Raw genomic sequence first — 230686 nt, forward strand, 5'->3', positions numbered from 1 at the left:
TGTTGGTGGATCAAACTATCAGGTACCAATGGAGGTTCGCCCGGAAAGACGTCAAGCGCTAGGTTTACGCTATATTGTTAACTATTCACGCCTGCGCGGAGAAAAAACAATGGAAGAACGTCTTGCCAATGAAATCTTAGATGCTTCCAATAATACAGGTACTTCAGTGAAAAGACGCGAAGAAATGCATAAAATGGCTGAAGCTAACAAAGCATTCGCACACTATCGTTGGTAAGATATCCTAAAAAAAGCTTTTAAGAGGAAGGAGAAGAATACATGGCTAGAGAGTTCTCCTTGGAAAAGACGCGTAATATTGGAATTATGGCTCATATTGATGCAGGTAAAACCACTACTACAGAGCGTATTCTTTTCTATACAGGACGTATTCATAAAATTGGTGAAACACATGAAGGTGCATCACAGATGGACTGGATGAGTCAGGAGCAGGAGCGAGGAATTACCATAACTTCTGCAGCAACAACTGCTCAATGGGATGACCATCGTATAAACATTATCGACACACCAGGACACGTGGACTTCACAGTAGAAGTTGAGCGTTCCCTACGTGTACTCGACGGAGCAGTAACTGTTCTTGATGCACAATCAGGTGTTGAACCACAGACTGAAACCGTGTGGCGCCAAGCTACAACTTATGGTGTGCCACGTGCAGTCTTCATAAATAAGATGGATAAAGTAGGGGCAGATTTCCTTTACTCTACAAGCACACTTAAGGATCGTTTGGGGGCTAATGCCCATCCTGTTCAGTTGCCAATTGGTGCTGAAGATGAATTTGACGGGATTATTGACTTAATAAAAATGGAAGCACATTTTTATTTGGATGATCTAGGAACGAAGGCAGAGTCTCGTGAAATTCCAGCAGAATATAAGGATAAAGCGGATGAACTTCGTGCTAGTCTGGTTGAAGCAGTATCAGAGCTTGACGAAGATTTAATGATGAAATATCTAGAAGGCGAAGAAATTTCAAATGAAGAGCTAAAGAGTGCAATCCGTCAAGCAACGCTAGATGTTGAATTTTATCCCGTATTTTGTGGTTCAGCATTTAAAAACAAAGGTGTACAATTAGTTCTTGATGGTGTAATTGATTATCTTCCTGCACCAACAGACATACCTCCAATTGAGGGTATTATTCCAGGAACAGAAGAAGAAGTTACTCGTGCTGCAGATGATAATGCGCCATTTTCTGGTTTGGCGTTTAAAGTAATGTCAGACCCTTATGTCGGAAAACTAACATTCTTTCGTGCCTATTCAGGAACTGTAGATTCAGGTACTTATGTTAAAAACTCGGTAAAAGATAAGCGTGAACGTGTTGGACGTCTTCTACAAATGCACGCGAATTCCCGTCAAGAAGTAAAAACGGTTTACAGTGGTGAAATTGCTGCTGCAGTTGGGTTTAAAGATACATCAACTGGTGATACCATTTGTTCTGAAAAAGACCTTGTTATCCTTGAATCGATGGACTTCCCTGATCCTGTTATCTCTGTTGCTATCGAACCGAAAACAAAAGCAGATATGGATAAAATGGGTATCGCTTTAGGTAAGTTATCGGAAGAAGATCCTACTTTTAAAACGGAAACAGACAATGAAACAGGTCAAACGATTATCTCTGGTATGGGTGAACTTCACCTTGATATCATTGTTGACCGTCTGAAACGTGAATTTAAAGTTGATGCAAATGTTGGTACGCCACAAGTTGCGTATCGTGAAACGTTCCGTGGATCTGCTAAGGTTGAAGGTAAATATGTTCGTCAGTCTGGTGGTCGTGGACAATACGGTCATGTTTGGGTCGAATTTGAGCCGAACGAAGAAGGTGCCGGATTTGAATTTACCAACAAAATTGTCGGTGGAACAGTTCCACGTGAATACATCGGATCCGTTGAACAAGGTATTGAAGAAGCAACTGCAAGTGGTGTATTAGCAGGATATCCACTAATTGATTTGAAAGCTACATTGTATGACGGAAGTTATCATGATGTAGACTCAAACGAAATGGCATTTAAAATTGCAGGATCCATGGCTTTAAAAGCTGCTAAAAGTAAATGTAAACCAGTTCTGCTTGAACCGATGATGAAAGTCGAAATTGTAATACCTGAAGAATACATGGGTGACATTATGGGCGACGTAACAGCCCGTCGTGGTCGTGTAGAAGGTATGGAACCACGTGGACCAGCTCAACTTGTAAAAGGTTTTGTACCACTGTCTGAGATGTTTGGCTATTCAACTGCATTACGTTCAAATACACAAGGTCGCGGAACATACACCATGACATTTGATCACTACGAAGAAACGCCAAAAAGCATCACGGAAGAAATTATTAAGAAAAATACGGGCGAGTAATTGCTTTTTTCTTAAAACTAACGTATAACAATTTGTATAGACTGAGAAATTTTTTTAACGATTATTTCTCGGTTTAGCACAATAATAAAACTTTTATTTAATTGAAGGAGGAACTATAAATGGCTAAAGAAAAATTCGACAGATCCAAGAGTCACGTGAATATTGGAACAATTGGACACGTAGACCACGGGAAAACAACATTAACTGCTGCTATATCCAAAGTCATGCATAAGAAATCTGGTAAAGGATCCGCAATGGATTATAATGAGATTGACAGAGCACCAGAGGAAAAAGAACGTGGAATCACGATTAATACATCTCACGTAGAATATGAAACTGATTCACGTCACTATGCGCATATTGACGCTCCAGGCCACGCTGACTATGTTAAAAACATGATCACTGGTGCTGCACAAATGGACGGTGCTATCCTAGTAGTATCAGCTGCAGATGGTCCGATGCCGCAAACTCGTGAGCACATTCTACTTTCCCGTAACGTTGGCGTACCTAGCATCGTGGTATTCCTTAACAAAACGGATATGGTAGATGACGAAGAGCTACTAGAATTAGTTGAAATGGAAGTACGTGACCTGCTTACAGAGTATGATTTCCCAGGAGATGATACGCCAGTAGTAAAAGGTTCTGCACTTAAAGCGCTTGAAGATAACGCTGATTATGAAGAGAAAATTGTTGAGCTAATGAACGCTGTTGATGAGTATATTCCAACTCCAGAGCGTGACACGGACAAGCCATTCATGATGCCTATTGAAGATGTATTCTCAATCACTGGTCGTGGTACTGTTGCAACAGGCCGTGTTGAGCGTGGAGAAATCAAAGTAGGAACAGAAGTAGAACTTATTGGTCTTAACGAAGGGCCAAGAAAAACTACTGTAACTGGTGTTGAAATGTTCCGTAAGCTTCTTGATTATGCAGAGGCAGGAGACAACATTGGTGCATTGCTTCGTGGTGTATCTCGTGACGATATTGGCCGTGGTCAAGTATTGGCTAAGGCTGGTTCAATCACACCACATACGGACTTTAAAGCTGAAGTTTATGTTTTATCTAAAGAAGAAGGTGGACGTCATACGCCATTTTTCGCTAATTATCGTCCGCAGTTCTACTTCCGTACTACTGACGTAACTGGAGTTATCCAACTTCCAGAAGGAGTAGAGATGGTAATGCCTGGTGATAACATCGAAATGACAGTTGAATTGATTTCACCAATCGCAATTGAAGACGGAACTCGTTTCTCAATTCGTGAAGGTGGACGTACTGTTGGATCAGGTGTTGTAACTTCAATCCAGAAATAATAAATGCAAAACAGGTAGCGTGATCACGCTACCTGTTTTAACATTTTCATACTGTTTCCCCAGACTACCCAATTCATTGTGAATTTCTACAAATAATTATTAATTAACCCTTGCATTTACTAGATTAAGTAAGTATAATACATAGTTGTGCAATCACATAGTTGATTTTTAGTAAACGGGCATTCGCTAAGCATTTGATGGTGAGTACCTTAGTTGCAGAAAAAGGTTGCGTTGGCCGCAAATAATCATTATAATGGTAATGTTGGTCATTTAAGGCGATGAAGTGAAAGGTTGTTGGCACACCCGGCCCCTTTGCCATGGCGTTGTGTTGAGATATTTTCACGGAGAAAGTCTGTTATAAAATGGGCGCAAAGGAGGGAAAATGATGGCAAAAGAGAAGATTAGGATTCGTTTGAAGGCTTATGATCACCGTATTCTAGATCAGTCTGGTGAGAAAATAGTTGATACTGCGAAGCGTTCTGGAGCAAGTGTTTCTGGACCAATTCCATTACCGACAGAAAAATCTGTTTACACGGTATTACGAGCTGTGCACAAATACAAAGATGCACGTGAGCAATTCGAAATGCGTACACATAAACGCTTAATCGATATTGTTAATCCAACGCCACAGACGGTTGACTCGCTAATGCGTTTAGATCTACCATCTGGTGTGGATATTGAAATCAAATTATAAAATTATTGTAAAATATAGGAGGTGTAACGGATGACGAAAGGAATCTTAGGTCGTAAAATCGGCATGACTCAGCATTTTTCTGAGACAGGAGAGTTAGTTCCTGTTACCGTAATTCAAGCTGAGCCAAACGTAGTATTGCAAAAAAGAACCTTAGAAAATGATGGTTATGAAGCATTGCAACTTGGTTTTGCTGACGAAAAGGAATCACGTACAAATAAAGCGAAAAAAGGTCATGCTGAGAAAGCAAACACATCCCCTAAGCGCTACGTTCGTGAAATCCGTGACGCAGAACTTGATGAATATGAAGTTGGTCAGGAAATCAGCGTTGAAGTATTTCAGGCGGGAGACAGAATAGATGTAACAGGTACATCTAAGGGGAAAGGTTTCCAAGGTGTGATCAAGCGACACAATCAAAATACCGGTCCAACTACCCATGGTTCACATTTTCATCGAAGCACTGGTTCAGTGGGAATGGCTGCAGACCCGGCACGTGTCTTCAAAGGAACAAAATTACCAGGACAAATGGGTGGCGAACAAGTAACGATCCAAAACCTAGATGTCGTTAATATAGATGCAGAGCGCAATCTATTATTAGTTAGAGGGAATGTTCCTGGTGCGAATAAATCATTTGTGAAAATCACAAGTGCTACAAAGGCTAACTAATCATATATACGAAGGGAGGATATGTCATGACTAAAGTAGCATTATTAAAACAAGACGGTTCACAAGCAGGAGATGTAGAATTGAACGATTCCGTTTTTGGTATTGAACCAAACACGCATGTTTTACATGAAGCTGTAGTGATGCAACGTGCTTCACAACGCCAAGGTACACATGCTGTTAAAAATCGTTCCGCAGTTCGTGGCGGTGGTGCTAAACCGTGGCGTCAAAAAGGTACCGGTCGTGCTCGTCAAGGTTCTACCCGCTCTCCGCAATGGGTAGGTGGTGGAGTTGTCTTCGGACCAACACCGCGTAGTTATAGCTATAAACTACCTAAAAAAGTTCGACGTTTGGCTCTTAAATCTGCTCTTTCTTCTAAAGTAAAAGAAGAAAACTTAATTGTATTAGAAAGCATTTCATTTGATGCCCCTAAAACAAAAGAAGTAGTTAACATGCTTAGCGCACTTAATGTGAATGAAAAAGCATTACTTCTAACTGCTGATAAAGATGAAGCAGTAATTCGTTCAGCAAATAATTTACAGACAGTTAATGTATTAACTGTTGATGAAATAAATGTACTGGACTTACTTGCGCATGACAAGCTGATCGTAACAAAGGATGCAGCTGAAAAAGCAGGGGAGGTGCTTGCATAATGAAAGATTCACGTGAAATTCTAAAAAGCCCTGTCATCACAGAGAATACTGCTGAATTGATGGAACACAAAAAATATACGTTTGAAGTAGATCCAAAAGCGAATAAAACACAGATTAAAGATGCTGTTGAATTAATTTTTGGTGTTAACGTAGTAAAGGTAAACACAATGAACCTTAAAGGTAAATTCAAGCGATTTGGTATATACCCAGTTAAAAGAATGCCAAGTGACGGTGGTTACCGTCCAGATCGTAAAAAAGCTATTGTTCAGCTTTCAGAGGATAGTAAAGACTTAGATTTCTTTGAAGGCTAAGCAACAAGTAAGTGAAGGAGGGAAAACAAGATGGCTATAAAAAAATTCAAACCAACATCAGGTGGTAGACGTAACATGTCCGTATCTGATTTTGCTGAGATCACTACAGATTCTCCAGAAAAAACCTTACTAAGTCCCATTCACAAACGTGGCGGACGTAATAACCAAGGAAAATTAACAACGCGACATCATGGCGGCGGTCATAAGCGTCAATACCGCATTATTGATTTTAAACGCGATAAAGATGGTATACCAGGAAGCGTTGCTACCGTTGAATATGATCCTAATCGTTCAGCAAACATTGCTTTAATCCATTATGCTGATGGGGAAAAACGTTATATTCTAGCGCCAAAAGGACTTAAAGTAGGGCAAAAAATTGAATCTGGTGAAAATGCGGATATTAAACTAGGTAATGCACTTGCTCTAGGAGATATTCCAATAGGTACAATCATTCATAACATTGAAATGAAACCAGGACGCGGCGGGCAACTTGCACGTTCAGCTGGTGCAGAAGCACAAATTCTTGGTCGTGAAGGTAAGTACTCACTCGTTCGTTTAGCTTCTGGTGAAGTTCGCTTAGTGCTAACAACGTGTCGCGCAACAGTTGGTCAAGTAGGTAATGTTGAGCATGAATTGATTCGTGTAGGTAAAGCAGGTAAGTCTCGTTGGTTAGGCATGCGCCCTACTGTACGTGGTTCTGTAATGAACCCTAGCGATCACCCACACGGTGGTGGTGAAGGACGTGCTCCAATCGGACGCGAATCACCAATGTCTCCATGGGGTAAACCGACTCTTGGTAAAAAGACTCGTAAGCGTAATAAACCGACAGATAAATATATTGTTCGTAAGCGTAAGAAATAAACCAGAAAATGGACGGGCATAAAAACCTGTCTCTCAATTGCGAAAGGAGGTTTATCCATGGGTCGCAGTTTAAAAAAAGGACCTTTTGCAGATGACCATCTAATGACAAAGGTTGAGAAATTAAATGAAACGGACAAAAAACAAGTAATAAAAACTTGGTCACGCCGTTCAACAATTTTCCCTACGTTTATCGGTCATACATTTGCTGTATATGACGGTCGTAAACATGTGCCAGTTTATGTGACAGAAGATATGGTCGGACATAAATTAGGTGAATTTGCACCAAGCCGAACGTTCAAAGGACATTCCGGCGATGATAAGAAAACAAGACGATAAGAGAGGAGGCACTCAATATGCAAGCCAAAGCTATTGCGAAACAAGTTCGTATTGCTCCTCGTAAAGCACGTTTAGTCGTTGATCTAATTCGAGGAAAAAACGTAGGCGAAGCAGTTGCAATATTACGCCATACTCAACGTGGTGCTTCTCCAGTTGTAGAGAAAGTTTTGAAGTCTGCTATCGCAAACGCAGAACACAACTACGAAATGGAACCAGATGATTTAACGATCTCCGAAGCATTTGTAGATGAAGGTGTAACATTGAAACGTTTCCGCCCGCGTGCACAAGGACGTGCAAGCAAAATTAACAAACGCACAAGCCATATTACAGTGGTTGTATCAGAAAAGAAGGAGGGATAGTCAGTGGGTCAAAAGATAAATCCAACAGGTCTTCGCATGGGCGTAATTAAAGACTGGGAGTCAAAATGGTATGCCGGCAATGATTATGCAGACTTACTACATGAAGATATTAAAATCAGGGAATATCTTGAAAACCGTTTGAGCATTGCTTCTGTTTCTTCTATCGAAATTGAACGTGCTGCAAACCGTGTTAATATCACGATTCATACTGGGAAACCAGGTATGGTAATTGGTAAAGGCGGTTCGGAAGTAGAAGCACTACGTAAATCATTAAACAACTTGACTGGCAAACGTGTTCACATTAATATTGTTGAAATCAAGAAAGTTGATCTTGATGCAAAATTAGTTGCTGACAACATTGCTCGTCAATTAGAAAACCGAATCTCATTCCGCCGTGCACAAAAACAAGTAATTCAACGTGCTATGCGTGGTGGAGCAAAAGGGATTAGAACACAAGTATCTGGACGTCTAGGTGGAACAGATATTGCTCGTTCGGAAGATTATAGTGAAGGGACAGTACCACTACACACATTACGTGCAGACATTGACTTTGGTACAGCAGAAGCTGATACTACTTATGGTAAATTAGGCGTAAAAGTGTGGATCTATCGTGGGGAAATCCTTCCAACTAAAACAGACAAATAGGAAGGAGGCAGAAGCATTATGTTAATGCCTAAACGCGTTAAATATCGTAAACAACATCGAGGTAAAATGGGAGGCCGTGCAAAAGGCGGAACGTCCGTAGCTTTTGGTGAATATGGTCTACAAGCAACAGAGGCTACATGGATTACAAGCCGTCAAATTGAGGCTGCCCGTATTGCAATGACTCGTTACATGAAACGTAGCGGTAAAGTTTGGATTAAAATCTTTCCAGATAAACCATACACTTCAAAACCTCTTGAAGTTCGAATGGGTTCCGGTAAAGGTGCTCCTGAAGGATGGGTAGCTGTAGTGAAACCAGGTAAAATAATGTTTGAAATAGCAGGGGTGCCAGAAGATGTTGCGCGTGAAGCGTTACGACTTGCCGCACATAAACTGCCGATAAAATCAAAATTCGTGAGACGAGAAGAAATTGGTGGTGAAATCAATGAAGGCTAATGAAATCAGAGAACTAACCACTGCCGAAATTGAACAGAAGGTACAAACATTAAAAGAAGAGTTATTTAATCTACGCTTTCAACTTGCGACAGGTCAATTGGAAAATACCGCACGTCTTCGTGAAGTAAGAAAATCAATTGCTCGTATGAAAACTGTTGAACGTCAACGTGAATTAAGTGTAAATAACTCATAACACGAGAGGAGGCTAGCCTCAAAATGACTGAACGTAATAATCGTAAAGCATATACAGGCCGTGTTGTATCGGATAAAATGGATAAAACAATTACAGTAGTGGTTGAAACGTATAAGTTTCATCAGCTATACGGAAAACGTGTTAGATATTCTTCAAAATTCAAAACACATGATGAAAATAACCAAGCAAAAACCGGCGATATTGTCAGCATCATGGAAACTCGTCCGCTATCAGCTACGAAGCGCTTTCGTCTAGTTGAAGTTATTGAGGAAGCGGTAGTTCTATAATTAAAGTTCGCTCGGAAGGTATCCGAAGGGAGGTCAAGCGATATGATTCAACAGGAAACTCGTTTAAAAGTTGCAGATAACTCTGGTGCCCGTGAAGTATTAACCATTAAAGTATTAGGTGGTTCAGGGCGTAAAACAGCGAATATTGGTGATGTAATTGTTTGCACGGTAAAACAAGCAACACCAGGAGGCGTTGTCAAAAAAGGTGAAGTTGTTAGAGCAGTTATTGTACGTTCTAAATCTGGAGCACGTCGTAAAGATGGATCATATATCAGTTTTGATGAAAACGCAGCGGTAATTGTCCGTGATGATAAAAGTCCAAGAGGTACTCGTATCTTCGGCCCAGTCGCACGTGAATTACGTGATGCTAAATTCATGAAAATCGTATCTCTAGCTCCAGAAGTATTGTAAGTAGTTTATAGCCTTGTCAAGGAGGTGCGCTCAGGATGCATGTAAAAAAAGGTGATAAAGTAAAAGTAATTACCGGTAAAGACAGTGGTAAAGAAGGCACTATTTTAGAGGCATATCCGAAAAAGGATCGTGTACTTGTAGAAGGTGTCAATATGGTTAAAAAACACGCGAAACCCTCGCAAGATAACCCACAAGGTGGAATTCTTGATCTGGAAGCAGCGATTCATGTTTCAAATGTAATGCCAATTGACCCTAAATCCGGTGAACCAACTCGTGTTGGGTATGAAGAACGTGATGGAAAGAAAGTCCGCATCGCCAAAAAATCCGGTGAAGCAATCGATAAATAATTTTCAGGCGAAAGGAGGGCGACATGATGAATGGACTAAAACAACAATATAAAGATGAAGTAATTCCATCTTTGATGAATAAATTTAATTATGATTCTGTTATGGAAGTTCCTGCAGTTGAGAAAATAGTAATTAATATGGGTGTTGGAGATGCAGTTCAAAATACAAAAGCACTAGATAGTGTTGTAGAAGAACTTGCATTAATCACTGGTCAAAAACCTGTGATTACCAAGGCAAGGAAATCAATCGCTGGTTTTCGCCTTCGTGAAGGAATGCCTATCGGGGCAAAAGTAACCCTTCGCGGTGAGCGTATGAATGAATTTCTTCAAAAGCTTATAGGTGTATCACTTCCACGTGTACGTGATTTCCGTGGTATTTCCAATAAAGCTTTTGATGGCCGTGGTAACTATACATTAGGTGTTAAAGAACAACTAATTTTCCCAGAGATTAACTATGATAAAGTAAACAAAGTGCGTGGTATGGATATTGTTATCGTAACAAGTTCCAATACAGACGAAGAGGCTCGTGAACTTTTAGCTCAGCTAGGCATGCCTTTCCAAAAATAGACAAGAGCTAATAAAGGAGGGAAAATTGTGGCTAAAAAATCAATGATTGCGAAACAAAAACGCCCACAGAAATTCCAAGTACGTGAATATACACGTTGTGAACGTTGTGGAAGACCACATTCTGTAATTCGTAAATTTAAACTTTGCCGTATTTGTTTCCGTGAACTTGCCCATAAAGGTCAAATTCCTGGTGTTAAAAAAGCAAGCTGGTAAACCCCGATTCGGGAAGGAGGTAATTAGTAATGGTTATGACAGATCCAATCGCAGATATGCTAACTCGTATTCGTAATGCTAACATGGTGCGCCATGAAAAATTAGAGCTTCCGGCTTCATCTATGAAAAAAGAGATCGCTGATATTCTAAAACGTGAAGGTTTTGTTTCGGATTATGAATTTATCGAGGACAATAAACAAGGTGTTCTGCGTATTTTCCTTAAGTACGGTGCAAAAGAAGCACGAGTAATTACAGGTATCAAGCGCATTAGTAAGCCTGGACTACGTGTTTATGCAAAAGCAGCCGAAGTACCTCGCGTACTTAATGGTTTAGGTATAGCTATTGTTTCAACATCAGCTGGTGTGCTATCTGATAAAGAGGCACGTTCTCAAGCAGTTGGCGGCGAAGTACTAGCGTATGTTTGGTAATTAACAGTTTTTTAAGAGGAGGTGTACCCGAATGTCTCGTATAGGATTAAGACCAATTGAAATTCCTGAAGGTGTAGAGGTTACAGTTAATGACAATGTAGCTAACGTAAAAGGACCTAAAGGTGAATTAACTAGAAATTTAAGTCAAACAATGAAAATCAATATAGAAGACAACATTATTACGATTGAACGTCCAAGCGACCATAAAGATCATCGTGCATTGCACGGAACGACTCGTAGTCTGATCTATAATATGATTGAAGGTGTTCATAAAGGTTTCGAAAAATCCCTTGAGATTAATGGTGTTGGATATCGTGCACTTAAACAAGGTGATAAAGTTGTGATTAGCGCAGGTTATTCGCATCCAGTAGAAGTTGAACAACGAGATGGTATTGAAATCGATGTTCCTCAAAACTCACAAGTAATTGTTAAGGGTATTGATAAGGAATTAGTTGGTGCAGTTGCTGCAAACATCAGAGCAATCAGACCACCAGAGCCTTATAAAGGGAAAGGTATTCGTTATCAAGATGAATATATACTTCGTAAAGAAGGTAAGACTGCTAAATAAGATTAGTTAGGGAGCAGAAAGGAGTGACCTATATGATCACAAAACCTGACAAAAATGTTACACGAAAGCAAAGACATACACGAGTTCGCGGTAAAATTTCCGGCACTCAGGTCCGTCCTCGTTTAAACGTGTACCGTTCAAATAAACACATCTATGCACAATTAATTGATGATAATAGTGAAGTAACAGTAGCTAGCGCTTCTACAAAGGATAAAGAATTCAGTGCTGAAGGTACTGCTAATATAGAATCAGCTAAGAAAGTCGGAGAAATGATCGCTAAACGCGCCGAGGACAAAGGTTACAAATCAGTCGTATTCGATCGCGGAGGCTATCTTTATCATGGACGTGTAAAAGCATTGGCAGACGCTGCCCGCGAGGCAGGTCTTGAATTTTAATCGATAAAGGAGGGAACCCTTACATGAATGCAAACATTGATCCGAATAATTTGGACATTGAAGAACGTGTTGTTTCAGTTAACCGTGTTGCTAAAGTAGCTAAAGGTGGACGTACTTTTCGCTTTGCTGCCTTAGTAGTGGTCGGAGATAGAAATGGTCATGTAGGCTTTGGTACAGGTAAATCACAAGAAGTACCTGAAGCAATTAAAAAAGCAGTTGATGATGCAAAGAAAAACTTAATAGTAGTACCAATCGTTGGAACTACTATTCCACATGAGATTAATGGACGTTTTGGATCTGGTAACGTATTGATGAAACCAGCAACAGAAGGTACTGGAGTTATCTCTGGTGGACCAATTCGTGCCGTCCTGGAACTATCAGGTGTTGGTGATATTTTAACGAAATCACTCGGTTCAAACACACCAATTAATATGATTCGTGCAACATTAAACGGCTTAACAAACTTAAAAACAGCAGAAGACGTAGCAAAACTACGTGGAAAGTCTGTGGAAGAACTGTTAGGATAAGGAGGGAAACACTATGTCTAAAAAATTAGAAATCACCCTCACACGCAGTGTTATTGGTGGAAAAGAAGGGCAGAAAAAAACTGTTCAAGCATTAGGGCTAAATAAAATAAATCAATCCGTCGTTCATGATGATACAGCAGCCTTACGAGGTATGGTTGACAAGGTATCTCATCTTATAACGGTAAAAGAAGTTTAATCATATAAACAGTGTAAAAAGGAGGTGCTCGCATGAAACTTCATGAATTGAAGGCATCAGAAGGAACTCGCAAAGAACGTAATCGTGTTGGTCGTGGAATGTCATCTGGTAACGGAAAAACGTCAGGCAGAGGGCATAAAGGACAAAAAGCACGTTCTGGCGGCGGAACGCGTCCAGGATTTGAAGGTGGTCAATTACCACTATTCCAACGCGTACCTAAACGTGGATTCACCAACATTCACCGCACAGAATTTGCAATTGTAAACTTAGATGCGTTAAATCGTTTTGAAGAAGGCACAGAAATTACACCTGAGCTATTACTTGAAGAAGGTGTCGTAAGTAAACTTAAAACTGGTATTAAAGTGCTAGGCAAGGGTACTATCGAGAAAAAAGTAACTGTAAAAGCTCATAAGTTCTCTGCTTCAGCAAAAGAAGCTATAGAGGCAGCGGGCGGTCAAACAGAGGTGGTTTAATGTTTCGTACAATCTCCAACTTTATGCGCATCAAAGACATTAGACAGAAAATAATATTTACCTTATTGATGTTGATTGTCTTTCGTATTGGTACATTTATTCCTGTTCCATATACGGATAATGAAGCAATTGATTTTATGAATCAGCAAAATGCTTTTGGTTTTCTTGACACATTTGGTGGGGGAGCCTTACAAAACTTCTCCATTTTCGCTATGGGTATCATGCCATATATTACAGCATCGATTATCATGCAATTATTGCAAATGGATGTCGTTCCTAAATTTACCGAATGGAAAAAACAAGGTGAGATGGGTCGTAAGAAGTTAGCTCAAGTTACTCGTTATGGCACTATTGTTCTCGCATTTATCCAGGCTATTGCCATGTCGATAGGCTTTAACGCTATGGCAGGTGGAATGCTGGTTCAAGATCCAAGTATCTTAACGTTCTTACTCATTGCCATTGTTTTAACAAGCGGTACAGCATTTTTGATGTGGTTGGGTGAACAGATCACAGCAAATGGTGTTGGTAACGGAATTTCAATACTAATTTTTGCAGGTATCGTAGCTGCTGTTCCAAATGGTATTGGACAAATATATAGTCAGTATTTTGTTAATCCTGGTGATGAATTGTTTATTAATATTATTATTGTTTCTCTAATTGTCTTGGTTATCATTGCAGTAATTGTTGGAGTTATATTCATTCAACAGGCATTGCGTAAAATTCCAATTCAATATGCGAAAAAAATAGTTAATCGTTCACAGGCAGGCGGACAATCTACCCATTTACCACTTAAGGTTAATGCCGCAGGGGTTATCCCAGTCATTTTTGCAATTGCATTTATTATGGCGCCTACTACGATTGCTGGATTCTTTGAAGGCAATCAGTTCGCCTCAACAATTCAATCGCTATTTGACTATACACAGCCGGTAGGTATGGCTATATATGTTGTGCTAATTATCGCCTTCACGTATTTCTATACATTTGTTCAAGTTAACCCTGAACAAATGGCTGAAAACTTACAGAAACAAGGTGGGTATATTCCAGGTATTCGTCCTGGTAAAAATACAGAAACGTATCTTACGCGTGTTATGTACCGATTAACATTTGTAGGAGCACTCTTCTTAGCTGCAGTTGCTGTAATGCCTATGATACTAGGCGGGATTGCAAACCTACCTCAAGCAATACAAATCGGCGGCACAAGCTTACTAATCGTTGTAGGGGTGGCATTGCAGACCATGAAACAACTGGAAAGCCAACTAGTGAAGCGACACTACACAGGATTTATTAAGTAACATCCTGCTGCCAACGAGAGCGAGGGAAAGTCGTTGAATCTTATATTAATGGGGATGCCTGGTGCAGGAAAAGGTACGCAGGCAGAGCAAATAAATGAAGCATATAACATCCCTCATATCTCAACAGGAGATATGTTTCGATTAGCTATCAAAGAAGGTACAGACCTTGGCAAGCAAGCGAAAGACTTTATGGATCAGGGTGAACTTGTTCCTGATGAGGTAACGATTGGGATTGTTAAAGAACGTTTGAGTAAAGACGATTGTAAAAAAGGTTTTCTATTGGATGGATTTCCAAGAACCATTGCACAGGCTGAAGCCTTGCAAGAACTTCTGACAGATATAAATGAAACCATTGACTATGTCGTACATGTAGATGTACCAGAAGAAAAATTATTGGAGCGTCTAACTGGTCGTAGAATTTGTCCAACATGCGGAACTGCTTATCATGTCGCTTATCAGCCTCCTGAAGTTGAGGGTAAATGTGATAAAGATAGTGCTCAATTAATTCAACGTGATGACGATAAACCTGAAACGGTTAAAAATCGCTTAGCTGTTAATTTAAAACAAACAAAGCCGTTACTAGATTTTTATCAGGATAAAGGATATCTTGTAACTGTAGATGGAGATCAAGAAGTTGATCAAGTGTTTAAAGATATCCAAACTAAAATTGAAAAATAGACATTGAACTGTATGCAAACGCAGAATAGATGCAATTGTATCTATTAAAGGATATAATTATTATCAAAGTAATTTTGATAGTAGGATATCTTGTACGCTTACAGGATGAAAAGGATGTAAACTTTTTGATAAGGTTAGAAAATATACTATGCCTAAATGAAGGTGGTCGTTGTTGAACGAAGTTGATTCGATTCCGCTAATAGGTCAGGTTGTTCGTATTAAGCAGGGACGCGAGGCGGGACAATATGCGGTAGTCATTACTATCGTTGAAGGCCGATATGTCTTGCTGGCAGACGGGGAAAAACGAAAATATGATCGACCAAAAAAGAAGAATGTAAGTCATATTGAACTATTGGATTATATTTCCCCTGAAGTCCAAAACAGCCTTCTGGAAACTGGTCGTGTCACAAATGGTAAATTGCGATTTGCCATAGCTAAATTTGCAGGTAAGGTTGTGACTGATTTGAAGAAGGGAGATCAACACGATGGCGAAAGACGATGTAATTGAAGTGGAAGGTACCGTGACGGAAACATTGCCGAACGCACAGTTTAATGTAGAGCTTGAAAATGGCCATACGGTCTTAGCACACGTATCTGGAAAGATCCGTATGCATTTCATTCGCATTTTACCAGGTGATAAGGTAACGGTTGAACTTTCTCCGTATGATTTGACAAGAGGACGAATTACGTACCGTTATAAATAAGTGAGCTCCGATATAAAAGGAGGTAAAAACGATGAAAGTAAGAGCATCTGTAAAACCAATTTGTGAAAAATGTAAAATTATAAAGCGTAAGGGTAACGTAATGGTGATTTGCGATAACCCGAAACACAAACAAAAACAAGGCTAGAAAACAAGGAGGTGCTAATGATCTATGGCACGTATAGCAGGTATAGATATTCCGCGTGATAAGCGTGTAGTTATCTCATTAACATATGTTTATGGTATTGGAAAAACTACCGCACAAGCAGTCCTTAAACAAGCAGGCGTTGCAGAAGAAACACGAGTTCGTGATTTAACCGAAGACGAACTAGGCAAGATCCGTAAAACAGTTGAAGAATATACAATTGAAGGTGATCTTCGTCGTGAAACATCACTAAATATCAAACGATTGATTGAAATTGGCTCGTACAGAGGAGTTCGTCACCGTCGTGGATTACCATTACGTGGTCAAAAAACGAAAAACAATTCACGTACTCGTAAAGGACCACGCCGCACAATGGCAAATAAGAAAAAGTAACGTGAAGGAGGTAAGCTAATCAATGGCACGTAAAACGAATACACGTAAGCGTCGTGTGAAAAAGAATATTGATACAGGTGTAGCACATATCCGTTCAACGTTCAACAATACAATTGTGACAATAACGGACGTGCAGGGAAACTCAATTGGTTGGAGCTCATCAGGTGCTCTAGGCTTTAAAGGTTCTCGTAAATCTACACCATTCGCTGCACAAATGGCTGCTGAAACAGCTGCCAAAACAGCTGTTGAAAATGGCATGAAAACATTAGAAGTAACGGTTAAAGGGCCAGGTGCTGGCCGTGAAGCAGCAATTCGTTCCCTACAAGCAGCAGGCTTGGAAGTTACAGCGATTGTTGATGTAACACCAGTTCCTCACAATGGTTGCCGCCCACCAAAACGTCGTCGTGTATAATTAGACCGTATGAGAATTTGTCACTCTGTCTATAATGAGTTATGATAGCTAAACGTATGAGGTGAATACCTTATATTTACGCATCCGAGAGACAACAAGTACGAAAAAGCAAAGCTAATAGTGCAGAGACGCCAACTGCCTATCTGAGGAATTTCGGTTAGACAGGAGAGTCTAGCCGGGGTTTCGACGTTTTGAAGGAGGGTTTTATTGAATGATCGAAATTGAAAAGCCAAAAATTGAAACGGTAGAAGTCAGCGAAGATGCTACGTTTGGAAAATTTGTCGTCGAGCCGCTTGAACGTGGATATGGTGCCACACTTGGGAACTCCTTGCGTCGTATCCTACTATCCTCACTTCCAGGTGCTGCTGTGACATCTGTTCAAATTGACGGGGCACTTCATGAGTTTTCGACAATTGATGGTGTTGTTGAAGATGTAACAACAATAATTTTGAATCTAAAAAAACTAGCTCTAAAGATTTACTCTGATTCTGAGAAAACATTAGAGATTAATGTGCAGGGAGAAGGAATAGTTACGGCTGCAGACATTACGTATGATAGTGATGTAGAAGTATTGAATCCAGAACTGCCAATTGCTACGATTAATAGCAAAGGTAGCTTGCATATGAAAATAACGGCATCTACTGGACGCGGTTATCGTAATTCCGAACAAAATAAACATGATGAGCAGCCAATCGGTGTTGTTGCAGTTGATTCTATTTTTACACCTGTATCTCGTGTCACGTACACGGTAGAAGATACACGTATAGGTCAAGTTGCAAGCTACGATAAGTTAACGTTAGATGTAACGACTGATGGAAGCATTCGTCCGGAGGAAGCAGTCTCCTTAGCGGCAAAAGTCTTTACAGAGCATCTTAATATTTTCGTAGGATTAACAGATCAAGCACAAAAAGCTGAAATCATGATTGAAAAAGAAGAAGATCAAAAAGAAAAAGTTATGGAAATGACAATAGAAGAACTAGATCTTTCTGTCAGATCCTATAATTGTTTGAAACGTGCTGGCATTAATTCAGTTCAAGAGCTTGCAAATAAATCTGAAGAAGATATGATGAAAGTCCGTAATTTAGGCCGTAAATCACTAGAGGAAGTAAAAGTAAAACTAGATGATCTTGGCTTAGGCTTACGCGATGATGACTAATCAATATAACTCCTTTAGAGTCTGAATTAAAGGGCAAGCGCCCCGAAACAACAGGAAAGGGAGGGATAATTCATGGCTAGAAAATTTGGTCGTACAACAGATACTCGAATGGCACTACTTCGTAACCTTGCATCTGATCTTATTATTCATGAAAGACTTGAAGTGACAGAGGCAAAAGCGAAAGATCTTAAATCTGTAGCAGAAAAGATGATTACGCTAGGCAAACGTGGTGATCTTCACGCACGCCGTCAAGCTGCATCATTCCTATATAACCAAGAAGCAAATGAAAATGAAAATGTTATCCAAAAGCTTTTTGATGATGTTGCCTCGCGCTATGAAGACCGTCAAGGCGGATATACGCGTGTACTTAAGTTAGGCGCTCGTCAAGGTGATGGAGCAAAAATGGCAATCATTGAATTAGTTTAATACAATGATAACGTCAAGGGCAGGCTGAATCTCTTCTACGAGGTGAATCCAGGCCCTTTTTTTGTAGGCAGTGATCGAATTTTAGTTAACCTAGGGCAGGTGCAGAGGAGGTTGGGCAATGAGGGGGAAGTTAATCGAGTTTAGAAACGTCTCTTTTCGATATGGAGATGATTATCCGTGGGTATTGAAGAATTGTTCGTTTGATATATATGAGAGTGAATGGGTTGCCATTATCGGTCACAATGGTTCCGGGAAATCGACTATAGCTAAACTATTGAATGGGTTATTGTTTCCGCAAGAAGGGGAAATTATCATTAATGGTCAGGAAGTGAACCAAGAGACCATTTGGGATATTCGTAGAGAGGTAGGAATGGTTTTTCAGAATCCGGATAATCAATTTGTGGGAACAACGGTACAGGATGATGTAGCGTTTGGGATGGAAAACCGTGGTGTCCCCAGGGATGAAATGGTAAAGCGTATTGACCAAAACCTCACTGCTGTTGGAATGGCTGGCTATCTGTTGACGGAACCACATCGGTTGTCAGGTGGTCAAAAACAACGTGTGGCAATTGCCGGCGTATTAGCCGTTTCTCCTCAGGTGCTTATTTTAGATGAGGCGACAGCTATGCTTGACCCCAAAGGCCGTACCGAAATTATGGAGACTGTATCGAATGTCCAGGATAAGAATGACCTATCATTAATTACAATTACACATGATTTGCGTGAGGTTGTTCAGGCTGAACGCGTTATTGTCATGAATGAAGGACAAGTTTGGGAAGCGTCCACACCACGTGAAGTCTTTTCAAAAAAAGATGCGCTTCAAAAAATTGGACTGGATGTACCATTTATTGCTGTTTTAGCAGAAGAACTAAAAAAAGCAGGTGTTCCGGTAACAAAAGAACCTCTAAATCATGAGGAATTGGTGGAGGATTTATGGACATTACATTCAATAACGTAAGCTATATTTATCAACGTAATTCACCGTTTGCACATAAAGCAATTGACGATTTGTCATTTCATATTCCCTCCGGATCCTTTGTTGCGATAATCGGCCATACGGGTTCTGGTAAGTCAACGATTATTCAGCATTTAAATGGACTTGTTCGACCGAGTGAAGGAGAAGTTACCATTGGTGATTTCAAGCTAACGAAAGATGAGAAACCCACCAATATGAAAGAGTTACGCAGTCGTGTTGGTGTTGTATTTCAATATCCAGAACACCAATTATTTGAAGAAACGGTGGAAAAAGATATTGCATTTGGACCAGAAAATTTTGGTGTAAAAAGTACTGAGGTAAACCAGCGTATCAAGGAGATAACCCCAGCTGTCGGATTGACAGATGAATTACTTCAACGTTCCCCATTTGATTTAAGTGGCGGACAGATGCGCAGAGTTGCTATCGCAGGTGTACTCGCAATCAGGCCGGATGTCCTTGTTCTTGATGAACCATCTGCAGGACTAGATCCACGAGGGCAAAAGGAAATGATGGATATGTTCTACGATTTACACAATGAACAAGCGCTAACGACTGTTCTTGTGACACATAGCATGGAAGACGCTGTGAAATATGCTGATCATGTTATTCTATTAAATAATGGAACCAAGTACATGGAAGGGACGCCAGAAGAAGTCTTTACACAAAAAGAAGCCCTTCATAACGTTCAGCTTGATGTACCAGAGATGGTTCAATTTTTGAATCTATTTGAAAAGAAATTCGGGAAATCCATTCCATTCAAGCGGCAGTCGATAAATGAAATAGCAACGTCCATACGGCAGTTGATCGAGGAGGGCCACTCCTCATGAACAATGCAATAATAATTGGTCAGTATGTTCCGGGTGAATCTCTTATTCACCGGTTAGACCCCCGAACAAAGATCACCATTATTTTCTTTTTTGTACTCATTGTATTCTTTGCAAATACGGTCTTAAGTTACGGGGTATTAACTGCTTTTGCACTAGGGAGCATGCTTACATCGAGAGTCCCGATTCGGTTTATTATGAAAGGATTAACCCCTGTTTGGTTTTTAATTATATTTACGTTTATATTGCACTTATTTGTTACGAATGAAGGAACGCTTTTATTTGATTTTTTTATTTTTGAAGTGTATAGCGGTGGTGTCATCCAAGGTTTTGCTATTTCGATGCGATTTTTCTTGCTTATCCTTGTTACATCTCTGCTAACATTAACGACAACGCCAATTGAAATTACCGATGCGATAGAGGATATGCTTCATCCATTGAAGAAATTTAGATTCCCGGTTCATGAACTGGCTTTAATGATGTCCATCTCCCTTCGATTTATTCCAACCCTAATGCAGGAAACGGATAAAATATCCAAGGCACAAGCATCACGTGGTGTTGACTTTCGAACAGGGCCGGTGAAAGAACGGGCAAAGGCGGTTGTGCCATTATTGGTCCCGCTATTTGTAAGTGCCTTTAAACGTGCAGAAGAATTGGCTATGGCAATGGAAGCGCGTGGTTACCAGGGCGGGGAAGGCCGAACCAAACTCCGAGATTTAAAGGTTGAAAAACGAGATATTATGATCTATCTCCTATTTCTTGCTGTCATAGCGGTATTATTTATGACAAGAAGTTATTCTTAGAAAACTTGGTTGTCACCAAGCTTTTGGGTGACAACCTTAGTTGCACTTATGGAGTAAGAAAGTATTTTATACTTTCTTATCTGCCTAAGAAAGGCTGGGACAAATGGAAAAATTGAAATGTACAATTAATTATGATGGGTCCCAGTTTACCGGTTTCCAAATACAGCCTAAATCTCGCACCGTACAGGGCGAATTTGAAAAAGCTTTAACCAAGATGCATAAGGGCACCCATGTACGTATCCATCCATCTGGACGTACAGATACAGGTGTCCATGCGAAGGGGCAGACGATTCATTTTGAGTCACCGTATGACATTCCGCTCTATAATTGGAAGCAGGCGCTAAATACGCTGTTGCCTGGCGATTTATTTGTACAGGAGGTAGTAAAGGTACCTGATTCTTTTCATGCTCGCTATGATGTTGTAGAAAAAGAATACCGCTATTATGTATGGAATGAAAGAGAGTCCGATGTTTTTAAGCGAAATTACTTTTACCAGTTTCCTTATAGATTGAATGTGGAGGCCATTCAAGAGGCTTGTAGGCAGTTTGAGGGAACGCATGACTTTACCACGTTCTCCTCAGCTAAAGCCACCACAAAAGGAAGTAAGGAAAGAACGCTCTATCAGGTTTCTTGCGAGAAGCGAGGTAGTGAAATAGAATTTATTTTTCGCGGAAGTGGCTTTTTATATAATATGGTGCGGATTATTGTTGGCGTATTACTGGATATCGGGAAGGGGAGGCGCGAGCCGGCAGATATTGCTGGCTTACTGGCTAAAAAAGATCGCCAATTAGTTGGTGAAACGATACCACCACAAGGCTTGTATTTATGGAGTGTGAAGTATAAAGGGGAAAACTAGTTTTATTTAACTTCTGCTTGACAAATAGCTGTGGTTTGGTATATTATATACTATGGCATTTTTATTTCTAAACCATGATTAGCCCCGGAATCTAATTATGTTCAGATATAGGAATAACAACGAATTTAAATGAATGAAATGAACGAAAATGAATGATTGAAATATGGAGGGAAACTATCATGCGCACAACTTTCATGGCAAATGAAAATAATATCGAACGCAAATGGCTTGTTGTGGATGCTGAAGGCCAACGTCTTGGTCGTTTGGCAAGTGAGGTTGCTGCGATCCTTCGTGGAAAGCATAAACCAACTTACACACCACACGCTGATACTGGTGATAATATAATTATCATTAACGCTGCAAAAATAGAGTTAACTGGTAATAAAATGGATGACAAAATGTACTACCGTCACACAGGTTATTCTAGTGGTATAAAAGAACGGAATGCAAATGAAATGCGTACGAAATACCCTGAGCAAATGCTAGAGCTTGCTGTTAAAGGAATGCTTCCTAATGGTCCATTAGGTCGTAAAATGGCTAAAAAACTGCATGTATTCAGAGGTTCTGAACACAATCATCAAGCACAAAAACCGCAAACTTACGAGCTTCGCGGATAACTAAGGGAGGTAAACTAATTTGGCACAAGTACAATATTACGGCACAGGCCGTCGTAAAAGATCAACTGCTCGCGTACGTTTAGTACCAGGAACTGGTAACGTTAAGATTAATGACCGCGATGCAAAAGACTATTTTCCATATGAAACCCAATTACTAATTTTGAATCAGCCGCTTGTCGCTACTGAGACGCAAGGAACGTATGACGTTTTAGTTAACGTTCATGGTGGAGGATTTACTGGACAAGCTGGTGCTATTCGCCACGGCGTTTCTCGTGCATTACTAAAAGCAGACCCAGAATATCGTGCTGCGCTTAAAGCAGAAGGATATCTAACTCGTGATTCACGTATGACTGAACGTAAGAAATACGGACTTAGATCAGCTCGTCGTGCACCACAGTTCTCAAAACGTTAATATCGTTTCATCAAAAGCTCTTTTTCCTTTATTGGAAAGAGAGCTTTTTTAATGTGAAACATCATAATTTTCCTATAGTATAGGGACTAACATATTTCTAAATAGAGGAGGCTCACACCTTGAAAAATATTCAAACATTAACCGAAGCAAATTATGAAGAAATCTTCTCTTTATCTCAGTTCGCTTTCCAATATGAATTATCAGAAGAAGATTTAGAAAAAAAGAAAGTGGAAGCACATCGGCATACGATCTGGGGATGGATGGAAGAAGCGCAAATAGCGGCGAAGCTTCATCTTATACCACTGCCTTGTTACATTCACGGTAAGCCATTTGAAATGGGAGGTATTAGCGGGGTTGCAACATGGCCTGAATACCGCAGGCGGGGGATGGTCAAACATTTGCTTTACCATGCTTTAAAACAGATGAAACAAAATGGGCAGGCACTATCCTTCCTTCATCCGTTTTCCTTTGCCTTTTACCGGAAGTATGGTTGGGAGCACACCTTTACAAATCAGCAGTATTCGATCCCGGTGGAAAGGCTGAAAAATAAATGGGATGCAAAAGGTTATGTAAGGCGCATCCAACCAGATATCGAGTTACTGCATGGTGTTTATACGGAATATGCGAAATCGTTCAATGGGATGCTTGTACGTGATGAAAAGTGGTGGGAGCAACGTGTACTAAAGGACAAATCACTTCAAATTGCGGTAGCCTATGACACCGACGATCATCCAGAAGGTTACTTATTGTATAAGGTTAAAGAGAATGTGCTTACGGTGAAGGAAATGGTGTATCACAATTTGAATGCGCGAAAATTGTTATTGGACTTTATGGGGAACCATGATTCAATGGCTAATACTGTTAGTCTCACTGTTCCTGAAGGGGATAATCTTGCGCTCTTACTTGATGATCCAACGTTTGAGCAGAAACTGCAGCCTTATTTTATGGCGCGTATTGTTGACGTCCGGGCATTTTTGAAAGAATATCCTTTTCAAGGCGAGGCTAATCTCTCGATAACGGTAGAGGATAGCTTTTTTCCGGAAAATAGTGGAACCTATTCCTTGCAGCATTCCGGTGAAAGGCTAGATGATCATAAAGCATCTATATATTGCTCGATCCAAGTTCTTACAGGCATGCTGCTAGGCTATAAACGGCCCAAAGATTATGAACAGGCTGGTCTGCTGAACGGGGATGGACAAGCTATTGATCAACTTGAAGACCTCATTCCAAGACAGCATACGTTTTTTGCTGATTTCTTTTAAAAATTTCCAGTTAGTAGGGTACAAATTCCCAATTTGTTAAATTTATGCGAAAAGGATAGAATCTTAGCAAATTTTGGGTTAAAATTGAGTAACTATTTTAAATTATTAAAGTCCACAATAGAAAAGGAATGTCACTCATGTCTTATCCTATTAATGTATTCAAATTTCTCTTTTCTATGGATGATCATTTATTCCGGATCCGTAAAGCAGAGAAAGTGCAAAACCTATGGAAGGTAAGTGCATTACTTGTACTATGTAGTGTGTTTGTCTATGTTTGGATGGCTTATCTGGGAATTGGAACAGCTATTATTTCCCAAGATGCTACGGCATTAAGTTCGACCGAATACGAACTAAGTAAGCTCTGGTTTATCATCGGCCGTGTTTTGTTTGCTGTTTTATTTGCTGCGTTACTTTTATTTGTACCCACACTGTATTTTTATTTACTAACAGACATACCTTATCGTAAGTTGATTATCATGCAACAGGTTGTACTTTTGGTGCTTTTAGTTGAAAGAATTCTATGGGTACCATTGGTGCTGTTTAGTGGGCTGGATTGGTATGTATCGCCGTTATCATTTGGAGTCATTGCTTCTTATTTAACGGAAACACCTTGGATTATCTATTTTTTCGGAGCCATATCCCTTTTTCAGTTATGGGTTATTTGGTTTCAGGTGAAATACCTTAGCACGATGACTGCTATCAAGAAACATTGGCTGTGGGTAAATGTCATCTGTTTACATATTCTATACTGGTGTCTGGCGGCATTTTTGGCTTATGCTAATACGTATATCATAAGTGGGTGGTTTGGATGATACGAAGAAGACTTATTCAAGCATTAGCTGTTGTATTTATAGGCGTTAATTTTTTATTGGTGTATGTTGATGATGGGGAAAATGTGGAGCGAACATCGTATATTACGAACTGGTCGCACGTTTTTGAATCGGATATGCTTGAGCAGCTCCATAAGCCAGGGGTTCTCGCATATGCGGAAGAGGAACATATCTACTTTGATCAAAACGTTGGTAGTTTTCAAGAATTCTTGGTCGAGGAAGGGGCTCAAGTGAACGCGGGTGATGGGCTTTATGTCTATCAAGTTAACGATTATGTCGAGGTAGAAGCCAATCTAATGCGTGAGGTAGAAGCCCTCAATGGAGAAATTTCGGCGGTTGAAGAGGCTATAGCACAAATGGATAGCTATCAAATCCAAGATATATCTCCATCAACGCTTGACCCGTTTGGTTTTGATGAAGAGCTGCCACCGCTAGATGAGGGAGAAATGTTGGATCCAGCTGAAACAGCAGATGAACGAGATGAAAGAGATGAACCAGAAGAAGCGGTAGAAGCAGAATTGATGAAAGAACAATATATCATTGAGAAAGAAAAAGAGTTAGCCCAAAAGACGGCTCAATTAAATAGTGTAGAGGGCCAACTAACCGAGCTTCAGTCTGGTGGCGATACCGTAACGGTAGTAAGTCCTTTCCAGGGAACAATTAAAGCGGTAAAAGAAACGCTCGAGGATCCAGTTATTACGATTGAAGGTACAGCATTACATGCTGAAGGTGAGCTAACGGAACAGGAGCGAACTCAAGTTGAGCCTGGGCAGGAAGTAGAGGTACGTCTCACGGAGCAAGAAATGGTAATGGAAGGCGAAGTAAATGAGATAAGTGAGTCGCCAATAGAAGTCCAGATAGAAGGCGAAAGCATCTACCCATTTACTGTAGCGTTTAATGAAATGGATGAAGAAGTAGATCAGGAGGACCTGCTTCCAGGCTACCATGCTAACGTAAGCATTGTGATGGAAGAGTCCCTAGGTGCTACGGTTTTATTTGAAGACCATGTATTTACTGATTCTGTATGGAAAATGAATGCGGATGGAAAACTAGTGGAACAAAGGGTGGAAACAGGTATTTTGATGGACACGATGCTTGAAATAACCAATGGTGTAACGATGGGTGATACAGTGGCAGAAGAGCCGACTGCACAATTCCGTAATGGCGCATCATTCATCACGCCACTCAAACGAAGTGGGATTTCTTGGGATAATATCACGAGCTATGAGCATTGGAGTAAAGCCATGGTTTCAGGGTTCCTTTCCAGGTGATCAAGGGGTGTTCTGGAAAGGAGCCCTCCATTTCACATTTAAGAAACAGAGGTCTTATCATCATATTGGCGTTGTTCTTGCTTTCGGTGGTATAGCACATTTACAATCGCACCCACCATTAAGATTAGTCCGGTTAAAAAGAACCAAATCATTAATATGATAACACCACCTAGACTGCCGTAAGTGGCAGAATAGTTACCGAAATTACTAACATAAAACGAGAAACCTAAGGATATGATTTGCCATAGGAAACTGGCTGTGAGTGCACCAGGGATAATGTTCTTAAATGGTATTTGTTTATTTGGTGCAAATCGATATAATAGCATTAAGAGGCTCGTTAGGACGACAATACTAATGGTCCAACGTAATACTTGGAATAACAGAGCCATCGTGCCTGAGAGCCCTAGAAATGATTGTAGAAAGCTTACAATAATATTTCCAAACATCGGTAAGGTAAAAGCAATAATCAACGCCACAATCATGCCAAGTGTTAATCCTAGTGATAGAAGGCGAACCAGAATAAAAGGTCTGGTTTCCTCAACATCATAGGCTGTATTGGACGATTTAATAAATGCGTTAATCCCGTTGGACGCGGCCCATAAGGCACCGATTATACCAATAGTGAGCAATCCACCCTGAGGAGTTGCTATCATGCTTATTATATTTTCTTCAAAAATAGAGGCTATTTCGCCTGGAAGCATGTTACCTATGAAATTCACAGCATCATTTGGATTAATATTAAAATACGGTATAATGGTAAAGCCGACAATAATTAATGGGAAAATAGCTAGTAAATAATAGTATGCTTGTGCTGCTGCTAATAAAGGAACGTTATCAGCTTTAAATTTTGTCATAAAATCAGTTGCGAACTTTTTTAATTGAATCATGTAACTTCCCCCAGGTATTTGTTTACTTCCTTTCTATACCCTAGATCGCGTATAGTAAACCTGTTCAATAGAGAACATAAATAATGTTTTAATTCACTGCACAAGTGGTATAATTGCATGAAAGGAGGTCTGATCCATGGGAGTAATCTATTTAGGAATTCTACTATGTTCAATCGCATTTGCAGGTAGCGTTGCATACATATGTCTTGTATTAAAACGCATATCCACCACGATGCAAACCCTGGGGACAACCTTAGGTGAGGTGGAGAAAGAACTGGAATCCATTACCCCGGAGATAAAGGAGACGGTTCAGCATACAGGTAATCTTGTTGATGATGTGTCGGATAAAGTGAACGCAACCGACAGTGTATTCGATACGCTTGAGAATATCGGAAATTCAGCTAACGCTGTGAATGATGTCTATCACCATAATCGAGAAAAGCTTTCCGATGAACAATTTCAGCGAAAAGTTACCCCGTTTATTGAGGGAATAAGATGGACGGAAGCTGCTTTTCTATTATATTCGAAGTGGAAAAAACAACAATCAAATGAGGAACCAATCAATCAAACAGGGAGTAGGGATGAAATATGACGTTAACTGGAATAGGTGTACTTATTATCGGGGTTGCTTTTCTTGTCTTAACAATCTTCATAGCACATACATTACAAAACCTTGCAGGTATACTTAGTGGAATTGAAAAAACAGTTGAAAAATTGCCTGATCAACTGGATGATGTTTTTAAAGAAACAGGAACGCTAATTAATCAAAGTAATGACACCATCGCTGATGTAAATGACAAATTAGAGCAATTAAGTCCGCTGTTTTACATTGTTGGAGATGTCGGGAACGTGACGAGAAATGTTACCTCTTCATTCGTTGATGTGACCGAAACAATGAAACATAACACAGAAGACAGCAAGGAAGTTTCTGATAAAAATAGCCTTGGCGGTTTATATGGATCATTTGCATTAGGTTACTATTTACTTCAAAAACGCAGGCAAGCAAGAAGTGAAGGAGCTACCTCAAATGAGCAAAACGAATAATATGCTAGTGGCAAGTGCTGTGAGTGGTGTTTTTATAGGATGGGTTATGAAAAATTCTATTGCGAAGCGGCAACAAAGAGTAGAGTATAAACCGATCCTCGACATGTTAAAAAGAAAAGAAAGAAATATGTATGAAGAAGGTCGCAGGCGTGCGAATGAATTAAGCCAGATTAAGCAGGAAATAACAAACAAAGTCGTACAATAATAATGTGTAAATCTCTGCGTGTGAGCAGGGATTTATTTTTATACAAAAAAGAGCTGGAGGTGCAATTAGTAGTTCACTTAGGTTGGAGAAAATCGACAATTAAATGATAATTAGCATACCGAATCACATAAGATTTAGTATGCTAATTTTTATTGATATATCAGTTTTTTAAAGAACAATGGGCCAATTTTAACGTTTGAATTAACAGTGAAATTAGTATATCGACAATTATGTTAAAATAAATCTAAAGATTGTAATACAAGGGCCTTAAATTGAAGGTTTTGGGTTTCAAACTTTATAACTATCGGCTAGATTGTGGAAGATGGCTAATTGAACAAAAAGGAGGCGATAAAGTTGAGAGCGACAACATACTTATTATTTACAATTCTAATAATGCACTTAATCACGCTTACAAACATAGTTGTTTTTGACGGGAATTGGAATGGTATAGTAATGACTGTCAATACAGTTTTACTTATTCTAGCATTTGGCTTAGTCCAAAACGTAAAAAAGACAATAAATGATTAATTCCTAAGCATCGTTCAACCCTCAGTTATCGGGTGCTTTAGCCGAATAACACATTGTTGAAGGCTTAACAGGAAAAATGCTAGACAGAGGAGTGTTATAAATAGAAGTGTTTTTCCAAGACAAACAAGAACAAGAGATAAGTACAAAACCAATGAAAATAATCAGGCTATCAATTGCAATATTAATGGTGATATTATTTGTCTTTAGCATTATCGATGGTTTTGATCTTACCTTAATAAAGTGGGTTATCATATTAGCAGGAGTCATTTCCTTATTTGATGGTATCGAAAAATATTATCAAAAAAAATCGAGTAAAGTAATTCTTTTTGAGTTTGGATTTGCTCTTTTTTGGTTTACATTAGTATTTAGTGTGTAGAGAACGAAGCGGAAAAATCTTGAACATACGGTTCCACTATACCAGCTAATATTAGAAATTTGTTCAAAAATTGGGCACTTAACGAACAATCATATTCCGGAATATGGCTATTTGCGGAACAAACTATACTAAATAGAAGGCGTCTGCTTTTAGAAGGGGAAGGGAATATTTATGGAGAAAAATACACTATAGTTACATTAAAAGAACGTCCAGATTTAGAAGGTGACTTAAATAATTTGCATAGTATAGGGTGGACAAAATATATGAGAGAGGACCCTATAGCAGTAAAGTATTGGGATAAATTACTCTCTTGGTTTCCTGAATTTCAATATATTCTTTTGGATGAGAAATTAAATCCTGTGGCTTGTGGAAATTCAGTTCCTTTTGATTGGGATGGTAATGAAGGTAGCTTGCCAACAGGATGGGATGGGGTTTTTGAAAAAGGAATAGTAGATTATGAAAATAACATACAGCCAAATTCATTGTCAGCATTAGCTATTATCATTCATCCAGCATTCAGGGGTAAGGGTCTGAGTAAGAGAATGGTGAAGGAAATGAAAGGTTTAGCCATTAAAAGTAATTTTAATAATATGGTAGCCCCTGTTCGTCCTTCGTTAAAATCCAAATATCCTTTGATTCCAATGGAAGAATACATCGGTTGGATGAGAGATGACGGAACTCATTTTGATCCTTGGATTAGAACGCATTTTAAAATTGGTGCTTCCATTATAAAAGTGGCAGAAACATCTATGGTAATTCCAGCTACAGTTAAGGATTGGGAAAAGTGGATTAATATGAAATTACCTTCGTCGGGAAGCTATATAATAAATGAGGGTTTAGTACCTTTAGAATTAGATAAGGACGCCAACAAGGGTGTTTACATCGAACCTAATGTATGGATGAAGCATCCATTGGTCTAATTGAAAATGTTTCGCAATCGGGCCATATTGTAGAGTAATGTGTGTGAAGTTTTAGCTGTATATTGAATAGGGGAGTATGTAGTTGATGAGCAATATGACTAATGAAGAAATACCAAGGGAAGCATTTGACGCATTAAGAATTGCGAAGAATGTACTCGGGAGCAAGTTAGTTGGTATGTCTCTTTATGGTTCGGCAGTAAGTGGTGGGTTACGCATAAATAGTGATGTCGATGTCCTTGCTGTCGTAAATCAGCAATTATCTGAAGCTACTCGAAGAAAACTAACAGAACGCTTAATGCCGATATCAGGAAAAATAGGGGATGAAAAAGGAATGCGGTATCTTGAATTCATCGTTATTAATAAAGAAGATAGCGTACCTTGGCAATATCCACCGAGGAATGAATTGATATATGGGGAATGGCTTAGATCTGAGTTTGAGAATGGTCAAATTCCGAAACCAATATTTGATCCTGATTTAGCTATAGTTTTGGCACAAGCACGAGAACATAGCGTTTCACTATTTGGACCTGATTTGTCAACGATACTTGACCCCATTCCGGTAACAGATATTCAAAAAGCAATAAAGGAGTCTTTGCCAGAGTTAATTGATGATCTTAAGGGTGACGAACGTAATGTGCTATTAACTCTAGCTCGCATGTGGCAAACAATGGCTGAAAATGCAATTTCTCCAAAGGATGTGGCTGCACAATGGGCAATCCCTAAGTTACCGAAGCAGCAGGCGAAAGTGCTCGATATCGCTAAAAAAGCTTATCTTGGTGAGTATGATGATGATTGGGACGGAATGGAAGCCGAAGTGATGTCGCTGGTCAATCATATGAGGGGAAAAATAGAGGCTTATTTTGATATATGAGGTAGTTATTGGAGAACTATACTCTTCCTCAATCGGGCCGGATAACTGAATAAATAAGTGCCGCAATAGAGCCAGATTGTTGAGGAAAGGAGGGGTGTTTTATGCATTAGGTGCATTGGTAGTTGGGATTGCCATGTCACTATTGCGAACTAGGTATCGCAATTGGACAAGGAAAAAGGATTTTTCTTTATTCACCAAATGAAGAGGTGAATAATTTTGAAACAACAAGTACGTTTTATCATCTAGCAGAGGTTGAAAAATGCTTTGGAACGCTTGATGAGTTATTGGAACAAGTTACTATAGTAAAGAAATCTTAATTTCTTTTCTTTTGATCTCGTTACACTTGAAAAAGTGACAAAAAGTTGGTATTGGAGGAATTCAGATGTCTGGTACTATTATTTTAATCGGACCAATTTGTTCTGGTAAAAGTACAGTGGCTGAGGTCCTTTCAAGTAAAACTGGGATTCCTCAGCGACCAATGGATGATCGACGATTTGATTATTATAAAGAAATAGGTTTTAGTAAAGAAAGGCAAAATGAAATATGTGAAAATTATGGTTATATGTCTATGTATGAGTATTGGAAACCGTTCGAAGCACACGCAGTTAAAAGGGCGCTAGAGGATTATCCGAATTGTATTCACGACTTCGGTGCGGGACACTCTGTTTATGAAGATGAAGTCTTGTTGAAAGAAGTCAAAAGCATCCTCTATAACTACGAAAATGTATTTTTATTGCTGCCAAGTCAAAATGAAAAAGAATCCATTAATGTTTTAAATGAAAGATTAAAAGATGTGACCACTAACAACGATGTATATAAACTAAATGAACACTTTGTTAATCACAAGTCCAATAAGCTACTAGCTAAATACACTATTTATACTAATGGCTACTCTCCAGAAGAAATTGCTGATGAAATAACTGAAATAACTACTAACAATTCGTAGCATTGGATTCCTATGGCGCTTTTCCCTAATAATAAATAGCGCCAATACCGCATGTAAGTCCATTTAATGGAATAACTCCTTGTAAAAATAACAGATATTTGAAATAATTATTATTAAGCTAAAGAGACTGAATTATTGAATAAGTGTATTATGATTTTGGAGGGAAGAAATGTTGCTAACACTCGTATTATTGGGAATTGCAGTAGCCCTATTTATTATTGCATATAATATCAAGACGATTGGCGAAAGATTAATTAAAATTCTCGAAAAAAACTATTCAAACGAGAATGACGAAAACTAACTCGATAACGGTTAAAATCAAGACAGATAGTGTATTTAGGTACCCATTTCACCTGTTTTTGGTCTGTTCAGGAATTGGGGGCTTTAGCTGAATAACATATTCATTTATCGGGCCAGATAATGGAACAATTAACAGAATAAAATGGTTAAGTATTCTTGTGAAAATTGTATGGGAAGGAGGGGAAATTGTGAAAAGGTTAGTGATTATAACAGTTGGTAAGACCCATAGTGGAAAAAGTACTTTTGCAAAGGATTTAGAAAATGAGTTAGATAATTCTTTTGTTATGGACCAAGATAACAATGCTGAATTTATAAATACATATTACAAAAAGTTGCAACCCAAATCTGGACCTAATACACTTAAACATTCTATCTCAAAGTTAATTGTTGATTATGCTAAAGAACACACTGATTTGCATATTATTGCTAGTAGTGCAAATCGAACTAAAAAAGGGAGAAAGTATTTACTGGAAGAAATCTATCCTAAAGATGAGTTTGTCCGTATCATAGTTCATTTTGATATTCCAGATAAAGTTCTGCATTGGCGAGTTACTAATAGTAAACGTAGTACAGATATATTTAGAGGTGCTTATTCTAATTTTGAGGAAGTGTTATTAAGGCAACAAGCTGAATCTCAATTAGAAGATGTTGTGGATCCAGTGGAAGGGGAATCGGACAGTTTATTCGTAATTAAAGATAACTTGGAGGTTGATTCTGTAATAAAAGAAATTGTTCATATTTCCAAAGGCTATAATTGATTACTTCCTGTTTTACGTCTAGCTATACCAGTAATATTAGAAAGCATTCCATTAACGGGCGCAGTTGTTGAAGAAGCACTGTGCCATAATCAGGCCATTATCTGGAATAAGCGTTCATGAATTTTAAGAAAGATGCCAAAGACAAGTCAAAAAAGAAGGGAGTTTATATAATGAATCCTGGTATTGTGGCTGCATTACTTTTAATCTTTATAGGTGTTATGGGTATGAGTTCCAAAAAGGAAAAAGTAAAATAAACGGGCGCTATTCTCTAATAAATAATTTTGCCAGTATCGTATATAAGATGGAAGAAGAGAAAATCAAAAGTAACCATACCAAGGTAATTTATAGTTAAATTGAATTGTTACTGGTACTTAATATAATATGAATAGAAATCATTATAAAAGGAGAAATTTTATGGTTAATAACGAAAGAAAAGTTGGAGAGGTTGACAAGTTTATTTCGAATTTGCCGAAAGGTATTCAAGACATTACAGTTGCTTTAAGGGAAATTATTTTTGAATCTTCGCCTGAACTTACAGAAGAATTCAAATGGTCTATGCCCAATTATTCATATAATGGTTTAGTTTGTTATCTGCAAACTTCCAAAAAACACGTTAATCTTGGTTTTCATAAAGGAAATGAACTTCAAGAAAAAGATATAAATAAATTATTGCAGGGTACAGGAAAAACAATGAGACATATAAGAATAAAAAAGATGGACGAAATTCATCCGGAAGTCTTCACCTCGCTCATTAAAGAAGCAATGGCATTAAATGAGGGATAACGCAATAAGAATTAAATAATTCAAATGCTCTTTTATTTTGATGACTATGATTTCGATGGTTCCGAGGATATTATAAAGTGGGAGGATAATGGATTATCATGACTAAAATTAATACAGCATTAATAGATAATATTAAATTTCAATTTAGTATTTCTAGACAACTTCTCGAATACCATCTTTCATCATTAAGTCAGGATGAATATATGTGGCGTTCTCCTAATAGTGGACTATATATTCATGAAGTAGATGGAAATTGGTATGCTGACTTACCTGAATCCGAAGCATATGATATTGGTACACCAAGTATTGCTTGGACATTGTGGCATATAACATTCTGGTGGGAAACGGTATTTAATCACTCTTTTGGTGAAGGTACTCTAACCAAAGAGGATATAAATGTTAATAAAAATGTAGAATCAGTCAAGTCAACTATCAACTCTCTGATAGAAAGATGGGAAAAGACATATATAGCCCGATTATGGCACATATTTATTCGGTTATCGCGCTCGTTTGTTGTAGTTTAATAGCGTATTATTAATCGCACTTTTCTATCTAATAGATGATGCATACTCAAATCTAACATAACCAATTTCAGAAGCATTTTTCATTAATTCGAGATTTAACCAAGAGGCTAGTTTATGAAACTCCACCTCATACTGAATAATTTACTGATGGATTTCGAGGGGTGATAAAATGAATATATTTCGTATAGCTAATATAATTATAGCTATCGCAATGATTAGTTTTGTGTTCTTTCCTGAACTACCATCTGAAGTTATTATTACCTTTATTCCTATAATATTCTTGTTATTTGGGGTTGAAGGTGTAAAGAACGATGATAAGGTACTTGGCTATTTTTACATAATTGCTGGGCTAATTAGTTTTCCTGGACTGATAATCAAGTTATTTTAAAAATCATACTTAAACAAACGGGCGCAATAACCGAATAAATGTCTGCCGCAATAGGCCCAGTTAATAGAGTAAATTGTAAAAAGAGGTGATTGAATGAACACTCTTACTTTTTTGCTTATCATACATATTATTGCGGGTAGTTTTTGCCTATTGACAGGAGCAATCAACTTTTCTGTAAAGAAAGAAAAAGGCTATCATACAAGAATTGGAGAATTGTATCATATTGGCTATTTTGTGGTTTTCATAACCTCTGTTTGGATGGCGATAATTAACTGGTCAGAAAGTGCTTATCTTTTCTATATAGCTGTTTTTTCTTATGGTTTAGCCCTTTTTGGATACCTAGCAAGAAAGAGACGTTGGAGAGGTTGGTTGTCGATGCATATAGGTGGGATGGCGGGGTCTTATATTGGAATTATTACTGCTGTTTTGGTCGTTAATGGTGCAGACATTCCATTAATAAACCAAATTCCTTTTCTTTTATTATGGTTTATCCCTACCATCATTGGCACCCCCATTATTTTTATGGTAAGTAAACGTTATAGAACCTATACAAAATAAAAGAGATTGCATAAAAGTCTTCATAAAATCCTTCTTCCACACTATAGGGCGCGATTGCCGAACAAATTTTTCATAAAAGAGAGAGACAAGTTGGTCAAAAACAAAAGGTTTAAAGTGTTATCTTTAATTTGTTTAATTATTTGTGTTCTTGTTTGGGTTCCGAATATAGTTTTTCAGATCTCGAGTCCATTATGGATGATAACTTTTGTTATTGCTCCAATTGGGCTAGTGTTCGCTGCATTGATTAAAGAACATTGGTTAATAATTGCCAATACGATTATGTTTTTTAGCTTTTTTATATTTATGTTTGTGGGATACCTTGTAAATTATAGCTGATGGTAATTCTTAATTCTAAATTGTTCAATAACCAGGCGCGCTAATTGAATAAATAAGATGGATGTAAGGAGGGTTTGGTATGATACCTGTAAAAAAAGACAGTGAATATACTCCAATGGATCTACGTTTATATGCGGTTGTATTTGTAGTTGTGTATTTAGGAACGATGTTTCTCAAATATATAGCTGGTATTACGATGGATTGGCTAGTAACATTTTTATTATTTTTCGGTATTTCTGTTGTGTACCTTTTGTTGCGGTCAACAGGCGAGAAAAGAAATGAATGAATAGCGCATCTCTGTTTCAATTTACTAGCTGATTTTTAATAATCCTAGTGAAACAGGAGCACTCTATCGGCCATATGTTTATCAGTTTAAGCGGATCAATGCCAAAATGAATTTATCGAGAGTATAGCAAGAAAAATGGATGAACAGCAGGAAAAAGATAAAGGCTGAATAGATGATAGTAACCATTCCTACTTTTCCCACATTCGAGCGCAAGAATGTAATAATCGCCATTCTGCTATCGGATCTTTATGATAAAATGTGTTAGAGAGAACTGGTTTAAAGGGGGTAAAACGATATGATGATTTTACAGGAAGCGTGGAAGGCATTTCGATTTCCAGTATTTATAGGATTAATTTTCGGGATTGGCTGGTATTTTTTTCTAACTCACTATGATAAGGAACCAGTGCTTGCATCATCCATTCTTTTCGGTTTTTGGATGTTTTGTGTTCCCTTCGGTTTACGTACGATTTCTGGTTTTATGTCAAAAATGAAACAAGGTTGGTTTCGATCACTGCTTAATGGTTTTATTAAGTTTTTTACCACAGTATCCGTTTCTTTAGCTTTTGCTCCAGTCTTTTTTGTGATTCAATTCATTGCACTGTTGAGACGTATTTGGCAGGAGAATAAGGGAGCTACAATTCATTAAACGGGGGCTTAGTGTGCCCTTTTGAAACGGCATGTATCGTATGATGTAAGCGGTTTAAGGGAGTTTCCATTATGGCATTTTTTCTTTATGTTTTATGGGATTGGGCAAAAAAGCGCAATAACCGAATAGATGTCTACCGGAATAGGGGCAGATTGTTGAAGATCCGTTTCAAAGTCATCTGGATATTTATGTCAATAGGTGGTAATAAATAATGATTTGGAGGGAAGAAATGTTGCTAACACTCGTATTATTGGGAATTGCAGTAGCCCTATTTATTATTGCATATAATATCAAGATAATTGGCGAAAGATTAATTAAAACCCTTGAAAGAAACTATTCAAATGATAATGACGAAAACTAACTCGACAACGGTTAAAATCAGGGCAGATAGTGTATTTAGGTGTACCGATTTCACCTTTTTTGGCCTGTTCAGGAATTGGGCGCAGTAATGGAATATGTTGTTCTCATTTATGTGATTATCGGGCCATTTAACGGAATAAAGCAAGGGGGAGTTTTTATGTTTATGTGGGGCGATTTCATAGTCCAGTTAGTGTTTCTTATTATTTTAGTAGTTATCGTTGCATTAGTTGTGTTAGTTATCCGTAAATTTTCGAAACGGTCTAAACAACTAGATAGAATCGAAAAGAAGTTAGATGATATAGCAGCCAACAAGGATGGTTGATTGTTCCTCAATCGGGCGCGATAATGGAGCAAGGTTGTGCCTCAAACAGGCCATTTAACGGAAAGGGAGGACACCTTATGAGATTTATTATTATGTTTATCCTTATGATTGCGGGAGGGGTAGTCGGGGCATATGTAGATGATCAACTGTTGGGCCTCATTCTTATAGGGTTATGGTTATTTGCCGCCTTAGCTCTCTCTTATTTTTTTAAAAAAAGAAATGAAATATCTTCCCTCAATCGGGCACTTTAGTAAAGAAAGGAGGCGTTGATATGGAAATTATAAATGACCACAAAAACGATAAATACAGTGATATGTATACGTTATTTGTGATTCTTTCCTTAATTACTTTCAAAAAATTAAGAAAATAGAGCGAAAGAAAAGGTATTTATATAATAAGCTAAACTCTTTGGATTGACTGTCTCCTCAACAATAGGGCGCGATAACCGAATAAATATGTGCGCAATAGGGCCAGATTGTTGAGAAAAGGAGGGGGGGTTTGAATTGGGTGCTTCCCATCGGTTTAACTATTGGAACTTTTATAGGGGTGTACTTGCCAACTCAATCTCTTGCACAAGCCTTATCTGGGGCATTAGGTGCATTGGTAGTTGGGATTGCCATCTCACTATTAATACAAACTAAAAGAAATCAGCGTAATTAATCAATCGGACGCTTTCCTTGAATAAAATTAGTTTTCCCGAAAAGGAGTTGACTCTGTATGGATATTATAAATGACCACAAAAACGATAAATACAGTGAGATGTATACGTTATTAGTGATTCTTTCCTTAATTACTTTTAAAAAGGTTCAGAAAATAGAACGAAAGAAAAAGGTATTATATAATAGCTAGTTAACGGAATAACTTATTGCAAAAATGAAGCTGACTTGAAATAATTGGCGCAATATTTTGGACTTAATCACATAATTTTGAGGTGTTGTTTTATATGAGTGAAATCGTTTGGAGTGATGTTACATTCCAATTTATTACTATTGTAATTTTAATACTAATAATCGTATTAATTGTGTCAGCTTTTCGCTTAATGACTAAACGATCTAAACAAATTGATAAGAAGTCAATTATAAATATAATCATTGATATAGCACTTATATTGGTACTTTGGTTTGTTCTCGAACTTATAGGAGTACACACATCGTATGTAGTTCCTAAAATAATAGAATGGGCGACAAAATTTATTCTACCTTGGATAGTATTATATTGGCTGATAAGACTTATTAAAAGTCTTGAGAAAAAATGAATCATATTGCTTCAGGCACGATAACCGAATAAATATGTGTCGCAATAGGGCCATTTTGTCGAGTAACAGCTTTATATTTGCAATAATATTACGTAAAACAAAATTAGGGAGGAGGAGCAATGATGAATATAGGTGTCTGGGTTGCAATAGGTATTGCGATAGCTGCGGGTATAGGGTTGTTTGGGAAACCTAAAAAGAAGAAATAAATTATCTTTGAGGGAGTATCATTTCTAAATCTATCGGGCGCTTTTATCGAACAATCATATTCCGGAATGGGGCCAGATTGTTCAAAACGGATGGAGGAATAACGTGGGATGCAAAGAACCTTTAAAGCATTGACAATTATTGTTTTATTAATAATTTCCGGGTGTTCTAATTCAATAAACGAAAATGATGAAAAACCTGCTGAAACCGAAACAATCAATTCTCATTTCACAGGAACAATCAAAGAAATTAACGGAGATAGAGCAATTGTTTCTGCTAAAGTGGTTGAAGATAATTCAGAAGGTGACGTGTTTGTTGACCTTTCTGTAAACGAGAATGAAACATTTCAGGTGTATGACAAAGTAAAAGTAGGATTCGACGGCGTTGTTATGGAATCGACACCTGCACAAATAAATACACTTTCTGTTGAAATTGTTGATGATTAATATAAGTAATTGTTCAATTATCGGGCGCACTAATGGAATAAAAGTACGCTCTTTCTGAATCGGTCCATTTAACGGAATTTTACTTTCTAAAAGGGAGGAGGACTCGATTAATGCTTATTATTGGTGCATTGGTACTACCATTCTTTATATATGCTCTTGTAATGTATTTTAAATTTTCAAGAAGTGATAAATCTAAGGATGAAAAAGAACAAGTCTTAGCTTATTCATCTAAACATGCACTTGGTGTATTTCCAATCGGATGGCTTATTCTCCATTTATATCACAATTTCATAGCGAGCATACCGTATGATACATACAGGGATGCGATGTGGGTATTAGTATTACTGTTATTCACCGTTCAAGGATTTGCAATCAATTATTATAAAAAAAGAATGCAGCAATCGGATGCCAGTCAGGAATAAAGAAAAGTTGCTCATATTTCATTTAAAGAGCCAGATTGTTTAATAGAGAAGGAAGTGATTCAATGGTTTTTCCCTCAAAAAGCATTGGGAATATCCGTTACTTCCAATCGAAAATAGCATAACAGGAGACGAGGACAAAAATGGGAATTGAAACGGGAATCGGTATTATTATCGGTGTATTTTTAATTTGGGTTGGCTATATTGTTCGAAAAAAAGGGATATATTCCTTACTACCTGGCTTCTTCTGGATAACGTGGGAACCGGTTAATAGCGAAAAACTGGGCAACAGGATTGGTACTCTTTTAATCATTTTGGGTGTTCTTGCCATTTTAACAGCTATATTTACCATATGGTTTGGAGCTGTGGTTGGGAAAATCTCTGCAATCCTAGCCCTTATTGATGGGATTATGATTTTTATTGTAATCGCATTGGATCAAATGGGGCGTTGAAAGAAGTGTTTCTATTTTAAGAGTTTTAATTTCAATGAAAATGAGGAACTCCATCCTGAAGGAAGTGGAGATAGAACAAAGGAAATAGAAAAAATTTAAAAATCAAAACGAACGACTGTATTATAGAAGTTTTAGAAGGTATAAGAGATAAATAAAAACTATACTATAATCGGGCGCGATAACCGAATAAATATTTGACGCAATAGGGCCATATAGTTGAACAAATGGAAGTTTAATATTTTTAAATAATATAACAAAAAGGAGAATATTCAATGTCAGAGAACTACCCCTATTATTACAGGACTTGGTTTGTCGTATTTATGTTAATTTTATTTTTTCCAGCAGGGCTCATCCTTATGTGGAAAGGTAATAAGTTTGGAGAAACGAGTCGGATTATTATATCTGCCTTTGGACTATCACTGTTATATCCTTTTATACTAAGGATTAAGAAACAAATATCGTCTTAAACAATCGGGCGCGATAACTGAATAAATATGTGCAGCAATAGGACCACATTGTTTAATAAGAATATGTAAAGGGGGACAAAATGGATGCTTTAATGTTAGAAGGATGGACACCGATTTTGCTCATTGGAATTGTTGTTGCTTTTATCATCTTTTTTATATCTCGTAAGATTTCTAGAAAAGCTCTATTTTTAATTTCCATTGTATTGAGTTTAATTTGTGTCGGAATCGTAATTTACAGTAGAGAAGCTGTTGGCGGTTGGGAAGGTATTGGATTGGCATTTGTTACGTTCAGTGGTTTCCTTGGAATATGGGTAGGTACTATAAGTGGAATGATTATTAAAAAATAAATATGTAATGTAATTTGTTCAATTAACGGGCGCATTCGCGGAATACACTTTGTGCCTATTATTGCTTCATCGAGCCAGGTTGTAGGGAAGATTTTTTCGTATTAAGGAGGGGTAATTTGCGAAAATGTAACAACTGTAAATCACAATTTAGCTGGAGTGAAATCTTTAAATCGTTTTGGCCAGTATATGAACCAATTGAATGTGCCAACTGTGGTACGAAACATAAGATAACCACTTTTGGTAAAAGTACAGTTGGATCCATAAGTCTTTTGCCAATATTTATATTTGGGTATGCTCTTTATCCTTTAGGTAACATCTTTGTAATGGTTGGTATAGGAGCTCTTATAGGAATTATTGGTTTTTTACTCACACCATATATTGTTCAATACAAAGAAATATAGTGAGGAATTATGCTTAGACAAACGGGCGTCTATCTTGAATAAGGAAAGTGTCTTAATTTTTGCAATAATATTTGAGTTGGATTAGTTGTTTTGAAATAATTGGCACTAAGCTTTAGTAATAGGTTAGTTGAACAAGAAGTAAAACTTTTAAAGGGCGGACTATTTTTGAGACAATATTTGATTTTATTTATTTTATCTTTCATTTCTCAAATCATATACTTTACTTTCTTAATAGAAGACGAAAGTATGACGATTTTGAGTATGTTAGGTTTCTCAGTGGTTTTTACGTTTTTTTGGGCGCTATTTGACAAGGTATTCCCACCCAAGAATAAAAGAAAATAAGAAAGGTTAGATCAGATATACAAATTTATTGATTTAACGAGCAGGACTGTGCAACAAATTTTTACCTTTAGTTAAATACGTTACCCACAATGCCTATCTGGATTGGCGCGATAACCGAATAAATATGTGCCGTAATCGTGCCAAATTGTTGTAAAAGAGGTGCATAATGGGATTTAAAAAAAGAGTAATACTAGCAATTGTTTTCTTTGCAGTGGCATTAACTTTGATTTTTATGTTTTTTAACCCTGGTACAATGCAGTCATTGTTACTAGTAATTACTGCATTTTGCACAATTTTAATTATGCAATACAAAAGACCAGAAAAGTAGGTGCTGAACCTATATCATTAACGGGCACTTATGCGGAATAAGATGGAATTATTTTGTACTTATTCATTGTTGTGCTGCAATTCTCATTTATAATGGATATAAGGGAGGAATGCAAAATGAAATGGGAAGAAGCTCGGGAACTATTTCCTGATCAGTTCCTTTTGGTTTCCATTTTGGATTATCATTATGAAGGCGAGAAGAAGATTGTTGATGAGGTAGCTCCAATACGACGAATCAAAGATGAAGGTGCAAATACAGAGTTTTTCAAGGCAAAAGAGGGAACGATGGTTTATCATACAGGAAATAGTGATTTTGTAATCCATATACGTAGAGGTCCTCTAATGAAAGTGAGAAGGATCTAATGGATCTATTTATGTAACTCGACTTATGGTATACGCTGTTTGTAATCTTCAACGAACTGGTTTGTTAACAAAAGAAACAGTTGTCTTCTAGCAACTCGTATTACCTATTATGAGAGATCTTTCCAACAATATGTTAAAAACAAAGGAGCTACCCAAATATCGCCAATTGTGGATGTTTGAGTTAGCCTCTTTTTAATTTTAGTATAAAAATCAAATGCATCACTGGGGTGGAAAAGTGAAAGTAAATAAAAATATAATATTGGTTATTTGCATTGTAATTTTCTTTATTGTAGCTACATATTTTATAGAACCTACTGAAGGTAATGATTCACCAGGCGAATCAGATAATGTAACTAACATAGAAAATGAAAATGAAAAACTAAAGCAGGATATAGAACATTTAGAGGAATCTCTATTTGAAGCAGAAAAATATATATATGATTCCGAATTAGCAAGTGATTATCTACCATTTGCAGAAAAAGAAATCATTTATAAGGAAATTGAAGAGAGAAAGTACGTTATCCTTTACAAGAGTGAGGTAGGAGGTCAGATAGAAAATCACCTACTTGTAGTATCGGACAAACCCAATTTTAAAGCTTTCCTAACCGTTCCTTCATTAAACCCAACGAATGGAATTACGATGGATTATATTGGCGATGCTGAGTATAACTACTTTGGTGGAATTATTACGGATAAAGAGGTTAAAAAGGTACAAGTATTACAAAATGAAAAAGTGCATGAAGCTAACATTTTTAAAGTAGATGAAGATATCTATGGGTGGTACAGTATTTTTGAAAGAGACGATAAGGATAGACGTGATAAGTTGAGAATAGAAGCTCTTGATGAGAATGACGTAATATTATGGCAAGAATCCATTAGATAGAGATATAGAGAGATAATAATTTACTAACCCGCGCGCGCAATTACTTAGGAATCAAATGAAAATGATAAAACAGCTTAGTTCACATTGAACTGAGCTGTTTTATTTTAATTTCAAAAGTCACCATTCATATTATAAGTTTTCTCCACGGTAAGTGAACTACTTAGAGGTGAAATCCAAACTCTTTTTGATCGTATGTGAGAAGCTAGTTATCTTGTTCTGCTTTTCTGGAAGATATAATAACCTAAAGTCAGTACGCCATATAGTCCTTCTAAGTTTTGGCCTTTCGTTAGTGACCTTCCTTCTGCTGTGGTTGCTTTTATATCATCAGTTGCGCCAACGATGGAAGATGATAATTTCCTGGTCGCATTCCCTGCATCACCTATGATATGAAGAACTGGGCTTAACTGTCTAATTTGGTCATTTAGTTGATTCAATGTATCGTTTCCCGTTGTAAGCACCTCTTTTGTTTGTGTGCTCACATCCTCTACAGTTTGTGGTAACTTGTCGGTTGTTGTTTGCAAGCTGCTTAGTATGCCTGACAATTTAGTAAGTGGTTTTATAAGAAGAATAACGAGTGCAAAAAAGGCAACGCCTATAACGAGTACTCCAATTCCTAACCAATCCATTTTCCTGTCTCCTCTCGCTAGATATGTCGTTTATTTTATCATACCACTAGTTTGTTGAAATGAAACGTTATAAGTATTTCCTCAAAATTTAGTTATTATGTATAGACATAAACGGATAACCCGTCCCATAGAATAATGAAAGCATATTTATAAGGGGCGAGTATAATGAATCGTAGCATTAAATTTATCATATGGGCGGCAGGATTTCTTTTATTAATTTTTCTAATTCAGTTTCCAATTCAAGAAAGTGAAGAGGCCTCGGAGACTTCCACTCCATGGTCGTTACCGCTTTCTGGCAAAACGATCGTCATTGACCCAGGTCATGGAGGTGTTGATGGCGGTGCGGTTGGCAAAGATGAAACCTTAGAAAAGGATATTGCATTATCTATATCCAAAAAACTCCAGAGCTACTTACATCAGTCTGGTGCCCTTGTTTATTTGACAAGGGAAGAAGACGTGGATTTGGCCGCGGAGGATACAGAGGGGTACTCAAGAAGGAAAATGGAAGATATTCGTAACCGACTGCAGTTTATTCATGATCAAGAAGCGGATTTTTTCCTATCTTTACATTTAAATGCTCTCCCATCAGATAAATGGAGTGGTGCGCAAACTTTTTATTACCCTGAACAGGATGAAAGTAGACACTTAGCGCAAATGATTCAATCTGAAATTATTCGTAATCTGGAAAATACAGATCGTACTCCTTTAGCGAATAATGGGGTATACCTTTTAAAAAATGCTGAGATTCCAGGTGCTTTAGTTGAAGTTGGCTTTCTATCAAATGAGCAGGAACGTGAATTATTAAAACAGGATGAGTATCAGCAACGGATGTCTGCTAGTATTTATGAAGGTATTTTACGCTATGCTACCGAAGAAATGGAAGAATCGAATGAATGAAAACGTTCTAAATTCCTTGATTCAAATCACTTAGGTTCTATGTGATTTGTGTTATACTAGCAGTGGAAGAATAACTACAGCTAGAAAAGGGATGGTGAAATGAATGTTAACAAAAGAAGAAATCACACAACTCCTTAACACGGTTGAGGATCCGTTTTTACATACAACGTTTGAACAAACGGATGCTATCAAAAGCATCACCATTAAAGAAGAGAAAAAGCACGTTAGTTTAAAAATAGCAATTGGACAAACCAATACTGGTGAACAGATGCAACTGCAACAACAAATCGTAGGTATTTTAAAGAAAAATGGTGCGACAACGGTCGGATTACGCTTCGAACAATTACCAGATGACGTTATTCAAAAATACCAACCAGCTGTCGATGAGGAAAAAGAAAGCTCATTAATGGGTGGCGGATCATCACCACATTTTATTGCTATCGCAAGTGGCAAGGGAGGCGTTGGGAAATCAACGGTTACGGTTAACCTCGCGATGTCATTGATGCGCCTTGGTAAAAAAGTAGGCATTCTTGATGCGGATATATACGGATTTAGTATTCCGGATATGATGGGTGTCGAGGAACGCCCTCAGGTTCGCGGAAAAACGATCATTCCAGTTGAACGTTTTGGTGTAAAACTTATTTCCATGGGCTTCTTTGTTGAAGACAACTCACCAATCATCTGGCGAGGTCCTATGCTTGGTAAAATGCTGAACAATTTCTTCAAGGAAGTAGAGTGGGGGGATTTGGATTATCTCTTGCTTGATCTACCACCGGGTACAGGTGACATTGCAATGGACGTTCATGATTTATTACCATCGTGCAAAGAGTTACTTGTAACAACACCACATCCAACTGCAGCATTTGTAGCGGCGCGTGCCGGTCAAATGGCGTTGAAAACAGAGCATGAAATATTAGGTGTTGTTGAAAATATGGCCTATTACCAAAATAAAGCCGGAGAAAAAGAGTATGTATTTGGAAAAGGCGGCGGGCCGAAGCTAGCTGAAGCATTGAAAACAAAAGTGCTCGGCCACTTACCTTTGCAACAGCCATATGAAGAAGAGGACATTTTTGCCCCATCCATTTATCAGGAAGATCATCCAACGGGCCAAGAATATCATAAAATCGCATCAAAAGTTGTTGCAAAATTGGAAGCGTAGAATAGATTTAGAGGAGAGGGTGTCGCATGCGGCACCCTTTTATATTACTAACCCCCGTTTTCACCGCCACTTCCACCTCCATCTTCTCCGCCGTTTCCACTACTTTCGCCATTCCCTTCGCTTTCTTCTGAATCACCGCTACTACCACCTTGACCGCTTTCCTGCTCTTCAGCTGCTTTTAATAAGATTTCCTGTATTTTAGCTTGGAATGTCGGTGTTTCTAACGTTTGCTGGATTGTTTCTTCTAAATGAGAGCGAAATTCCTGACCTTTTAAAACACTTAGCATTTGTTCGTTTATCTCGGGATTTTGTAATAGTTCAAGCATTTGTTCCTGGTAATCAGAGTCATTCATTAATTTTTTCATTAGCTCCTGTTGTTCTTCTTCCATTGAGCTGGCGAAAGTTTCAACAAATGAGGGGTCCTCAAATAAGTTTTTCCACATCTCTGTTCCCTCTTCTGAAACGAGCTTCTCATTAATCGATTCCTTTACGACATCTGATTCAATAGCTAGTTCCTTCTTGATTTCATCATCAGAAATGATCTCTATAATCGCCTGCTTGCCATCATCTGTCTGTAATATGTCAACAACCATCTTCTTTGTTTCTTCATAATCTGCTTCATTTCCGGAGGAGTCTTCACCATTACAAGCACTTATGAACATGATGGAAATCCCTGCTATTATAAGTAAAATTATACGATTCACTAGGAAACCTCCTTCTTCGTTACCTTTAATATGAGTGACAAATTTATAAAATATTCACTTCGTTAAGGAAAAAAGTGCTCCTTCATGATAAAATACGTACGGAAGCACTTATGAAATTATAGCTTGATGTACATAGATGTAGATATACGTAGGGGGAAATAAGTCTTGAGTAGTCGTAAATTAGTGAATTTCTTTTTTAAAACATTATTTATTGGAGGATTAGCAGGGCTTCTTACAAGCTTTTTTGTAAAAGCTGAAGATTATAGCCAATTCTTAAATCCGTTTGATTTTATGGAATTAGTCGGTTTACTGATATTTTTCCTAGGGTTAGGGCTTGTTTTTGCAGTTGTCAGTCAAACTGGTTTTTTCGCACATTTATTCCTTAATCGATTAGGTTTGGGGCTGTTCCGTTCCTATTGGCCAACGATACAAATTTTATTGATAGCCTTTGTTGTTTTTGATTTAGTATACTTTCCTTACCGAGCGGCTGAAGGGGAAGTTTCTGTCCTGTGGTTTATGCTGATGTCTGCTGCGATTCTTGGTTATGGATTGCTCATTGCCTGGATTAAAGCAAAGGAAACAAAACGACGGGCGTTTATTCCTGCATTGTTTTTAATGGTTGTTATGACGACGATCGAATGGATCCCCGGAATGAGAACAGAAGGAACAGATTACGCATGGTTAATGATTATCCCGCTCCTGGCTTGTAATACCTATCAATTGCTTACACTGCACCGACTCCACAATAGTGATGCAAGTGAAGCAAACAAATCGAAAAAAGAAAAGCCTGCCAACGTATAATAAAAACCCCCTGATGCAGATGCATGAGGGGGTTTAACTTATTCGACTAGTTCAGGTTCAGCTTGCGTTTGATTGATTAGTTCTGATATGGATACAAACTGAAATTCTTTATTTTTCAATCCAGGCAAAATAGTGTTTAAAGCATTAGCGGTTTGCTTTGCGGAATCAGAAGCATGCATTAATAATATATCGCCATTTGTGGTTTCTTTCATAATATTATCGACAATTACGTCTGTTCCCGGGTTATTCCAATCATTAGAATTAACATTCCAATGGATGACCTCGAAATCCATCTCTTCCGCCAATTCAATGATTTCTGTATTGAAGTGACCATTAGGCGTTCGCAGTAAATTAACATCTTCGAAATTGAGCGTTTCAAACGCTTCTCTAGCCTGTATTAAATCTTGTCTTACTTCATCGATTTCCTGATCTAGATAACTCCTGTAACTATACCCTAGCATGCCAATCTCGTGTTCTCCTTCTGCTATACTTTCTACAATATCAGGATGCCGTTCCACCCATTCCCCACTTAAAAAAAAGGTAGCTTGTACTTGTTCTTCTTCCAATTGTTCTAGAATCTCAAATACTTTTTCCTCGCCCCAACTAATATTAAATGTTAAAGCGATGTTTGATTCATTGGCATTCCCTTTTGTTAAAGCAACAGGTTCATTCGTTGAAAAGACCGAAAGCCCACCGTCCCGTTCAAACCATACAAATGTAGCGGTAAACAAAGCAAATAATAGAACAACAAGCCATCGTTTCCACCTATCAAATTTCCAAACATAAAAATGATTCATAAGTTCGCCTCCTATAACAAGTTCTTTTATTTAGTCTATGAATATAAAGAATGAATAAGAACAAGCTAACGCTTAATTCGAAGGAAGCGACTGAGAGGAAGGTCTATCTGAAAAAAATAATAAATAGTTTGATGGGTTTGAAGGATTTTGATTAGGGGTAACCAAAAAATAATGGTACTACCGACAAAATTCGTCATTTTTTACGAATGAATGTATAAAGAGCTTTTGGGAAAAGACTAAACGGATTAGTTGAAGAAGGTTTGAGGTGAAAGTAAATGTTAGGCTTATTAGTTAATGATATGGAACAAAAAGAAATCGAGTATCTGTTGAAAAGAGAGTTAGAGGAACTACTTATGGATTTAGAAGATCATAGAATAGATCATTTGGTAAAGCGAGCAATGAGAGATAGGTATCAGGTTATATTTCAGTTGTTCCGCCGAGTAGCCAGTGAACAAGATTGCATTAAATACATGCCGAAAAGAAGCGAAAATCAACATTGAACTACGAGGGGGGGAAACCTATTGGAGATGATCTCTCTACATTGGTTTTCCCCATTTTCATGGATAAGTTCGGGTCCAGTTATAAAGAAGTTGTTCATTTTTTGCTATGCTATTTCTATATTAATTTTAAATTTCCTATTGATCTTGTTTTGTTATTATGCTATATTAATTTCTGTTGTCATTTACGAAACATAGAAACAAAACGGTTCGCCAAAGAAAAAATATTTTGTTCAATCTATTGACAATTAAACGTGAACATGATAAATTGAATTTCGTCGCAAAAAACGACAAACGAAAAATTGATCCTTGAAAACTGAACAAAACAACCAGTATGTCAAGAAGAACAGGTTACTGTTTTTCACATGTCAGAAGAGGTAAGTGAATGTCTGGATTATATGAATTCGACAAAAACAAATTTCTTTTGCACATGAAAGGAAGAAAGCTAAGACAATTGATGAGATTGACGGTGTCGATCTTATTCAAACTTTTTTGGAGAGTTTGATCTTGGCTCAGGACGAACGCTGGCGGCGTGCCTAATACATGCAAGTCGAGCGCGTGAAGCAGATGGAATCCTTCGGGAGGAAATCTGTGGATCGAGCGGCGGACGGGTGAGTAACACGTGGGCAACCTACCTGTAAGATTGGGATAACTCGCGGAAACGCGAGCTAATACCGAATGACACTTTTTATCTCCTGATGAGAAGTTAAAAGGCGGCTTTTAGCTGTCACTTACAGATGGGCCCGCGGCGCATTAGTTAGTTGGTGAGGTAAAGGCTCACCAAGGCGACGATGCGTAGCCGACCTGAGAGGGTGATCGGCCACACTGGGACTGAGACACGGCCCAGACTCCTACGGGAGGCAGCAGTAGGGAATCATCCGCAATGGACGAAAGTCTGACGGTGCAACGCCGCGTGAGTGATGAAGGTTCTCGGATCGTAAAACTCTGTTGTTAGGGAAGAACAAGTACCGTTTGAATAAGGCGGTACCTTGACGGTACCTAACCAGAAAGCCCCGGCTAACTACGTGCCAGCAGCCGCGGTAATACGTAGGGGGCAAGCGTTGTCCGGAATTATTGGGCGTAAAGCGCTCGCAGGCGGTCTTTTAAGTCTGATGTGAAATCTTGCGGCTTAACCGTGAGCGGTCATTGGAAACTGGAGGACTTGAGTACAGAAGAGGAGAGTGGAATTCCACGTGTAGCGGTGAAATGCGTAGAGATGTGGAGGAACACCAGTGGCGAAGGCGACTCTCTGGTCTGTAACTGACGCTGAGGAGCGAAAGCGTGGGGAGCGAACAGGATTAGATACCCTGGTAGTCCACGCCGTAAACGATGAGTGCTAGGTGTTAGGGGGTTTCCGCCCCTTAGTGCTGAAGTTAACGCATTAAGCACTCCGCCTGGGGAGTACGGCCGCAAGGCTGAAACTCAAAAGAATTGACGGGGGCCCGCACAAGCGGTGGAGCATGTGGTTTAATTCGAAGCAACGCGAAGAACCTTACCAGGTCTTGACATCCTCTGCAACCGGTAGAGATACCGGGTTCCCTTCGGGGACAGAGTGACAGGTGGTGCATGGTTGTCGTCAGCTCGTGTCGTGAGATGTTGGGTTAAGTCCCGTAACGAGCGCAACCCTTAATCTTAGTTGCCAGCATTAAGTTGGGCACTCTAAGGTGACTGCCGGTGACAAACCGGAGGAAGGTGGGGATGACGTCAAATCATCATGCCCCTTATGACCTGGGCTACACACGTGCTACAATGGATGGAACAAAGGGCAGCGAAGCCGCAAGGTGTAGCAAATCCCATAAAACCATTCTCAGTTCGGATTGCAGGCTGCAACTCGCCTGCATGAAGCCGGAATCGCTAGTAATCGCGGATCAGCATGCCGCGGTGAATACGTTCCCGGGCCTTGTACACACCGCCCGTCACACCACGAGAGTTAGCAACACCCGAAGTCGGTGAGGTAACACGTTTACGTGAGCCAGCCGCCGAAGGTGGGGCCAATGATTGGGGTGAAGTCGTAACAAGGTAGCCGTATCGGAAGGTGCGGCTGGATCACCTCCTTTCTAAGGATAAATAGAAGGAACGCTTCAGAGACACCCTAACGGGTTCTCTGAGGTCAGGGGCATACATGGTTGTTTGGTTCAGTTTTGAGGGATTAATTTCTCTTGCTATATTAAGATAGATGGGCCTGTAGCTCAGTTGGTTAGAGCGCACGCCTGATAAGCGTGAGGTCGGTGGTTCGAGTCCACCCAGGCCCACCATCTACATGAATGAATACGGGGCCTTAGCTCAGATGGGAGAGCGCCTGCCTTGCACGCAGGAGGTCAGCGGTTCGATCCCGCTAGGCTCCATTTGTACCTTGAAAACTAAATAAGAGTAATCAACGACATCAAATTAAATTGTACGTTCTTTTGAATGAAAACAAGTAACTTAGTTAAGTGAAGAAGAGCGCACGGTGGATGCCTTGGTACGAGGAGCCGAAGAAGGACGGGACTAACGCCGATATGTCTCGGGGAGTTGTAAGTAAACATTGATCCGAGAATTTCCGAATGGGGGAACCCACTGTTCGTAATGGAACAGGACATTTATCTGAATACATAGGATAAATGAGGCAGACCCGGGGAACTGAAACATCTCATTACCCGGAGGAAGAGAAAGCAAATGCGATTTCCCAAGTAGCGGCGAGCGAAACGGAAACAGCCCAAACCAAAGAGCTTGCTCTTTGGGGTTGTAGGACATTCCATTGGAGTTACAAAGAAATGCGTTAGACGAATCGATCTGGAACGATCAGCCATAGAAGGTAAGAGCCCTGTAGTCGAAAAGGCATTTCCTCCGGAGTGTATCCTGAGTACGGCGGAACACGAGAAATTCCGTCGGAATCTGGGAGGACCATCTCCTAAGGCTAAATACTTCCTCGTGACCGATAGTGAACCAGTACCGTGAGGGAAAGGTGAAAAGCACCCCGGAAGGGGAGTGAAATAGAACCTGAAACCGTGCGCTTACAAGTAGTCGAAGCCCGTTAATGGGTGACGGCGTACCTTTTGTAGAATGGACCGGCGAGTTACGATTACATGCAAGGTTAAGTGGAAGACACGGAGCCGCAGCGAAAGCGAGTCTGAACAGGGCGTCTCTAGTATGTGGTCGTAGACCCGAAACCGTGTGATCTACCCATGTCCAGGGTGAAAGTCAGGTAACACTGACCGGAGGCCCGAACCCACGTATGTTGAAAAATGCGGGGATGAGGTGTGGGTAGGGGTGAAATGCCAATCGAACACGGAGATAGCTGGTTCTCTCCGAAATAGCTTTAGGGCTAGCCTCAAGGTTGATTGTACTGGAGGTAGAGCACTGATTGGACGAGGGGCCCTCACCGGGTTACCGAATTCAGTCAAACTCCGAATGCCAGCTACTTTGCCTTGGGAGTCAGACTATGGGTGATAAGGTTCATAGTCGAGAGGGAAACAGCCCAGACCGCCAGCTAAGGTCCCAAAGTATACGTTAAGTGGAAAAGGATGTGGAGTTGCCCAGACAACCAGGATGTTGGCTTAGAAGCAGCCATCATTTAAAGAGTGCGTAATAGCTCACTGGTCGAGTGACTCTGCGCCGAAAATGTACCGGGGCTAAACGTATCACCGAAGCTGCGGATTGTTCTATCGAACAATGGTAGGAGAGCGTTCCAAGTGCTGTGAAGTCAGACCGTGAGGACTGGTGGAGCGCTTGGAAGTGAGAATGCCGGTATGAGTAGCGAAAAAAGAGTGAGAATCTCTTTCACCGAAAGCCTAAGGTTTCCTGAGGAAGGCTCGTCCTCTCAGGGTTAGTCGGGACCTAAGCCGAGGCCGAAAGGCGTAGGCGATGGACAACAGGTAGATATTCCTGTACCACCTCGTGACTGTTTGAGCGATGGGGGGACGCAGTAGGATAAGGAATGCGCACAGATGGAATAGTGCGCCCAAGCAGTGAGAAAGTCGAATAGGCAAATCCGTTCGGCAATTTCAAGCTGTGATGGGGAGGGAAATTGAGTACCGAAGTTCCCGATTTCACACTGCCAAGAAAATCCTCTAGTGAGGTCACAGGTGCCCGTACCGCAAACCGACACAGGTAGGCGAGGAGAGAATCCTAAGGTGAGCGGGAGAACTCTCGTTAAGGAACTCGGCAAAATGACCCCGTAACTTCGGGAGAAGGGGTGCTCACTCGTGAGTGAGCCGCAGTGAATAGGCCCAAGCGACTGTTTATCAAAAACACAGGTCTTTGCGAAGCCGAAAGGCGAAGTATAAGGGCTGACACCTGCCCGGTGCTGGAAGGTTAAGGGGAAGCGTTAGCTTTCGAGCGAAGCGCAGAACCGAAGCCCCAGTAAACGGCGGCCGTAACTATAACGGTCCTAAGGTAGCGAAATTCCTTGTCGGGTAAGTTCCGACCCGCACGAAAGGTGCAACGACTTGGGCACTGTCTCAACGAGAGACCCGGTGAAATTATACGATGTGTGAAGATGCACATTACCCGCGACAGGACGGAAAGACCCCGTGGAGCTTTACTGTAGCCTGATATTGAATGTTGGTATAGCTTGTACAGGATAGGTGGGAGCCTTGGAAACGTGAGCGCTAGCTTACGTGGAGGCATCCGTGGGATACCACCCTGGCTGTACGAACCTTCTAACCCAGGACCGTAATCCGGTTCGGAGACAGTTTCAGGCGGGCAGTTTGACTGGGGCGGTCGCCTCCTAAAAAGTAACGGAGGCGCCCAAAGGTTCCCTCAGAATGGTTGGAAATCATTCGTAGCGTGTAAAGGCACAAGGGAGCTTGACTGCGAGACCTACAAGTCGAGCAGGGACGAAAGTCGGGCTTAGTGATCCGGTGGTACCGCATGGAAGGGCCATCGCTCAACGGATAAAAGCTACCCCGGGGATAACAGGCTTATCTCCCCCAAGAGTTCACATCGACGGGGAGGTTTGGCACCTCGATGTCGGCTCATCGCATCCTGGGGCTGTAGTCGGTCCCAAGGGTTGGGCTGTTCGCCCATTAAAGCGGTACGCGAGCTGGGTTCAGAACGTCGTGAGACAGTTCGGTCCCTATCCGTCGTGGGCGTTGGAAGTTTGAGAGGAGCTGTCCTTAGTACGAGAGGACCGGGATGGACATACCGCTGGTGTACCAGTTGTTCCGCCAGGAGCATGGCTGGGTAGCTACGTATGGCAAGGATAAGTGCTGAAAGCATCTAAGCATGAAGCCCCCCTCAAGATGATACTTCCCATCACTTTAAGTGAGTAAGATCCCTCAGAGACGATGAGGTAGATAGGTTCGAGGTGGAAGCGTGGCGACACGTGCAGCTGACGAATACTAATCGATCGAGGACTTAACTAATTTCTTATTTGATCGGCGTTGATGATACTCTTATTTAGTTTTTAGGGTATAAATGGACAAAAACCCTTGCATTTTAGACAAAAAATGCATATAATAAAACTTGTCCTTATCATAAGGAAGTTCTGTTGATATGTTCACATCCAGTGAATAACACAGAATGACATCAGGTCTGGTGGTAATAGCGGAGAGGTCACACCTGTTCCCATGCCGAACACAGAAGTTAAGCTCTCCAGCGCTGATGGTAGTTGGGGCTTTGCCCCTGCAAGAGTAGGACGTCGCCAGGCTAATATTAACACACTATTTTATTGCATAAAATAGTGTGTTAATGTACATAATAATGCTATTGGGTTATTTTATAGTAGTTTGACTCAAGACGATAAGGTAGAGAAGCAAGTCCTATAATGAAATACGTATTGAATTATTCCACAGTAGCTCAGTGGTAGAGCTATCGGCTGTTAACCGATCGGTCGTAGGTTCGAATCCTACCTGTGGAGCCATTTTTGAAATTACAGCTAGCTTGCTCTTTATTGAGGAAGCATATTTTTATGGAAGAAACTTAAGTTACATACATAGAGTACTTCTTTGGATAAAAAATGTTAAGATTTTATGTGTTGACCGCTTGCAATTTGTTTCAGACCCCTTTATAATGATATCTGTTCGCTTCATAATAAAGCTTTTTTAAAATATGCTTCCATAGCTCAGCAGGTAGAGCACCACCATGGTAAGGTGGGGGTGAAACTTGTTCAGTAAAAGCTTGGAAGGTCAGTATTTAGGGAGCTACTTGGTAAAGGGGTCAGTAACACACCCAAAGCCATAAATTATAACAACTTTACATACAAGGCTGAACTAGCCACTTTCCTTTTGGAGTGAGAACTCTATGAGGAAGGTGGCTTTTTTTAATGTTATTAAGATTTGCTTACAAAGAATTTTACTCAGACAAAGAACTGGAAGGGCTCAGAAAGAGAACGCTGGAAGGTTATACAATGTTTTTTGATATGTTTCTGGATTGGTGCGACCAGAGAGAGCTAAAACATATTGAGGAGGTCACTCCAAGAGTGGTCAAAGGTTTTCTTTCTTATTGCAAGACCGAGAGAGGAAATAACCCCACGAGTTTAAACACAAAGCTAAAATATTTCAGGACCTTTTTCAGCTTCTTAGTTGCTGAGGGGTTGCTTGATAGTAACCCTACAAAGACAATAAAGACAGCAAAAGAGGATATTTCTATACAAAGCTTCTCAGATAGTGAAATAAACCAAATACTTTCCCACCTCAGGAGGAATAAGAGGAAGGAAAATGACTTTCACGCTGTAAGAAATTACTCTATTTTTGTCACTCTATTGGGGACTGGCGTGAGAATTGGTGAGCTGGTTAACCTTAAGTGGTCTGATATTCATTTTAAAGAGGGATATATAACGGTGTTTGGTAAGACCAGAAGGCAAGAAGCAATCCCAATGATCGAGAAGGTAGCCAATGAGCTGGGCTTTTGGAAAAGCTATTGTGAAAGCTCTTTTGATAATCTTAACCCTTATATATTTGTTAATCGACAAAATAAGACAATTACAGTAAACGCTATCAAGTGTTTTTTCAAGCGACTCTCAGCAATTATGGAGATGAAAGGTGTCAGAGTTTCAGCTCATACATTGCGCCATACGTTTGCTAGGAAGTTTATTGAGAATGGTGGAGACGTTTCTGTACTCTCAAGGATTCTCAGACACCAAAACTTACAAACAACTTCAAGGTATTTAAAATTCTTCTCTAACAAGCTGGCTGAGGATAATGACAAGTATAACGCTTTAAGGGATATCAGCTTATGAAGGAGTTATTAATAGGGAGGTTGTTTTATGAAGCATATTAGTGATGGCTGGATAAAATTAATAGTTGAAGCTAAACAGCTGGGACTTACACACTCAGAAGTTAGGGAGATACTTCAAAAGGGAGCTGGCTCAAATGCTAAAGATTAGTAATTCATATGAGTTGCACAAGCTCAGGGAGCAAAAGAAAGTTCTTAAATACTTAATAAAACAAGACACCAGCGAGAAAGATAAAAAGATACACCAAAGAACACTGAAAGAAGTAGAGGAAAAGCTTGAGCAAGTAACAAATAATATAAGGACATGCGAATAAGCAAAATAAAGGAGCTCCCCTTCACAGTTTGGCGACTGAGGGAAGCTCCAGAAACTAATACTAGAGGGGTTTACACGGAAACCCCTCCAAAGCTCATTATAAGGGCTATGGGGGTTTTTTTCAAGTGTACTCCCTCCAATCACTGGAGGAGAAACCAATGGAGGAGTTAAGAGGGCTAGAGACCTTTGAGACGGTTCAAGAAATGGATAACGCTACAAATGAAGCCTTGACATATTTTGACCTTAAGACAAGTGAGAGAGATATACTTTTGAAGCTATCTCAATACTCTTGTAAATTTGTAGGGGTCAGCTATATGAAAGTGAGGAAACTGGCTCAAGAGGTGAAGCTATCAGAGCGCACTGTTAAACGTGCTCTCAAGCGATTGAGTGAGCTTGGTATCATTACAAGGGTAAAGCAATTAAGACCTGTGAGAGGTGGCTGGGGTGCTTCCATAACTGTGATTAACCCCTCTCATTGTCATATCGAGCTGGCACCACGCCCAGAGGAGGAAACTCCAGAGGGGACAAGCTCTAAAGGTGCCAGCTCAAGAAATGAAACTATTTATTTTAAAGCTATCAAGATCATTAAAGAATTACGACAGCCAGAGGGTTTTACTCTTGATTACAGCTATTTAGAAGCTTATGGAGTGCCAGCTCATTTCATTGGTACAGTAAAGCCATTCATAAACCCAGAGGAAGCTTTTTCATTATGGGGAAAAGTACAAGCTTGCTGGAAGAGATATGCTCCAGATGTTACAGATATTCTTGAGCCAGCTATCCAAGCGTTTAAAGCTAGTGTTACAGCTTATAAGTTTAAGCGCATTAAGAGAAGCTTTGGAGCGTACTTCTGGGGGACGCTCAGAGGTGTCTTTACGGTGGAACAAAGAAAGCAATTATCTGCAAGTAACCTATTAGGTTGGAATTGGTTAACAGGGGACTGAGGTCTTGTGTATCTATTCTTTTGGCATATTTGCTATAATCATAGCAAAGGAAATTATAGGGGGGAATTACTTTTTGAACCTACCAATTAAACAGCATATTATACCTAAAACGTATTTAAAACAATTTACTTCAGATGATAAAAATATATGGCTGTTTCAGAAGGATACAAAGCACTTCAGAGAGCAAAGTATTAATAAAGTTCCGATAATAAAGGACTTCTATACTGTTACTGATGAAGAAAATGATGGCAAGAAACTTTATGATTTTGAATACTTTCTGGCAAACGATATAGAGCCACTTTATCAGCTTTATATCGAACAGTTACAACGAGGAAAACTGTTGAGCGAATTAGAGAAAAATCATTTTGCTTTTTTTGTGTCATCCCAAAAGTTAAGGTCAGTAAGCATGAAGGATAAAATAATAAAAGAAATTGAAAGAGCTTTTAAGTATGGTGAAGCTGGTGAGTGGTTTGATAAAACTTCAATTGAACAGTTTACCCAACATTTTTATGAGGATGGAAAGGAAATTACATACGAGGAGTTTCTCGAAAAGTCTGAGGGAAATTTGGATGAGATTCCATTGGATATTAGTAAAGATTGTTTTGTTCAATTCTTACCTGAGAAAATGAAGGATTTTGCTGAAACGCTAGCTTCTCAGAATTGGAGCTATCTCAGAGCACCTAAAGGTAGATGCTTTATTACTTCTGACAATCCAGTTATTTTAGATAATGAGATTGGTGATTCTACTTTTCCCTTTAAAGGTGGTATTTTCCCGTTAACTACACAGTTAGCACTCAATATTAATTCTTTAGAAGAAAAATTTAGGGTAGTAGGTGCTAAGGAGTTAAGAAAAATTAATCAGCAAATAATAAGAAATTTTGATAGATTTGTATTCTCCCATAATGAAGGTATTCTAAGAAGTAATATTAAGAAGAACTCACGTTTAATGGAGGTGACTAAATATGTCTGAAAAGGTTGTACTTACTTGCCCACACTGTGGAAATAAAACCCTTATGAAAACACTTAATAGTTATGTGAAAGGAACAGAAACCCCTATGGGTTATGATGAATTATTTCAAGCAACAGATACTTTTGAGGTATTTGAGTGCCCTGTCTGTGAGGGCTTCCACTTGTTTCATACTCACATGAACTCTGAAGATTATCACCATTACCCAGCAGATTATGACCCTTATGAAGATGGTGAGGTTTTATACCCTGCCTCTGAAAAGGTAAAATTAAATGGATTGCCTTCTAGTATTAAAAGTGCTTATGAGTCAGCTTTAAAGGTGCAAAACATTGATGATACTGTTTGTACAATTGCTTTAAGAAGAACGCTTGAAATGGTATGCAAGGATAAAGGGGCTGTTAGGGGTTCGCTTTATGACAAGCTTAATGAGTTGCAAGAACAGGGGATTTTGCCCCCATTGATGGGAGACATTTCAAAGGTAATAAAGGATTTTGGGAATATGGCTGCTCATGGTGACCCAGTTACATTCAATAAGTATATGGTAGAAAGTATGTTTAGGTTTACCAACAAAATACTCGAATATATATATATATTCTCCCCAAAGAAATGAAGAGTGCAAGGCAAGAAATAGAGTTGCTAACTGGTAAAGGTAGTCACACTCCACCTTCCAAAAAATAACTAAAAAGAGACCTTTGAACTGGGTCTCTCTAACTGTTTATCATTAAATTTGAGTGTATATTATTGAAATAGTTTTTCTATCCAAATAACAATATCTTTCCAAAATGAGAATAACATGATAAACCCTACAAGTAACCCAGTGATAATGGAGATAATTATAGGGTGTCTAGTTGCAAAGTTTCCCTTTGGAGGTTGACTATTATTGTTTCCAATTACTGAGTTTTTTATCTTATTTTTATCCCCGATTTTAATACTCATCATTACTCACCACGATTTCCAACCTCACTAGACTTTATGTTGTTATTGTCTCCAATTTCAATAGATTGGTCATAAATAATATTAATAATGTTTTGCTCAATATTTTCAGTGTTAGTTTCCTCAGAGAAAACATCAAGAGAATCTAAATTTCCATAGTCTTTTTCTATCGTTAAAATAATACTGGTTAGTTTACTTTTTATGTTTGCTAATATGCTATAAACTTGGTTTATGTTAACTTTATAACTCATTTTTAGAATCTCAATTTCTTGTGTGAGAATGCTTTTATAATACACAGTTGGTACGATATTTTCAATTGTACTCTTGGTTTCTAATAAATTTGTTATTCCCAACAAACTATCTGTTAGATATATTTTTCGGATATTTTCATTTACAGAAAACTCGACAGAGCTGACAGGAATCACACAATCTTTATATGTGTGTATTACATAATTACTTGAATAATTATAATCTCCATATGGTTGACCTGTAAGAATTCTATATCGTGGTACGTCTTCCTCTTTTTCATATCCCTCAATTTCACTATCAATCCATTTATTAATTTCAGTGTTATTTAAATCGAATAAAATAACCTTCATTCTCATAAGTACACTCTCAATGTTATTATCACTATTTACTAAGTCAATTAATATTTGACTCCTAGCCATACTTTTCCCCTCCATATTCTCTCTCTATTATAATTCAACAAATCTTATGTTATCCTCTTTATTATATATTAAAAGACCAAACGCCACACTCATTAGAATTACTGTAAGTAATTATCCCATCAATCAAGCACAATAAGAAATGAGGTGTAAGCCCTTGAGCTGGCTTAACCTGGCATATGCTTATAATGAGTGCTAGGGTGGTATTTAATCGAGCAGGCTAATGAGCACGCTATAAAGTACACTCTGAGGGCTTATGTGAGTCCAAGAATGTTAACCCAGTATGTAAGTAAAAAAAGAAGGTAAATAAAAAGGGTGTAATTTGTGAGCTGGTGCTTGTTTGATTGAGCTTGTAAGGGAACTCACTGGGAGAGTTATGAGCTGGAACGGATAAGGGACACTCACCAGAGAGCTCTCCAGCGTACTATTAGAGGGCTCTAATGGTTTAACTTGATGGGGTGGCTGTTGGTTTACTCCCTAGCATACTAACGGTAAAACCTCCACCCCGACAGACTCCCTTTTGAGTAATAAATACTTTGAACAATGTGTAAAGGTATATTACTTTACACTTATAACGCCATACACCCCAACAGTTTTACTCTGTAAAGTTAAATAGCTTGACACTTATAAGGGCACTCGCCAGACCCCTAAGAGGACACCAATAAGCCACCTCACCAGAAATTTATATAACTCTGATAAGCCACTCACTGAGTAAGCTCTTAAGAGACCACTTTTCTCATACTTTCCACCCTCTGGAGACCACTTCCCAGCACTCAATGGAGAGTAAGCCTTGATTTAGAGCCATTTAGTAAACCACTTTCTTCATAGGGAAGGGGTCTATTGATAAGCTAGCTCATAAGTGCGATTGATAAGACCGACTTACAACCACCTCATGGCATGAGTAACTCCTCGAAAGTGAAACTAATTAAGCATACCTCTAGGAGTACATATGAGCACGATCAAGAGCTTATACCTTACTGCTAATGTATTTGTGTGGTAAATCGTAAGTATCACTGTGAGAGCCCTCTATGGGCTTATTGTGGTATCCACCTCATTTCTTTATATGCTTGACTGAGGAGATACACCTCATAGAAAGCCATATAAAACACGCTGAGAGCTTTCCTTATCAGTCGAATATTAGAGGACTCACCAGAGAGTTCCCTCCTTTGGAGGTCTATGAGCCAACTCATAAGATACTAGAGAACTCATAACAGACAATAGCCATAGAAGTTCATATAAGCCACTCTTGATAGTTTACCTCTCCATCTTAATGTTATAAGCCCTTACTGATACAGCCAGCTCATAAGATACAAGAGGGAACAGCCAAGGAGTAAGCTGATAAGTCACCATGAGGAAACACCAGACAGCACACCACTAGAGCTCATAGAAGGGGGCTGGTGAGGTGCTGTCTGGTTGTTCTTTGTGGCTTGTATTGCATGATAAGGAAACGCTTGAGAGGGCTCTAAGGAACTGGCTCAAAGGCTGGAGAGAGTGGGAGCTAATGGGAACAACTCAAGAATTATAAGGGGTGGGGGGGGAGCTCACACACACACTTAGACATTTACAGAAAACATGAGGGGGAATAATTTTTTTATTAAATATTTTGGTTAAATTAATTACTCTCTGGAGAGTATTCTCTTGAGTACGCTGGAGAGCCCTATAATTAAGCCAACTCATAGCCACCCAGAGAACTCACTGGAGAGTTTAAACCGCATAACACCAGCGAATAGTTAACACCTCACAGCTCCCCTAGTGAGTGCACTCAAAAGCTCCACTTCATAGTGCACAAAAGAAACCAGCTCAAGGATAAAACTATATTTTATTTATTAAAAATAGAAGTTTACTATTGAGAGTGTAAAATATTTTTATTTGTTGTTATACCAGTAGTTTAACTGTATCATTAATGCTTTTTTATGCTATTTCACTACACACTTTCTTAGTATTGTTAAGTGATTAACGCTTTAACAGTACACTGATGAGTTAAACTAAAGAATTGAGCTACATAAAAGATATAAATAATAAAAAGAAAGTAACTAAAGAGAATAACCAAAGAGTTAAAAAATAGTAGTACCACCTCAATATAAAGATATATAAAACATAACTACCACTAAAGAAGTAACTAAAGAATTAAACTAATAGCGACATAAATAATTATTAATAGCATTATATGAGGTGGACAATAAGAGTTAAGCCAATAGCTCCCCCCTCAAGTGCTCCCACTAGCAACCCCTTGAGCCAGTTTTACAATAGTGTAATAAGACTCAAGTGAGACAGTAGGTGTCAAACCCTTGGGGCTCTAAGCGTTAACCCCCTTTTATTCAAGTGCATATTTGATACTGGGAAGGCTCATCAAGTGCATATTTGATACTGGGATAGCTCCCCCTCAAGTGCTTTCACTAATAACCCTATGAGCTTGGCGTTTTTGTCGTAGACAAGAACAAGATAATCATTTTACCTTAAAAGCAGGATAAAGCCAGTCATGACAAGGGTTTAACCTGCTTTTAATACCCTCGGTTTCAAAGTCAATATTTATAACTGGTGGGGGTACTATTCGATACATACCCAGCCATAATTATAAAAGTTGCACGCCATTAAAGTCCCCTATGAGCCAGCAACCCATTAGAAGCATTTAAAGAGTCCTCTCAGCGTTTTTAATCCTTCAAGGTAAAACTCCCTTGCTATAACCCAAAGACACTCATGATCCCCACTCTGAGCTTCATAATATAACTTTCCCCATGAAAAGGGTATGAATTTTTACATATAGCTGAAAGCCAAAAGAGCCAACCCACTAAACACTTGGCTGATAATGTTTAGTAGAGGGACAAAAAGTAAGACAACTAGAATAAAAGGGAGATAGAAAAATAAAATTAAAATTGTTAAATACTTAGAGCCCCAAGGGTTACAGCGTTTTAACTACCCCTGAAATAGCCAAAATGAGCGTTTTTAGTACACGCTTTCCTAATAATGTTTAGTAGAGGGACAAATAAAAGGAAAATAATCAGCACTTGTTTTATAGCAACTCCCTATTTCTCTAGGTTTTCTCTTATCCTGTTTATTACCTTTATAGCCCCAAGCCAGCTATCAAAATAATGGCTCTAATAAATCATGCTTCTCTCTCCTAAGTTTGAAGCTAAGTGATTGAGCTTGCCACGACCTCCAAGGGAGCGAGCGAGCCAACTAACTCACCTAATAATCATTTCTTCCGTTATATTTTATTTTGATGTAAGAATATCTCCCTTGAGCTAGCTTAACAGCTGGCTACTTTATTGGGGGTTAGATAACAAAATTAAACAACTAATAAGGAGGTTAAAACCCATGTATATGTTAAGAAACAACCTACACAGCTTGTTAGACTCCAAAGGGGTATCTCAGTACCAACTAGCTGATAAATTAAACGTAAGCCCCCCCGCGATAAGCAGACTAGTTAACGCTAGGGGAATGAGCCCCCAATGGATTGAGAGAATTTCTAATGAACTACAAGTGGAGGATATAAGCAAAATAGTAAGCATTGTAAAAGTAAAGTAATGAGAAGACAACTTGCAAAGCTCCTCTGAGGAGCAGGAGGAAGGGAAATGAATGAGGGGTTTTACGATTTAACAGTCAGAGAGATAACTGAGCAAGGTGGAACAGTAATAACACCAGTAGAAGTTGAAAGAAGGCAAGCTTACAAGAAAAGAAACAAGCTTATTGATTCAGATAAAAGGTATTTCACACAAATAAATGATAAGGGGTGCTCAATGGTGGTAAATACATTGACTTTAACTCAAGCTGGGACGCTTCTTAGTATGTTTGCTTATATGGAGGAGGGCTCAAGTGGCTATCTATATTTTAATAGCAAGCGATTGAGTTTAAAAGATTTCTCTAAGCTAATTAACAAGGGATACGATAGCACTAAAAGAAACGTTACTGAGTTGGTAAACCTTGGATATATTACAGCTCATAAGAGTGGAAAAACGACCCACTACTCAATTAATACACAACTGGCAACAAGAGGAAAAGCGACTGGAGAGGGCTTCTTTTCGAGGGTGTTTATTGTTCAACTAAGAGAGGTCATAAGAAAGGGCAAGCTTCAAGAGCTGGGATTATTCATGAATTTACTCCCACACTTTAACACTAGAGCTTATGTGGTATGTAACAACCCCCATGAGTTGGAGCTTAATGATATTGAGCTATTGAATAGAGAGCGAATAGCTGAAATTACTGGCTTAAGCTTACCAACTGTAAAAAGACTTATTCCAAGTATGATGAGAAATGGCTTATTGACTGGTGTAAAGACTTGGAGAACAGCTATTATTTTACACCCTAAGTTAGTGAGCAGACAACTGAAAAAGGTAACTCTTGAGGACGTAACTGACATTATAGAGAATGAGTTAAACAAAAAGCGTGACTGGTAACAAAAGAGCTTGAAATAAGTTACTGAAAAGGAAACACTGAGGGGAACAAAAGGCTCTCAGAAGGCAAAAGGGAGAGTGAAATAAATTATGAAATACGAAGTTAAAGAAACAAGAGTAAAGCAATTCGAGTTATTAAAAAATGGTGTGGTTATACAGAAAGAGTGTCGTACTTGCAGAGAGTTAAAACTAATTGAGGGCTTTCCAAAATATTCAGTTGGAACAACTAGACCAGATTGTAAAGAGTGCTGGAAGGAGAAACAAAAGCAATATATGGACTCAATTAAGGATAGAAGGAAGGTTTACAAAAATAGGGAAAGAGCAGTTAAACTCAACGCTCCAGATAACTATTCTCTTAAGGACTATGAGGAACTTAAAGAGGTCTCTGGTGGGTATTGCATGATAAGCAAAGAAAAGGTTGATAACCTACAAGTTGACCACTTCATTCCACTGTCAAATAAATTTGGATTAGGAAGCATTAAAGGAAACTTGATTTTAGTTTCTGAGGAGGTAAACCGATCAAAAGGGGATATGGGCTTATTAGAGTTTATGTATAGTGAACGCTCAAGGGGGCTTATTGATTTTGACCAGCTCAAAGATACACTTAATTATTTAGCTCAAGCCAATGGAATGGAGTTAAATGATTATATTCAATTAGTGCAAGGAATTGATGAAATGAACAAAGCTTCCAAGAAATAACTGGTGATAAAAACCAAAATGAAACACGCTTGCTCTTAACTGAGGAAGCTTATTTGAGTTACAAAAAAACTAATGGAGAGTGATTATAAAATGGGACTATTTACAAGAGAAAACGAACGCACAAAATTAATGCAAGAGAGAGACGCACTTCAAAAGGAAGACCAGAGCTTACAAACTAAAGCAACCAAAATTAATAACGCTATTCAAATGGCTGAGACAGAAGCCATGCTGGAAGGTACAAAGACAGCTGAAAGCAAAGTTAGTAAGTTTAAAAAGGGACTCCAGCAGACCCAAAAGGAACAACAAGAGCTTACAAAGAAAGCTGAAAAGATAGGGGAAAAGCTTGGAGCTCTTAACGCTGAAAAGAATAAGGAAGAACTTGAGGAGATTGCTAATAGTGATATAGACAGCTATAGGGAATTTAAGATAGCCAATGAGCTAGAAAAGAAGCTCGATTACTTTGTTAGATATGAGCTCCCAGAGATTGCTCCAGCAAGTAACTCGGCAGAAGGATATAAACCAAAAGGGTTACTTTACAAAGCAGGGGTTGAAGCTGGTTACTTTTCGCCCACAGACCCAGCAGAAAAGCCATTAAAAGAGCTATGGGAAACCAAAAAAGTGCAAGCTGACAAGGAAGCTCTTAAGAAGGTTGAGCAAGTAATGGAACAGCTAAGAAAAATTACAGAATAATAACAGCCGGGGGGGAGCTTGACTCCCCTTGAAATAAATTAAAACTTGGGAGGGAGGAGCATTGAAACTAGGGAGAGAGAAGCCACTTATAAGCATTGAGGAACAACGTGAATGGCTAGAGCATGAGAGCCAATTCAGAAGGAGCATGATGGAGCTCACGCTGAGACAAATAGAAATAGATTGCAAGCTCAATAGTTGCAGTAACAAGAAAGAAGCAAAGTAAGGGGGCTCTTGGAGCTGGCTGGATTCTTGCAAAAGACCAGAAAGCCAGCTCAGAGGTCTTTTTATTATGGAGGTGCTGAGGTGAGCAATATAAAAACTAATTATAAGGACTTATTAAGCACTTATGATACAGCTTCAAAGCATTATGAGGAGACTGGCTCAATGAGACTATTAAAGCACACTCTGGAGAACTTGGAGAGCTTTGAGAGGTCTTTTATAGAGTGTTATTCACTAGGGAAGCTCATGGAGTTACAAAGTGAGCTCAGTGCTCAAGAAATGGTAATAGTTTAATTAAAAATGGAGGTGGAGAGATTATGGCAATAACAAAAGCAGAAGGCAAGAGACTAGACCAATTAATAAGCAAGGCTCTGGATAGTATGGAGTCTTTGAGTGTCTCTGATGTGAACGAGCTTCAAGGTATTCTAAAGAAGCTGGAGAAGGCTAGGAAAGAAGCGAAAGAAAAAGAGTCACACTCAGAGCTAATTAATATAGCTGTTCAAATGCGAAATATTGAGCTGGCTCTTAGAAAGAATAAGGAAAAAGAAAAGGAATTTAATAAGCTGACTGGCTCAGAGAAACTTAAGGAGCTAAGCCCCAAGCTGGATAAGCTGGAAAGCTCTAAAGGATTAAAAGAGCTCAAGGAAAAACAAGACTTTGAGGAGTCTTACAATGAGCACGCTAAAAAGTTTGGAAACGACCCACTAACATGGGGGTAACAAAACAGCTTACTAATTGTAGGCTTTTTTTAATGAAAAAATAAGGGGGTGCTTATATTGGTAAAAGGAAACAAAGGAGGGCGACCCTTCAAAGAAACCCCAGGGTTAACAGAAGTGATTAAACAAGCTGAGAAGGCAAAGGGTGAGGGTAATGAGGAGGAGCTTAAAAAACTAAAAAAGCAACTCAAGAAACAGCATACTGTTTGTGGTGCTGTAATGGGTAATGACAAGGTTTGTATGAGAAAGCCAATAAGTGATAATGGACGTTGCCAGATTCATGGGGGCAACTCAAAAGGACAAACAACCGAGGAGGGGAGAAAAAAAGCTATGGCTAATTTAAGTAATAAAAACAGTTTGATTCATGGGGCATACTCAAAGAATTTCAAGGATAATTTAACCAAAGAAGAAGTAGGGTTTTATAATGCTACTATTGACTGGTTTTTCGAGAACTTTGAAACAGATACAGACCCTATTAATTTAACCTTACTGGATAGATTTATAATAAACTTTCTCAAGCAAGCACGTAAAGACTCAGTGGACTTCTTAAGTGAAACTCAGAGCTATAACGATTTTGAGGTAAAAATGATTCGATTCTCTGAGTCGCTAGGACTTAATAAAAAGTTTAAAGACAGCAAAGAAAACAAAGATAATACAAGCCAGTCTGATATTGCTTTATTACTTAGTAACATGAACAACAATCAATAGCTGGCTCACTAGGCTCCCTCTGGAGCTTATTTGAGGTGGTAACAATACAAGAAGGATAGAACTGGAATGGGGAGAGCGCAGAAAGCTAACAGCTGGAGCTTTCCCCTCTGATGCCTTCTTCATTAAATTTATGAGGTGGTTTTATTGTTTAAAAGCTATGAGTTTGACTCAAACTGATGATTGAGCTTAAGGACGGATACAAGCTAAGCTCTCCAGAGGTAAAACAAGCTATTGATGAGCTATTACAAGAGAAAAGTTGTGAGTTGGCTATTGTCTTAGAGCGTGGAGAAGCTAAAACACTAAGAAATGAAAAGACTGTCAATGTTGAGGACCTTATGAGGGGACCAATAAAGGGTGGATAATCCAAGAGAAGTAAAGCTATGGCTAATAAAGCTCTAAGAGGAGAGCAATAACAAAGGAACACTGAGAGAGATGGCTATTGAACTGGCTCTTTTTTTATAGTTAAATTAATGTATTGTAAAAATTAAACATGTTTTTATGTTATCTTTAGTATTAAGGTGAATGTTTTTTAAAGGAGAGTAGTTATGCAAAATCTATTGAATGACTTTATTCAAGTAATAAGAAATGATGAACGATTAGTAATTGATGGATATATAAATAAAGCAAAGATTGAGGATTTAGCATTAAACCTAGATTCAGCTTTCTTAAAATTGTTAATGGATCATGAGGGACTAAAAAAACACTTTTTCCAAGAAGTTGGTAATGTTCTTGTGTTTGATAAAGTGAAATTTCAACGCTTTATTACTAATAAGTCCTTCCTTCCAGATAGTTATACTTCCTACAAAAATAAAATAGGTTTAATTAACACAGAAAATCAATTTATTTCACAGTCTAAGAATGTTTCATTAGTATTTCCTCATAAAGATTGTGTACTTGAAGGTGGACAAGCGGAAGAGGAAGCAAAAAGAAATGAAATTTTTTGGAATGAGCTTCTTGCACCGGACCAAATTGATCAAATTTTAGCACCAAAAGTATTAACAAATTTTAAAAGATATGATGAAAATGGTATTCATAAGGTCGAAAACATTTCAATTAACGATAACTTATTTATAAAAGGAAATAATTTAATAGCTTTACATTCTTTAAAGGAAGTTTATGCGGGGAAAGTTAAAGTTATTTACATTGACCCACCATACAATACGGAGAATGATACTTTCATGTACAATGATACCTTTACTCATTCTACATGGCTGACATTCATGAAAAACAGACTTGAAATAGCAAAAAAACTATTAAGTCCAGATGGAGTCTTATTTATAAATACTGACGAAATAGAACATGCATATTTGAAAGTTCTATGTGATGAAATCTTTGATAGGGAAAATTTTGTTGGTGACCTTATTTGGAAAAAAAGAAAAGGTGGAGGTAATGATTCAACTTACCTTGCTTTAGACCATGATTATATTTTGGTTTATGCTAAAAACAAAAGTAAAGATGTTCACAAGAAAAAATGGAGGGTTCCATATACTCCAGAATACTTAGAAAGATATAAAGAAGTAGACAAAGATAATGGTCGAAGATATTACTGGGATACTCTTTCAAGAGGTGGTCTACAAAGTCCAATTGCTGTTGAGCTTGATTGTCCAGATGGTACTAAAATTACTATAAACTCGCAAAAATCAAAGAAAACTATTTTAGAGGAACTTGAGAAAGGTTTAGTTAGGATTACTAAGACTCGTAATGGTTGGACAGTTCACCATAGAGTCTACGAACCAGAAGAGGGAAAAGTTCTACGTTCAATATTAGACAATGTAGGAACAAATAAAACAGCAAAAGATGAAATAGAAGCATTATTTAATGACGATAAAGCTTTCAAACACCCTAAACCAGAGCAACTATTACAAACGCTTATAACTTTAGCTTCTGAAGAGGGAGACCTCGTTATGGACTTCTTTGTTGGTAGTGGAACCACAGCAGCTGTTGCTCACAAATTAAAACGACAATATATTGCGATAGAACAGTTAGATTATATAGAAGATATTACAATTAAAAGATTGCAAAAGGTTGTTGAAGGAGAACAAGGTGGTGTTTCAGAAGAGTTTAATTGGAACGGTGGAGCTTCTTTTATTTATTGTGAATTAAGCAAACTGAACCAGCTCTGGATAGATAAAGTTATGGAAACTAAACAAGAAAATGATTTAATAGATATATGGCACAAAATGCAAGATGAAGCTTTCTTAAGCTATAAAATTAACCTAAAAGATATTGACGAGAGTAAAAATGATTTTCAAGAACTTTCATTTGATGACAAAAAGAAATTTTTAATAGAAGTTCTTGATAAAAACCTTTTGAATTTAAGTTATTCAGAAATTGAAGATGAGGATTTTGAGGTTAGTGAGGAAGATAAGATACTAAATGAAAAATTCTATTCATTAAAGGACTGATAAATATAAGGTCAGTTAGGAGTTTAGAAATGAGTAATGAGCAATTTGAGTTATTAAATAATCTAAATTCATTAAAAAAGATGGACATGCTTCCTAAAGAAATACCAGACTCTATTCTTGAAAACATAAACCCTGATTTTGAGTTGAGAGAATATCAAAAAGAAGCTTTTTCGCGATTTATCTTTTATATGGAAAAATACAATGAAAGAGAAAAGCCTTCTCAATTGCTATTTCAAATGGCTACTGGAAGTGGAAAAACGCTTGTAATGGCTGGCTCTATTTTATATTTGTACGAGCTAGGTTATAGGAATTTCATTTTCTTTGTTAATAGTACAAATATTATAGAGAAGACAAGAACAAATTTCTTAAATGAGGAATCTAATAAATATCTCTTCAATAGTCGTATAAAAATCGGAAACAGATTTGTTACTGTTAACGAGGTGGACAATTTCCAAGGTGTTAATGAGAATGAAATAAATATTCATTTCACCACTACACAAGGATTACATCACAGAATGAATAACCCTAAAGAAAATTCTATAACTTATGAAGATTTTATTGACCAAAAAATAGTTATGCTATCAGATGAAGCTCACCATTTAAACGCTGAAACAAAAGCACTAAAGAAAAAGAAGCTTAATCAAAACGAATTTAGGGAGTTGTTAAGCTGGGAATCTACGGTAAACAGAATCTTTTCGTCAAATAAAGAAAATTTACTTTTAGAGTTCACAGCCACAGCTGAATTAACTGAGGAAGTTATTGCAAATAAATATAAAAATAAGCTGATTTATGATTACAACTTGAAAAAATTTTATGTACATAAATTCTCAAAAGAAGTTAAGGTTCTTCAAGCAAACTTGCCTACAATAGAAAGAGCTTTGCAAGCAATAGTTTTAAGTCAGTATAGATATAAGTTATTTGCTGACCATAACAAAATAATTAAACCAGTTGTTATGTTTAAAGCGAATTATATCAACCCACCTAAAAGACTAGACGAAAACACAGTTGTTTCTTCAGAGTTTAAAGAGGAGTTTATTAAAAAAATTGATAATCTAAACGCGGCTGATTTGCAGGGAATTAGAGAAAACTCTGAAGAAGATTCTATTATAAAGAAAGCATTTGATTATTTTGAACAAAGTGGAACAACTCTTGAAAATCTCGTTATGCAGCTGAAATTGGCTTTCTCTGAAGATAAATGTATTTCTGTTGATAGTTCTCAAGAAAACAAAAGAAATCAAATCATAATCAACTCATTAGAGGATAATAATAATCAAATTCGTGCTGTGTTTGCAGTAGACTCTTTAAATGAGGGTTGGGATGTCTTAAACCTCTTTGATATAGTAAGACTTTATGATACTCGTGACTCAAGAAATGGACAAGTTGGGAAAACAACAATGGCTGAAGCTCAGTTAATTGGTAGAGGAGCAAGATATTTTCCATTTCAATTAGATAGATCACAGCCTTTATATAATCGAAAATATGATGATGATTTAGAAAATCCACTTAGAGTATGTGAAGAGCTTTATTATCATAGCTCACATAACCCACGGTATATACAAGAATTGAATAAAGCACTTGATACGATTGGTATTAAGCCTTCAAATACTGTTCAAAGAAATCTTATACTAAAGGAAGATTTTAAGAAAAGCGACTTTTATAAATTGGGTGTTATATGGGTAAATGAACTTAAAACAATTAATAACTCGGAAATTGTTGGATTGGCAAATAAAATCAAAGAGAAGACTTTTAAGTTCTCTTTAAATACTGGTTTTACCTCAGAGCACAGTCTAATAAAGGAAAGACCAGAGGACCTAGACCAAGATTATGAGGTAGTTGAAAAAACTGAGAAAATACTAAGTTGGTTTGGAGGATCAATAATAAGGAAAGCATTACAACGAAATCCTTTTTATAATTTTACTAACTTAAAAACTCATTACTCTAACTTAAAATCCATTAGCGAATTTATAAGTTCAAAAGAATACCTTTCAAATTTAAGAGTTGAATTAACTGGAACGAAAAAGCAATTTACAAGTATAAATCCAGAACAGAAGCTAAACATTGTTTCTCATATTTTAAAAGATATTTCAAAAGATATTACTAAGGATTCAAATAAGAAATATGGTTCCAAAACATTTACCGCTCAAGGTATAAAACATGTTTTCAAAGATAAGGTTTTAAATTTCAACTTGTCAGATGGTGAAGATGGAGAAAAGGGTTTTCCTATGAAGGATCCAAAAGTTCCTTCAAATTATTTAGATTTGAACGCAGAAGAATGGTACGCATTTAAAGAGGATTTTGGCACTTCTGAGGAGAAAAAATTAGTCTTGTTTATGAAGTCTGCATATGAAGAACTAAAGAAAATATACTCTGAGATTTATCTATTACGAAATGAAAGACATTTTAAGTTATATAGATATTCTGATGGAAAAGTTGTTGAACCCGACTACGTATTATTTTTAGCTAAAAAAGGTGAAACAAAACAGTTAATATATCAAGTCTTTATAGAGCCAAAAGGTGGTCATCTTTTAGAAAAAGACGCTTGGAAAGAAGAGTTTATAAAAGAAATTAAAAATGATTACGAGGTAAAAACAATTTTCCAAAATAAAGATTATAACTTAATTGGCTTACCTTTTTATAACAATGAGGATGTTAATAAAAAAGAAGAGTTTAAAAATGAATTTTATAATCTTATGATTTAGCTCTATGCTACTTTTAATAGTGGCTATATGAGATGGCTCGCTCAAAGGGTTGCTCAGAATCTCTCTGTTGCAATTACCCTTTGTGAGCTGATTAATTAATCACTTAATTCAACTGAGTGGGCTGGTCGAGTTTCTTCCTATTATATAGTGGTCATATTTTACTCCAAAAGAATTACCCCACAGACCACCTTACACACTTCACTAGCCAACCCCTTGACTTTTATCTGTTACTACATTACAATAATTCTTGTCCGCTTCAAAAGAAAAGTGGTATGTAGAGTTGAAATGCTCTCAAATATGCTTCCATAGCTCAGCAGGTAGAGCACCACCATGGTAAGGTGGGGGTCAGCGGTTCGAATCCGCTTGGAAGCTCTAGTGAAAATAAGCATCTAATCCTCATATAATAGGATCAGATGCTTGTTTTTTTATGGATAGAGAAGTTCGTGCAGATAGTGAAACTGGCGGTCATACCGGTAACATGGTCCCTGTTTTTGCTGAAGGAGTAGGTTCTGAGAAGTTCAACGGAACATTAGACAATACGGATATTGTACAAATTATCGCAGAGATATCTGAAATGGACTTTGAGCCTGGAGAAATCATGCAGTAAACTGTTATATAATGAAAAACCAGTTGTGTGATAATCACATGGCTGGTTTTCTTTTGCTTGAAGAAAGGATGCTCCTTCAACAAAGCTGGATATAATATTCTAGCCTGTTTCCGCTGCCAAGCAAGTCAAGAATTTCCTGTGATAGGTTGCAGCTAAAGGAATTGAAAATTTATGTCGCCATCTTGGGGAATATGAATAAAAGAGTAATCAAATGCAAGGCGTCACGTTTTGATGCTGTAAAGGTGTTTTAGATTTTATTCATTCCTCACTGACATCCTAAACGCATAATAAGCTTGCCCTTGTATTTCCTCCTCCCATTTTGCATGAACATTAAAAAAATATGTGCCCTCTTCCTCAGGAGCAGTTTATTGGTAACATCAACCTTTGATTCATTGCCTTTATGAAATTGAGTTACTTCAATTATGTCGGGAGGAATTGGTGTACCTACATACGCGCCGGTTACATGTGTGGTAAAAGTTAGAACGTTTCCTGAATTCACTCTAAATGACCGATCGTATGTTATTTCTTCTTCTGGGTCTCTAGGATTTATAGAACAATTACTTTCATCCCAACAATATGAATACCTATTGGTAGGTATATTTATATTTCCTCCATCTAAAGAAATTTCAGGTGGTCTGGTGGATTTATTGTCTTCTTCAGTCTCGTCATTGTCGTCTGCCGCAACGAGTACGAATGATTCAGAATCAGTATCTTCATATAGCAAACAGATAACTAATTATCTCGTAGTTTATTCGGATCGTGATGTTCCGCCAAGTACGCATTACTATAATGTAGGTGGATGGACTGGAACACTTAGCTTAGACCGTTGGCAATCGACTGGAACGGAAATACTTGCTTACTATTCTGGTACTGTGAATTGCTCAGGTCCGTGTGTAATGACAAAAAGTCCAGACAATGAATGACATAAGTATAGAGGATTTTACTGAAATTGAAGAGAACCCTTGTCTAATGGGGTTCTCTTTTCATTAAACATGCATTTATAACGAAACAAAAATGAAGCATATGGAGGACTGTTATGATAAACATGTTTTTATTTGAACTGAAAAAAATAGTTAAGTCTACTTTCTTCTTTATCATGCTTTTATTATTTTGTTTGTTTATTGTGGGTTATTATGTATTTGTTTACATCAATACCGTTCGGGCTGATGAATTAATTACTGAAATTGAAAGCAGTGTACATATTCGAGAAGAAAATATCGAAGAACTTAAGGATTTGAATAGTGATGATGAAAACGGGGACAGTCAACTGGAACAGGAAATTCAATTTAGCGAAGAATATCTTGCGAGAGAAAAAACAACATTGGAGGCTTTTCAGAATAAAGATTGGTTCACGGTCTTGAACCAGGAAATTAAAATTGATGAGGAATCTGGAGTTCGATCTTCAAACATACAATATAATACGTCATCATTCCAACATCTTTTACATCAGAAACACGTCTGGAACATACCGAGTGGATGCGGGATAAAAATATTCAGCCTATTCTCCCACTTGGCATTAATTCATGGATTACGGTTTATGATATTGACTTTGGAGTTCATTCTTGGGTAGAGGAGTTTGTTAAAGACCGAAGTACAAAGTATTCCTCTTCAGCTCTTTATTTCCTGCATCATTTCTTCCAGATGCTATTTGGCCTCATTGGTCCAGTATTTTTCCTTTTACTATTAGGCGATACAGTTACGAAAGAAGGATTGGGGAGAAATGGCCCGATTCACCTATTAAGAACTCAGCCAATTCATCGATATAAAATTTTACTAAGCAAATTATTCGCAGGCTTGGCTGCTACTGTTTTGGTTCTCCTCGGCACAAGCTTATTCGCTATATTGATAGGTACGATATTTGACCGATTTGGAAGTTGGGATTATCCAGTGTTAATTTATGGGCATACAGCTTTATGGAAATGGGCGTATTTCTGATTCACTCCGCTGTACTCTCCTTTATGGTTCTATTATTCTGTTATTCTTTACTGTTCTTATTTTCTATTATAACAAAAATGGCGTTGCTGGCTGTTGGATTAACGATTGCTACTATTTTTATTGGAATCCAGTGGAGTGGACAATTTACATTATCTGCTTTTGCTCCTTATATTCCATTTCACTATTTCTCCGTATCGGAAATAATTACGAATGAATTAGCAGTGACATTAGATAACTATAACTTTTCTTATACAACAGGGTTAATCGTTTTATCCATGTATAGTATTATAATTTTTCTTTTGACCTATTTAGTATCTTTTTTTCAAAGAAAAATGACTCATTCTTCGAAAAATTAAAGCTAGTAAAATAGGGTAATTGTCAGGTATTTCGCTCGTGCAATGCGGAAAGAGGCAACGCTAACACTTTTACATCGTTTAAACATTTCTTGAATCGGCCGCGAATTACAGCTCCACAGAATTTAATTTATAGAAATACACCAATAGATTAACCCGGTGAATAAAGAAAAACCATCCGCGTAATTAGCACACGGGTGGTTTTTGGACTGGGATTGCGCGTAAATGCTCGTCCCACCGAAAACATTTGTACATCGTTAACCCCCTCACTAATGAGTTTTACTATATCCTCTTGTTGTCAGAATTCTTAAATACTGTTGTATCAGCCGTCTCCTTAATACAGAGTGAAAATACAATAACAAATAAGGAGGTGGTTGATATTGTCTTGGAAAAAAGTAAGTCCTGCTGATAAAGGTGGTAAAAGAAACAAAAGACAAGAGTCTCCTAGAAGCGTAAGAGGGAGAGAGTGGCCAGTTGTTCCGAAAAGTACAAGAGATAACGTTAAGAAGAAAGAAAAAGTAAGTCCTGTTAGAAGAAATAAATGTGGATGTGGACGAAGTAAAAGAGGCTATCTTTAATGTAATGTGATGAAAAGACACCTATATAGGTGTCTTTTCATTTAGCTAGCATTTTCTTATTTTACATATCAGTTTATACAGGCCAAAAAGAGCAATGAACATAGCTAAGGCTAATAAACAAAGATTGATGTAATACCATATCCCACTGCCTAGAAAATCAAGCGGGGTGCTAGCGGTAGGAGTATGGGAAAGAAATAGATAATTGGAATTCAATACGGGATTAATAATCAATCCGGTAATGGCAGCATATAGCAGTAAATAACCGTATGCTTCCATAGTAGATTTAAAAGTGATCGCGACCGAACGTGTTATAACAAGGAAGATACTCACCCATGATATAACCATATGCTGAATGAAAAACATCAAGAAACGAAAGTGTGGGAATTCATAATGTAGTTCAGGTGTTAGCAGTGCCATAACTGCAGGGATCAATCCGATAAAAAAGGTGAAAATAATTAATTTTTTGTTATGAGTAACAAGTGCAATAGTTGCTGTTATACCTGCCATGCTACAAAGATGCAGTGGAATGTAATATTCTGCCGTCCATATCCCATTAATAGACGCCCATATATGGTAGGATGCTTCTGATAAAACCAATAAACCAAAAAGGGTCCACCTCGTCGAATTGTATAAGGAGCGATTAGCCTTTATTTTTTTATAAGTGAGTAAAAGTATAATAAGACCAATGACGTATATAAACAGCATGGCGATATGACTTGTCCCAAACCAAGTAAAAGGTTCCCCCTCTAGGTTTAAGAACCATTCTCGCATATGAATCCCCCCTTCAAACAGAAAGAGACGCTCACTACTTTGATATGCAGGTAAACGTCTCTACTCTTATTCTATAATTAACCACCAATAATATGATAACCAGAATCTACATGTAGTATTTCGCCGGTTATACCTCTAGAAAGTTCACTTAGAAAGAATAATGTCGTATCACCAACTTGCTCCTGGTCGACATTTTGACGCAGTGGAGCTTTTTCCTCAATAATTTCAGCTTTTTCATTGAACCCAGATACACCTTTAGCTGATAGTGTGCGAATAGGGCCTGCGGAGACTGCATTGACACGGATTCCGTACTTACCTACATCTTCTGCTAAATACTTTACACTAGCCTCTAGAGATGCTTTTGCAACACCCATCACGTTGTAATTTTTAATAACGCGCTCAGCACCCAAGTATGTTTGCGTGACGACACTTCCGCCTTCTGTCATCAATTCCTTAGCAGCTCTTGTTACGGATACGAGTGAGTATGCACTAATCTCTTGCGCCAATAAGAAACCTTCACGAGAGGTGTCCGCATATTCTCCTTTTAACTCATCACGATTAGCAAAGGCAATAGCGTGCACAAGTCCATGAATAACGCCAACTTTTTCTTTAATTTCACCAAAAGCCTTATCAATGCTTTCATCACTTGCAACATCGCAGGAAACAATTAATGTTGCCTTGATATCATTTTTTTCAAGAAGTTTGGTCAGTTTTTGATAGGATCTTTCCTGTCTATTCGTGAAAATTAAATTAGCACCTGCGTTATGTAACGATTTCGTTATACCCCAGGCAATGCTTCGCTCGTTTGCAACACCCATGACTACTATATTTTTCCCTTGCAATAAATTTGACATATGTTAACCTCCAATGTATAGTTCTGTTATTCATTATAACCTACTTGTTTTCTTTAGAGAAACCAAATTGACAAGTATTTAATTATTTTCAGTGGTTACTTTGCTTAGGAGATATATCGATTCATACGTACGGATAAAAAAATATTTTAAAAAAAATCATTTACCCCTTTACAAAGGGAGAATATCTGGTTATAATAAGATTCGTCAGTTTGTGACAAAGCCATTTCAAAGTAGAGTACTTTTTTTAATGGCCCGTTGGTCAAGTGGTTAAGACACCGCCCTTTCACGGCGGTAACACGGGTTCGAATCCCGTACGGGTCACCAATTATTATTATAAGTGAAATGTAGAATGAGTAATTATTTTATTTGCCGGCCTAGCTCAACTGGTAGAGCAACTGACTTGTAATCAGTAGGTTGGGGGTTCAAGTCCTCTGGCCGGCACCATTTTTATTTTATATAAAATTTAATGTATAAAAAAATTATACTAGTCAACAATATCGGAGGGGTAGCGAAGTGGCTAAACGCGGCGGACTGTAAATCCGCTCCCTCAGGGTTCGGGAGTTCGAATCTCTCCCCCTCCACCATTACTTATATTTGTTGGGCTATAGCCAAGCGGTAAGGCATCGGGTTTTGATCCCGTGCATCCCAGGTTCGAATCCTGGTAGCCCAGCCATTTTTTTGTGTCTAAAATGTGGTTTAATAACGTAATCAGGCAAGCAAGCTACACTATCACGAGCCATTAGCTCAGTTGGCAGAGCATCTGACTTTTAATCAGAGGGTCGGAGGTTCGAATCCTCCATGGCTCATCATGCGTAAATAAAATCTAGCTATACATCGCAAAAAATAGGAGACGTAAAATGAACAAGGTCGTTTATGAAAGTAGATGGCCTTGTTTATTTGCATTTTTGGTTATTTTTTTACATAATAGATAGAGTGTTTTTTAGCAATAGAAACGTATAAACTCTCCTATTGCATAAGTGCGGGCTAGGCATTAATTGAAAGGCTTGGTAAATGCCAAGTTTTTAAGCTAGATGAGGTCGGCGTCCTTTTGGGGCACGTACTTAGGGAGAGTAACGTAATAGGATTATAAGAATCAACGGACAATACTATTAAAGCTTTGTTACAGAATGAATATTTTTAAATAAAATAGACATATACGTGTTATAATTTTGATGTAGAGAATTTTTATACTAAAATGTTAAAATAGAATGTACCTTTTTAAATAATTATGATAGACAAAAGGATGATAAGGTATGAAAACCTCCAGAATTCCTGGTTTTTATAATATGACTGTTGATGAGCGCAGAAATTTATTAAATGAAATGCATACATTTACAGAGGAAGAGGCAACTAATTTATTTTCAACTGTTCCATTATCAACAGACACTGCTGATAAAATGATTGAAAACGTGATTGGTACCTTTCCCTTACCATTAGGTTTAGGGTTGAATTTCTTAATAAATGGGAAAGAATATGTAGTACCAATGGCAGTAGAAGAGCCATCTGTAGTTGCCTCAGCAAGCTATATAGCTAAAATCGTTCGAAATGCTGGTGGTTTTACTACTGAAGCAACCGAAAGAATTATGATTGGTCAAATACAAGTAGTGGGTAGTCCTGATATTGATGCTGCAAAAGCAGCTCTTGAAAAAGAGAAAGAATCATTAATAGAAGATGCGAATGCAGCATATCCAAGCTTGGTAGCTAGAGGTGGCGGTGCAGAGGACCTGGAAGTAAGAGTATTGAACGGGGAATCAAATTCTAAATATGGTCAGATGCTAGTTGTACACCTATACGTAAATACATGTGATGCAATGGGCGCAAACATCATTAATACGATGGTGGAGTCGTTAGCCCCTACAGTAGAGGTTTTGACGAAAGGGAAAGTATATTTGCGAATTTTGTCTAATTATGCAGATAAGTGCCTGGCGCGTTCACGTTGTGTCATACCTCCTAGCTTATTGGAAACTGGGGAATATACAGGTGAAGAAGTCCGTGACGGTATTGTTCATGCTTTTGAATTTGCTGCTTCGGATCCGTATCGTGCCGTAACGCATAATAAAGGAATTATGAATGGGATTGATCCGGTTGTAATTGCTACAGGGAATGACTGGCGTGCAGTTGAAGCTGGAGCACATGCTTATGCAGCTCGTGATGGTCAGTACGGATCGATGACAACATGGTCAACAGACGTGTCGGGTAACCTCGTAGGAGAACTCGAATTGCCGATGTCAGTCGGATCTGTAGGTGGGTCTACACAGGTTCATTCCATGTCTAAGATTGCATACAGTATGTTAGATATTGAATCGGCCCAAGAATTAGCCCAGGTCATTGTAACAGTAGGGTTGGCACAAAATCTTGGAGCACTAAAAGCGCTAGTAACGGATGGTATTCAAAAAGGTCATATGGCCTTACATTCTCGCTCTGTTGCAATTGCGGCAGGGGCTTCTGGGGAGATGATTGATATTATTGCTGAACAATTAATTAAAGAAAAACAAATCCGTGTTGGAAAAGCTAAAGAATTGGTGGAACAAAATATAAAATGAGTATACAGAAAGCAACAACAACCGAACAAACAGCTATAGGAGTAGCTCATAGTAAACTAATTTTGATTGGGGAGCATGCAGTTGTACACGGACAACCTGCAATTGCTATTCCCTTTCCGTTAGTGGGCGTTGAGTCCGTCATCGAGTATGTACCAGGTTCAGTTAAACTGGATAGTTCTTTTTATCATGGTCCACTCGAGTCCGCACCTGAATCGTTAAGTGGCATCGCAACTTGTATCAAAGAAACATTGAAGCACCTCCAATTACCATGTAAGGATTTATTAATTACGATTAATTCATCTATTCCACATGGAAAAGGTCTGGGTTCAAGCGCATCGGTAGCTATATCTCTAACGAGGTCTCTATTTGCATATGCTAATGAGGAATATACGGAAGCTGAATTATTAAAACTTGCAAATATTGCCGAAACGTATGCTCATGGTGCTCCAAGTGGTATTGATACACTCACCATTACTTCTGAATCACCCGTTTGGTATGAAAAGGAGCATCCGATTGACTTAATTAATCTTAGTGATGACTTCCATTTTGTTGTAGCGGATTCTGGGAGAATTGGTGATACACGCTTGTCAGTAGAATCTGTAGCACATTTATTGATGTCTGCACCGAAAAGAATCCGTTCAAAGCTTGATCGCATAGGTGAATTAACCCATCATGCAAAATACGCTTTAGAAAAAGCTGGCAAAACCCTATTAGGGCAAATGCTTAATGAAGCACAGAAAGAACTGGAAACCCTTGGTGTAAGTGATGCGGGACTAAATCGGCTTATTTACTTTGCGCGTCAAGAAGGTGCTTTAGGAGCCAAGTTGACAGGCGGAGGTAATGGAGGCTGTATTATAGCACTGGCTCAAAATGAAGTACACTCCAGACAGCTCGCTGAGAAGTTGAGGAAAGTTGGCGCTCAGGCTGTTTGGCCATTTGTTTTAAAGAAACAAGAATAGAGATATAGCGGATATTCAAAAAGTCCGGTAAAAATGACACATCGGGATAGAGGATCTTCGACTAAGTACCGACACGTCCTGTGTCGAACGTCGAAGTCACCACATCCTGTGGAAGCTCGTTGGCTTGCTTTTCCGTTCCTTGGAAAAGAAATACACTTTTCCTGCGTGCTAGAACGTTTGCTCACGTATTAATTACATACGCTGTGTTACTCAAAGCTACGCCGCCTCGAACTTCTCGGTCCTTTTTATCCTCCTTTTTGAACACGCAGATATAGCTGAAAAAGGGGAAGAAACGATGAAGGCGACTGCTACAGCACATACAAATATTGCCTTAATTAAATATTGGGGAAAGCGTAACGAATCGTTGATATTACCGACAAATAGTAGCCTTTCCCTAACGTTAGATGGATTTCGCACAACGACAACAGTAGATTTTCGAGATGAATTATCTCAGGATACGTTTACGCTAAATGACGAAATCATTTCAGGTGAACAGTATAATCGTGTTACAGCATTTCTTGATCTTATCCGGCGGTCTGCTGGAAAAAATAATTTATATGCGGCTGTTCAATCCATTAATGAAGTTCCGACTGCAGCTGGGTTCGCATCATCGGCATCTGGTTTTGCTGCACTTGCTGCTGCAGGGTCGAAATCAATTGGGTTACAGGTAACGGATCAAGAACTGTCTCGCTTAACCCGTCAAGGCTCAGGCTCAGCTTGCCGATCGATCTATGGAGGTTTTGCCGAGTGGAAGATGGGTGAACAAGCCGATGGTTCCGATTCGTTCGCTGTTCCAGTAGCACCAACAGAACATTGGGATATTCGTGTTGCTGCCGTAATTTTATCGGATACGATGAAGAAAGTGTCGAGTCGTGAAGGTATGAAACGTACGGTCGAAACATCTCCTTTTTACTCTGGTTGGATCGACAGTATACCATCGGATATGGAACAAATGAAAAAGGGTATCGCAAATCGGGACTTTGAAAAAGTAGGAAAAATTGCCGAAGCGAATTGCTTGAAAATGCATGCAACTACTTTAGGAGCAAATCCGCCTTTTACATATTGGCTGGACACAACCTTAGCTGTTATGCAAACAGTGAGATCAATGAGAGATAAGGGAATTGCAGCATATTTTACAATTGATGCAGGGCCTAACGTGAAAGTTCTTTATTTACCCGAAGATGAAAAAAATGTCGAAAAGACACTCCGTGAAACACCTGGTGTAACAGATGTAATCTTAAGTAAATCCGGGCAGGGAGTAACCTACTATTAGGGGGTGATCGTTTGCCTAACACACCTATGACGATTAAAGTGCCCGGGAAATTGATGATAGCTGGAGAGTTTGCTGTACTTGAACCCCATCATCACTTGGTTGTCATGGCAGTTGATCGTTTTGTTTATGCGAGTATCCAAAAAAGTGATACCAACAGCCTGACACTGCAGGATTTTCAGCTAGAGGATCTTACTTGGGAATATAAGAATAGTGAGGTTAAGATTTCTTCCAATGATCGACGTACCCATTTTGTAGGGGATGCCATGACAACCGCTGTTACATATTTAAAGGAGAATTCGATAACGCCTGATCCATTTGCCCTGTCCATAAAGAGCGAATTGGATGATGCGTCAGGGGTGAAATATGGTTTAGGATCAAGTGCAGCTGTCGTAACTTCGGTTATCGCTGCGATCTTAAAAAAATATTTACCTGATTCTCCTGATCCAACGCTGGTTTTCAAACTTGCAGCTATTGCACATGTGAAGACACAGAGAAATGGGTCCGGTGCAGATGTAGCAGCATCCTCTTATGGTGGATTTATTAACTATTCTTCCTTTCAGGCGGAATGGCTGCTTAAAGAATATGAGAATACAACGAATCTGATTGAATTGGTTAGAAAAGAATGGTCTTATTTTTCAGCAGAAAAAGTAAAGCTACCGGAAAATATATATGTATGTATTGGCTGGACCGGTAAACCAGCTTCAACTAAAAAACTCGTCAATGAAATCCTGCAACTGAAAAAAGACAACCCCGCTCCATTTCGACAATTTCTTACTATTAGTGAGCAAGCTGTTCGAAATGTTTTGCAAGGTATGAAAGAAGCGAATACCTCCCTTATGATGGAAGGCATGAAGCAAAACAGAGCGGCATTAGCGCAAATAGGTGAAGCGGCTAATGTTGCCATTGAAACCCCTCTACTCACACAATTATGTGATTTGGCCGAGGAATATGGTGGCGCTGGCAAGCCTTCAGGAGCCGGTGGTGGTGATTGTGGAATTGCGTTTATGCCATCGAAGGAAAAGGCCTATGAATTAGAACGTGCATGGGAGAAAGTGGGAATTAAACCATTAATTCTTCAGCCGAATGAACAAGGTGCTTTAGAAGAAGCATAAAGTAAAACTTCATTCAGTAGAGGTTTCAACGCACAGGACGTGCTAATGCCGGCGTTGCGATAGGACGTCGCGACCTTAGCCGGTGGACGCACAAAATTTTTCGGTGGGACGAGCATTTACGCACAGTCCCAAGGGTTTTCGGTGGGACGAGCATTTACGCACAGTCCCAGGACGTGCCGTATTTAGTCAACCTGCCGTTAAACTGCGATAAATCTAGTCCAGACCCGAAGAATGTATATATATGCAAAAAAATGTCGAGTTGAGTCACTCGACTTTTTTTTACTACAATAATTAACAAGGAGGTAGAAACCATGCAAGATAATATGTCAATCATTGGAGTCCCTATGGATTTAGGCCAAAGTCGCCGTGGAGTAGATATGGGGCCAAGTGCGTTGCGTTACGCAGGTGCTATAGAAAAACTACAAGAATTAAAAAATGATATACATGACTTAGGTGATATAGCGATAGCACGTCCGGATACTGCAAATGCAGTTGAAGCGTCTAATTTAAAAAACTTGAAACAAGTCATGGAAGCAAGTGAGGAGTTGGCTTCCATTGTGGATCAGGAGATTAAAAAGAATCGATTCCCGGTCATATTTGGTGGAGATCATAGTATTTCAATCGGAAGTTTAGCAGGAATAGGCAGGCATTACGAAAATTTAGGAGTTATTTGGTACGATGCACACGGTGATTTGAATTCGAGTGAAACATCCCCTTCTGGTAATATTCACGGAATGCCATTAGCGGTTAGCTTAGGTATTGGCCATGAAAAACTAACCAATTTAGCAGGATATGCACCTAAAATAAAACCAGAGAATATTGTTATTATTGGTGCTCGTTCCCTTGATCCTGGTGAAAAGGAATTAATTCGTGAAAAGGGAATTAAAGTATACTCGATGCATGAAATTGATCGACTAGGTATGCCGAATGTAATGAAAGAATCGATTGACTATTTGAAGGGACGCACAGATGGTGTTCATTTAAGTCTAGATCTTGATGGTTTAGATCCTTCCGAAGCTCCTGGCGTGGGAACCCCCGTAATTGGTGGGGTTACATATCGCGAAAGTCACTTAGCAATGGAAATGCTTGCAGAAGCAGAAATTCTAACATCGGCTGAATTTGTTGAAGTTAATCCAATATTAGATGATAAAAACAAAACAGCGGCCGTCGCAGTTGGTTTGATGGGCTCGTTGTTTGGTGAAAAATTGAAATAATACATTCACACACAAAAAAGACATTAAACTTCTGTGGTTGGAGAAATTTGATGTCTTTTTTGTTTTACCCTATTTTTTTCTTTTTCTAACTTACTATATCTGTAGAATCTTCGGAGTTATTGGCGCACGATTATTGTGCGTAGTTTTGATATTCATTGATGAGGTTATCTAGCTTTATGCTGGAAGCTATCACAGCCTCAGAAGTTAATTCATGTGAATCACTTAATGCTATCATTTCATGTCGACATTCTTCGATTTTTTCTAATAATACAGCTTTACCCACAAAAATATCCTCCTATCCAGTATAATATACTATAAAAGTACCCGGAAAAAAGCAAGTATAAACAGCGATTTTATTTAATTATTTTTAGTAGCAGGAGAAAAATGTGAAATTTAATAAGTGCAACTAGGTCCCCTAAAGGCTTGTTTCTAATTTTGAAACCTTTCATAGATTCAATTCGTAGCATAAATACCGCACTTGCGGAGGTAAATATATGGATCAACTAATTAAAGATAAAATAAAACAGGTGAAAAAGGGTGATCAGTTGGCATTTGAATATGTGGTCGTCTTTTATCAGGATAAAATTTATCAGCACTGTTATCGAATGCTAGGTAATGCACATGAGGCGGAAGACGTAGCCCAAGAAGCATTTATAAGGGCCTATATAAACATCCATTCATTTGATGATCGTAGAAAGTTTTCGACATGGTTATATCGAATTACGACGAATTTAACGATTGACCGTATTCGAAAGCGAAAGCCGGATTACTATCTTGATGCTGAGATTAAGGGGACAGAAGGGTTGGATATGTACTCCCAGCTCACAAGTAACGACCGCTCACCTGGAGAGGAAGTGGAGAGTCGGGAGCTACAGCGCTATATTCATAATGAAATAGCAAAGCTTCCGCCGAAATATAGAAGTATCATTATTTTACGGTATTTGGAAGAATTTTCGCTTCAGGAAATTAGCGATACCTTGGACACCCCGTTAGGAACGGTTAAAACACGTATTCACCGAGGAAGGGAAGCGTTACGAAAAAGACTTCGCCATGTCTAAAGGAGTGTGATTAACTTGAATTATCATGATGAGGCTATAGGTTATATGCATCGATATTTAGATGGAGATCTAAAGCAAGTAGAAGAAAAATTCTTGCGTAGACATTTGGAACAATGCGAAACGTGTCAGAAGCACTTCCATGAATTGAATCGAACGATCACACTTCTTCAAGGAGCAGAGCATATCCAAGCACCAGTTAATTTTACAGGGCCAGTTATGCAAAAACTACCTGTCGAGAAGAAAAGCTTAAAATATTTGCGTTGGTATAAAGCACACCCGATAGCCACGTTGGTACTCGTATCATTAATTTTCTTAATGAGTGCTGTATTTTCAACATGGAATCAAGATGGCGATTTAGTTGTGTCGAAACAGGAAGGTCTAATTATTGAAGGTGATACAGTGATCGTTCCTTCCAATGTGACGGTTGCTTCCGATTTATTTGTTAAAAATGGTGATTTAATCATTGAAGGAACGGTGAATGGAGATATTACACTAATTAACGGGCAACTTGTCGATGATGCTCCAATGGAAAATGAATCATTAATGGCTTCAGCTGGCGAGGTTAACGGAGAGCTCCAGCAAGTGAATCAATTTTTTGGTTGGATATGGTATCAAATTAAGGATTTCTTTCAAGGTGTCTTTGCTTTATAAGCAGGTAGGAAACCACCATGGCGGTCAAGATCATACCACCACCATCTACAATGAAAACACTGATTTAATTATTTAATATGATTCTTCACCAAAATCTTTTGTTGACAAACTAGCTGTAATTATAAATTATAGTGCTGCTGCGGAAAAACACTACGCTTTCCGTGGGCTTGAGCTCAGCCAGTTCGCTTTTTTTCCTGCGGGGTCTTCCCACTGCGCTTTCCCACAGGACAAGGAAGGCTACGGAAGCATTTGCATCGCACGAAGAAAATTGGTCCTGAATTTTCGAGGAGTCTCCGTGTTTTTCCTCCGCTAGCTAGTCTTATTGCCATATTTATTAACTAATATCAACCATAGATTTTAGTGTTGACCCTTTAATATTAGTTGTTTTCATACAAAAGTATAGACTCCTGCAGTTGATATAAATATCGACGTAACTAGCTATTATGTGATTGAAGCAAATAAAGTTGCAATGCAGACACCCAGCGGCGGAAATACACGTAGACTCCAGCGGGAGGATAGGCATAGGTGAGACTCTGAAATGCTTTGGCATGAAGAGGCTCACCAGCCGCCCTAAGGTGCGCGAAGTGTATTTCCAGAGCGGGCGATAAATTATGTCGTACTTTATAAACCTTGGCATTTACGAAGCCTTTAATGCCGGGTGCCCTAATTGCAGTAGTAAAGTTCTATACATTGCCTATCTGCCAAAAACATAGGAAATCGCCCGACACAAACGCCAGTCGTATTTTGATGCATGTAAACTGTTAATTTATGTTATACTAACTAATGGTACTATTCGTTGATGTATGGATGTGACTTTTATGTATAAAGGGATGTGTAATCATGCTTGATGGGGGATTTAATCTTGTAAATGTGCTAAGAATAGGCGTAGATATAGCTCTCGTCTGGTATGTATTATATAAGGTAATCATGCTAATTAGAGGCACAAAGGCAATTCAGCTTTTAAAAGGAATTATTGTTGTTTTAGCTGTTCGAATGATAAGTATTTTATTTAGTCTACAAACGATAGAATGGATTACACAACAAGCCATTTTATGGGGCTTTCTTGTCATTATTATTTTATTCCAACCAGAGCTGAGAAGAGCATTGGAACAGCTAGGTAGAGGGAACATTTTCTCGAGAACCGCCAAATCAGAAGAAGAAATAATTGAACAAAATATTGAAGCGATTATACAATCATGTAAATATATGGCGAAAAGACGCATTGGTGCATTAATTTCACTTGAACGTGAAACAGGGATAGGCGATTATGCAGAAACAGGAATACCGATAAATGGACGATTAACCCATCAACTGCTTACGAATATTTTCACACCAAACACACCACTTCATGATGGTGCAGTCATTATTAAAAGAGAAAATATTGTGGCCGCGGCTTGTTACCTACCTTTATCCGAGAGCCCTTTTATATCAAAGGAGCTAGGGACAAGACACCGAGCAGCAATGGGAATTAGTGAGGTTACGGATGCAATCACAATTGTTGTGTCGGAGGAAACAGGCAATATTTCGTGTACGCGTAATGGAGAATTACATAGAGAATTGGATCTGGAAAGTTTACGTAAATTATTAAATGAAAGTTTATCTTTAACTCATAAAGCCCCTGAAAGAAAGTCTCGGAAATGGAGGGGAAAAAAGGATGGATAAGTGGTTCGAGAGTAAATGGTTTGTAAGGATTATCTCATTGGGATTTGCGATATTACTATATGTGATGGTCAGTATTGAAACAAACACGGCAGAAAATGATAGTTCGTTTTTCCCTGCAGCTTCTGAAGAGATACAGACGCTTGAAGAGGTGCCAGTAGAAATACGTATAGATCAAGAGTCCTATGTTGTAAGTGGTGTTCCAGAGTATGTTACGGTTTCTCTAGAAGGTGTAGCCAGTGTCCTAACTCCAATCGAAAGGCAACGAAATTTTGATGTGTTCGTCGATCTGGAAGGGTTAGGAGAAGGCGAACATGAAGTAGAAATTGAGCATGAGAATATACCAACTGATTTATCCGTATTAATTGAGCCGAAACAAGCAGTAGTGACGATTGAAGAGCGAGCTACACAAGAGTTTCCGGTGGATGTTGATTTCATTAACACGGAAATGCTGGCAGATGGATTTGAACTTGGTGATTATGAAGTAGATCCGGGTGAAGTAAGCATCACGAGTTCCAGAAGCGTGGTTGACCAAATCGCGGTAGTAAAGGTATTCGTTAATCTATCTGAAGTGGATCAATCCATTAACAACCGCGAAGTGCCTATTAATGTGTATGATGCACAAGGTAATGAGTTAAATGTGCGTGTGGAACCTGAAAATGCTGTTGTTTCTGCTGAAATAGACAACCCAAGCCGTACAGTTCCAGTGAATATTTTAACGACAGGTGAGTTGCCAAATGGATATTCGTTATCTTCAATTTCGCCTGAAATGGATGAGTTGGAAATTTTTGGGACAACCGATGTATTGGATGAAATAGAGGAAATTTCCTCAGAGGAGATCGATTTGTCGGAAATTACAGAGTCAGGGACAGTTGACGTGAGCCTATCTTTACCAGATGGCGTTGCATCGGAAACGGGAGAAATAAATGTTGAGCTAGAAGTTGAGGAGCTAGAAGCCGAGGAAACAGAAGCCGAGGAAGCAGAAATTGAGGGAACACGAACGATGGAAGACGTTCCAATTGAACCAGAAGGCCTGGAAGATGGACAAGAAATCACATTTATTGATCCCAGCAGCCCAGAAATGGATATAACGATTGAAGGTGGCGAAGACGTTCTAAGTGAATTAACAATAGAAAATTTTAGTATATCTATCGATGTTAATGATCTGGAAGAAGGTGAACATACCTTATCTGTAACAATTGAAGGGCCAGATAATGTTACAATCACGGAAGAAGAATTTGAAGAAGTGACAATTGAAATGACATAATGCTTTAACGAAGATTATAGAAAAGAATGTAAATAATCGCTCTCACTTGGTTAAAGGTTGAATTGGATATAAAGGAGAGGTATAGCAATGGGAAAATATTTCGGAACAGATGGTGTGAGAGGAATAGCAAATAAAGACCTCACACCAGAAATGGCTTTTAAATTAGGACGTTTTGGAGGCTATGCGTTAACAAAAGAAACGCAAAAAGCTAAAATTATAATTGGCCGAGATACACGAATTTCCGGATATATGCTTGAAGGTGCGCTTGTAGCAGGCTTGCTGTCTATTGGGGCAGAAGTTATGCGTGTCGGTGTTATTTCAACACCTGGCGTTGCCTACTTAACAAAAGCTACAAGTTCACAAGCTGGCATTATGATTTCAGCATCACATAACCCAGTAGAAGATAATGGTATAAAATTTTTTGGTTCAGATGGTTTTAAATTATCAGATGAACAGGAAAATGAAATTGAAACCCTAATGGATGGTGTTGACGATTTACCACGCCCTGTTGGTGCTGATATTGGTATTGTTAATGATTACTTTGAAGGTGGCCAAAAATACCTCTCCTACTTAAAGGATACAATTGATAACGATTTTGATGGAATGCAAATTGCATTAGATTGTGCACATGGCTCCACATCTACCTTGGCGACACATCTATTTGCAGATCTAGAAGCAGACATATTCTCTATTGGTTCATCACCGGATGGATTGAACATAAATGATCATGTAGGTTCTACAAATCCTGAAAGATTGCAGGCACTTGTTACGGAAAAAAGTGCTGACATTGGACTAGCATTTGATGGCGATGGAGATCGCTTAATTGCTGTTGATGAAAAAGGAAACATCGTTGACGGCGATCAAATCATGTTCATTTGTGCAAAATTCATCAATGAAAAAGGACTATTAAGGCATAATACGGTTGTATCAACGATTATGAGCAATATAGGCTTTTATAAAGAATTGGAAAAGAATGGGATGAGCAGTAATAAAACAGCTGTTGGCGACCGTTATGTCATGGAAGAAATGCGAAAAGGTGGCTATAACTTTGGTGGGGAACAATCAGGCCATCTTATTTTCTTGGATTATGTGACGACTGGTGATGGGATGTTGTCAGCGATTCAACTCGTTAATGTGATGAAGGAAACCGGCAAGCCATTATCAGAGTTAGCAGAAGAAATGAGCATCTACCCGCAGGTATTAAGAAATGTAAAAGTTAGTAGTAGAAATGAAGCACTGACAAACCCACGTATTAATAGTGAAATTGAAGCGGTTGAACAAGCACTAGGAGATGAGGGCCGCGTACTAGTACGACCATCCGGAACAGAACCCCTCGTTCGTGTAATGGTGGAAGCACCAACGAATGAAGCGTGTAATAAATATGTGGATCAAATTGTAACGGTTATTGATGATTTGTTAGGGCTGAAGGACTAACTACGTTTTGCAAATTGGAGCCGCTCTCTGTAAGGGGGAGCGGTTTTTTCTCGTTGCATAGGGGTACAAGGGAGGGGACAAGGGGACAGGCACCTCGTCCCGGGGACATCCTTCCCCGAGAGGCTATGGGGACAGGGAACCTGTCCCTCTGTCCCATCCCTCTGTCCCATGATAAGATCAAATTATAAATTTACTGCTGGAGGAACTTCATATGATTACCATTTTAACCGTTGATGACGACCCGCATATCCGTGAGCTTTTGCGTTTTTATTTACAGAAGGAAGGCTATCAAACGATTGAAGCTGTAGATGGAGAAGAGGCTTTGGGTCATTTAGAAGAGAGAAGGGTGCAGCTAGCTATTGTTGATATAATGATGCCAAATATAGACGGCTATGAGCTTTGTAGAGAAATACGAAGTTACTATGATATCCCCGTCCTGATGGTAACAGCTAAAGGTGAAATTTCAGATAAGGAAAAAGCCTATGCAGCGGGAACGGATGATTATATTGTAAAGCCTTTTGAGCCCAAGGAAATTCTATTTCGCATTAAAGCATTGCTTAGAAGGTTTCAACTGGTAAATGAAGAGGTTATTCATATTGGTAACACCATCATTAATCGAAAAAGTTATGAAGTAAAATCTAATGGAAAAAGTATGACGATTCCACTAAAAGAATTTGAACTTCTCACACAGCTCGCGAGCTATCCGAACAGAATATTTACCCGGGAGCAGTTAATTGTACTTGTTTGGGGGAATGATTTTGAGGGGAATGACCGTACGGTTGATGTACATATTAAGCGTCTTCGTGAACGATTTGCTGCCAATGAAGAAGATTTCAGCATAAAAACGATTAGAGGATTAGGGTATAAACTGGAGATAACCTAAGGATATAGAGTTAATCCTCTGTTCATACAATTTGACGACGATGACAGGTTATTATTAATTTGGAGGTACATCCTATGCGAACGCTCTATGTACGTATTATTGTCACTACAATGGGGATCATGATTGCGAGTGCGATCATTGCCTTTGCGGTGTCAAATATTCATTATCAGCATTATTTAAAGCCAGAAAATGATCAAAAAGTGACAGAAATTGCAGAAAATATTGTATCCATTTACGAGGGAAATGATCAGCACATAACAGCTTATTTAACAGCGATGGCTGAATTGGGCTACAAATTTTATTTAATGGAAGAAGGCGGGGAAGGGCAAACATTTGGAGAACCATTTGAATCAGAAGAATTAAACCAAACGCATATCGAATCCGTGTTAAATGGTAACGTTTATCATGGAATTGCAAACTATCCTTGGCGACCATTCGTCACTGGTTTTTTTGATAATGAATTAAAAAATACAATTGGAGTACCTATTCAATTAGACGGTGCAGCTCATGCATTATTTGTGCGCCCCGATTCCGCGCAACAATTTGGTGAAATGCGCATATTTTTAGCTGTAATGTTAGGCTTAACATTGCTTTTCAGCTTTATATTAGTAGTAACAAGTACCAGGTTCATCGTAAATCCAATTAAAAGGTTAACAGAAGCTACGAAAAAAATAGCAGCCGGAAACTACCATATAAAATTGGACGTAAAACGTCGAGATGAAATTGGCCGACTTGCAAATGATTTTACTAAAATGAGCGATAAACTCGAACAGACAGAGGAGAAGAGACAGGAGTTTGTTTCAAGTGTTTCCCATGAAATTCAATCCCCGCTAACATCGATCCAAGGATTTTCCCAAGCGTTACGTGAAGAAATACTATCTGAGGAAGAAAGCGTACGTTATTTAGATATTATTGAAAAGGAAAGTAAACGATTATCTGCTCTAAGTAAGCAATTACTCACGCTTTCTTTTTTAGATCGTGGCATAGAAAATAATGATATGCAACCTTTTGATGTAGCAGGGCAATTGAAGGAAGTAGTCCTCGCAACAGAGTGGCAATGGCTTGAAAAGGAAATTGAAATAGAAATGGACGTGTCTCCAGCAACTGTTATCGGAGATCACGAACTACTGCAACAGGTTTGGATGAATTTAGTAACAAATGCTATTCGCTACACGAATCAAGGTGGCAGGATTAGGATACGTACAGTAAATGAAAAGGCAACGACAACTATAGTTATTGAAGATACAGGAATTGGTATTGCAGAAGCAGAAATTCTACAAATTTTTGACCGGTTTTATAAAGTAGATAAAGCAAGAACGAGAACGGAAAATAGTACCGGATTGGGCCTAGCAATTGTGAAAAAAATAATTGAATTGCATGACGGTTCCATTATGGTCGAAAGTGAACTTGGTCAGGGTTCGACGTTTATTGTAAACCTTTCTAAAGCGTAATCTAGCGTTCATCTTCTATTCATATACACGATGTATGCTCGATGTATAGAAAGGAGTGAAGATGGATGTTTCTTGCTATACGAGAATTAATTCATGCAAAATTTCGGTATGTATTGATTGGTTTAATAATGGTGCTGATTGCATGTCTGATCTTCATCATTTCGGGGCTCGCACAGGGGCTGTCAGCAGATAACGCATCTGCCATTCAGAATCTCCAAGCAGATTACCTGCTCATTGAACCAGATGCAGAGCTGGAGATGACCAGTTCTTTTATCCCTCACGAAGAGCAAGAGGAAGTAGCTCAGGTGGATGGAGTGGAGGAAGTGAATTCCCTATCCATTCGAATGATGAATGCATCTGTTAACGATTCCGAACAAAATGAAGATCTTGCTTTATTCGTCACGGAATCAGATGGAATGCTAATGCCTTCTGTCAGTGAAGGAAGAGCGGTCAACAGTGACAACGAAGCAATTGTGGATGATTCGCTGAAACGGGAAGGCATCGAAATTGGCGATACACTAAAGTTTGGCGAAGATAGTGAATTGACGATTGTCGGATTTGCGGAGAATCAACGATATAGCCATGCGTCTGTCGTATTTACGGATGCTGGGCAGACAGAAAATATAAATGCTATTGCGATTCAAGCAGATGAGGCACATACAGACGCACTGCAAACCCATGTAGGAGGTTCCTTAGATATGGTCACGAAAGAAGAGGCACTCCAAGGAATCCCGAGTTATTCGCAGGAACAAGCCTCTCTTAACATGATGATTATATTCCTCTATGTCATAGCGGCATTTGTTTTGGCAGCATTTTTCTACGTCATCACCTTACAAAAGCGTGATCAATTCGGTGTGCTAAAAGCATTGGGTGCAAAAACCGCTTATCTTGTGAAAAATTTAGTCGGCCAGGTCGTACTTATTTCTATTATATGTATTGTCGTTTCGGTAGGATTGACGTTTGGTGTAGCAGCTCTTTTACCAGAAGATATGCCATTTCTGCTGACGGCAGACGGCATGATACAAACGTCCGTATTGGTTTTAATGGTATCTGTTTTAGGTGCGATCATTTCACTTATTCAAGTAGTTAAAATCGATCCAATCGAAGCAATTGAGGGGGCAGGAAAATGACACTTGTAATGGAAAACGTATCAAAAGTATATAAGGATGGGCCGAAAGAATTCAGAGCGCTGGACAATGTTTCTTTAAAAGTAAATCCAGGAGAATTCATTGCCATTATTGGGCCATCAGGATCTGGTAAAAGTACCATGCTATCGATTGCCGGAGCCCTTTTATCTCCAAGTAGCGGGGAGATTTTACTAGGTGGTGAAAACACAATAAATCTTTCATCAAAACAAATAACAAAACGAAGACTGGAGAAAATAGGCTTTGTTTTTCAGGCAGCAAATCTTATCCCTTATTTGAAGGTAAAAGATCAGTTAAACGTTATTAATGTCATTGCAAAAAATAAAGACAGGGAAAAAGGAAACGAATTATTAGAACACTTTGGTCTCATGCATCGGATAAATAATTACCCAAGTGATTTATCGGGAGGAGAGCGACAGCGTGTAGCCATAGCAAGAGCGCTGATCAATGATCCGAAAATTATTCTTGCTGATGAACCAACTGCAAGTTTAGATTCCAAACGTGGTCGACAAGTAGTTGAAATGCTCGCTGACGAAATCAAAACCCGCGATAAAGCCGGTATTATGGTGACACATGATGAGCGGGTGCTGGATTTATGTGATCGGGTTATCGAGATTCGGGATGGTAGATTGGAAGAATAGCTTTGGGGGACAAGGGGACAGGCACCTCGTCCCGGGCGCATCCTTCTCCGAGAGGCAAGGGGGGGGACAGGGAACCTGTCCCTCTGTCCCAGAAATAAGTGCATTGTATGACAAATTATCGGAGGAATAGTGATATGTTCGGTCTACTGGAACGGGATATACAAATGATTGTTCAGGCAATCAAAAACACTAAAGAAATAGACTGTGCTATGATCTATGGAAGCCGGGCTTTGGGCAATTATAAGAAAGGTTCGGATGTAGATATAGCCATCAAAGGTACAGAAGTTACGTATCATGCAGCCGCAAAATGAAGTGAATTATTAAATGAAGTTTATCCGCTCCCCTATTTTTTTGATGTTGTGCATTACGAAGGGATTAAGAACGAAGCGTTGATTCAACATATTAATCAATATGGTGTCAAAATTTATGAAAAAGAAACAATACTGCACGAGGATCCGCAAACGTATCATTCCTCAAATGATAAGATTTTGTAATTATCCAGTTTAGCTGATTAATGAAAAATCGTATTGTAAAGAAAAACCGTTCCTCACGGATATTTCGCTGCATGGAATGCTGCTTCAGGCACTGAGACCGTTTCTCACCAACTGCTCCCAGCTCATATTAGTGCTCATCTTCTAAATACCCCCTCAAAACTAAATCTATATTATGCATAAACTCTACCAGCTGAGGAGGAAATAGTTTATACTAGAATTATAAACAAATTTTTAAAACTATTCAAACACCTCAGTTCATACTAATGAATGAACAAAACTTTAGGGAGGCCAATAATGATACCATTTCCAAAACCGACCGTAGAACAATTTTTTTGCACAAATGTGATTACCGATTTTGCAGTGAGCAGTGATGAAGAACGTCTTATTTTCAGCTCCAATTTAGATGGGAAAGTGAATTTATGGGCAATGGATTTACCGGATACATTTCCATATCTGTTTGCTCATCATGATGAGTCCATTAGCTTTATTCAGATTGACCCGGAAAATCGTTATGTGCTGGCAGGATATGACAAAGACGGGGATGAGAACCATCAAATTTATGCTATTCCCCACGAGGGCGGGCTCCCGCATCCGCTTATTACCGGAGAACCGGAGGAAAAATATTATTTTACCCATCTGAGTGAAGATGGAAAACGAATTTATTATATGACATCCGAAGAGAATCCATCTTTCCTGAATGCGCGCATGCGTAATTTGGAAAATAATGCCGATACATTGCTGAACGAGGGAGAAGTATCACCAACGCACCTAGTGGCAGTATCTGATGATGAAAATGCATTTGTGTATTTACGTATGTTTGCAAATACCTATATAACAGGTTTTGTGAAAATTGGTGATGAATCCTATGATTTAACACCTGATCCTGACAAGGTTCATGTTGTTGGAGACGCTGTTTTCGTTGATGATAAAACGATCTATTTCGTAACAGATTACGAGAGCGAATATAGCTATGTGGCAACATTCGATCTGGATACAAAAGAATTCGCATCTGTACTAACGATCGAGGGTGAAAGTGTTGAATCTCTAAAGTGGGACAAAGAAAATAAAGCACTTTACCTAGTAACTGAAAAAGGTGTAGAAGATGTTTTATACCGTTACGAACTGGAATCACAAAATCTTGAAAAGCTAGCCACGCCGGTTGACGTGATTGAAAAGATTCATGTTGCCAAATCAGGAAACCTGTATATGCTAGGAAGAAGTAGTACCGTACCCTTTAATATTTTCCAAACAATGAATGGAAAGGAATGGAAGCAGCTGACGAACAATCGCGTGCTGGGTCTAAGCAATGCAGACATGGTCGAGCCTGATGTCGTTTCCTATAAATCTTTTGATGGCATGGAAATCGAATCCCTTTTATTCAAGGCAAAACCTGAAAATGATAATGGCTATACGATTCTTTGGCCACATGGGGGACCACAGGCATCCGAGCGAAAAATGTTCCGTTCAATGTTCCAGGCTTTCCTGAATCGTGGGTACACCATTTTCGCCCCAAACTTCCGTGGAAGCACAGGCTACGGATCGTCATTTGTAAAATTAGTGGAACAGGACTGGGGAGAAGGGCCGCGCTTGGATAATGTTGCCGGCATTCAGTGGCTGTTTGAAAATAAGGTCACTGATCCGGAAAAATTATTCCTCGTTGGTGGAAGTTATGGTGGCTATATGGCGCTACTACTACACGGCCGTCATCCAGAATATTTCAAAGCCGTCGTCGATATCTTCGGGCCGTCTGACTTATTCACATTCATAAATTCCGTCCCAGCCCACTGGAAACCAATCATGGAGCGCTGGCTAGGGGATCCGGAACGTGATAAAGAGCGTTTTATCAAGGATTCACCCGTAACGTATCTGGATGGCATGACAAAGCCAATGCTCGTTATCCAAGGGGCAAAAGATCCACGTGTCGTCAAAGCGGAATCCGACCAAATCGTCGCCAAGCTTGAAGAAAAAGGCCGCGACGTGGAATATCTTGTGCTGGAAGATGAAGGGCACGGGTTTTCAAAAAGAGAGAATGAAATTAAAGTGTACAGCTTGATGCTGGACTTTTTAGAGAAGCATCAGGGGTGAAAAGATTAGCAGAAGCGAGCGCATGGATATGTTCCTGCGCTTTTTTGCTTTTTAACGAAGACCGTTGATAAAAAACGTGTAATAAATGGCTACTTTAAACGTAAGTATAATAAGTAAGCAAGGCATCAAGTTGTTTGAAAGGAGGGGTTTTATGATGAAGAAGATCTTCAGGCCATTTTGGAGTTATGATCTAAAAAACACGGAAGATTGGCTTCATTCAATGGCATTACAGGGATATCACTTTAAAGAGCTAAATACGGTAACCCGTCGTTTTACCTTTGAAGGAGAAGGCCTCCCACAAGCTATGCACTATCACATCGAATATGATAAAACACAGACAGGTATATTACCTATCGCTCTAAAAAATGATGGATGGGCGCACGTATTCCACCATCATAAATGGTATGTTCTTAGCAATGAAAAACCAGTTGATGAACTAAATTGCTATCCTATTCGTAATGGGATAATCAAGCGCAACCGTTCCATGATGTACCTCTTTACTAGTATGTTTATCTATATATTGCTTACATCTTTACTGTTTATTTTTATGAGTGGTTTCATGCTGTATTTCGGATATTCTTTAACGATTGAAGCAAACGCGTTTTGGATTTCAGCACTTATTATTGGTTTATTCCTTTGGGCACTGGCCCCCTATTCAACCATTAAACTTTATAAAACGAATAGTAAATATTGGTGACGTATTTTGTTTTACAAATAGTAAAAGGAAGCGCAAGGATATGTTGATGTCCTTGTGCTTTTTTAAGAGTTCCTGCTATCTTATTATGGTTCTCTTTTGAGGTGCAAACAAGAAAGAGGTAATGCAAATCATATACAAATATGGTGTGCCTATTGACATTATAATTCATTCAATTATAATTTAAGTAATTAAGTAAATACTTAAATATAGGTAAATGGAGGAAAAAGGTTGTCTGTCAATGAATTATTTAAAGCTCTGTCTGATGAAAATAGAAGAAAAATATTAGACCTTTTACGGAAGGGGGATTTGACTGCTGGAGAAATTGCCGAGAATTTTGAAATGAGTAAGGCTGGAATATCTCAACACCTATCTGTTTTAAAGAATGCTGAATTAGTATATGCCATAAAAAAGGGACAGTATGTTTATTACTCTTTAAATTCAACCGTTTTTCAGGATGTTTTGAAGTGGATTGTTCAGTTTAATTCCAACAAAAAAGGGGACGAAAAATGATGAAAACAGTTTGCATTGGCTTCCTTGTTTTATTATCTTTTGCCGTTAGTGTTTTTTTGCTTTTCTCAAATATAGCAATAGAAACGTCATACGGGGCAACTGAAGTAATATTATTTAGTGTTCCATTCGCAATGTGTGTAGTGAACAGTAATTTAATTATTATTCCAAAACTCATATCGTTTCAAAGCTCTTATACTCGATATAAAAAAGGAATCGAGAGCATTTTCTTATCAGTTACTATAATTCTGTTTATACTTCATCTTGGTTTAATTCTATTGGTAACAGGTATAGAAGTTAACCTTTTATATTTAATACCTGTTAGCGTAGGTATCGTACTTATCACCACAGCTAATACGCTTCCAAGGTTTCAACTTGATCCAAATAAGACCAAGGAATATACAAAAAATTCTAATCAACTATGGAATATTGTAATACGTCCAATTTCTTTACCTTTGTTCATAGGTGGTCTCATAATGTTACTTTGTGTTTTTCTTCCAAGTAATCTGATGATGACTGGCTTCTTCCTTGTTCTTCTTTGTACATTAATTGTATCTTTTTATATGTCGTATAGAGCCAATCAATCATATTAAATCATTTGTAAATTGGAGGGGGTCCTTTGAACAGAGCTAAGATTTGCCCAGAATGCGGTTCAAAAGAGATGAAAATGGGGGAATTCAAAGGATATGGGTCATTGTTTAAGAGAAAGGCAATTATAAAGAGTTCTGAAGTTGATGCTTATTTTTGTGTGAATTGCGGTTATGTATTAACTCTAAAAGTAAGAAACCCAGAGAAATTTTTATGATTTCTTTCTGCTTGTGGGGATGTGAATTATTATGAAGGGGAGCCGCTGGTGGAGCATGATGAAGTCATTGAAATGATGCGGAGGAAAGTCAATGAGTCAAAATAGAAATATTACACTTGTGCTCCAAGAAGAGCAAACAAGTATTAGAAAGGAAGTAGAAATAAACCCCGAGCTTAAAAAGATGATACAGGAAAGTAGAGAGGAATATAGGCAAGGACTTGGCATGTCAACTTCAGAACTTCTTGAATCCCTGTCTTCTAAGGACTTTGAATTTTAACCAGTTTAAGTGATCACCAACAAATACAAAGCCTTAATTATTATTGTTTGAAATAGAGGAGTGCAGGAGTGTTCCGAGTCCTTGCGCTTTTTTTGTTAATGGAAAAATACCCATTTGACATCTATATCACGATGCGATATAGTCACACCACGATATATAAGGCAGGTGGGGAGAAAATGGAACTTGAAAAAGCATTCAAAACGTACATACCAATGACAGAGACCGCCTTCTATATCCTCCTGTCGCTGACAGAACCGAAACACGGCTACGGGATTATTAAACATGTCGAGGAGATCACAAACAAACGCATTCGCTTGGGATCTGGTACGGTTTACGGAACACTCACGAAAATGCAAAGAGACGGTATTATCACCGTCTACGCAGATGAAAAAAGGAAAAAAACCTATGAAATAACGAACGCCGGAAAGAAACTAATGTTAAAAGAAATAAAAAGGCTTAAAGAACTTCATGAAAATGCGCTGAGATACGAGGGGGAGTTTTTGTGATGGTAAAAATATTTCTGCCATTTTGGAGCTATGATGTGGAGAAAACGGAAGAATGGCTTTCTTCCGTGGCGAAACAAGGGTATCATTTGGTGAAAATCAATACATGGACACGACAATTTTATTTTGAAGAAGGAGCCCCCAAAACGATCACTTATAGGATTGGATTCGATGCTATCAAAGTGGTCGATATGGGCAGATGTTTACACAGAAGGAGAAGCGCGACCAGAGCTTTACAGTGATAGCACACATATATTGAAACATGCTAGACGTGTTGCAATCACCTATTCGGCTTTATATGGCTCTGTTATGTTCATGATGGTAGGAGTTATTGCACTGAATCTTAATTATGCAATAAGGTCAGGTGTGGATGGTTTAGAATTGATGCTTTTTATTTTACAGGGAGTCCTTCTTGCTCAATTTGGTATGTTTATGCTCAAATCACTGTTGTATTATAGACGGGTGAAGAGGAATGTAGAGTATAGTTAAGGGGTGAGTATGGTTGTTACAGAAAAGTAATTATCTCCATGAACTTGATGAACCATTTCTATTAACCCTTAATAAAGAGGCTCGTTGCAATACGTCGAAGTATTTCGACATAAGGAGGCTCACGTCAAACAACAATCTCAAAGCTAAAAAGAATGACAAATTTTGCAAAAATATGTATACTTATTTAAGTAATGAATAATTAAATATCAATGGTTCAGGTGATTTCAATTTCTGAAATCTAATAGGGAAGTTGGTTCGATTCCAACGCGGTCCCGCCACTGTATATGTGAGCTAGCTGTAATGACCACTGTGCATTTCTATGTATGGGAAGGGGCAGCAAGTGATGACCATAAGCCAGGAGACCTGCCTGTAACCAGACGCGCACCAAACCTACGAGGAATAGGGGGTGTAATCGGACAGGTTTATTTTCTTTGGGCTGCCCTTTTACATATCCATCTTCATTTCTCGTGAAGATGTTTTTTTATTTTCATACAAATACGACAGGGGGTACTAACGTGAAAAAGGTTTTATCATTTTTATTTGTATTACTACTTACATTAGCTCTGTTAATCGGTTGCAGCTCTGAAAACTCAGATACCGAAGATGACAGTATCGAACAAACAGAAGAAGCAGCATTTCCACTAACGGTCACAGATGCGCTTGATAATGAAATGACGATTGATGAGGAGCCAGAGCGTATCGTTTCGGTGATTCCAAGCAATACAGAAATCGCCTTTGCGCTTGGATTGGGGGATGAAATCGTTGGTGTCTCAGACCATGATAATTATCCCGAAGAAGTAGAGGAAAAAGAGGCAATTGGTGGTTTGGAAATGAATGTGGAAGTAATCCTTAGTCTGGATCCTGATCTCGTTCTTGCCCATGGATCCAGTTCCGAAGCCTCGCAGGAAGGGCTGCAACAGATTCGTGACTCCGATATTGATGTATTTGTTGTAAATGATGCACAGGATATCGAAGGAACTTATGAAGCCATTGAACAAATTGGCCAGGTAACCGGTACACCAGATGAGGCAGAAGAAATCGTCAGCGATATGGAAGACGGATTTGCTTCATTAAGTGAAACGGCAGAGGAAATTGATGAAACGGATCGTAAATCGGTCTTTTTTGAAGTATCACCTGAACCGGACCTTTTTACTGCAGGACAAAACACATTTTTCGATTCACTCTTACAAGTTATTGGTGCAGATAATGCAGCTGAAGAACTAGATGGTTGGGTGCCAATTGATCCAGAGTCGATTGTGGAACTGGACCCTGACGTTATTATAACGACATACGGGCATTATTCGGACGATCCAGTAGAGCAAGTAGTAAGTCGTGACGGCTGGGACTCCATGGACGCTGTTGAAAATGAAGACGTTTATGATATACATTCCGATATTGTAAGTCGTCCGGGTCCGCGTTTAGTTGAGGGTGCAAGGGAGATTGCTGAAGTTGTTTACCCGGAATATTTTGAAGAAGAGTAACTATGTATTTGCCTATATGCTTGCGCTCGCATTTTTAATTATTTCCATGCTTACCGCTATATCGGTTGGCAGTGTGTCCGTTCCTGTTTCAGATATCATAATGATTATTGGTGCACAGATTTTTCACTTACCGATAGCTGAACAGGTCGATGCGACATATAGGAATATTGTTTTTGAAATTCGCCTGCCCAGAGTACTTCTTGCCGGTTTAGTTGGAGCCTCTCTTGCGATTGCGGGAGCGGCCTTTCAAGGCTTGCTGCGAAATCCATTGGCCGACCCCTATATATTAGGGGTTTCTTCTGGTGCATCTGTTGGGGCTGTTGCAACATTGTTTTTTAATATTTCTATTCCGTTCCTTGGACTTTATACGTTGCCAGTTTTAAGCATTACGACAGCCTTATTGACTATTTTACTTGTGTTGTTTTTCGCACGTAAAGTGGACCGGACGATGCGGGTGGAGACGATTATTTTAACGGGAATTATTTTTAGCTCTTTTTTAGGTGCATTTATCTCCCTTATCATTGCTTTTACAGGTGATCAATTACAGCAAATTATGGGTTGGCTACTTGGTAGTGTATCGATGCGGGGATGGAGCTATATTGGTATTATTATTCCGTTCTTCATCCTTGGATCTCTTTTGCTGCTCATCAACACGAGAGAATTAAATGCGATGTCATTCGGCGAGGAACGGGCACAGCATTTAGGTGTCGATGTACAAAAACGAAAATTAATCATTTTGGTCGCTGGTTCAATATTGACTGGTGCGGCAGTGGCGGTTTCCGGGGCTATAGGATTTGTTGGTTTGGTGATTCCTCATTTAACCAGACGCTTATGGGGGCCGGATCATGTTCACCTTTTGCCGCTATCAATTTTAACTGGTGCAGGATTTTTAATGCTGACAGATCTTTTATCACGAACAATTATCTCTCCGACGATTTTACCGATTGGTGTGATCACAGCATTAATTGGGGCACCGGTATTCGCGATCATTTTGATTAATCAACGAAAAGGAAATCGAGGGGGGATGTAATGTTACATCTGGGTCATGTTTCCGGAGGCTATGATGGGATGCCAGTTATTGAAGATGTTTGCTTTTCTGTTTCGAAGGGTGAATTTTTTGGTATCTTAGGGCCTAATGGAAGTGGTAAGACAACCTTGTTAAAAATGATCAGCGGATTAATCGCCTGTACAGATGGTTCTATTCAACTAAATAACAAGGACATAACAGATTTTTCACGAAAAGAACTGGCGAGGAAAATGGCGGTTCTCCCCCAACTCTCTGCGCATGCATTTTCCTATACAGTGAGGGAGACGGTGGCACTTGGTAGGTACGCGCACAACCTAGGCCTGTTTCAAAGCTGGACGTCTAAAGATGAAAAAGTACTGCAAATGGTCATGGAGCAAACGAACATCACCCGTTTCCAGCATGATTCGGTGCAGCAGCTCTCAGGCGGGGAGCAACAGCGGGTGTTTCTCGCGCAAGCCTTAGCCCAGCAACCGGAAATTTTATTACTTGATGAACCGACCAACCACCTGGATTTAGCCTATCAAAAAGATTTACTTGATCTATTGAAAAAAGGAGCAAAACAGCAGGGGTTAACGGTCATTTCTATTTTTCATGATTTGAATCTTGCCAGTTTGTATTGTGATCGATTGTTACTAATAGATGAGGGGCGGACACGGGCCTTGCATACACCGGATGGCGTGCTGACAGAGGCACTGGTTAAAGAGGTTTATCAAACGGAGGTGAAAAAGCATCCTCATCCGGAGATCGCTAAACCGCAGATGCATTTGATCCCAGCAGACATGTTTTCGGCTGATGTGAAGATTGATGCTTCCATGTTAAACGTGAAACAGGAGCATATTACGCTCACTTCCCCCATTCCGCTGCGAACATTATCATCCGGTGTGTGTGGCGCTGGTATTGGTTGGAACAGTTATTTTGTTAATCGTCAGGTTTCGAAAGACTATGACTGTTCGGATCCTGAACATGAGATGCGGAATTACCTTGAAAAAAACGAATTCGACGCCTCCCGCACAGTGGGAATGATGACAGCCGTTCAGCTGGAAGATGTTGCTTATGGATTATGGGGAAAAGATCATGTCTCCCTCTTCACTGTAGTCACAGCAGGAGTTGGGAATGCGACAGATAGCACGCGAACAACAGGAACACATCGGCAAGGAGTTCCCGGAACGATTAATATATGGTTATTTGTAAATGGAAGACTGACGGAAGAAGCCTTTATTCAGGCGATCATGACTGCAACCGAGGCGAAAACAAAAACATTAATGGAACTGGGAATTACAGATAGCGAGACCAATACAATCGCAACGGGCACCTCAACAGATAGCATTCTGGTTGCTGCCACAGGGAAGGGTCCCCTCCTATCGTATGCAGGTTCTGCAACGAAGCTTGGTCAATTAATTGGAAAAAGCGTTTATAGAGAAACAAAAAGAGCGATCCAGCGTTCTCAAGGCTTGATGTAGCATATGGTTGTTTATCATTTACTTAGTATAACACTCGCTCTGGTCATAGACCGGTTGATTGGTGACCCGCCTTCCTGGCCGCATCCAGTTCGCTGGATCGGTTCTCTTATTTCATGGCTGGATCGTCGTTTAAATAAGGGGAACGGGCGTGTAACAAAAGGGATTCTTATGCTAGTTGTTATTGGTATCCTGACATTTTCTATTACACTATTAATTGTATACGGTGCCTATCAAATTCACGTTTTTGCAGGAATTGCTGCAGAATCACTCATCATTGCAACTGCGATTGCCGGGAACGATTTGAAAAAGGCTGCTCACCGTGTTTATCAACCTTTGAAAAAAGGGGACGTCAGGGAAGCCAGACAACAGGTTTCGATGATTGTTGGAAGAGATACGGACGGCTTAAATGAAGGGGAGATAACAAGGGCGACTGTCGAAACGGTTGCAGAAAATATTAGTGATGGTATTACGGCGCCGTTATTCTGGGCGTTGATTGGCGGTGCTCCTCTGGCGATGATGTATCGTGCTGTTAATACCTGTGATTCGATGGTTGGGTATAAAAATGAGAGATACGGCCAATTTGGTCGGGGATCGGCCCGGTTTGATGATCTGCTTAATTGGTTGCCAAGCCGCATTACTGGTTTTTGTATGATTGCCGCGAGCTCTTCGGCTTTGGTAACGAAGAAACAGGCAGCTCATGACTTGAAGCGGGAGGCCAGGAAGCATCCAAGCCCTAACAGCGGATGGGGGGAAGCGGCTGTTGCTCTCCTATTGAACATCCAGCTGGGAGGAACGAATTATTATCAAGGAATTAAATCAGAGCGTGCTGTGATGGGACGGGCTGATAAAAACCTGCAAAAGGAACATATTTTGGATGCAATCTCGATCATGAATCGTTCGGTCGCACTCTTTTTTATACTTTTATGGTTAGGGGGAGGAAGTTATGCAGTTGCCTTCACATGGTTCTAATCCACAGCATTTATACAAGGCGCTTGAAATAAATCCGCCAGAGGAGCTCGTGGACTTCAGTGTGAATATTAACCCGTTAGGCGCACCTGAGGCAGTCAAACACAACTGGGGCAAATGGCTTGAGGCTATTTATGATTACCCGGATCCAACCTTTGCTGAACTGAAACAAACAATTGCCGCAAAGGAAGGTATCGAGGAATCTTGTCTGCTGCCTGGAAATGGTGCGTCCGAACTCATTACGTTAATCGCCCGTTATCTCCAAGGAAAAAAGGTGCTGATCATCCATCCAGCTTTTTCCGAATATGAGGCCGCTTGCCGGAGTGAAAACTGTACAATTTTCCACCATGTTCTTTACCCGCCCGAATGGGAGCTGGATGAGACATCATTGGAGCGGAAGTTGGGTCTTGTGGATGCTGTGTTTTTTTGCCACCCGAATAATCCAACAGGTATTCAATATGATCGTCCAACTGTCGAATGGTTGATCGACACATGCCAAAAGAAAGAAGTCCTATTAATCTTGGACGAAGCATTTTATGATTTCGCTGATCGTCCTGTAACGTTTATTGATAAAGCCAGCCAATCGCCATTCCTACTGGTGCTGCGCTCACTGACAAAGATGTACAGTATTGCAGGCTTGCGGCTAGGCTATCTCGCAGGGACCCCGGAAGTCCTGTCGCAAATTCATAAAAGGCAGGCCCATTGGAGTATTAATGCAATTGCTTTAAAAGCTGGTAAGACATGCTTGGATGATCGGCAGCATGTCTTACTAACCCGTGACTATATCAAGAGAGAAAGGGATCGGCTGTTTGCATACTTCAGGGAAATAGGTTTTCAGCATAGTCCATCAGCGATCAATTTTTATTTAATTAGAGATCCCTCCTCCCGCAACCAGCAGGAACTTTTTTCATTTTTACTCAGGAAAGGACTTGTCTTACGTCACACGTATAATTTTCCAGGGATCGAAGGAGAATGGCTTCGCGTGGCGATTAAAAAGGAAGCGGAAAATAGTTTGTTGATGGAGGTGTTATCCGAATGGAAAAGGGAAAACTGATTTTCGTTACCGGCGGTGTTCGCAGCGGGAAGAGCTCTTTTGCTGAAGAATTGGCAACAAATTGGAGCAGGGACTTGGACGTGAATTTACATTATATTGCATGTGGCGTTCCTTCCGATAAGGAAATGCGCGAACGAATAGCGCGTCATCAGGAAAATCGCTCGGGAGCGTCTGGAAACTTTCAAACATGGGAATGTCCGTATAACCTGCAACGTATCTCCAGTCACTTTTCAAAACAGGATATTCTTGTACTTGATTGTGTAACTACATTATTAAACAACTATTTATTTCATCAAAACATCGATGATCCCAGTGGGCTGATGGACAGGATGTTAACAGATATTTTCAGTCTACAGAAGGCTTCTGGTGGGTTAGTTGTTGTTTCCAATGAGGTAATGCAAGATGTTCCGCATCAAGCATCGTTAACAAGAAAATACCAATACATAATCGGAATTGTTCATCAAAACATCGTAGACCAGGCGGATACTGCCTATTTGGTAGAGAGCGGTATACCGATTTGCAAGAAAGGGGTAGCGGTATGAAGGGGATGATGATCCAGGGTACAGCTTCCAGTGTGGGAAAAAGCATACTCACTACTGGTCTATGTCGGTTATTTGCAAATAAAGGATACGCGATTGCGCCGTTTAAAGCACAGAATATGTCCGGTCGTTCAATCGTAACAAGAGACGGGAAAGAAATGAGTATTTCGCAGGCCCAGCAGGCGGAAGCGGCCGGCCTCCCCCCTTCTGTTCTCATGAATCCTGTTCTATTAAAGCCTCGCGAAAATCTGCAGACAGAGGTGATGCTTCTCGGAGAAAAAAGGAGCATCATACCTGGACAGGATTATAAGCAATCTTATTATGATGTAGCGAAGCAAGCTATTCAGGGGGCATTAAATCAATTGGAACAAAGCTATGATTTCATGCTGATAGAGGGCGCAGGCAGCCCAGTAGAGATGAATTTAAAAGACCGAGACCTTGCCAATATGGCTGTAGCGGAAATGGCTGATGTTCCTGTTATTCTAGTGGCTGATATTGATAGAGGAGGCGCATTTGCCAGTATTGTCGGGACGCTGGAATTGCTGACAACGGATGAAAGGCAGCGGGTGAAGGGGCTGATTATAAATAAATTTCATGGGGTTGTTTCCTCTTTCGCTTCCGGCAGAGAGTGGCTGGAGGATCGTACCGGGATTTCCGTTCTGGGAGTTGTACCTCATACTGGCCATAACCTTGCTGAAGAGGATAGCGTCGAAGGGCGGGGCACCACCGAAGCCCGTTCCACAACAGATAAGCCGCCCGATTATGACAAACTAGCAGAACACCTGGAAGCCTATATCGACTGGAAAAAGCTCTTAAACATCATGACAGGTGAAAACGATGTTCGCTAGTTTACGGGGGTTTTTCATAGGAATCTGCATAAACCTGCAATTTTTCACAAGTATTCCAATAAAAAGGGAGCTCCCGATGAACCGTTTCTATATTTCTCATGCCTTGAAGACATTCCCGCTACTTGGTTTACTGCAGGGGGCGATCTATGCATCTATTTTGTTTGTCCTTCAGTCGTATACACCTTTATCGGATATTATGATTGCACTTTTTCTGTGGCTTGTATTGATATTTTTATCTGGCGGCATTCATCTGGATGGCCTGATTGACACAAGCGATGCCTATTTTTCATATAGGGATGTAGGGAAGCGGCTGGAAATTATGCAAGATCCCCGTGTTGGCGCATTTGGGGTCCTAACGATCGTCGTTTTTCTAAGCGTTCGCTTTGTTATTTTATATGAACTGGTGACAATGGCTGTTCTTTGGACTTATTTAATGGTGGTGTTGATTCCTTTTCTTGGTAAAATGCTGTTGGGTGCCTATTTGCAGCTTTTGCCAGCAGCAAGAAATAGTGGGATGGCTGTCTTTTTTCAACATGGGAAAAGCAGCACGTTCTGGGTTACTTATGGTATCTATTTAGGTATAATTGGTATAGTGATAGCGCTTCTAAACATGGAATTGCTTGGATTCTATTTTATTTTGATAAGTAGTATGATTGTTATAGGAACCTTTCTCGCCGGAAAAATAAAGAAGAACTTCGGTGGTATCACAGGGGACACGTTAGGTGCGAGTTCAGAAGGGATGGAATTAGTGTTATGGATAGCGGTGTGGCTGTTACACTCTTTCGCCATGGTGTAACAAAGGCGAATCTGGAAAAAAGGTACCTTGGTTGGAGCGATCCACCGATTACTGATGAAGCACGGCATAGGTTAACAGCACTGCCAAGTGAGGTGTACGATCTCTGCGTTTCCAGTGACTTAATTCGGTGCAGGCAAACGGCCACTATACGTTGTCCCGATGCTCCTTATGTTGAAAGTGCGGCATTCCGGGAGATGCATTTTGGCAACTGGGAATTAAAGACCTATGCAGAGCTTTGCCATGACCCTGAATATCGAAACTGGTTGAATGATTCGATTGGTAATCGCCCGCCTGATGGGGAAAGCTTTTCTGAAATGGAAAGCAGGGTGGATCGTGGTTGGAATGCGCTGAAAAAGCTAGTGAATGAAGAGGGCTATAGAAATAGTTTACTTGTTACGCATGGCGGGGTAATACGTTTGCTGTTAACCAAACTTGCCAAGGAGAGGAAAAACTTTTGGGAATGGGAAATCCCTCATGGTACTGGGATCAAGCTTTACTGGGTGACTCGCGACTGGAGGGAGAATAGCCGATGCACTTCATTACAGGTGGTGCCTATAACGGAAAGCGAAAATGGGTGAAAAAATATTATGAGCCGGATCAGTGTCGGTGGCTATCCGCATATGATACAGCGCTAATGAACCCCATGAGCACCGAGCTACCAGCTATTGTAATTTTAGAAGGTGTTGAAAAATGGATTCATGCCCAAATAGACCCTGAACTTTCATCAGACACATTGCGTAAAAATGTGATCCGTTTAATGAAGCCATGGCTGCAGTGGGAAGAAGCGGATAGTCAGCGAAAGCTCGTCATCATCGGCACTGATATTTCGAAAGGTATCGTACCAATTGATAAACGTGACCGACTATGGCGAGATATTACAGGATGGACATATCAGGATTTGGTTGAAAAGGCGGAACGGGTTGATGTCATATGGTACGGAATTGAAGATACAATTAAAAACAAAAGGGAGTTGTAATTATGAGACTATATACAAAATCTGGAGACAAAGGCCAAACAAGTGTCATAGGTGGAAGAGTTGATAAAGATGATATCCGTGTTGAAGCATATGGAACCATTGATGAGGTAAATTCATTTGTAGGAAAAGCTATCTCAGAATTAGATAAGGAATTGTTTAAAGATATTGTGGCAGACCTTGAGAAAATCCAACACGAATTATTTGATTGCGGCTCCGAATTATCTAATATCTCAAAGAAAAGGGAACATAAACTAACCGAAGAGCCGATCACGTATCTGGAAGAAAAAATGGATGAATTAATTGATGAGGCACCGGAATTGGAACGATTTATTTTACCAGGTGGTTCAGACGCTTCCGCTTCGATCCATATCGCCAGAACAGTTGCAAGAAGGGGAGAAAGAGCCATTGTATCGCTTATGAAGGCGGAAGAAGAGATTTCCCCGATCCCCTTAAAATATGTGAACCGCCTGTCAGATTACTTGTTTGCCGCAGCGCGCGTCATTAATGCTAGGTTGAATGTCCCAGATGTAGAATATGAACGAAGCGCTAAAGTTTTCCGCGGCAGCAATAAGAAGAAGGATTAAAAAGGCGATGAGCAATGCTGTCATCGTACCGTTAACGGCTGATCAGGAACTAGTCATTACTGCTGATAATAGTGGGGCCATCGGTGAAAAGTCACGGGATGAAGTTCATACATCGAATTCCGTTGTAGGCTACTCAGCTTTGCGTGTTGCCATGATGGAGTGCCTTGCTGTAGGAGCAGAGCCGCGGACGATTGTGATGCAAAATTTTACCGGTGACAATGCCTGGGAGGATTATAAAAATGGGGCGGAAGATGTTTTGAAAGCGTTGAAGCTGGATATGCTCCCAATTACCGGAAGTACGGAGAGCAATTTTGCCAGTTTGCAGTCAGGTCTTGGTGTAACGGTTATTGGGACTAGAATAGAGGGAAACCGGGACCCTGAATGGACTGGTGAAGAAGCGTTTGCCGTGATTGGAGCACCGTTAGTTGGAAATGAAGTACTCGAGAAGCAGGATGAAGTCATACCACTCGCTTTGTTTCAGCAACTTTGTCAAATGGAAGAGGTAAAAGATGTGCTGCCTGTCGGTTCCAAGGGTGTTGCCGTTGCTTGGAGAAAATGGACAAAAAGAGAGAATAAACTATCTTGTGATGTGGATCTGGAAAAATCAGCAGGTCCATCCACTTGTGTTCTAATTGCCTTTGGCAACAGTAATATAGAAATAATCCGTGAAGTAACGGGAGTGTATTTTCATATGCTGGTTCCTGATGATAATTCTTGCTAGATTTTTCTTCCTCTAAAATGATAAATTAAAAGCTTGCAAAGGATTAAACCCCCTGCAAGCTCAAGCTTTTGCTGTGTTTAAGGTCTACTCATAAATCCCTACTTGATCAAATCCATCAGCAGTTGCTCTAGCTTCCTCACTTCCTTCACCATAAATATCCTCTGCTGATTGTATAATATACAGTCTTGCATCACTAAAATCAGAAGTTGGTGTCAGGTAAGTGACGAGCGCACGATAATATATCTGACCGAGCTTCTCTTTTCCAATTTGCTCTCCGGTAATATATGCAGCGTGGTTAATAATGGAAGAATTAATATGAACGCCACCGTTGTCCAAGTGCATCGGTAGGTCATAGAATTCATCCATGTGCGAAGGATACATTCCTTCACCATCACCATATGGAATATATTCTTCGTTAACTGGGTATTTACTAGGATCGCTCAGGCTGCGCAGGGAAGTCCTTCCATCCGCTATTGCCCCAGGGCCCATGATATCCTCTCCGATCTCCCAATTATCCTCATCAACCAATGCACCAAAAATATCGGCGAATGCTTCATTTAGTGCTCCAGATTCGAAGCGGTATTCCAGGTTAGCTGTATTTGTAATTACACCATGCGCCATTTCATGGGCAGCTACATCCAGACCTGCGGATAGTGGAACCATATAATCGCCATCTCCATTTCCATACGTCATATGGCGACCATTCCAGAACGCGTTGTTAAAGTCCGTACCATAGTTAACATAGGAAATGATGGCCATACCCTCATCATCTAGCGAGTTACGATCATGTTCATTCAGGAAATAATCATAAACTTTTTCTGAGTTATAGTGCGCATCGACAGCTGGGTGATGGTATTCCTTCTTCCAGGATGCGCTGTTATTCACAGCAATTTCATCGGTATTGGAATCAAAGGTGTAAATTCCTTCCAATCCTTCATGAGAGCTATCAGCCAGAATGAAATTGGTACCCTGTTGAGGCGGCTTTACTCTGGTTGTATGCAGTTCCCTATGATCTCCATGGACACCTGTCCCTACACTCTTATGAAATTCTCCCTCTTCAATATGTGCGATTGTATTATATCGATCGATCACGTTTCCATTTTTCGCATCTACATAAACAAACCAGTTACCAGGGGTTTCACCCATGAATGTAACATTAACCTTATAAGCAAGGAGTTTTTCCTCTTCGAAAGGATAAATGACAAGTTCTGAAATAGGATCATATTTCATGTTCTGTGGTGCGTCTACAGCTGAGCTAGCTGCTTTTATAGCATCTTCCTCATCTAGCGTTGGGTCTGTATTTATCGAAGTTTTTTCTGCTTCCGGGTTGTAGTTACCGTTAACTGTAACTAGTTCTTCGTTTTCGTTAAAGTGTACGATCACCTCTGTACCCTCTACAGGCACCCCATTTTTAGTCTGGTTGAAACGGACTTGCGTCATCCCTAGATCATCCTCTTGAACATCGCTTACTTTTAGATTTTCTTCCGCATTCTTAATTCCGATTTCCTGTTCATTTTCCTCTAAATAATCCATTGCATTTTCAGCATTACTGCTTGGGTGCATTTCTGCAAATTCCTCCTTTACAAAAATAGGAACGTTTGCATTCTCATTCCAGACCTTCCCTGTTTTCACCGAATTCGATCCAGGACTTTCTGAAATAACAACTGCATCACTTACAGAAAAAGAACCTAAAACGAGTGCTGAAGACAGAATTGCTGATACCGCCGCATGCTTTTTCTTCAATATTACCCCTCCTAGTAAAGTTATTAATACTAGTATAGAGTAATAGATTTGAAATAACATGATTAATATGAATTATTTTAATTTTTTAAAATAACAGTTCGATTAAACTACGGAAATAGTAAGAAAGGGTATATATAGCTAGAGTTTATATAGGTATTTGGAAGCCAGGGGTCTTGTTTTCATAGTTTGTGAAATAATAGAGAGTTAAAAGTAGGAGGCGCATTTAGGAGAAGGGTATATACAAAATGAAGTCTATCGCTAAGGAATGAACATATACTTCTCTCCATTCATAAACTAATCAAAACGCCAAGAAAAGTGTTGACCAACCTGTTTATTCTCGGGTAAAATGAGAAGTGTTCTTTAAAGTGTTTACTTCATTCTTAACAAATTAAGAATGCTAAGAGACTTAGTCAAAAACAGAAAGGAGCATAGAGGTTACTAAAGCAAGAAAAAGCGCCAGGGCTATTTTCTGACCGATGATAGAAAGTAGTTGACGAGGTGGAGGTTAATCGAGTATTCGGCGGATTCCTCCCGATTGTACATCTCAATCGATAGGCTTTTTTCTGAAAACAGTAAGGTGACTTATTGGCCAAAGAAAAAAGTGAGATGTCATACAACAACACGAGAAAGGGGTAGCAAAACGCCCCGAAATAACGAAATGGTCGTTTGTTACCCCTTTAAGGAGGAACAACGATATGTGCGGAATTGTAGGCTATATCGGCCTAAATGATACAAAAGAAATTTTACTAAATGGACTGGAAAAATTAGAGTATCGCGGCTATGACTCAGCCGGAATAGCAATGTTAAACGAAGACGGCATAAATCTTACGAAGGTAAAAGGCCGTATTGCAACGCTTAGAGAAAGCGTAGATAATACGGTTCATGCAACAATGGGAATCGGCCATACCCGCTGGGCAACGCATGGTGTGCCAAACGAAGAGAATGCACACCCACACAGGAGCGCGTCTGGAAGATTTACACTTGTTCATAATGGCGTTATTGAAAATTATCAGGAATTGAAAAGAGAATACCTAAGTGATGCAATGTTCGTTAGTCAAACTGATACAGAAATAATTGTTCAGTTAATCGAAAAGCTTTTTGAAACCTATCAGGATTCAGCTGAGGCATTTCGTCAGGCCATGAGCCTTTTAAAAGGTTCATACGCAATTGCAATGATCGATACGGCAGATCCAGACAATATATATGTGTCAAAAAACAAAAGTCCATTATTAGTAGGTTTAGGTGATGGATTTAATGTTGTCGCGAGTGATGCAATGGCTACATTAAAAGTGACAGATCAATACTTGGAAATTCACGATCAGGAAATCGTAGTTGTGAACCGCAACTTTGTTGAAGTCCAGAAGTTGAATGGTACGGTGGTAGATCGTGAACCATACACTGCACAAATTGATGTAAGTGATATGGAAAAAGGAACCTATCCGCATTTTATGTTGAAGGAAATTGACGAGCAGCCATTTGTAATGCGTAAAATTATCAATGAATATCAAAACGAAAACAATGAACTGAAACTTGATGCTGATATTCGCAGCGCTATGCAGAAAACAGACCGCGTCTATATCATTGCTGCAGGCACAAGTTATCACGCCGGATTGGTCGGCAAATCGTTCATTGAAAAAATAGCAAACATTCCAGTTGAAGTCCATGTAGCAAGCGAATTTTCATATAACATGCCACTCCTATCAGATAATCCGTTATTTGTGTTTATTTCACAAAGCGGCGAAACGGCTGATAGTCGCGGCGTATTAGTAAAAATTAAAGAAATGGGACATCCGGCATTAACGATGACAAATGTGCCAGGATCCACCCTTTCTCGTGAAGCAGATTACACCTTAAATCTTTATGCAGGACCAGAAATCGCCGTTGCTTCAACAAAAGCATACACGGCACAAATTGCGGTACTCGCAATTTTAGCAGTAGATACGGCACAGGCAAAAGGTCTTGAGTTAGAATTCGATCCCATGCAGGAGCTTGCGATTGCTGCAAATGCAATGGAAATTTTAACAGACCAGAAAGATGAGATTGAAGGCCTAGCAAGAGACTATTTACCAACAACACGCAATGCATTCTTCATCGGCCGCAGTGCAGACTACAATGTCTGTGTAGAAGGAGCATTGAAGCTGAAAGAAATCTCTTATATCCAGGCAGAAGGTTTTGCTGGAGGGGAGTTGAAGCACGGAACCATTGCGCTAATTGAAGACGGGACACCGGTTATTGCACTGGCCACACAAGCGAATGTGAACTATTCCATCCGAGGAAATGTGCAGGAAGTTGTTGCGCGAGGTGCCAATGCAATGGTTATTAGCATGAAGGGTCTGGAGCAGGATGAGGATGCATTTGTTTTACCACATGTGCATGAACTGTTGACCCCACTTGTTAGCGTTGTGCCAATGCAGTTGCTGGCATATTATGCGGCATTGCATCGTGGGTGTGATGTTGATAAGCCGAGGAATTTGGCTAAATCAGTTACTGTTGAGTAATAAGAAAGCACTGATTACATACGTGTAATCAGTGCTTTTCTGCTCTTTTACATAATTACAATCGTCTTGAATTTTTATACCCGTTCAGTATATTGTCGAATACGATCTAGGCTATTTTTCCAGTCAGCTTTAATTGCATCTATGTTGCCCCGTGGAAACTGTATAAATATGTTCTTATGACTTCCTCGCAGCTAGAGTGTAATACAACTAATGATGTTCAAATGTTAAGAGGGTGTACAATGCTTCCAAGAAAGATTGGTTGCGTCCCGTGCATACAATAGTCCCAAAGGCTTGCCGTTATGATTTGATTATTCTCATATGTTTTAAAGTAATATTCACATGTATTCGTGTTCATAAAAGCAACATATTTCGTATAATCATAGGTTCCTCTATCAGTTTGGACAATGCCCTTGGGAATAAAAACACTATTCATAATATGAAAACATGTCATAACTGCTTCGGATCGGCTTTCCGGAACTTGAGCATGTGTTTTTAGAAATGCTGTACGAGCGAAACGTTCAGGAGAGGTGAAGCCTCCGGGTAGATGTCTTGTTCCTCCACCTTGACTAAAAGGGGTTAATGATACATTTCCCCAATGAACTTCTTTTTGTTGCGTAATGGATACATCTGTATAATTTCTTAGATTGGTCATATGCCAGTGAAAATCAGGACTATTCGCCATGACTCCTATAGGGTTATCAATTACCTCAAGCCCCGTTTCCGTTTGCTCAATTACAACACTTTTGCCACTTCTGTCGGTAGCAATCCAATGTAAGGGAGCAGCTCTTTGCGTAACGGGATCTGGTACACCTACGATACCGATGTTTTCTAATAAAGCCTTTAAATCATTTACGGAGCCACAACGTCCTAAAATATAATGTAGAAAATCTAAAGAAGCAATTGGCTCGTTATCTTTTATCGGTAAATCATAATCAGCATAACCTTCAAAATATAAAACTGCAGCAGCAAATCCTCGTTCATTTACACCATCAAAAATACCAAACATACCATCTGTTTCTTGACCAATACAGATAAAGCTGTAGTCATCAATGTATTTTTTCGTTGATATTAGGCTATTCCATTGGTAATTTTTCGGTATTACATAAAGTCCAGGTTCAATGGGATAGGAAAAATCCATCGTTCTTCCAAAGAAGTTCTCCTTCTGCATAGATTGTAATGTAATGGCGGTACACATATCGTAAAACCTCCAATTATTATAAATATCCTAGTTCTAATTTATGGTTCATAAGGAAATAAGGTGAATTTTTCTAATTTGAAGATTAAGCTATAATTATTGGTATCATTCCGGTTTGGGAAAACGAACCGCACGATGTACCATGTGCCCCGGAGAAATACAAAATTAAGTCATTACATGTAGCGGTGAAGAGTATAAAACATAGAGGACTCCAACAGTGAAGGGGTTCTCTTTTTATGTGTGCATCTACGTTGGTTAGGATACCGAATATAGAGTTCCTTTAATGGGAAGTGGAAATCTAGCAAACAAGACAAATATCTGATAGATTTAAAAAATAGAAGGGAGATGGGGATGTAATAGAAAGAAGGGGTTATTTATAGGAAATTATCTCTAACAGAATATACCTGTGAGATTGGAAACCGTTTATGTTTAGAAGTCAATTAATTTTGAAGAAAATGATATTTGAATCTATGTTATTCAAATTTTTTAGGTGGGAGTAATTATATATGTTTAGTGGAGATGAACGAATTATATTATCAGTCATTGTTTTTGTTTACTTTATTTTTCTGTTTGTATTGGCTTTATATATGAATCGGAAAACGAAAACGTATGAAGATTATAATGTTGCTGGCAGGTCCGTTTCGATTATTCCGATAATTTTAACATTTATTGGAACTGGTGTTGGCGGATCAACATTATTAGGTTACATGGAGAATGGTTACATATTAGGAATGGGGGAGCAGTGGATACATATCACGATGTTCCTTTGCGTCATTATTTTTGCATCATTTTTGCTCAAGCGGATCAGAAGCCTGGGGGAAAATCATAACATGGTCACGGTGGGTGACTATACTTCCTTACGTTATGGTAAACAAGCTCGTATTCCGACTGTTATTAGTATATTGTTTTCCTATTGTGCCATGACCGGTATGCAGTTTGTTGCTATTGCCACGATACTGAATTTGACAATCGGGTTAAATGTGACTTTGGGAATTTTTATCGGCTGGGCATTGTTAACATTAAAAACTTATTTTGGCGGACTGAAAGCTGTTATTTGGCAAGATGTTATTCACGGAACAATTCTAACAATGGGAGTCATCGCCTTGTTTATTACAGTGCTGATAGTAGCCGGGGGCTGGGAATCAATTTCTGCATATGCTAGCACTAATAATCAAGAAGATATGCTCAGCATTATGAATATCGAACCAAGTGAAATATTCATATATCTCTTGACGTTAGCCGTTTTTCAATTTATTAGACAAGATCTTTGGCAGCGTGTTTGGGCAGCAAAAAATGTTAAGACAGCAAGGAATGGATATTGGATTTCTATGATCATTGCTGTTTTAATAGGCGCTATTGCTGTTGCAATCGGTGTATTCAGCAGGTACGGTTTACGATTGGAAAATATTGATCCAGTACTCATTTATTATGGTGTTGTTGAGGATGTATTTCCCTTCTCTTTAGTGGTTGTGATGATTATTGTGTTATTGGCGGCCGTTATATCAAGTGCGGACTCCTTCCTTTTAGCAGGATCCTCCTCTATCGTAAACGATATAATCAGACCAAATTTTAAACATTTAAATAATAAAAAGATGTTGATTTGCAGTAGGATTTCTGTTTTGATCGTATCCATTGTTGCGCTTGTGTTAGCCTTGTCAGTCCCAGGATTGGTTAACCTGATGGTAACTGGGACGGCGATGTCGGTCTCAGGTCTATTAGCACCGGTAATGTTTGGTTTATTTTGGAAAAGAGTGACCAAAGCCGCTGGTGTTGCTTCCATGTGGGGAGGTCTGGTCACAGCCGTCATTTGGCAGGTCTTAGGCCATCCTTTTGGTTTACATCCTATTTTTATCGGGTTACCTTTATCCATAGCAATACTGCTGATTGTAACGTTTTTAACAAGACATCATAATCAAAACGCAGGGTTAACTATGAAATAAAATCGATTATAAGCAAAGCTAAATTATTTCAGAAAAAACACCAATCCTTACCTCGAAATGAGTTCAATAAGGATTGGTGTTTTTTAATAATCGCCCCACTATTCATATAATTTTCTCAATTCATGACGGGAGGACTCTGAAAGCGATCCGCCGATATCCATTAATTCAACAATGTCTTTAAAGGCTCTTTCTGGAATTGCTAAATCGGCTATTTCGTCTGGAGAAAAACCCAAGTTAATCTCATCTTCCCGGCCTTCTTTTAATTTGGTAACAAAGTCAGGTTCGGTAACGAAAGGTGTGGACGCACCAACCATATCGGCGAACTCTAAGGCTTCCAGTGCCTTTTCTGGTGAGTTGATGCCGCCAGTGGCCATTATTGGAATACGACCAGCGATATGTTCGTATACAACTTGATTCATGATTTCACCTTTAAATTTACCTTGGCGAATCGTTTGTTTATAAATGTTCTTGCCCCAACTTGCAGTAGCTAAATAGTGGATATTTGCCACTTCCATGATTCGATCCATGAAATAAAGGAAGTCCTCTGCACTATAGCCAATTTCATTGCCGCGTGTTTCTTCTGGTGTGCCGCGAAATCCAAGAATAAAGTTAGCAGGTGCTTCTTCATCAATAACTTTCTGAACAGCCTCCATCACTTCGATACCAAAACGTGAACGATTTTCAATAGTTTGGGCTCCGTATTCATCATCACGCTGATTTGAAACAGTGGAAAAAAATGTTTGAATTAATAAGCGCTGCGCACTTGAAATTTCAACACCATCAAAGCCGGCTTTGATTGCACGGCGGGTAGCGTCAGCATATTGGGTAATGACATGCCCGATTTTACGTTTGGTCATCGGTAAGACGGTATGTTCAATGGGAGTCTTTAAGCGCATTTCACTTGGGCCATAAACGACACCGAAGTCTTTAAGTGATATTTTGGAAAAACGGCCTGCATGTGTTAATTGAATAATTGCCTTCGCACCGTCTTTTTTCATCGCTTGAGCGAGTTCTTTAAGTCCTTCGATACTATGGTCATCATCGATACTAAAACCATATTCAAATAATTGACCGTATTCTTCGATATAAGCAGCACCTGTAATTTGTAAGGGTGCTGAACGCCCGCGTCGCTTTGCATATGCCAAGTCTTCTTGCGTCACATGACCTTCCACAGTTGAAGAATTCGTGATCATTGGTGATAGGACAAAACGATTATCTAATTCAATACCGTTTGGTAGAGCTATTTTCTCAAATAAAGGTCTGTATGGTTCCGTTGTTTTCATTTGCATAATCCCCAATTTCTGTAAGTAGTAAAGTGTAATTGTTCATGTTAATTTAAACCTATCACCGGTTAAGAGCAATGTCAATTTGATACAGATTTTACCCTGTTATAATGGCTTGATAAATGGTGAAACTCTATACTAATTCGTGACGCTAATAATACTTAAGTAAAATAAGAAATTTTGTTAGATTATTTACAATAAATGTTATACACTGTATATGTATTAGGCTTAAATTTACGTAAGAAAGAGGGGTTTCTAATGAAAAAACGTGGTGAATATTTATTTATTGAGAAAAACGGTGATGATTATACGTTAAGTATGACGCCAGAGTTACAAGATGATATTGGTACAGTTGGCTTTGTTGAATACATAGTTGCTGATACTGTTACGCTTGAAGCAGGTGATACTATTTTAAATTTAGAAGCTTCGAAAACGGTTCTTGAATTGGCTTCCCCGTTGGCTGGTAAAATTGTTAAGCGAAATGAAGCATTAATAAGCGAACCAGCACTGTTGAATTCAGCGAAAGCAGAAGATAATTGGATGATTACATTAACGGATGTTGATGAAGAGGCGTTTAATCAATTAGAAGGTGTTACAAGATATTTTTCAGAACAGGAGTAGGGTATGGATCAAGAAGCGAGATTAGATTATCTGATTGACTATTTATTGAACGAGAACATAGATGCGATGGGCAAAGTGATGCAGTACAAAAGGGATAATGCACAGGAAAAATTAGCATTATTTCGGGGGCTGTGTAATGTCCGCCCCCCTGAACCAGTAACAGAACAATTTATAGCGGTTCAAGATGCTTTCTTAACCCAGTGGAATACCGAACGGCCATTAACCTCATTGAATGATTTGGAAGACGCACAACCGCAAATTTATTTATGGCAAGGCGATATTACCAGTCTAGCAGTAGACGTGATTGTCAATGCAGCCAATAGTGATTTTCTGGGTTGTACGCAAGCGAATCATGACTGTATTGACAATTTTATACATACACGTGCTGGTGTAGCATTAAGGTTAGAATGTGATGCAGTGATCAAGGCACAAGGCAGAAGAGAGCCAATGGGAAAAGCAAAAATAACCAAGGCTTACAATTTACCAGCGGACAATGTCATTCATACCGTCGGTCCTTATATCGACGAGCGTGGTGTCACCCCACTAAAGGAAAAATTATTAGCTTCGTCCTATCGTTCTTGTTTAGCTTTGGCTGATAAGCATCAACAAGGGACGGTAGCTTTTTGCTGTATTTCAACAGGTGAATTTAATTTCCCTAACGAGCGTGCGGCTGAGATTGCGATTCAGACTGTGGAAGCATATTTACGTGATACCGGGTCAACGCTTAACGTTATCTTTAATGTGTTTAAAGATGAGGACCTACAAATTTATCAGTCATTATTAGGGATAAAAGAATAGGAGATTGTTATGGAACAAATACAAACACATTGGAAGGCATTACCGATGGAATCATCCATGTCACAAGCTGATTTTTTACATCAAGTAATAGAAGAAGCAGAAGCAATTGTCATCGGCATTGGTGCAGGGATGTCTGCAGCGACTGGGTTTACATATGTAGGAAAAAGGTTTACAGACGCTTTTCCTGATTTTATTGCGAAGTATCGTTTCTTTGATATGTTACAAGCAAGTGTCTTTGATTTTGAGGACGCGAGAGAATATTGGGCTTTTAAAAGTCGCTTCAGTTTGTTGAATTTCTTTGATCAACCAATCGGGCAAGCATATGTTGATCTGCGCCAGATGATGTCGGATAAAAATTATCATATTATTACAACGAATGCTGATAATGCGTTTTATGCGGCCGAATTCGATATGGATAAAGTCTTTCGTATTCAAGGAGAGTACGGGCTATGGCAATGTTCCGAGCATTGTCATCAACAGACGTATCATGATGAAGCCTTAATACGCCAAATGGTACGGGAACAATCGGACATGAAGATACCTGCAAATTTAGTTCCCTATTGTCCGAAATGTGGGGCCGTGATGGAAGTGAACAAACGTGATGAAGTAAAAGGAATGGTGGAGGATGATCATTTTCATGAGCAGAAAGCGCGTTACGAGCAATTCTTAGAAGAGAACCAAGCGAAGAAAATACTCTTTCTGGAAATTGGGGTTGGGCATACAACGCCGCAATTTATTAAACATCCATTTCAACAAATGACGAAAGGAAACCCTAAATCATTGTTTGTGACAATGAATCAGAAGGATTACTTCACTCCACAAGAGATTCTCACGCAAACAGTAAGAATTGATGACGATATCGCAAGCGTCTTACATTCAGTGGCACCTGAATAAATAATGGAGGTAGCGTATGTATTTAATTGAATCGAAGCGTAATGGAGAATGGATTTATGATCCAGGAATGGTAATGGCCTTACAAGACTATGTGAAAGATCATATTTTCTTAGATGATGATGTTTTGTTCGCCTATATGATGCACCCAGCTGTTCAAATTGGAAAATTCCAGAATGCATATGAGGAAGTAAATCAGCCTTATATGGATGCGCATGATATTAAAATCATTCGCCGAGAATCAGGTGGTGGTGCGATTTACCTCGATGATCGTAATATGAGTTTTTGTTTCTTATTTGATGGCAGTACTGACATTTATGGGAACTATGCACGTTTATATGAACCGGTCGTCAAAGCACTGGAGAATTTAGGTGTAGATCATGTAGAACATAAAGGCCGTAATGATTTAGTTTTAGATGGTAAGAAAATATCTGGTTCTGCGATGACTTTACAGAAAGGTCGCGTTTATGCTGGGTATTCGTTACTATTAGATCCTAATTATGAAGCAATTGTGTCTGTCTTGAATCCAAACCAAAAGAAAATTAAAGCACATGGGATTCAATCCATCCGTAGTCGAGTAGGATCAATCCGTCCTTATTTAGCACCGGAATACCAAGAAATGACGGTCTGGGACTTTACGGATTATATGATTTGCCAATTGCTTGGAGTTGATGACGTCAGTGAAGCGAAGCGGTATGAATTAACACCAGAGGATTGGGCAGGCGTCGATAAAATTGCCGCTGAGAAATACCACAATTGGGACTGGAACTATGGTCGCTTTAACCAATTCGAATATCATTTAACAGAACGTTTCCCAATTGGAACGATTAGTGTCGGCTTAACGGTTAAGCACGCTAAAATTGCTTCCATCCAGATTACGGGTGACTTCTTCGGATCAAAAGAAATAAAAGAAGTGGAAGAGGCTTTAGTCGGGGTACGGTTAAGAAGAGAAGACTTATTAAACGCGTTAGAGCCGTTGGATTTGGCTAATTATTTCGGAAATCTATCGAAAGAAGAATTAGTCAGCTTTATCTTAAGTGAAAAGGCATAAGCCCATGAGAAGTAGAAAGAAGGGTGAACTTGGTTAAATTAGGGATTTTAGATTATGCTCAAATTGATGAAGGCTCAAGTGCCCGGAAAGCTTTGCAGGATACGATTAAGCTAGCTCAATTAGCAGAAATCTTAGGTTACGAACGGTTTTGGATGGCAGAACATCATAACGTTCCTGCTTTTGCAAGTAGCTCGCCAGAATTAATCATGATGCGTTTAGCAGATGCAACGGAGCGGATTCGTATCGGTTCGGGTGGTGTGATGATTCCGCATTATAGTCCGTATAAAGTAGCTGAAAATTTTCGAATTCTCGAAGCGTTTCATCCTGGTCGAATTGATTTGGGAATAGGCAATACGGTAGGAACGGCAATTGTGAATCGGACGTTGAATGAGAATAAACAGCTAAACTTAGGGTACGAGCAGAGTATTGTTGATTTAACCAAGTATTTGAGCGATCAAGTGGATGAAAGCCATCGTTTCTCTGGAATTACTGCTAACCCTGTTATTTCAACCGTTCCTCAGATGTGGGTGTTATCAACTAGTATCAGAAGTGCTAAAATGGCTGCTAAATTAGGAATTGGCTATACGTTTGGATTATTCCCACTTGCAGGTATTGATAAATTAAAAATTGGTATCCAAGCAGCAGAGGCGTATCGTAAGGCATTTATCCCTTCATCTTTCATGCCAGAACCCAAAGTGTCCATAGCCCCGTTTGTTGTCGTTGCTGAAACGAATGAGCAAGCGGAAAAATACGCAGAATCCTTAGATCTATGGCTGCTCGGAACGGATAACTTTGGTCATTTGAAAGAATTTCCATCCGTTGAAACAGCTCGGAATTATACATATAGGGAAGAGGAAAAGGTGATCATTCAAACGAATCGAATCCGGATGGTAGTGGGCGATATTGAAAGCGTCACTGAACAATTAAATACCTTGGTTAGGCAATTCAAGGCTGATGAAGTCCTGTTAATACCGCTTATGCCAGGGTTGGAAGCCCGCAAAAAAGCGATTGAATTATTGGCTGGAGCATTTATAAACTAGCAGAGATAGTAAAATAAGATAACACATCTCACATCTTTTGTAGGGAGGTGTGTTTTTTTAAGCTAGGTTTCTTCCCATATTTCAAAAGTATAAAAAACGACGAAACTGGCGAGCCCGGGATAGAGGTCGCGTTTGGGCCATTTTCTGGAATAACTTTTAATGGCGATTAATATGACTGAATAGGCACTAATCTGCAAAGCTGAGAATCACTACTCATCCGTTATCTCTGTTTTTCTTCAATGTATAGGCTCCCGTCCGTGTAACTACAAAAAAAATAGATGCTAGGTCTGTATAACCCCTCGATTTTAACTGTTGATCTAACCATTTTTCATTAACACCCATAATTTGAACCTGTTCTTTCTGAATAACACCATCAAGTATTAGGGGTAAACTAAAAGTGGATTGATCATCGAAAACAGTTAAGTCCCCTGAAGGTTCAAGCATTGCAAATTGAACTTTTGAAATATCAGTAATGTCCTTGTTTCTGAGTTGAGTATATAGGTCATCCAGATTATAACTATTCTTTTTCATTTCATATTGGTTACACAACCCATTTTCAATAATTAAGGAGGGTCTTCCATCGATAATGTCTCGTGCTTTTCTTGATGGATTCTGATACAGGTATTTCTGATGAGCCAGAGCTGGAATTGATATTCGCAGAGAGTAAAAAGCTCAGTAAGGATTTTGGTGCTAGTGGTTTCAAGATTAAAGAATTTAGGGACTATAAAATGGCTTTTAAATTCTTAGAGGAATTCACAAGAAATACGGAATTTACTCAGTTAGTGTTGGCACATGTAGCAGAAAGCCGATGGGAGGAAATGACTCAAGGGTCTTATACGAATTTTTTGATGAAGAGGATGCCTTTTTTAGAGTTCCATTTTATATCCCAGGATTTTGCCTTTCCATATGAAGATTGGCCTTATAATAAAGGTGTGTACGCTTTTCTTGAACCAACAGGGGAAACTGAAAAATATTACCTCACAGAACAAAAAACAGAAAAAAAGTTGAAGTCGGTGTTTTCTTTAAAGAATCTGCCACAGATTTTAATACCGGGATATTCCTTTCATTCACGGAAGACAAATACTCCAGTTCATATAAAGTTATGGACAGCGTAGCCATCTTAGAAAGTAGAAAGATAAAGTTAAATGAGATGTAAGAATAAACATCAGAATATAAAGAGGATGTATGGTGACATCTGGGTTCTTGTTAAGAAAAAAAGTAGGTAGAGTGGTATCCTTGTGATCCCTCGTTGCAGTTAGCTATACGATGGCTCACTAACTTCGAGGAAAATCAGTGTGTTTCTAAATAGGGAAAATCACTCCAGGTTAATCCTGATTCCACGCCAAAACACATTCCAAACCGATTCGGCATGATGTTCTACTTCTTCGAGCGTATAAATCGTGGTTTCATTCGCGAGCCCTTCAATCAAGCAGAAATACGTACGTGCTATACTTTTTGCATTTAGTTCCGTTGTTATTTCTTTTGACGTCTGTCCCTTGGCAACCACAATCTCCAAAAGCATTCTAGCTTTTTCCTCACTTTGTTCCATAGAAGCTGTCAATTCACTTTCCAGTCCTTTTGGTGGATATTGCATGAAGCGATTATAAAACTGGATGCTCGCATCATTTCGTGCCAGGTCATGAACATGTGTTTTAAATGATTCATATAACACTGTTTTTATATTCAGTGCTTGCACATCAAGCGATTTTCTTACAAATTCAACATACTCATCCACCATTTTCTTCGTCACATCGATAAATAATGCTTCTTTGTTTTTGTAATGAGCATATAAGGAAGGCTTTTTAATTCCGACCTTATCCGCTATTTTCGCCATTGACGTTCCTGCATACCCATTCACCGCAAACAGTTCAATGCTACTAGCTAAAATTTTTTCCTTTGTATGCATTATTTTCTCCTTTACAACAAAAATAAGTTTCGTTATAATTATTTCCTAACGAACGATCGGTAGTACCATCACTTATTATAACTTTCCTTTTTATTTATGTAAAGAATCTTAGCTTGTACTACCGTTAGGTTTTAACATTACATCAAGTAGGGTGTCATTAAACGTTATAACCTTTTCAACAGAGGAGAAGTTACCATGAATCAACAGTCATTATTCCGCAACCGCACGTTTATGCTATTACTTATCGCTGGCATATTTGCCGTCGTTGGCTTTAGTATGTTTTTGACGACGACCACTTGGTATGTCGTCACAGTCCTTGGCTCTGCCAGCTCCTTAGGTCTTGTCCTTATTGCAGCAACGCTTCCGCGCCTTCTCATGATGGTGTTTGGCGGGATACTCGCGGATAAATATAAAAAAACAACGATTATGTTTGGCACTAATCTGACTCAGAGTATGCTTTTATTTACAATTTTTATGCTTGTGCATAACGAAACCATGACACTTGGCATTTTGGTTATACTAGCAGGGGTCTTTGGAATGCTTGATGCCTTTTATGGCCCAGCCAGCTCTTCTATGATCCCTAAAATAGTAGAGAAATTCCAACTCCAACGAGCAAATGCTTATTTCCAAGGAGTTGACCAAGTTTCCTTTATTGTAGGCCCTATTTTCGCTGGCTTATTAATGGAAACAGTAAGCATTTCCGCTAGTTACTTGGTTGCAACGGTATTAGTGTTTCTGTCTGCATTAGTGATTTTCCCGCCGTTTATTAAAGAAGCGCCGGCCGAAAATCAAATCAAACAAAGCCCGCTAAAAGATTTGCGAGAAGGAATCTCCTATGTTCGCAAGTCTTCATACTTGCTTACTGGCATGATTGTGTTGATTACGCTCAATTTCTTTGTTTTTGGAGCACTGCAAATTGCGATTCCGCTTCTTGTTGATGTGCATGGTGGAACGCCTATTAACTTAAGCTACATGGAAGTAAGTCTCGGTCTTGGAATGGTTGCCAGTACAGGAGTTTTAAGCGTTGTGCAAATCAAACGCAGGGGCCTCACATCACTTCTTGGCTTATTTGCGGCGCTTGCAGCAATGCTTGTATTCAGCTATGCGCCCAATCTCATTTTCTTAACAGGAATTGTTTTTCTCATTGGCTTTTCCATTTCCTTTGTGTTTATCCCTTTTTTCACAGCAGCGCAGGAAAATACAGAGAACCGCTTAATGGGAAGAGTCATGAGCATCATCTTTCTTGCCATGAATGGTTTTGATCCTATCGCATATGGACTTGTGAGTATGCTTGTGGCAGTTGACGTTTCCATTCAACTTATACTTCTTGGGTTTGGCATCGCTGGGCTTCTGGTCGCATTTGCTGTTTTAATTAAAGCGAAATCTTATGTGCGTTCTTAGAGTAAAGTGATACTAAAACAAAAGGTGTTATTGTGAAAATGCCCAATAATTATTCATGCTTCAGTCTTTAATATATAGTCCACTCTCAATGGTTTTCTTATCAAAAGTTAAGGACGTTGATACTGTGTTGGTAGCGGGTAAGTTTATCAAACAGCATGGCAAACTAATTGATGTTTTTGGGTATCGTACACCAGTGAAGTTTCACACAATTAGTGCAACATAAGATAAAATCTTATATACTAATTATTAATTAGAGAGAGGAAAAGGAAGTGCGATATGAAAGATTATGGACTTATGGTGATGGGTACGTTTTTCTTTGCTTTTTCAGTAGCAATATTTGCAATGCCTAATTCGCTCGCAGAGGGTGGTATCCCTGGGTTATCTCTCTTACTTTACTTTGGATTAGGTTGGTCTCCTGCATTGGTGAATTTCATCGCGAATGGGCTAATTTTATTAATTAGTTATCGCTACTTACCTAAGTCGATAATAATAAAATCAATTATTGCTATTCCACTATTTTCAATATTTCTGTTCGTATTAGAGGATTTTGGGTCTGCAATGAATGACCCCCTTCTTGCTGCTCTTTATGCGGGAGTATTTACTGGGATTGGCTTTGGTTTCATCTTTCGTTCGGGAAGTACTATAGGTGGAACGTCCACTATTGCAAAAGTGCTAAACTATAAATTTGGTTGGGAAATAACAGGAACAAACTTTGTGTTAGATGCTTTAGTTGTTGTGGGTGGTGTATTCGTTATTGGTCCAATACTAACATTAAACACTGTAGTGGCTTTATTTATTGGAAAGCGAGTGACTGACTACGTCTTAGAAGGGTTTGAATCAAAAAAGATTGTTCATATATTTTCAGATTATAGCGAATCAATAGCTCGTTCTATTCGAGAGAATCTTGGTGCTCATACTACAATCTTGCAAGGTAAAAATGATGGGAATGGAAACGATGAGAATCTTATTTATGTTGCAGTTCCAAAACAGCAATTATTTTATTTAAAAAAATTGATCCGTGAGGTTGATGAAGATGCGTTTACTGTTGTTAATACAGTAAAAGATGTGAGTGGTGGTTCGCTTGCAAAAGCTCACTATCCAACACAAAAAACGTTTAGTAGTGCAAAGGAAGAAAAACAGTACTATAAAGGAAAAGCTGAAGAATGACAAGTACATCTAACCCTTGACCAATTATTTCTTTTAAAGTAACCCCGTTAAATAATCCCCATCGGTTTTCTTAACCAGATGGGGATCTTGTATATACTTTAAAGGATTTACTTACATTTATCACCGACAAGTGGATTAAAGAAGGGTAGTGGGGTAGAATCAGCCTTGGCTAAAAATTCAAGATGTTTCCTTGTAAGTTTGAATGCATTACGATTAACCGCAGGAACTGTGGGGATAGCCTAATCCATAACTGATCGATAGGTTGTGAGCCGCGGTGCATTGGTGATCGGAGGAAACTAGTATTTGGGGTTTTAAGTTAATGACTCAAAATATTGAGGATGTAGATGTTGATTATCTATTTAGTAGAGTGGATAGGGAATAAGAGCGGGATGGACTAACATACTGGTTAAGTAAAACAGTCAAATAGAATAATAACATTGGGAAAGCACCTTATATTCGATTGGGTGCTTTTTTGGTGTCCTTAGGTAGATATAGGGAAAATGGTATGGATAAGGAAGAATATGAAGACATGTTAGAAACGCTGACAAATTTACAAAAGCCTATGAAACTATACGAAGGTTGAAATTTACTCACAGTGAATAATGATCAATCAGTAATAAATAGATTTAAATATTAGGAATATATGGTAAAATAGTCATAGTCATATAGATGCAAAATAATTACTGTCACCTAAAAGATCTATCAAAAAAGAAGTTCAAAAAATTGATTGTTTTTATAGTAATTAGGAGGGATAGAATTTGGAAATTTATGGAGGAAGAGCAGGCTATAATTCTGTGCGTTTTACTGGAGAAAAGTATCAGGCAATATCCCGATTCAAGAAGGGGGAGATTACGACAGAAACGAGAGTGAAAAAGAGGGACAAGAAAATATTTATTGCACTTTCGAAGATACCTTTTGTTCGTTCTTTCTCCATGCTAGTCGAACTTATAATCGAAAATTGGAAGCCATTTTCATTAGTATTTACCTTGTTCCTAATGGAGTTTTTATTATTCAGAAACGCAAATTCATACACTATCCCAATTAACACCTTCGTAATGTTGGCTTGCTATTTAATTCTCGCTGGCCTTATCATAAAAATAACTCCTATTGGGAAGTATCATGCAGCAGAGCATATGGCTGCCAGCGCTTACGAGAAAGATTCGAATTTAACGTTAGGAAAAGTTAAAAAGCAACCGAGGACACATAAGGATTGCGGAACAAATTTAGTAATATCCATTTTCATCTGTTACTCTATACTATTTATGATATTTGGTGATCCGTTTTGGGTGTATTTGATTTCCTGGAGTGTTGGATATGAGCTATGGAAGAATGAACCAAAAATAATCTGGGATACAGTATTGGTAATAGGAAAAGCTGCACAATATGCTCTATTCACCTCAAAACCTAAAGAAAAACATTTAGTGGTGGCAATAGAGGCTATCACAAAATTAGAAGAGAAAGAGTTAGCAAGTCATTAAGGAATGAAGCTGTTCACAATACAATCGAAACGTACAAAGTAGGCAGGAAGTGTTTGATACTTTCCTACCTATTTTGTACCGATCGCTGTAGGTATTGCAATTCTAAATTAGAGTATGTTGTACATGCTTTCATAACGGTCTTTACACAAGCGATAAAGTTTTAATGAAGTTACCTTCACCATTTTTATCTGATTAATTTTCAATCATTTTATTATCTTGCTACTTCAAAATGGGTCTGTACCGACAGGAGACAGCTTTAAGTCTTTCTTCTTTAACCTACATAAGTTAATTGCTTATTCTCACGATATACTTGATTAATCGTTCCTCCACCGAGGCATTCTTCCCCTTGATAGAAGACAACTGCTTGTCCAGGCGCTATAGCTCGAATCGGTTCATGGAAAATGACTTTAACTTTGGAATCATTCAACCGTTCTACTGTTACTTTATTGTCTGGTTGGCGATAACGGAATTTCGCAGTACATTCAAATGTATCAGGTATATCCTCATTTAAAATCCAACTTACATTATCTGCAATGATGCTGTTTGAATATAGCATTTCATGGTGGAAACCTTGTCCAACATATAGGACATTCCTTTCCATATGAAACTAAATGTATTATATAGTTGATATAAATCAAATAACAAGTATGCACTTTTTTACCGCATACTATCTAGGAGGATAGTATAAACGTGAAAACACCTAAAATTAATATTGCTGACAGCCAAGAACCTGCTTTTGGATATACACTTTCCTTAATAAGCGGGAAATGGAAGCTACAAATTATTTATCATCTATCAAGAAACGGTGCAGTACGCTATAATGAACTTCAGCGTATGTTAGGCAAAATAACCTACAAAACACTTAGCACTACACTGAAAGAAATGGTGAATGATGGTATTGTTCTTCGTAAGGAATATCCGCAAATCCCTCCCAAGGTTGAATATAGCCTTACTGAAAAAGGGCAAACACTTTGGCCTGTTATTCAGGAAATGTGCCAGTGGGGAGAGCATAATCAACCGTAAAAAGAAAAACCCGGGAGAAGTTAACTTTCATCCCGGGTTTTAAGTCTATATTTCGGAGACATGCCTTATTAATTACTACCTTAGGTAATTTCTTGTATGGATAGATACAAAGAATAGTTTCCAAACCTGAGTATTTCATTAAGAAAAAGATTCAATTGTTCTTGTGTATTAACGTTCACTTTCAGATGGTAACATCCTTCTCCCGATACTCGGTGAGCTTCAACTATTTCTTTTCGTTCCTTAATAAAACGTAAAAATGGATCATGGTTTGCTGTTTTCATATAGATAATGACAAACGCTGTATAAGAAATACCTAATTTCATTTGATCTACTATTATAGAGTACGTTTTAATGACACCATTTTCCTCTAGTTTTTTTATGCGATTTCCTACTGCTTGCCCCGTCATATGAATTTGTTCACCTAAGTCTTTCCATTGAATACGTGAATTTTCGGATAGTAATTGCAGGATCTGAAAATCAATGTTATCAAGTTCCATAATAAATTCCTTTCACCATGAAAATTTTTGACCTAAAAGTGTTTCACCAACGTATCGATAGAAATCAATATATGGCTTATTATTACAGTGTAACAAAATTTTATAAATGAGGTGGAAAAATGAGTACAGCTTTAATCGTAGTTGATATACAAAACGACTATTTTCCAAATGGAAAGATGGAGTTAAGTAATCCTGATAAAGCAGCCGCTAATGCTGTTAAAGTTATCGATTGGTTTAGACAAAACAACAAGGATAATATTTTTCATGTACAGCATATCGCAGGTAGTCCAGATTTAGGCTTCTTTCTTCCAAATACAGAGGGAGCTGAAATACATGAAACTGTTCTACCATTAGAGAACGAAAATAAAATCATAAAAAATTTCCCTAACAGCTTTTTAAAGACTGATTTAGAAAGCAAGTTAAGAGAAAAAGGTGTAACGAAGGTAGTCGTTGTAGGTATGATGACGCATATGTGTATTGATGCAACAGTTAGGGCTGCAGTTGATCTAGGTTTTGAAACGACACTAATTGAAGATGCATGTGCGACTAGGGAGTTATCTTATAAAAATGAGGTCGTTCCAGCAGAACAGGTTCACTATGCGTTTGTTGGTGCACTTGACGGCATGTATGCTAGTATACGTTCGACTGAGGATTTCCTGGAACAAAATAATTAATTAGATTCAGGAGAGGGGATGTTTTAAAAAACAACCTCCTCTTTGTTTATAGAATCCTCTTATTGAAAATACATCCTCACACCAATAACAACCAATAACACCGATAGCATCTGCAGAACAATTTTCCCCGGGAGGCGCTGTGACAATTTTACTCCGATGTTTGCACCAATAATGACACCGACTCCTCCAAAGGCAACAATCATCCAGTCAATATTATTATAAAAGAGATGAGAAATGACCCCTACTGTAGAATAAAGAGATAAGGATAAGATAGATGTAGCTGCTGCTTGGTGTGTAGGCACTTTAAACAGGTAAATTAAAATCGGAACTAAAAGCCAGCCACCGCCTATCCCTAAGTAACTAGACAATACACCCATAACTAGTCCTAAGGGGATAAACCAATTATTATTTAATACCTTTGGTTCTGCTTGTGTTGCAGCAACAGGAGCTCTATTCTTAAAAATTTTTCCCTGCAACGCGGAGTTCTTGTAAAATAAAAATAATCCAAGGCCAGCTAATATTGTTGCAAAAATAACATAAAAATATTGCGAAGAATAAACTTGTAGTAACCATACACCGAGCAATGCTCCTGGAAGGGCGCTCACTCCAATGATAAGGGCTGTTTTATAATTTATTTTTTTCTGTTTCGCATAGCCGATAACACCTGTGATGGCATTAATCAGGACAATAACTAAACCCGATCCGGCTGCGATTACTGGATCTATATCTAGTAGGATAAGTAATGCAGGTACAAAGATGAAACCGCCGCCTGCTCCTACGATAGTGCCGTATCCTCCGGCAATAATTCCGATAATGAGTAGTAGGATTCCTGTTGAGATCTCCACGAAATTCACTCCTTTCTTTAATCCGAGTACTTACTTTATCTTCTCATGGAACGCGAAACAACCCAAATCAGTTTATTTTATAGGGTATAATAAAAGTGAATAGGTACGATTCTGTTATGATAAAATAGGATTTAGAATAGAATCAGGTGATATTTTGATAGAAGAGAAAGGGGGAATAGGGTTGAATATTGATAACTTAAGGATGTTTTGCCATGTGGTGGAAGAAGGAAGTATTACCAAGGCTGCGCGCTTGGGCTTTGTGTCACAACCTGCTGTAACCAGACAAATTCGCCAGTTGGAAGATAGTTATGGAACAACGCTATTTGATAGGGAAGAGGGAAAGTTAAAGCTGACGGAAGCCGGCAAACTGCTTTATCCATATGCGAAAGAAATACTTGCATTAAACAGGGCAGCCTATGAAGGGATTCAGGAACAGCTAGGAAAGATGGAGAAAATCTTACATATCGGAGCAAGTCTTACCATTGGAGAATATCTATTGCCTGGATTAATCGGCCGTTTTGAAAAGCTTCATCCTGATATTAAATTCAGTTTATCGGTTGGTAACACCCCCCTTATTCTTGAGAAATTGGAAGAAAATGAAATAGATATCGCTTTAGTGGAAGGTGTTTTCCAAAATGATCAATACAGAAAGCAAAAATTTGCAGATGATGAATTAATATTAGTTACTCCCTACGCTCATCGTTGGGGTGAGAAGCGTGAGATTCAGCTGAATGAGTTATCAGAGGAAAAGATGATCTGGAGAGAGAAAGAATCCGGAACCCGGTTAATCGTTGAAGAGGCATTAAGGCAGCATCTTGTTCTCGAAAATATAGAAAATGCAATGGAACTCGGTAGCACTCAAGCGATAAAAAGTGCCGTGGAAGCTGATTTAGGAGTGAGTATCTTACCTAAATTAACCGCCCAGAAAGAATTAAAATATAAAACATTACGAGAAATCCCGATCAAAGACTTCCATTTGACAAGAGACTTTTGGATGGTACAGAAAAAACGTCGATTTAAGAGGGAAGCAGAATCTTATTTTGAATCCTTTTTGATGAGGTGAAGCATGGGCGCTGTTCTCCCGTTTCCTAAAGGGAATAATGAGTAAAAGGGGAGCAAAAGAGCCGTCTCCATGTAACATTGCTTCTTCTGTATTCGCCTTAGTTTATTCTAAAATTGGGTTGGGTCATATTTTGGAAATGGGCTAGCTCTTTTTCAATGGTAGATATTTTTTGCTGCAAGCTCCATAAGCGGTATATATGTTTTAATTTCTCGACCAGCAAATTTCATAAACAAAAATTTCTCCCGTGGCAAACAGACCCATGTACCAGCTAGTGCGTCTATGAATTCAGTGGGTTGGAAGTTGCAGGTGGACAAAATAGAATGGTCGAATTGGAAGAATAATAATGAATTACTTGCTTTTAAAAAATGATATAGCCCCTTAAGAAGAAAAGGAAAAGTACATGTTTTTTTGTCAACTCAGGATGTAGAAGGGTTCAGTGAATTTGCAGAAGAGAAGATAGAGAAAGAAAGGAAAAGAATTCGTTCCTTCAGGGGTAAATGAATAAAGATGGAGGAAGCACGGGCAAGGTTCTCATGTTCCTTTTTCTTTCACCAATCTCGTAACCCTCCGTCAAATATTTTAAAATAATTTCCTGTAAATTTGTTTGGCGTAGGTGGAAAATTTCTTGTTCTTATGCAATTTCCTTTTTCTGACAAACGTCTCAAATTCCAGCTTGTTTTGCACTTCGTTTTTCTCCTCGTTTCCTGTTGCAGACTTTAATAAATCATCCACTGTGACATCGCTCTTATTTTTATCCGCTTCTTCCGTAATATATCCAGCATTTTTCAGTATTTTATACCCCATTCTAAATTCTGGGGGAAGTCCTTGAAAATCCTCCTGCAAATTAAGTGGTTTTCCTTTCCCTGGTAGGTCCTCAAACTCTCCATTATCAATGGATTTTTTAATTTTTTCTTCCACAAAAATATACATACTTGCACTCCTTTCATGGAATCCTGGACCAATCAGTGTCATTCTCTATTATTAATCCCCCGTTGCAGATAAATCATTTCATGGGCAAGTCTTTGAATTCTCTTGGAAGCATCACGATCTATAATTTCATCACTTTCCTCATTAAAGGAATCATTATGGATAAAGACGTTATTCGTTGGGGTTAATCCTTTGAAATAAGTAAGGATTGGCTTTAATTGGTATTCTGGTACGAGAAAATGTTTGTTAGACAATCCGGTTGCTACAATACCTGTGACCTTATATCTGAAGGCATATTCGGGGAAAAGGTCTAACAGGTTTTTTAATGCTCCCGAAATGGAGGCTTGATAAATTGGCGTGCCAAAAACTAGAAAATCGGCAGCCAACATTTTATGAACAACATTCCACGTATCATCGTTATAATCTGCTAACGGTGCCCCGACAGAAAATTCAATTTCATATTCCCTTATGTCAATTAACTCTGTTTGTATCGTTGAGTCAAGAAGTTGAGCTGCAACCAGAACGTCGTTTACAGCTAGAGAAGTTTTGTCACCAGCCGGTGCTCCCGATATCCCAACAAGTTTCATCATTACTACCTCTTTTCACATTATCATTCGTATTTTACGAGGAATAAGGTACCATTACGGCACCTTATTCCATCTATATTATTATTACTTTTTCACCAATGTCATCATTTTAATCGGATTCATTATTTATTTGCTAGTATTCTACTAGGCTATAGTGGAGGTTATCTTAACTTAAATCTTAATGCAACTAATTTGCTTGGCAGATAGGAAAGCACAAAAGATTTATGGGTTAATCCTATTTTTCCTCGTCGTTTGGCGATCGGAAGTTTCTTTTAATGGAGATAAATGAAGTGTCCGGCAACGATTCCTATCAAGTCACTGACCCGGAGGAAGAAGAACGAACGTAAAATCATCCAATGAAAGTATAATTTTAAAAGCGGTAATTTATCATTGTATAGAGTTTCTATGGGGTCTGTCCCTCAGTAAGGGACAGACCAATTAACTCTCATTCTCATTCGTTTTTACCAATGTAAAGAAAGCAATAAAACCGATCAGGGAAGTAGTGAAAAGAATCGCTCCCATTGGAACAGCAGATGATTCGTTAATACCGGCAAGCGGGGAAGATGCAGCCCCGAGCAGCATTGGAAGCATACCTAATACAGCACTTGCACTCCCGGCACGATGCCCTTGTTTGGCCATTCCCAGGGTAAAGGTGCTTGTGATGATCATTCCCATGGTAATCATATATATGAAAATTAATATGACGAGCGATGCTAAGGGGCCTTCTATAAATGTCATGACTAGCAGCAGGGTAGTAGCAGCTAGTGCAGTCGTTACAGCTGCCTGAAGCATTTTTAATTCAGAGACAATTCCACTTAAGCGTCCGATAATAAAACTCCCCGTAATAATGGCTATTCCATTTATTCCGAATAGCACACTGAATACCTGAGGAGAAACACCATAGATATCCTGGTATACAAAAGGAGTCCCGGATACATAGGCGAAACTTCCGCCATGTACAAACCCGACAACTAACGCATAGCCGATAAAAGAACGGTCTTTCAACAAACTGCCCATCGTCATTACGGAAGAGCCGATGGAACTAGGGATACGTTTCTCCGGCGGCAATGTTTCCTTTAATTTCACAGCAACAATGATGACAATCAAAACGCCAATAAAAGCCAGGAAATAAAAGATGGTTTGCCAGCTTGCCGATGGGAAGGCTAGAATTGCCCCACCGAGCATAGGCGCAACCATTGGTGCAACAGCATTGATAACCATCAAAAGAGCAAAAAACTTCGTAAGCTGCTTGCCGGTGAATACATCACGAACTACAGCACGAGAAAGGACAACCCCTGCTGAAGCAGTGAAACCTTGTAGGAACCTTGCAGCAATTAGTGTTGTAATATTCGGTGCTAAAGCGCAGAGAATCGAAGCTAATACAAACAGAGTGGTAGCAATTAACAAAGGCTTTCTCCTGCCTTGTGAATCACTGATTGGGCCTATAACTACTTGTCCGATCGCAAGCCCGATTAAACACGCGGTAAGACTAAATTGCACCAGTGTAGCGTTTATCCCGAAATCCTGGGCAATCCCTGGAAAGCTTGGCAAATACATATCTATATTAAGAGGTCCGAGAAAAGCAAGCAAACCGAGTAGCAGTGCCAACCCCACACGTGTTTTTCCAGTTGGATTATGAAGCATGAATAATCAATCACCTTTCTTTATAGCAAACATAACTATTATACGGTAGAGGTGAAAGGTAGTCTAGTGATTTTTCTTGTGTCTGTCCAGATCAGTCCCTTACTATACGAATGTGATAAATCAGTGAGCGGCAGACCTGGACTAACTCCGTATCTATGACTTTTGGGACGCGGAACCTGTCTCTACGTTCCAATTGAATAAGAGCGTATTTTTAAGTAGAATAGAGGTGCGAATAGACTTGTTCCATTTATATATATAACATTTAAACATAAGGAGTCGATAGAGGTGAGTCATCCTGTTATTGACCGAATTATGGTTGGGAAACCGCAAACATTCGGGCGAAAAGGGGCCAAACGCCCAATGGATCGCGAGTGGATAAGTGGCATTGTAAAGCGTACTGTTAAAGGAAAGATCTGGGCAGGTCAAACCAATCTAGAAGGCGATGGACAAGGGGATCTTAAGAATCATGGCGGTGTGGAAAAGGCAATCTTTGTCTATCCGATCTCTCATTACGCGAGCTGGCAAAAAAAGCTCGAACGAACTGACTTTACAGTTGGTGCCTTTGGTGAAAACTTGGCTGTTCAACACATAACTGAGGCTGATTTGTGTATCGGGGATATTTTCCATATTGGAGATGCTGTTGTACAAGTTTCGCAACCACGACGTCCCTGCTGGAGGCCAGCCAGGCGCTGGAAGATTAAAGACTTAGCTATACAAATCCAGCAAGAAGGCATGACAGGTTGGTATTTTCGTGTACTTAAAGAAGGCGAGTTGCAAGCAGGAGATCGTCTTAGGCTTCAAGAGAGGCCATATCCCGAATGGACCGTTGCAAAAAGTAACGATATTATGTATAACCAAAAACAGGATTTGGAACAAGCAGCTCGTCTGGCTGCTTGTGAGCTCCTTGCTCCGAGTTGGCGTGATACATTATCTAACCGAGCACAGGGCAAGGAGAACACAGATAGTCGCAGACGCGTAATAGGACCTAATGAATAGGCAAGGCCTGTCCCTCGTGATGTTTGTTAATGGACAGAACTATATTTTGTGATTGGTTGACCAAGTGAAAATTTCGAAAGCACATGTAAAATAAATCCGATAAATCTTTTTTCCATTTTGAGAGATAATAACCTTGTACTATTTTGTACAAGGAAGGATGGAGTATGTAATGGATCAGGAAATGAATTACGGTGATGATTATAAGTACATTCCTACGACGTCTGTCGGAAGCGGCATCGGCAGGGAATTATTGCAAGACTTATTTAGTCACACTGTCCAAATCGTTAATATTAACTTCGTTGGAAATCCGGATACAGGCGATTTTGTTTTAGTTGATGCAGGAATGCCTAATTCGGCAGAAGAAATTATCTCGGTTACGGAAGAACGTTTTGGTAAAAACAGCCGTCCAAAAGCGATTATCTTAACACATGGTCATTTTGATCACGTCGGAGCTATCGTTGAATTGGTTGAACACTGGGAAGTCCCGGTGTACGCACATGAATTGGAGATGCCCTTTTTAACAGGAGAAAAGAGTTATCCGGAGCCAGACGCAACTGTTGAAGGCGGTATGGTAGCAAAAATGTCTCCAATGTTCCCGAACGAATCGATCAACTTAGGTAGTCATGTTGAAATGTTGCCATCTGATGGAACAGTTCCTCATACAGATTTTAAGTGGATTCATACATCTGGACATACCCCTGGCCACGTTTCTTTGTTTAGAGAAGAGGATGGGGCTTTAATTGCAGGAGATGCCTTTGTTACGGTGAAGCAGGAATCACTTTATAAGGTGTTAACACAGGAACAAGAAATAAGTGGGCCTCCAAGATACCTCACTACAGATTGGGAAGCCGCCAAGGAATCTGTCATCAAATTAGAAGCTTTAAAACCAACTATTGCAGTTACGGGGCATGGACTTCCTATGAGTGGGGATATATTATCAAAGAGCTTAGATAAATTGGTTCAGGAATTTGATAGTATCGCCGTTCCAGATTTCGGAAAGTATGTCGACAAAAATACGCATTAAATTTTATAGCTAAAATGTCAACCCTATTGTGGCAAAATAATGCCATGATAGGATTTTTAGCAATTAGGAGAACGCTAAATTTTCTATTAATTAGGCGTGTTTCGCGTTGACTTCTTTCTTCATTCCGTGAATAATAACTAGTTAGTATAGTGGAACGAATAGGGAAGGGAGAATACGTTGTGGATTCAGTAATTGCAGTAAATGATTTAACGAAAACATATAAAAAAACCGATGCTGTTAAGGGGATCAGTTTTAAAGTTAAAGAAGGCGAAATATTTGGGTTTCTCGGCCCCAATGGAGCGGGAAAAAGTACGACAATCAACATGATATGTACGATGCTTCCGCCGAGTAGTGGTGACATTACCATTAACGGATTTAATGTGAACAAGCAGAAAGACCGTGTACGCGAGAGTATTGGTATCATTTTTCAGGAGAATACACTAGATGAAAAACTAACAGCTAATGAGAATTTGATGCTTCACTGCCGTTTCTATAAAGTACCAAAGTCAAAAAGGCAAGAGCGCATTCAAGAGGTGTTGGAAATTGTCGATTTAGTCGACCAAAGGAAAGATCGAGTGGAAACATTTTCAGGTGGAATGAAGCGTCGGCTTGAGATTGCTCGTGGATTGCTACATTATCCCAAGGTGTTATTCCTTGATGAGCCGACAGTCGGTCTTGACCCGCAAACGCGGGCGCATTTATGGGAGTATATTTTAAAACTGAAAGAAAAAGAAGGAATCACGATGTTTTTAACAACTCATTACTTAGATGAAGCGGAAATCAGTGACCGAGTTGCCATTATGGATCGTGGAGAGATCATTGCGCTCGACAAACCTACTGAATTAAAAAATCAACTTGGCGGCGATATGATTGAATTATCTACGGAAGATAATCAGAAAGCATTGGAAGAAATAAAGGCAAAAGTGGAAGGCGCTGAAGTATCGGTTCATGACGATACGATTTATTTGAAAGTAGCGAGTAGTGATGCTTTTATCTCTTCATTTATTAAAACATTAGATATACCTATAACGAAACTGAATATCCGTAAGCCTACGCTTAATGATGTGTTTTTAGCGTTTACCGGTAGACGGATAGGAGAGTCAGATGATAAATAATCAGCGGGAAGGGCGGGACTTTATAAATGGAAGCTATTTTTGCTATTTGGCAACGTGATATAACGAAATTTTTCCGAGATAAGGCAAGGCTGTTTGGTTCCTTTTCTATGCCAATCCTTTTCCTCCTTATTTTTGGTGGTGGAATGAGTGGTTCTATGGAAAGCATGATGGCTGGAACTATGGGGGGAGGCGCAGCTGGAGCAGACTTTGACTATGTTGAGTTCGTCTTTCCTGGTATTGTTGCGATGACGCTACTGATGACTTCCATCTTTTCTGCATTGTCAATCATTGAAGACAAGGACTTTGGATACATGAAAGAAATTCTCGTTTCTCCTATTTCCCGTGTGAGTATTGCCGTTGGGAAAATGCTAGGTGCAGCAACCGTTGCGACAGTTCAAGGACTTCTACTGTTTCTGCTCATTCCATTACTTGGCTTAACGTATGATTTTGTGTCCCTTATTCAAGTGATTCCATTTATGTTTTTGTTAGCCTGCGCTTTATCTGGGTTAGGATTGTTGTTTGCTAGTGTAATCCGGTCGACGCAAGGGTTTCAAATGATTGTGCAAATCCTTGTTATGCCTATGATTTTCCTTTCTGGTGCATTATTCCCGATTAACAATATGCCTACTTGGATGGATGTAATTGTAAAAATTAATCCAGTTACATATGGAGTGGATGTCATGAAAAAAATCATGGTGGATGTTGACAGCCTATCCCCAGAAGTAATTGATGCGATGGGACTTAACTTATCCATTTTCGGAAGACAAATTACGATTTTTGAGGAAATTCTATTTATTATCATCTTTGCTATTGTGCTCGTTTTATTAGCGACAGTAAGTTTTAAAAGGGCGAATGCATAAAGCGTGTTGAGGGGCTGCCCAGGGCTGCCTCTCAACACGCTAAAGTAAAAACAAATTTTGATCATAAATGGTTTCGTATTTTTGGTTTTTGTGATGAATCAAATTGTTTTGCGTTGTTGCCACTTGCAAAACAGGAAAAGGCATTAATCAACTCAGGCTGAGTAAAATATGTTAGCTATTAATAAGTCTGCTCAAACTTATTAGCTTCAAACAGATCAATCAATTCTGTTTTAGGATGTTTATCTTTGAACCAATTTAGAGCGAACTCGTTCCTGAATAATACAACGTAATTTCCCTCACGATCACGGACAAGCTGGTTCCGTTCATCAAAGAGTGACGCATCTACCTGTTCTTCCTTTAACCAACGGGGGATTCGCTCACCAATTGATTCTAACATAACCTCAACATTGTATTCATTTTTCATTCTATATTTGAACACATCATATTGCAGCTCACCCACCGCTCCTAAAATATTGGCTTCATTATCGTGTCTTTTAAATAACTGAATCGCACCCTCTTGAACAAGTTGCTCGATTCCTTTTTTAAATTGTTTGGATTTCATTACATTACTTGCTGTTACACTTTTGAATAGTTCTGGTGGAAACTGTGGTAACTCTTTATATTCGAAATGCGTTTTACCTTCCATCAACGTATCGCCGATTCGATAGGCATTTGGATCATAGACTCCTATAATGTCCCCTGCATATGCCTCCTCTATTGTATCCCTAGATGACGCAACAAATTGTTGTGTTTGCGAAAGTTTGACCGGCTTACCCGTTCTTGCGAGTTTCACATTCATTCCACGTTCAAATTTACCCGAACATACCCGTAAAAATGCTACCCTATCGCGATGAGCTGGATTCATGTTCGCCTGAATCTTAAAAATAAATCCGGAGAAGTCGGGGTTTTCAGGATCAATGACGCCTTCTGTTGATTTTCTTGGTCCTGGAGTTGGAGCCATGGATATAAACGTATCAAAAAAAGTCTGGACGCCAAAAGGTGCTAAAGCACTGCCGAAGAAAACGGGCGTTTGTTCTCCGGACATAACAGCGTCTAATGAAAACGTATCTCCCGCTTCTTCGACTAAAGAAAGCTCATCCTTTGTTTCTTGGTAAGTGGCCTGAGAAACCAAATCTTGATGTTCGGGCTTATTCAAATCCTCGTAAGGAATATAGGTCTCTTCCTCATTTCCATTGTGCTGAATAAACTGTTTTCCATCACGGTCGAAAATACCAAGGAATCGTTTCCCCATTCCTACTGGCCAGTTCATCGGATAAGTCTCAATGTCTAACACTTCTTCGATTTCTTCCAATAATTCAAGCGGCTCTCTACCTTCGCGATCCAATTTATTTATAAAGGTAAAGATAGGAATACCACGCATTCGGCACACCCTGAATAATTTCTTTGTTTGCGCTTCTATTCCTTTGGTAGCATCAATAATCATGACAACACTATCCACTGCCGTTAACGTTCGATACGTATCCTCACTGAAGTCGTCGTGGCCAGGTGTATCCAGAATGTTTACCTGATAATCATTGTATGGGAAGTTCATTACACTGGAAGTAACGGAGATACCACGTTGTTTTTCTATTTCCATCCAGTCAGATGCAGCAAATTTTCCCGTTTTCTTTCCCTTTACGGTTCCCGCAGAGCGAATTTGATTTCCGAACAAAAGCAGTCTCTCTGTTAACGTTGTTTTTCCTGCATCGGGATGCGATATAATAGCAAATGTTTTTCGTTTATTAACTTCATCATGTAGACTCATATAAAAAATCCCTTCTATATTATAGTTAAGTTAGTTGTGCCAATTTATACGCAGGGATTTTTACATTGGAATGATTCTCCTTCATTTATATTGATAATTGTATAAAAAGTATCACGATTACAGGTTTCAAGTCAATTGAACTGAAAATAAAGCATAATTCATGATTGGTTGTTTGTATGTTATATATTGTCCCTTCACTTAGGTGTACGTATTCTGCTGCCTGTTAAACAAGGTAGAAATTTGAAGGAAACAGGAGAAATAGGGAATAAGTCACTAATGGTTGCGCTTACTCACGGTTTTGCAGAACAGCGTATCTATGATATGCTTCATTTTGTTTAAATGGAACTAAATTTTTCAACTTAAGGTTAGTTTACTATAAAGTTAAACTTTATTCAGTTGGCCGGTTAAACGGCGATAAACTATTAAACAATAAAAAGAGGTGTTCAATTGAACGTAGAAGAAATCAAGCAAGAATGGTTTGGTAATGTTAAAGGGGATGTCCTAGCGGGAATAGTTGTGGCACTTGCACTTATACCTGAGGCAATTGCATTCTCTATTATCGCTGGAGTAGACCCAATGGTGGGGCTGTATGCGTCCTTTTCTATGGCGGTAGTACTTGCCATTTTCGGAGGTCGACCAGGAATGATCTCTGCCGCAACAGGGGCAATGGCATTACTCATGGTAAATTTAGTAGCCAGTCATGGGCTTGAGTATTTATTAGCTGCAACGATATTAACAGGTATTATTCAAATTCTATTTGGTGTTTTTAAACTGGCAAAAGTGATGAAATTCGTTCCCCGTTCCGTAATGGTCGGATTTGTGAATGCACTTGCCATTATGATCCTAACTGCACAATTTCAACATTTTGTTGGTGAAACCTGGGTCATGTATGCACTTGTTGCTTTAACGTTGGCAATTGTATATCTTCTGCCACGTATAACAAAAGCAGTTCCGTCTACGCTAGTAGCCATTATCGTGGTGACATCCATTGCTATATTCGGTAACCTTAATGTTGGTACTGTTGGAGATATGGGGGCATTAACACAACAATTACCAGTCTTTTTAATTCCTTCCATTCCATTTACGTGGGAGACCTTTATGATTATTCTTCCGTATTCCTTATCGCTTGCTATCGTAGGATTACTAGAATCGCTATTGACAGCGAATATCGTCGATGATATGACAGACACAGAAAGTGATAAAAATAAAGAAAGTCGAGGACAAGGTGTTGGTAATATAGTAACAGGATTTTTCGGTGGAATGGCGGGTTGTGCAATGATTGGGCAGTCCGTGATCAATGTGAAATCCGGAGGGTCTGGTAGATTATCTTCGCTTGTTGCAGGTGTATTTCTGATGTTTTTAATCATTGTATTAGGTGGAATGGTTATTCAGATTCCTATGGCAGCACTGGCAGGTATAATGATCATGGTTTCGATCAGTACATTTGATTGGTCATCGGTAAAACACTTGAACAAACTGCCCCGAACAGATGCCGCAGTTATGATTGTAACAGTTGGAGTCGTTCTATATACAAATGATTTATCATATGGTGTTTTAGCTGGGGTATTGTTAAGTGCTATTTTCTTTGCAGCAAAAATATCCAAAGTAAAAGTGACAGAAGAGCTTGTTTTAAACGAACAAAAGAAAATCTATCGTGTTGATGGACAGTTGTTCTTCGCATCAGTGAGTGATTTTCCAAGTAAATTTAATTTCACGGATTCTGTAAAAGAAGTAGAGATTGATTTAACAAATGCGCATCTGTGGGATGACTCCGCAATTGGTGCATTGGATAAAATAGAATCGAAGTTTGCACAGAATCAGATTAAGGTTCATTATACCGGCTTAAATTCAGAGAGCGAGCAATTGAAAAGTCGAATTGGTGGCCTTTCTAATGATTCTGGTCATTAAGCAATTCAGTGTTAAAAAAAGAATGAGAGGTGAGTCATTTGTTTAAAGGAATTCTATTGGCGGCAGATGGATCTGAGAACTCATTAAGATCGGCCCAATATGCCATTGAGCTTGCAATAAAATTTGATGGCACGGTTGACGCGGTTTATGTGGTGGATGGTGAAACAGCAAAACAAGATGTTCTACATGCACAAGATAAATTTGCAATCGAAAAACAGCGAAATGAAAAACTGCAACCTATAAGGGAACTATTGGAGCAGTCGGGTGTGGACTATCAGACACATTTTCTTCATGGAGAACCAGGGCCTAAACTTGTAGAGTTTGCAAATGATAGAGACTTTGATTGCGTTGTGATTGGTAGCCGTGGATTGAATAATTTACAATCATTTATTTTGGGAAGTGTAAGTCATAAAGTGGTGAAACGAGTAGATTGCCCAGTACTTGTTGTGAAGTAAAAGTATATAAATGAAATCAGTTTGCTCGATAAAAAAGCTGCTTCAACAATTTGTTGAAGCAGCTTTTTTTAATTGCAGTTAAATGGATATCGTACTTGGCAATATTGCTGCTATGAAAATGTGTGAAATAGAACATGAGCTTAACAATTGACGCATATACGTTAGGGGGGTATAGTATAAGTATAAACAAAAAGGAAGTGATCCAAGTGGATGAGTTCTTACACGAACACCCAGTAACTCCACGTACAGACAATGAAAAGCAGGCCGTTATTAATCGCCTGAAACGAGTCGAAGGTCAAGTGCGCGGTATTCAAAAAATGGTCGAAGAAGACCGTTATTGTGTAGATATTTTAGTGCAAATTAGCGCCATTAATGCAGCCTTGAAAAAAGTAGGATTTTCTGTAGGAGAAAGGCATATGAAACATTGTGTTAGTCATGCAGTTCAGTCAGGTGAAGGAAACGCGGCTATTGATGAATTAATGGAAGTGATGAAGCAGTTTTCCAAGTAGGGAGGGAATTTAGCATGAGTGAAACAACGAAACATATTACAGTCGGTGTGACAGGGATGACCTGTGCTGCCTGCTCCTCCAGAGTAGAAAAAGTCTTGAATAAAATGGACGGCGTTGAAGCACAGGTTAATTTAACGACGGAAAAGGCAAATGTTGATTATGATCCAACATCAACATCCCTAGATGACATTTCCGCAAAGATAGAAAAAATAGGCTATGGTGTACAAACCGAACAAGCCGAATTCGATGTATTTGGCATGACCTGTGCTGCCTGTTCCACGCGAATTGAAAAAGTTCTAAACAAGCAAGAAGCAGTCAAGCAGGCTAGCGTAAACTTAGCTACAGAAAGTGCAACAATTGAATACAATGCGGGATTAATGGACGAGGCAGATGTTATTGGCAGCATTCAAAAGCTCGGTTATGATGCAAAAGTAAAAGCGGACAAAGAAGAAACACAATCACATAAAGAGAAGCAGCTTAAACAAATGAAAATAAAGGTAATTATTTCTGCTATATTATCCATTCCATTACTCGTAACCATGCTCGATCATTTATTTGGAATTGCTGTACCGAATCTATTGATGAATCCGTGGTTCCAATTTGCATTAGCAACTCCGGTTCAATTTATTATAGGTTGGCAGTTCTATGTTGGAGCATATAAGAGCTTACGTAACCGTAGTGCGAATATGGATGTGCTTATTGCACTTGGAACGAGTGCTGCTTACTTCTATAGCTTATATGAAGCATTTCGAACAATTGGCAATCCAGCTTATATGCCACACTTATATTTTGAAACAAGTGTCATTATCATCACGCTGATTTTATTCGGGAAGTATTTGGAAATGGCAGCAAAAGGAAGAACAACGCAGGCTTTATCAAAGCTATTAAATTTACAGGCAAAGCAGGCACGTGTTATCAGGAATAACGAAGCGGTTATGGTTCCAATTGAAGATGTTGTAGTAGGGGATCGTTTGGCTATAAAACCAGGTGAAAAAATACCGGTAGATGGTATCGTTATAAAGGGTAGAACATCTATTGATGAATCGATGATTACTGGCGAATCTATTCCCATAGAAAAGGATTTACAAGCAAGTGTAATTGGTTCAACCATTAATAAAAATGGAACAATTGAAATGGAAGCCACCAAAGTAGGGAAAGATACAGCACTAGCATCCATTGTAAAAGCAGTAGAAGATGCACAAGGATCAAAAGCACCAATTCAGCGATTGGCTGATGTAATTTCTGGCTACTTTGTTCAGGTTGTTGTCGTGATTGCATTGCTTACATTCACAGTATGGATTACCTTGGTATCACTAGGAGATCTGGAATCCGCTATCATTACAACAGTCGCTGTACTCGTAATCGCTTGTCCATGTGCGCTAGGATTGGCAACACCAACTTCAATCATGGTTGGAACGGGTAAAGGGGCAGAAACTGGTATTCTTTTTAAGGGAGGCGAGCATTTAGAGCGTACCCACCAATTAAATGCCATTATCCTTGATAAAACTGGGACAATTACAAAAGGTAAACCAGAAGTAACGGACTTTACTGGTTATGATGATACACTACAATTATTAGCAAGTGCGGAAAAAGGATCGGAGCACCCATTGGCAGAAGCGATTGTTGCTTATGCAACGGATAAGGATATTGACTTAATTGATTCGGATGATTTTCACGCCATTCCAGGTCACGGTATTCAAGCGCTCATTTCTGGTGAGCAAGTACTTGTTGGTACGAGAAAATTAATGAATGAAAGAAATATTGATGTCACGCATGCAGAAAATGCGTTAGTAGACTATGAAACAAATGGGAAGACTGCGATGTTGATAGCAGTAAATGGAGAATATCGCGGAATTGTTGCGGTTGCGGATACCATTAAAGAAACAGCCGTCGAAGCGATTAAAGCGTTAAAGGCACAAGGTCTAGAGGTCATGATGTTAACGGGTGATAACGAACGAACGGCACAGGCAATTGCTAAGAAAGTAGGGATTGACCGAGTTATTGCACAAGTGTTACCGGAAGAAAAAGCAGATAATGTAAAAGAGATTCAATTACAAGGTAAGAAAGTTGCTATGGTTGGTGATGGTGTAAATGATGCACCAGCACTTGCGATTGCAGATATCGGCATAGCGATTGGAACAGGCACAGAAGTTGCAATTGAAGCAGCAGATGTTACCATTCTTGGCGGGGATCTACAACTCATACCAAAAGCGATAAAGCTTAGTAAGTTGACCATTAAAAATATCCGCCAAAACTTATTCTGGGCGTTTGCGTACAATAGTGCAGGAATTCCAATTGCGGCAGTTGGACTGTTAGCACCTTGGGTTGCAGGTGCGGCAATGGCATTTAGTTCTGTAAGTGTTGTTTCAAATGCCCTACGCTTGAAACGAGTTAAAATATAATTAATTATAAGGAGGAAAATAGGATGCAAACTACTATAGATGTACAAGGAATGACATGTGGCCACTGTAAATCATCGGTTGAAGGGTCACTAAAAGAGTTAAACGGAATTACGGCTGTAGAGGTGGATTTATCTACAGGTAAAGTTGCTGTAACGTATGAGGAAGAAAAAGTTACAGTAGAAGATATGCGTGAAGCAATTGAAGAGCAAGGTTATGATATAGCTTAAAGAGATTGTTCGCAGGCTCTGGCATTCACCGAAAGGCTTGCACTCCAAGGTATAAGGGTTTCTAAGAAAAGAAAATCACTATTCCTACGTTCGATGTGACAAGTAATCGCAGTTCAGGAGATGCTTATGCTGGTGTTGTCAAAGGACGTGACGTATTTAGGGCACCTTGCTTCCAATTCGGCAATTTTTTGAAAACGCACGTAATGCGATAATTCGAGCTGGTTCCTTGATCGGGGATCAGCTTTTTTTCTGAAGAAAGTAGGGATAGCAAGGTACTGTTGTTACTTTTAATAACTCTGTAATAAAAAAGAAGCAAATGTATTGCATTTACTTTTAATAGGTGGTAATCTACATATACTGAATTCTAAAGCAATGAATTAAATATAAATGAATTCAAATTACTTACAATTATCAGGGGGAATAAATATGTTAAAAATAGGAATTATATTAGGAAGTACACGTGAAGGTCGTAACGGAGAAGCGGTAGCTAATTGGGTACATGATTTTGCGAACAACCGTAACGACGACGCTACTTATGAAATCATAGACCTTATCGATTATAGTTTGCCATTCCTGGGTGAAGCTGCATCTGAAACCCAGCAAGCAACGATCAAAGCATGGTCAGAAAAAATGGATTCTCTTGACGGTTATATTTTTGTAACACCAGAATATAACCATGCAATATCAGCCGTCCTTAAAAATGCGCTCGATTACTTAAAGCCTGAATTGAGTAATAAAGCAGCTGGGTTTGTAGGGTATGGTAGCTTAGGCGGTGTTCGTGCACATGAAAACCTGCGCCTTATTTTAGGTGAATTGCAAGTAGCAGATGTACGTACAGCTCTTACATTTTCGATTATGACTGATTTTGAAAATATGAGCGTCTTTAAACCAGCAGATTACCATGCCGATAATGCGAACGGAATGCTCGATCAAGTTGTAGCATGGAGCGGCGCGTTAAAAGAATTGAGAGAAAAAGCAACTGTATAAATAAGCATATTTTTAAAAGTGGGTTCCTATAAACGGGGTCCGCTTTTTTATTTGCAGTAAGAAAGTATAAAAACTTTCTTACTGCTATCGCCATAAAGCTTAGACTCCAAAGTATAAGGGGCTCTAACAAAGCAAAGAATGCCTTTTAAGAATCCCTTTAACGTTAAATCAAGTTTTCTGATGATTACTTATTAGAATATTGCAGGAATTAATTTTCATAGTGTAGAAGTGATTGATATAGGGTGAAATACACACAATTAGTAGCTTGAGGGGGGTAACAAATGATTGAACATGGTAGATCGAAACCAACATGGCACTGCTTCACGTAGCCACCATCTACCATGTTCATACAGATGAATGCCGAGTTTTCTAAGCCAACTTGCATAATAGGTGAGATAAGTGAATATTGTTTAGCGTGACTAATAAAAGAACAAATAGATTGGGGACGTGAAAATGAAAAAGTTTGATAATTGGTGGTTAGTTTTAACGGACGGTAGCGAACTTAATTTCTTTTCCAGCGACAAATCGTATTCAAATCCATTGAAAGAAATTTATGCATTTGATCAAGGAGACTATTGGTCTGTTTCGACGAAAGGAAACAAAAAATTTAAAGCAGACCCAAAGAATAAGGGGTCTGTATTGGTCCCCAAACATAAAGTAGTTAAAGTGTACAAATGGTAGAATTTTTTCGAACACTTAGCTAGCTATAAACCACCGGTCCCGAATACACGTTTCGAACCTTGTCGACGTGTCGATAAACGAATTTTGGTTCTTTTCGTAAGTATTGTTGCTATTAAATTTGCAGAGTTGATATAAAATGCGACGCAATGACAATTCCATTGAGAAGTCTCTCGTTCTAATGATGGTTGGGTGCTTGGATTCGCTCCGGAAAAACATTTCGCTTTCCGCGGGCGGCTGGTGAGCCTCCTCGTGCTAACGCACTGCGGGGTCTCCCCGAGGCCTTCCCTCCCGCAGGAGTCTTCATGTGTTTCCTCCGCTGATAAGATGCTTTTCAACTTCATCAAAATTGCTGCTTAATTATATAATAAATATAGCCACGCACTCTTATAAAGGTTGATTGGAGCGGAGTACAGTCGACTCCTGCGGGAACAGCACGAGTCTGAAGACCCCGCAGCAGCGGTTTCCTGCGAGAAGGCTGAGGCCGTGCCCGCGGAAAGCGACTGTACGCAGCGGAAATAAACCTGGTAGTTACGTCGTCTTTTATAGAACTTGCGTCAAAAACTTTTAGAAAAGAGCCTTATTTTTAAACTAGATGACTTCTGTATTGAACAGGAGTCGTCTTTTTTGCATAAGTGCGGAATTTGGCACGGTTCATCGTGAAAAGCAATGGAGAAATAAGAATAAAATAGCTTTGTAAACACATTTTTCTGCTTCGCTATCCCCAACTATTGTCCAATTCCAAAATGATATTATCGAGTAGTTTTTTGTTTAATAATGGAAAGTTGTGATGTTTGTCACAGCCTATTATTCCTGTTTTCTTTACAATGAATGCATACAATTAATGTTCAAATAATTTTATTTTCCATTAAACGGAAGGAGCTGTGACGTACATGTCGGGACCCGGATTAAAACATATAGATAGTCACTCTGCAATTCATGAGGCAGCATTAAATGAGGCTATAGAATTAAATGAAATTCTTGAGAAACTTTTAACTGACGCCCAGTTAGAGAAGGCGTTGGAAACGGCTTATGTGGCGGTTGAACATTGGGAAACACGTACGCTGCGACACGCGGAATCGGAAGAAGAAGGGCTGTATAAGGAATTGGCGGAAGAATCACCGGAATTAAAAGATACCATTATTGCTTTGACCCGTGACCATGACCTATTGCGGTTGCTTGTTAAGGAAATTAAGGAGATGTTGGATACGGATGGATTTAGTGATGCGGTCCTGCAGCGATTCCAGGCTTTAATCCTTGTCGATTTACTTCATAACGAAGAAGAAGAAAAACTCTTACCGAATCATTAATAGAAAGAGGCTCACTGGGAGGAGGTTGTCCATGAGTGAAGAAAAGCAGCACAAGATAAGGAAAAATTTAAGGGTGTTATCACCAGACCTATATCGGTATATCACCAGTAAATTTGAAGAATTCCATAATATTCATACTTATGATGTTCAAGTGGATGTAATCAAAAAGGAGACTGGGCTACACATTCAGATACGATTTGGCGATCAATTCGCACATGCTGAAGAACAATTTTTTACGTTTGAAGCAATCGAGGAGCCGGATGCTGAATTTGAAGAATTTGTAAAATCAACTGCAGATGCCTGTCAAAAAGTAATGGTCGCTGATTATTTTAAAATGATGAAACCTTAAGGCCTGATCTAATAAAGTAAAAAAGGAGGAAATCAAATGTTTTCATATGAAGAGGACGCGGGATTCGTTCAGGATCGAGAAGATTTAATTTCAGTTTTACGAATGCGATTTGGCGATGTATCTCCAGGGATTATAGAATCCATTTATGACTTGAAAGATCTTGACACGTTGGAGCGGTTGATACTGGTTGCGTCAAATGCACCATCATTAAAGGTTTTCCTGGAAGAGTTGGAAGAAGGAACCGAAAGTTTTCGTATTATTGGAGACCGTTTTAACCCTATTGACACAATGCTTGGAGGGGACTAAGAAATGGTAAGGAAAAAAAATAAATTATTGGAGTCACTAAAGCATTTGAAAGAAGGAAAGCGAATTAATGATGGATGGACAGAGGAAAGTCCACGTACAAGAGATTCAGAAGATATATATCGACGCAGATGGCAACACGATAATGTGGTTCGTTCCACTCATGGCGTGAATTGTACCGGTTCGTGCAGTTGGAACATTTATGTAAAAGATGGAATTATTACATCAGAAATACAAGCAACCGATTACCCGACAACTGGAGATGATTTCCCTGAATATGAACCACGCGGCTGTCCGAGGGGAGCCAGCTTTTCCTGGTATACATACAGCCCGATAAGAGTGAAATATCCTTATATCCGTGGTGATTTATATGAGCTTTGGAAAGCAGAGCGCGAAGAAGGATATGACCCTGTCGCTGCCTGGGAGAACATTGCAAGTGACCCGATAAAACGGGATAAATTTGTTAAGGCTCGTGGTAAAGGTGGATTTGTTCGTGCGGACTGGCGAGAGGTTTGTGAAATTATTGCCAGTGCATCCATTTATACAATTAAAGAGTATGGTCCTGATCGTATTGTTGGTTTCAGCCCGATTCCAGCAATGTCCATGGTGAGTTATGCGGCAGGGACACGTTTTCTTTCCTTAGTTGGCGGAACAATTTTAAGTTTCTACGACTGGTATGCAGACTTGCCTCCAGCTTCACCTCAAGTGTGGGGGGAACAAACGGATGTGCCGGAAAGTGCGGACTGGTATAATACCAAATATTTTATTATTTGGGGAACTAATTTACCACAAACAAGGACGCCGGATGCGCATTTTATGGTTGAAGCAAGATATAACGGTACTAAAGTAGTAGGTGTCAGCCCAGACTACGCTGAATACGAAAAGTTTGCTGATATTTGGTTGCCAGCAAGAGCCGGAACAGATGGTGCGCTTGCAATGGCTATGACGCACGTTATTTTGAAAGAATTTTATGTAAAGCAGGAAACGCCATATTTTATTGATTACGTTAAAAGGTTCACCGACTTGCCGTTTCTCGTTACCTTAGATGAAAGCGAGACTGATTGTCGCTCTGATCGCTTTTTACGAACATCAGACATCGATGATAAACATGAGCTCGGTGAATGGAAAACAGTTGTGTGGGATGCTAGTACAAATCAGCTTGAAGTACCAAACGGGACACAGGGATTCCGTTGGGACGGAGACAGTAAGTGGAATCTAGATTTAGAAAAAGAGGACGGAACAGAGATTAATCCAGCGTTAAGTTTTATTAATCAATCCGATGAAACAGCGATGGTGACGTTTCCGAATTTTGCAGATACAAATGGGGGTACGGTCGAGCGTGGAGTACCAGTTAAATATATTCATGATAAACAAGGAAATGTGCTGAAAGTTACAACGGTCTATGATTTGATGATGGCCCATACGGGTGTCGGCAGGGATTTACCTGGTGATTATCCATTGGACTATGATGATCCCAAACCATTTACACCAGCATGGCAAGAAGGTATTACAGGGGTAAACAAAAATCATGTTATTAAGATTGCCAAGGAGTTTGCGGATAACGCTGCCAGGACAAATGGAAAATCAATGATTGCCATGGGTGGTGGGACGAATCACTGGTACCATAGTGATCAAATTTACCGAGCCATTCTCAATCTGGTATTACTAACTGGTTCCCAAGGTGTAAACGGTGGTGGCTGGGCCCATTACGTTGGTCAGGAAAAAGTGCGCCCGCTTGAAGGTTGGCAGCAGGTTGCATTTGCTGGGGACTGGATAAAACCGCCACGTCATCAAAACGGAACGTCATTTTTCTATTTTGCAACCGATCAATTTCGCTATGAAGCATATATAAACGAGGAACAATCGAGTTGGGGTGGTAAATATAACACGATGCACCCTGCTGACCTTAACGCACTTTCCGTAAGGTTAGGATGGCTACCTTCCTTTCCTCAGTTCTCACAAAATTCCATTGATATGGTTAAAGAGAGTCGACAGCGCGGAGCGGATAGTGAACAGGAAATTATTGATGACGTCGTCGAGCAAATCAAAGATGAAAAAGTGGATTGGGCGATTGAAAACCCCGATGATCCACGGAACTTTCCAAGAGTATTCTTTAATTGGCGCTCTAATTTACTTGGAGACAGTGGGAAAGGACATGAGTATTTCGCCAAGCATTTAATTGGTGGCGAAGACCAAATTTTAACGGATACGGAAAACTCATGGCAACCGGAAACGGTGAACGCAGAAGGAGAAGCACCTACTGGAAAAGTTGACCTTTTAGTCAGTATTGATTTTCGGATGACTAGCTCAGGTTTGTTTTCTGATATTGTCTTGCCTGCTGCAACATGGTACGAGAAATTCGATATAAGTAGTACAGATATGCATCCATTCGTTCATCCGTTTAATGCAGCTATTTCACCACCATGGCAGTCAAAAAGTGACTGGAATACATTCCGGGAGATTGCGAAAGTTTTCTCAGAACTTGCTGAAGAACACTTACCGGATAGCGAAGAATTAATGATGACACCGCTTGGCCATGATTCTATAGGAGAGATTGCACAGCCGCTTGGTAAGGTTAAAGATTGGCGAAAAGGTGAAGTTGAAGCAATACCAGGTAAAACGATGCCGAATTTCCAAATTGTTAATCGCGACTATGCGAATGTATACAAGAAAATGACGACGGTTGGCCCTGAAATTAAAAAAGGATACGGAGCAAAAGGTGTAAAAATCAAGGGTGAAAAGGTTTATGAAGAATTAGGTAGCCGTCTTGGTATATCAAAAAGAGAAGGCGTTGGAAAAGGCAACCCGGATCTTTATTCCGATAAACAAGCCATTGAGGCCATTCTATTGATGTCGGGAGCGACAAACGGGAAACGAGCTGTGGAAGGATGGAAATCCCTTGAAGAAAAAACAGGGCAAGATCTGTCTGATATAGCACAAGGCCGGGAAGAGGAATCTTTCACTTTGGATGATTTAACAGCCCAGCCACAACATGCGATTTCAACACCAGTTTGGAGCGGCTTGGAGAAAGACAACCGACGTTATTCGCCATTTACCGTTAACACGGAATATAAACTTCCATGGCATACGTTAACTGGGAGGCAGAGTTTCTATTTGGATCATGAAATGATGCTTGATTTCGGTGAAGGGCTACCTTTATATTTACCTCCATTATCTCATGGGCCATTTTTGCAAGATGAAAAAGGGGTCGAGCGTAACGGAGAATCGATAACGGTAAGGTATTTAACCCCGCATCAAAAATGGGGAATCCATACGATGTTCACAGATACAACAGCTATGTCCAACTTGTTTAGGGGTTGGCAGACTGTGTGGATGAATGAAAAAGACGGGGCATCGATCGGATTAAAAGATAATGATTGGATTGAGGTTTATAACCGAAATGGCGTGATTTCTGCAAGAGTCGTGTTAACATATCGTATTCCAAAAGGGTTGGCATATATGTATCATGCTCAGGATCGTACACTGGGAGTGCCGGGAACCGCAATCAATAAAAAACGCGGCGGTACACATAACAGTGTTACAAGAATTACGTTAAAACCAACGCATATGATCGGTGGTTATTCACAACTAAGCTACGGATTTAATTATTATGGCCCGACTGGTCATCAACGAGATACCATCGCTGTTATAAGAAAATTGAAGGAGGTAGATTGGCTTGAGAATTAAAGCACAAGTTGCTATGGTAATGCACTTGGATAAATGTATTGGCTGTCACACTTGTTCGGTGACGTGTAAAAATACATGGACGAATCGTCCGGGAACAGAATACATGTGGTTTAATAACGTAGAAACACGCCCAGGCCCAGGCTATCCAAAGCAATGGGAAGATACCAATCGCTTTAAAGGTGGCTGGGAATTAAAAAATGGAAAGCTCAAACTCAAAGCGGGAGGGCCGATCACGAAATTGGCCAATATTTTTTATAACCCGGATATGGCTAGTATGGACGACTACTATGAACCATGGACCTATGATTACGACAATCTGATTCACAGTCCAAAATCGGAAAATATCCCTGTCGCTAGACCCAAGTCGATGATCACTGGAAAATATATCGATAAACCAGAGTGGGGATCGAACTGGGATGACGACTTGGCTGGCGGAAGTGAAATTGTTCCACTTGATCCAAACGTGCAGGAATTGCAGGAGCATATTTCGATGGAATATGAAAAAACATTTATGATGTATTTGCCTAGAATCTGTGAACACTGCCTAAATCCATCATGTGTCGCTTCATGCCCTTCAGGCGCCTTGTATAAACGGGATGAAGACGGTATTGTTCTGGTGGATCAGGATGCATGCCGCGGCTGGCGCTTTTGTACGAGTGGCTGTCCGTATCATAAAGTTTATTACAATTGGAATACGCATAAAGCAGAAAAATGTAACTTCTGTTATCCACGTACAGAAGCCGGATTGCCAACGATTTGTTCCGAGACTTGTGTTGGGCGTATTCGTTACATCGGTGTTGTTCTTTATGATGCAGATAAAGTGAAAGATGCTGCTTCCGTGGAGGATCCGCAAGATCTTTATGAAGCACAGCTTGGCTGCTTCCTTGATCCTTTTGATCCAGAGATTCAGAAAAAAGCGCGTGAAGCTGGTATTAACGATGCTTGGATTGAATCTGCACAGGAATCACCGGTTTATAAAATGGCTATTAAATGGAAAATTGCTCTACCATTACATCCGGAGTATCGTACCATGCCAATGGTTTGGTATGTACCGCCACTTAGCCCGATTATGAACCACATTACCAATGAGGAAGAGTTGAGCACGGACGGCTATATCCCTGCCGTAGATCAAATGCGAATCCCAATGGAGTATTTGGCATCACTGCTCTCAGCTGGTGATACTGAAGTGATTCGTAATGTACTGCTAAAATTGACAGCGATGCGCGTTTACATGCGAGGTAAAACGGTTGGAGGCATTGATGAATTCAGACAAAGCGAACTGGTGAGAGAAGCAAATACGAGTCCGCAAGAGATTGAAGACATGGCACGACTACTCGGTGTTGCAAAATACAACGAGCGTTTCGTAATTCCTACAGGACGCAGAGAGATGGATGATGATTTGGATTATCAGCAAGGAGCCTGCAGTCTAGAAAATATAGCACCACGTGAAGGCGCTGCAGCGACTTTTGCATACGAAAGAGGTATGAGATGATAAAGCAGCAAGAAGAACGTGCCATTCTTGTCATCGCTTCTCGTTTATTGGGTTATCCGACGGCGGAACTTGTCAAAGATCACCAGGATATTAACGAATGTGTGGAGGAGAATATTGAAACAAGTGAATTAGAAATTGAGCTGGTAGCTTCTTATGATCCATTATTTCGATTACCTTCTCAGGAAATACAAGAATTGTATGTGGCAACATTTGATCTGAAATCGAAATTAGGGCTTTATCTAACAGCACATGAGCTTGGTGATAGTACGAAACGTGGAGCAGCTTTAATTAAATTGCAAAAGATTATTAATCAAGCTGGTTTTGAAAGAGAAGGAGACGAACTAGCCGATTATATGCCAATGCTTTTTGAATTTCTAGCAGTTGCACCAGAAGCACCTAATCATGATCGACTTTACAGACGTCTTGCAGTAGCCATCCAGCGAATGTTAAATAATATTGATGAAGGAAACCCATATGCAGGCATTCTTCAGGTGTTAATGCGATATGTGTTTCCTGAACCGACAAAAGAAGAGGTTGCAAGACTGGAGTTCGACAGAGAAGAAGCAGATCTAGAAGAATTGCCTTATCCTATCATGTATCAGTGATAGGTTAAGGCAACAATTAAACACCAAGGGGTGATAGAAATGACCGGCATTTTTTGGTGGGTCATCTTCCCGTATATAACCATGATAATTATGATTGTGGGACTCCTGTATCGTTATGCTTTCCGTCAGTTAAGTTGGGCAGCACCATCAACAGAGTTTTTTGAAAAAAAGTGGCTACGCATTGGGGCGCCTTTATTTCATTGGGGGATCGTGTTGGCATTTATTGGGCATGTGATGGGGATGGTAGTACCCAAAGGATTCTATGAGTTTATTGGGATAACGGATCATATGTACCACATGGGAGCAATCTATGGTGGGGGATTTGTTGGTTTAATGGTCGTCGCAGGTCTCGTGATTTTACTGATTCGAAAAATGACCGTTGACCCTGTTCGCGTGCATGCAACTTTTGCAGACTTTTTCACAGTTATTGCGTTGCTTATTGTAGCAGGAAGCGGAACATTTATGACGATTATTTACAATACAACAGTAACTGCCTATGAATACCGAGAAACGATAGGGCCATGGTTTCGAAGTTTATTTATTTTCCAGCCACAGTATCAATTAATGGAAAACGTACCCATTATCTTTAAATTGCATGTTCTTTCAGCTTTTGGTTTATTTGCTTCGATTCCATTTACGCACCTCGTCCATATTTTCAGTCTCTCTGTAAAATATCCAGGACGGGCACCGCAGCAGTATCGATCAAGATCTGAGTATAAAAGAAAAGGATAAACATCCGGTGATTTCCTACGTAGATTGGAAACGATAAACTTTCTTAACTGCTAACAAAGCAAAGAACGCTTTCTAAGAATCCCTTTAACGAATGCCAAGTTTTCAAAGAATAATGATGCAACAGGTTGACCTCATGAAATGGATGAAGCGAACAGTGGTTACTAGCTGTTCGCTAATTTCATTCATAGAGCTAAAGCTCTAATACAAAGAGCAGTCCAAATGCCCAGTGATGCCAGCCCGCCCATTTCATTGCACGCATTTCATTTTCCCGCGTCGCGGTGTTGCGAAAAGACCAGCGAAGCCGATATGCTAGTGGTAAAGCCAAAAATGTGATCATTGCAGTCCAGCTAACAATTTGGAAAAAGATAAGCATCATCACGCATAGATAAATAGTAATGAGAAGACCTGTTAACAGACGAATCGCACTTTGGCGTCCGATTCTCATCGCCAATGTGTTACGGTATCCCTGATCTTTTTTGAAGTCACGTATATTAATTGTCAGAATCATTGTGGCAATCAGTAGCGCGAAAAGGAAAGCGATTATTAGGACTAGACCATTTATAGCGTGTCCTTGGACACTATACCCGAGCCCAGTCGTCACAAACCCCAAAAATACAGCTGCCACAATTTCGCCTAAACCTAAGGAGGCTAAAGAGTGCTGTCCGGCTGAATAGGCAAACCCGACTAGTATCCCGATCGTGCCAATAAAGGCAATCCACCAAGTAGTCTGAATGGAAATCCATGTACCTAAGAGAACTGCCATACCTATTATGGACCAGGCAACGTAGGGTATTTTGTGATGGGACGGGCCCTTTACGTTTTCAGTATCCGCCCATTTTTCCTGATCCTGCCCATTGCTAAAATCATAGTAATCATTGAGCATATTTTGCAGATGCTTGTATGAAGAGAGCGGCTAGCAGGAGTACAATAAGAATGTCATACCGAATAGGCCCTTCTAAAGCTGCCAAAGCAGTTCCTGCCAGTACTGGACTAATGGTAGCACTGAATGGAATATGACAGATAAGAAGGATTTCCCGCATGGTATCCAACCTTTCCCTCTCTTTGTCTTTTTTTAAGCTCTTTCGTAAGCATTGGGACTGGCTTACTCGTCCCACCGAAACCCTTTGTTGCTTCCAATTCTTCGCAGTTGATATCTGCGGGGTCTCACTCTGGCCACTGTTCCCGCAGGAGTCTCCGTGTATTTCCTTCGCTGGTAAGATGCTTTTCAACTTCATCAAAATTGCTTAATTATATAACAAATATAGTCATGCACTCTTATGAAGGTTGATTGGGGCGGAGTACAGTCGACTCCTGCGGGAATAGCACGAGTCTGAAGACCCCACAGCAGCGGTTTCCTGCGAGGAGGCTGAGGCCGTGCCCGCGGAAAGCGACTGTACGTAGCGAAAATCAACCTGGTAGTTACTTCTTCTTTTATAGATTTTGTGTTTAGAAAACTTAGTGCCTTAAGTTGTACTTATGCAGTAGGAAAGTTTTATACTTTTCCTATCTGCCAATAACAACAATTCTTTTCGGTGGGAAGCGTAACTGCGGTCCTAATCTATTAGAAAGCAGCCGTCTTTTATATACTCCTGGAAAAATGATACATATAAAATGAAACTTCATTCAGTGCGGTGTCGTATTTATAACGAAGAGTATGATGATAGTTATTTCAATCCATAGAATGATAAAGTTCTATAAGGAAGCTGTCCTCAATCGTGCCATTTTTTATCTTGTAAACCTTATGGTCGATCATAGCTTCCGTCTCATACGGCACCATAAAACTCTGCTTTTCATTTTCATTGAAGTAAATGATACTTGCTTTTGTAGGCATGTAGGAAGTTTGATCTCCGGAAAGCCTTTGGTAGTCGACTTGGTTCAGATAGTTCATTAGAATATTTATTTTTTCTTCCTCTCTCGTGCTTTTATATTGACCTTTACTTTCAGAACTTCCTACCGTTATTTTGGTAACCTCTTCTGGATTAACATGTAATGCATCATTCAGCTCTTTTACATAATTCGAGTATGCAATTGCGATAAGTGAAAGCGAAGGCAATGCTAGTATAATAAAAAGGAAAGCAATTGTTTTTCTCATACCTATCTCTCCTCTTGGAAAACCCTTATACCCAGTGTTGCATTGAAAGTTTTTTATATAAAGTATGATTTACTACCATTGGAACCCCCCCGTAGTTAAATCAGATGGTACTTGGTGTGTTTTTTCTAGAACAAGCTGATAATTTTGGTCGATTGCTTTAGTGAACTTAAAGATAAAGAAAACTCCAAGGATCATCTGAATAACGCTCCATACAGTAGGTAATACAGTAACTCCTGTTGCTTCTATAGCGAAAATGGAGAGAACGAGTAATAATTGAATGGTGAAAAGTTTTGCTGAGCGTAAGATTATAAAACCGGCAAGGGATATGAGGCCTAGAATAAAAATCAGTTCCATTTCGCATCACTCTCTTCTGCATAACCAGGGTTAGTAGCCTTTGCTTCGTATTTCTTTTGCGTTGACTCTAACTTCTTCCTGTCGTATTCGTAAATAATGAACCCACCACCGAATCCTTCATTGATCATCTCATCTACCCCACTGTGACAGTTGCATGGTGCCGTGTTTAGTTTCATATAGATCTCCTCCTATGTTTCAATTATCACCTATTTCTTTGTTGAATTCCTTGATGCAGATCAATTTTTAGAGAATTGGGCGATTTTTTTGGAATATTAAAAGGAATTCTCGAAATGGGGTAGGAATGCAGGTATGTTATTAGATCGTCCAATAGAAACTTCCAGAGTTATGCTATTTGTATTGATGGCAGATTAAAATGGGGGCGACATAAATATGTCGCCCCCATTTTAATTATAATCTCTTAAACAACACGTTATTTTCTAAATGAATATGTTGGAATGTGTTCTCTTCCAACTCTGCTAATCGAGCATAGGTGATTTGATAGGAACCGCATGCATGTGCATGTGGTTGAAATCCGTCAGTAATGACTCGCATTCTTTTTAACATATCTCCGGTTGCATCATGTTCTTCCTCTAATTCACCATTTGCTTCACGGATCTCTTGTAAAAGCGCTTCGCTAGGATTTATTTCATATTCTTTTACTAAAGGGAAAACTTCTTGCTCTTCTTTCATTGTATGTTCTTCCATTTCAACTTTAAAGTCGTGATATAAACGATGTAGCTCTTTTAAATGGGGTTGATCTGACCCGTGTTTACGGAAAACTTTCGTAACGAACTCTCCTAATGCAGGGAGCTCCTCTGTTAAATAGATATGGTGATTATAGATAATATGATCAACGAGCTCTGTGAGCGGTACCGTATCCCAATCTGTTACGTGATGATCTTCCTTTTTCCAGCTTTCATAAGCTGTATTTAGTTTTGACAAAACAGCTGTTTCATCAAGGTTGTTCTTGGCAAAGGTCTCCTTTAGTAATCGATCCCCACCACAGCAAAAGTCAATCTGATTTTCCTTAAATAAATCACTAGCCTTAGGGAAGATCTTTACAATATGTGCTGGTGTATGCTCAGCGGTGAATGTACTCATTTGCTTACCTCCTAAAATTTGACTTGATTAGATGATAAGCTATTTGACCAAGCTTTTCTGTGATCTAACTCACTTATTATTAGAAAACTTGGCTTATCGTCATGCATTTATGCTATTCCTTTAATTCTTCAGCTGAATTTGATAGGTCGGTAAATCTTCCGACGTAATACTTTATTTCATCAACATTATTGTTAATAGAGTGTATGGTAACCAATACCTTGAATAGTTCTCCGTTATTTCGTTTGTTCCAGATTTCTCCTTTCCAATAACCATTTTCATAAATCGTCGTCCACATTTCATTATAGAAGGAAGGGTCATGTTTTCCTGAATTCAAAAGGGTTGACTTGCTTCCAATTGCTTCTACTGCTGTGTATCCAGTCATTTGTGTGAAAGCAGGATTAACATATTGAATGTCTCCATTTCTATCGGTTACCATAATCCCCTCAGTCGATCCGTCGACTATTTTTCTTTCAATATTCTTGTGGTCTTGATAATACATGAAAATAACAATAACAAAACTTACGAGCGCAAATTGAGAAAGCGCCATAAATCCAATTGCATAGGTGCCAGTCATATTATAGACGGTTGTTAATAGTATTGGAGGGAAGAATCCTCCTAAGCCCCCCATAGCCGATACAATTCCATTAACAATACCAGCTTGTTTGGAGAAGTGAAACGGAACAAGTTTGAATATTGTACCATTTCCTATACCGACAGCAATAGCAACAGCTAATGAGCCTACGGAGTACCATTCAATATTCGGTGAAAATGATAAAAGAATTCCAGAAATGGTAACACCAACAAATATAAACATTAAAATAATATAGGCATTAAATTTGTCTGCTAACCAACCACCAAGCGGTCGTACGAATGTTGCGAGCGTAATGAAACCGGCAGTTCTTAACCCAGCATCAACAGGGGTTAAATTGAAATTGTTCACTAAAAAATTGGGTAAAAACACCGTGAATGCCACAAATGCCCCGAAAGTTACAAAATAAAACAAGCTTAGAAACCATAACGTTGAGTTGCGGTATACGCCTTTTATTTGTTCAAGCATTGAATTTTTTACTTTTGTTTCCTTTTTATCTCCTAAAATGAAATTCAATGCAGCAAATAGGATAATTAGAATTAAATACAACTGAACGGTTTGTTGCCATCCGATTGACTCGGCGATAACAGGAGCGGCGAAAGTAGTTATGGCAGTACCAATGTTACCAACCCCATAAATACCATTAATAAGACCATGCTTTTCCTTTGGGTAATACTTTGGTAATGATGTAACCCCGATAGAGAACGTTGCTCCCCCAACGCCTAAAATAAAACCTCCAATCACTAAATCAATGAAAGAATCAGCAATACTAATATAGAACACAGGAAATAAAAGGGTTATAAGACTAATAAGATTAATCGTTCTGGCACCAAATCGATTGGTATAAAAACCAACTGGAATTCGTAATAATGACCCCAAAATAACTGGTATCGCAGTTACGAGGGAAACCTGTCCAGGAGTTAATGCAATATCCTCTTGAATGCTGGGCATCAAGGAGGATATTAAGACCCACATCATAAATCCAACAACTAGACTGGAAGTTTGTAGTGACAATTGAAGAGATGGATTTCTCATTAAACGTTTCCTTCCTTTCTTTAGCAGATAAGAAAGTATAAAAACTTTCTTACTGCATAAGTGCAACTAAGGCTATCGCCATAAAGCTTGGCGATAAGCCAAGTTTTCTAAAAATAACTAGTTCTTATTAGACTAAATGATAATCATTTATATAACAGTGAAAAACATCACATAACTGCGATAAAAACAGTAAAAAAAATGAAGATAAGTAACGAAGTGGGTGTGCCAAATGTGTGATATTTATCACATCAACATTATGCAAAGAATGTTTAAATAGAATTAGAGATTGGACAGAGAAGAAAAGGGTTTATTTAGATGAACAAATGGTTTTATTTCAATATATTAGTATTGGTCCTGGCGATATGGGTAATCGTGACAAGTAGCACTTTTCCAATTATAAGGATTCATATTTTATTTGGTTTATTGGGTCTATTTTTCATTCTATTCAATTGGACTAGACATGCTGTTTTTTCTACAATACGTTCCTCTTCGGATCGAAACACAAAGATAAAGCTTGCAAATATATCCAAAAAAATAATGCCATTTCATAGGTGGATTGGTACAGCGGCTCTACTACTTATTATGATGCATGCGTGGCTTACCATTAATCGTTATGGATTTTACTGGCAAAATGGGAAGATGATAAGCGGATTGCTGACAGGTATCGCTCTAATTGGCATGGTTGTTACGGGGTGGATGAGGCTTATGAAACCATCTGGAAAACTACGAATAATTCATTTGCGCTTAGGGATGATATTGTTTTTCCTAATCGTGATTCATATTATTTTCTGAAAAAGGGGTGTGACGAATGATAACCAAAGAGCTACGAGAGCACATCCTGTCAGTAAGAGAGAAGATTAATCGTCATGTAAACGGACAGGAATATGAATTAGCTCGAGAGGACGTTCAGGAATTAGAAAGTATTCTTGAAGTGAATGATGAAATAAGGGATGACGTACACTTTCTTTCATTACACACAATGGCCGCGTTTTATAAAAGGGATAAGAATTATACTAAATCTGTGCATTACAGCAAGCAAGCGTTACATATAAAAGGAATGGAGAATGAATATCCAGGGTTCGTGATAGATACCTTTTTGGATTATGCTGAGCTGGAAAGAGAACAAAAGCACCTACCAAAGGCTATGGAATTGGTAAATGAATTATTAGATATGCTGAAATCAATTAATTGGCAGGATATGTATACATATGGAATGGCATACAGCAGTTTAGGTAAGGTGTATTTAGATGAAAAGAATGATGACTTTGGTGTTCGTTATCTGGAGCAGGCGCTGAACTACTTTCGCAAATCAGTAAACAAAAAAGATCTCATCATTGGCCAGACAACCGCTCTCATTTCTGATGTATACATTCGTATGAAGGATTACAACAAGGCTTTATCTCTATATCAACAATTGTTGGAAACAAATCAACAGAGTGAGGATAAGGTATCTGAGGGAAAAACGTTACTTAAAATTGGGGAAATCTACTTCTATATCGATGCGAAAAAAGCTCGAAGAACGATTACACAAGCCTTGAAGCTGTTTGAAGACGTTTATGAAGACAAGCATATAGATATAGCGAAGGGGAATTTGCTATTAGGTGAACTAGATGAAACGATGGGAGGTATCCCCAGAGCGATCAAGTATTACAAACGATCCCTTGATCAGATGGATAGCTTTTATAAGGAAAATCATTTCCTCATTGTGTACGTCTACTCGAAAATAGGGACACTGTCCATCACCATAAACGAGTGGGATCAAGCAGAACACAATTTGGAAAAAGGGTTGGATCTCTCGGATGGTTTTCCTAAAATGAAACTTCAATTTTTCCATGCATTGGGAAAAGTTTATTCCGAAAAAGAATTGTATGAACAAGCATTTTCCTTTTTTCAGGATTCATTACAGGAACTTGCTAAAGACGGACGGAAACAATCGAAGGGCTATGCGGATACACTTCAGGATATTGGATTTAATTTGAGAAACCAGGATAAGTTAGAGGAGGCTTACGTGTACTTTCAGGAAGCACTAACAATCCATGAACAACTACAACCCGGCTTTCCTGAGGAATCAGGTATGATTTGTATGCGTCTGGCTTATTGTTATGAAAACAAAGAGGACAATGATCTGCAAAAGGCAGCATTTTATTATGAAAAAGGATTTAAACAGATCGAGAAAATGCCCGATCAGGAAATGGTACAAGAGGCATTAGCTGGAATGATTGAATTTTTTACACGTATGGATAATCCGAAAAAGAAACGAAAATATGAGGATAAATTTGTTAAACTGCAACGTGCAAAAAGCAAATAAAGTTCGTTCTATATTTTGTTTTTAATAATCCGACCTACCAAAGTTAATCGCTGTGGAGGGTCGGGTTATTTTTTTGGCAGGCCAACATACCTCTATAGTTATTTGGCTGTCCTTAAAGTTGTGGGAGCAAAGTGTATTCGGACTGCGGTTGCATATAGCAAAGGAGCATATGAAACAGTCTTTACAAGCCCTTTTCGTAAGTGTTTTTCTTTTAAATCTTCGTAGTTGATATAAAAGACGGCGTAACTTGAAATGAAGGATGATACTTTTACCCCGCTACGGAAATACACTTCGCTTTCCACGGGTGACCCGTGAGCCTCCTTCCCCTGGCAAAGGGTATGTCGACGTTGTTCGCAAAGAACGGTTTTAGTCGACCTTAATTATATAACAAATATAGCCATGCACTCTTATGAAGGTTGATTGGAGCGGAGTACAGTCGACTCCTGTGGGAATAGCACGAGTCTGGAGACCCCGCAGCAGCGGTTTTCTGCGAGGAGGCTGAAGCCGTGCCCGCGGAAAGCGACTGTACGCAGTGGAAATCAACCTGGTAGTTACGTCGTCTTTTATAGATTTTGTGTCAGACCAACAATTTATTTCGGTGGGACGAGTAACCGCAGTCTCAATTCTTTAGAAAACAGCCTTTACAAAAAATATAAATAACCTTTATAAATTTTGACCTGCGTCAAGGAACTAAGTTTAAAAACGCCTTATACTAAAGATAGAAAACAAAGGAGGGACAAAAAATGAAAACCATTAAATATCAATTAGAGCCGTTAACTTGTCCATCATGTATCAAGAAAATTGAAGGAAAACTAGGGAAAATGAATGGAGTCGAAGAAGCGAAAGTGATGTTCAACTCCAGTAAAGTAAAGGCAACATTTGATCAGGAACAAGTCACATCAGATGAATTAAAGGCTACAATTGAGAATCTCGGTTATCCAGTAGTTTCATAGAACTAGTAGAGGATGTTCAAAAAATCCGGTAAAAATGACACATCGAATTACTTCGTTGGCTTGCTTTTCCGTTCCTTGGAAAAGAAATACACTTTTCCTGCGTGCTAGAACGTTTGCTCACGTATTAATTGCATACGTTCTGCTACTCAAAGCTACGCCGCCTCGAACTTTCGACGCACACGATGTGCTAGTGTCGGTGGTGCCACAGGACGTGGCGAACTTAACCGACGCGGTCCTTTTTATCCTCCTTTTTGAACACGAACTAGTAGCTGCTCTATATAGGGTAGCTACTAAAAAGTCGAAAGGGGTTAATGAAAATGGGTAAAGTGAAAAAGATTCATGTGGTTATAGCTTCAGGAAGTTTATTGGTTTTAGCATTATTATTTCATTTTATGGATATGGCAGTTTGGAAAGACATAGCTTTAATTGTAGCAACCTTTATCGCTGGATATTCTATTGCTAAAAAAGCAATACAAACCACCATGATGAAAGCATTCAGTATAGAATTACTTGTTACAATAGCTGTAATAGGTGCTCTATTTATCGGAGAGTACGTTGAATCCGCAGCCGTTACATTCTTGTTCTTATTTGGTGCCTATTTAGAAGCACGAACGCTAGAAAAAACGCGTTCTTCTTTAAAAACTTTAATGGGAATGGCACCAATGGAAGCAACGGTTTTGAAAGATGGCGAACATGTCGTTAAGCCTATTAGTGAGATTGACACAGGAGATCGTATTTTAATTCAATCTGGCGAGAAAGTCGCCATTGATGGGAAAGTCATTTCTGGCCAAGCATTTATCAATGAAGCGACAATAACCGGGGAATCTATACCAGCTAATAAAAAAATAGAGGATCAGGTTTTCAGTGGAACCATCATTGATAATGGATATGTTGAAGTAGAAGCGGAAAAAATCGGTGATGATACCGCGTTTTCAAAAATTATTGAACTGGTAGAAGAAGCACAGGAGTCTAAAGCAAAAACACAAAAATTTCTTGACCGTTTTGCGAATGTCTATACACCAGGGATTCTAGTACTATCGATTCTTGTCCTCATTTTTACACAGAACTTCGAATTGTCTATTACGTTCTTGGTCATTGCATGTCCTGGAGCACTTGTTATCTCAACACCAGTTTCTCTTGTTGCCGGAATCGGTAATGGCGCAAAGAATGGCACATTGGTTAAAGGCGGGGAAGTAATGGAAAACCTCGCAAAAATCGATGTACTTGTTTTTGATAAAACTGGTACGCTGACAAAAGGGGCACCAGAAGTGACAGGATTGAAAGCTTTTGATATGGAAGAATCAGAATTTTTAACGATTACTGCAGAAGCAGAAATTATTTCGGAGCATCATTTAGGGAGAACCATTGTTGGCGAAGCAGAGAAACGTGGATTGGCACTAACAAACGAACCAGAAAACTTCACCGTAGAAAAAGGCCATGGCCTCTACGCCACGGTTGCTGGCAAATCCGTAGTAATTGGAAATCGTAAACTGTTAAGGAAAAACGGGATTGACTGGTCACCAGCAATTGAAACGCATGCAATTGATGAAGAGAAAAAAGGAAATACCGCAATCTTTGTTGGAGTAAATGAAAAATTAGCTGGCGTTATTTCAGTTGCTGACCAGATTCGTCAAGAAGCAATTGGCACGATTCAACAATTGAAAGATGCAGGCGTTAAACAAACGGTAATGCTCACAGGTGATAATAAACACACTGCTGAAAAAGTAGCAGCACAGCTAGGAATTGACCACGTGTTTGCAGAAATGCTTCCAGAAGATAAAGTGAATCATATTAAACGATTAAAAGCAGAAGGATACAAAGTCGCAATGGTTGGTGATGGCATCAATGACGCACCAGCAATTGCACTGGCAGATGTGGGTATGGCGATGGGTGCAGCAGGAACAGACGCAGCAATGGAAACAGCAGATGTCGTCTTAATGGCAGATAAACTGGATAAAATCCCATATGCTTACACATTAGCAAAAGCAACCGTACGAAACATGAAACAGAATATTTTCGTAGCGATCGGAACGGTAGCCTTTCTTCTGGCAGGAGTCATGTTAGGAAAAATATTCCTTGCATCGGGCATGCTGATTCATGAACTGAGCGTGTTGGTTGTCATCCTCAATGCAATCCGATTAGTACGATATAAACAACGCGGACAGGGGGAAAAGAAGCAAGGTCGTACCGCAATTCCTGAAGTGAATTAAATGATTGAAACATTACCCAACCCCTTTCGAATAAACGAGCATGTACACAATGTACATGCTCGTTGATTCGTATGATTGAAATTAGAAATTGCAACGTGAATCTTAGTACCTTATGTTGATAGGGAAGATCAGAGGTAAACATTTCCTTTCATCTTTTCATCTATCATCACAAGGACGGTATCAGCCATCTGTTCACATCTCTCAATATCCACTCGATCTGGTTCCAAATCAACTTTTAGTTGCTCGGGAACTAGTACCGCTCCTGCTTTTGACAAGCGATCTGCCATCAGATTCACTGCCCCACCATAAGTATCGTAAAATGAGTCAGCAGAACCGAATACACCGAAGAGCTTTCCAGTAATATTAACATCATCTATCTCTTCATAAAAATCTTCTACTTCATATGGCAGGTCGCCATCATCCCATGTGTGTGTCCCGATTAATATTGCATCATATTCCAATAGTTCCTCAACATCGATCGGGTCAAAATCAAACGTTTTGGTAACTACTTCATGGTTTTTATCCTCAAGGTATGCAACCATTGCTTCGGCCATCAATTCTGTGTTTCCAGTCCCGCTAGCATACAACATCAATAATTTAGCCATGATTACCCTCCTTTTGTTAAGACTCGAGATCCCCATTCTATTATAAGACAAATGTATTTTATATGATTTGACGTAGGTCAATTTTTAAAAATGTATCACAGCACTTCCTGTTCGTTATACGGAGAGCGGTTGACGAATTCAGATACGTTAATAATGTAAGCATTTTAATCCATAACCTCTATCCAACTAAGCTATACTGTAGGAAATGGAGAAGGAGGGGTTCGTGATCGAGAATAAAAAGGTAAATCCTTCGCAATTATGTGTTTCCAAAGTCCCTTTTTTTAATCACCTAGATGATGACGAGATGCTTAAAATAGCTGAGAAGAGCAGGCACAAGGATTTTAAAAAAGGGGAAACCATTTATCGTGAAGGTGACCCACTGGAATATTTGTATATTGTCCATAAAGGGCGCGTGAAGATTTATCAGCTATTTGAATCTGGTAAGGAGCAGCTATTACGTATTTTAGATCCCGGAGAATTTATGGGTGAATTAGCACTGTTTACAGAAAAAAACCTAGACAGTTATGCGGAAGCAATGAAAGATACCAATATATGCACCATACATCGTGATGACATGCAGGATCTGATGAAAGATTATCCAACGATAGCGGTAAAAATATTAGAACAGTTCAGTAATCGCCTGGATAACACGGAAAAGCTTGTGGGCCAATTAAGTTCTAAAGATGTTGAATCACGTACGGCCGGTTATTTGCTTGACCTAGCTGATAAAAGTAACACGGTCGACATTGTACTACCAATGAGTAAAAAAGATCTTGCATCATACTTAGGCACTACACAGGAAACGATTAGTAGAAAGTTAGCAAGCCTTCAAACAACTGGATTGATTGAACAGAAGGGACATCGCAATATAAAAATTTTAAATAAAGATGCGCTATCTGATGTTGCTTTTGAAAGTCAATAGAACTTGACTTTTATGTAAAGACACTACATATAGATGGAACAATTGACACGACAGATAGGGATTAGGATAGGCATATACCAGGGATCGCTATCTTGGTGTATGCCTTATAAACGTGATAATACCAATGATCGCAAAGCACAATTTAACTAATGTATCCGTTTACTTTTTAGACAATATTGTGATAGGATGAAGGAACATAAAATGATAAACAATTTTGACAATAGAACATAAACTTCTGCATATGAGAATAAAGGTAAGGTAAGTTCCTCTATCAATTAAAGGGGTTCCCAATTTTCTTAGCAGATAGGAATCCACCATGACTCTCCTTGAGCGAGCCACCAATTATCACGAAAAAAGGCAAATTGGAAATTCACCTGAATAAATTTACATTCGTTATACTAATTAATTTTCATTACTACATAAGAATACCTTTTTACATACAAAATATAAACTTTTCCTACTGCTTACAGGCTAATTTCTCTAAAAAATAATTGTAAATATTTGAAAATAGTGAATAGAGAGTGTGATACGTCGCAATAGGTGCGTAGTTTGCAAACAGGGAAACTAAATAAAAGGAAGGGGTCATTTTTTGCAGAAGGATGTGGAAGTTACACTGAATGGAAAGCAAGTAACTGTGGGAGAAGCCCAGACTGCGTTGGATACGATGACTGCAAATAACGTGGAGGTACCAAGTCTGTGTTACCATCCAAGTCTTGGTCCGATTGAAACGTGTGACACATGTATTGTCAGTGTGAACGGTGAATTGGTCAGGTCATGTTCTACAAAACTGGCTGATGGGGATGTCATCCATACCAACGGGGAAGAAGCACATGAGGCGCAGGTTCTGGGATTGGACAGGGTTTTGGGTAAGCATGAATTGTATTGCACGATTTGCGATTTTAATAATGGCGATTGCGAGATACATAACGCTGTCAAAGAAATGAAGACGAGTCATCAGGAGACACCTTTTGAATCGAAGGGTTACGAGGTGAATCGCAATTCCTTTTACCGGTATGATCCGGATCAGTGTATTCTGTGTGGTCTATGTGTGGAGGCCTGTCAGGATGTTCAGGTGACCGAGACATTAACCATTGACTGGGAGCGGGAGCGTCCGCGTGTAATTTGGGATAATGACACGTCGATTGATGAATCCTCCTGTGTCAATTGCGGGCATTGCTCGACGGTCTGTCCGTGTAATGCCATGATGGAAGTGGGAATGGAAGGAGAAGCTGGCTTCTTGGCTGGAATGCTTCCGGAGTCTTCGATGCGTCCACTCATTAACATCACAAAAGAAGTAGAAACGGGTTATGAACAGCTGATGGCTATCTCTGACGTGGAAGCTTCCATGCGGGAAGACCGTATTGAAAAAACAAAAACCGTTTGTACGTACTGCGGGGTTGGGTGCTCCTTTGATGTATGGACGAAAGACAGACAAATATTGAAGGTAGAGCCACATCAGGATGCTCCAGCGAACGGCATTTCCACTTGTGTGAAGGGGAAATTTGGCTGGGATTTTGTTAATAGCGAAGAACGCCTGACAAAACCATTGATTCGTGAGGGAGACGGATTTCGCGAAGCAGAATGGGAAGAGGCGTATGGTTTAATTGAACAGAAATTCAAAGAACAGATAAAGAAAAAAGGGCCCGATTCACTTGCGTTTGTTTCTTCTTCTAAATGTACAAATGAAGAATCCTATCTCATGCAAAAACTGAGTCGTTCTGTAATTGGGACAAACAATATTGATAATTGCTCCCGTTACTGTCAGTCTCCGGCAACGATGGGGCTGTGGCGTACAGTTGGATACGGGGGAGACTCTGGGTCGATTGAGGATATTGGAAATGCAGAACTTATCATCATAACTGGATCCAACACGGCGGAAGCACATCCCGTACTTGCAACGAGAGTTAAGCGCGCCCAAAAACTACATGGTCAGAAAGTAATTGTCGCTGATCTTCGCAGGCATGAAATGGCGGACCGGGCAGATCAATTTGTTCAACCGGCAGCAGGCAGTGATCTTGTTTGGATATCCGCTGTGACAAAATACATCGTGGATCAGGGATGGCAAGATAAGGAATTTTTGAAAACACATGTCAATGGCATGGAAGACTATATCAAGAGCTTGGATCCATATACGCTTGACTATGCGGAAAAAGTAACGAACATCTCAAAGAAGGAATTGATAGAAATTGCCACATCGCTCCATGAAGCGGATACTGCATGTTTCCTGTGGGCGATGGGTATTACGCAACATGGGGGAGGAAGCGACGCGAGCACAGCAATTTCTAATTTAATGCTGATTACAGGCAATTACATGAAGCCAGGAGCAGGAACTTATCCATTGCGCGGTCACAACAACGTTCAAGGGGCCAGTGACTTTGGTAGTATGCCAGACCGGTTCCCAGGCTATGAACTTGTGTCAGATGATGACGTTCGTACCCGTTATGAGAAAAAGTGGGAAGTAGAGCTTTCAACGGAGCCAGGGCTTAATAACCATCAAATGGTGGAAGCGATTCATGATGGTAGCCTGAATGCTATGTATATAAAAGGCGAAGAAATGGCTGTGGTTGATTCAGATGCCAACTATGTGCAGGCAGCATTTGAGAAACTGGATTTTTTCGTGATCCAGGATGTGTTTTTCTCCAAAACAGCCGAATTTGCAGATGTGGTTCTGCCAGCCAGTCCTAGTCTTGAAAAAGATGGAACATTCACCAATACGGAGCGTCGTTTCCAGCGGTTGTACCAAGTGCTCGAACCACTAGGCGGATCGAAACCGGATTGGCAGATCATTCAAGACATCGCTAATCGTCTCGGGGCAGAATGGAACTATACGCATCCAAGTGAAATTATGGATGAGGCGGCTTCCCTTACCCCAATGTTCGCCGGTGTTCGCTACGATCGTTTAGAAGGGTATAATAGCTTGCAGTGGCCGGTAGCGGCGGACGGAACGGATACGCCACTTTTGTTCAAAGATGAATTCCCATTTCCGGATGGAAAAGCAAGACTCTATCCTGTTGAGTGGACAAAGCCGATTGACTTCGGAGACGAATACGACCTCCATGTCAATAATGGGCGTATACTTGAACATTTTCACGAGGGAAACATGACCTATAAGTCCGAAGCAATCTCGAAAAAAACACCACGTGTCTTCCTTGAAGTATCGCCTGAACTGGCGGAAGAGCGTGGGGTGGAAGATGGAACGGTAGTCCGACTGATTTCTCCATACGGAAGGGCGAAGGTTTCCTGCATCGTGACAGATCGAGTCAAGGGTCATGAGTTATATTTGCCGATGAATACCTCGGGAGAAGGGGCAATCAATTACCTGACGAGCTTTCATGCTGATAAAGATACCTCGACCCCTGCGTATAAGGAAGTTCAGGTAAAAATGGAAATCCTTGAGGTCAAAGGGGAAAGTCCGCTCCCGAAAATCAACCACCGGTACGGGAATCCGCAGCCGCAAATCGGTGTACAAGTAGAAAGGAAATGGGCACGCAGCGATTACACCTTCCCTGGTGATGTTGTAAAGGCAAGGAGGTCAAGAAGCAATGGCTAAAGCGACTAGGGTCATCCATCGCACCGAACCAAGCGAAGAAGAAGCACGGGAACGTGAGTGGAAGCAATTGGAGGCAACCTTGCTACAAAATAAAGAAGCGGTTTCGGATGCACTGAAGCTGATGAACCAGTTTCGAGACAAGGAGATATTTAACATACTCCATGCACTTTTTGCCGAAGGAGATCAGGTGCTTGAACGGGTCGTGACAGCCATTGACGGATCAGATGCAACCAAGTCGATGAAAAATACACTTCTCCTGTTTGATGTACTTGGAAAGTTCAATGTGGAAGAACTGGAGCCAATCCTTTTAAAGTTGAATACTGCTGTTTCCAGGGTAGCTGCCTATGAGCATTATGGAAAAGAAGGAGGCGGCTACCCCGCCCTTCTAGGTTCCTTAAAAGATCCTGAAGTGATCGAAGGAATGAACGTTCTCATGATTTTCCTGAAGGGATTTGGCGTTAATCAGGAGGACAGAGAAAAGATGACACCAGAGCTAGCTAAACAGCAACATGAACGCGAAAAGCGAGTTCAAAAAAGCGATGATAAGCAATCTGCATCAAGCAGCAAATGGTACGCTGTTGCGGCAGGAGTGTCATTGTTGGTGACGTTGCCATGGTTTTTCAAAAAGTAAAAACGGAGTGAGGGTCCAACTTCAGGTGGAAGAGGGGCCTTCTCATAGATTGAAATAGCCTCCTAACATAAAGGGTGTGTTGTATGAGTGATATAAAGTTAAAAGGTTGGGAAATTGTTCGGTTCAAAGAAGGAACCTCCTCTTTTTTAGATGAAGAAGTTGCGGAGGAATTTCCATTAACTGTGATGTTAAATGGCGAGGAATTTGCAACAATCGTCTGTTCGCCATCTGACCTTCATGATCTGTTAGTCGGGTTTCTCGCTTCAGAGGGTATCATACGTTTTTATAATGAAGTAAAACAGATACGCATTGAGGAAGATCGTGGATTTGCTTATATCGAAATCACAAAACCGATTGATCAATACCAGCATGACCATTCCAAGCGATTCATCGGATCCTGCTGTGGGAAAAGTCGCCAATTTTATTTTAAAAGCGATGTAAAAACAGCCAAAACGATAACCAGTAGATTAACGATTACGGTGGATCAATGCTTCGCATTAATGAAACAACTACAAACCCAATCGGAACAATTTATTCGAACAGGTGGTGTCCATAATGCGGCTCTCGCTAATACAGATGAACTGCTTGTTGTTCGAACAGATATCGGCCGGCATAATGCGCTAGATAAAATATATGGACATATTTTAAAAGAACGAATACGTCGAGCTGATAAATTAATCGTATTTAGTGGACGGATTTCTTCCGAGGTATTGTTAAAGATATCCAAAATTGGTACAGGAATCCTCATATCCAAATCGGCTCCAACAGATTTAGCGCTTAAGCTGGCGCATGATCTAGGTATCACGGTAATTGGATTTGCCAGAGGACATAAAATGAATGTCTATACACATCCATACCGAATTATAGAAGCCAATAGGTAACTGTAATTCGGTTTTTTAGTAGAATGGTTGTTTTCTAAAAGACACAAAATCTATAGAAGATGGCGCAGTGACAATTCTTTTGCAAAAGCTGGTTGAGAGCAGGGATTCGCTACGGAAACACATTCCGCTTTCCGCGGGCGGCTGGTGAGCCTCCTCGTGCTACACACTGTGGGGTCTCACCGAGGCCTTCCCTCCCGCAGGAGTCTTCATGTGTTACCTCCGCTAGGTATTCCGGTTACTGCCGCTAAATTGCATTCGTAATCAATATTCAAAACATCCAACCGCCTCACCAGTTCGGGTGAGCGAAGGGTGGTGACTCCTACGGGAACAAATATTTTCGTTGGGGCGAGTAATCGCAAATGTTTTCGGTGGGACGAGTAAGCGCAGTCCCAGCCCCAGCACGTGTCCGAAGACCCCGCAGGACTATCCTAAGGAAGGCCGACTAAAATCGTCCTTTGCGGACAACGTCGGCATACCCCTTGCCGGGGCAAGGAGGCTGAGGCCGTGCCCGTGGAAAGCATCCACCCGGAGCGATCCCGAACGGCGATTATAGCAAATACTTATAGAAAACAGTTACGTCGTCTTTTATATCAACTGCTAAATTAAAAGCAACAAAGGTTTTCGGTGAGACGAGTAAGCACAGTCCCAATGCTTACGAAAAGAGCCTAACAAAGCAATGAACGCTCTTTAAGAATCTTTTTAACGAATGTCAGGTTTTTTAAAAATAGGGACCTGTGACATTTTTAACAGTTTTCAATAGAAGAGTCTGATAGAATGGAAAAAAGATATAAATAGGAGAGGTTATTCCGTGTCTATGTTAACTGACAAACTGGGTCGTCCACTGCAGGATCTTCGGATTTCGGTGACAGACCGTTGTAATTTTAGATGTACGTACTGCATGCCAAAGGAAATATTCGGCAAGGATTATGCGTTTATGCCGAAAGATCATCTGTTAAATTTTGAGGAAATTAAACGGTTAGGGAAAATCTTTGTTCAACTTGGAGTGAAAAAAATCCGCTTAACTGGCGGGGAACCCTTGTTACGAAAGGATTTACCGATTTTGATCGAAAAGTTGGCAGCAATCGATGGGCTGGAGGATATCGGACTAACGACAAATGCCTCCCTTCTCGCCAATATGGCACAAAAGTTAAAAGATGCCGGGCTAAAGCGGGTGAATGTTAGCCTGGACGCTTTAGATAATACATTATTTCAATCGATTAATGATAGTGGTGTGAATACAGAACGCGTGTTAAAAGGAATGAAGAAGGCCCAGGAAGTTGGACTCGAAGTAAAAGTGAATATGGTCGTAAAAAAAGGAATGAATGATGAGGAAATTATTCCAATGGCCAAATACTTTAAAGAACAGGGAATGACGTTACGCTATATCGAATTTATGGACGTCGGTCAGACAAATGGCTGGGATTTTAGTAAGGTTATTACGAAAAAAGAAATGTTCCAGGAGCTTTCCAATCATTTCGAATTAGAACCTGTAGATCCAGATTATCTAGGGGAAGTGGCCAAACGATACCGTTATAAAGGTACAAATACGGAAGTTGGTTTTATTACATCGGTGTCTGAATCATTTTGTTCCACTTGTACGCGAGCAAGAATTGCAGCAGACGGGAAACTTTATACTTGTTTGTTTGCTGGGGACGGCTTTGATTTAAGGGAAATAGTAAGATCTGACGCTACTGATGAAACGATTAAGGCCGCTATTGTACCAACATGGAAAAAGCGAACCGACCGCTATTCCGATGAACGTACAGAGGAAACAGCGAAAAACAGAAAAAAGATAGAGATGTCTTATATTGGGGGCTAGTCGCTATCATTTCATTTCGGGGAGGATATAAAGACAATGAAAGATCGATATTCCCGTCAAACGCTTTTCAAACCAATCGGTGAAGAGGGCCAGCGTAAAATTGGACAGAAGCATGTCCTCATTGTCGGCTGTGGTGCTTTAGGGTCACCGAATGCTGAAAATTTGGTGCGTGCCGGTATTGGAAAACTAACGATTATTGATCGCGATTATGTAGAGGTTAGCAATTTGCAGAGGCAGCAATTGTTTACGGAAAAAGATGCGATCGATCAAATGCCGAAAGCAATCGCTGCAAAAAAGCGATTAACCGCTATTAATTCAAGTGTGCAAATTAAAGCGCATGTCATGGATGCAACAAGCCAGTCCCTAACACCGCTTTTAGAAGATGTGGATCTCGTAATAGATGCTACCGATAATTTTGATATTCGTTTTTTGATGAATGATCTGCTGCAGAAAGTGGCTATTCCCTGGATTTTCGGTTCCTGTGTGGGTAGTACGGGAATGAGTTATACGATTTTACCAAAGGAAACACCTTGCCTGCAGTGCTTACTGGATACGATTCCTGTCTCGGGTGCGACCTGTGACTCTGTAGGGATTATTTCTCCGGCCGTGCAAATGGTTGTGGCGCACCAATCGACAGAAGTACTAAAGCTGCTGGTGGAAGATGAGGATGCTCTAAGAACAAGGCTTGTAACGTTTGATCTTTGGAACAACCATTACCAAACGGTTAATGTGGAGCGCGCAAAGAAAAGAGAATGTCCCACCTGTGGCGTTGAACCGATCTATACATATCTAACCTATGAGGCGCAGACGAAAATGGAAATACTATGTGGCAGAAACACGGTACAAATTCGCCCAAACCGGGAAGTTTATCTGGAAGAATTGGCCGATCGTCTGCAAAAAATAGGTCCTGTAAAAAGAAATGGCTTTTTACTATCCATGGAGTATCAATCCTGTCGAATCGTGTTTTTCCATGATGGCAGAGCACTGATTCATGGAACAAATTCTATCGAAAAAGCGAAAAGTGTCTATTATCAATTGGTAGGATAGGAGGGAAATATATTGGTAGAGCGACGGAAACCAATTAAGGTAGATGAAGCAATCATAAGAGTGATGGAATATGCGGAAGCAGGCAGTGTTCAGCATGTGCCTATCGAAGAAAGCTATGGACATTTTCTTGGGGAGGATTTAGTTGCCGATCATCCTGTACCTCCTTTTGACCGGTCGCCTTACGATGGTTTTGCGATTCGGTCAACCGATACAGCAACAGCTGCCAGTAATAATCCAGTTTTAGTTGAAGTGATTGGCGAAATTGGAGCAGGAAGCCTTTTTGAACAACCAGTTGGTAGAATGCAGGCTGTTCGAATTATGACAGGTGCCCAGATCCCTGAGACCTGCGATGCGGTTGTCATGTTTGAATCTGTGAAAGAGATGGATGTAGACGGGAAAAAGATGATTCGAGTCAAACGCAGATTCAAGGCCGGAGACAATGTTTCATTTACAGGGGAAGATACGAATCAAGGAGAGATCCTCGCGTATAAAGGTACCTCTATTAACCCAGGTATTGTTGCGTTACTAGCCACCTTTGGCTATAAAAATGTTCCTGTCAGTAAAAAGCCGAAAGTCGGAATAATTGCTACAGGCAGTGAGTTATTAGAAGTGGATCAGGAAATACAGCCAGGCAAAATTAGAAACAGCAATGCTTATATGGTCTATGCACAAGTCGAACGCGCCGGTGGAGAACCCGTTTACTTTGGACAATTTAGTGATGATTTCGAGACCTGCTTTGAACAGGTAACGGACACCTTGGAAAAAGTGGACATTTTAATCACAACCGGCGGAGTTTCGGTTGGGGATTACGATTATCTACCGGACATTTATGAAAAAATGAATGCCAATGTGTTATTTAATAAAGTAGGTATGCGCCCTGGGAGTGTAACAACGGTTGCAGAGAAGGAAGGCAAACTATTATTTGGCTTATCAGGAAATCCATCTGCGTGTTACGTCGGATTTGAGCTTTTCACGCGTCCGATTATTCGAACATTCCTACACGCATCCCGTCCGATTTCGAAAAAGGAAATTGCGATATTAGGTGCTGATTTTCCAAAGCCAAACCCGTTTGATCGGTTCGTGAGGGGCTCTCTATCGTATACCCACGGGAAACTTGTAGCAACTCCGGTTGGGTTAGATAAATCAAGTGTTGTCTCCTCATTAGGGGAAGCGAATATCCTCATTGTCTTACCTAGTGGTACAAGAGGCTATAAACAAGGGATGGAAGTTTCCGTTATTTTATTGGAGGATCAAGAAGGTGCAACGTTAGAGGCTGTTGTCGATAAGGAAGGTATGAAGAAAGGGAGCATGAGCCATGGCTAATACGCTTTTTGAAATTACGGAGGAACCGGTACAGGTGGAACACTTAATCCAAAAGGTGGAGCGAAGAGAAGCTGGTGCTATAACGACATTTATTGGAGCAGTAAGAGAGTGGACAAATGGGAAAAGAACCATCTATCTGGCCTATGAAGCTTACGAGCCCATGGCAGTTAAAATGCTGGCGCAGATTGGAGAAGAGGTTCAGTCTAAGTGGCCAGATACAGAAATCGCGATTACCCATCGCATCGGTGAATTATCTATTTCTGATGTGGCCGTTGCTATTGCTGTTTCTGCTCCACACCGGAAGGCAGCATATGAAGCAAACGAGTATGCAATTGAGCGAATTAAACAGATTGTACCCATTTGGAAAAAAGAACATTGGGAAGATGGGGAAACATGGATTGGGGATCAGCTGGAAAATGTACCATATCCAAAAGGAAAACCAAAAATGGAGGGTGTTGAATGGTAACCATTTTATTATTTGCCCAGTTACAAGAAGATGTTGGACAGAACCGACTTGAACTTGAGTTGGAACAAACTACTGTTACGAAGTTAAAAGAAACCTTACAGGAAAAATTTAATCTCACGCAGCTGGGTCAGGTGATGACAGCAATAAATGAAGAGTACGCATTGAATGATGATCTGGTGAATCCTGGTGATACGGTCGCATTTATACCGCCTGTAAGTGGTGGGTAAATGGGTGCTGTATAGATGGAAATTATCCAAATAGTCGGGTATAAAAACAGCGGCAAAACGACGCTTGCAAAAGCATTAATTGAAACGCTCGCAAATCAGGGGAGTAGGGTAGCTTCTCTTAAACATCACGGACATGGCGGAGTTCCTTTAGGTATAGAGGAAACCGATAGTGCAAAGCACAGACGAGCCGGGGCTGTTCTATCAGGTGTGGAAGGTGACGGTTTATTCCAGGTTTCCAATCAACAGCCCTGGGCTATGGAAGAAATGCTAGCAATCTATCAGCTAAAGAATATAGAAGTAGTAATCATGGAAGGCTTTAAGAAACAAAGTTATAAAAAGGTCGTTTTAGTAAGAAAGGAAGAAGACCTTCCGTTATTAGAAGAGCTAACGAATATAAAAGCAGTACTAACACCACTGGAATTAGAACAGGAAAGCTATCCCTATCCGATTTTTAACAGAACAGAGATGGAAGTGTTGGTTGACTGGATTGTTGCGAGGCTAATTTAATTAGAAAAATTGGCATTCACCAATCCTTTAGGCGAATGCCCTAGTCCTCACTTATACTTTTGTATGAAAACGATCCACTTTCATGGGGAATGTAGCGATGTGAAGTGGAGCCATGTTGGTTTCCTATCTGCTAAATAAGGGGGATTTCCCATGCCTTGCATTTGCTTAATCAATATTACAGATCTCGATCGGGCAGTGTTCACAGCCAATTTCATCTCTCAGAAATTGCATGTCCTTTATAAAAATTTTGCCAGATTTATTCATTGAAATAACATCTTGTTTTCTAAGGTCGACTAGCATCCGGTTAGCACTTTCGCGGGTGGCGGCGCAAAACGCTGCCAACTCCTGATTGGTTAATGCCATATCAATTAAAACACCATTATTCTGTTCAATTCCGTAACTATTTGATAAACGGATGAGCGTCGAATAGAGGGCACCTTTTTTTCCATTTAAAAGCAGGTCTCTAATCTTGTATTGGAATTTTCTCATTTGGTTGCTTACCCATTTCATAAATTCAAAGGTAAGTGCACTATTTTGCATTAATTCGTGTTCTAATTTATCTTTATTAATGGCAAGGACTTCACCCGATTTTAATACTTTCGCATTGAGTAAGTATATTGGGTTATCGCTGAATAAGGTTAGTTCGCCGACAACGTCATCGTTTTTGCAAATTCGCAGGGTCAACTCTTTTCCGTCTTCACCAAGCTTGCCGATTTGTACCAGCCCAGATTTCACCAAATAAATGTCGTGAGCTTCCATACCTTCTTGGAAAAGAAAGGTATCCTTACGAATTTTTTTAGTTGTACCGATAGAGTCCAACAAGGCATGCAGTTCGTTGGATAGTAATTCCTCATGACGGTTTTTTGTTAGTAGACTTGCTTGCATCGAATTAACTCCTTTCATTTTAGGAGATCCATTATCGAACGTATAAGTCAATTGTACCATTCGAATCATTATATTGTAAGCCTAATAATTACAGTATTATGACTTTTTAGTTTAAAATAAAGGTTAGGAGCCATGGAAATGACAGGAAAAATACAGGGCGTAATTCTCGCTGGAGGAATGTCAAGGCGATTTGGTTCACCAAAAGCCTTCGCCGAAAAAGACGGTATTCCATTTTATCAGTATTCAATTGACGCATTGAAACCCTTTGTTAATTCGATTATCATTGTGACGAATCCTAGGCTGAAGCATTTGTTTAAGCAAGAAGATGAAAGCATGAAAGTGGTAAATGATCTGGACAATTATCGAGGGGAAGGGCCGCTTGCTGGCATTTATACAGCAATGGAAACCAGCAATGCAGCGTGGTATATTGTTACTCCTATTGACGTTCCATTTATGGAAACGCGCGTGATAAACGAGCTTGTCTATCACATCGATGCAGATGTAGATGCTATTATCCCTATCGTCTCCGGAAAGATGCAGCCACTTATTTCCATCTTCCATCATTCGATAAAAGAAGTGATTAAAAGTCAGTTGGATAACGGGGAGCGATCCGTAGATCAACTGCTGAAACGGTGTAAGGTGAATTATGTACCGATGGATGGCGAAAAAGCCTTTATCAATATAAACCACCAATCGGATTATCAAAAGTTTTTATAGGTAGGAGGGGATCATTGTGGTAAACGATCATCAAAAGAGCACCCCTGTAAACTGTGCCGTTGTAACGGTCAGTGATACTAGAAATAAAGAGACGGATAAAAGCGGCAAGTTGATTATGGAGTTACTCACTGATTCAAATCACCAGGTTAAGATGTATGAAATCGTTCCTGATGATGAAGCGACTATTAGGCAGACAGTTGAAAATGCGATCACCAATCAGGCCATTGAAGCGGTGATTGTAAATGGGGGAACGGGAATTTCTTACCGGGATGTTACGATCGAGTCGATTCAGCAGTTATTTGATAAAGAGTTACCAGGATTCGGTGAATTGTTTCGCTATCTGAGCTATCAATTCGATATTGGAACGGCCAGCATGCTCACCCGAGCAATCTGCGGTGTGGCAAATAACCGGGTCATTTTTTCCACACCTGGTTCTTCAGGTGCGGTGAAATTGGCGATGGAAAAGCTTATTCTGCCTGAGCTTGGGCATACCGTTACAGAAATAAATAAAGATTTACCTAACCAAAGGGATGAAAGGCATTGAAAATCATAAAATGTTTTAGTTTGCTAGCCCTTCTCGTTGTTGCAGGATGTGGACAAGCCTCTGAGGCTAATAATACGACCACAAAGCTAACCGTTTCAGCAGCTTCTAGTATGATGGAGAGTCTCATGGAGGTAAAAGAAATAGTTGAAGCGGAATATCCTGCAATTGAGATTACATATAATTTTGGCGGGTCAGGAACATTACGCAGGCAAATCGAGCAGGGTGCCCCAATCGATTTGTTCTTTTCAGCTTCTAAAAGGGATTATGAAGCATTGAAGGGAGAAGGCTTAATTAGAAATGGATCTGCTATTCTTGAAAATAAATTAGTAATGATTACATCTGATCAGGTGCCGCTTGATTCGGTTGAGGAATTTTTCCAGTCTGATAAAAAAATGGCTATAGGCACGCCAGTTGCAGTACCCGCGGGGACGTATTCCCAACAGGCACTTGAAGAAATGGGTATGTGGGAGAAACTTGAAGATCGGCTTATATTTACAAAAGATGTACAGCAAGTGCTTACCTATGTCGAAGAAGGGAATGTAGATGTAGGGATGGTTTACTTGAGTGACGTGCGTGGAGTGGAAAATATAGAGGTATTAGAAGTCGTTGATCCCAATTACCATCCGCCTATTGAGTATTTTGCAGCATCCATCCAAAATGGAGATGATCAAAAGGTTGAAGCGATAGAAACATTTTATGACTATGTGCAAAGTGATAAAAGTATGAAGCTTTTCGAACGTTATGGCTTCCAAACAACGAGCAGGGAGAATGAATAATGGAATGGTCTTGGTTTCCGGTACAGCTTTCTTTTCTTGTAGCTACCGCAGCAACAGTGATTACTTTTTTCTTAGCAATACTTGCGGCACATTGGATGGTAGCGAAGAAGGTTAAAGGAAGGGCGATTATTGAAACCATCTTCTTTCTGCCACTTGTGTTGCCGCCGACCGTAATAGGTTTTATGTTAATCATTATCTTTGGTAATAACAGTTTTGTCGGACAAGCGATCGAAAAGCTTACCGGGAACAGTGTATTATTTACGGTTTCTGCTGCAGTTATAGCTGCTGCTGTAGTAGCTTTTCCATTAATGTACCAATCACTAAAAACGGGTTTTTTATCTGTAGATACTAATATTTTGGGAGCTGCGAAAGTCGATGGGGCGACTGAATGGAAGTTACTCGTATTAATTACCATTCCTTTAGCCTTTCGTTCCATTGTAACAGGAGTGGTGTTAAGCTTTACAAGAGCATTTGGTGAATTTGGTGCAACCCTGATGTTTGCGGGAAATATACCAGGGAGTACCCAAACGATTCCCACCGCAATCTATATGGCTATCGAATCCGGACAGACAGACATAGCTTGGTATTATGTTTTGATTAGTATCGGTTTTTCGTTTGTTCTTTTATTGATTATTAATCAGACGAGAGGGAAAAGAGGTTAAGTTGCCGGGGAGCTAGGCTAAACCCATTGTAATGGGAACGAGCGCGGAATAAACGTGTGTGATCGCGGGACAAACGATTTTAATACTGTATTTTACATTCTTTGCATATTTCTCAAATGAAGGCGTGTCGACACTTTCGAAATGCCTTTTGTTAAGAAATAAGTATTCATTTTTGCATTACAAAATAAGCACAATATCATGGCCCATGAATACTATAAATTGATATTTATTTATGGGAGGTGTACGTGATGGGGATAAAGCCACCTATTCTGCAGCCTGGCGATACGATAGGTATTGTAACACTGGGCAGCCCGCTTTCTGCCGATGTTATCAATGATCGAATCCAAACGGTACAAGGACTGGGATTTCAAGTCGTGCTGGGTGAACATGTCTATGCTGCGGATGGCTTTCTTGCCGGGACAGATCAGGATCGCGCCTCTGATTTGATGGATATGTTTGCCGATGATAACGTGAAGTTGATTTTGCCAACAAGAGGTGGCGTAGGTGTAGCTGGTATTCTTCCCTATCTTGATTATTCTTTTATTCAAAAACACCCCAAATTGGTAAGCGGATATAGTGATATTACTGTTTTGCTAAATGTTTTGGCTCAAGACGCAAATCTAATCACTTTTCAAAGCCTCATGTTGATTAATTTTTCCCTCAGTACCCCAAGCTACAATTATGATCAATTTTTTGCAGCAACTTCAGTAATGACTCCCCAAAGACAAATCGAAAATCCGCCAGAGATGCCGCAAATTAGCAGAGTTAGCGGGAATGTAACCGGTCCTGTTGTTGGCGGCAACCTGACATCATTTGTGGATACGCTTGGAACACCTTATGAAATCGATACGAAAGGGAAGATTCTGTTACTAGAAGATACGAATGAGCCTATCAATACGGTTTATAGATACATGAATGCCCTCAAATTGGCGGGCAAATTTGAGGATTGTATTGGCATAGTGCTGGGAGAATGTATAGAATGTCCGGTTTCATACGGAGTGACGTACGAAGATTTAATCAATAACTTTCTTGTTCCACTAGGGAAGCCATTGATGACGAATGTTGCTACAGCACATGGGACTTATAAGGCAGCAATCCCGATTGGTGCAACGGCCAATCTTAATACGGAGAATAATACGTTGACAGTAATGGAATCAACGGTGAGTTAGAGGGACGAGGAGGGGGCTAAAAACACCATTTTTTCCACCGCTTTTTTTCTGCAGGTAGGTTTGTCCAATGATCATTGCTTTGTCGATTGACAGTTTTCACCCAAGGCATACCAACACACCTCAAAACAGCTCATTGGCAAAAAAGCTGAAACTCTGTGATGTCATCTTTTTTAATATACAGCACCTTAATTTGATCATTTATCTATAATTCGAAAGATAATCCCCCTCTTCAAATATTGTTTGCTCGTCAATTCCAATCCATTCCTCCGGTGTCATGTCGGGGTTTTTGTCTAGGTAGGATTCCACCATTTTATAGCCTTCGCTATAGCCGTAAAGGTAAGGCAGATTTCCGTTTCCGTAGAGAACTTCAGATGAGCGGTTCAAGTCGACTTTATCCAGATCGTTCTCAATCATTTCCCAAAAGGTGAGAGTATATGTTGGATCAATCGGAATATCTGATAAATCAGGATAAACAAGCTTTTCGAACATGACTGCCTTCCCTTCAAAGACCATATTATCAAGTACAGTGACCTGGTCCTCCGGGTCAAAATAGTTCTCTGTCCAGACGCTGTGGTGGTATTCATGTGCAACAGTTGCTTTTATTAAATCCTCATTGTAATTCTCGTTGTAAAATAAAAAGATTTTACCAGAACCTGCATTTATCCCTGGAGGCATATTTTCTTCAGTCGTCGGGAATACACACACATTTGTCTCCTCCTCAGCAGGCAACAGATCAGAAGATTTAATAAGTGCTTCTTTTATACTTTCATTTGATACCTTCGAATCGATCTTCTCTCTTACTTCTTTCAACGCGGCTAAATCAGCAGGTGGCTCCTCCAGAAGGAAATCAACCATATGCAGGTATTCCCCGTCTTTAAAGCACGCTTCATAAACCGGGTCGATAACAGCAGTTTGGTATAATCCCTCTACTTCCCCCTTGTTTTCTTCTTGCCCAGCTTCTTCAATAAAATCTTTATAAAGTTTATAAGCGTTTACAATTTGGTACTTCTGATCCGTTTCCGGATGTTCTATTGATACCACGATATCTTGATCCTTACATCCAGTCAATAAGAAAATAGCAGCTACGAAAATGATTCCTAAATTGATATGAAGTTTATAAAGTTTCAACACATTCTCTCCCTCGTATAAAATTAATTGTACTAAAACCTCTTTCGAAGGGACGAGGGGACAGGTTCTTGTCCCAATTATTATCCTGGATTGTACATACCAACCCCAGGTACACAAGTAGACGCTATTATAATGTCTACACTAGCATTGCATAAAAAAGTTTTGAAAAAGTCAACTATTAAATTTCAGGCCCAATAACGGATATCTCAATTTTCTGATATATACTTTGTTTTATTTATGAAAAAAAGACAATAGGCGCTAAAGGTAGCCCTTCATCCATTTTCTGAATTTTATATACTATTTATTAAATAATTGGATCATATAGTTGATCATCTAAGTGCAAAACATCTCCAGATTCGTATTGTGCTAAGGTTTCTTCAAAGATTTTTTCGTGCTCTTGCCGTCGTCTTCCACTGGATGTGCGTTCAGGTGCCTTGAATACGTTGGAAATAAAAGTTGTCATTGATTTAGACCAGCAATCACTAATCCAGTGAAGCATTTGCAGAAGTGTACCTTTATAGCCTATTTTGTTTTTCATCAAAAGCGTTAAGCAGAACACAATCATAGCTAAGTATAGTTGGTTATATACGGCATTTTCACTTTTTCCATACAACTTTTTGATAATGAGATGTTGCTTTACCCATTTGAAAAAAAGTTCAATTTGCCAGCGATTACGATAAATATCACTGATTTCCTGTGCACTCAGTTTCGCATCATTACACACAATTCTAATTTGATTTCCTTCACTGTCTCGTGTTTCTACTAATTGAACTGGTTTTTTCATGTTTCCCATTTTCACGATGGCATGACGGGTGATTGGAGAAGAACTGTCAACGGGTAATTCTTCGATTACATGTACCACCGTATTCTTTTTAATGCGTGTAGCAAAACGAATATTATTTTTCGAGTAATCGTCAAATTTATCAAAGTTGAAATAGCCTCGATCCCATACATGAAGCACGTTTTTATCCGGCACAATCAATGCATCCAGCTGTGTTTCATCTGCAGGTCTTGCCGGTGTAAGAATAACTTTATTTGGGTAAGAAAGATCATCGCAAAAGGAAATGGAGGTATGCATCTTCACCCCAGCTTTTGTATCTCGAAAATCTGCCCACTCATATTGACTCAGACACATTGAAATGGTTGATGAATCAATCAGATGAAGCTTTCCAAGTTCTTTGCTTACCATTCTCGGTCCAAGTGTATGGTGCAGTTTTTGAATTAAATGATGGAGGATTACCTCAAACATTTCGTGTGGGATCTCCCTATTTTTTCGAGAAAGTTGTGATTTACTAATACTTTCTATGCCCACTAATCTTTGAACTGTTTTCTGACGTTTAATCGTGTCACTTACTCGCTGAAGATTATCTAGTTCTTTTAGTTGTGCATAGATAAAAGTTTTCGTATATGCCAGTACATCGAACTTTTTGACATACTTATCAAGCCCGACGTGGTCAATCATTTTTTGAATTACTTTTGAATCTAATGGATGAATGTATTCCTTGAATACAGTTTTTATGGTATTATTGTCCATGGTTGCTCCTTATAATTAGGGATTTGGACAGGACTACCATACCCTAATTATAAGGTTTTTTTATGCACTTTTTAAAGTGAAAATTATCATTATTCTTAATTTTCAACTAAATAAATCGCTTGACTTTTGTATGAAAAGTTTATGCAACGCTAGTGTAATGTCTATTAAAAATGATTATCGAATATAATTTACATTTATGCACCGTTTTACTTTTAAATATCATTGTAGAAATTAGCACATCTAAACATTGAGAATTGAACTGAGCTTTTTGCATGGCAGATCAGAAAGCATAAAAACTTTCTTACTGCATAAGTGTAACTAAGGTTATTGCCATAAAGCTTGGCGATAAGCCAAGTTTTCTAACGGTTCATACCGCGCACACAGGCCAAAGGACAACTTCTCTTATATATTATCCTTCATATCTCCCCGCCTAAAATCACCATTTTTCCCACCGCTTTTTTCCTGTAGGTAGGTTTGTCCAATGATCATTGCTTTGTCGATTGCTTTACACATATCATATACAGTTAACGCGGCCGTGGATGCAGCGGTTAATGCCTCCATTTCCACACCGGTATTTCCAATTGTTTTTACCTCTGCGGCAATGCTTAATTCATATATGTTGTTTTCCTGGGACCGCCACTCAAATGAAAGATCGACACCACTAATTGGGATAGGGTGGCACATTGGGATTAATGATGACGTTTGTTTTGCCCCCATGATACCCGCAATTTGGGCAACAGCTAATACATCTCCTTTTTTATTCTTCTGCTCTACAATATTTTCATATACATCTTGATTCATTTGTACACTGGAGTGGGCAATTGCTTTTCGGGAACTTTCCTTTTTATCTGTAATATCAACCATTTTTGCTCGTGCCTGTTCGTTAAAATGTGTGAAGTCTGTCAATCTATTCACCTGCTTTTCAAGTAATGTCTAGCGTTATTATGCCAAGTGTTCTATGGCTAGTTTAATTCAGGTGAGTTTGGAATTCAATAAACATGTAGAATTATCCGTCCTATTTAACTGAAATATTTTGTTTTTCCCCTGTCATATCGTATAGTGATTAAAAAAACGGAGGTAATTTTTATGGTAACAATAGAGGATTTTTCTAAGTTAGATATGCGAATAGGTACTGTAGTAAGTGCAGAAGCCTTCCCAGAAGCGCGAAAACCAGCCATAAAACTGGAGATTGATTTTGGTGAGGTGGGGATGAAACAGTCTTCTGCTCAAATCACTAAGAGATATGAGCCAGAACAACTTCTTGGTCGTCAAGTTGCTGCAGTAGTAAACTTCCCGGCAAGGCGCATCGCAGGTTTTAAGTCAGAAGTGCTGATAATCGGTGGTGTTCCGGGAGAGGATGATGTAGTACTCCTAAGGCCGGATGAACCAGTTGAAAACGGAACGCCTATTTCGTAATGAGTGGGACGTGGGGACAGGTTCCTCGTCCCACTTGGAACAAAGAGCCTGTCCCCTTCATCCCCATTGAAACTTATCTTCATTTTCTCTATGCTTAATAGAGATTACATGAAGATGGGAGTAGGGGAATGTTTAAAAGGGGATTATGTATTAGTTTACTCATGTTGGTATTATCTTTGGTTGCTTGCAATGATGAACAAGATGTTGCGTCCGGTGATGAGCAAGCCAAGGATGAAGAAAAGAACGAAGCGGTAGAAGAAGTTAAAGCGGAAGCGGAAGAAACTATTTTAGATCAGCTTGCGTCTGTAACGGAAATAGAATCCAGGGAAGATATGAAAGCACAGCAAGCAGGGACATTGGTTGCAGATATTTCATTGGAGAAAGAGTTGGAAGATCCATTGGATAAAGAGCTAGACCCGTCTGTTGTTAAAGAACTAGAAAAAGAATTGGAAAAGGTCATAGAGGAGACGCAAGACCCGGAGGAAATTAATAAAGCGTTTGTTCATTTGCTGGGAACACCACACTATAATGAAATGATTAAAGAAGCAGAGCAATTTGAGCCTGATTTTGAAGAGCCTTTTCTGCCGGCTCCGGGCAAGTCTGAAGAAGAAATCGAGAATGAACCTGCTAAAGGAAAAGCAATTATTTTACTTGATGCAAGTTCAAGTATGTTGCTGAGCGTGGATAATGAAGTGAAAATGGATATAGCGAAGGATGCTGTACAGCGTTTTGGAGAAACCATTGGGCAGGACAACGATGTTTCATTAGTTGTATATGGCCATAAAGGCTCTGAATCAGAAGCTGATAAGGAACTTTCATGTAATGGGATTGAAGAGATTTATCCGATGGGTTCTTATGATGAAGAGGAATTTACAGATGCTTTGTCCAGCTTTGAGAGTAAAGGGTACACTCCATTGGCAGGAGCAATCCAAAAGGCGGCAGATATGAGCAGCGACTTCACGGAACCAACCACGGTGTATATTGTTAGCGATGGCGTTGAAACGTGTGATGGAGACCCTGTCGAAGAAGCGGACAACTTTGTAAAGGATAGTGAAAATAAGTCAGTAAATATCATTGGCTTCAATGTGGATCAGGATGCGGAAGACCAGCTCAAACAGGTTTCAGATGCGGGTGAAGGAGAATATTTTTCAGCAGATAATGCAGATGAATTGAAAACAACGATTGAACAAAAGTGGCTCCCATCCAGAATCGATTTAGCTTGGGCTTTTAGAAAAGCGCCTGACGGTTGGGAGACTCTCGCAGAAAAAGAACGTTTTGATGAGGATTTAAATCCAATAAAAACCGTTATTGACAGTGAAGATTCCAGGTATTCAGAAGCCCTTCAAATCCTAAACGATGAGCAGTTAATAGATCCTGAAGTAAGGAAAGAGGTCCGAGAGCTTAGGCAGGAAAGATATCGTAAAATGTATGATCTAATAGCTGAGTTGAGCTCTGAAAAGAAAGATGAAATCGATACACGTGCAGATGAAATACGTGAAGAAGTAGATGAATGGACGGAAGAAATGAGGAAGCAAAAGGAAGAAAGAGGAGATTTGTTTTAAGTGAAACCATGGGACGAAGGGGACAGGTTCCTCGTCCCACTTGGGACAAAGAGTCCCTTCGTCCCCTGAATACATTACATATATAGACCAGTCAAAAAAGAATCGAGGAACCAATCATGGATTCAGAACAAAATAAAACAGAAATGCTAGAGACAGCGCCTGTTGGCAAAGTGTTTTTTAAATATTTGATCCCTTCCTTAACTGGTATGATGTTAATGGCACTAAATATCGTGGTGGATGGCATTATGGTGGGAAATCGTCTTGGTCCAGTTGCGCTTGCAGGAGTAGGGTTAGCTTCTCCGGTATTTACCCTTTTTCTTGCTACGTCCCTTTGGATCGGGATAGGTGGAGCGACTTTGTTTTCACAGGCGATGGGTGAGAGAAAAGCCAAATACGCTCAGTTTATTTTCACTCATTCACTCGTACTAATAGCTGGGATTACGATTATTATTGGGTTAACAGCCTTTACCTTTCAGGAACAACTTGCTTATATGCTCGGATCAAATGAAGAAACGTTTCCTTACACAATTGATTACTTAAATATTATGTTGCTATTTGGTTTTTTCTTCACCTTGGAAAATGCGTTGAGTACATTTGTGCGTAATGATCAAAACCCGAATTTGGCTATGATAGCGTTGGTTATTACTGCTCTATCTAATATTGGGATCAACTACTACTTCTTATATGTCTTAAATTTAGGGGTAGCTTCTGTTGCTTTTGGGACGATAATCGCTTCTTTCCTAGGCATTCTTGTACTTGTTATACATTTCTTTAGAAAAACAAATAATTTACGTTTTGTTCCAATGAAATTTGAACGCTCTTTATTTAAGAACACGATAACTGTAGGGTTTCCCAGTTTTTTATCGGAAGTTGGGATATCAGTATTTACGGTGGCCTTTAATGTTACACTGTCTCGTATCGCGGGAACAGCAGGACTTGCTGCTTTTTCTGTCCTGAATTATGTTCATGGCGTGATGCTCATGATGTTTTTAGGGCTTGGATCGGCCGTTCAACCTCTAATTAGCTATTATCACGGTGCAAAAACTTTTGAAAGACAAAGGGAGACAATGAAGATAGCTTTGCGTGTAGCCTTATTAGCTGGTGCCGTCGCATTTGTGATTGGGCAGCTGGGCGCACCTCAAATCGTATCGATATTCGGAGACTTTCCTGAAGAAATCAAGGAGCTTGCTGTTACCGGAATTCGATTATTCTTTACTGCTTATATTTTTATGGGGATAAATTTTGTAATGATGACCTATTTTCAATCAGTGGCCCAAATACGCATGGCTACCTGGATTACGGCATCGAGGGAGATTATATTTATGATGATCTTTATACTTGTGTTGCCGCTGTTCTTAGGCATAAATGGGGTATGGATTTCCGTTCCATTGGCTGAGTTAGTCGTAATGATAACCATATTGATCCATGTTAAGCGGAATAGAGAATTTAGGAGAGCATTTTAATGTGTAAGGATGAGGTTGGATCGAGCGCCAAACGCCCCCGATTGAGGGAGGAGTTGGTGCGAATGGAGCAAATGTCACGTTGTTCGAGTGGCCAGTATCGCTTCCTCAATCCCTCTCCTAACTGTCTCCATCCTTTGACGCCATTAAATCAAAGGCTTCTGCCAATAACTCGATCCCTTTCATTCGATTATGAATTCCTGCGACGTTAGGGATTACGGTGATTTCGTCTGCTTGATACAGTTCGGCTAGACGCTCAATCGTTGCTTTTACGTGTTGGGGGGTTCCGACAATCATCCGCTTGCGATTCTCGGTTACTTTGTGTTGTTCAGCAGCAGTTACACCCCGCTTTTTAGCTGTGCGAATAGATGGATAGTAAGGTGGTGGATTGGCAGATTCAACAAACAGTAGCCATAGATCAAGCGCTTTGGCAATCTCTTCTGCTTCTTCGGTTGTTTCTGCAACAACTGCGAAAACCGCTATTGTTACTTTTGGTTTTTTCAGAAAGGGCGATGGCTGAAATTCCCTACGATAGTTGGCAACTATTTCGATACCTGTATCAAAGGGCATGGTAAAATAGGCGAAGGCGTAGGACGTCCCATTTTTAGCTGCAATTTTTGCGCTTCCGCCACCGGTTCCTAGCGTCCATATCTCTGGTGTCGTATTTATCGATGGTGTTGCAATCAATTTATGGAAACGATGATTTTCAGAAGGATCGTCTGTTAAGAACTTATACAAATCTTCCACTTGCTGTTCATAGGATGGCCGCCTCCCTTTATTTTCGTTCATCGCTTTATTAACCATTCGGTAACTAGGTGACCGACCGATCCCTAAGTCAATTCTTTCTGGATGAAGGGCTTCCAGTATTCGAAAGCTTTCAGCAACTTTATAAGCACTGTAGTGTGGTAGCATAATACCACCAGACCCAATCCGGATACGGTTGGTGGAAGTAGCTAAATGCATCATCAGCATTTCTGGGTTACTACCTGCAACAGATAATACATGGTGATGCTCTGACACCCAAAAACGTTTGTACCCTAGGTCTTCTGCACGCTTCGCTAGTTCTGTTGTTTGGAGCAATGCCACCCTGGGATCATATCCCTCATCTACCGGCGAGTAATCGAGTATATTTAATGGAATCATTTTTAATTCTCCTTTGTACGTTTGGACTTACCAACTAAGTTTAAAAGTATCCCAACCATAATCTTCCTCGTTTAAACAAAAAAAGGCAATTAAATGACATCATCATGGATAAAATCTTGTATTTAAGGGGAGTTTAACGTAGGCTCTTTTCGTAATATTATTGCTTTTAAATCTTCGCGGTTGATATAAAAGACGACGCAACTTGAAATGAAGGATGATACTTTTCCCCCGCTGCGGAAATACACTTCGCGCACCTTAGGGTGACCCGTGAGCCTCCTTGCCCCGGCAAGGGGTATGCCGACGTTGCCCACAAAGGGCGGTTTTAGTCGGCCTTCATCATTTTACGCACTGCGGGGTCTCACTCTGGACACTGTTCCCGCGCCGAACAGGACCGTTCAAGTGTCGGCGTTGGTCACAATGGGTTTCGGTGGGGCGAGCATTTACGCGCAGCCCCAGGACGTGACCATTCTTAGCCGACCAGGAGTCTCCGTGTATTTCCTCCGCTGGTAAGATGCGTTGCAACTTCATCAAAATTGCTTGATTATATACATAAACATAGCTATCACTCTTATGAAGGTTGATTGGAGCGGAGTACAGTCGACTCCTGCGGGAACAATGGTTTTCGGTGGGGCGAGCATTTACGTGCAGCCCCAGCACGAGTCTGAAGACCCCACAGGACTACCCTAAGGAAGGTCGACTAAAACCGTTCTTTGCGAACAACGTCGACATACCCTTTGCCAGGGCAAAGCCGTGCCCGCGGAAAGGACTGTACGCAGCGGAAATCAACCTGGTAGTTACGCCACATTCTACAGATCTTGTGTCAAAAAAACATTGCTAATGGTACAGCTCGTTTTTTTTCGGATGTCATTTAATTGTCATCGGTATTACCTTTGTTTTGTAGTAAAATGGTTTATACTACTATTTATATAGTAACTTAAAATGGATGTAACTAAACATGTTAGATGTTGAACATGTTGGAATATAGGTTAGAAAACGTGGCTTATCGCCAGATTTGTGTCGAAAGCCTGCGTTACAAAGATGCAGTACGAAAGTTTTTATACGTTCTTATCTGCTAAATAGAGGGAGGTTTATCACATGGAGATGGATACGGTCTTAATAAGTAGACTGCTAACAGCTATGACGCTTGGTTTCCATGTCATTTTTGCAACAATTGGTGTTGGGGTTCCACTACTGATTTCAATAGCAGAATTTATTGGAATCAAAAAAAATGATCCGCATTATACAATGTTAGCTAAACGATGGGCTCGTGGGTTTGTTATTACCGTTGCAGTGGGTGTTGTTACGGGAACAGCGATTGGGTTGCAATTATCTTTAGTATGGCCTAATTTTATGCAGTTGGCCGGAAATGTTATTGCCTTACCCTTATTTTTGGAAGTCTTTGCGTTTTTCTTTGAAGCCATTTTCTTAGGGATCTATTTATACACCTGGGATCGATTTAAAAAGAAAATCACACACTGGTACTTATCTATTCCAATAGTACTTGGTGGTGGATTCTCTGCTGTATTTATAACAACGGTAAATGCTTTCATGAACACGCCAGAAGGTTTCACGATGGAAGATGGATCTTTTGCAGCTGTCAATCCAATTGAAGCAATGTTTAACTCAGCTGCTCCGTCGAAGATAATTCATGTATTAAGCTCTGCTTATTTGACAAGCGCCATGCTTCTTGCAGCTATAGCAGCTTTTATGCTTCTTCGAAAGAAAGCAAAGGGAACGGCAGCTACTTACCATAAAAAAGCATTGAAAGTTACCGTAACGATTGCGTTTGTATTCGCAGCGTTCAATTTATTGACAGGAGACGTTTCTGCTAAATTTCTTGCGGAACATCAACCTGAGAAGTTAGCTGCTGCTGAATGGCACTTTGAAACAGAGGAAGGTGCAGACCTGGTCTTGTTTGGTTGGCTAAATGAAGATAATGAGCCAACAGGTGTTATTCGTTTACCTAATGTACTGAGCTTTTTAGCACATGGCGATTTTAATAGTGAAGTAATAGGATTAGAAGAATTTCCTGAGGAAGAAATACCACCGCTTTGGGTACATTATATGTTTGATCTGATGGTAACAATCGGGATGTTTCTCTTTGGCATTACCTTGCTTTATCTTGTTGTAAGTAAGGTGAAAAGGTGGAATGAAAATAATAAATGGTTGTTAGGCTCAATCCTTATAAGTGGACCATTAGCATTTCTGGCAATAGAGTTTGGCTGGATTTATGCGGAAGTGGGTCGCCAACCCTGGATTTTACGTGGTTATATGACAGTAGAAGAAGCCGCAACATCTTCTCCGCATATTGGTTTAATGTTTTTCATGTTCTTAGGTTTATATATTGTATTAGGAACATTATGTGTTGTCGTATTACGCAAACTATTTCGTGATAATCCAGTAGAGAACGAATTGGAAGAGCTACCTTTAAAGGAAGAAAAGGGTGATGAATAATGAGCTATGAAATAGTTGGCCTTGCTGTATTGTGGATTTTTCTATATGGCTACTTAATTGTAGCCTCTGTTGACTTTGGGGCGGGGTTCTTCGCCTATTACGCGAAAATCACAAAAAAAGATCATATTATTAATAAATTAATAGCGCGGTATTTATCGCCAGTGTGGGAAGTAACCAATGTGTTTTTCGTATTTTTCTTTGTAGGAATCGTTGGATTTTTCCCGGATACAGCTTATTATTACGGTAGTGCATTGTTAGTTCCTGCCAGTATCGCTATTGTATTGCTCGCGATACGTGGTTCCTTCTATGCATTTGAAAATTACGGCTCGAAACAGAGTAACGTCTATATGTTCTTGTATGGTGCAACTGGGCTATTGATCCCTGCGTCATTGTCCATTGCTTTAACCTTATCAGAAGGTGGTTTTATTGTTGAAGAAAATGGTGTTGTTTCGCTTCAATATTGGGAACTATTTACAAGTCCTTTGTCCTGGAGCATTGTAGGCTTATCCATTGTATCTGTCTTGTTCATTAGTAGTACATTTTTAACGTTCTATGCTGCACGTGCCAACGATCAGCCAGCATTAAAATTGGTTCGAGGCTATGCACTGTTCTGGAGTACGCCAACGATTATTGCAGCTTTAACCTCGTTTATTTTCTTGAGTCAGCATAATGAAAGACATTTCGGAAACATGATGGATCTATGGTGGATGCTAGGGCTATCTGTAGGGTTTTTCATGATTGCCATGTGGTTGCTTTACCAGGAAAGGGGTTATGGTCTGGCATTTATTAGTGTCATGTTGCAGTTTTTCTTTGCCTTTTTTGCCTATGGCATCGGTCATTACCCATATATACTGGATCCATATATTACGATTGCTGATGGTGCAACCCATGAATCGATGGGACTTGCGTTGATCGTAGCATTTATTGCTGGTTTGTTTTTGCTAATTCCGTCATTGGCTTTGATATTTAAGTTGTTTTTATTCGATGCGGATTATGTTAAAGGGAAAAAATAAGTAATAGATGAATTTAGCTATCGAAATCTTGAGTTAGGAGATTCGAATATATGAAAAATTTAAGAGAAATAGCAATTGCACAGAAAAGTAGTATGTTATTTCTGTTTCTATCTTCTGTGATAACAGGTATAGCGATTATTTTTCAGGCTTATTTTATTGTTGCAATAGTAGATCGCATTTTTTTGAAAGGAGCATCTTTTAATGAAATCCTCCCACTGTTGGGGGGATTATTGCTCGTTCTGTTGGGAAGAACGATGTTCACCTACATGAGCGGGCGTAAGGGTGTTAAGATGGCGTCAAAAGTAAAAGGGGACTTTCGGAAGTCCATTTTAAATAGATATTCGAGAAATCCCGTTCAAACTTCATTACAAGGCCAATCTGGTCAAAAGGTAAGTGTTATGATGGATGCTGTCGATGGAATTGAAAGCTATTTTAGTGAGTATATACCACAAATGATTCGAACAACCTTTATCCCACTATTGGTTCTTGTAATAGTCTTCACCCAACACGTAAATTCAGGGCTTATTATGCTAATTACCGCACCTTTTATTCCTATATTTTTTATCATTATTGGTATGAAAACCAAGACAAAATCAGAAGAACAAATGGACAAACTTGCCGCCTTTTCAGGACGATTTCTGGATATATTGCAGGGCCTTACGACGCTTAAATTATTTGGGCGGGCAAAAAGGCAAAAAGAAGAAATTGGTAAGAGTAGTCTAAATTTCAGGGAAGCAACAATGGAAATATTAAAAATTGCCTTTACTTCTTCCTTTATGCTTGAACTAATTTCGATGCTCAGTATTGGACTCGTGGCACTGGAGTTGGCGATCCAGCTTATCATTTACGAAAGTATTTCCTTCTTCACTGCTTTCTTTGTACTCGTACTGGTACCTGAATTTTATACATCCTTAAAAGAATTGGGCAGTACCTTTCATAATGGACGAAGCAGTATGGGTGCAGCTGAAAAGGTGACAGGGGAATTAGCGGAAACAGAACAATCAATCAGTTGGGGTGAAGGAAGCTTAAGGAAAGATGCAACACCGCCAAGTATTCATTTGCAGCTGACTGGTTATCGTTATGGAGAAGAACAGTTTGAATTAAAAAATGTGAATGCAGAAATTCCTCCATTTGGACAAATTGCGATTGTGGGTCGTAGTGGCTCTGGGAAAACAACCCTGTTACACCTCATTGCAGGTCTCATTGCTCCTTCCACAGGTGAGATAAACATTAATGGTAGTCCGCGATCTGATTATAAGGAAAAGGATTGGTTTGATCAATTAAGTTATATATCACAACATCCCTATATTTTCGCTGGTACGATTGCTGAAAATATTGCGATTGGTGGAGGTTTGGATGCTTCACGGGCCCATGTGGAACAGGCTGCAGAACAGGCGGGAATCTCTGAAATGATTAAGTCGCTAGAAAATGGCTACGATACATCTGTCGGCGAAGCGGGCAGGGGTCTTTCGGGTGGTGAGAAGCAACGAATTGCTATCGCGAGGGCTTTTCTAAAACAACCATCGGTGATCCTTTTTGATGAGCCTACTACTGGACTTGACCTTCATACTGAGCGAATTCTGCAAACATCAATAAGAAAACTGTCTGAAAAAGCAACGGTAATTACGGTCGCACATCGACTTCATACGATTAAGAATGTGGATCAAATTCTTTTTCTGGAAAATGGTGCGTTAGTTGCGGTGGGAACACATGAACAGCTTATCGAAAACGTAGCAGAATATCGCGATATGGTGTCCGTTCAGCAAGGAGGTATGTCAGAATGAGAGATTTAAGGATCGTTATCAAGCTAATGATGGTAGAGAAGAAAGATATACTGTATTCGATTATCTTTGGTTTTATTGCTGGTATAACAGCAGTCGGCCTCTTTGCAGCAAGTGGTTATCTCATATCAAAAGCAGCCTTTGCTCCACCTTTATATACACTAATTATTATAACATCTACGGTGAAGCTACTTGGACTTACAAAAGCATTTGCCCGTTATGCGGAAAGGTATTTTTCCCATCGTGCGACATTTACGATTTTAAGTAATCTACGTGTTTCATTCTTTGAAAAGCTTGAGCCATTAGCTCCTACTATATTTCATAGATATCGAAGCGGAGACCTACTATCGAGAATCGTTGGGGATGTCGAAAGTTTACAGAATTTCTTCTTGCGGGTTTTTTATCCACCAATTGTGTTAGTCATGGTATTTTTAAGTACCATTTTATTTACTGCGTTCTTTTCCCTTTCTGTAGCACTTGTCTTGCTTGTCGGCCTTATTCTCACTGCTTTCGTTGTTCCAGCGTTGTTCGCTGTCAGACAAGTAAAAATTGATCGCAATGTAAGAGAAGGAAGAGGGGAACTATCAACAGAGGTTACGGAATTTCTTCATGGTTTCCGTGATTTAAAAATATACCAGAAGCTGGATAGGAAAGAACAAAAGCTCATCGAATCATCTGATGCGTACATTGATGAACAGGAAAAAGAAAGCATCAACACCTTGTATAATCAATCCGTAAATTCGTTTGTAGCACTTCTTGCCTCTTGGTTTGTATTAGCATTGGGAGCGTATCAAGTAGCAAATGGACAGTTAGAAGGAGTTTTCCTGGCCATGCTTTTGATGATTTCCTTAACGGTTTTTGAAGATGCCGGACCTATGGCTGTTTTCCCAATCCATATGCAGGATAGTAAACGAGCGGCAACCCGCCTTTTCTCCGTTGTTCGTGAGGAAGAGGGAGAAGCGGAAGAGGCTCATTTGGATGAGCTTGAATCTAACAAAGTGCCTTCTATTGAAATGAAGGATGTTACGTTTGCTTTTCCAGATGAATGGCGAACGGCTGTGAAAAATGTTGATTTGAAGCTTCCAGCAGGCTCTAAGACGGCGATTGTTGGGCCGAGTGGTTCAGGAAAATCAACCTTACTGCAGCTGTTATTGAAAATTAGTCCAGCTAATCAAGGGAATATTAGCTTTAACGGAATTTCGATCGATCAGCTACACGCAGAAAGCATTTGGAAAGAAGCTAAAGTTGTTCTGCAGGAAAATCATTTTTTCTATGGAACAGTAAGGGATAATCTACTTCTCGCCGGCGATGAATTGAGTGATGAAGAAATGGAAACGATGTTAGCAAACGTACAGCTTGAGTATTTTAATTTAGCTGACCCTATCTTTGAAAAAGGAGAAAACCTTTCCGGTGGCGAGAAGCAAAGGCTTGCTACGGCTCGAGCAATGCTCAAAGGGGGACGCCTCTGGCTATTGGATGAGCCAACGTCGTCTGTAGATGCATTGACGGAGCAATCTATTTATGAGCATCTTTTTGAACAAGCGTCCGATGATACGCTTGTGTTAGTCAGCCACCGTTTAACGGGTCTAGAAAAAATGGATCAAATTATTGTGATGGAGCAGGGCGCAATTATAGAATCCGGTACGTTTGAGGCGTTGATGCAAGCGAAGGGTTACTTTTATGAGATGAAGGAAATTGAGAAGCATCTGCTTTAGGATTAGGACAGTAAGGATGAAAAAGACCATTGATGCAATAGATCAATGGTCTTTTCTATGGACTAATTTATCGCAGTTTAATAGACAGAAAACCCACGCCGAATAAAGTTTTACTTTATAATGTGCACCCCCGATATCTTTAGGCTACTAAAGCTTGTATTTGCGTCAAATTTACATAAAATTGTTTATTTACATTCTTTTCATGATGGTAAATAGCATATATTAATTGCAAACAATAGTTGTGCTGTAAAATAAAAAAATGTACCATGAAAGGTGAAGGGGGATTTAAATGAATTTTTAGTAAAAAGGTCATATTGACATAATATTGAACTACATAAATAATTAAAAAGGGGAGAATGTTAATTGGATGTTTTGCTTACGTTACCAATAGTAATCGCAGTCCTAATATTAGTGGTAATTGGAGGCGTTGGTTGGTTCATTTATATGAAAATAAAATATAAGACGGTTCCATCCAATATTGCCTTAATTATCACAGGGCCGAAGTTAGGCGATCCCGAAAAAGAAACAAACATTTTTCAGGATGATCAAGGAAGATCAATGAAAGTTATTCGAGGTGGAGGACATCGTTTGAGAATGTTTCAAACACATACACCCGTTTCACTAAATGCCTTCCAACTGAAAATTGAAACGCCAAAAGTATACACACAACAAGGGGTGGGGATTTTTGGAGAGGCTGTAGCTACAGTCAAGGTTTCGGACACACTTGAAGGGATCGTCAAATATGCGGAGCAGTTCTTAGGTAGGGAGTCGGAAGAATATAAAAAAGATATTTCAGAAGTGCTTGGTTCGAATTTAAGAGCTATTTTGTCTAAAATGACAGTGGAACAAATCAATAGCGATAGGGAGAGTTTCAATGAACAGGTAAGGCAAATTGCTCAGTCTCAGCTAGATGATATGGGATTCAGAATTACATCGCTGGGTTTAACTAATTTGACAGATGATGAAAATTATTTAGAAAACTTAGGTAGACCTAAAATTGCTCAAGTGAAAAAAGAAGCGGAAATCGCTGAATCAACGAACACAAGAGAAACAAAAGTTCACACTGCTCAAATGAATGAAGATGTCAAAAAGGAAGAATATGAACGAGATATCGCTATTGCAGAATCACGTAAAGAGAAAGAAATTAAAGATGCTCAAATCAAAGCGGAAACGGAAAGAGAAAAGGCAAGAACAGAGGCATCGTATGATTTAGAACGAGCTGAACGAGAAATTGAAGTAGAAAGGGAACGTTTGAAAATTGTGAGTCAGGAAAAGGAAGAGGAAATGCGCTTACAGTTATTTGAACGGGAACGACATGTTAAATTAGAAGAAGAAGAGGTTAAAGTCCGTCAAGCCAAGGCGGAGGCAGAGTACTATGAAAAAGTAAAAGCAGCTGAGGCAGAAGCGGAATCACAAGAAAAAGCAGGGCGTGCAGAAGCTGAAGTTATCAAAATGAAAAGTGTAGCTGAAGTAGAAGCGATTGAAAAACGAGCAGAGGCATTGAACAAACATAAAGAAGTAATGATGACAGAAATGTTAATTAAAATGTTGCCGGACTTTGCCAAAGCGGTGTCTGAACCGTTGAGCAATGTGGAGTCTATTCGTATTCTTGATGGTGGAAAAGGAAATGGAGTTGAAAGTTTACCAGGCAGCGTTACTGGTATGATGACTAATCTTCAAGAAAGTTTGGCACAAATGACTGGGCTAGACCTTAACGAAATAGTGAATAATTTATCTGGAAGGAAAAATTTAAAAGGTGAGTTAGGGGAAATTGCAAACACGTTAAATAAAGATGATGGAAGTCATGATCACGAGATATCTAATGAAGAATTGGCCAATTCAACAGATGGTAAACCAGAGAATGAGATGAACGCTGAAGAGTAGGAAGTAAGCAAAATTAAATTTGAATAGTAAATTTAAAAAACCCCCGAAAGTTAGATTTTCTACTCTAACTTTCGGGGGTTGGTACTATTGCGGTAGTTTTTATGTTTTCTCTTAAGTGAAAATGTGTAACGTTTCTATCCGTTTCACGGCTTCTCTTAAACGCTCTTCATCCACTAATAGTCCAACTCTTATGTATCCCTCTCCGTGTTCTCCGAAACCATTACCTGCTGCAACAGCGACATCAACCTTTTCCAGTAGCAGATCAGCAAAGCCTTCACTCGTATAGCCTTCAGGAACCGGGAGCCATGCAAAAAAGGAACCTTTTGGAGCCTTCACTTTCCAACCAATACGTTTACACTCGGTAATAAGCACATGGCGGCGTTGCTCATAAAGGGTAACTAAGTCCTCTACACAGGACTGGTCTTCTGTGAGTGCTGTGACGGCAGCTTCTTGCACAGCAGGAAATAAACTTACAAATAAGTGATCTTGTATAAGATTAATAGCTTCAATCATTTCTGCATTTCCAACAGCAAACCCAACGCGCCAGCCTGCCATATTGTATGTCTTCGATAATGTATATAGTTCGATGCCGACTTCTTTAGCACCATCTGCTTGCAAAAAGCTTACTGGCTTTTCATCATCAAAACCAATTGCACCATAGGCAAAGTCATGAACAATTCCTATATCAGAATCTCTAGCAATTTTCACTGTATCTTCGAAAAGTTTTATAGAAGCAGTAGCGCCTGTTGGGTTGTTCGGATAATTTAAATATAATAATTTGGCTTGCGTCTTTTGTTTGTCGGTAAGCGCATCATAATCTGGTAGAAAGCTATTTTTCTCCAGTAAAGGCATTGTTTCATAATTTACTCCTGCAAGACTAACGCCTGACAAGTAATCCGGATAGCCGGGATCTGGTAGTAGCATTAAATCACCATCATTCATCAATGCGAGCGGCAACTCAACCAATCCAATTTTTGCTCCAAATAAAATGGCTACTTCCGTATTGGGGTCGATATCTACGTCGTAATGGCGTTTATAAAAACCAGCTGCAGCTTCTTTCAATTCAGTAGTCCCTCTGAAAGGGGAGTATTTGTGTGTTTTTGGGTCCTCGGCAGCCTGTTGTAGTGCTTTTACAATATGGGGTGGTGTTGCCTGGTCTGGATTTCCCTGTCCTAGGTTAATAATATCCCGTCCTTCAGCAACGGCGTTTGCTACTTTATGGGTAAGTGCAGCGAAGAATTGATCAGGTAAGTTTTTCAATCGATTGGAAAAATGCATGATGATACCCCCTATTTCTAGATCCTTATTTGTATATGTACGTTAAGAGTGAACTACAATGCAAACCCTGTGGCGTTATGATACTACGGGGTTTGCATTGGATTTGAAATAGAACCCATGAATAGAATTGCGTCCGTTTCATCATCCGTGATGGTTATGAAAAATGGGCGATTGACTTCCATATGAAATGGCTCGTCGATGGGCGCTGAGGTTATCTCCATTTCTACAGATGTAGCTGCAGCCGCTTCTGTTCCTTCTTCATTAACATCAATAAATGTTTTTTGTTTTACCTGGCTAATCCATAAAGGGTCATCTTCTTCGATCATTTTCGGAAAATTTGCATCTTCATCAAATGCTGACTCCATCCCAAGTTTCTCTAACGTTTCATTCAATATGGTCTCGTATTCTAGTTGGAATTTAGGTAGCATAATGGTGCCTTCTTTTGTATCGAACTGGGAGCTCCATGCCGTCCAGTTTTCCTCCGTGAGCATTGCCTTGAATTCATCTACACTGGAATTCTCCCTTGGAAGGAACACGTTCATACTCATCTCTTCATCACCATAAGGAAGAGTCACTGCTTGAAAGCTTTCATTTTCCATATAAGCTAAATCTTCGCTTTGTGTCATGAGCGGGACATCTTTTGTTGTGCCGTCGTCCAAATGAAAAGTTCGTTCCTCAGTCTTATTCTCATCAAATGCATACGTCCAGTCGCCCTTAAAGTAAATAGCGTTGATGAGTATGGCTACTAAGTCAGGATTTAGAGGAGAATCTACAATGTTGTCAATTTTATCGTTTGTCATATCTGTAACCCAATCATTTATTCTCTCAGCAGACTCATTATCGGTTATATCAATTTCATGAATTTCTGCATTAAAATAGTCTTTATTATTTTGAGCGAATTCGTCTTGAAAATGAAAAAAATCGTTTAGCCAAATCGAGTTGGCAACATGCAGTTGAAAGTGGTCAGAATCTCTATGAAGCATGGACATTAAAGAAGCATTCGCTTTATTCCATTCGTCTATATCCATTCCTTCATTCTGCAAAACGTTCGCCATTTCTTCTTTCGTCACACCATCTGCGCCGTTGTATACCATGGATAATGCCATCAATAAACTAGTAGGAGAAACAAATGAATTACCATTTTCATTCGCTTCAACTTCTGTTATTAATGAAAATCCTAATGCATTATTGGAGGGGATGATGGACTTATAATCATCTTCGTTAAAATCAGCATCGGTCGACAAACCGAAATCATCTGTATGTTCTTCGTTTGCACAGGAAACAGCGATTAAGCAAATGCTTACTAAAAGTGAGAGTAGTATTATGTTCTTCAATGCATAACCAGCTCATTTCTTTGTTTAATTAACTGAATATTTAATCAAAATATCATATGTAACCATTTGTGTCAAGGACGCATAATCTCCTTATTTTCATCAAACAATTAAAACAAGGAAAACAGAGTTGTTTTAATCGAAATGACTGTGGTAGCAAGTATGTATAAAGCTAGAATCACTATTCATTCATCTTAACACAAAAAATTCACACAAAACATTATAGACTTGAAACTTTACCGTCTGGTTAGTATAGTTAATATATAAAATTGTTTAAGAGGAGCTTATAAATGGGCCGAAATTCTAGGAAAATAGAAATACTGACTGCTGCATCTAAGGTTGTAAGTGAAAAGGGTATTTTCAACTTGACATTAGAAGCTGCTGCTGTAGAAGCAGGTATTAGCAAAGGAGGACTACTCTATCATTTCCCCTCTAAAGAAGCTCTAGTTGAGGGAATGGTTGAGCATTTAACGAATAATTACAGAGAAAAAATTGAATATAATGCAGACATAGACCCAGAGGAAAGAGGGCAATGGCTCCGCGCTTATATCAATGTTACGTTCAATCAAACGTACCAAAACAAGGATATGAATGCTGGATTATTGGCAGCAAAAGCAGTAAATTCTAATCTGCTGGACCCAATGCGAGAATTATATACAGATTGGCAAAGCGAAATTGAAAATGATGGACTAGACCCTGTTAAAGCGACAATTATACGCTTAGCTGTAGACGGGATTTGGTTATCGGAACTATTTGATATTCATCATATTGAAGAAAGTAAAAAGGAAAACATTTATAAAGCACTAATAGATTGGGCCAATGAATAACCCCTAATATGAAATGAAAAACACCATCAATGAGATGGTGTTTTTTTCGTGACAGGCAGTCGGACTGTTCCCCACCCGCGGCCATTCGTTCCGCACCCAATCGTGTTCATCCCGCGCTGGCGGCCATTCGTTCCGCGCTCCCTCCATTTCATCCCGCGCTCGCAGTCATTTGTTCCGCGCTCCCTCCCGTTCATCCCGCGCCCGCAGCGATTTGTTCCACGCTCTCCTCCCGTTCATCCCGGACACCCAGTATATAATATTTTTTAGCGTTTTTTTGTAAATCTTTTTAAGCTTGTCCTGTCAGTAAATAGAGGGGGTTTGAAAATTAATTGAAAACCTTTTCCATTAGAAAACAAGGTTGCAATATAAACCGTCTGGATGGTATAGTTTTATTTGTGTTAATGAACCGTCCAGACAGTACAGTAAATATGTAATAATAAAATAATCTTTGTGAGGGACAATACAGTTAAATGTATAGTAATAAATTAATCTATCGAGGAGGATTTAGAAAATGAATAATAAAGTTTTATTAACAGCCGCAGTAACTGGAGCAGGAGAGACAACGAAGAAGAATACGCATGTGCCGGTGACTCCAAAAGAAATTGCAGAATCAGCGATTGAATCAGCGAAGGCAGGTGCAACGGTTGCTCATGTCCATGCACGTGATCCAAAGACAGGAGGAGTTAGTCATGATACGGAGCACTACCGAGAAATTGTAGATCGAATTCGTGATTCAGAAACAGACGTCATTATAAACATTACCGCTGGTGGTGGTGGTGATTTTATACCAAGTCTAAACACACCGGCTGCTGGTGGCGATGGAACAGACATACAAACACCAGAACAAAGACACGAACCTGTGGGGGAATTACTCCCAGAAATGTGTACGCTGGATTGCGGGAGCGTTAACTTCGGTAACATGATCTATTTAAGCCCTACGGATTGGTTGAGAGATCAGGCAACATTGATTAAAGAGAGCGGCGTAAAACCAGAGCTCGAATGCTTTGACACGGGGCATATCCGTTTTGCTAAACAGCTAATTGATGAAGGGCTTATTGAAGGAGATCCAATGGTACAGTTCTGTTTAGGTATTCCATGGGGAGCAGAAGCAGATGCTGAAACAATCATGTATATGAAAAATCGTCTGCCGGATAATGCGCATTGGTCAGCATTTGGAATTGGCCGCATGCAGATGCCTGTTCTGGCACAAACAGCTATGTTAGGTGGAAATGTACGTGTGGGGTTAGAAGATAATTTATATCTTAGTAAGGGTGTGTTTGCTCGTAATGATCAACTAGTTGATAAAGCAATTCATACGCTAGACGGTAACGGATTTGAAGTGATGACACCTCAAGAAGCACGTGAACAATATGGACTTAGAAACCTCAATGGGGGGAAATAAAAAATGAATCAACTAAAGGAAGAAATTAAAACGGTAGCCGTGATTGGTACAGGAGTTATTGGGAATGGCTGGATTGCTAGGTTTCTAGCAAATGGTCATGACGTGATTGCTTATGATCCTGCTCCAGGTGCAGAAGAAAAGACGCGTCAAGCAGTGGAACTTGCTTGGACATCTTTACTAAAAATTGGACTTGCTCCAGGTGCTTCAGTTGATCGCCTGCAATTCGTTTCAACTATTGAAGAAGCAGTTAAGGAAGCTGATTTAATTCAAGAGAATGTGCCTGAACGCGAAGAATTAAAGAAAAATGTACTAGCAAGTATCGACTATTATGCTAATCCTGAGGCAATTATTGGTTCAAGTACTTCTGGCATTATGCCTAGTAGATTGCAAAAGGACTTAAAACATCCAGAGCGATTGATTGTGGCACATCCTTTTAATCCAGTCTACATTTTACCACTTGTGGAGCTAGTTGGTGGTCAATTAACCGAATCCTCTGTTATAGAGCGTGCAAGCCGTTTTTATCAATCGGTACAAATGAAGCCATTAGTGGTGCGCAAGGAAATTGAAGGGCATTTAGCAGATCGTTTGATGGAGGCATTATGGAGAGAAGCTTTGCATCTCGTTAATGATGGAATTGCCACTACGGAAGAAGTAGATGCAGCAATTGTCTACGGTGCTGGGTTACGTTGGGCGCAAATGGGTCCATTCCTTACCTTCCATTTAGCAGGTGGAAATGCTGGTATGCGTCATATGCTGGAACAGTTCGGGCCTGCGTTGAAGCAACCATGGACAAAATTAGAGGCACCTGAATTAACCGACGAGTTGAAAGAGAAAGTTATTGAAGGCTGTGAAACGCACGCAGGTGATTCTTCAGTCGCCGATTTGGAAAATAAACGTAATGAATTTCTCGTCAAAGTTCTCGAGTTAGCAGAGGAGTACTGGCCAGCAACGAACAGTGTATCAAAAATATAGGGGATTAAGAAGGAGGATCATTATGGTGAACCAGCCATTTATTTATCAAGCTCATGTGCACAGCGAATGGGTCGACTATAACGGCCATATGAATGATGCAGCATATGCAAAAGTTTTTAGTTTAGCTGTGGATGAATTTATAGATTATATTGGATTAGATGCACAAGCTCGTACGGAACATGCTTATACCATTTTTACACTAGAAACACATTTATGCTATTTACAGGAAGCGAATGAAGGGGAGCAGCTTCATGTAGAGGTGCAATTAATGGATGATGATGCGAAACGTCTACATGTTTTCTTTACGATGAAAAATGCTTCTGGGGATTTAGTAGCGACCAGTGAACAAATGTTAATGGGGATGGATACAGATGAAGGCAGACCTGCTCCTTTTCCTGAACCGGTAGCTGTCGCCATTAAAGCATTACGAGAAAAGCAAGCGAATCTAGAAGTCCCTAAACAAGTAGGAAGACGTATTGGGATAAAGCGAAAATGATTTCGATTCGGATCAAGAAGAGAGATGGTTTATGAATAAGATTGAAATAAATAATCTGACGAAGATCTTTGAATCTAGGTTTAGGTGTGAAAAGGAAACACAGAACTGATAGACAAAGGGTGACCAAATAAAAACAGGAATACCATCATGGTGGTATTCCTCAGCTTTAACTGGTAAAGCTGTCAATCAAGAAAATACAACATGGAGGTGTTTTTACCTTGTTAGAGTTTAAGCATGTGACAAAGAACTATAAAGACGGTCAACCGGCTGTTAATGATTTAAACCTTAAGATAGGTAAAGGAGAGTTTGTTTGTTTTATCGGACCAAGTGGTTGTGGAAAAACAACTACGATGAAAATGGTAAACTTATTAATTGATATAACAGAAGGTTCCATTTTGATAGATGATAGAGATATAACGGATCAAGACCCTGTGGAATTGCGTCGCTCCATTGGCTACGTTATTCAGCAAATTGGCCTTATGCCACACATGACGATTAAAGAGAACATCGTGCTTGTCGGAACACTCTTAAAGTGGACTGAAGAGTGGAAAGACAGACGTGCCAAAGAATTGCTTCAATTAGTGAATATGCCGGAAACGTATTTAGATAAGTATCCACACGAGTTAAGCGGGGGGCAGCAACAAAGAATTGGTGTACTACGTGCGCTCGCAGCTAATCCACCACTCATCTTAATGGACGAACCATTCGGAGCACTTGATCCGATTACCAGAGATTCCTTGCAGGAAGAATTTAAAAAACTACAAAAAGATTTAAATAAGACCATTGTTTTTGTTACCCACGATATGGATGAAGCACTGAAGTTAGCAGATAAAGTTGTTATTATGCGTGAGGGTGAAGTAGTTCAAGCTGACAGTCCTGACGAGATTTTACGGAATCCTGCTGATGATTTCGTTGAAGAATTTATTGGGAAAGATCGTTTGATCCAAGGTCGTCCTGACGTAACAACGGTTGAACAGATTATGGGTGGTTCCCCAGTTACGATAGAAACCTCGGAAACATTGAAAGCAGCTATTTCAAAAATGCGCGAAAAGCGTGTTGACTCCCTTCTTACTGTGGATTCAAATAATGTATTAAAAGGCTATATTGATGTTGAAATGATTAATTTAAGTTATAAGAAGGCGTCCTACGTTCATGAGGTTATGGATAGTGAGGTATTCTCTGTATTAAAAGATAGCAAGCTTCGAGATACGATGCATAAGATGCTGCGCCGTGGAGCCAAATATGTGCCAGTCGTAGATAATTCTGCTCGCATTGTCGGTATAGTTACCAGAGCAACCCTGGCAGATATGGTCTATGACACAATCTGGGGCGAGGGCTTAGAAATTGATGACCCCGTTGCTACCAAAGAATAGGAGGGTTATAAATGAATGAGTTTTTTTCAACACATGGAATGGATCTATTAATTAAAACAGGAGAACATTTATATATTTCTGCAGCAGCTATTATTCTCGGCATCCTTGTGGCTATTCCGCTTGGGATTATATTAACACGAATTCCAACATATGCAGACAGGCTCATTTCTTTTATTGGGATTTTACAGACTATACCAAGTCTTGCTATTCTTGCGTTTTTCATTCCGCTACTAGGTGTAGGTAAATTTCCAGCAATTATAGCATTGTTCTTTTACTCTGTTTTGCCGATTTTACGGAATACGTATACAGGGGTTCAAGGTGTTAATAAGAATGTGCTTGAAGCTGGAAAAGGCATGGGCATGAACACCCGGGAATCCATTTTCAAAATCGAATTGCCGCTGGCGCTTCCGGTTATTATGGCTGGAATACGTTTGGCTACTGTTTATTTAATTGGCTGGGCAACGCTTGCTGCATTTATTGGCGGTGGTGGTCTAGGTGACTTTATTTTTGATGGTATGAACTTGTATCAGCCATCCCTAATTATTGCTGGGACAGTTCCTGCTACAATTCTTGCATTGCTTGCAGATCGAATGATTTCATCCATTGAAAGAAAACTGACACCTGAAGGATTGAAAGATACGTATCAAACAACATGAACATGGAGGTGACTACCGATGAGAAAAAAGATGAGGCTTATTTTAACAACGATGATGACCGTTCTTATCATTTCGGGCTGTTCCCTGCCAGGCTTAAGCGGACCTTCAGAAAACACCATACAAATTGGGGCACTCGGAACATCCGAATCGGAAATCATGGCAGAAATGCTATCACTTATGATTGAGAGAGAAACGGATTTAAATACAGAGCTTGTAACACACTTAGGATCTTCTATTGTACAGCATCAGGGCATGGCTACAGACGATCTTGATCTTACATCCACTAGATACACGGGAACAGATCTAGCGGGGGTGCTTGGACTGGACCCTGTAAAAGACCCAGATAAAGCGATGGACATTGTTCAGACTGAATTTGATGATCAATTTAACCAAACATGGGCACAGTCTTACGGATTCGAGAACAGCTATACGCTTGCAGTGACTCAAGACTTTGCGGAGGCAAACGATCTGGAGGCGATTTCTGACTTAGAGCCTTACGCTGATGACTTACGATTTGGTGTGGATAACGCTTGGATTAACCGCGAAGGTGATGGGTATAACGGATTCATAGAAACTTATTATGAATTTGGTGATGTGTTTCCGATGAATATTGGTCTTGTATATCAAGCTGCTGCAAGTGGGCATATGGATGCGGTACTTGCCTATTCATCAGATGGCCGGATTCAAGAGTTTGATTTAAAAGTTCTTGAGGATGATTTACAATTTTTCCCTCCTTACGATACGTCACCGGTCATCCAGAATAAAGTACTTGAGGAGCATCCTGAAATCGGGTCTATTCTCGATAGACTCTCTGGAACAATTTCAACGGAAAAGATGCAGGAATTGAATAATAAAGCCGATGCGAGGCTTGAAAATCCCGGGAAAATAGCTGAAGAATTTCTTGAGGAAAATAACTATTTTGAAACAAGTGAGGGGGCAGTTGAATAATGGAAACTTTAGAACAGTTGATGACGTATGTTTCCCAAAATAGCGGTTATATATGGACCCAGTTTTATCGACATTTTCTTATGGCTGCCTATGGCGTTTTATTTGCAGCACTTATCTCTATTCCATTAGGTATTCTCATTGCCAAATATACGAAGTTAAGTAGCTGGGTTCTAGCATTCGGCAGTATTATTCAGACGATACCAGCGCTTGGTGCAATGGCTGTATTAATGGTTGTCATGGGACTAGGAACAACTACGGTCGTAACAACATTATTTCTTTATTCCATTCTCCCGATTACACAAAACACATATGTAGGGATGAAAGAAGTGGATAGATCGATTATTGAAACAGGGCGCGCTTCCGGAATGACTCCTTTCCAGCTTTTACGTATGGTTGAATTACCTTTAGCTATCAGTGTTATTATGGCAGGTCTTCGAACAGCGCTTGTTGTCGGAATTGGGATAGCAGCTATAGGGGCTTTTGTTGGTGCAGGTGGACTTGGTGCTATTATCTTGCGTGGTACAAATGCTACTGATGGAACAGCTATCATTCTTGCTGGTGCGATTCCAACGGCATTAATGGCGATTATTGCTGATTTAGTAATGGGATTGATAGAGCGAAAATTGAACCCAGTTAAGACGTCAAAACCCTAAACAAGCCAGTACACAAAGGAGACTCTACACGTGGTAAAAAAGAACTATATTTTTGAACAAGATGTGACGTGCCGATTATCTGACGGAACCATCCTTCGCGGGGATGTATACCGTCCAGATGATCACGAACCTCATCCTGTACTCATGTTACGGTTACCTTATGATAAAAGAACGCCTCGTTATTATGATGAATATTTAGAGGTGCCACGAATGGTACAAGCAGGTTACGTGGTTATTCTTCAAGATGTACGGGGACGTTTTGCATCCGGGGGAGCATTTTACCCATTTATTCATGAAGGAAAAGATGGGTACGAATCTGTAGAGTGGGCAGCTAAACTTCCTTATTCAAATGGGAAGGTTGGTTTATTTGGCATGTCTTATCATGGTTATACGCAACTTGCCGCAGCCGCTGAAAAACCTCCCGCCTTAAAAGCAATCGCCCCAGTTATGACAATGGCGGAGCCTTGGTCAGATATGTTAGACGGTGATTGTGGCGCCAGTGATATCGGGAACTTCTATACATGGACACTGGAATCGATACTTCCCGATCAACTGGAACGTCGTGGTAACCAGAAATCTGAAAAGGTTCAAGCCTATATCGAAAAACTACCTGAATTACTAAAATACAGGCCTTTAAAAGAGGCTCCGCCTATAAAGGAACTGGATCCAAATTCATTTTTTTTTGATGTTGTGAACCAGAAAGTTAGCGAAGATACTGTTAAGCGTATGAATTTGCGAAAGAGTTTACAGGAAGTTTCCATTCCGGCACTGTTTATCGGCGGCTGGTTTGACGGGTTATTAATACCAACACTGAAAGCCTATCAAGCCTACGGTGGTGAGCGTATGCTCTGGATAGGCCCATGGACACATGAAGCGATGAGCGGACGGGCAGGGGAGAAATTCTTTGAGAACAGCGCAGTCCAAATGGGCGTTGATCGCGTCAAAGATCCAACGGAACTTCATATTAAATGGTTCGACAAATGGTTGAAAGACAAGCCATTATCTATCGAAAAGCCTGTCCATCTTTATATGGCCGGCCAGAAAAAATGGCAATCCTTTGAAAAATGGCCGCCTGATACAAGTACAATAGAATTCTTTCTCCATAGTGAAGGAGCGGCACAGTCACGTCATGGTGATGGGCGCCTTCTAAGGAATCCATCTGACGTGCAATCCATGAACCAACTCAAGCTTGATCCGGAAAATCCTGTACCTACACGTGGCGGAGGTGTTCTTCTGGCTGGACATGACTCAGGCATGTTTGAACAGGGAGATATTCAGGATCGCGAAGATGTGCTTGTTTTCACAAGCGAACCACTTGCAAAGGAATTGAACATTTTAGGAATAATTCAAGCTAAGGTCTGGGTTTCTTCTGTCACACCGCTGATGGATATCTTTGTACGCGTATCGGATGTCGAGCCATCGAATAAGGTATATAACGTTGTCGATACGTTTTATCGTGAACCTGTGAAGAATATAAATGAACCGTTTTATATCAATCTTGACATTAACCATACTGCATATCGCTTCAAAACGGGGCATTGCGTACGTGTGGAAATTGCTGCGAGCAATGCCCCACGCTTTGATGTGAATCTCAATAACGGACAGACATCAAAAACAGCTTCTGGAGGGGAAGTAGCTTTTGAGACGATTTATCATGGAGATGAATATCCGTCACGACTGGTCCTGCCAATGAAGGAAAAGTGAAACCATAAGTAAATAGTATAAGCTGCGAGGGACTGACTTTACGAAGTTGGTCCTTTTCGGGTTATTTGATATTATATTAGTACTGGTATATCAATGGAAGTAATTATAAAAATGCTTCTTTAATTTATAATATATTGGGTAGAATGTTTGCTTCATTTGGAAAAGAAAGTACAATGTAAGAAGCGGGCGCTGATCAAGCTCGTAGTATTTTTTGCAGATAAGAAAGCATAAAAACCTTCTTACTGCATAAGTGCAACTAAGGCTATGCCATGAAGCTTGGCGATAAGCCAAGTTTACTAAAGTGAGGGAGTATTGATTACGTGAAAATTCCTATTCTATATGAAGATAATCATTTGCTTATTGTTGAAAAGCCGATAAATATACCTGTACAAGCAGATAACACAAGGGATAAAGATTTACTTACATTACTTAAGCAGGATATTAAAGTTCGTTATCAAAAACCTGGGAATGTCTTTCTTGGGCTTGTCCACAGGTTGGATCGCCCCGTCGGAGGTGTAATTGTATTTGCGAAAACTTCCAAGGCAGCATCCCGAATGTCCGATGTGATGCGGAGGCAGGCGATTGATAGAAGTTATTTAGCTGTTGTAAGAGGGGGTCCTGATAGAGAACAAGCAAAATTGGAGCATTTTCTGAGCAAAAATCAGCAGGAAAATAAAGTATATGCGGTTCCGTCCCATCATAAACAAGCCAAGAAGGCATTACTTTCTTACAAAACGTTAGCCCAAACGAAACAATTGAGTCTGTTATCGGTTCAACTTCAAACTGGGCGATCGCATCAGATACGTGTTCAGCTAGCAGAAACTGGAACCCCAATCTATGGGGATCAAAAATATGGATATCATGTAAACCAGCCTGGACAGCAAATTGCTTTATGGGCGCATTCTTTATCCTTCGAACACCCAACGAAAAAGGAAAGGATTACAGTTGATTCGCTTCCACCAAGAGAATATCCCTGGAACCTTTGGCAGGATGTGTATCCAAATAAGAACCGTTAATTAGTCTAGCATGGTTTAACAGCTGAAAGGCGTTTCTTAATCTAGGTATATCCTTCTTATGGTTTATATAATGAATAATTAATCAAACGTTTGATTTAAGTGTGAAATGGGCGCTATGCATCAGGGATTTCCCTCACTACGTTAAAGCACTAGCGTGGCGGGGGACAGGTGTCTATTTAATCCAAGTGAGGAATGGTGCTCATTATTTCTGCCATAGTGAAAGATATACACGGGACGTGGGGAGAGGTTACTTGCTCGTCTTTCTGGAAAATATCTATCAGATTATACTGTTCCTCGTGTAGGGAATATTGTTCTAAAATACCTGTCTTAGGTTCTACTATCCAATATTCGGGAATGTGGGAGTTTGCATACGTATCTAGCTTGTCAATTTTATCCCGTTTTAATGTAGATGGGGAAAGGATCTCTACAACAAGATCGGGAGGCCCTATTACACCGCGATTGCTTAAAATATTCATTCGTTCTCGGTGAACAAGTATAAGATCAGGCTGTCTTACTTCATTATTAGCCAATATGACATCAACAGGAGCATATAAAATAATATAATCTGATTCACAGCTTTTAGCAATATCTTTTTGCATCTGAAAGCTGATCATCTGATGAGTCACGGTTGGCGCTGGGCTCATCAATTCTAATTTGCCATTAACTAGTTCATAGCGATTGCCGTCATCAATGGAAGCATAGTCATCATAGGTGAGGTTGCTTTCTTTTATTAGATCTGTACTGGAGTTTTGCTGATGGCTGTTCTTTTTATCACTCACTTTTACACACCTCCGATTTTTCGTTTATCGTAGTTTAACGAAAACCCCACTGAACGAAGTTTTATTTCATAATAGTATATCATAACGTTTAGGCTCCTGCTATCATAAAGCGCTCCCATAAAGCGCTCCCATAAAGCGTCTCTCACCATCACTGTTAAAGCGGAACCTAAAACACTTAATCATGCAGATTCATTTAAAATAATACCTGGGACAGCAGGGATACTTATTCCACTCGAGGAGGGGCAGTTCAACTGTCCCTCTGTCCCACGGAGTCACCTTTAATGAAGCGCCACAATCCGTTAAAGACATTAGCATCATATAAAGATATAAAGAGAACTAGTATAATCGGACCAATGACAAGTCCAATTAAACCGAACAGCTGTAAACCAGCAAATAGAGAAACTAGAATAGCCAGCGGGTTTAACTTCAAGCTAGATGATAATACTTTCGGTTCTGCAATCTGGCGGGCAGTTACCGTGGAAGCATAAAGAATGAGCAGGCCGAATCCCAGAAAAATATCTCCCGTGAAAAAGCTGTAAATACTCCAGGGAATCAAAATAAGTCCTGGCCCAAAATAGGGGATTAAATCGATAATCCCAAGGATAACGGCAATCGTTATTGCTTGATCTACTTGGAGTATCAATAATCCAATCAGGCTGATGATTGCAGTAAGCGTCATCAAGATAATCTGTGATTTCAGGAAACCAAATACTTTTACTTTCAAGTCAAGAAGTACATGCATGGTTTTTTTTCTGAAAGTCAATGGGAGCTTGTCCTTGTACATTGCTGCATAGCCTTTTGAGTCTTTACTTATAAAATAAACAGCCAACATCGAAAATATAATAACGGTAAATGTAATAGGAAGTGCACCGACAAAAGCGGAAATTCCATTAGCGATTCCCTGACCGAAATTTCCAAGTGTAGCAGCTACATTGCTTCCAATAATTTGGATTCCCTCCTGTAATGCTTGTCGCTGTGAAGGCTCTATATTATCAAGCAATCCAATGCCCTGATCCCATAGTGGAAAGATATATTGGTTAAAATAGCTTTGTACATTACTGGATATTTGTTCAATTTGCGATGGTATGTAATCCGATAAATAATGGATTCCATCAATCGTCTTTTTAACTAAGATTGTCACGAATCCACCGACAATTCCGATGAGGAGAAGAATGCTTGTCAACACAGCAATCGGTCGTGGAAAGTGTGCATGCTTTTCCAATAAGCGAATTATTGGATTGATAAGGAATGCAAACATAGCTGCAATAAGGAAAGGATAAGTAAGCCTTAAGAAGTGAAAAAGTAGAAAAAGTCCAATGACAGTAAGCAATAGTATAAGCAATATACGAAAGATCATTTGTATGATTGGATGGTTCACGTTAAGGCACTCCTCTCATTTAATGGATAGAACAAGTAGAATGTCAAGTCTGAAATCTAACTCAATATTTCGCACAAAAACTATAAAAATTTTTCGCCTCAAGTCATCAGATAACCAAGGTTATGCTTTCAAAAAGGCAACAAAAATTAATTGATCAGGAGTCAATTTGTTTCTAGTCCTGTTACCTTCATTTTATCATGTGAAGTTGTAAATATATACTTTGCTGTATTCGAAATTTCACTAAAGGCTCCTTTCTGAATCGGTTTATCCCTGTTTTATCGTAGTTTAACGGGCAGCCAATCATCAATGGATACTTCACCAATAATAATGAAAATGGTTTATTTTCACGAGAGTTAGCCCTTAAGAGTGTGAAGTTGGGGTCGTTCATAAGTAGGTAAATCAGTAAAAGTTTTTGCGTAATATATTGCATTTTACACAGAAAAGGCGTATCCTAGATTCTATTAATATATTGCATATTGCTTATATGAAATTAGTCTTTCATGAGCATATTTATACATCTTAGGGGGAACTTTTATGGGCGACAAACTATCTTTTTCTTCATATTCCGTAATTGGGGTCATGTTGTTCGCGTTATTTTTCGGAGCTGGAAATCTGATTTTTCCGGCAGAGCTTGGTCAAAATGCCGGAACGAATTTATGGCCGGCAGTGGTAGGTTTTTTGATCACCGGAGTTGGATTACCTTTACTTGGAATTTTGGCGATGAGTTTTTCGGGTAGCCGTGATTTACAGGAGCTTTCAAGCAGAGTTCATCCCGTCTATGGCATCGTCTTTACCTCTTTGCTCTATCTGACGATTGGGCCCTTTTTCGCAGCTCCACGTACAGGTACGGTTGCGTACGAAGTTGGCATCATGCCGTTTGTAAGCGAAGGGAATGCACAAATTGGATTATTCATTTTTACATTGCTGTTTTTTGTAGTAACTCTTTTGTTTTCATTAAAGCCTGCTAAGCTTGTTGATAATGTGGGGAAAATATTGGCGCCTGGGATTGTTGTTCTGCTTGGTATCCTTTTACTCATGGTCGTCATGCAACCAATGGGATCTATTGAGCCTCCGCAAGAAGGTTATACAAGCGGAGCGTTCATGCAAGGTTTCTTAGAAGGCTATAATACGATGGATGCGTTGGCTTCCCTGGTTTTTGGTATTATCGTTATTAATGCAGTTCGATCAATGGGTGTTACTTCTAAAAACGGAATATTGATGACAACAGCTAAAGCGGGTATTGTTGCCACTTTCTTACTAGCAACCATCTATGTGGGGATTGCCCTTCTTGGAGCAACGAGCACTTCAACTTTTGGAATATTTGAAACTGGTGGTCCGGTTCTTAGCAACGCAGCATCTTATTATTTCGGTACACTTGGATCCATATTATTGGCGATCATTATCACGCTTGCTTGCTTAACAACAAGTATTGGTTTAACAACAGCCTCTGCACAATTTTTTCACACATTAATACCAAGATTCAGTTACAAAGTATTTGTCATTTTCTTTGCGAGCCTAACGTTTATGATAGCGAATTTCGGATTGGCGAACATTATCACTTATTCGGTTCCTGTATTAATGTTCCTGTATCCATTGGCAATTGTTTTAATGCTTTTGGCATTCCTGTCACCTTTATTCAACCATGCGCATATGGTGTATGTTTCAGCAATAACGGTTACATTTCTAATCAGTACTTTTGATGGATTAAAAGCATTGTGCGATTCCCTTGGTATAGATTATTTCACATGGATGCAGCCCATTGTTTCCTTTTATGAAAACACACTTCCTTTATATAACGAAGGGCTTGGTTGGTTGCTCCCTGCCATAATTGTTACGGTAATTACCGGCATAATCACCCGTGTACGTAGCGTAACAGCAGCACATACATAAGCCAAAATAAAAGCCGGTACCTCCCGTCTAAAGAGGTACTGGCTTTTATTTTTCTTTATTATTCTTTTTATAAAATTCATCAATCGAACGGAGCCAATTTTCTTTCATAACTGGTGATACGCTTTGTTTGTCAAGGTTTTTCATTAAATCAATGATGGTCTTATGTTCGTCTATTGATTTCTCCGTTAAGACAATCGAATTATGAAAAAATAATCTTCTAACATGTGCTTGGAGTGCGTCCACTACGCTTGATATATACGGGTTGTTTGCGGTATCAACAATGATTTGGTGAAATTCCTCATCTGTTTTTAAAGCAGCATAATAATTTTCTGAACGGATGGCTTGTGCAAATTGGTTATTTGTATTTTCGAGTATATCAATAATGTCATCCGTTAGGTGGTTGATCGCCAATTCAGCGGATAAGGACTGTAATGCCGCTAAAGGGGGGAGGAGGTCATTAATTGATTCTTTCTCAACTTCCGTTACCTGTGTTGCTTTACCTGGATACATTTTCACAAATCCATGTACTTCAAGTATTTGCAATGATTCACGGACTGGGGTTCTGCTGACACCTAACGCGTTAGCGAGCTCCATGTCATTTAACTTCTCACCTGGAAGCAGTGTCCCGTCAATAATCCATTGCTGAAGCTGGTTGTACGCATTTTCCTTGGCAGATTGACGGATTGGCTTTGAATGGTCACTTGGGATTGGCATTATCCTTCATCCTCACTCTCAATTTATCGCAGTTTAACTGGCAGTAAAACCCCCACTGAATGGAGTTTTACTTTATACGTATAGTTATAGTATACAAGAAAAAGGGAGAGATTGATATACAATATATTACGTTATGTTTATTTGCTTCAAATTGCCGCTTTGAAAGCATTGATCACACGTTTGATTAAAATGTATTTCGTATATAACAGTCTATCATCATAATGGAGAGGCTACATGCATTTCCTGTTGATCGTGAGAATCTTGGGCCAAGTACGATCAAAATCCCGAGAAGATTACTAGCAGAAAATAAGGTGGTAGGCATTTTCCCAAGTGGTACAAGAACTAGTGAAGAAACCCCATTGAAGCGAGGCGCGGTTACAATCGCTAGCCATTCCAAGGTTCCAATCGTTCCTGTGGCTTATGTTGGGCCGAATACTGTCGGCGACTTGGTCAAGCGTAAAAAGCCGCGAATTATCTATGGTGTGCCAATTATTTACAAAGATAACCAACCAAAAAAAGAAGCGATGGAAATCATGATGGAAGAACGAAACAGGGAACTAAAACATTTACGGAATGAACTCGAGTCAGTGGCTGAGCAGATTTGACATAGTCTATAGTTTCATAAGCCCCGTTTTTGGCAAATGGGAAAGTATAAAAACTTCCCTATTTGCATAAGCGCAACTAAGGCATTCACCGAAATCCGTTGTGAATGCCAAGTTTTCTAATAATTGTAGTTGACCATTGTGGTCTAAAGTGCTACACTTTAATCGACCGGGTTGGTCTATTTAGAAATAACAATGAATATAAAATTATAAAGGGGGAGTTGGTGGCTATTACAAAGACATTTAAGAACCTCGACGAAAGTAAACAAAAAAGAATTTTAAATGCAGCGCTTAAAGAATTTGCAACGAACGATTATGAGCAGGCTTCAACGAACCGGATTGTGAAAAATGCTGGAATAGGAAAAGGCATGCTTTTTTACTATTTTCAAAACAAAAAAGAGCTCTATCATTATTTAATCGATTATGCAATCAACATTATGATTGATGAATATTTCAGTCTTATTGATACAAAGGAATCTGACTTTGTAGAGCGTTTGAAACAAATTGCTCAAGTTAAATCAACCTATTACTATAATCATCCAGACGTCAGTAATTTTATAGGAAATATTTTCTTGGATGATCAAGCGCAACTACCGGAAGGGTTGGAAAATAGATTGCAAGACTTACAAATAAGAGGATATTCTCTTTTATATGATGATGTGGATACAAGTTTATTCCGGGATGATGTCGATGTAGAAAAGATCTATAAGCTTATTCGTTGGTCGATAGAGGGGTACCAGAATGAATTAATGAATTCCTTTAAAGGTCAGAATATATCATTTATCGACTTAGAACCATACTGGGAAGAATTCGATGAATATCTGGAAATTTTAAAAACAAGTTTCTATAAACAAGAGGGGGAGTTCAAATGAGTGTGCTGCAAGTAAATAACCTAACAAAGAAATTTGGGAAATTCACAGCATTAGATGGAGTGAATATTGAAGTAAATGAAGGGGAAGTTTATGGTTTCATTGGCCCGAATGGTGCTGGTAAATCAACGACCATTCGTGTGTTGCTCGGTATTTTAAAGGCAACAGAAGGGGAAGCAAAGGTTTTTGGCAAGGATGTGTGGGCAAATGCGGTTGAGATACATAAGCATATTGCCTATGTACCAGGTGATGTAAACCTATGGCCCAACTTAACAGGTGGGGAAGTTATTGATCTATTTGTGAAACTGCGTGGTGGGAATAATAAAAATCGACGCGAGGAATTGATTGAGAAATTCAAGTTAGATCCAACCAAAAAATGCAGAACCTATTCCAAAGGGAACCGGCAAAAGGTTGCGTTAATCGCTGCTTTTTCATCAGATGCAGATCTCTATATTTTAGATGAACCGACATCAGGCTTAGATCCATTGATGGAGCAGGTTTTTCAGGATTGTGTCATGGATGCGAAAAGGGCAGGGAAAAGTGTCCTGCTTTCCAGTCATATTTTATCGGAAGTAGAAAAGCTATGTGATCGAGTCGCCATTATTCGAGAGGGTAGCATTATTGAAAGTGGCTCATTAAAAGAGTTACGTCATTTAACGCGTAACAATCTGCTAGTTGAAACAAAACAAGCCATTACTGCTTTAAATGAGTTAAAAGGTGTTCATGCGATTGAAGAACAGGAACAAGGCCTAGCATTTCAAGTAGATACGGAAGAAATGGACGCGGTTATGAAGCATATCAGTCAATTCGGTATTGTGAAATTGGAAAGCGCACCACCGACATTGGAAGATTTATTTATGCGTCATTATGAAGGCGGGGAGCAAAAAGAGACAGGAGCAGGAGGTGCATCCTAATGGCAGATAATATGAAAAAAACCGGTGCACTTTCCCGTTTTATTATAAGACGGGATCGCATTCGTATTCCATTATGGTTAATCGGAATTGTCTTTTTTACATTGATAGTGCCGATTGCTTTTACAGATTTATACCCTTCACAAGAAGACAGAACAGGTATGGCTGAAACAATGGAAAATCCAGCGATGACTGCAATGGTGGGTCCGGGTGATTTAAGTAATTATACCATTGGTGCGATGACGGCACATCAAATGTTGCTTCTTACAGCAGTTGTTGTTGGGATAATGAGTATTCTGCTTGTGACTCGCCATACACGAGCAGATGAAGAAGACGGGCGTATCGAGATGGTTCGTTCCTTACCGGTAGGACGATTATCTAATCTAAATGCAACTTTATTTGTTTTAGGGATAACGAATGTGATTTTAGCACTAATCACTGGTTTTGGATTATATGCATTAGGGATCGAAAGTATGGGCATGGAAGGGTCTCTACTATATGGCGCAGCTTTAGGGGCAACCGGTATCTTTTTTGCTGGGGTAACTGCCCTATTTGCCCAGCTTTCAGAAAACTCCCGTGGTACAACTGGTTTTTCCATAGCAGTACTCATTATCGCCTATCTTGTTCGTGCTGTTGGCGATGTAGGTAACGAAGCATTATCATGGATCTCTCCTTTAGGCTGGGTGACACAGACAGAGGCTTATGCCACGAATAATTGGTGGCCAATTGTATTGATGCTTGGTGTATCTATCATTCTATTTATTCTTGCTAATTATTTGAATGCTGTTCGCGATTTGGAAGCGGGATTTTTCCCAGCAAGGCCAGGCAGAAAATATGCATCCTCATTTTTACAAAGTCCAATAGGGCTAGCGCTAAGACTACAACGGACTGGGATAATCGCTTGGGCTATTGGTATGTTTGTGATGGGGATTTCTTATGGATCCATTATGGGTGATTTGGAATCCTTTTTTGCAGGCAACGAGGTAATGGAACAAATGCTAATGGAAGAGGAAGGGTACACATTAACAGAGCAATTTATTCCGATGTTAATGATTATCATGGCATTACTCGCCACGGTACCTCCCATCATGGCAATGAATAAACTGTATGGGGAAGAGAAAAAGAATCGCATCGAACATCTGCTTGGAAGAGCTGTTTCACGCACCAGGTTGATGGGTAGTTATGTGGTTATCTCCATTGTGAATGGATTTATTATGCTTTCACTTACGGCCATTGGTCTATGGGCTGCGGGAGCCGCTGTTATGGAAGATGGGTTTGCTTTTGGAACGATATATGGAGCAGCCCTGGTATACTACCCGGCAATGCTTGTCATGATTGGTTTAGCTGTATTGCTAATCGGTTTTCTTCCAAGGTTGGCTAGTCTCATTTGGCTCTATGTATTTTACTCTTTCATCGTTCTTTATTTAGGAGGATTATTCCAGTTCCCGGATTGGGTCGGACAGCTCTCACCATATGGACACATTTCGCAACTACCCGTTGAAGAAATGGAATGGGTGCCGGTTGTCATTCTGACGGTAACTGCTGTTGTGCTGTTGGTTGTTGGATTTATTGGGTATAGGAAGCGGGATATGGAAGGGTGATAGGATTACTGAAGCTTAGTTAATAAGAGTTTTATTCATGTATAACTCAAACAGTTATCCATTTATTTTCATTAAAGAGAGTGTCTCATAAGAAGTTAAATCGACTTATGAGACACTTGCTATACTAAGCAGTAAAACTTCTTACTCCTTTTTCAACGTATATCCTATAATTCCGAATAGTAGAGTTACTATACCAACAATTGTAGCTTCTAAGAATACATTTAAATTATCAAAGTTATATGTGATAACCATTGTTGATAATATAGCACCAACTACTGAGAATAGAAGAATAAGTAAGAATTTCATATTATCACCGCAATTTCAAATATTTGTTTATTTCTTACTGTAGGAACAGCTCTGGGCTTTGAGGACTTAAGTAATTAATTCTGATGATTATAGGTACACCAGACGTGTACGTATTAATAACCGCTCCAGCTGCTGCGCCAATTGCGGCTCCGTGAGCAGCATTCATTTCTAGGTAATAGTTGACGGCCTTAAGTTGTTCAATAATTATATCATATTCATTAGGAATCTCTTGAAAATCTACTGTAAGATATTCTTTTTGAACATGTCATTACATTCCTCCCTATGAAAGAAACTATGTCTTGAACAATGTGAAATGCTATTAATAATTTTTTATATACAACCATCCTCATAAAAAAAGAACATTAATACTATCTATTTGCATCAATTATTGTCATCAGAGCAATTATTGAAATAAACAGTATGAGTAGTATCACTCCAAATTTTACCTTCCCTTTTTTCGTGAGCTTATTATTTTCATCTAAATCGTTTTTAAGAAATAAGTATGTTATAAAAACAAAAACCAATAATGCACCGACAAAATATAGACTGCTCATTTACCCACCTCGTTATTTTTAAATTTGTACTCAATTACGTTTTGCGACAATAATAAAAATCGAAAAAATTGTAATCATAGAGAAGCCGGTTAAAAGACTCAACACTTCTGTAGATGTAAGAGTAAATAAATTCGTTTGCAAAACAATTGTCAACACAAGAGTAAAACCGATTATTGCTGTTAGAGAATATTGCATCGCTTTTTGTTTAATATATTTCGTCCGTTCATCCTTCTGGGAAACTTGAGGTTGAAGATAACCAATTGCAAAACACATGTATGTCATGCCACCCCAAGGCAAAGTTTCAACCAAAGAAAGTGTACTAGTCATCAACGAAATAACGAGCATTACAGAAAAAATTAAAAATAAAAGAATACCAAATGAATAAAAAAATCTACCTGACACCATATTCATACACCCCTTCCTTTTATTTATTAAAGAAATCCTTTAATTCTTTTTCATCCAAAGAGAAGATACTCTCCACTGATGTATTAAATGTTTTTGCGATGATTAATGCTAATGGAAGGGAAGGATTATATCTTCCTTTTTCAATGGATAGAATGGTTTGTCTCGAAACGCTAAGTTTTATTGCCAATTCTTCCTGTGAATAACTATGTTTGTTCCTATAAAATTTTAATTTGTTTTCCAATTACTCCTCCCCCCTCATCTGTCTTTCTAATTATAACGTAAAGCAAGCTGTACGTAAAGTTCATTTTACATTGTGAGTCTATCAATTATCTACAGGAAATATCTTATCTTTTAATTGAAGTGCTTGTTTAAATGCAATTGAATTTTTAAAAACAAACGGGGTTACGGAAGAACAAGCGTATATGTTACTTAGCTCTGCTCCTGCAAAAGGACATTTAGCTGGTGTGGTAGATATACCAAATTCCTGTTGTACTGTTGCGCTGCCAAAAGATATATTCGAGAAAGATATCTTACCCAAGTAAATTGGAGAAATAAAGTATGGCAAATCACACGTTTTTTTGTGAAGGATGCGGCGAATTCACATTGTGGTATCAAGGCATTCGCGGAAATAAACAAGAAGCAAATTGCCCTGATTGTAAAACTTTGGCAAAGCGGATGTTCAAACCTCCAATTACATTTCGAATGGATAGTCAGGTAAAAGGCAGGATTGAGCGTGGGATGGAACCCAGAGTAGTGAGGAAAGATGACATGCCGAAAAACAGGAATAAAAAGCAGGGAGTTTCGCGGCCGTGGCAAGCGGGACATTAATTAACTTTTTTGGTGTCTATCAGAGTGACGTAAAATTGGTCGCTCTAGTAGGCACCATTAATTAATTTATTCAGGTTCATCAGAGAGGGATTTACAATGATTAAACTGTTTTTAATTCTTCAATCCATTCGTTTCGCTTCGACCATTCAAGTACCTCTATAGAATAGTTTCGAAACGGTTCGATAAATCCTTCTGTTACAGGTTTATTTATATCATTAGCAAGTACAATGAAGTCTGATTTTTTTCGCATATCCCTTACATCTATCCATGAAAATAATGGATCTCTATAATTTTCCGAACCCGGCGTGTTAATTGCTTTTATTAATTTTTCACTTTTATTTTTTGATCGTGGCAATGCAAAATCGAAATTTTGGGGTTTCCCTGAAGTTCCTGTGAAATTTGAGCCTTCGATAAATGGTACATCATGTTCCTCAAAGAATTCTGCAATTTCCTCAGTGAAAATACTAATTACGGAATTTCTGGATGTGAGTAACATATCGGAGATTCGTAACATGCACTGGATTAACCTGTGTTGTTTTTCGGGATATTCATTCACATTACTAAAAGCAACGAAAAGTTCTCCCGTTTTTTCATTATGGTTCACTCCAAATACATTTAAGGAGGTTTTAAAGAAGTCATTTCTTTTTTGCGAACGCTTTATTTCAATGCCCAGCATGTCTAGTTCATTAAGAATATAACCATCATCCGTTATTCTAAAATGGTTGCTTCCTTCTTTGATAAAATACAATTGGATAAAATCATGGTGCATATCAACAAATGGTGTTGTTATTTCAATAAAATCATTGAAGCTTTCCAAGACTAATCTTTTATTATTCCACTCATCATATACCTTTTTTAAATTATCAATCATTGATCATGCACCTCCCAATTAATTTTTATAGTAATTCAATTTGTTCTTCGTATGTATAGTCATTTATATTTCCGACATTACAGCGCTCTAAAAACTTTGTTAATAAAGTGACCATATCTTCTAATTCTTCCCTTGATAAGTACATCTTAGCATAATTATGTTCTAGCGGATAGGCAATGCTATCACCGTATTCGGGGTGAGCAATATGTATATGAGGGCAAGGAATTGTTTGTCCGGCTAACTCGTATGCACCTGGTGGATTTTGGTGGGGCGGACCTACTAAATCTAGCCTTAATAATACTTGATCTTTATGTTGTTGTTCTCTTAATTGGAGTGTGCATCTTTTTTTTAACCTTCCTTTCCGATTAACATCAATCCAAAAATAAAAAAGACTACTTTTTAGTTCGATTTTTGTAGCGTTACCTAAAGGTGGTATGTTTATTTTGGCGGGTTCATTAATGATCTTTTTTAAAGAAAGGATCATTTCATTTATAGTTTTTAGCTCCATTGTATTCTCCTTATAATAAATTCAACAATACCCAAGAAATTTTACTGAGGATTACTGGTGTGCGGCGAAGCATTTCTTGTATTTAGAAAATTATAACACATATTGAAGGAATTTACGAAATTGAAATTACCAAGACTATTAAACCTCGTTATGATAAGCGCTTCATAGACTTTGTTGTAGACCGAACAGATAGTAAAAACTTTTATATGAAAATGCTGGAAGATCAAGCGCTGATGAACTTCGTGAGGGAACGTATGAAGGAAGATGTTTATCATGGATTGCGTGATCGAGGGTAGGCGAAGTAGCCAGCTGGTACGAGAGGTTTTTCAGGAAACCAGTAGTGACTTGTACCTGAAATCATGTTACACTTACGTTTGCGATGAGCTGATTTGTGTAAGACGAAGGATGAGGCAATTCATGTGGATGTGAACACATGGTCCTTCGCCACAAATTTCGTAAAGGCACCTGTACTTAAATGTATAGGTGTCTTTTTTATTTTTGATGAAACAGTATTTTTTAACTAACACCCTTCCGTAACACATTAGTTTGCCCATATAGCTCACTCTATAGTAAAATACGTATAACAATAAGCTCGTCTGGTTCTATTATGTAGGGAGGAATATTTCATGTCTGAAAGAAAGTCTATGCAGAGTTTAGCTAATTTAGAGAAAGCGCTTGGAAGACTGGAAGAAGCTCTGAATGAAGACGATAACAATAGTTTGTATATCGATGGCACTATCCAACGTTTTGAATTTACATATGAGCTTTTTTGGCAGTTAAGAAAGTCTAAAAACTTCCTTACTGCATAAGTGCAACTAAGGCTTTCGCCATAAAGCTTGGCGATAAGCCAAGTTTTCTAAGAAAACGCTAAAAAGATTACTTGAAGAAGAAGGTGTCGAAGCCAAAACTCCAAGGGAAACATTAAAACAGGCCTATACAATAGATTGGATTCAAAATGAACATACCTGGTTACAAATGCTGCGTGATAGAAATGAAACCTCCCATGTATATGATGAAGAAAAGGCAAGAAGTATTTATGAGAATATCGTTGGTTATTTTCCTGAAATGAAGAGGACTTTTATGCTTTTAAAAGAAAGGTATTTACTGGAGGTCATTGAAATGGATAAATTTATGAAAAGAGCAGTTGAACTTGCTGTAGCAAATGTTCGAGACGGTGGACAGCCGTTTGGTGCAGTACTTGTGAAAGATAATAATGCTATAGCTGAAGGTGTGAACGAACTGCATGAGACATATGATGTCAGTGGACATGCGGAGCTGCTGGCAATTCGACGAGCACAGAAAGAATTGCAAACGAATGATCTATCAGGCTATACCATGTACGCAAGCGGGGAGCCCTGCCCGATGTGTTTAACGGCGATGTACTTTGCTGGGATTGAAAAGGTTCTTTACTGTGCTTCACTTGAAGATGCGGTTGAAGTGGGGTTAGGGAAGGCGAAACTGATATATGAGGACATGCAAAAGCCGAAATCAGAACGAGCACTATCAATGATACAGATGCCATTGAATGAAGGGCAAGAAAATCCAATGAAATTATGGGAAGAGCGAAAGTAGAAGGAGGCTGTGTCCCTAGGTACCTTAATGTACCTAGGGACAGCCTCCTTTTTAGATCAATCCAATAACTTTACATAATTGATACAGCTCATGAACCCCATGAAATTGGCTGCGATTTCGTATATTAATGCCCACCAGCGCATCTTCAGTTACCTTTTTTGCCTGTTGAATGCTTTGGTGTTCAATTGCTTTTACGACAGGCTTTATATTCTCTAGATAATGAATCAAGTTTCGGAGTGCACGAATGACAAGGATTTGCCGCAGATGCACCCGGTTAAATGTCCGATAACCATTTTCTGGATTGCGGGTTGGGGTGATTAATCCTTCTTTTTCCCAGTGCCGAATTGCTGATGGCGGTACGTCAGCTAATTTGGCCACACCCCCAATGGTCATCTCTTTCTTCGTTTGTTTTTCATTAATATCTATTAAATTTGGGTTCTGGAGGAGTGTGAGTGTCTGGTCGGTTAGAACTTTTTCCTGTTGTAGATCCGCCTGTTCTTTATTAACAATCCAAAATGCTTCGTCTACTTCTCCGCGTTGTATGTGCTTCATTATCTTTTTAGTGATCCCCATATCAAATCCCGGATACATCGCTCGAATGCAGCGAAAATAGGCAACGTGTTTTTCTGTATAGAGGCGATAACCATTTAATGCTCTTTCTGGAATAGGTACGATTCCCCAGGCTTCATAATGGCGCAAAGCACTTGTTGTGATATTCAATGATTTGGCAATATCGATTGGTTTGTAGTACATCTATTATTTCACCTCACCGTTTGGTTGAACTATTATAACACCTTCTAAACATTATTAAAAATCCTTAAAGTGCCGTGACGAGTAAGCAGGATAAAAGGTTGCTATTACAATCACATTTTCATACAACACTAGCACTTGCATTAGTGTTGTATGATGGGTTAGTAAGGCTAAGAAGAAAAGCAGGAGGTATTCAAATGACAGATATAATCACAATCAAAGGTGCCAGGGAAAATAATTTGAAAAATATTTCACTGGACATCCCTAAGCATCAACTGGTTGTTCTGACAGGCCCATCAGGCTCTGGGAAATCGACGCTTGCACTGGATATTTTGCAGCGGGAATGTCAACGTCAGTATATGGAATCCAGCGGCATGGCCTCGGATACATGGAGTAAACCAAAAGTAGAATCAATTGTTGGATTATCTCCATCTA

Annotated in this window: 253 protein-coding genes, 9 tRNA genes, 3 rRNA genes, 4 pseudogenes and 1 riboswitch (2 of these 270 cut by a window edge); of the genes and pseudogenes, 224 read left to right on the top strand and 45 right to left on the bottom strand. The window is 39.4% G+C overall.

What is annotated here, in order from left to right:
* The 42 genes from rpsG to OLD84_RS01570 all read left to right on the top strand — a co-directional run.
* Nucleotides 1-235, top strand: the 3' portion of a protein-coding gene (gene rpsG / locus OLD84_RS01365) for a 30S ribosomal protein S7 (protein WP_209463950.1). It extends 236 nt beyond the left edge of the window; the window shows 235 of its 471 coding nt (coding positions 237-471); the start codon falls outside the window, past its left edge; its stop codon occupies nt 233-235.
* Nucleotides 236-276: 41 nt separating this feature from the next.
* Entirely contained in the window at nt 277-2355 is a 2079-nt protein-coding gene (gene fusA, locus OLD84_RS01370; protein WP_209463951.1) for an elongation factor G, read from the top strand.
* Between the two features lie 119 nt (nt 2356-2474).
* A complete protein-coding gene (gene tuf, locus OLD84_RS01375; protein ID WP_209463952.1) occupies nt 2475-3665 on the top strand; it encodes an elongation factor Tu in 1191 nt (396 codons plus the stop codon).
* Nucleotides 3666-4050: 385 nt separating this feature from the next.
* Nucleotides 4051-4359 (top strand): 30S ribosomal protein S10, encoded by a 309-nt coding sequence (gene rpsJ, locus OLD84_RS01380; protein ID WP_209463953.1) that lies wholly within the window; start codon nt 4051-4053, stop codon nt 4357-4359.
* A gap of 30 nt (nt 4360-4389) precedes the next feature.
* Entirely contained in the window at nt 4390-5022 is a 633-nt protein-coding gene (gene rplC, locus OLD84_RS01385) for a 50S ribosomal protein L3 (protein ID WP_209463954.1), read from the top strand.
* A 26-nt stretch (nt 5023-5048) separates the two neighbouring features.
* Nucleotides 5049-5672: a 50S ribosomal protein L4 gene (rplD, locus tag OLD84_RS01390; RefSeq protein WP_209463955.1), complete on the top strand. Its 624-nt coding sequence runs from the start codon at nt 5049-5051 to the stop codon at nt 5670-5672.
* Nucleotides 5672-5983 carry a 50S ribosomal protein L23 gene (rplW, locus tag OLD84_RS01395; protein ID WP_209463956.1) on the top strand — a complete coding sequence of 104 codons (312 nt, stop codon included), beginning with the start codon at nt 5672-5674 and terminating at the stop codon, nt 5981-5983. Before rplD ends, rplW begins: the two co-directional genes overlap by 1 nt.
* Nucleotides 5984-6013: 30 nt before the next feature.
* Nucleotides 6014-6844, top strand: a complete 831-nt coding sequence (gene rplB, locus OLD84_RS01400) for a 50S ribosomal protein L2 (RefSeq protein ID WP_209463957.1) — start codon at nt 6014-6016, stop codon at nt 6842-6844.
* A 57-nt stretch (nt 6845-6901) separates the two neighbouring features.
* On the top strand, nt 6902-7180 hold the full coding sequence (rpsS, locus tag OLD84_RS01405) for a 30S ribosomal protein S19 (protein WP_209463958.1): 279 nt from the start codon (nt 6902-6904) through the stop codon (nt 7178-7180).
* Nucleotides 7181-7197: 17 nt separating this feature from the next.
* Entirely contained in the window at nt 7198-7539 is a 342-nt protein-coding gene (gene rplV / locus OLD84_RS01410; protein ID WP_209463959.1) for a 50S ribosomal protein L22, read from the top strand.
* A gap of 3 nt (nt 7540-7542) precedes the next feature.
* Nucleotides 7543-8184: a 30S ribosomal protein S3 gene (gene rpsC / locus OLD84_RS01415; protein WP_209463960.1), complete on the top strand. Its 642-nt coding sequence runs from the start codon at nt 7543-7545 to the stop codon at nt 8182-8184.
* 18 nt (nt 8185-8202) lie between these two features.
* Complete coding sequence (gene rplP / locus OLD84_RS01420; protein ID WP_209463961.1) at nt 8203-8637, top strand: 50S ribosomal protein L16; 435 nt, start codon at nt 8203-8205, stop codon at nt 8635-8637.
* Nucleotides 8627-8830 (top strand): 50S ribosomal protein L29, encoded by a 204-nt coding sequence (rpmC, locus tag OLD84_RS01425; protein ID WP_209463962.1) that lies wholly within the window; start codon nt 8627-8629, stop codon nt 8828-8830. The genes rplP and rpmC overlap by 11 nt, the downstream gene beginning before the upstream one ends.
* A gap of 23 nt (nt 8831-8853) precedes the next feature.
* Complete coding sequence (gene rpsQ, locus OLD84_RS01430) at nt 8854-9117, top strand: 30S ribosomal protein S17 (RefSeq protein ID WP_209463963.1); 264 nt, start codon at nt 8854-8856, stop codon at nt 9115-9117.
* A gap of 42 nt (nt 9118-9159) precedes the next feature.
* On the top strand, nt 9160-9528 hold the full coding sequence (gene rplN / locus OLD84_RS01435) for a 50S ribosomal protein L14 (protein ID WP_209463964.1): 369 nt from the start codon (nt 9160-9162) through the stop codon (nt 9526-9528).
* A 35-nt stretch (nt 9529-9563) separates the two neighbouring features.
* Nucleotides 9564-9875, top strand: coding sequence for a 50S ribosomal protein L24 (gene rplX / locus OLD84_RS01440; RefSeq protein WP_209463965.1), 312 nt, complete (start codon nt 9564-9566; stop codon nt 9873-9875).
* A gap of 26 nt (nt 9876-9901) precedes the next feature.
* Entirely contained in the window at nt 9902-10441 is a 540-nt protein-coding gene (rplE, locus tag OLD84_RS01445; RefSeq protein WP_209464025.1) for a 50S ribosomal protein L5, read from the top strand.
* Nucleotides 10442-10468: 27 nt separating this feature from the next.
* Entirely contained in the window at nt 10469-10654 is a 186-nt protein-coding gene (locus OLD84_RS01450) for a type Z 30S ribosomal protein S14 (protein WP_209463966.1), read from the top strand.
* Between the two features lie 29 nt (nt 10655-10683).
* Nucleotides 10684-11082 (top strand): 30S ribosomal protein S8, encoded by a 399-nt coding sequence (rpsH, locus tag OLD84_RS01455; protein ID WP_209463967.1) that lies wholly within the window; start codon nt 10684-10686, stop codon nt 11080-11082.
* Nucleotides 11083-11113: 31 nt separating this feature from the next.
* Complete coding sequence (rplF, locus tag OLD84_RS01460) at nt 11114-11650, top strand: 50S ribosomal protein L6 (protein WP_209463968.1); 537 nt, start codon at nt 11114-11116, stop codon at nt 11648-11650.
* Between the two features lie 32 nt (nt 11651-11682).
* Nucleotides 11683-12045: a 50S ribosomal protein L18 gene (gene rplR, locus OLD84_RS01465; protein ID WP_209463969.1), complete on the top strand. Its 363-nt coding sequence runs from the start codon at nt 11683-11685 to the stop codon at nt 12043-12045.
* A 23-nt stretch (nt 12046-12068) separates the two neighbouring features.
* Nucleotides 12069-12572, top strand: a complete 504-nt coding sequence (rpsE, locus tag OLD84_RS01470; RefSeq protein ID WP_209463970.1) for a 30S ribosomal protein S5 — start codon at nt 12069-12071, stop codon at nt 12570-12572.
* A 13-nt stretch (nt 12573-12585) separates the two neighbouring features.
* A complete protein-coding gene (gene rpmD / locus OLD84_RS01475; protein ID WP_209463971.1) occupies nt 12586-12768 on the top strand; it encodes a 50S ribosomal protein L30 in 183 nt (60 codons plus the stop codon).
* Between the two features lie 32 nt (nt 12769-12800).
* Nucleotides 12801-13241, top strand: coding sequence for a 50S ribosomal protein L15 (gene rplO / locus OLD84_RS01480; protein ID WP_209463972.1), 441 nt, complete (start codon nt 12801-12803; stop codon nt 13239-13241).
* Nucleotides 13241-14533, top strand: coding sequence for a preprotein translocase subunit SecY (gene secY / locus OLD84_RS01485; protein WP_209463973.1), 1293 nt, complete (start codon nt 13241-13243; stop codon nt 14531-14533). The genes rplO and secY overlap by 1 nt, the downstream gene beginning before the upstream one ends.
* Nucleotides 14534-14566: 33 nt before the next feature.
* Nucleotides 14567-15211 carry an adenylate kinase gene (locus tag OLD84_RS01490; RefSeq protein WP_209463974.1) on the top strand — a complete coding sequence of 215 codons (645 nt, stop codon included), beginning with the start codon at nt 14567-14569 and terminating at the stop codon, nt 15209-15211.
* Nucleotides 15212-15383: 172 nt separating this feature from the next.
* On the top strand, nt 15384-15719 hold the full coding sequence (locus tag OLD84_RS01495) for a KOW domain-containing RNA-binding protein (RefSeq protein WP_209463975.1): 336 nt from the start codon (nt 15384-15386) through the stop codon (nt 15717-15719).
* Nucleotides 15697-15915, top strand: a complete 219-nt coding sequence (gene infA / locus OLD84_RS01500) for a translation initiation factor IF-1 (RefSeq protein ID WP_156645092.1) — start codon at nt 15697-15699, stop codon at nt 15913-15915. Before OLD84_RS01495 ends, infA begins: the two co-directional genes overlap by 23 nt.
* 31 nt (nt 15916-15946) lie before the next feature.
* Nucleotides 15947-16060: a 50S ribosomal protein L36 gene (gene rpmJ, locus OLD84_RS01505; protein ID WP_209463976.1), complete on the top strand. Its 114-nt coding sequence runs from the start codon at nt 15947-15949 to the stop codon at nt 16058-16060.
* A 24-nt stretch (nt 16061-16084) separates the two neighbouring features.
* Entirely contained in the window at nt 16085-16450 is a 366-nt protein-coding gene (gene rpsM / locus OLD84_RS01510) for a 30S ribosomal protein S13 (RefSeq protein WP_209463977.1), read from the top strand.
* 22 nt (nt 16451-16472) lie between these two features.
* Nucleotides 16473-16862 carry a 30S ribosomal protein S11 gene (gene rpsK / locus OLD84_RS01515; protein ID WP_209463978.1) on the top strand — a complete coding sequence of 130 codons (390 nt, stop codon included), beginning with the start codon at nt 16473-16475 and terminating at the stop codon, nt 16860-16862.
* A 211-nt stretch (nt 16863-17073) separates the two neighbouring features.
* Nucleotides 17074-18018 carry a DNA-directed RNA polymerase subunit alpha gene (locus tag OLD84_RS01520; protein ID WP_209463979.1) on the top strand — a complete coding sequence of 315 codons (945 nt, stop codon included), beginning with the start codon at nt 17074-17076 and terminating at the stop codon, nt 18016-18018.
* Nucleotides 18019-18090: 72 nt separating this feature from the next.
* On the top strand, nt 18091-18444 hold the full coding sequence (rplQ, locus tag OLD84_RS01525; RefSeq protein WP_209463980.1) for a 50S ribosomal protein L17: 354 nt from the start codon (nt 18091-18093) through the stop codon (nt 18442-18444).
* 118 nt (nt 18445-18562) lie between these two features.
* On the top strand, nt 18563-19402 hold the full coding sequence (locus OLD84_RS01530; RefSeq protein ID WP_209463981.1) for an energy-coupling factor ABC transporter ATP-binding protein: 840 nt from the start codon (nt 18563-18565) through the stop codon (nt 19400-19402).
* Entirely contained in the window at nt 19378-20247 is an 870-nt protein-coding gene (locus OLD84_RS01535) for an energy-coupling factor ABC transporter ATP-binding protein (RefSeq protein WP_209463982.1), read from the top strand. Before OLD84_RS01530 ends, OLD84_RS01535 begins: the two co-directional genes overlap by 25 nt.
* Nucleotides 20244-21047 (top strand): energy-coupling factor transporter transmembrane component T family protein, encoded by an 804-nt coding sequence (locus OLD84_RS01540; protein WP_209463983.1) that lies wholly within the window; start codon nt 20244-20246, stop codon nt 21045-21047. The genes OLD84_RS01535 and OLD84_RS01540 overlap by 4 nt, the downstream gene beginning before the upstream one ends.
* A 103-nt stretch (nt 21048-21150) precedes the next feature.
* Nucleotides 21151-21903 (top strand): tRNA pseudouridine(38-40) synthase TruA, encoded by a 753-nt coding sequence (gene truA, locus OLD84_RS01545; RefSeq protein ID WP_209463984.1) that lies wholly within the window; start codon nt 21151-21153, stop codon nt 21901-21903.
* A gap of 179 nt (nt 21904-22082) precedes the next feature.
* Nucleotides 22083-22520 carry a 50S ribosomal protein L13 gene (rplM, locus tag OLD84_RS01550; RefSeq protein ID WP_209463985.1) on the top strand — a complete coding sequence of 146 codons (438 nt, stop codon included), beginning with the start codon at nt 22083-22085 and terminating at the stop codon, nt 22518-22520.
* Nucleotides 22521-22539: 19 nt separating this feature from the next.
* Nucleotides 22540-22932 carry a 30S ribosomal protein S9 gene (rpsI, locus tag OLD84_RS01555; protein ID WP_209463986.1) on the top strand — a complete coding sequence of 131 codons (393 nt, stop codon included), beginning with the start codon at nt 22540-22542 and terminating at the stop codon, nt 22930-22932.
* Nucleotides 22933-23051: 119 nt separating this feature from the next.
* Entirely contained in the window at nt 23052-24194 is a 1143-nt protein-coding gene (locus OLD84_RS01560) for a GNAT family N-acetyltransferase (protein WP_209463987.1), read from the top strand.
* A gap of 137 nt (nt 24195-24331) precedes the next feature.
* On the top strand, nt 24332-25006 hold the full coding sequence (locus OLD84_RS01565) for a hypothetical protein (RefSeq protein ID WP_209463988.1): 675 nt from the start codon (nt 24332-24334) through the stop codon (nt 25004-25006).
* Entirely contained in the window at nt 25003-26295 is a 1293-nt protein-coding gene (locus tag OLD84_RS01570) for a beta-barrel domain-containing protein (RefSeq protein WP_209463989.1), read from the top strand. The genes OLD84_RS01565 and OLD84_RS01570 overlap by 4 nt, the downstream gene beginning before the upstream one ends.
* A gap of 38 nt (nt 26296-26333) precedes the next feature.
* On the opposite strand, the gene OLD84_RS01575 is transcribed toward OLD84_RS01570, so the two are convergent.
* The gene (locus OLD84_RS01575; protein WP_209463990.1) at nt 26334-27182 is read right to left on the bottom strand and encodes a YihY/virulence factor BrkB family protein; all 849 of its coding nucleotides are present in this window, start codon (nt 27180-27182) and stop codon (nt 26334-26336) included.
* Nucleotides 27183-27318: 136 nt separating this feature from the next.
* On the opposite strand from OLD84_RS01575, the gene OLD84_RS01580 reads away from it, so the two are divergent.
* From OLD84_RS01580 to OLD84_RS01715, 28 genes are all read left to right on the top strand, one after another.
* Complete coding sequence (locus tag OLD84_RS01580) at nt 27319-27774, top strand: DUF948 domain-containing protein (RefSeq protein ID WP_209463991.1); 456 nt, start codon at nt 27319-27321, stop codon at nt 27772-27774.
* Nucleotides 27771-28226: a DUF948 domain-containing protein gene (locus OLD84_RS01585; protein WP_209463992.1), complete on the top strand. Its 456-nt coding sequence runs from the start codon at nt 27771-27773 to the stop codon at nt 28224-28226. The genes OLD84_RS01580 and OLD84_RS01585 overlap by 4 nt, the downstream gene beginning before the upstream one ends.
* Nucleotides 28210-28431 (top strand): hypothetical protein, encoded by a 222-nt coding sequence (locus OLD84_RS01590; RefSeq protein ID WP_209463993.1) that lies wholly within the window; start codon nt 28210-28212, stop codon nt 28429-28431. The genes OLD84_RS01585 and OLD84_RS01590 overlap by 17 nt, the downstream gene beginning before the upstream one ends.
* Before the next feature lie 634 nt (nt 28432-29065).
* Complete coding sequence (locus tag OLD84_RS01595; RefSeq protein ID WP_209463994.1) at nt 29066-29335, top strand: hypothetical protein; 270 nt, start codon at nt 29066-29068, stop codon at nt 29333-29335.
* A 59-nt stretch (nt 29336-29394) separates the two neighbouring features.
* On the top strand, nt 29395-30255 hold the full coding sequence (locus tag OLD84_RS01600) for a GNAT family N-acetyltransferase (protein ID WP_209463995.1): 861 nt from the start codon (nt 29395-29397) through the stop codon (nt 30253-30255).
* Between the two features lie 85 nt (nt 30256-30340).
* Nucleotides 30341-31126 (top strand): aminoglycoside nucleotidyltransferase ANT(9), encoded by a 786-nt coding sequence (gene ant(9), locus OLD84_RS01605; RefSeq protein WP_209463996.1) that lies wholly within the window; start codon nt 30341-30343, stop codon nt 31124-31126.
* A gap of 122 nt (nt 31127-31248) precedes the next feature.
* Nucleotides 31249-31443, top strand: coding sequence for a hypothetical protein (locus OLD84_RS01610; RefSeq protein WP_209463997.1), 195 nt, complete (start codon nt 31249-31251; stop codon nt 31441-31443).
* A 65-nt stretch (nt 31444-31508) separates the two neighbouring features.
* The gene (locus OLD84_RS01615; RefSeq protein ID WP_209463998.1) at nt 31509-32072 is read left to right on the top strand and encodes a nucleoside/nucleotide kinase family protein; all 564 of its coding nucleotides are present in this window, start codon (nt 31509-31511) and stop codon (nt 32070-32072) included.
* 169 nt (nt 32073-32241) lie between these two features.
* Nucleotides 32242-32373: a hypothetical protein gene (locus OLD84_RS01620; RefSeq protein ID WP_264917258.1), complete on the top strand. Its 132-nt coding sequence runs from the start codon at nt 32242-32244 to the stop codon at nt 32371-32373.
* Nucleotides 32374-32560: 187 nt separating this feature from the next.
* Nucleotides 32561-33130: an ATP-binding protein gene (locus OLD84_RS01625; RefSeq protein ID WP_209463999.1), complete on the top strand. Its 570-nt coding sequence runs from the start codon at nt 32561-32563 to the stop codon at nt 33128-33130.
* Between the two features lie 116 nt (nt 33131-33246).
* Nucleotides 33247-33384, top strand: a complete 138-nt coding sequence (locus OLD84_RS01630; RefSeq protein WP_209464000.1) for a hypothetical protein — start codon at nt 33247-33249, stop codon at nt 33382-33384.
* Nucleotides 33385-33544: 160 nt separating this feature from the next.
* The gene (locus OLD84_RS01635; protein WP_209464001.1) at nt 33545-33913 is read left to right on the top strand and encodes a DUF1801 domain-containing protein; all 369 of its coding nucleotides are present in this window, start codon (nt 33545-33547) and stop codon (nt 33911-33913) included.
* A 98-nt stretch (nt 33914-34011) separates the two neighbouring features.
* Nucleotides 34012-34437 carry a DinB family protein gene (locus tag OLD84_RS01640; RefSeq protein WP_209464002.1) on the top strand — a complete coding sequence of 142 codons (426 nt, stop codon included), beginning with the start codon at nt 34012-34014 and terminating at the stop codon, nt 34435-34437.
* Between the two features lie 169 nt (nt 34438-34606).
* Nucleotides 34607-34825: a DUF3953 domain-containing protein gene (locus tag OLD84_RS01645; protein WP_209464003.1), complete on the top strand. Its 219-nt coding sequence runs from the start codon at nt 34607-34609 to the stop codon at nt 34823-34825.
* Nucleotides 34826-34918: 93 nt separating this feature from the next.
* Nucleotides 34919-35383: a DUF2306 domain-containing protein gene (locus OLD84_RS01650; RefSeq protein ID WP_209464004.1), complete on the top strand. Its 465-nt coding sequence runs from the start codon at nt 34919-34921 to the stop codon at nt 35381-35383.
* Nucleotides 35384-35798: 415 nt separating this feature from the next.
* A complete protein-coding gene (locus OLD84_RS01655) occupies nt 35799-36005 on the top strand; it encodes a hypothetical protein (RefSeq protein WP_209464005.1) in 207 nt (68 codons plus the stop codon).
* Nucleotides 36006-36300: 295 nt separating this feature from the next.
* Complete coding sequence (locus OLD84_RS01660) at nt 36301-36651, top strand: hypothetical protein (protein WP_209464006.1); 351 nt, start codon at nt 36301-36303, stop codon at nt 36649-36651.
* 211 nt (nt 36652-36862) lie between these two features.
* Nucleotides 36863-37012, top strand: a complete 150-nt coding sequence (locus tag OLD84_RS01665; protein WP_209464007.1) for a hypothetical protein — start codon at nt 36863-36865, stop codon at nt 37010-37012.
* Nucleotides 37013-37099: 87 nt separating this feature from the next.
* Nucleotides 37100-37333 carry a DUF4083 family protein gene (locus tag OLD84_RS01670; RefSeq protein WP_264917259.1) on the top strand — a complete coding sequence of 78 codons (234 nt, stop codon included), beginning with the start codon at nt 37100-37102 and terminating at the stop codon, nt 37331-37333.
* A 77-nt stretch (nt 37334-37410) separates the two neighbouring features.
* On the top strand, nt 37411-37584 hold the full coding sequence (locus OLD84_RS01675) for an LPXTG cell wall anchor domain-containing protein (protein WP_209464009.1): 174 nt from the start codon (nt 37411-37413) through the stop codon (nt 37582-37584).
* Nucleotides 37585-37831: 247 nt separating this feature from the next.
* Nucleotides 37832-37993 (top strand): hypothetical protein, encoded by a 162-nt coding sequence (locus OLD84_RS01680; protein ID WP_209464010.1) that lies wholly within the window; start codon nt 37832-37834, stop codon nt 37991-37993.
* Nucleotides 37994-38902: 909 nt separating this feature from the next.
* On the top strand, nt 38903-39238 hold the full coding sequence (locus tag OLD84_RS01685; protein WP_209464011.1) for a DUF3221 domain-containing protein: 336 nt from the start codon (nt 38903-38905) through the stop codon (nt 39236-39238).
* A 110-nt stretch (nt 39239-39348) separates the two neighbouring features.
* Nucleotides 39349-39660: a hypothetical protein gene (locus OLD84_RS01690; RefSeq protein WP_209464012.1), complete on the top strand. Its 312-nt coding sequence runs from the start codon at nt 39349-39351 to the stop codon at nt 39658-39660.
* 140 nt (nt 39661-39800) lie between these two features.
* The gene (locus tag OLD84_RS01695; RefSeq protein WP_209464013.1) at nt 39801-40109 is read left to right on the top strand and encodes a hypothetical protein; all 309 of its coding nucleotides are present in this window, start codon (nt 39801-39803) and stop codon (nt 40107-40109) included.
* A gap of 547 nt (nt 40110-40656) precedes the next feature.
* Nucleotides 40657-40923 carry a YesK family protein gene (locus OLD84_RS01700; RefSeq protein ID WP_209464014.1) on the top strand — a complete coding sequence of 89 codons (267 nt, stop codon included), beginning with the start codon at nt 40657-40659 and terminating at the stop codon, nt 40921-40923.
* Between the two features lie 116 nt (nt 40924-41039).
* Nucleotides 41040-41324, top strand: coding sequence for a TIGR04104 family putative zinc finger protein (locus OLD84_RS01705; protein WP_209464015.1), 285 nt, complete (start codon nt 41040-41042; stop codon nt 41322-41324).
* Between the two features lie 786 nt (nt 41325-42110).
* Complete coding sequence (locus OLD84_RS01710) at nt 42111-42356, top strand: hypothetical protein (RefSeq protein WP_209464016.1); 246 nt, start codon at nt 42111-42113, stop codon at nt 42354-42356.
* Between the two features lie 235 nt (nt 42357-42591).
* Entirely contained in the window at nt 42592-43239 is a 648-nt protein-coding gene (locus OLD84_RS01715; RefSeq protein ID WP_209464017.1) for a hypothetical protein, read from the top strand.
* A gap of 206 nt (nt 43240-43445) precedes the next feature.
* On the opposite strand, the gene OLD84_RS01720 is transcribed toward OLD84_RS01715, so the two are convergent.
* Nucleotides 43446-43865 carry a DUF948 domain-containing protein gene (locus OLD84_RS01720; RefSeq protein WP_209464018.1) on the bottom strand — a complete coding sequence of 140 codons (420 nt, stop codon included), beginning with the start codon at nt 43863-43865 and terminating at the stop codon, nt 43446-43448.
* A gap of 165 nt (nt 43866-44030) precedes the next feature.
* Between OLD84_RS01720 and cwlD the strand changes: the two genes are divergently transcribed.
* Nucleotides 44031-44762 (top strand): N-acetylmuramoyl-L-alanine amidase CwlD, encoded by a 732-nt coding sequence (gene cwlD, locus OLD84_RS01725; protein ID WP_209464019.1) that lies wholly within the window; start codon nt 44031-44033, stop codon nt 44760-44762.
* Between the two features lie 103 nt (nt 44763-44865).
* Nucleotides 44866-45921 carry an Mrp/NBP35 family ATP-binding protein gene (locus OLD84_RS01730; protein ID WP_209464020.1) on the top strand — a complete coding sequence of 352 codons (1056 nt, stop codon included), beginning with the start codon at nt 44866-44868 and terminating at the stop codon, nt 45919-45921.
* A 47-nt stretch (nt 45922-45968) separates the two neighbouring features.
* Here the strand turns inward: OLD84_RS01730 and gerD are convergent, their stop codons facing one another.
* On the bottom strand, nt 45969-46625 hold the full coding sequence (gerD, locus tag OLD84_RS01735; protein ID WP_264917260.1) for a spore germination lipoprotein GerD: 657 nt from the start codon (nt 46623-46625) through the stop codon (nt 45969-45971).
* A 165-nt stretch (nt 46626-46790) separates the two neighbouring features.
* On the opposite strand from gerD, the gene OLD84_RS01740 reads away from it, so the two are divergent.
* Nucleotides 46791-47426, top strand: a complete 636-nt coding sequence (locus OLD84_RS01740; protein WP_209464021.1) for a KinB-signaling pathway activation protein — start codon at nt 46791-46793, stop codon at nt 47424-47426.
* Nucleotides 47427-47464: 38 nt separating this feature from the next.
* Here OLD84_RS01740 and pdaB read toward each other — a convergent pair whose 3' ends face one another.
* The gene (gene pdaB, locus OLD84_RS01745) at nt 47465-48223 is read right to left on the bottom strand and encodes a polysaccharide deacetylase family sporulation protein PdaB (RefSeq protein WP_209464022.1); all 759 of its coding nucleotides are present in this window, start codon (nt 48221-48223) and stop codon (nt 47465-47467) included.
* A gap of 275 nt (nt 48224-48498) precedes the next feature.
* Between pdaB and OLD84_RS01750 the strand changes: the two genes are divergently transcribed.
* The 12 genes from OLD84_RS01750 to OLD84_RS01805 all read left to right on the top strand — a co-directional run bounded on the left by OLD84_RS01750 (nt 48499) and on the right by OLD84_RS01805 (nt 58706).
* Complete coding sequence (locus OLD84_RS01750) at nt 48499-48723, top strand: hypothetical protein (protein ID WP_209464023.1); 225 nt, start codon at nt 48499-48501, stop codon at nt 48721-48723.
* 486 nt (nt 48724-49209) lie between these two features.
* A 16S ribosomal RNA gene (locus tag OLD84_RS01755) occupies nt 49210-50777 on the top strand.
* Between the two features lie 121 nt (nt 50778-50898).
* Nucleotides 50899-50975: transfer RNA gene (locus OLD84_RS01760), tRNA-Ile, on the top strand.
* 17 nt (nt 50976-50992) lie between these two features.
* Nucleotides 50993-51065: transfer RNA gene (locus tag OLD84_RS01765), tRNA-Ala, on the top strand.
* An 81-nt stretch (nt 51066-51146) separates the two neighbouring features.
* Nucleotides 51147-54065, top strand: a 23S ribosomal RNA gene (locus OLD84_RS01770).
* Between the two features lie 168 nt (nt 54066-54233).
* A 5S ribosomal RNA gene (rrf, locus tag OLD84_RS01775) occupies nt 54234-54349 on the top strand.
* The 16S, 23S and 5S rRNA genes sit together here with 3 tRNA genes alongside, the layout of an rRNA operon.
* Before the next feature lie 138 nt (nt 54350-54487).
* Nucleotides 54488-54562: transfer RNA gene (locus OLD84_RS01780), tRNA-Asn, on the top strand.
* 402 nt (nt 54563-54964) lie between these two features.
* Nucleotides 54965-55879: a tyrosine-type recombinase/integrase gene (locus OLD84_RS01785; RefSeq protein ID WP_209463179.1), complete on the top strand. Its 915-nt coding sequence runs from the start codon at nt 54965-54967 to the stop codon at nt 55877-55879.
* Nucleotides 55880-55906: 27 nt separating this feature from the next.
* Nucleotides 55907-56026 carry an anti-repressor SinI family protein gene (locus OLD84_RS01790; RefSeq protein WP_245301566.1) on the top strand — a complete coding sequence of 40 codons (120 nt, stop codon included), beginning with the start codon at nt 55907-55909 and terminating at the stop codon, nt 56024-56026.
* 320 nt (nt 56027-56346) lie between these two features.
* Entirely contained in the window at nt 56347-57129 is a 783-nt protein-coding gene (locus tag OLD84_RS01795) for a helix-turn-helix domain-containing protein (protein WP_209463178.1), read from the top strand.
* Between the two features lie 73 nt (nt 57130-57202).
* The gene (locus tag OLD84_RS01800; protein ID WP_209463177.1) at nt 57203-58099 is read left to right on the top strand and encodes a DUF4238 domain-containing protein; all 897 of its coding nucleotides are present in this window, start codon (nt 57203-57205) and stop codon (nt 58097-58099) included.
* Nucleotides 58092-58706: a DUF4145 domain-containing protein gene (locus OLD84_RS01805; RefSeq protein ID WP_209463176.1), complete on the top strand. Its 615-nt coding sequence runs from the start codon at nt 58092-58094 to the stop codon at nt 58704-58706. The genes OLD84_RS01800 and OLD84_RS01805 overlap by 8 nt, the downstream gene beginning before the upstream one ends.
* A 328-nt stretch (nt 58707-59034) precedes the next feature.
* Here OLD84_RS01805 and OLD84_RS01810 read toward each other — a convergent pair whose 3' ends face one another.
* A complete protein-coding gene (locus OLD84_RS01810; RefSeq protein WP_209463175.1) occupies nt 59035-59697 on the bottom strand; it encodes an AbiTii domain-containing protein in 663 nt (220 codons plus the stop codon).
* Nucleotides 59698-63015: 3318 nt separating this feature from the next.
* Here OLD84_RS01810 and OLD84_RS19410 point away from each other — a divergent pair.
* The 18 genes from OLD84_RS19410 (at nt 63016) to OLD84_RS01890 (ending at nt 75694) form a co-directional block, all read left to right on the top strand.
* The gene (locus OLD84_RS19410; protein WP_406724840.1) at nt 63016-63219 is read left to right on the top strand and encodes a helix-turn-helix domain-containing protein; all 204 of its coding nucleotides are present in this window, start codon (nt 63016-63018) and stop codon (nt 63217-63219) included.
* 47 nt (nt 63220-63266) lie between these two features.
* Nucleotides 63267-64088, top strand: coding sequence for a hypothetical protein (locus OLD84_RS01815; protein WP_209463173.1), 822 nt, complete (start codon nt 63267-63269; stop codon nt 64086-64088).
* A gap of 87 nt (nt 64089-64175) precedes the next feature.
* Nucleotides 64176-64784, top strand: coding sequence for an HNH endonuclease domain-containing protein (locus OLD84_RS01820; protein WP_209463172.1), 609 nt, complete (start codon nt 64176-64178; stop codon nt 64782-64784).
* A gap of 90 nt (nt 64785-64874) precedes the next feature.
* On the top strand, nt 64875-65474 hold the full coding sequence (locus OLD84_RS01825; protein WP_209463171.1) for a hypothetical protein: 600 nt from the start codon (nt 64875-64877) through the stop codon (nt 65472-65474).
* Nucleotides 65475-65535: 61 nt separating this feature from the next.
* Entirely contained in the window at nt 65536-65697 is a 162-nt protein-coding gene (locus OLD84_RS01830) for a hypothetical protein (protein WP_209463170.1), read from the top strand.
* A gap of 8 nt (nt 65698-65705) precedes the next feature.
* The gene (locus OLD84_RS01835; RefSeq protein ID WP_245301565.1) at nt 65706-65987 is read left to right on the top strand and encodes a hypothetical protein; all 282 of its coding nucleotides are present in this window, start codon (nt 65706-65708) and stop codon (nt 65985-65987) included.
* 23 nt (nt 65988-66010) lie between these two features.
* Nucleotides 66011-66412, top strand: coding sequence for a hypothetical protein (locus tag OLD84_RS01840; protein ID WP_209463169.1), 402 nt, complete (start codon nt 66011-66013; stop codon nt 66410-66412).
* Nucleotides 66413-66469: 57 nt separating this feature from the next.
* Nucleotides 66470-67117, top strand: a complete 648-nt coding sequence (locus tag OLD84_RS01845) for an HGGxSTG domain-containing protein (RefSeq protein ID WP_245301564.1) — start codon at nt 66470-66472, stop codon at nt 67115-67117.
* Nucleotides 67118-67293: 176 nt separating this feature from the next.
* Nucleotides 67294-67479: a hypothetical protein gene (locus tag OLD84_RS01850; RefSeq protein WP_209463168.1), complete on the top strand. Its 186-nt coding sequence runs from the start codon at nt 67294-67296 to the stop codon at nt 67477-67479.
* A 183-nt stretch (nt 67480-67662) separates the two neighbouring features.
* A complete protein-coding gene (locus tag OLD84_RS01855; RefSeq protein WP_209463167.1) occupies nt 67663-69522 on the top strand; it encodes a DNA methyltransferase in 1860 nt (619 codons plus the stop codon).
* Nucleotides 69523-69551: 29 nt separating this feature from the next.
* Nucleotides 69552-72221: a DEAD/DEAH box helicase family protein gene (locus OLD84_RS01860; protein ID WP_209463166.1), complete on the top strand. Its 2670-nt coding sequence runs from the start codon at nt 69552-69554 to the stop codon at nt 72219-72221.
* Between the two features lie 299 nt (nt 72222-72520).
* Nucleotides 72521-72593: transfer RNA gene (locus OLD84_RS01865), tRNA-Thr, on the top strand.
* Between the two features lie 55 nt (nt 72594-72648).
* Nucleotides 72649-72828: an alkaline phosphatase gene (locus OLD84_RS01870; RefSeq protein ID WP_209463165.1), complete on the top strand. Its 180-nt coding sequence runs from the start codon at nt 72649-72651 to the stop codon at nt 72826-72828.
* A 422-nt stretch (nt 72829-73250) separates the two neighbouring features.
* On the top strand, nt 73251-73751 hold the full coding sequence (locus tag OLD84_RS01875) for a hypothetical protein (protein WP_209463164.1): 501 nt from the start codon (nt 73251-73253) through the stop codon (nt 73749-73751).
* 113 nt (nt 73752-73864) lie between these two features.
* A complete protein-coding gene (locus OLD84_RS01880; RefSeq protein ID WP_209463163.1) occupies nt 73865-74398 on the top strand; it encodes a hypothetical protein in 534 nt (177 codons plus the stop codon).
* Complete coding sequence (locus OLD84_RS19415) at nt 74305-74763, top strand: ABC transporter permease (RefSeq protein WP_209463162.1); 459 nt, start codon at nt 74305-74307, stop codon at nt 74761-74763. The genes OLD84_RS01880 and OLD84_RS19415 overlap by 94 nt, the downstream gene beginning before the upstream one ends.
* A complete protein-coding gene (locus OLD84_RS01885; protein WP_209463161.1) occupies nt 74742-75119 on the top strand; it encodes a hypothetical protein in 378 nt (125 codons plus the stop codon). Before OLD84_RS19415 ends, OLD84_RS01885 begins: the two co-directional genes overlap by 22 nt.
* Before the next feature lie 377 nt (nt 75120-75496).
* Nucleotides 75497-75694 carry a hypothetical protein gene (locus OLD84_RS01890; protein ID WP_209463160.1) on the top strand — a complete coding sequence of 66 codons (198 nt, stop codon included), beginning with the start codon at nt 75497-75499 and terminating at the stop codon, nt 75692-75694.
* A gap of 45 nt (nt 75695-75739) precedes the next feature.
* On the opposite strand, the gene OLD84_RS01895 is transcribed toward OLD84_RS01890, so the two are convergent.
* Both OLD84_RS01895 and fabI read right to left on the bottom strand, forming a co-directional pair.
* Complete coding sequence (locus OLD84_RS01895) at nt 75740-76465, bottom strand: YwaF family protein (RefSeq protein ID WP_209463159.1); 726 nt, start codon at nt 76463-76465, stop codon at nt 75740-75742.
* A 77-nt stretch (nt 76466-76542) separates the two neighbouring features.
* The gene (gene fabI, locus OLD84_RS01900) at nt 76543-77319 is read right to left on the bottom strand and encodes an enoyl-ACP reductase FabI (RefSeq protein WP_209463158.1); all 777 of its coding nucleotides are present in this window, start codon (nt 77317-77319) and stop codon (nt 76543-76545) included.
* A gap of 249 nt (nt 77320-77568) precedes the next feature.
* Here fabI and OLD84_RS01905 point away from each other — a divergent pair.
* The 10 genes from OLD84_RS01905 (at nt 77569) to rocF (ending at nt 84420) form a co-directional block, all read left to right on the top strand.
* A tRNA-Glu gene (locus tag OLD84_RS01905) sits at nt 77569-77643 on the top strand.
* A 44-nt stretch (nt 77644-77687) separates the two neighbouring features.
* Nucleotides 77688-77763 (top strand) — tRNA-Thr (locus OLD84_RS01910).
* Between the two features lie 55 nt (nt 77764-77818).
* Nucleotides 77819-77903, top strand: a tRNA-Tyr gene (locus tag OLD84_RS01915).
* A gap of 14 nt (nt 77904-77917) precedes the next feature.
* A tRNA-Gln gene (locus OLD84_RS01920) sits at nt 77918-77992 on the top strand.
* A gap of 60 nt (nt 77993-78052) precedes the next feature.
* Nucleotides 78053-78125: transfer RNA gene (locus tag OLD84_RS01925), tRNA-Lys, on the top strand.
* A 447-nt stretch (nt 78126-78572) separates the two neighbouring features.
* The gene (locus OLD84_RS01930; protein ID WP_209463157.1) at nt 78573-79862 is read left to right on the top strand and encodes a hydroxymethylglutaryl-CoA reductase, degradative; all 1290 of its coding nucleotides are present in this window, start codon (nt 78573-78575) and stop codon (nt 79860-79862) included.
* Entirely contained in the window at nt 79859-80821 is a 963-nt protein-coding gene (mvk, locus tag OLD84_RS01935) for a mevalonate kinase (RefSeq protein WP_209463156.1), read from the top strand. Before OLD84_RS01930 ends, mvk begins: the two co-directional genes overlap by 4 nt.
* A gap of 295 nt (nt 80822-81116) precedes the next feature.
* On the top strand, nt 81117-82094 hold the full coding sequence (gene mvaD / locus OLD84_RS01940; protein ID WP_209463155.1) for a diphosphomevalonate decarboxylase: 978 nt from the start codon (nt 81117-81119) through the stop codon (nt 82092-82094).
* A gap of 11 nt (nt 82095-82105) precedes the next feature.
* Entirely contained in the window at nt 82106-83206 is a 1101-nt protein-coding gene (locus OLD84_RS01945; protein WP_209463154.1) for a phosphomevalonate kinase, read from the top strand.
* Nucleotides 83207-83517: 311 nt separating this feature from the next.
* Nucleotides 83518-84420, top strand: a complete 903-nt coding sequence (gene rocF, locus OLD84_RS01950) for an arginase (protein ID WP_209463153.1) — start codon at nt 83518-83520, stop codon at nt 84418-84420.
* Nucleotides 84421-84550: 130 nt separating this feature from the next.
* On the opposite strand, the gene OLD84_RS01955 is transcribed toward rocF, so the two are convergent.
* Nucleotides 84551-84703, bottom strand: coding sequence for an aspartyl-phosphate phosphatase Spo0E family protein (locus tag OLD84_RS01955; RefSeq protein WP_209463152.1), 153 nt, complete (start codon nt 84701-84703; stop codon nt 84551-84553).
* Nucleotides 84704-84914: 211 nt separating this feature from the next.
* On the opposite strand from OLD84_RS01955, the gene sigW reads away from it, so the two are divergent.
* From sigW to OLD84_RS02105, 31 genes are all read left to right on the top strand, one after another.
* Nucleotides 84915-85478, top strand: coding sequence for an RNA polymerase sigma factor SigW (gene sigW / locus OLD84_RS01960; protein ID WP_209463151.1), 564 nt, complete (start codon nt 84915-84917; stop codon nt 85476-85478).
* A 15-nt stretch (nt 85479-85493) separates the two neighbouring features.
* Complete coding sequence (locus OLD84_RS01965) at nt 85494-86129, top strand: anti-sigma factor family protein (protein ID WP_264917261.1); 636 nt, start codon at nt 85494-85496, stop codon at nt 86127-86129.
* A gap of 840 nt (nt 86130-86969) precedes the next feature.
* Nucleotides 86970-87791 carry a diadenylate cyclase CdaA gene (gene cdaA / locus OLD84_RS01970; protein WP_209463150.1) on the top strand — a complete coding sequence of 274 codons (822 nt, stop codon included), beginning with the start codon at nt 86970-86972 and terminating at the stop codon, nt 87789-87791.
* Nucleotides 87784-89055: a CdaR family protein gene (locus OLD84_RS01975; RefSeq protein ID WP_209463149.1), complete on the top strand. Its 1272-nt coding sequence runs from the start codon at nt 87784-87786 to the stop codon at nt 89053-89055. The genes cdaA and OLD84_RS01975 overlap by 8 nt, the downstream gene beginning before the upstream one ends.
* Nucleotides 89056-89142: 87 nt before the next feature.
* Nucleotides 89143-90489: a phosphoglucosamine mutase gene (gene glmM, locus OLD84_RS01980; protein ID WP_209463148.1), complete on the top strand. Its 1347-nt coding sequence runs from the start codon at nt 89143-89145 to the stop codon at nt 90487-90489.
* A gap of 211 nt (nt 90490-90700) precedes the next feature.
* Nucleotides 90701-91372 (top strand): response regulator transcription factor, encoded by a 672-nt coding sequence (locus OLD84_RS01985; protein WP_209463147.1) that lies wholly within the window; start codon nt 90701-90703, stop codon nt 91370-91372.
* A gap of 74 nt (nt 91373-91446) precedes the next feature.
* Nucleotides 91447-92823 carry a sensor histidine kinase gene (locus OLD84_RS01990; RefSeq protein ID WP_209463146.1) on the top strand — a complete coding sequence of 459 codons (1377 nt, stop codon included), beginning with the start codon at nt 91447-91449 and terminating at the stop codon, nt 92821-92823.
* Between the two features lie 65 nt (nt 92824-92888).
* Complete coding sequence (locus OLD84_RS01995; RefSeq protein WP_209463145.1) at nt 92889-93953, top strand: ABC transporter permease; 1065 nt, start codon at nt 92889-92891, stop codon at nt 93951-93953.
* On the top strand, nt 93950-94609 hold the full coding sequence (locus OLD84_RS02000) for an ABC transporter ATP-binding protein (RefSeq protein ID WP_209463144.1): 660 nt from the start codon (nt 93950-93952) through the stop codon (nt 94607-94609). Before OLD84_RS01995 ends, OLD84_RS02000 begins: the two co-directional genes overlap by 4 nt.
* 134 nt (nt 94610-94743) lie before the next feature.
* Nucleotides 94744-94920 carry a nucleotidyltransferase domain-containing protein gene (locus tag OLD84_RS02005; RefSeq protein WP_245301563.1) on the top strand — a complete coding sequence of 59 codons (177 nt, stop codon included), beginning with the start codon at nt 94744-94746 and terminating at the stop codon, nt 94918-94920.
* Between the two features lie 477 nt (nt 94921-95397).
* Complete coding sequence (locus tag OLD84_RS02010; RefSeq protein WP_209463143.1) at nt 95398-97188, top strand: S9 family peptidase; 1791 nt, start codon at nt 95398-95400, stop codon at nt 97186-97188.
* A gap of 151 nt (nt 97189-97339) precedes the next feature.
* The gene (locus tag OLD84_RS02015; RefSeq protein ID WP_209463142.1) at nt 97340-97885 is read left to right on the top strand and encodes a DUF2812 domain-containing protein; all 546 of its coding nucleotides are present in this window, start codon (nt 97340-97342) and stop codon (nt 97883-97885) included.
* A 228-nt stretch (nt 97886-98113) separates the two neighbouring features.
* Nucleotides 98114-98395, top strand: a complete 282-nt coding sequence (locus OLD84_RS02020) for an autorepressor SdpR family transcription factor (protein ID WP_209463141.1) — start codon at nt 98114-98116, stop codon at nt 98393-98395.
* Entirely contained in the window at nt 98392-98985 is a 594-nt protein-coding gene (locus OLD84_RS02025) for an SdpI family protein (RefSeq protein WP_209463140.1), read from the top strand. The genes OLD84_RS02020 and OLD84_RS02025 overlap by 4 nt, the downstream gene beginning before the upstream one ends.
* A gap of 26 nt (nt 98986-99011) precedes the next feature.
* Nucleotides 99012-99197, top strand: a complete 186-nt coding sequence (locus OLD84_RS02030) for a zinc ribbon domain-containing protein (protein ID WP_245301562.1) — start codon at nt 99012-99014, stop codon at nt 99195-99197.
* Nucleotides 99198-99288: 91 nt separating this feature from the next.
* Nucleotides 99289-99474 (top strand): hypothetical protein, encoded by a 186-nt coding sequence (locus tag OLD84_RS02035; RefSeq protein ID WP_209463139.1) that lies wholly within the window; start codon nt 99289-99291, stop codon nt 99472-99474.
* A gap of 176 nt (nt 99475-99650) precedes the next feature.
* Nucleotides 99651-99980 (top strand): PadR family transcriptional regulator, encoded by a 330-nt coding sequence (locus OLD84_RS02040; RefSeq protein WP_209463138.1) that lies wholly within the window; start codon nt 99651-99653, stop codon nt 99978-99980.
* Complete coding sequence (locus OLD84_RS19420; protein WP_390336799.1) at nt 99980-100219, top strand: DUF2812 domain-containing protein; 240 nt, start codon at nt 99980-99982, stop codon at nt 100217-100219. The genes OLD84_RS02040 and OLD84_RS19420 overlap by 1 nt, the downstream gene beginning before the upstream one ends.
* Nucleotides 100149-100466 (top strand): hypothetical protein, encoded by a 318-nt coding sequence (locus OLD84_RS02045; protein ID WP_209463136.1) that lies wholly within the window; start codon nt 100149-100151, stop codon nt 100464-100466. Before OLD84_RS19420 ends, OLD84_RS02045 begins: the two co-directional genes overlap by 71 nt.
* Nucleotides 100467-100665: 199 nt before the next feature.
* Nucleotides 100666-100851: riboswitch (cobalamin riboswitch) on the top strand.
* A gap of 130 nt (nt 100852-100981) precedes the next feature.
* A complete protein-coding gene (locus OLD84_RS02050) occupies nt 100982-101947 on the top strand; it encodes an ABC transporter substrate-binding protein (RefSeq protein ID WP_209463135.1) in 966 nt (321 codons plus the stop codon).
* Nucleotides 101948-101963: 16 nt separating this feature from the next.
* Nucleotides 101964-102977, top strand: coding sequence for a FecCD family ABC transporter permease (locus tag OLD84_RS02055; protein ID WP_209463186.1), 1014 nt, complete (start codon nt 101964-101966; stop codon nt 102975-102977).
* Nucleotides 102977-104434, top strand: coding sequence for an adenosylcobinamide amidohydrolase (locus OLD84_RS02060; RefSeq protein WP_209463134.1), 1458 nt, complete (start codon nt 102977-102979; stop codon nt 104432-104434). The genes OLD84_RS02055 and OLD84_RS02060 overlap by 1 nt, the downstream gene beginning before the upstream one ends.
* Before the next feature lie 3 nt (nt 104435-104437).
* Nucleotides 104438-105403: an adenosylcobinamide-phosphate synthase CbiB gene (gene cbiB / locus OLD84_RS02065; protein WP_209463133.1), complete on the top strand. Its 966-nt coding sequence runs from the start codon at nt 104438-104440 to the stop codon at nt 105401-105403.
* On the top strand, nt 105378-106454 hold the full coding sequence (gene cobD, locus OLD84_RS02070; RefSeq protein WP_209463132.1) for a threonine-phosphate decarboxylase CobD: 1077 nt from the start codon (nt 105378-105380) through the stop codon (nt 106452-106454). The genes cbiB and cobD overlap by 26 nt, the downstream gene beginning before the upstream one ends.
* Entirely contained in the window at nt 106436-106996 is a 561-nt protein-coding gene (locus tag OLD84_RS02075; RefSeq protein ID WP_209463131.1) for a bifunctional adenosylcobinamide kinase/adenosylcobinamide-phosphate guanylyltransferase, read from the top strand. The genes cobD and OLD84_RS02075 overlap by 19 nt, the downstream gene beginning before the upstream one ends.
* Nucleotides 106993-107841: a cobyric acid synthase gene (locus OLD84_RS02080; RefSeq protein ID WP_209463130.1), complete on the top strand. Its 849-nt coding sequence runs from the start codon at nt 106993-106995 to the stop codon at nt 107839-107841. Before OLD84_RS02075 ends, OLD84_RS02080 begins: the two co-directional genes overlap by 4 nt.
* A gap of 76 nt (nt 107842-107917) precedes the next feature.
* On the top strand, nt 107918-108637 hold the full coding sequence (cobS, locus tag OLD84_RS02085; RefSeq protein ID WP_245301561.1) for an adenosylcobinamide-GDP ribazoletransferase: 720 nt from the start codon (nt 107918-107920) through the stop codon (nt 108635-108637).
* On the top strand, nt 108595-109215 hold the full coding sequence (locus OLD84_RS02090) for a histidine phosphatase family protein (RefSeq protein ID WP_209463128.1): 621 nt from the start codon (nt 108595-108597) through the stop codon (nt 109213-109215). Before cobS ends, OLD84_RS02090 begins: the two co-directional genes overlap by 43 nt.
* Nucleotides 109167-109613 carry a bifunctional adenosylcobinamide kinase/adenosylcobinamide-phosphate guanylyltransferase gene (locus OLD84_RS02095; protein ID WP_209463127.1) on the top strand — a complete coding sequence of 149 codons (447 nt, stop codon included), beginning with the start codon at nt 109167-109169 and terminating at the stop codon, nt 109611-109613. Before OLD84_RS02090 ends, OLD84_RS02095 begins: the two co-directional genes overlap by 49 nt.
* Nucleotides 109614-109615: 2 nt before the next feature.
* Complete coding sequence (locus tag OLD84_RS02100) at nt 109616-110197, top strand: cob(I)yrinic acid a,c-diamide adenosyltransferase (RefSeq protein ID WP_209463126.1); 582 nt, start codon at nt 109616-109618, stop codon at nt 110195-110197.
* A gap of 7 nt (nt 110198-110204) precedes the next feature.
* A complete protein-coding gene (locus tag OLD84_RS02105; protein WP_209463125.1) occupies nt 110205-110918 on the top strand; it encodes a hypothetical protein in 714 nt (237 codons plus the stop codon).
* 84 nt (nt 110919-111002) lie between these two features.
* Here OLD84_RS02105 and OLD84_RS02110 read toward each other — a convergent pair whose 3' ends face one another.
* A complete protein-coding gene (locus OLD84_RS02110; protein ID WP_245301560.1) occupies nt 111003-112661 on the bottom strand; it encodes a M4 family metallopeptidase in 1659 nt (552 codons plus the stop codon).
* Nucleotides 112662-113356: 695 nt separating this feature from the next.
* Between OLD84_RS02110 and glmS the strand changes: the two genes are divergently transcribed.
* Nucleotides 113357-115159, top strand: a complete 1803-nt coding sequence (gene glmS, locus OLD84_RS02115) for a glutamine--fructose-6-phosphate transaminase (isomerizing) (RefSeq protein WP_209463123.1) — start codon at nt 113357-113359, stop codon at nt 115157-115159.
* Nucleotides 115160-115376: 217 nt separating this feature from the next.
* On the opposite strand, the gene OLD84_RS02120 is transcribed toward glmS, so the two are convergent.
* Entirely contained in the window at nt 115377-116354 is a 978-nt protein-coding gene (locus OLD84_RS02120) for a choloylglycine hydrolase family protein (protein WP_209463122.1), read from the bottom strand.
* Between the two features lie 506 nt (nt 116355-116860).
* Between OLD84_RS02120 and OLD84_RS02125 the strand changes: the two genes are divergently transcribed.
* Nucleotides 116861-118294 carry a sodium:solute symporter family protein gene (locus OLD84_RS02125; protein WP_209463121.1) on the top strand — a complete coding sequence of 478 codons (1434 nt, stop codon included), beginning with the start codon at nt 116861-116863 and terminating at the stop codon, nt 118292-118294.
* Between the two features lie 98 nt (nt 118295-118392).
* On the opposite strand, the gene OLD84_RS02130 is transcribed toward OLD84_RS02125, so the two are convergent.
* Entirely contained in the window at nt 118393-119577 is a 1185-nt protein-coding gene (locus OLD84_RS02130) for an NADH-dependent flavin oxidoreductase (protein WP_280953308.1), read from the bottom strand.
* A 258-nt stretch (nt 119578-119835) separates the two neighbouring features.
* Between OLD84_RS02130 and OLD84_RS02135 the strand changes: the two genes are divergently transcribed.
* From OLD84_RS02135 to OLD84_RS02155, 5 genes are read left to right on the top strand one after another with little or no spacing between them, the layout of a single operon-like run.
* The gene (locus OLD84_RS02135; protein ID WP_209463119.1) at nt 119836-120198 is read left to right on the top strand and encodes a glycine cleavage system H family protein; all 363 of its coding nucleotides are present in this window, start codon (nt 119836-119838) and stop codon (nt 120196-120198) included.
* 3 nt (nt 120199-120201) lie between these two features.
* Nucleotides 120202-120996, top strand: a complete 795-nt coding sequence (locus tag OLD84_RS02140; protein ID WP_209463118.1) for a protein-ADP-ribose hydrolase — start codon at nt 120202-120204, stop codon at nt 120994-120996.
* Between the two features lie 9 nt (nt 120997-121005).
* The gene (locus tag OLD84_RS02145) at nt 121006-121890 is read left to right on the top strand and encodes an SIR2 family NAD-dependent protein deacylase (RefSeq protein ID WP_209463117.1); all 885 of its coding nucleotides are present in this window, start codon (nt 121006-121008) and stop codon (nt 121888-121890) included.
* Nucleotides 121891-121906: 16 nt separating this feature from the next.
* Nucleotides 121907-122938 (top strand): lipoate--protein ligase, encoded by a 1032-nt coding sequence (locus OLD84_RS02150; RefSeq protein ID WP_209463116.1) that lies wholly within the window; start codon nt 121907-121909, stop codon nt 122936-122938.
* 29 nt (nt 122939-122967) lie between these two features.
* Entirely contained in the window at nt 122968-123978 is a 1011-nt protein-coding gene (locus OLD84_RS02155; protein WP_209463115.1) for an LLM class flavin-dependent oxidoreductase, read from the top strand.
* Nucleotides 123979-124191: 213 nt separating this feature from the next.
* Here OLD84_RS02155 and OLD84_RS02160 read toward each other — a convergent pair whose 3' ends face one another.
* Entirely contained in the window at nt 124192-124527 is a 336-nt protein-coding gene (locus OLD84_RS02160; protein WP_209463114.1) for a DUF421 domain-containing protein, read from the bottom strand.
* 56 nt (nt 124528-124583) lie between these two features.
* Between OLD84_RS02160 and OLD84_RS02165 the strand changes: the two genes are divergently transcribed.
* On the top strand, nt 124584-125093 hold the full coding sequence (locus OLD84_RS02165; protein ID WP_209463113.1) for a hypothetical protein: 510 nt from the start codon (nt 124584-124586) through the stop codon (nt 125091-125093).
* A 200-nt stretch (nt 125094-125293) separates the two neighbouring features.
* Here OLD84_RS02165 and OLD84_RS02170 read toward each other — a convergent pair whose 3' ends face one another.
* On the bottom strand, nt 125294-125884 hold the full coding sequence (locus OLD84_RS02170) for a TetR/AcrR family transcriptional regulator (RefSeq protein ID WP_209463112.1): 591 nt from the start codon (nt 125882-125884) through the stop codon (nt 125294-125296).
* A gap of 195 nt (nt 125885-126079) precedes the next feature.
* Between OLD84_RS02170 and OLD84_RS02175 the strand changes: the two genes are divergently transcribed.
* The 3 genes from OLD84_RS02175 (at nt 126080) to OLD84_RS02185 (ending at nt 129930) form a co-directional block, all read left to right on the top strand.
* The gene (locus OLD84_RS02175) at nt 126080-127285 is read left to right on the top strand and encodes an MFS transporter (protein WP_209463111.1); all 1206 of its coding nucleotides are present in this window, start codon (nt 126080-126082) and stop codon (nt 127283-127285) included.
* 276 nt (nt 127286-127561) lie between these two features.
* A complete protein-coding gene (locus OLD84_RS02180; protein ID WP_209463110.1) occupies nt 127562-128452 on the top strand; it encodes a YitT family protein in 891 nt (296 codons plus the stop codon).
* A gap of 758 nt (nt 128453-129210) precedes the next feature.
* Nucleotides 129211-129930, top strand: coding sequence for a DUF1385 domain-containing protein (locus OLD84_RS02185; RefSeq protein WP_209463109.1), 720 nt, complete (start codon nt 129211-129213; stop codon nt 129928-129930).
* 271 nt (nt 129931-130201) lie between these two features.
* Here OLD84_RS02185 and OLD84_RS02190 read toward each other — a convergent pair.
* Nucleotides 130202-130531: pseudogene (locus tag OLD84_RS02190) on the bottom strand (aminomethyltransferase beta-barrel domain-containing protein); the annotation flags it as partial.
* A gap of 83 nt (nt 130532-130614) precedes the next feature.
* Here OLD84_RS02190 and OLD84_RS02195 point away from each other — a divergent pair.
* Nucleotides 130615-130953, top strand: a complete 339-nt coding sequence (locus OLD84_RS02195) for a winged helix-turn-helix transcriptional regulator (RefSeq protein WP_209463185.1) — start codon at nt 130615-130617, stop codon at nt 130951-130953.
* An 80-nt stretch (nt 130954-131033) separates the two neighbouring features.
* On the opposite strand, the gene OLD84_RS02200 is transcribed toward OLD84_RS02195, so the two are convergent.
* Nucleotides 131034-131450, bottom strand: coding sequence for an Lrp/AsnC family transcriptional regulator (locus OLD84_RS02200; protein ID WP_209463107.1), 417 nt, complete (start codon nt 131448-131450; stop codon nt 131034-131036).
* A 119-nt stretch (nt 131451-131569) separates the two neighbouring features.
* Between OLD84_RS02200 and OLD84_RS02205 the strand changes: the two genes are divergently transcribed.
* Nucleotides 131570-132124, top strand: a complete 555-nt coding sequence (locus tag OLD84_RS02205; protein WP_209463106.1) for a cysteine hydrolase family protein — start codon at nt 131570-131572, stop codon at nt 132122-132124.
* Between the two features lie 59 nt (nt 132125-132183).
* Here the strand turns inward: OLD84_RS02205 and OLD84_RS02210 are convergent, their stop codons facing one another.
* Complete coding sequence (locus tag OLD84_RS02210) at nt 132184-132969, bottom strand: sulfite exporter TauE/SafE family protein (RefSeq protein WP_209463105.1); 786 nt, start codon at nt 132967-132969, stop codon at nt 132184-132186.
* A gap of 181 nt (nt 132970-133150) precedes the next feature.
* On the opposite strand from OLD84_RS02210, the gene OLD84_RS02215 reads away from it, so the two are divergent.
* Entirely contained in the window at nt 133151-134032 is an 882-nt protein-coding gene (locus OLD84_RS02215; RefSeq protein ID WP_209463104.1) for a LysR substrate-binding domain-containing protein, read from the top strand.
* 579 nt (nt 134033-134611) lie between these two features.
* On the opposite strand, the gene OLD84_RS02220 is transcribed toward OLD84_RS02215, so the two are convergent.
* From OLD84_RS02220 to OLD84_RS02230, 3 genes are all read right to left on the bottom strand, one after another.
* Nucleotides 134612-134962 carry a DnaJ family domain-containing protein gene (locus tag OLD84_RS02220; protein ID WP_209463103.1) on the bottom strand — a complete coding sequence of 117 codons (351 nt, stop codon included), beginning with the start codon at nt 134960-134962 and terminating at the stop codon, nt 134612-134614.
* 38 nt (nt 134963-135000) lie between these two features.
* A complete protein-coding gene (locus tag OLD84_RS02225; RefSeq protein WP_209463184.1) occupies nt 135001-135546 on the bottom strand; it encodes an NADPH-dependent FMN reductase in 546 nt (181 codons plus the stop codon).
* A gap of 438 nt (nt 135547-135984) precedes the next feature.
* Nucleotides 135985-137190, bottom strand: a complete 1206-nt coding sequence (locus OLD84_RS02230; RefSeq protein WP_209463102.1) for a Bcr/CflA family efflux MFS transporter — start codon at nt 137188-137190, stop codon at nt 135985-135987.
* A gap of 285 nt (nt 137191-137475) precedes the next feature.
* Between OLD84_RS02230 and OLD84_RS02235 the strand changes: the two genes are divergently transcribed.
* The 4 genes from OLD84_RS02235 to OLD84_RS02250 all read left to right on the top strand — a co-directional run bounded on the left by OLD84_RS02235 (nt 137476) and on the right by OLD84_RS02250 (nt 141185).
* Nucleotides 137476-138186, top strand: coding sequence for an MOSC domain-containing protein (locus OLD84_RS02235; protein WP_264917263.1), 711 nt, complete (start codon nt 137476-137478; stop codon nt 138184-138186).
* Nucleotides 138187-138355: 169 nt separating this feature from the next.
* Nucleotides 138356-139210: an MBL fold metallo-hydrolase gene (locus tag OLD84_RS02240; protein ID WP_209463101.1), complete on the top strand. Its 855-nt coding sequence runs from the start codon at nt 138356-138358 to the stop codon at nt 139208-139210.
* A gap of 179 nt (nt 139211-139389) precedes the next feature.
* Nucleotides 139390-140325, top strand: coding sequence for an ATP-binding cassette domain-containing protein (locus OLD84_RS02245; protein WP_209463100.1), 936 nt, complete (start codon nt 139390-139392; stop codon nt 140323-140325).
* Between the two features lie 26 nt (nt 140326-140351).
* Entirely contained in the window at nt 140352-141185 is an 834-nt protein-coding gene (locus OLD84_RS02250; RefSeq protein WP_209463099.1) for an ABC transporter permease, read from the top strand.
* 178 nt (nt 141186-141363) lie between these two features.
* Here OLD84_RS02250 and OLD84_RS02255 read toward each other — a convergent pair whose 3' ends face one another.
* Nucleotides 141364-142950, bottom strand: coding sequence for a peptide chain release factor 3 (locus OLD84_RS02255; RefSeq protein WP_209463098.1), 1587 nt, complete (start codon nt 142948-142950; stop codon nt 141364-141366).
* Between the two features lie 447 nt (nt 142951-143397).
* On the opposite strand from OLD84_RS02255, the gene OLD84_RS02260 reads away from it, so the two are divergent.
* From OLD84_RS02260 to narI, 14 genes are all read left to right on the top strand, one after another.
* Nucleotides 143398-144858, top strand: coding sequence for a SulP family inorganic anion transporter (locus OLD84_RS02260; RefSeq protein ID WP_209463097.1), 1461 nt, complete (start codon nt 143398-143400; stop codon nt 144856-144858).
* Between the two features lie 29 nt (nt 144859-144887).
* On the top strand, nt 144888-145313 hold the full coding sequence (locus OLD84_RS02265) for a universal stress protein (protein ID WP_319961811.1): 426 nt from the start codon (nt 144888-144890) through the stop codon (nt 145311-145313).
* Nucleotides 145314-145519: 206 nt separating this feature from the next.
* Entirely contained in the window at nt 145520-145822 is a 303-nt protein-coding gene (locus OLD84_RS02270; RefSeq protein ID WP_264917264.1) for a metal-sensitive transcriptional regulator, read from the top strand.
* Between the two features lie 14 nt (nt 145823-145836).
* A complete protein-coding gene (locus OLD84_RS02275; RefSeq protein ID WP_209463094.1) occupies nt 145837-148224 on the top strand; it encodes a heavy metal translocating P-type ATPase in 2388 nt (795 codons plus the stop codon).
* Nucleotides 148225-148247: 23 nt separating this feature from the next.
* Nucleotides 148248-148451 (top strand): copper chaperone CopZ, encoded by a 204-nt coding sequence (copZ, locus tag OLD84_RS02280; RefSeq protein WP_209463093.1) that lies wholly within the window; start codon nt 148248-148250, stop codon nt 148449-148451.
* 426 nt (nt 148452-148877) lie between these two features.
* On the top strand, nt 148878-149438 hold the full coding sequence (locus OLD84_RS02285; protein ID WP_209463092.1) for an NADPH-dependent FMN reductase: 561 nt from the start codon (nt 148878-148880) through the stop codon (nt 149436-149438).
* Between the two features lie 453 nt (nt 149439-149891).
* Nucleotides 149892-150119, top strand: a complete 228-nt coding sequence (locus OLD84_RS02290) for a hypothetical protein (RefSeq protein WP_209463091.1) — start codon at nt 149892-149894, stop codon at nt 150117-150119.
* A gap of 890 nt (nt 150120-151009) precedes the next feature.
* Entirely contained in the window at nt 151010-151426 is a 417-nt protein-coding gene (locus tag OLD84_RS02295; protein WP_209463090.1) for a hemerythrin domain-containing protein, read from the top strand.
* Between the two features lie 31 nt (nt 151427-151457).
* Complete coding sequence (locus OLD84_RS02300; protein ID WP_209463089.1) at nt 151458-151775, top strand: hypothetical protein; 318 nt, start codon at nt 151458-151460, stop codon at nt 151773-151775.
* 36 nt (nt 151776-151811) lie between these two features.
* Nucleotides 151812-152081 carry a hypothetical protein gene (locus tag OLD84_RS02305; RefSeq protein WP_209463088.1) on the top strand — a complete coding sequence of 90 codons (270 nt, stop codon included), beginning with the start codon at nt 151812-151814 and terminating at the stop codon, nt 152079-152081.
* Nucleotides 152082-152084: 3 nt separating this feature from the next.
* Nucleotides 152085-155765 (top strand): nitrate reductase subunit alpha, encoded by a 3681-nt coding sequence (locus tag OLD84_RS02310; protein WP_209463087.1) that lies wholly within the window; start codon nt 152085-152087, stop codon nt 155763-155765.
* The gene (narH, locus tag OLD84_RS02315) at nt 155755-157257 is read left to right on the top strand and encodes a nitrate reductase subunit beta (protein ID WP_209463086.1); all 1503 of its coding nucleotides are present in this window, start codon (nt 155755-155757) and stop codon (nt 157255-157257) included. Before OLD84_RS02310 ends, narH begins: the two co-directional genes overlap by 11 nt.
* Nucleotides 157254-157862: a nitrate reductase molybdenum cofactor assembly chaperone gene (gene narJ / locus OLD84_RS02320; protein ID WP_209463085.1), complete on the top strand. Its 609-nt coding sequence runs from the start codon at nt 157254-157256 to the stop codon at nt 157860-157862. The genes narH and narJ overlap by 4 nt, the downstream gene beginning before the upstream one ends.
* A 39-nt stretch (nt 157863-157901) precedes the next feature.
* On the top strand, nt 157902-158594 hold the full coding sequence (narI, locus tag OLD84_RS02325) for a respiratory nitrate reductase subunit gamma (RefSeq protein WP_209463084.1): 693 nt from the start codon (nt 157902-157904) through the stop codon (nt 158592-158594).
* Nucleotides 158595-158784: 190 nt separating this feature from the next.
* Here narI and OLD84_RS02330 read toward each other — a convergent pair whose 3' ends face one another.
* The 7 genes from OLD84_RS02330 to OLD84_RS02360 form a co-directional block, all read right to left on the bottom strand.
* Complete coding sequence (locus tag OLD84_RS02330; protein ID WP_245301558.1) at nt 158785-159477, bottom strand: prenyltransferase; 693 nt, start codon at nt 159475-159477, stop codon at nt 158785-158787.
* Nucleotides 159467-159643: a hypothetical protein gene (locus tag OLD84_RS02335; protein ID WP_245301557.1), complete on the bottom strand. Its 177-nt coding sequence runs from the start codon at nt 159641-159643 to the stop codon at nt 159467-159469. Before OLD84_RS02335 ends, OLD84_RS02330 begins: the two co-directional genes overlap by 11 nt.
* Nucleotides 159644-160263: 620 nt before the next feature.
* A complete protein-coding gene (locus OLD84_RS02340) occupies nt 160264-160686 on the bottom strand; it encodes a hypothetical protein (RefSeq protein ID WP_209463083.1) in 423 nt (140 codons plus the stop codon).
* 72 nt (nt 160687-160758) lie between these two features.
* Complete coding sequence (locus tag OLD84_RS02345) at nt 160759-161040, bottom strand: hypothetical protein (protein ID WP_209463082.1); 282 nt, start codon at nt 161038-161040, stop codon at nt 160759-160761.
* Entirely contained in the window at nt 161031-161216 is a 186-nt protein-coding gene (locus tag OLD84_RS02350) for a hypothetical protein (protein WP_209463081.1), read from the bottom strand. The genes OLD84_RS02345 and OLD84_RS02350 overlap by 10 nt, the downstream gene beginning before the upstream one ends.
* A 232-nt stretch (nt 161217-161448) precedes the next feature.
* Nucleotides 161449-162141, bottom strand: a complete 693-nt coding sequence (gene ric, locus OLD84_RS02355; RefSeq protein WP_209463080.1) for an iron-sulfur cluster repair di-iron protein — start codon at nt 162139-162141, stop codon at nt 161449-161451.
* Between the two features lie 112 nt (nt 162142-162253).
* Complete coding sequence (locus tag OLD84_RS02360) at nt 162254-163765, bottom strand: nitrate/nitrite transporter (RefSeq protein ID WP_209463079.1); 1512 nt, start codon at nt 163763-163765, stop codon at nt 162254-162256.
* A gap of 315 nt (nt 163766-164080) precedes the next feature.
* On the opposite strand from OLD84_RS02360, the gene OLD84_RS02365 reads away from it, so the two are divergent.
* The 4 genes from OLD84_RS02365 to OLD84_RS02380 all read left to right on the top strand — a co-directional run bounded on the left by OLD84_RS02365 (nt 164081) and on the right by OLD84_RS02380 (nt 169236).
* Entirely contained in the window at nt 164081-164557 is a 477-nt protein-coding gene (locus tag OLD84_RS02365; RefSeq protein WP_209463078.1) for a hypothetical protein, read from the top strand.
* A 16-nt stretch (nt 164558-164573) separates the two neighbouring features.
* A complete protein-coding gene (locus OLD84_RS02370) occupies nt 164574-166073 on the top strand; it encodes a tetratricopeptide repeat protein (RefSeq protein ID WP_209463077.1) in 1500 nt (499 codons plus the stop codon).
* A 743-nt stretch (nt 166074-166816) separates the two neighbouring features.
* On the top strand, nt 166817-167026 hold the full coding sequence (locus tag OLD84_RS02375) for a heavy-metal-associated domain-containing protein (RefSeq protein ID WP_209463076.1): 210 nt from the start codon (nt 166817-166819) through the stop codon (nt 167024-167026).
* Nucleotides 167027-167343: 317 nt separating this feature from the next.
* On the top strand, nt 167344-169236 hold the full coding sequence (locus tag OLD84_RS02380) for a heavy metal translocating P-type ATPase (protein WP_209463075.1): 1893 nt from the start codon (nt 167344-167346) through the stop codon (nt 169234-169236).
* 128 nt (nt 169237-169364) lie between these two features.
* Here the strand turns inward: OLD84_RS02380 and OLD84_RS02385 are convergent, their stop codons facing one another.
* The gene (locus OLD84_RS02385) at nt 169365-169841 is read right to left on the bottom strand and encodes a flavodoxin domain-containing protein (protein ID WP_209463074.1); all 477 of its coding nucleotides are present in this window, start codon (nt 169839-169841) and stop codon (nt 169365-169367) included.
* A gap of 223 nt (nt 169842-170064) precedes the next feature.
* Here OLD84_RS02385 and OLD84_RS02390 point away from each other — a divergent pair, with 223 nt between their 5' ends.
* From OLD84_RS02390 to mobB, 10 genes are all read left to right on the top strand, one after another.
* Nucleotides 170065-170763 (top strand): Crp/Fnr family transcriptional regulator, encoded by a 699-nt coding sequence (locus OLD84_RS02390; protein ID WP_264917265.1) that lies wholly within the window; start codon nt 170065-170067, stop codon nt 170761-170763.
* 589 nt (nt 170764-171352) lie between these two features.
* The gene (gene fdhF, locus OLD84_RS02395; protein WP_209463072.1) at nt 171353-174313 is read left to right on the top strand and encodes a formate dehydrogenase subunit alpha; all 2961 of its coding nucleotides are present in this window, start codon (nt 171353-171355) and stop codon (nt 174311-174313) included.
* On the top strand, nt 174306-174944 hold the full coding sequence (locus OLD84_RS02400; RefSeq protein WP_209463071.1) for a helical membrane plugin domain-containing protein: 639 nt from the start codon (nt 174306-174308) through the stop codon (nt 174942-174944). The genes fdhF and OLD84_RS02400 overlap by 8 nt, the downstream gene beginning before the upstream one ends.
* An 83-nt stretch (nt 174945-175027) precedes the next feature.
* Complete coding sequence (gene fdhD, locus OLD84_RS02405) at nt 175028-175825, top strand: formate dehydrogenase accessory sulfurtransferase FdhD (protein ID WP_209463070.1); 798 nt, start codon at nt 175028-175030, stop codon at nt 175823-175825.
* An 814-nt stretch (nt 175826-176639) separates the two neighbouring features.
* The gene (moaA, locus tag OLD84_RS02410; protein ID WP_209463182.1) at nt 176640-177644 is read left to right on the top strand and encodes a GTP 3',8-cyclase MoaA; all 1005 of its coding nucleotides are present in this window, start codon (nt 176640-176642) and stop codon (nt 177642-177644) included.
* Between the two features lie 36 nt (nt 177645-177680).
* Nucleotides 177681-178691 (top strand): MoeB/ThiF family adenylyltransferase, encoded by a 1011-nt coding sequence (locus OLD84_RS02415; RefSeq protein ID WP_209463069.1) that lies wholly within the window; start codon nt 177681-177683, stop codon nt 178689-178691.
* 9 nt (nt 178692-178700) lie between these two features.
* The gene (locus OLD84_RS02420) at nt 178701-180014 is read left to right on the top strand and encodes a molybdopterin molybdotransferase MoeA (RefSeq protein ID WP_319962256.1); all 1314 of its coding nucleotides are present in this window, start codon (nt 178701-178703) and stop codon (nt 180012-180014) included.
* Complete coding sequence (locus OLD84_RS02425) at nt 180007-180480, top strand: molybdenum cofactor biosynthesis protein MoaE (RefSeq protein WP_209463067.1); 474 nt, start codon at nt 180007-180009, stop codon at nt 180478-180480. Before OLD84_RS02420 ends, OLD84_RS02425 begins: the two co-directional genes overlap by 8 nt.
* Complete coding sequence (moaD, locus tag OLD84_RS02430; protein ID WP_209463066.1) at nt 180474-180707, top strand: molybdopterin converting factor subunit 1; 234 nt, start codon at nt 180474-180476, stop codon at nt 180705-180707. The genes OLD84_RS02425 and moaD overlap by 7 nt, the downstream gene beginning before the upstream one ends.
* Nucleotides 180708-180722: 15 nt before the next feature.
* The gene (gene mobB, locus OLD84_RS02435; RefSeq protein ID WP_209463065.1) at nt 180723-181214 is read left to right on the top strand and encodes a molybdopterin-guanine dinucleotide biosynthesis protein B; all 492 of its coding nucleotides are present in this window, start codon (nt 180723-180725) and stop codon (nt 181212-181214) included.
* Between the two features lie 165 nt (nt 181215-181379).
* Here mobB and OLD84_RS02440 read toward each other — a convergent pair whose 3' ends face one another.
* On the bottom strand, nt 181380-182099 hold the full coding sequence (locus OLD84_RS02440; protein ID WP_209463064.1) for a Crp/Fnr family transcriptional regulator: 720 nt from the start codon (nt 182097-182099) through the stop codon (nt 181380-181382).
* Nucleotides 182100-182237: 138 nt separating this feature from the next.
* Here OLD84_RS02440 and mobA point away from each other — a divergent pair, with 138 nt between their 5' ends.
* From mobA to OLD84_RS02465, 5 genes are all read left to right on the top strand, one after another.
* A complete protein-coding gene (gene mobA / locus OLD84_RS02445; RefSeq protein WP_209463063.1) occupies nt 182238-182816 on the top strand; it encodes a molybdenum cofactor guanylyltransferase in 579 nt (192 codons plus the stop codon).
* Nucleotides 182817-182829: 13 nt separating this feature from the next.
* Entirely contained in the window at nt 182830-183360 is a 531-nt protein-coding gene (locus tag OLD84_RS02450; RefSeq protein WP_209463181.1) for a MogA/MoaB family molybdenum cofactor biosynthesis protein, read from the top strand.
* Nucleotides 183357-184136, top strand: a complete 780-nt coding sequence (gene modA, locus OLD84_RS02455) for a molybdate ABC transporter substrate-binding protein (protein ID WP_209463062.1) — start codon at nt 183357-183359, stop codon at nt 184134-184136. Before OLD84_RS02450 ends, modA begins: the two co-directional genes overlap by 4 nt.
* Entirely contained in the window at nt 184136-184798 is a 663-nt protein-coding gene (gene modB / locus OLD84_RS02460) for a molybdate ABC transporter permease subunit (protein ID WP_209463061.1), read from the top strand. The genes modA and modB overlap by 1 nt, the downstream gene beginning before the upstream one ends.
* Nucleotides 184799-185046: 248 nt before the next feature.
* Nucleotides 185047-185967 carry a S66 peptidase family protein gene (locus tag OLD84_RS02465; RefSeq protein WP_209463060.1) on the top strand — a complete coding sequence of 307 codons (921 nt, stop codon included), beginning with the start codon at nt 185047-185049 and terminating at the stop codon, nt 185965-185967.
* A 198-nt stretch (nt 185968-186165) separates the two neighbouring features.
* On the opposite strand, the gene OLD84_RS02470 is transcribed toward OLD84_RS02465, so the two are convergent.
* The 3 genes from OLD84_RS02470 to moaC form a co-directional block, all read right to left on the bottom strand.
* Nucleotides 186166-187098, bottom strand: coding sequence for a DUF2268 domain-containing protein (locus tag OLD84_RS02470; RefSeq protein ID WP_264917266.1), 933 nt, complete (start codon nt 187096-187098; stop codon nt 186166-186168).
* Nucleotides 187099-187399: 301 nt separating this feature from the next.
* On the bottom strand, nt 187400-188629 hold the full coding sequence (locus OLD84_RS02475; protein WP_264917267.1) for an IS4 family transposase: 1230 nt from the start codon (nt 188627-188629) through the stop codon (nt 187400-187402).
* Nucleotides 188630-189031: 402 nt separating this feature from the next.
* Entirely contained in the window at nt 189032-189535 is a 504-nt protein-coding gene (moaC, locus tag OLD84_RS02480) for a cyclic pyranopterin monophosphate synthase MoaC (protein ID WP_209461557.1), read from the bottom strand.
* 180 nt (nt 189536-189715) lie between these two features.
* On the opposite strand from moaC, the gene csaA reads away from it, so the two are divergent.
* The 3 genes from csaA (at nt 189716) to OLD84_RS02495 (ending at nt 193070) form a co-directional block, all read left to right on the top strand.
* Nucleotides 189716-190045 (top strand): chaperone CsaA, encoded by a 330-nt coding sequence (gene csaA, locus OLD84_RS02485; protein ID WP_209461558.1) that lies wholly within the window; start codon nt 189716-189718, stop codon nt 190043-190045.
* Nucleotides 190046-190173: 128 nt separating this feature from the next.
* Nucleotides 190174-191607: a vWA domain-containing protein gene (locus OLD84_RS02490; protein WP_209461559.1), complete on the top strand. Its 1434-nt coding sequence runs from the start codon at nt 190174-190176 to the stop codon at nt 191605-191607.
* A gap of 116 nt (nt 191608-191723) precedes the next feature.
* Nucleotides 191724-193070, top strand: a complete 1347-nt coding sequence (locus OLD84_RS02495; RefSeq protein WP_209461560.1) for an MATE family efflux transporter — start codon at nt 191724-191726, stop codon at nt 193068-193070.
* A 117-nt stretch (nt 193071-193187) separates the two neighbouring features.
* Here OLD84_RS02495 and OLD84_RS02500 read toward each other — a convergent pair whose 3' ends face one another.
* A complete protein-coding gene (locus OLD84_RS02500; protein WP_209461561.1) occupies nt 193188-194210 on the bottom strand; it encodes an LLM class flavin-dependent oxidoreductase in 1023 nt (340 codons plus the stop codon).
* A gap of 1095 nt (nt 194211-195305) precedes the next feature.
* Between OLD84_RS02500 and OLD84_RS02505 the strand changes: the two genes are divergently transcribed.
* The 5 genes from OLD84_RS02505 to OLD84_RS02525 all read left to right on the top strand — a co-directional run bounded on the left by OLD84_RS02505 (nt 195306) and on the right by OLD84_RS02525 (nt 203057).
* A complete protein-coding gene (locus OLD84_RS02505) occupies nt 195306-196664 on the top strand; it encodes a cytochrome ubiquinol oxidase subunit I (RefSeq protein WP_209461562.1) in 1359 nt (452 codons plus the stop codon).
* Entirely contained in the window at nt 196664-197677 is a 1014-nt protein-coding gene (locus OLD84_RS02510; protein WP_209461563.1) for a cytochrome d ubiquinol oxidase subunit II, read from the top strand. Before OLD84_RS02505 ends, OLD84_RS02510 begins: the two co-directional genes overlap by 1 nt.
* A gap of 50 nt (nt 197678-197727) precedes the next feature.
* Nucleotides 197728-199461: a thiol reductant ABC exporter subunit CydD gene (cydD, locus tag OLD84_RS02515; protein ID WP_209461564.1), complete on the top strand. Its 1734-nt coding sequence runs from the start codon at nt 197728-197730 to the stop codon at nt 199459-199461.
* Nucleotides 199458-201173, top strand: a complete 1716-nt coding sequence (gene cydC / locus OLD84_RS02520) for a thiol reductant ABC exporter subunit CydC (protein ID WP_209461565.1) — start codon at nt 199458-199460, stop codon at nt 201171-201173. The genes cydD and cydC overlap by 4 nt, the downstream gene beginning before the upstream one ends.
* Nucleotides 201174-201536: 363 nt before the next feature.
* Nucleotides 201537-203057, top strand: a complete 1521-nt coding sequence (locus tag OLD84_RS02525; protein WP_245301439.1) for a flotillin family protein — start codon at nt 201537-201539, stop codon at nt 203055-203057.
* Between the two features lie 111 nt (nt 203058-203168).
* Here the strand turns inward: OLD84_RS02525 and OLD84_RS02530 are convergent, their stop codons facing one another.
* The gene (locus OLD84_RS02530; RefSeq protein WP_209461566.1) at nt 203169-204335 is read right to left on the bottom strand and encodes a pyridoxal phosphate-dependent aminotransferase; all 1167 of its coding nucleotides are present in this window, start codon (nt 204333-204335) and stop codon (nt 203169-203171) included.
* A gap of 83 nt (nt 204336-204418) precedes the next feature.
* A complete protein-coding gene (locus OLD84_RS02535) occupies nt 204419-205669 on the bottom strand; it encodes a serpin family protein (RefSeq protein ID WP_209461567.1) in 1251 nt (416 codons plus the stop codon).
* Between the two features lie 287 nt (nt 205670-205956).
* On the opposite strand from OLD84_RS02535, the gene OLD84_RS02540 reads away from it, so the two are divergent.
* The 10 genes from OLD84_RS02540 (at nt 205957) to OLD84_RS02585 (ending at nt 215713) form a co-directional block, all read left to right on the top strand.
* On the top strand, nt 205957-206493 hold the full coding sequence (locus OLD84_RS02540; protein WP_209461568.1) for a TetR/AcrR family transcriptional regulator: 537 nt from the start codon (nt 205957-205959) through the stop codon (nt 206491-206493).
* 511 nt (nt 206494-207004) lie between these two features.
* The gene (locus OLD84_RS02545; protein ID WP_209461569.1) at nt 207005-207895 is read left to right on the top strand and encodes a beta-keto acid cleavage family enzyme; all 891 of its coding nucleotides are present in this window, start codon (nt 207005-207007) and stop codon (nt 207893-207895) included.
* Nucleotides 207896-207898: 3 nt separating this feature from the next.
* Complete coding sequence (locus OLD84_RS02550) at nt 207899-208867, top strand: L-carnitine dehydrogenase (protein ID WP_209461570.1); 969 nt, start codon at nt 207899-207901, stop codon at nt 208865-208867.
* A 22-nt stretch (nt 208868-208889) separates the two neighbouring features.
* Nucleotides 208890-209363 carry a thioesterase family protein gene (locus OLD84_RS02555; RefSeq protein ID WP_209461571.1) on the top strand — a complete coding sequence of 158 codons (474 nt, stop codon included), beginning with the start codon at nt 208890-208892 and terminating at the stop codon, nt 209361-209363.
* 218 nt (nt 209364-209581) lie between these two features.
* A complete protein-coding gene (locus OLD84_RS02560) occupies nt 209582-210736 on the top strand; it encodes a betaine/proline/choline family ABC transporter ATP-binding protein (protein WP_209461572.1) in 1155 nt (384 codons plus the stop codon).
* Nucleotides 210737-210747: 11 nt separating this feature from the next.
* Nucleotides 210748-211392 (top strand): ABC transporter permease, encoded by a 645-nt coding sequence (locus OLD84_RS02565; RefSeq protein ID WP_209461573.1) that lies wholly within the window; start codon nt 210748-210750, stop codon nt 211390-211392.
* Nucleotides 211393-211410: 18 nt separating this feature from the next.
* A complete protein-coding gene (locus OLD84_RS02570; protein WP_209461574.1) occupies nt 211411-212340 on the top strand; it encodes an osmoprotectant ABC transporter substrate-binding protein in 930 nt (309 codons plus the stop codon).
* Nucleotides 212340-212993 (top strand): ABC transporter permease, encoded by a 654-nt coding sequence (locus OLD84_RS02575; protein WP_209461575.1) that lies wholly within the window; start codon nt 212340-212342, stop codon nt 212991-212993. The genes OLD84_RS02570 and OLD84_RS02575 overlap by 1 nt, the downstream gene beginning before the upstream one ends.
* 30 nt (nt 212994-213023) lie before the next feature.
* On the top strand, nt 213024-214697 hold the full coding sequence (locus OLD84_RS02580; RefSeq protein WP_209461576.1) for a CocE/NonD family hydrolase: 1674 nt from the start codon (nt 213024-213026) through the stop codon (nt 214695-214697).
* A 320-nt stretch (nt 214698-215017) separates the two neighbouring features.
* Nucleotides 215018-215713 (top strand): RluA family pseudouridine synthase, encoded by a 696-nt coding sequence (locus OLD84_RS02585; protein ID WP_209461577.1) that lies wholly within the window; start codon nt 215018-215020, stop codon nt 215711-215713.
* A gap of 176 nt (nt 215714-215889) precedes the next feature.
* On the opposite strand, the gene OLD84_RS02590 is transcribed toward OLD84_RS02585, so the two are convergent.
* Together OLD84_RS02590 and ytvI are read right to left on the bottom strand one after the other, a co-directional pair.
* Nucleotides 215890-216492 carry a Uma2 family endonuclease gene (locus tag OLD84_RS02590; protein WP_209461578.1) on the bottom strand — a complete coding sequence of 201 codons (603 nt, stop codon included), beginning with the start codon at nt 216490-216492 and terminating at the stop codon, nt 215890-215892.
* Between the two features lie 247 nt (nt 216493-216739).
* Nucleotides 216740-217870, bottom strand: coding sequence for a sporulation integral membrane protein YtvI (ytvI, locus tag OLD84_RS02595; protein ID WP_209461579.1), 1131 nt, complete (start codon nt 217868-217870; stop codon nt 216740-216742).
* Nucleotides 217871-218404: 534 nt separating this feature from the next.
* Here ytvI and brnQ point away from each other — a divergent pair.
* Nucleotides 218405-219760 carry a branched-chain amino acid transport system II carrier protein gene (brnQ, locus tag OLD84_RS02600; protein ID WP_209461580.1) on the top strand — a complete coding sequence of 452 codons (1356 nt, stop codon included), beginning with the start codon at nt 218405-218407 and terminating at the stop codon, nt 219758-219760.
* Between the two features lie 45 nt (nt 219761-219805).
* On the opposite strand, the gene OLD84_RS02605 is transcribed toward brnQ, so the two are convergent.
* Nucleotides 219806-220474, bottom strand: a complete 669-nt coding sequence (locus OLD84_RS02605) for a GntR family transcriptional regulator (RefSeq protein WP_209461581.1) — start codon at nt 220472-220474, stop codon at nt 219806-219808.
* Between the two features lie 221 nt (nt 220475-220695).
* Here OLD84_RS02605 and OLD84_RS02610 point away from each other — a divergent pair.
* The 4 genes and pseudogenes from OLD84_RS02610 to OLD84_RS02625 form a co-directional block, all read left to right on the top strand.
* Nucleotides 220696-221079 (top strand): annotated as a pseudogene (locus tag OLD84_RS02610) (lysophospholipid acyltransferase family protein); the annotation flags it as partial.
* Nucleotides 221080-221300: 221 nt separating this feature from the next.
* Complete coding sequence (locus OLD84_RS02615; RefSeq protein WP_319961836.1) at nt 221301-221948, top strand: TetR/AcrR family transcriptional regulator; 648 nt, start codon at nt 221301-221303, stop codon at nt 221946-221948.
* Nucleotides 221945-222859, top strand: a complete 915-nt coding sequence (locus OLD84_RS02620) for an ABC transporter ATP-binding protein (protein WP_209461584.1) — start codon at nt 221945-221947, stop codon at nt 222857-222859. Before OLD84_RS02615 ends, OLD84_RS02620 begins: the two co-directional genes overlap by 4 nt.
* Entirely contained in the window at nt 222859-224457 is a 1599-nt protein-coding gene (locus OLD84_RS02625; protein ID WP_209461585.1) for an ABC transporter permease, read from the top strand. The genes OLD84_RS02620 and OLD84_RS02625 overlap by 1 nt, the downstream gene beginning before the upstream one ends.
* Nucleotides 224458-224598: 141 nt before the next feature.
* Here OLD84_RS02625 and OLD84_RS02630 read toward each other — a convergent pair whose 3' ends face one another.
* From OLD84_RS02630 to OLD84_RS02645, 4 genes are all read right to left on the bottom strand, one after another.
* Complete coding sequence (locus OLD84_RS02630; protein WP_209461586.1) at nt 224599-224763, bottom strand: hypothetical protein; 165 nt, start codon at nt 224761-224763, stop codon at nt 224599-224601.
* 368 nt (nt 224764-225131) lie between these two features.
* On the bottom strand, nt 225132-225317 hold the full coding sequence (locus tag OLD84_RS02635) for a hypothetical protein (RefSeq protein WP_209461587.1): 186 nt from the start codon (nt 225315-225317) through the stop codon (nt 225132-225134).
* Between the two features lie 30 nt (nt 225318-225347).
* Nucleotides 225348-225722 carry a hypothetical protein gene (locus tag OLD84_RS02640; RefSeq protein ID WP_209461588.1) on the bottom strand — a complete coding sequence of 125 codons (375 nt, stop codon included), beginning with the start codon at nt 225720-225722 and terminating at the stop codon, nt 225348-225350.
* 19 nt (nt 225723-225741) lie between these two features.
* Nucleotides 225742-225963 (bottom strand): helix-turn-helix transcriptional regulator, encoded by a 222-nt coding sequence (locus tag OLD84_RS02645; RefSeq protein ID WP_209461589.1) that lies wholly within the window; start codon nt 225961-225963, stop codon nt 225742-225744.
* 118 nt (nt 225964-226081) lie between these two features.
* On the opposite strand from OLD84_RS02645, the pseudogene OLD84_RS02650 reads away from it, so the two are divergent.
* Nucleotides 226082-226264, top strand: a pseudogene (locus OLD84_RS02650) (acetamidase/formamidase family protein); the annotation flags it as partial.
* 16 nt (nt 226265-226280) lie between these two features.
* The gene (locus OLD84_RS02655) at nt 226281-226550 is read left to right on the top strand and encodes a zinc ribbon domain-containing protein (protein WP_209461590.1); all 270 of its coding nucleotides are present in this window, start codon (nt 226281-226283) and stop codon (nt 226548-226550) included.
* 100 nt (nt 226551-226650) lie between these two features.
* Here OLD84_RS02655 and OLD84_RS02660 read toward each other — a convergent pair whose 3' ends face one another.
* A complete protein-coding gene (locus OLD84_RS02660; RefSeq protein WP_209461591.1) occupies nt 226651-227421 on the bottom strand; it encodes a DUF1828 domain-containing protein in 771 nt (256 codons plus the stop codon).
* Nucleotides 227422-227446: 25 nt separating this feature from the next.
* Nucleotides 227447-227929 carry a DUF6978 family protein gene (locus OLD84_RS02665; RefSeq protein ID WP_209461592.1) on the bottom strand — a complete coding sequence of 161 codons (483 nt, stop codon included), beginning with the start codon at nt 227927-227929 and terminating at the stop codon, nt 227447-227449.
* 626 nt (nt 227930-228555) lie between these two features.
* Between OLD84_RS02665 and OLD84_RS02670 the strand changes: the two genes are divergently transcribed.
* The 3 genes and pseudogenes from OLD84_RS02670 to OLD84_RS02680 all read left to right on the top strand — a co-directional run bounded on the left by OLD84_RS02670 (nt 228556) and on the right by OLD84_RS02680 (nt 229501).
* Nucleotides 228556-228738, top strand: a complete 183-nt coding sequence (locus OLD84_RS02670; RefSeq protein ID WP_264917268.1) for a nucleotidyltransferase substrate binding protein — start codon at nt 228556-228558, stop codon at nt 228736-228738.
* A gap of 106 nt (nt 228739-228844) precedes the next feature.
* Nucleotides 228845-228946 (top strand): annotated as a pseudogene (locus tag OLD84_RS02675) (nucleotidyltransferase substrate binding protein); the annotation flags it as partial.
* A gap of 102 nt (nt 228947-229048) precedes the next feature.
* Nucleotides 229049-229501 carry a nucleoside deaminase gene (locus OLD84_RS02680; RefSeq protein ID WP_209461880.1) on the top strand — a complete coding sequence of 151 codons (453 nt, stop codon included), beginning with the start codon at nt 229049-229051 and terminating at the stop codon, nt 229499-229501.
* Nucleotides 229502-229552: 51 nt separating this feature from the next.
* Here the strand turns inward: OLD84_RS02680 and OLD84_RS02685 are convergent, their stop codons facing one another.
* The gene (locus OLD84_RS02685) at nt 229553-230254 is read right to left on the bottom strand and encodes a MerR family transcriptional regulator (RefSeq protein WP_209461593.1); all 702 of its coding nucleotides are present in this window, start codon (nt 230252-230254) and stop codon (nt 229553-229555) included.
* 194 nt (nt 230255-230448) lie between these two features.
* On the opposite strand from OLD84_RS02685, the gene uvrA reads away from it, so the two are divergent.
* A protein-coding gene (gene uvrA, locus OLD84_RS02690; protein WP_209461594.1) for an excinuclease ABC subunit UvrA crosses the window boundary here: on the top strand, nt 230449-230686 show its beginning. Its footprint extends 2252 nt past the window's final position; the window shows 238 of its 2490 coding nt (coding positions 1-238); the start codon lies at nt 230449-230451; the stop codon falls past the right edge of the window.

Source organism: Virgibacillus natechei, from assembly GCF_026013645.1.
GTDB lineage: Bacteria > Bacillota > Bacilli > Bacillales > Amphibacillaceae > Virgibacillus_L > Virgibacillus_L natechei.

Coding starts and splice junctions, on each gene's coding strand:
- fusA (WP_209463951.1), top strand. CDS start 277: ATGGCTAGAGAGTTCTCCTTGGAAAAGACGCGTAATATTGGAATTATG.
- tuf (WP_209463952.1), top strand. CDS start 2,475: ATGGCTAAAGAAAAATTCGACAGATCCAAGAGTCACGTGAATATTGGA.
- rpsJ (WP_209463953.1), top strand. CDS start 4,051: ATGGCAAAAGAGAAGATTAGGATTCGTTTGAAGGCTTATGATCACCGT.
- rplC (WP_209463954.1), top strand. CDS start 4,390: ATGACGAAAGGAATCTTAGGTCGTAAAATCGGCATGACTCAGCATTTT.
- rplD (WP_209463955.1), top strand. CDS start 5,049: ATGACTAAAGTAGCATTATTAAAACAAGACGGTTCACAAGCAGGAGAT.
- rplW (WP_209463956.1), top strand. CDS start 5,672: ATGAAAGATTCACGTGAAATTCTAAAAAGCCCTGTCATCACAGAGAAT.
- rplB (WP_209463957.1), top strand. CDS start 6,014: ATGGCTATAAAAAAATTCAAACCAACATCAGGTGGTAGACGTAACATG.
- rpsS (WP_209463958.1), top strand. CDS start 6,902: ATGGGTCGCAGTTTAAAAAAAGGACCTTTTGCAGATGACCATCTAATG.
- rplV (WP_209463959.1), top strand. CDS start 7,198: ATGCAAGCCAAAGCTATTGCGAAACAAGTTCGTATTGCTCCTCGTAAA.
- rplP (WP_209463961.1), top strand. CDS start 8,203: ATGTTAATGCCTAAACGCGTTAAATATCGTAAACAACATCGAGGTAAA.
- rpmC (WP_209463962.1), top strand. CDS start 8,627: ATGAAGGCTAATGAAATCAGAGAACTAACCACTGCCGAAATTGAACAG.
- rpsQ (WP_209463963.1), top strand. CDS start 8,854: ATGACTGAACGTAATAATCGTAAAGCATATACAGGCCGTGTTGTATCG.
- rplN (WP_209463964.1), top strand. CDS start 9,160: ATGATTCAACAGGAAACTCGTTTAAAAGTTGCAGATAACTCTGGTGCC.
- rplX (WP_209463965.1), top strand. CDS start 9,564: ATGCATGTAAAAAAAGGTGATAAAGTAAAAGTAATTACCGGTAAAGAC.
- rplE (WP_209464025.1), top strand. CDS start 9,902: ATGAATGGACTAAAACAACAATATAAAGATGAAGTAATTCCATCTTTG.
- rpsH (WP_209463967.1), top strand. CDS start 10,684: ATGGTTATGACAGATCCAATCGCAGATATGCTAACTCGTATTCGTAAT.
- rplF (WP_209463968.1), top strand. CDS start 11,114: ATGTCTCGTATAGGATTAAGACCAATTGAAATTCCTGAAGGTGTAGAG.
- rplR (WP_209463969.1), top strand. CDS start 11,683: ATGATCACAAAACCTGACAAAAATGTTACACGAAAGCAAAGACATACA.
- rpsE (WP_209463970.1), top strand. CDS start 12,069: ATGAATGCAAACATTGATCCGAATAATTTGGACATTGAAGAACGTGTT.
- rpmD (WP_209463971.1), top strand. CDS start 12,586: ATGTCTAAAAAATTAGAAATCACCCTCACACGCAGTGTTATTGGTGGA.
- rplO (WP_209463972.1), top strand. CDS start 12,801: ATGAAACTTCATGAATTGAAGGCATCAGAAGGAACTCGCAAAGAACGT.
- secY (WP_209463973.1), top strand. CDS start 13,241: ATGTTTCGTACAATCTCCAACTTTATGCGCATCAAAGACATTAGACAG.
- infA (WP_156645092.1), top strand. CDS start 15,697: ATGGCGAAAGACGATGTAATTGAAGTGGAAGGTACCGTGACGGAAACA.
- rpmJ (WP_209463976.1), top strand. CDS start 15,947: ATGAAAGTAAGAGCATCTGTAAAACCAATTTGTGAAAAATGTAAAATT.
- rpsM (WP_209463977.1), top strand. CDS start 16,085: ATGGCACGTATAGCAGGTATAGATATTCCGCGTGATAAGCGTGTAGTT.
- rpsK (WP_209463978.1), top strand. CDS start 16,473: ATGGCACGTAAAACGAATACACGTAAGCGTCGTGTGAAAAAGAATATT.
- OLD84_RS01520 (WP_209463979.1), top strand. CDS start 17,074: ATGATCGAAATTGAAAAGCCAAAAATTGAAACGGTAGAAGTCAGCGAA.
- rplQ (WP_209463980.1), top strand. CDS start 18,091: ATGGCTAGAAAATTTGGTCGTACAACAGATACTCGAATGGCACTACTT.
- OLD84_RS01530 (WP_209463981.1), top strand. CDS start 18,563: ATGAGGGGGAAGTTAATCGAGTTTAGAAACGTCTCTTTTCGATATGGA.
- OLD84_RS01535 (WP_209463982.1), top strand. CDS start 19,378: ATGGACATTACATTCAATAACGTAAGCTATATTTATCAACGTAATTCA.
- OLD84_RS01540 (WP_209463983.1), top strand. CDS start 20,244: ATGAACAATGCAATAATAATTGGTCAGTATGTTCCGGGTGAATCTCTT.
- truA (WP_209463984.1), top strand. CDS start 21,151: ATGGAAAAATTGAAATGTACAATTAATTATGATGGGTCCCAGTTTACC.
- rplM (WP_209463985.1), top strand. CDS start 22,083: ATGCGCACAACTTTCATGGCAAATGAAAATAATATCGAACGCAAATGG.
- OLD84_RS01565 (WP_209463988.1), top strand. CDS start 24,332: ATGTCTTATCCTATTAATGTATTCAAATTTCTCTTTTCTATGGATGAT.
- OLD84_RS01570 (WP_209463989.1), top strand. CDS start 25,003: ATGATACGAAGAAGACTTATTCAAGCATTAGCTGTTGTATTTATAGGC.
- OLD84_RS01575 (WP_209463990.1), bottom strand. CDS start 27,182: ATGATTCAATTAAAAAAGTTCGCAACTGATTTTATGACAAAATTTAAA.
- OLD84_RS01580 (WP_209463991.1), top strand. CDS start 27,319: ATGGGAGTAATCTATTTAGGAATTCTACTATGTTCAATCGCATTTGCA.
- OLD84_RS01585 (WP_209463992.1), top strand. CDS start 27,771: ATGACGTTAACTGGAATAGGTGTACTTATTATCGGGGTTGCTTTTCTT.
- OLD84_RS01590 (WP_209463993.1), top strand. CDS start 28,210: ATGAGCAAAACGAATAATATGCTAGTGGCAAGTGCTGTGAGTGGTGTT.
- OLD84_RS01615 (WP_209463998.1), top strand. CDS start 31,509: ATGTCTGGTACTATTATTTTAATCGGACCAATTTGTTCTGGTAAAAGT.
- OLD84_RS01620 (WP_264917258.1), top strand. CDS start 32,242: ATGTTGCTAACACTCGTATTATTGGGAATTGCAGTAGCCCTATTTATT.
- OLD84_RS01630 (WP_209464000.1), top strand. CDS start 33,247: ATGAATTTTAAGAAAGATGCCAAAGACAAGTCAAAAAAGAAGGGAGTT.
- OLD84_RS01635 (WP_209464001.1), top strand. CDS start 33,545: ATGGTTAATAACGAAAGAAAAGTTGGAGAGGTTGACAAGTTTATTTCG.
- OLD84_RS01640 (WP_209464002.1), top strand. CDS start 34,012: ATGACTAAAATTAATACAGCATTAATAGATAATATTAAATTTCAATTT.
- OLD84_RS01645 (WP_209464003.1), top strand. CDS start 34,607: ATGAATATATTTCGTATAGCTAATATAATTATAGCTATCGCAATGATT.
- OLD84_RS01650 (WP_209464004.1), top strand. CDS start 34,919: ATGAACACTCTTACTTTTTTGCTTATCATACATATTATTGCGGGTAGT.
- OLD84_RS01655 (WP_209464005.1), top strand. CDS start 35,799: ATGATACCTGTAAAAAAAGACAGTGAATATACTCCAATGGATCTACGT.
- OLD84_RS01660 (WP_209464006.1), top strand. CDS start 36,301: ATGATGATTTTACAGGAAGCGTGGAAGGCATTTCGATTTCCAGTATTT.
- OLD84_RS01665 (WP_209464007.1), top strand. CDS start 36,863: ATGATTTGGAGGGAAGAAATGTTGCTAACACTCGTATTATTGGGAATT.
- OLD84_RS01670 (WP_264917259.1), top strand. CDS start 37,100: ATGGAATATGTTGTTCTCATTTATGTGATTATCGGGCCATTTAACGGA.
- OLD84_RS01675 (WP_209464009.1), top strand. CDS start 37,411: ATGAGATTTATTATTATGTTTATCCTTATGATTGCGGGAGGGGTAGTC.
- OLD84_RS01685 (WP_209464011.1), top strand. CDS start 38,903: ATGCAAAGAACCTTTAAAGCATTGACAATTATTGTTTTATTAATAATT.
- OLD84_RS01690 (WP_209464012.1), top strand. CDS start 39,349: ATGCTTATTATTGGTGCATTGGTACTACCATTCTTTATATATGCTCTT.
- OLD84_RS01695 (WP_209464013.1), top strand. CDS start 39,801: ATGGGAATTGAAACGGGAATCGGTATTATTATCGGTGTATTTTTAATT.
- OLD84_RS01700 (WP_209464014.1), top strand. CDS start 40,657: ATGGATGCTTTAATGTTAGAAGGATGGACACCGATTTTGCTCATTGGA.
- OLD84_RS01710 (WP_209464016.1), top strand. CDS start 42,111: ATGAAATGGGAAGAAGCTCGGGAACTATTTCCTGATCAGTTCCTTTTG.
- OLD84_RS01720 (WP_209464018.1), bottom strand. CDS start 43,865: ATGGATTGGTTAGGAATTGGAGTACTCGTTATAGGCGTTGCCTTTTTT.
- cwlD (WP_209464019.1), top strand. CDS start 44,031: ATGAATCGTAGCATTAAATTTATCATATGGGCGGCAGGATTTCTTTTA.
- OLD84_RS01730 (WP_209464020.1), top strand. CDS start 44,866: ATGTTAACAAAAGAAGAAATCACACAACTCCTTAACACGGTTGAGGAT.
- pdaB (WP_209464022.1), bottom strand. CDS start 48,223: ATGAATCATTTTTATGTTTGGAAATTTGATAGGTGGAAACGATGGCTT.
- OLD84_RS01750 (WP_209464023.1), top strand. CDS start 48,499: ATGTTAGGCTTATTAGTTAATGATATGGAACAAAAAGAAATCGAGTAT.
- OLD84_RS01785 (WP_209463179.1), top strand. CDS start 54,965: ATGTTATTAAGATTTGCTTACAAAGAATTTTACTCAGACAAAGAACTG.
- OLD84_RS01790 (WP_245301566.1), top strand. CDS start 55,907: ATGAAGCATATTAGTGATGGCTGGATAAAATTAATAGTTGAAGCTAAA.
- OLD84_RS01795 (WP_209463178.1), top strand. CDS start 56,347: ATGGAGGAGTTAAGAGGGCTAGAGACCTTTGAGACGGTTCAAGAAATG.
- OLD84_RS01805 (WP_209463176.1), top strand. CDS start 58,092: ATGTCTGAAAAGGTTGTACTTACTTGCCCACACTGTGGAAATAAAACC.
- OLD84_RS01810 (WP_209463175.1), bottom strand. CDS start 59,697: ATGGCTAGGAGTCAAATATTAATTGACTTAGTAAATAGTGATAATAAC.
- OLD84_RS19410 (WP_406724840.1), top strand. CDS start 63,016: ATGTTAAGAAACAACCTACACAGCTTGTTAGACTCCAAAGGGGTATCT.
- OLD84_RS01815 (WP_209463173.1), top strand. CDS start 63,267: ATGAATGAGGGGTTTTACGATTTAACAGTCAGAGAGATAACTGAGCAA.
- OLD84_RS01820 (WP_209463172.1), top strand. CDS start 64,176: ATGAAATACGAAGTTAAAGAAACAAGAGTAAAGCAATTCGAGTTATTA.
- OLD84_RS01825 (WP_209463171.1), top strand. CDS start 64,875: ATGGGACTATTTACAAGAGAAAACGAACGCACAAAATTAATGCAAGAG.
- OLD84_RS01840 (WP_209463169.1), top strand. CDS start 66,011: ATGGCAATAACAAAAGCAGAAGGCAAGAGACTAGACCAATTAATAAGC.
- OLD84_RS01850 (WP_209463168.1), top strand. CDS start 67,294: ATGATTGAGCTTAAGGACGGATACAAGCTAAGCTCTCCAGAGGTAAAA.
- OLD84_RS01855 (WP_209463167.1), top strand. CDS start 67,663: ATGCAAAATCTATTGAATGACTTTATTCAAGTAATAAGAAATGATGAA.
- OLD84_RS01860 (WP_209463166.1), top strand. CDS start 69,552: ATGAGTAATGAGCAATTTGAGTTATTAAATAATCTAAATTCATTAAAA.
- OLD84_RS01870 (WP_209463165.1), top strand. CDS start 72,649: ATGGATAGAGAAGTTCGTGCAGATAGTGAAACTGGCGGTCATACCGGT.
- OLD84_RS01875 (WP_209463164.1), top strand. CDS start 73,251: ATGTCGGGAGGAATTGGTGTACCTACATACGCGCCGGTTACATGTGTG.
- OLD84_RS01880 (WP_209463163.1), top strand. CDS start 73,865: ATGATAAACATGTTTTTATTTGAACTGAAAAAAATAGTTAAGTCTACT.
- OLD84_RS19415 (WP_209463162.1), top strand. CDS start 74,305: ATGCGGGATAAAAATATTCAGCCTATTCTCCCACTTGGCATTAATTCA.
- OLD84_RS01885 (WP_209463161.1), top strand. CDS start 74,742: ATGGAAATGGGCGTATTTCTGATTCACTCCGCTGTACTCTCCTTTATG.
- OLD84_RS01895 (WP_209463159.1), bottom strand. CDS start 76,465: ATGCGAGAATGGTTCTTAAACCTAGAGGGGGAACCTTTTACTTGGTTT.
- fabI (WP_209463158.1), bottom strand. CDS start 77,319: ATGTCAAATTTATTGCAAGGGAAAAATATAGTAGTCATGGGTGTTGCA.
- OLD84_RS01930 (WP_209463157.1), top strand. CDS start 78,573: ATGAAAACCTCCAGAATTCCTGGTTTTTATAATATGACTGTTGATGAG.
- mvk (WP_209463156.1), top strand. CDS start 79,859: ATGAGTATACAGAAAGCAACAACAACCGAACAAACAGCTATAGGAGTA.
- mvaD (WP_209463155.1), top strand. CDS start 81,117: ATGAAGGCGACTGCTACAGCACATACAAATATTGCCTTAATTAAATAT.
- rocF (WP_209463153.1), top strand. CDS start 83,518: ATGCAAGATAATATGTCAATCATTGGAGTCCCTATGGATTTAGGCCAA.
- sigW (WP_209463151.1), top strand. CDS start 84,915: ATGGATCAACTAATTAAAGATAAAATAAAACAGGTGAAAAAGGGTGAT.
- cdaA (WP_209463150.1), top strand. CDS start 86,970: ATGCTTGATGGGGGATTTAATCTTGTAAATGTGCTAAGAATAGGCGTA.
- OLD84_RS01975 (WP_209463149.1), top strand. CDS start 87,784: ATGGATAAGTGGTTCGAGAGTAAATGGTTTGTAAGGATTATCTCATTG.
- glmM (WP_209463148.1), top strand. CDS start 89,143: ATGGGAAAATATTTCGGAACAGATGGTGTGAGAGGAATAGCAAATAAA.
- OLD84_RS01985 (WP_209463147.1), top strand. CDS start 90,701: ATGATTACCATTTTAACCGTTGATGACGACCCGCATATCCGTGAGCTT.
- OLD84_RS01990 (WP_209463146.1), top strand. CDS start 91,447: ATGCGAACGCTCTATGTACGTATTATTGTCACTACAATGGGGATCATG.
- OLD84_RS01995 (WP_209463145.1), top strand. CDS start 92,889: ATGTTTCTTGCTATACGAGAATTAATTCATGCAAAATTTCGGTATGTA.
- OLD84_RS02000 (WP_209463144.1), top strand. CDS start 93,950: ATGACACTTGTAATGGAAAACGTATCAAAAGTATATAAGGATGGGCCG.
- OLD84_RS02005 (WP_245301563.1), top strand. CDS start 94,744: ATGTTCGGTCTACTGGAACGGGATATACAAATGATTGTTCAGGCAATC.
- OLD84_RS02010 (WP_209463143.1), top strand. CDS start 95,398: ATGATACCATTTCCAAAACCGACCGTAGAACAATTTTTTTGCACAAAT.
- OLD84_RS02015 (WP_209463142.1), top strand. CDS start 97,340: ATGATGAAGAAGATCTTCAGGCCATTTTGGAGTTATGATCTAAAAAAC.
- OLD84_RS02025 (WP_209463140.1), top strand. CDS start 98,392: ATGATGAAAACAGTTTGCATTGGCTTCCTTGTTTTATTATCTTTTGCC.
- OLD84_RS02035 (WP_209463139.1), top strand. CDS start 99,289: ATGAGTCAAAATAGAAATATTACACTTGTGCTCCAAGAAGAGCAAACA.
- OLD84_RS02040 (WP_209463138.1), top strand. CDS start 99,651: ATGGAACTTGAAAAAGCATTCAAAACGTACATACCAATGACAGAGACC.
- OLD84_RS19420 (WP_390336799.1), top strand. CDS start 99,980: ATGGTAAAAATATTTCTGCCATTTTGGAGCTATGATGTGGAGAAAACG.
- OLD84_RS02045 (WP_209463136.1), top strand. CDS start 100,149: ATGCTATCAAAGTGGTCGATATGGGCAGATGTTTACACAGAAGGAGAA.
- OLD84_RS02055 (WP_209463186.1), top strand. CDS start 101,964: ATGCTTGCGCTCGCATTTTTAATTATTTCCATGCTTACCGCTATATCG.
- OLD84_RS02060 (WP_209463134.1), top strand. CDS start 102,977: ATGTTACATCTGGGTCATGTTTCCGGAGGCTATGATGGGATGCCAGTT.
- cbiB (WP_209463133.1), top strand. CDS start 104,438: ATGGTTGTTTATCATTTACTTAGTATAACACTCGCTCTGGTCATAGAC.
- cobD (WP_209463132.1), top strand. CDS start 105,378: ATGCAGTTGCCTTCACATGGTTCTAATCCACAGCATTTATACAAGGCG.
- OLD84_RS02075 (WP_209463131.1), top strand. CDS start 106,436: ATGGAAAAGGGAAAACTGATTTTCGTTACCGGCGGTGTTCGCAGCGGG.
- OLD84_RS02080 (WP_209463130.1), top strand. CDS start 106,993: ATGAAGGGGATGATGATCCAGGGTACAGCTTCCAGTGTGGGAAAAAGC.
- cobS (WP_245301561.1), top strand. CDS start 107,918: ATGAACCGTTTCTATATTTCTCATGCCTTGAAGACATTCCCGCTACTT.
- OLD84_RS02090 (WP_209463128.1), top strand. CDS start 108,595: ATGGATAGCGGTGTGGCTGTTACACTCTTTCGCCATGGTGTAACAAAG.
- OLD84_RS02095 (WP_209463127.1), top strand. CDS start 109,167: ATGCACTTCATTACAGGTGGTGCCTATAACGGAAAGCGAAAATGGGTG.
- OLD84_RS02100 (WP_209463126.1), top strand. CDS start 109,616: ATGAGACTATATACAAAATCTGGAGACAAAGGCCAAACAAGTGTCATA.
- OLD84_RS02105 (WP_209463125.1), top strand. CDS start 110,205: ATGAGCAATGCTGTCATCGTACCGTTAACGGCTGATCAGGAACTAGTC.
- glmS (WP_209463123.1), top strand. CDS start 113,357: ATGTGCGGAATTGTAGGCTATATCGGCCTAAATGATACAAAAGAAATT.
- OLD84_RS02120 (WP_209463122.1), bottom strand. CDS start 116,354: ATGTGTACCGCCATTACATTACAATCTATGCAGAAGGAGAACTTCTTT.
- OLD84_RS02125 (WP_209463121.1), top strand. CDS start 116,861: ATGTTTAGTGGAGATGAACGAATTATATTATCAGTCATTGTTTTTGTT.
- OLD84_RS02130 (WP_280953308.1), bottom strand. CDS start 119,577: ATGAAAACAACGGAACCATACAGACCTTTATTTGAGAAAATAGCTCTA.
- OLD84_RS02135 (WP_209463119.1), top strand. CDS start 119,836: ATGAAAAAACGTGGTGAATATTTATTTATTGAGAAAAACGGTGATGAT.
- OLD84_RS02140 (WP_209463118.1), top strand. CDS start 120,202: ATGGATCAAGAAGCGAGATTAGATTATCTGATTGACTATTTATTGAAC.
- OLD84_RS02145 (WP_209463117.1), top strand. CDS start 121,006: ATGGAACAAATACAAACACATTGGAAGGCATTACCGATGGAATCATCC.
- OLD84_RS02150 (WP_209463116.1), top strand. CDS start 121,907: ATGTATTTAATTGAATCGAAGCGTAATGGAGAATGGATTTATGATCCA.
- OLD84_RS02165 (WP_209463113.1), top strand. CDS start 124,584: ATGGATTCTGATACAGGTATTTCTGATGAGCCAGAGCTGGAATTGATA.
- OLD84_RS02170 (WP_209463112.1), bottom strand. CDS start 125,884: ATGCATACAAAGGAAAAAATTTTAGCTAGTAGCATTGAACTGTTTGCG.
- OLD84_RS02175 (WP_209463111.1), top strand. CDS start 126,080: ATGAATCAACAGTCATTATTCCGCAACCGCACGTTTATGCTATTACTT.
- OLD84_RS02180 (WP_209463110.1), top strand. CDS start 127,562: ATGAAAGATTATGGACTTATGGTGATGGGTACGTTTTTCTTTGCTTTT.
- OLD84_RS02200 (WP_209463107.1), bottom strand. CDS start 131,450: ATGGAACTTGATAACATTGATTTTCAGATCCTGCAATTACTATCCGAA.
- OLD84_RS02205 (WP_209463106.1), top strand. CDS start 131,570: ATGAGTACAGCTTTAATCGTAGTTGATATACAAAACGACTATTTTCCA.
- OLD84_RS02220 (WP_209463103.1), bottom strand. CDS start 134,962: ATGTATATTTTTGTGGAAGAAAAAATTAAAAAATCCATTGATAATGGA.
- OLD84_RS02225 (WP_209463184.1), bottom strand. CDS start 135,546: ATGAAACTTGTTGGGATATCGGGAGCACCGGCTGGTGACAAAACTTCT.
- OLD84_RS02230 (WP_209463102.1), bottom strand. CDS start 137,190: ATGCTTCATAATCCAACTGGAAAAACACGTGTGGGGTTGGCACTGCTA.
- OLD84_RS02240 (WP_209463101.1), top strand. CDS start 138,356: ATGGATCAGGAAATGAATTACGGTGATGATTATAAGTACATTCCTACG.
- OLD84_RS02250 (WP_209463099.1), top strand. CDS start 140,352: ATGGAAGCTATTTTTGCTATTTGGCAACGTGATATAACGAAATTTTTC.
- OLD84_RS02255 (WP_209463098.1), bottom strand. CDS start 142,950: ATGAGTCTACATGATGAAGTTAATAAACGAAAAACATTTGCTATTATA.
- OLD84_RS02275 (WP_209463094.1), top strand. CDS start 145,837: ATGAGTGAAACAACGAAACATATTACAGTCGGTGTGACAGGGATGACC.
- copZ (WP_209463093.1), top strand. CDS start 148,248: ATGCAAACTACTATAGATGTACAAGGAATGACATGTGGCCACTGTAAA.
- OLD84_RS02285 (WP_209463092.1), top strand. CDS start 148,878: ATGTTAAAAATAGGAATTATATTAGGAAGTACACGTGAAGGTCGTAAC.
- OLD84_RS02290 (WP_209463091.1), top strand. CDS start 149,892: ATGAAAAAGTTTGATAATTGGTGGTTAGTTTTAACGGACGGTAGCGAA.
- OLD84_RS02295 (WP_209463090.1), top strand. CDS start 151,010: ATGTCGGGACCCGGATTAAAACATATAGATAGTCACTCTGCAATTCAT.
- OLD84_RS02300 (WP_209463089.1), top strand. CDS start 151,458: ATGAGTGAAGAAAAGCAGCACAAGATAAGGAAAAATTTAAGGGTGTTA.
- OLD84_RS02305 (WP_209463088.1), top strand. CDS start 151,812: ATGTTTTCATATGAAGAGGACGCGGGATTCGTTCAGGATCGAGAAGAT.
- OLD84_RS02310 (WP_209463087.1), top strand. CDS start 152,085: ATGGTAAGGAAAAAAAATAAATTATTGGAGTCACTAAAGCATTTGAAA.
- narJ (WP_209463085.1), top strand. CDS start 157,254: ATGATAAAGCAGCAAGAAGAACGTGCCATTCTTGTCATCGCTTCTCGT.
- narI (WP_209463084.1), top strand. CDS start 157,902: ATGACCGGCATTTTTTGGTGGGTCATCTTCCCGTATATAACCATGATA.
- OLD84_RS02330 (WP_245301558.1), bottom strand. CDS start 159,477: ATGCTCAATGATTACTATGATTTTAGCAATGGGCAGGATCAGGAAAAA.
- OLD84_RS02340 (WP_209463083.1), bottom strand. CDS start 160,686: ATGAGAAAAACAATTGCTTTCCTTTTTATTATACTAGCATTGCCTTCG.
- OLD84_RS02345 (WP_209463082.1), bottom strand. CDS start 161,040: ATGGAACTGATTTTTATTCTAGGCCTCATATCCCTTGCCGGTTTTATA.
- OLD84_RS02350 (WP_209463081.1), bottom strand. CDS start 161,216: ATGAAACTAAACACGGCACCATGCAACTGTCACAGTGGGGTAGATGAG.
- ric (WP_209463080.1), bottom strand. CDS start 162,141: ATGAGTACATTCACCGCTGAGCATACACCAGCACATATTGTAAAGATC.
- OLD84_RS02360 (WP_209463079.1), bottom strand. CDS start 163,765: ATGAGAAATCCATCTCTTCAATTGTCACTACAAACTTCCAGTCTAGTT.
- OLD84_RS02365 (WP_209463078.1), top strand. CDS start 164,081: ATGAACAAATGGTTTTATTTCAATATATTAGTATTGGTCCTGGCGATA.
- OLD84_RS02370 (WP_209463077.1), top strand. CDS start 164,574: ATGATAACCAAAGAGCTACGAGAGCACATCCTGTCAGTAAGAGAGAAG.
- OLD84_RS02375 (WP_209463076.1), top strand. CDS start 166,817: ATGAAAACCATTAAATATCAATTAGAGCCGTTAACTTGTCCATCATGT.
- OLD84_RS02380 (WP_209463075.1), top strand. CDS start 167,344: ATGGGTAAAGTGAAAAAGATTCATGTGGTTATAGCTTCAGGAAGTTTA.
- OLD84_RS02385 (WP_209463074.1), bottom strand. CDS start 169,841: ATGGCTAAATTATTGATGTTGTATGCTAGCGGGACTGGAAACACAGAA.
- OLD84_RS02400 (WP_209463071.1), top strand. CDS start 174,306: ATGGCTAAAGCGACTAGGGTCATCCATCGCACCGAACCAAGCGAAGAA.
- fdhD (WP_209463070.1), top strand. CDS start 175,028: ATGAGTGATATAAAGTTAAAAGGTTGGGAAATTGTTCGGTTCAAAGAA.
- moaA (WP_209463182.1), top strand. CDS start 176,640: ATGTTAACTGACAAACTGGGTCGTCCACTGCAGGATCTTCGGATTTCG.
- OLD84_RS02415 (WP_209463069.1), top strand. CDS start 177,681: ATGAAAGATCGATATTCCCGTCAAACGCTTTTCAAACCAATCGGTGAA.
- OLD84_RS02425 (WP_209463067.1), top strand. CDS start 180,007: ATGGCTAATACGCTTTTTGAAATTACGGAGGAACCGGTACAGGTGGAA.
- moaD (WP_209463066.1), top strand. CDS start 180,474: ATGGTAACCATTTTATTATTTGCCCAGTTACAAGAAGATGTTGGACAG.
- mobB (WP_209463065.1), top strand. CDS start 180,723: ATGGAAATTATCCAAATAGTCGGGTATAAAAACAGCGGCAAAACGACG.
- OLD84_RS02440 (WP_209463064.1), bottom strand. CDS start 182,099: ATGCAAGCAAGTCTACTAACAAAAAACCGTCATGAGGAATTACTATCC.
- mobA (WP_209463063.1), top strand. CDS start 182,238: ATGACAGGAAAAATACAGGGCGTAATTCTCGCTGGAGGAATGTCAAGG.
- modB (WP_209463061.1), top strand. CDS start 184,136: ATGGAATGGTCTTGGTTTCCGGTACAGCTTTCTTTTCTTGTAGCTACC.
- OLD84_RS02465 (WP_209463060.1), top strand. CDS start 185,047: ATGGGGATAAAGCCACCTATTCTGCAGCCTGGCGATACGATAGGTATT.
- OLD84_RS02475 (WP_264917267.1), bottom strand. CDS start 188,629: ATGGACAATAATACCATAAAAACTGTATTCAAGGAATACATTCATCCA.
- csaA (WP_209461558.1), top strand. CDS start 189,716: ATGGTAACAATAGAGGATTTTTCTAAGTTAGATATGCGAATAGGTACT.
- OLD84_RS02490 (WP_209461559.1), top strand. CDS start 190,174: ATGTTTAAAAGGGGATTATGTATTAGTTTACTCATGTTGGTATTATCT.
- OLD84_RS02495 (WP_209461560.1), top strand. CDS start 191,724: ATGGATTCAGAACAAAATAAAACAGAAATGCTAGAGACAGCGCCTGTT.
- OLD84_RS02500 (WP_209461561.1), bottom strand. CDS start 194,210: ATGATTCCATTAAATATACTCGATTACTCGCCGGTAGATGAGGGATAT.
- OLD84_RS02505 (WP_209461562.1), top strand. CDS start 195,306: ATGGAGATGGATACGGTCTTAATAAGTAGACTGCTAACAGCTATGACG.
- OLD84_RS02510 (WP_209461563.1), top strand. CDS start 196,664: ATGAGCTATGAAATAGTTGGCCTTGCTGTATTGTGGATTTTTCTATAT.
- cydD (WP_209461564.1), top strand. CDS start 197,728: ATGAAAAATTTAAGAGAAATAGCAATTGCACAGAAAAGTAGTATGTTA.
- cydC (WP_209461565.1), top strand. CDS start 199,458: ATGAGAGATTTAAGGATCGTTATCAAGCTAATGATGGTAGAGAAGAAA.
- OLD84_RS02530 (WP_209461566.1), bottom strand. CDS start 204,335: ATGCATTTTTCCAATCGATTGAAAAACTTACCTGATCAATTCTTCGCT.
- OLD84_RS02540 (WP_209461568.1), top strand. CDS start 205,957: ATGGGCCGAAATTCTAGGAAAATAGAAATACTGACTGCTGCATCTAAG.
- OLD84_RS02545 (WP_209461569.1), top strand. CDS start 207,005: ATGAATAATAAAGTTTTATTAACAGCCGCAGTAACTGGAGCAGGAGAG.
- OLD84_RS02550 (WP_209461570.1), top strand. CDS start 207,899: ATGAATCAACTAAAGGAAGAAATTAAAACGGTAGCCGTGATTGGTACA.
- OLD84_RS02555 (WP_209461571.1), top strand. CDS start 208,890: ATGGTGAACCAGCCATTTATTTATCAAGCTCATGTGCACAGCGAATGG.
- OLD84_RS02565 (WP_209461573.1), top strand. CDS start 210,748: ATGAATGAGTTTTTTTCAACACATGGAATGGATCTATTAATTAAAACA.
- OLD84_RS02570 (WP_209461574.1), top strand. CDS start 211,411: ATGAGAAAAAAGATGAGGCTTATTTTAACAACGATGATGACCGTTCTT.
- OLD84_RS02575 (WP_209461575.1), top strand. CDS start 212,340: ATGGAAACTTTAGAACAGTTGATGACGTATGTTTCCCAAAATAGCGGT.
- brnQ (WP_209461580.1), top strand. CDS start 218,405: ATGGGCGACAAACTATCTTTTTCTTCATATTCCGTAATTGGGGTCATG.
- OLD84_RS02605 (WP_209461581.1), bottom strand. CDS start 220,474: ATGCCAATCCCAAGTGACCATTCAAAGCCAATCCGTCAATCTGCCAAG.
- OLD84_RS02620 (WP_209461584.1), top strand. CDS start 221,945: ATGAGTGTGCTGCAAGTAAATAACCTAACAAAGAAATTTGGGAAATTC.
- OLD84_RS02625 (WP_209461585.1), top strand. CDS start 222,859: ATGGCAGATAATATGAAAAAAACCGGTGCACTTTCCCGTTTTATTATA.
- OLD84_RS02630 (WP_209461586.1), bottom strand. CDS start 224,763: ATGAAATTCTTACTTATTCTTCTATTCTCAGTAGTTGGTGCTATATTA.
- OLD84_RS02635 (WP_209461587.1), bottom strand. CDS start 225,317: ATGAGCAGTCTATATTTTGTCGGTGCATTATTGGTTTTTGTTTTTATA.
- OLD84_RS02640 (WP_209461588.1), bottom strand. CDS start 225,722: ATGGTGTCAGGTAGATTTTTTTATTCATTTGGTATTCTTTTATTTTTA.
- OLD84_RS02655 (WP_209461590.1), top strand. CDS start 226,281: ATGGCAAATCACACGTTTTTTTGTGAAGGATGCGGCGAATTCACATTG.
- OLD84_RS02660 (WP_209461591.1), bottom strand. CDS start 227,421: ATGATTGATAATTTAAAAAAGGTATATGATGAGTGGAATAATAAAAGA.
- OLD84_RS02665 (WP_209461592.1), bottom strand. CDS start 227,929: ATGGAGCTAAAAACTATAAATGAAATGATCCTTTCTTTAAAAAAGATC.
- OLD84_RS02670 (WP_264917268.1), top strand. CDS start 228,556: ATGTCTGAAAGAAAGTCTATGCAGAGTTTAGCTAATTTAGAGAAAGCG.
- OLD84_RS02680 (WP_209461880.1), top strand. CDS start 229,049: ATGGATAAATTTATGAAAAGAGCAGTTGAACTTGCTGTAGCAAATGTT.
- OLD84_RS02685 (WP_209461593.1), bottom strand. CDS start 230,254: ATGTACTACAAACCAATCGATATTGCCAAATCATTGAATATCACAACA.